The organism is Streptomyces sp. NPDC047315, from assembly GCF_040643215.1.
Lineage (GTDB): Bacteria > Actinomycetota > Actinomycetes > Streptomycetales > Streptomycetaceae > Streptomyces.
The window spans coordinates 57,439-287,464 of sequence record NZ_JBEYTZ010000008.1; the positions used below are offsets into that span (position 1 = coordinate 57,439).

The window sequence follows — 230,026 nt, forward strand, 5'->3', positions numbered from 1 at the left end:
CATGCCGGCCTTCGATCCGGCCACCACGCCGAGCCAAGGGATGGGCCGGTTGGCCGAGTCCGTGCGCACCGCCGCCGGGGCCGTGCGCTCCGGCCATCCGCAGACCTCGTTCAGCGCGATCGGCCGTCGCGCGGGTGAACTCCTCGCCCACCATCCGCTCGCGTCCCACCTGGGCTGGGACTCCCCGTTGGGCGCCCTGTACCGCGCTGATGCTCACGTCCTCATGATCAATGTGGATTTCCGGGTCTGCACCGCGTTCCACCTCGCCGAGTACTACCCGAATGCGCCCCGCAGGACGTACTCCTGTGTGGTTCGACAGCCCGGAGGGGGTAAGAAGTGGACAACGTACGAAGACGTCGTCCTGGACGACAGCGAATTTGACACGATCGGTGCCGACTTCCCTTGTCGGCCCCAATGGAGGGGCCGGTGGGGAGGGAAGCCCGCCCGATTGTTCTCGATCAAGGAAGCGATCCATCACGCGGATCGCTGGATGTCTGAAAAGCGGCGTTGATTGACTGAACGACGGGGGGATGGAGCTGTCCGGGCTCCGGAATGATTAATTCGCTCGCATCTCCCCTCGATGTCGGGCGCGAGGGCGGGCGTTCACACAGGACGGGGGTCGTGTGTCGGAAACAGCGCAACGTACGGCGGATCATCGGCCGTACTTCTTCTTGAGTTACGCGCACACGCCGCGGTACGGGGCGGGGGGCCCCGATCCGGACATGTGGGTGGAGCGGCTCTTCCGTGACCTGTGCGGTCACGTGATGGCCATGACGGATCTGCCGGCCGGTGCCCCGGCCGGATTCATGGACCGGGAGATTCGCTCGGGCGAAGGTTGGTCCGAGCGGTTGGGCGAGGTGTTGGCGAACTGCCGCGTCTTCGTCCCGCTGTTCTCCCCCCGGTACTTCGCGAGCGAAATGTGCGGAAAGGAGTGGTACGCCTTCGCCCAACGGGCGATCTACCACCAGGCGAAGAGCAACCGCCCCGCCGAGGCGATCGTCCCGGCGCTCTGGGTGCCGATACCCCCGGAGCAACTGCCGGGACCCGCCGAAAGACTCCAGTTCAACCACCGGGCCTTCGGCGACCGCTACGTCACCGACGGACTGTACGGCCTGATCAAACTCCGCATTTTCGCCGAGGAATACGAAGCTGCCGTCTACGAACTGGCGAAGCGGATCGTCGCCGTCGCGGACACCACGCGCGTCACACCCGGCTCCCCGGTCGACTACCGGCACGCGCCCAGCGCCTTCGGAAAGGCCAGCAGCGGCCCGCGCCCCATGCATCTGATGGTCGCCGCACCCACCCACCACGACCTCCCCGAGGGCCGCGCCCCGGACTACTACGGAAAGCAGTCCCAGGACTGGAACCCGTACCTTCCGGACTCCGCGCGGCCCTTGGCCTACGTCGCCCAGGACCTGGTGCGCTCCCTGGACTACCAGGCCACCCTGTCCTCGTTCGACCACGAGACCCTGCCCGACCCCGGTCACCCGCCCAACCGGCCCGAGATACTGATCATCGACCGCTGGGCGCTCGCCGACGACGCGCGCTGCGCCCGGCTGGCCGAGTTCGACGCCCAGCCACGGCCCTGGATGACGGTCGTGGTCCCGTGGAACCGCGACGACCCCCAGAGCCGGCTCTCCGAGGCGGAGTTGGCCCAGCGGTTGGAGCGCACCATGCCGCACCACTTGAGTCACGGGCGCCCCGCCTGTAGAGCTGCTGCACGGGGGGTGTTCAGCATGGAGGCGTTCGGGCAGATCCTGCCCCAGGTCGTCGAAGCCTCCGCGCAGGAGTACCTCAGGCACGCCGAAGTCTTCCCACCCGCACCACCCCCCGGCGCCGCTCCCCGCGAACGGCCCCGGCTGCGCGGCCCGATGGCCGACCACGGCACCACCCAGTACGTCCCGGACATGATGCGCGGTATCGCCCCCGATGCGGAGGACACGGATGACAACCGGTCGTGACGGACGCATCGTCACCTTCTACTCGTACAAGGGAGGCACGGGCCGCACGATGGCCCTGGCCAACACGGCCTGGATCCTCGCCGCCAACGGCAAGCGGGTCCTGGCGGTCGACTGGGACCTGGAAGCCCCGGGGCTGCACCGGTTCTTCCACCCCTTCCTCGACCCGTCCACGCTCGGCGCCACCACCGGTGTCATCGATCTGATCACCGAGTACGCCTGGGCGGCGATCACCCCCGACACCGCGCGGCGCGACGACTGGCACGTGGACTACGCGCGCATCCAGCCGCACGCGGTCTCCCTCACCCCCGAGATGCTGGGGTGGGAGTTCCCCCAGGGCGGCACCCTGGACTTCGTCTCCGCGGGCAAGCAGAACCGGGAGTACTCCGCGACCGTCTCCACCTTCGACTGGGACAACTTCTACGACCGGCTCGGCGGCGGCCTCTTCTTCGACGCACTGCGCGACGACATGAAGGCCAACTACGACTACGTCCTCATCGACAGCCGCACCGGCCTCAGCGACATCGCCGACATCTGCACCGTCCACCTCCCCGACGTCCTCGTCGACTGCTTCACCCTCAGCGACCAGTCCATCGACGGCGCGGCCTCGGTCGCCCGCCAGATCGACGAGCGCTACGGCGGCCGGAACATCAAGATCTACCCGGTGCCGATGCGGATCGACGAGGGCGAGAAGGAGAAGGCGGACGCCGGCCGCGCGCTGGCCCGGGTCAAGTTCGACCGACTGCCCAACGGACTCACCGGCGAGGAACTCACCGCCTACTGGGGCGCGGTGGAGATCCCCTACCGGCCCTACTACGCCTACGAGGAGACCCTGGCCACCTTCGGCGACGAGGCCGGACTGACCAACTCCCTGCTCTCCGCCTTCGAACGGCTCACCGCCGTGGTCACCGAGCAGGACGTCACCTCCATGCCGACCGTCGGCGACGAGACCCGACTGCGCATCAAGGACGCCTTCACCAGGCGTCGGCCCGCACTCCCCGCCGACCTCCTCCTCAGCTACGTGGCGGAGAACCGGATGTGGGCCGATTGGATCGAGTCGCTGCTCACCCGCGCCGGCTTCCGGGTGGTGCCCCGGGACGTCTCCGTGGAGCGCGAACAGAGCGAGGGCACCGTCATCAACGAGAACGCGGCGCGCACCGTCGTGCTGCTCTCCTCCGCGTACCTCAAGTCCACCCGGGCCGTGGAGGTCTGGTCGCGGACCATCGCCGAGGACCCCGGCGGCAGCCGACAGCACCTGCTGCCCATCCGCGTCGGCGACGTACGGCTCACCGCCCCCTACATCGACCGCAACCCCGTCGACCTCTTCCGGCTCGACGAGGTGCAGGCCGCCAGCGCCCTGCTGCGCGCCCTGGACCGGCCGGTGCAACTGCCCGACAGCTCCGCGCCGGGACCGCGCTTCCCCGGCACCGTGCCGAAGATCTGGAACGCGCCGCCGCGCAACCCCGGCTTCACCGGCCGCGCCATGGCGCTGGAGCGGATGCGCGACCAACTCGGCGGCGGGATGTCCGTGGCCGCCGTGCTGCCGCAGCCGCAGACGATCTACGGACTCGGCGGCGTCGGCAAGACGCAGGTGGCGATCGAGTACGTGCACCGCTTCATGGCCGACTACGACCTGGTCTGGTGGATCTCGGCCGAGCAGACCGACGACGTGGTGGCGAGCCTCGCCGAACTCGCCGTACGCCTCGGGGCCCAGGGCGGCGAGGACATGGCCGCGGCCTCCCGGGAGGCCATCGACCTGCTGCGACGCGGGGTGCCGTCCACCCGCTGGCTGTTGATCTTCGACAATGCGGACGACCCCGAGCAGCTGAAGCGGTTCTTCCCGCCGCAGGGCCCGGGGCACATCCTCGTCACCTCCAGGAACCAGACCTGGTCGCAGTACGGTGACGCCCTGCCGATCGACGTGTTCACCCGCGAAGAGTCGATCGAGCACCTCCAACGCCGGGCCCGCGGCCTGAGCGTCGTCGACGCGGACCAGGTCGCCACCGCCGTCGGTGATCTGCCGCTCGCCGTCGAGCAGGCCGCGGCCTGGATCGCGGAGACCGCCACCCCGGTCTCCGAGTACCTGGAACAGCTCAAGGAGCAGGCCACCAGCGTGCTCGCGCTCAACCAGCCCGCGGGGTACCCCGAGCCGGTGGCCGCGACGTGGAACGTCTCCATCGAGCGGCTGAAGGAGCGCTCGCCCGCGGCGGTGCGCCTGCTCCAGCTGTGCGCCTTCTTCGCCCCCGAGCCGATCTCGGCCAACCTCCTCTACAGCAAGGAGATGATCGACGCCCTCAAGCCGTACGACGCCTCGCTCCAGGAGAAGCTGGTGCTTGGGCGGGTCATCCGGGAGATCGGCCGGTTCGCCCTCGCCAAGGTCGACACGGTCTCCAACAGCATCCAGGTCCACCGGCTGGTCCAGGCGGTGATCCGGGCGCAGCTGACCGACGAGGAGCAGCAGCAGGCGCGGCACGCCGTGCACCAGGTCCTCGCCGGCGCCCGCCCCGACGACGACGAGCCGATCGACAACCCGGCCACCTGGCCGCAGTTCGCCACCATCTGGCCGCACCTGACCACCTCGGAGGCGCGCAACTGCCGGGAGCCGGAGACCCGCCGGCTGCTGATCGACCGGGTGCGCTACCTGTGGAAGCGGGGCGACTGGGCGTCCGCCGCCACGCTCTGCGTCGAAGTGCGCGAGACCTGGCGGGAGATGCTGGGCAACAACGACTACCAGTACCTCTACCTCCGCTTCCACCTCTCCAACATCATGCGCTCGCAGGGGCGTTACGTGGAGGCAAAGGACCTGGACGAGGTCACGCTGGAGCGCCAGCGCAAGGTGCTCGGCCCGACCCATCCGCACACGTACATGACCACCAGCGGACTGGCGATGGACCTGGGCACCCTCGGGCAGTACGCCCGGGCGATGGAGCTGGCGACCGAGGCGCACGAGGGGTTCAGCCAGATCTTCCACGAGTCCCACCCGCGCACCCTGGCCGCCGCGAACAACCTCGCGCTGAACCTGCGGATGGTCGGCCAGTACGCCCGGGCCCGCGAGCTCGACCAGGACGTCTTCGACCGGCGCACCGAGGTGCTCGGCCCCACTCACCCGTACACGCTGTCCTCCGCCACCTCCCTCGCCCGCGACCTGCGCGAGGTCGGTCGGTACGAGGACTCGGTGGCGTTGCTGTCGCGCACGTACGACCTGCTCAAGCAGCAGCTCGGGCGGACCTTCCCGGGGACCCTCGCGGCGGCCAAGAGCCTCGCGGTGTCGCTGCGCCGGGCCGGTCAGCTGGAGGACGCGCGCCGGCTGACCACCGCCACCCGCAACCGGTACCGCACCCAGTACGCCTCCGCGAACCCGGACTCGCTCGCCTGCGACCTCAACCTGGCGGCGGACCTGTTCGCGGCCGGGGAGCCGGTCGCGGCCCGGGACCTGGCGCAGGAGGTGGTGGACCAGTACGTGCTGGTGCCGGGGGAGAAGCACCCGTACACCCTCGCAGGCATGAACAACCTGGCCATCTTCCACTGGGGCTGCGGCGACCCGGAGACGGCCGAGCAGCTGCTGGTGAGCGTGGTCAAGCGGATGAGCGCGGTACTCGGCGACAGCCATCCGCACGCCCTGTTCTCCACGATCAACCTCGCCAACGCGCTCGCCGACCTCGGCAACCTTGAGGAGACGCTGGAGATCGAGCAGCGCACGGTGACCCGGCTGCGCGAGGTGCTGGGGGCCCACCACCCCGAAGTGCTGGGCGTGGCCTCGAACCTGGCGGTCACCCTGTCGATGCTGGGGCGCAAGGACGAGGCGGGGCAGTTGCGCCACGAGACCGTGGAGGAGCTGTCGCGGCAGCTCGGGGACGACCACGCGCTCACCCGCATCGCCCGGGACGAGCGCCGCGTCCACCGCGACCTGGAGCCGTTGGCCGTGTGAGGGGTTGGTGCGCACAGCGGGAGGCGGCGGGGGCGACATCGCCCCCGCCGCCTCGTTGGCACCGGAGCTACAGGTCCTCGATCAGCCAGGTGAGGATGCGCGGCAGCGCGTGCAGCGCCTCGAAGTGCGCGGCGGCCGGTTCGAGGACGGCGGTGGCACCGGGGATGCGTTCGGCGAGCCACCGGGAGTGGCCCACCGGCGAGAAGACGTCCTGCTCGCCGTGCCAGAGCATCACCCGGCCCGTGATGTCCGCCGGGTCGAAGCCCCACGGGCTGTTGAAGGCGAGGGCGTCGTCGATCCAACCCCACGCCGACATCCGCAGCGCTTCCTGGTAGTTGCGGAGCAGCATCGAGCGCACGCCCGCGTCCGCGACGATCATGCGGTCGGAGTCGGGCAGCTCGCGCCGCAGGTCGTTGAGGAGCTTGATGGGATCCTTGCGGATCTCGTCCGAGCGGTGCGTGAACACCTCGGCGAGTCCGGAGGGGTCGTCGAGAGCGGAGGTGTACGCGTCCACGTTCGACGCGGTCATGCCCTCGAACCAGTCCAGTCCGTCCGCGTCCCTGGGCGCGAGCGTGACCAGCGCGGCGGTCCGGTCGACCCGGTCGGGCATCAGCGCGGCGCACGCCAAGGCGTGCGGCGCGCCCCCCGAACGACCGACGACGGAGAACCGCTCCAGACCCATCTCGTCCGCGATGGCGCGGACGTCCTCGGCCACGTCGGCGACGGTGCGCCCCGGCAGCCTGTCCGAGCCTCCATAGCCCGGACGGTCGTAGACGATCATTCTCATGCGGCGCTGATAGAGCACCATCCCCCGGGGAGCCGGCCCGAGCCGGCTGCCCGGGGTGCCGTGGAGCAGGAAGACCGGCTTGCCCCGAGGGTCCCCCAACTGCTCCGTCATCAGATGGCGCCCGTCATTCGCGCGCACCCGACGTCGCACCCCCGCCCCCTTATGTCCTCGACGCCCTCGCGCGGGCTGACGGCCATGAAGTGTGTGCATTCCCCGACCACTTGATGATTACCCATTCCGCGGGCGGAAGCTTGTGCTTTTGGTATCGCGGGGCGGCAGATGCGGCGGACGTCGCATGCAGATTGCGCGACCGTGCGCCGTTACTACGCCCCCCGGGGCGTCCCGCCGTCACCGACGGCCGCCGCGTGCGCCGCGCTACCCCGCTCGTTCGCCCTGCGGTGGAAGAACGCGCACGCCATCGTCACCGCGGCCCCGCCGACGGCCCAGGCGGAGATGACCAGCATCGGCCCGGCCGCGCCGTTGCCGTCGAAGTAGCTGAGGGAGCGGGCCGCGTAGGTGCCCGCGCCCGGTGGCAGCGCGGGGCCGATCGCCTGCCAGAACGGCGGCAGCAGCGGATACGGGTAGGCGCCGCCGGCGCTGGGGTTGCCGAGGACCACGACGACCAGGATCGCCAGCCCGATGCCGACGATGCCGGCGAGGCCCTGGAGCGCGAGGGTGATGGCGCCGACGGCGAACACCAGCAGGGCGCCGAGGCCCCACAGGGCGGGTACGCCGCCCGGCAGTGCGTCCAGGACGGGGCCCGCGATGACCGCGCCGAGGAGCCCGGTGACCGCCGCGTACAGCGCCAGCACCCCCAGTCGGATGAGCCCGCGGGCGGGGTTGGCGGGGCGGGCGCCCGCGCTGATCGCGAGCACGGCCGCGCACAGGTAGCCGCCCACGCACCAGCCGATGACGAGGTAGAAGGAGGTCAGTCCGCGGGCGTCGCCGGGGGCGTTCGGGACCAGGTCGACCACGTCGAGGCTGCGGCCCTGCGCCCGCTCGGCCCGGGTGACCACCGCGGTCAGCGCTTCGGAGAGGGAGGCGCCGGACGCGCTGGCCACCAGCAGCCGGTCGGCGGCGCCGGCGGTCAGCACCAGGGCGCCGTCGACGTCCCGGTTGCGCACCTGTGCGGCGGCGGTCGCCTCGTCGGCCACCGCCCGGGGCGCGAGCGGGTCGCCGGGCAGCGCCCCGAGCCGGCGCACGGCCTGCTCCGCGGCGGACGCCGTCGGCGCGGTGACCGCGATCGGCACGTCCTTGGGCTTCGGATCGTGGAAGGCACCGATGTACGAGGTGATGAAGCCCAACTGCAACGCCAGCACCCCGATGATCAACAGCGCGGCCCGCACCCGTACCGCGTCCCTGACCTCTTCGAAGAAGCCGGGGCGGGGCGGCGGGGCGGGCCTGTCCGCTGCGGGGTGCGGGTCGTCGGAAGTCGGCGTCATGGCCCCACGTTCGACGTCCCGGCGCCCGAGCGCAGTCGGGCGGGGCCGAATGGCGGACGCGGCCGACGCTTGGGGGCAGGGCGGCCCGTGCGGATCGCGCCGGGCCGTGTGCGCCGCGGTGCCGCGTCGCTTCACGTTGTGGAGGGTGGCGCCCTCCTGGGGGTGGGGACGTGGCCGCCGTTTCCCTGCGGGAGCACTGGTCTCTGCGGCCCGTCGGTGGCTCGTCGCGCAGTTCCCCGCGCCCCTGATTCGCTCCCCCACCGTGGGTGGGGTCCCCCGTGCCCACAGGGCACCGGGGGAGGAACTGCTCGACAGCCCCCGCCGGGCCGCAGAAGCCATCACCGGACCCGTGCTCCGGCGCTACCGCGCCCGCCGAGGGACGCCTGGAAGCGCGTTCGTCGCGGCGCCCGCGCTCATCCGCGTCCTGACGTGCGCTCAGTTTTTACCGACGCGTAACTTCCCTCCGTCGGTTACCCGCGCGTAGCTTGTCGTGGGCACGGCAAGTGCTGGAGCTGCATCACGGTCCGCCCGGTCCCCGCCGGGGGCCGCCCCACCTTGAGCTGCGAGGAGGCCGCTCGATGCTGCCTTGGAAACGTCTCGTACGACCCGTCGCCGCGCTTCTTCTGGCCGCCGCCATGGGCTTCGCCCCGGCGGCCACCGCCACCGCCGCCCCGGACGCCGGGAGCGGTGCGCAGGCCCGCAGCAGCGGCTGGAACGACTGGTCGTGCCGGCCGTCCGCCGACCGTCCGCGGCCCGTCGTCCTGGTCCACGGGACCTTCGGGAACTCGGTCGACAACTGGCTGGGGCTCGCGCCCTACCTGGTCAACCGGGGGTACTGCGTCTACTCGCTCGACTACGGGCAACTGCCCGGCGTGCCGTTCTTCCACGGGCTCGGCCCGGTCGAGGAGTCCGCTCGGCAACTGGACCGCTTCGTCGACCGGGTGCGGGCCGCGTCCGGCGCGGCGAAGGTCGACCTCGTGGGGCACTCGCAGGGCGGCATGATGCCCCGCCACTACCTGAAGTTCCTCGGTGGCGCCGCCGAGGTCAACGCGCTCGTCGGGCTCGCCCCCAGCAACCACGGCACCACCCTGCTGGGGCTGACCAAGCTGCTGCCCTTCTTCCCCGGCGTCGAGGACCTGCTGAAGGCCACCACCCCCGCCCTCGCCGACCAGATCGTCGGCTCGCCCTTCCTGACCCGGCTCAACGCCGGCGGCGACACCGTCCCCGGGGTGCGCTACACCGTCATAGCCACCCGCTACGACCAGGTGGTGACCCCCTACCGGTCGCAGTTCCTGACCGGGCCGAACGTGAAGAACGTGGTGCTCCAGGACCTGTGTCCGCTCGACCTCGCCGAGCACGTGGCGATCGGGACCGTCGACCGGATCGCGTTCCACGAGGTCACGAACGCCCTCGATCCGGCCCGCGCCACCACGACGAACTGCGCGTCCGTCATCGGCTGAGGTCTTCAGTCGACGACGGACACGCGGTCCCTCGTGCGGGTGGAGAGGGAGGCGCGCCTCCCCAGGGCGCCTCCCTCGGTCGTCAGCGGTCAGCGACCGCCGGCCACCGCCCGACGACGGTTCGTGGCGAACAGCGCGCCCGCGCCCACGGCGAGCACGACCGCACCGCCGGCGGCGATGTACGGGGTGTTCCCGTCGCCGCCGGTCTCCGCCAGCGTCGCCGAGTCGCCGCCCTGGGCCTTCGGGGCCTGGGTGGCGGCCACCTGGGTGGTGCCGTGACCCTGGGCCTCGTGCCCGGCCGCGTACTCGCCGTTCTGCTTCGCCTCGGCCGGCGTGTCCCCGCCGTGACCGCCGTGGTCCACGGAGGACTTGCCCGCGCTCTGCTCGATCTGCTGGTCGGTGGGCGCCTTGGCCGCCGGGGCGCCGCCCGTGCCGCCGCCGAACGCCACGTCCGAGCAGGTGTAGAACGCCTCGGGGGAGTCCGAGCGCTGGAGGATCGAGAAGACCAGGTGGCGGCCGGACTTCTTCGGCACCTCGCCCTTGAACACGTACGAGCCGTCCACCAGCGGCGGGTTGTTGAGCGAGACGAAGGGCTGGGCCTCCAGGTCCGACCACTTCAGCGGCTTGGTCGGGTCGTACCCGTCCTTGGTGATGTACAGCGACAGGTTGCCCACGTGCGGCGCGGTCGCCCGCCACTTGAACGTCTTCTGGCCCGCGGCCATCGCGGTGGTCGGCCAGTCGGTCCGCGGCAGGTCCAGGCCCTTGTACTTGTCCCGGCCGGCGCTGCACAGCTTGCCGTCGGGGATCTGCTGCTTGTGCTGCCCGGCGACGGCGGGCAGGTTGACCTCGTTCCAGTCGTACAGCGGCTGGGTGCCGCCGGCGGCGACCAGCGCCTTACAGGCGGCGGAGTCGGGGCTCTCCGGCCCCTCCGCGTGACATGCGGCGATCCTGCTGACCGGGTCCGCCATGGAACCGTGGGAGGCGGCCGGGGTGGCCGTGATCCCGGCCAGCGCGAGCGGCGCCAGACCGAGGAAGGCGGCCGTGGTGACCTTGCGGCGAGCGGTCATGGTGACGTACTCCTCAGGAACACTGGGGGGAGGTGGAACTTTGGGGGGAGCCGGAACCGGCCCGGACGTCCGCGCAGCCCGTGTTCACCTCATGCGCGTTGGTCCGGGCCAAGTCCCGACGCCAGAAAGCTAACCCCTCCACCCCCCGAAATCCCGTGCCGGAAGGGGAAGATGATGATCCTTATCCTTGCTTTAAGGAGGCGCTAAGCACGGGCTCAGGAAGGCGGTGCGCCGCCCCGACCGGCCCGGTGCGCGCGGCCCGCATTGCGGCTGATGGCCGGAAATCGACTGACATCGCATGAAGTGCGGTCACAACGTGCATGATCGGGGGACAGGCGACACCGGACACCCACGTCGAGCGAAGGAGACAGCCCATGGCGCACCTGGCCCAGGTCCTGACCCGTGAAGAGCGCGATGAGTTCCTGGCCCAACCCCACATCGGCGCCCTGTCGGTGGACTCCGGCGACGACGACCGGGCGCCGGTCACCGTCCCGGTCTGGTACCGCTACGAGCCCGGCGGCGACCTGTGGGTGATGACGGCGGCCGACTCGCGCAAGGCCCGGCTCATCGCCGCGGCGGGGCGGTTCTCCCTGATGGTCGACCGGGTCGTGCCCACTGTGCGTTACGTGTCCGTGGAGGGCCCGGTCGTCGCCACCAGCGACGCGACCCCCGAGGAACTCGAAGAAATCACCCGCCACTACCTCGTCGACCCCGTGAAGGTCGAGGAGTACCTGGCCTTCGCCCGGCGCGAGCACGGGCCCCAACTCGTCGTCCGCATGCGCCCGCAGCGCTGGCTCAGCGCCGAACTCGGCGAGGAGTGACCACCGCCCGCGCGAAGGCCGCCGGCCGGTCGGGCGGACGCTTCACCGCCCCCCGGCCAGCCGGTACCGGCGCTCCGGCCGACCCGTACCCCCGTAACGCAGGGTGACCTCCACCCGCCCGGTCTCCACGAAGTACTCCAGATAGCGCCGGGCGCTCACCCGCGACAACGAGCCGGCCTCGGCGCACTCCGACGCCGACAGATCGCCCCCGCGCTCCCGCAGGATCCGCTCCACCAGCTCCGCCGTGTGCGGCGCCAGCCCCTTCGGCATGCCCCGGGCCCCCGGCGGACGGGTGCCGAAGATCTGGTCCACGTCCTCCTGCCGGGCCTCGCCGAGCCGGTCGAAGCGGGAGCGCAGCGATGCCACGTGGCGCAGCTGCTCCTGGAGCGCCGTCTGGTTGAAGGGCTTGATCAGATAGTGCAGCGCGCCGGCCCGCAGCGCCGCGCGCACCACCTCCGCGTCCCGGGCGGCCGTGATGAACAGCGCGTCCACGGTCGCCCGCCCCGGATCGCGCTCCTCGGCGGCCCGCAGCTCCCGCAGCACCGTGAGCCCGTCCATGTCGGGCAGGTAGACGTCGAGCAGCACCACGTCGGGCCGCAGCCGCTCCGCGGCGCGCAGCGCCTCGGCGCCGCTGTGCGCCACTGCGACGACCTGGAAGCCCGCCGTCACCGACACATAGCGGCTGTGCAGCTTGGCGACCATGAAGTCGTCGTCCACCACCAGCACTTTCATCACGCGCACACGCTATGGCGCGACCACAATGACCACAACGTCCGTTGATTCCGGAAGAGAGACACTTTCTTAACGCGACGGCAACATGTGGGCCACTTCACACCTATCCCTACCGAGAGGCGGCTCACGTGCGATTGCGCACTCCCCTCGCCCTGCTCGGGGCAGCGTTGCTGGTGCTGGTGGGGCCGCCCCTGCTCAACACGGGCGACGGCTCCGACACCGGCGGCAAGATCCCCGGGCTGAGGTTCATGGTCCCCAACACCCCGGGCGGGGGCTACGACATCACCGCGCGCACCGCGGCCAAGAACGCCGAGGACGCGGACCTCACGCACGACATCGAGGTCTTCAACCTGCCGGGCGCCGGTGGCACCGTGGGCCTGGCCCGTCTCGTCAGCGAGCACGGCAACGGCAAGCTCGCGATGTCGATGGGCCTCGGCGTCGTCGGCGCCGTGCACGCCAACAAGGCTCCGAAGACCCTCGCCGACACCACCCCGATCGCCCGGCTCACCGAAGAGCAGGACATCGTCGTCGTCTCGAAGGACTCCCCGTACAAGACCATCCAGGAGCTGGTGGAAGCCTGGAAGAAGAACCCCGGCAAGCTGTCGGTGGGCGGCGGGTCGTCGCCCGGCGGGCCCGACCACCTCGCGCCCATGCTGATGGCGAAGGCCGCCGGCATCTCCCCGAAGTCGGTCAACTACGTTCCGTACGACGGCGGCGGCGAGCTGCTCGCCTCCATCCTCGGCAACAAGGTCGGCTTCGGCGTCTCCGGCGTCAGCGAGTACCTCGACCAGATCAAGTCGGGCGAGCTGCGGCTGCTGGCCGTAACCGGCCCCAAGCGGGTCCCCGGCCTCGACGCCCCCACCCTGCGCGAAGCGGGGATCGACACGGAGTTCACCAACTGGCGCGGCATCGTCGCACCGCCCGGGCTCTCCGAGACCGAGCGGGAGAAGCTGGTCAACCTGATCGAGAAGCTCCACGCCTCCGACGAGTGGAAGAAGTCGCTGGAGAAGAACGGCTGGACCGATGCCTTCCTCGCCGGCGAGGACTTCGGCGAATTCCTCGACGAGCAGAACGAGCGGGTGGAAACGGTACTGAAGGAGTTGGGACTGTGAGCTCTCACGAAACCCCCACCACGCAGTCGACGGAGACCTCCCCCGGAACGGCCCCCAAGGGCTTCCGCTCCTGGCTGCGCGACCACTCCGAACTCGGCGTCAGCGTCCTGCTGTTCGCCATCGGAGTGCTCGTCCTCGGCGACGCCCTCACCATGGACGTCGAGATCGCCCAGCGCGGACCCGTCGGCCCCAAGACCGTGCCGATCGTGGTCGGCATCGGCCTGCTGGTCATCGCCGTGCTGCTGGCCGTCGACGTGATGCGCGGCGGGCGCGGCGAGGCGGAGGGCGGCGAGGACATCGACCTGAGCGAGCCCAGCGACTGGCAGACCGTCCTGCTGCTGGCCGGCGTCTTCCTCGCCTTCGCCGTCCTCATCGGCCCGATCGGGTTCCCCGTCGCCGGCGCCCTGCTGTTCTGGGGTGCGGCCTTCGCGCTCGGCAGCCGGCACTTCCACCGCGATCCGCTGATCGCGGCGGTGCTCTCCCTCATCACGTACTACGTCTTCAACGACCTGCTCGGCGTTCCCCTGCCGGGCGGCCCGCTCATGGGGGTGCTGTAGCACGATGGATTCGCTCAACTCACTCGTCGACGGCTTCGGCACAGCGCTGACGCCGATCAACCTCCTGTGGGCAGTGATCGGGGTGCTGCTGGGCACCGCCATCGGCGTGCTGCCCGGCATCGGCCCCGCGATGGCGGTGGCGCTGCTGCTGCCCGTGACGTACGGCCTGGAGCCCACCGGCGCGTTCATCATGTTCGCCGGCATCTACTACGGCGCCATGTTCGGCGGCTCCACCACCTCGATCCTGCTGAACACACCGGGGGAGAGCGCGGCGGTGGTCGCCGCGATAGAAGGCAATCCCATGGCCAAGTCGGGGCGCGGCGCGCAAGCGCTCGCCGCCGCCGCGATAGGCCACTTCGCCGGCGGCATGATCGGCACGCTGCTGCTGGTCGCGCTCGCGCCCACGGTCGCCGACCTCGCGGTGGACATCGGCGCCCCCGACTACTTCGCGATCATGGTGCTGGCCTTCATCGCCGTCACCTCCGTCCTCGGCTCCTCCCGGATCCGCGGCCTCGCGTCCCTGCTCATCGGCCTCACCATCGGCCTCGTCGGCCTCGACCAGATGACCGGTCAGCAGCGCCTGACCTTCGGCTCGCTGCACCTCGCGGACGGCGTCGACGTCGTCATCGTCGCCGTCGGCCTCTTCGCCATCGGCGAGGCCCTGTGGGTCGCCGCCCACCTGCGCCGCGGCGGCGCCCCGCCGATCCCCGTCGGGCGTCCCTGGCTCGGCAAGGAGGACGTGAAGCGCACCTGGAAGCCCTGGCTGCGCGGCCCCTTCATCGGCTTCCCGTTCGGTGCCATCCCGGCCGGCGGTGCGGAGATCCCCACCTTCCTGTCGTACGTCACCGAGAAGCGGCTCTCCAAGAACAAGAAGGAGTTCGGCAAGGGCGCCATCGAGGGCGTCGCGGGTCCGGAGTCGGCGGCGTCCGCCTCCGCGGCCGGCACCCTGGTCTCCATGCTGACCCTCGGCCTGCCCACGACGGCCGTCGCCGCCGTGATGCTCGCCGCGTTCCAGCAGTACGGCATCCAGCCCGGACCGCTGCTCTTCGAGCGGGAGCCCGACCTGGTGTGGGGTCTGATCGCCTCGCTCTTCGTCGGCATGGTGCTGCTGCTGGCGCTGAACCTGCCGCTGGCCCCGGTCTGGGCGAAGCTGCTGCGCATCCCGCGCCCCTACCTGTACGCGGGGATCCTCTTCTTCGCCGGGGTCGGTGCGTACGCGGTCGGCGGCGAGGCCCTCGACCTGGTCATCCTGCTGATCATCGGTCTGATCGGCTTCGGGATGCGGCGGTACGGGCTGCCGGTGCTGCCCGCCGTCATCGGAGTGATCCTCGGCCCGGGCGCGGAGCAGCAGTTGCGCCGTGCCCTCCAGATCAGCGACGGCAACGTCAGCGGCCTGTTCAACACGGCCTTCTCGGTCACGGTCTACGTGGTGATCCTGATCCTGCTGGCCTGGCCGCTGATCAAGAAGGTGCTGGTGCGCCGCCGTAACATGTCCGCATGACGATGGATTTGAGATGAACATGAGCACCCGCCTCGCCGTTGTCGACGATGTGCCGCAGGTGAAGAAGGTCACCGACGCGGCGTACCACCACTACATCGATCGCATCGGGGTCGTGCCCGCGCCCATGAAGGCGGACCACGCCGCCGACGTGGCGGCGGGGCGGGTGTTCGTCACGGGGGAGCCCGTGCAGGGCGTGATCGTGCTGATACCCCAGGGCGACCACCTCTTCCTGGAGTCGGTCGCGGTCCACCCCGACGCCCGCGGCACCGGGCTCGGCCGCACCCTGCTGGACCTCGCCGAGAGCCGGGCCCGAGAGCTCGGGTTCACCGAGATCCGGCTCTACACCAACGCCTTGATGTGGGAGAACCAGAACCTGTACGCCCGCTACGGCTACGAGGTCATGGAGCGCCGGGTGGACGGCGCGTACGACCGCATCCACTACCGCAAGGCGCTGTAGCCGGGGTCCGGGCGGACCCGCCCGCCCCGCCGGGCCCCGTTCACTTTCGCCAGCTCGGCGGCGAGCGCGCCCCCGCGGGCCAGGGCCTCCACCTCGTCCAGCGCGCGGACCGCGCGCTCCGCGGCCGACGGGTCCCGCTGAGCCAGACCGCTCGCCGCGAACTCGTCCTCGTCCAGCCGCAGCACCGCGCGACCGTCCGCCGACACCCACAGGTCGAGGTCCAGGTCCTCCACGGTCAGCTCGCCGCCCGCCACCCGGGCCGGCCGGGTGACGTCGCAGTACCAGCCCTTGAGCGTGGCGTCCGCGGTCCGCACCTCCTTGACGGCGTACCACCGGGTGCGCCAGTAGTGCTCGGTGAACACGTCCCCCGGCTCGAACCGGACGAAGCCGAAGTCCCGGACGCCCGCGCCGGCCCACGGAGCCCGGACCACCAGGTGGTCGCCGTCGTCCCGGACCAGCTCCGCCGGGTAAGAGATCTTGGTCCTGCCCGCCTTGGTCAGACGCACCTCTATGTTCATGTGCCGTCCGCCTTCCTTTCCGGCTCCGCCGGCGCGCCCGCGGGGCGCGCGTGATGGACAATCGGTCCGTGACCTTGAAGATCGAAATTGACGCCGCATCGGGCGTCGCCCCCTTCGAACAACTCCGCGCCCAGATCGCGGAGCTGGCCCGCTCCGGCGAGTTGCCGGTCGGATACCGGCTGCCCACGGTGCGGGGATTCGCCCAGGAGCTGGGACTCGCCGCCAACACCGTCGCCAAGGCGTACCGCGCGCTGGAGGCGGACGGGGTGGTGGAGACCCGGGGCCGCAACGGCACCTTCGTCGCCCCTGCGGGTGACGCGGCAGCGCGCGAGTTGGCGCACGCCGCAGCGGCCTTCGCCGAGCGAGCCCAGCGCCTCGGAGCCAGCGCGTCCGCCGCCCGCAGCGCCGTCCAGGACGCGCTGCGGGCCGCGTACGACTCCACCCCCTGAGACCCGTCCCGGAGGGTCTGGAGAGCTAGAGGTACAGGCCGGGCGCAGAGCGCCGGGAGTTCGGCACCCCCGGCGGGGTCGTGCCGCGGCGCAGGGCGTACAGCTCCGCCAGCGTGGAGCCGTCGGCGCCCACGCCCTGGTCGGTGCCGAGCCAGGCGACGGACTCCGCACGCGTCAGCTGACCGACCTCGATCCGGGCGAGGGCCCGCCCCGGCCGCACCACCGCGGGGTGCAGCCGCTCCAGGTCCTCGTTGGTCGTCACCCCCACCAGCACGTTCCGGCCCTGGCCCAGCAGCCCGTCCGTGAGGTTCAGCAGCCGCGACAGCGCCTGGCCCGTGGCGTCCTTGGCCTCCCCGCGGATCAACTCGTCGCAGTCCTCCAGGAGCAGCAGCCGCCAGCGCTCCTTCTTCTCCGCCCCGCCCTCGCCCGCGTCGCCGTCATCGCCGTCGTCGTCCCCGTCCTCGTCGCCGATGGCGAGGTGCATCAGATAGCCGACGTCGTTGAACAGCCGCTCCGGGTCCAGGACGCAGTCCACCTGGCACCAGTCGCGCCACGCCCGCGCCAGCGTGCGCAGGGCGGACGTCTTGCCGGTGCCGGGCGGGCCGTGCAACAGCAGCAGCCGGCCGGCGACGTCGTCCGGGGTGAGCTTCATCAGCCCGTCCATCGCGTCCACCACGGGCGCGGTGTAGTTGCTCCGCACGTCCTGCCAGGAGGCCGCCGAGATCTGCCGGGTGGTACGGCGCGGGCCGCGTCCCGGCACGTGGTACCAGAACCCCATCTTGACCTGCTCCGGTACGTCCTCGGGCTCGTCGTTCGCGTCCTCGACCGCCAGCTTCAGCATCCGCTCGGCCAACTCCGCGGAGGTCGCCGTCACGGTGACGTCCGCGCCCGCGTTCCAGCGGGACACCAGCACGGTGAAGCCCTCGCCCTCGGCGAGCAGCGCGCTGCGGTCGTCGCCGCGCGCCGCCCGCACCACGGTGGCGCCCGGCGGCAACAGACTCACGTCGCGCTTCGCGCGGTCGATGGTGGTCGTGTGGGAGTAGGGCTGGTCACCGGTGGCGAAGCGACCGAGGAAGAGCGCGTCGATGACGTCCGACGGGGAGTCGTTGTCGTCGAGGCCCAGCCGGATCGGCAGGACGTCGTGGAGCCGTGGGGCAGACATGCCGCCCATGATGTGACACGAGCACCGCCCCGTGCGCGCACTTTTTCGAACGGCGGGTCGACCGGCGCGCCGCGCACCCCCTCAGCCCACCGCCTCGCGCAGCAGCGTCAGCCCGCGACGGGTGCGGCGGACCGCCGCGTACCCCTTGGTGAGGGCGCGGTCCTTGGCGAAGGTGCGGGCGATCGCCCGGCCCTCGACGACCCGGACGAACTCCTCGATCCCGGTGCTGCGGCGCACGGTCAGCCGCCGCAGCGCGTACGGCCCCTGCTCCGGACGGGCGAGGGAGTTGCCCACCGCGAACGACTGGGCGAAGCCCGCCGCGCGGACCGCGGTGCGCACCCGGCGGCTGGAGTAGCCGTAGGGGTACGCGAAGGAGCGCGGCGCCGTCCCCAACTCGTCCGCCACCAGATCGCGGCAGCGGACGGTCTCGTACCACAGCTCCTCGTCGTCGAGCTGGTCGAGCTGGGGGTGGCTGTGGGTGTGGCCGCCGACCTCCGTGCCGGCCGCGGCCAACTCCCGCACCTGGTCCCAGTCGAGCATGGTGTCCAGGGCGCCGCCCTCGTCGTGCGCGCCGCGCAGCCAGCCCGTGGAGACGAAGAGGGTGGCGGCGAAGCCGTGCTCGGCGAGCACGGGCAGGGCGTGCCGGTGGACGCCCTCGTAACCGTCGTCGAAGGTGACGAGGACGGGGCGGGTCGGCAGCCGTCGGCTGCCGCCGGAGCGCCAGACCTGCCCGAGCTCGGCCGTGGTGAGCGGGGTGAAGCCGCGTTCGTGCAGCACCTGCATCTGCTCGGCGAAGGCGCCGGGGGAGACGGAGAGCGCATGGGTCTGCCGCGCCGGGGCGTGGGCGACCGCGTGGTACATGAGGACGGGTACGGGCTCGGTCATGTCGTGCCGTTCGCAGAGGTGTTCTCGTCGGTCGGCGCCGCGGGCGCCGCCGCCGGTTCGGCGGGGGCGGTGCGTTCGACGGGGCCCGAGGAGAACGTCACGCCGCCCCGGCGGGCCCGTACGGTGCCGACCGCGTAGCCGCCGGCCGCCGCCGCGACGCCCGCGACGATCGCACCGGCCCTCCCGGCGCCGCCCGGGCGGCGCCGGGCCGCGTCCCGCAGCCCGCGCAGCACGCCCGCCGGCAGCACCCGGGTGGTGTAGCGCCGCTCGGACTCCAGCCCCTTGCCCGCGCCGACGCTCTTGGCCACCAGCGCCTTCGACAGGCCCTCGGCGTACGTCCGGGTGCGGAAGTAGGCGAACTGCTCGCGCACGGTGGGCACCTTGTGGTGGATCACCGCCCGGTCGTCGATCAGGAGCACCGCCTTCGGCAGCGCCTTCGACAGCCGGATGCACAACTCCGTCTCCTCGCACCCGAGCGGGCGCTTGTCGCCGTCGCGCCCGATGCCGGTGGCGAACCCGCCGGCGGCGTCGAACGCGGTGCGTCGGAAGGAGGCGTTGCCGCCGAGCACGTTGCGGACCCGGACCCGGCCCGGGGGCAGCCCCCGGTACGTGCAGCCGACGACCCAGTCGAACTCCTCGGGGAACCAGACGGGTCGGCGGCCCGACGCCCAGGCGGCGTCCGTCCGGCCGCCGACGGCCATGACCGCGGGGTCGTCGTACCCGAGGGAGAAGTAGTGCAGCCAGTCGCGCTCCGCCACCGCGTCGTCGTCGAGGAAGGCGACGAACTCGCCGCGGGCGGCGGCGATGCCGGTGTTGCGGCCGGCGGACAGGCCGCGGGGGCCCGCGTTGGCCAGCACCCGCACTTCACCCGGGCCGCTCGCGGCGTCCTTGGCGTACTCCCGCTCCAGCCGGTCGAGCAGCACCGGGTTGTGGTCGACGACCAGCAGGACTTCCAGGGCCGGCAGCGACTGGGCCCGTACCGAGTCGACGGCGGCGAGCACGTCCTCCCAGCGGTCCTCGGTGTAGGCGCACACCACCACGGAGAAGCGGCGCCCGGCCGCGGGGGAGGGGGCGGGTGCCGGGGCGGTGCCGGTCAAGACGTCTCTCCCCGTGCGACCTTGACGCCGAGGGTGCCCGCGCCGCGTCGGCGGGCGGCGCGGGTCACCCCCCTCTCCTTGAGGATGACCTTGAGGACCCTGATGCCGTCGCGCACCGCGCTGAGGTTGCTGACGCCGTGGATGCGGACGTACTCGTGGCTCGGCACCTCCTGGACCCGCAGCCCGGCCTTGACCACCCGGATGTTCATCAGGGTCTCTATCTCGAAGCCGGTGCAGTCCAGGGTGATCTCGTCCAGGCAGTGCTTCCAGAAGGCGTTGTAGCCGTAGCACAGATCGGTGTACCGGGCGCCGAACTTGGCGTTCACGACGGTGCACAGGGCCCAGTTGCCCAGCTTCCGGATGAAGGTCATGTCGTCGGTGCCGCCGCCGTTGGCGAACCGGGAGCCCTTGGCGAAGTCCGCGCCGGACACCAGCGCGGAGACGTACGAGACGATCTCGCCGCCGTCGGCGGAGCCGTCCGCGTCCACCATCACGATGATGTCGCCGGTGCAGGCCGCGAAGCCGCTGATCAGCGCGTCGCCCTTGCCCTTGCCTGCCTGCTGCACGACCTTGACGTCGGGCCACAGCCGACGGGCGACCTCCACGGTGTCGTCGGTGGAGTTGCCGTCGACGAGGACGACCTCGTGGATCCAGTCGGGCAGGGTCTTGAAGACGTGCGGAAGGTTCTGGGCCTCGTTCATCGCGGGGATCACCACGCTCACCGGCGGTGCGATCGCCAGGTGGGACGAGATCGGCCGGTAGCGCCCCGCGGTGGGGGAGGGCGACGGCTGCGGCCGTCTCTCTCCGCCGTCCGCGCCGTCGCGTTCGACGCCAGCCGTGGCGGGATCGTGCTCCGGAGCGGCCGGGCGCAGGACTGAACTCATGGATCTTCTTTCCCTCTCCACCGGTGGACCGCCCGCCCCCGGGCGATCCGGATGAGTGTCCGGTTTGAAGGGGGTTTCCTTCTCCCCCGGCCGTGCCGGAGCAGCGCTCCGAGCAGGTGGGCGAGTTACAGAACCGGCCGTGCGGAGGTCCGTCGACAGATGCGACGCCCAAGCACGGCACCCCCCTAGGTCGTGTCTTCAAAGTCCCGTCTGCCGGCCCAAGGGGCGGACGACGCTACTTTTGAAGACACTCCCTCCCGCGTCACCCGCTCCAGCCCATCGCGAGGCGTGTGCCCTCCCCTAGAGCCGCTTGGCGATGGTTCGATGCGGGTGGATGTATCACGGTATTGATGTTGGCGACTGTATGACAAGCCCACGAACGCGACCCCGGTTTTTGCATTATTGATACCGATTTGGTGGTCATGCGTTCGATCGTGGGGTAGAGGTGCGCCCGCCCCGACGTCCCCACGTCACCCAAAGGAACATCAGTGCGGTAACCGCCACGATAGCGGTCACCCCGATACCTACCACGGGTACCTCCAGCCATGACAGCACCGCTGCGAACAGGAGATTGACGACCAGTGAACCGCTGGCGGCGGCGCTCGCCCGCACCCACGGCTCCAGTCGGTGCAGCGCCGCGTAGAGGCCGACCGCGGGGCCCAGGAAGAGGAAGAGGAGCACGAAGGGGGCGCGCAGCGGTGAATTCGACCCGGTCAGCGCCAGGGTGACGCCGGTTCCGGCCATGGCGCACGCCGCCCCGGCGAGGAGCGGGGGCAGGTCGCCGGCGAGCCGCCATGCGGGCGCGCGCCGCCGTGCCGACGCGCCGGCGTGACCCATCTCTTTTGTCATGGACACTTCCTATCAGGGGCGTTGCCTGCTACGACAGTTGACGCAGCGATCCTGCTAAAGGAGCTTCCATGAAAACGTCCCCCCTCGCGGCGTTCGCGTCCGCACTCCTCCTCGGCGCCGTCCTCGCTCTCACCGGAGCGTCCCCGGCGCAGGCCGCCCAAGGGGCCGCGGCCATCGACTACGTGGCCCTCGGCGACTCGTACTCGTCCGGCGTCGGCGCCGGCAACTACGACGCGGCCAGCGGCGATTGCAAGCGCAGCAACCGAGCCTTCCCCAAGCTCTGGGCTGCCGCGAACTCACCCTCCTCGTTCGCGTTCACCGCTTGCTCCGGCGCTCGTACGAGTGACGTCACGGCCGGCCAACTCGGCCCGCTCGGCCCCGGCACCGACCTCGTCTCGCTCTCCGTCGGCGGCAACGACGCCGGCTTCGCCGACGTGATGACCACCTGCGTCCTCAACTCCGAAGCCACCTGCATCAACCGTGTCAACGAGGCCAGGGCGTACGTCGACGGCACCCTCCCCGGCCGGTTGGACGGCGTGTACTCGGCGATCCGCGCGAAGGCGCCGGCCGCCCGCGTCGTCGTCCTCGGCTACCCCCGCTTCTACAAGCTCGGCGGCAGCTGCCTCGCCGGGCTGAGCGAGAACGAGCGCTCCGCCATCAACGCCGCGGCCGACCACCTCAACGGCGCCGTCGCCAAGCGCGCCGCCGACCACGGCTACGCCTACGCCGACGTCGTCCCCGCCTTCACCGGCCACGAGATCTGCTCCGGCGCGTCCTGGCTGCACAGCGTGAACTGGCTCAACATCGGCGAGTCGTACCACCCCACCGCCGCCGGGCAGTCCGGCGGCTACCTGCCGTCCTTCGCTGCTAAGGCGTAGCCGCCGAAGAGGTGCCGGCCGACGGTGACGGGCTCGCGCACGTCACCGTGAAGGGCACCCACGCGGAGCGCACCCCGACCGGCTCGCGGACCTCCACCCGGATCCGGTCGCGGTGCGCTTCTTCCGTCCCCTCCGCCCACGTCGACGTCGGCAACGCGTACTCCACCGTCCGCTCCGCGCTGCCGCCGGTGTCGTACGACAGCGTGCGCCAGCGCTCGTCCGAGCCCTCGCCGCCCTCGGTCACCCAGCGGTACTCGACCTCGGCCGGGGTGCGCCCCACGGTGATAGTCGCGCGGAAGGCGGGGGTCCGCGCATCCGGCGGCGGGCAGTCGCCCGAGTAGCTGTCGCGCACGACGGTCACCCGCACGCTCACCGTCTGCGGTGCCACCGTCGGGTCCGACGCGTCGTCGCCGTCGTCGGTGGCGCCGCCGCCGGGAGCGGTGTCCTTCGACGGGGTGGAGGAGGCCGACGCCACGGGCGTCCCCCCGCCCGCGGGAGCGCCGCCGCCGCTCGTGTCGTCGTTCCCGCGGTCCGCCAACAGGGCCCAGGCGAGCCCGCCGACCGCCAGCAACAGCACCGCCAGGCCGACCGCGAGGACGGTTGTCGCCCGCCGCGGTGCGTCCGGCCGTACGACGTCGGTGGTGGCGGGCGGTGTGCCGTTCAGCGGCCCCGCATGCGGCAACGGGGCGGCCGGCACGGTCGGGCCGTGCGGCCCCCAGGGGCCCGGGTCGGCCAGGGGCTCGGTCGGCGCGGTCGCCGCAGGCGACGGGGACGGGGTGGAGGTCGCCGTGGGGGTGCGTCCCGTGCCGCCCGCGCCCACCACCCGCAGCACCCGCTCGGCCTCCCGCGCCGACCACCGCTGCGCCGGGTCCTTGTGCAGCAGCCCGGCGATCACGGGCGCCAGGTCGCCCGCCCGCCGGGGTGGCGGCAACTCCTCGTCCACCACCGCCCGCAGCGTGTTCAGCGGGGTGTCCTGGCGGAACGGGGTCACGCCCTCCACCGCCGCGTACAGCAGCACCCCCAGCGACCACAGGTCCGACTCGGGGCCAGGCGTGCGCCCCACCGCGCGCTCGGGGGCCAGGAATTCCGGCGAGCCGATCAGCTCGCCCGTCATGGTCAGGCCCTGCGTGCCCTCGACGGTGGCGATCCCGAAGTCCGAGAGCACGACCCGGCCGTCCAGTGCGAGCAGGACGTTGCCCGGCTTCACGTCGCGGTGCAGCACGCCCGCCGCGTGGGCCGCGGTGAGCGCCGCCAGCACCTCCGCCCCGACCTGTGCGGCGCGCCGGGGCGTGAAGGGGCCGTCCGCCTCCAGGGCGTCGGCGAGCGACATCCCCCGCACCAGCTCCATCACGATCCAGGGGCGGTCGTCGTCGGTGGCGACGTCGTACACCGTCACCACGTTGCGGTGCGAGATCCGGCCGGCGGCCCGGGCCTCGCGCTCCAGACGGGCGTAGAGGCGGCGCACGTCGTCCCGGGTCAGGCCGACCGGGGCCCGCACCTCCTTGACGGCGACGTCCCTGCCCAGGACCTCGTCCCGGGCGCGCCACACCACGCCCATCCCGCCCTCGCCCAGCCGGGCGAGCAGTCGGTACCGTCCGGCGACCAGTTGGTTCTCGGGCACATGAGCCCCCATTCGCAACAGCACGGCGGCGCGTGGAATGCGGAATCCCGGCGGAAACCACTCCACGCTAGCTCAACTCCGGCTTTCTGCCTCCCCTTTGGGCGCAGTTCCGGTTCGACGGGCGCGGCGCGCACGACCGGCGCGGGTGTGAGTGCGCTCACATCCATCGGGGTAGGAATCCCCCTCGGGGTGCACAAGCGCCCCTGTGGCCTCCGGCGGCTCCTCCGTCCCGGTCCGACAGCGGGCAGGCGGGGGCGCGCACCGGGCGGTCGCTCTCGGTCCGAAGTGTCCAACTCGCCCTGGAATCTCATGCATTGAGCGGCCGGTGATCGCCCTCCGTCAACCCACGTACGGGTGCCGTAACGGCCTTGGCCGGGATACACGTGTGTCACCGGGGGACGATAGGGTTAACCTGCCCGGGCCGGGTGCGTTGTTACGGGTGGGGCCAGAAGGCGGGGAGTGACGGTGGGGAACGAAGGTGGGGAGTAACGTGGAACAGATAACAGTACGGAGCAGGCCGCGCGTGCCTGCCATCACCTGCGGGAGCAAAGCGACCAGTTCGCGACTCGACCGACACCTCTCGGTGCTCGGCGGCCCCGCCGTCCCGCAGCGCGAGACGGTCGAGGCGACCTCGCTGATGCTGGAGCTGACCGCGCGCGACGTGACGCACGACCGTCACCGGAGCAAGAGGGGACGCGTCTCGCTCTTCGCGCCGCTGCGCCGACTGCGCCGCACGCTCTTCGGCAACCACCGCTGAGCCGGGCGGCCGTCGGGTCGTACGCGCAATCCGTCCCCGCACACAGCTCGACGCACACAGCTCGACACGTGTCACCGCCTGCGGCGGCCCCGCGCCCGGGCGATCACACCGGTCCGCTCTCCCCGTCCCCGGACACCGCCTGACGGCCACGGCCGTCAGGCGACCACTCCGTCCCGACGCAGCCCGGCCCGCTCGTCGTCGGACACCCCCAGGGACTCCAACACGGCCTCCGTGTGCTCACCCAGCGCCGGCACCGCACCCATCCGCGCCGGCGGGCCGCCCGGCAGCGTGATCGGCGGCAACAGCGCCCGCAGCGGCCCCACCGGCGAGCCGACCTCCCGCCAGCGGCCTCGCGCGTCGAGCTGCGGATGCGCCGCGACGTCCGCCACCGAGTTCAGCCGGGCGCAGGCGAGGCCCGCCTCCTCCAGGGCCGCCACCGCCCCGTCGACCGACAGCTGCCCCAGCGCCTTGGCCACCGCCTCGTCCGTCGCCGCACGGTTCGCCGTCCGGGCCGTGTTCGTCGCGAACCGCGGGTCGTCGGCCAGTTCCGGCCGCCCCAGCACCCGCTCGGCCAGCCGGCGCCACTCCCGGTCGTTCTGCACCGCGAGCAGCACCCGACCGCCGTCGGCGGTGGCGTACGCGTCGTAGGGCGCGATCACGGCGTGCGCCACACCGGTCCGCGCGGGCGGCTCGCCGCCGTGCATCCCGTGGTGCAGCGGATGCCCCATCCACTCCGCCAGCGCTTCCAGCATGGAGACCTCCACCGGGCCGCCGCGCCCGGTGACGCCGCGGCGCACCAGGGCCGCGAGCACCCCGGAGAAGGCGTACATCGCGGCGGCGATGTCGGCCGCCGGCACGCCCGCCTTCACCGGCTGCTCGGCCGTCCCCGTCACCGACACCAGCCCGGCCTCGCACTGCACGAGCATGTCGTACGCCTTCTTGTGCGCGTACGGGCCGCCCGCGCCGTAGCCGGAGATGTCCACCGCCACCAGCCGCGGGTGCGCGGCGCACAGCGCAGCCGCGTCCAGGCCGAGGCGGGCCGCGGCGCCCTGCGCCAGGTTCTGCACGAAGACGTCCGCGTCCGCGACGAGCCGACGCACCAGCTCCAGGCCGCGCGGGTCCTTCAGGTCGACCGCGATGGACTCCTTGCCGCGGTTGCACCACACGAAGTGGGAGGCGAGCCCGCCGGCCGCGGTGTCGAAACCACGGGCGAAGTCACCGCCGTCGGGGCGCTCGACCTTGATCACCCGGGCGCCGAGGTCGGCGAGTTGGCGGGTGGCGAAGGGCGCCGACACCGCCTGTTCGACGGCGACGACCGTGACCCCGTCGAGCGGGAGGGGCTGTGCGGGGGAGTGCGATGGCGTCTGCATGGACGTGTGCCTACCCCCTGGTGCCGGTGGTTGTCACCGGTCGGGCGCCGTGCGCGGCGTCACAACAGGGCGAACTGGCCGTCCGGCCCTTCCTCGCGGTGGTCCAGGACCGAGGCGGGCCGCCGGGACGATGCGGGCGGCGGCAGCACCCCGGGCACCTCCGTGAGCTCGTCGAAGGCCGACGGCGACGACAGCGCAGCACGGCGCGGGGCGAGTTCGCCGAGCAGCGCAAGCACGGTGATCAGCTCCAGCAGGTCCGACGTCCACTCCTGGGGCCAGGACGTGGGCCGGACCGCGGCCAGCGTGCCCGGCTCGGCCTCCGCCGTGCGCAGGGCGAACCAGTGCTCCAGCACCCGCACTCCGCCGACGTGGACGTCCCAGGCTTCCGCGGGGACCGGCGAGATCCGGCCGTCGTCCAGGTGCAGGCCCTGCTCCGTCGGGTCGTAGGCCAGGGCGGTCGGGCGCGGCGGCAGGGCGGCCCGTACGTACGGGCGGCGGCCACCGGGCAGCCGCGGTCGTTCCCCGCTGCGCGCACCCCCGAGTTGGACGTCCAGCAGGCGTCGGCCGATCGCGACGCCGTCGAAGAAGACGTCGGGGTCGACCGGCAGCGGCACCGCGGCGCCGGCGGGGGAGTGCCGGGCCGCTACCAGGATCCAGGCGAGTACGGCGAAGGCGTCCACCTCGCGGCCGTACCGCTCGCCGAGCGCCGGCAGCAGCCCGGGCGCGAGGTTGGGCTCGACGCCGCCGGGCCTGCGGAACAGCGGGCGGATCCGGCCGGGCCGCCCGGCCGGCGCGTGACCGTCCGGCAGATACGGCGAGACCACCACCGCCGGTCCGGCGAGGTCGACGCCGGGGCTGCTCGTGGCGCTGCCGCTGACCGCCGGCGGGCCTTGCTCGACGACGAAGACCTGGTGGTCGTCCGCGACCCGCCACAGCTCGGGGCGGGCCACGTCGATCAGCCTGTGGTCCGGGATGAGCCACTGCCGGTCGAAGGGTCCGTGCGCCACCGGGACGGGCGCGGGGCACCTGCCGCGCTCGGCGGCGAACCGGGTCGTGGCGCCGTGCTGGCCCGGCAGTTGGCCCACGGCGGCGTCCGGGGTGCGGGCCCGGGTGGGGTGGAACAGGGCGGTGCGCTGAGCGCCTTCGGCCCGTACCAGAGCGTCCCAACGGGCGGTCAGCGTCCCCGGGTCCGGGGCCAGCACCCAGGCACGGCCCAACCGCAGCGGGCGCACGCCCCAGGGCATCAGCTCGTCGAGCATCGGCATGCCCCCATCCTCCCCTGCGCCTCTGGACGTATCCGCCGTTTCCCTGCGAGTGCGTTGGTCACTGCGGCCCGGTGGTGGGCTTGTCGCGCAGTTCCTCCCCCTGTGCCCTGGGGGCACGGGGGCACCCCCACCTACGCCCAGAGGGCGTGGGGGCCCCAGCGCCCCAAAAACCTCCCCCTCCCGCCCGCAGATAGGCGACGGGGGAAGCGAATCAGGGGCGCGGGGAACTGCGCGAACAACCACAACGCACCCGCAGAGACAAGTCCGCCCGCGTTGAAACGGCGCTGATTGGGGCACAGGGGACAGGGGGCGGAACTGCGCGACAAGCCACGCACCGGGCCGCAGACGCAAGGGCACAGCTCGCCGCACGGCGAAACCGCACTGCCCCTCAGTCCGCGTCGATCGTGACGGAGAAGGAGAACCGGTCGCCCCGGTACTGGATGCGGGCCACGTCGATGACCCGGCCCGCCGCGTCGTAGGTCACGCCGGTGTAGTGCAGGATCGGGCTGAGCAGCGGCACCTGGAGCAGCTCCGCGGTCTGCGGATCCGCGAGTCGCGCCTCCACCGTGTCCGTGATCCGGCTGATCTTGACGCCGACCGCGTCCCGCAGGACCTTCGTCATCGGCCAGCGCTCCAGGTCGGCCAGGTCCACCTGCGCGGCGACGTCGGGGCGGACCGCGTTCTGCGCCCAGTTGGTGGGCTCGCCGCTGTCGCCGTCCCGGCGCAGCCGGCGGAAGGTGACGACCTCGGCCAGGTCGGGGAAGTGCTCGGCGAGGTCACCGGGCACCGGCTCCGGGCCGTGGCCGAGGACCGTGGTGCGCTCGCCGGACTGCTGCGCCACCACCGCGTCGATCGAGCCCAGCAGCCGCCGGGGGGCGCCCCGCCGCGCCCCGGGCTCGATGAAGGTGCCGCGCCGCCGGTGCCGACTGATCAGCCCCTCCGCCTCCAACTCCTTGAGCGCCTGCCGCATCGTCAGCACGCTCACGCCGTAGTGCGCGGCCAGCTGCTCCTCGGTCGGCAGCCGCAGCGAGGCGTCCGGCGTGCGGCCGAGTATGGAGGCGCGCAGCGACTGCGAGACCTGGTACCACAGCGGCAGCTTGCGGTTGAGGACCAGCGAGTCGGGGGCGAAGGAGGAGGTCACGGGGGCTCCGTATCTCCGTAGGTCAGGACCTGAAATGACGCTCAAGACCCTGCCACACCGCGTCGTACCCCTTCTGCAGATGCCCGGCCTCCGCCGCCCGCGCGGCGGTCATGATCGGCCAGCGGGTCTCGAACATGAAGGCCAGGCCGTCGTCGATCTTCTGCGGCTTCAGCTCGGCGGCGCTGGCCCGCTCGAAGGTCTCCCGGTCGGGGCCGTGCGCGGACATCATGTTGTGCAGCGAGCCGCCGCCGGGGACGAAGCCGCCCTTGCCCGCGGTCTTCGCGTCGTACGCGCCCTCGATCAGGCCCATGTACTCGCTCATGACGTTGCGGTGGAAGTAGGGCGGGCGGAAAGTGTCCTCGCCGACCAGCCAGCGCGGTGCGAAGACGACGAAGTCGACGCCCGCCAGGCCCGGGGTGTCGGTGGGGGAGGTGAGGACGGTGAAGATGGACGGGTCCGGGTGGTCGTACGAGATGCTGCCCATCACGTTGAAGCGGCGCAGGTCGTAGACGTACGGGACGTGGTTGCCGTGCCAGGCGACGACGTCGAGCGGGGAGTGGTCGTACGTCGCGGCCCACAGGTTGCCGCAGTACTTGGTCACCACCTCCACCGGGCCCGTCACGTCCTCGAAGCGGGCGGTGGGGGCGCGGAAGTCGCGGGCGTTCGCCAGGCCGTTGGCGCCGATGGGGCCGAGGTCGGGGAGGCGGAAGGGCGCGCCGTAGTTCTCGCAGACGTAGCCGCGGGCCCGCTCGTCCAGCAGCTCGACGCGGAACCGCACGCCCCGCGGGATCAGGGCGACCTCGCCGGGGCGGGCGGCGAGCGCGCCGAGCTCCGTGACCAGCAGCAGTCCGCCCGACTCGGGGACGATCAGGAGCTCGCCGTCGGCGTTGCCGAAGACGCGGTCGGTCATGGCGGTGTCGGCGTGGTAGAGGTGCACGGCCATGCCGGTGCGGGTGGCCGCGTCGCCGTTGCCGCCGAGGGTCCACAGACCGGCCAGCCAGTCCGTGCCCGGCGCCGGCTCGGGCAGCGGGTCCCAGCGCAGCCGGTTGGGGTCGGGGACGGTCTCCGCGAACGGGGCGCCGCCGAGCGCGCCGGCGTCGATGCGCGCGAGCGGCGGGTGCGCGGCCGACGGGCGGATCCGATAGAGCCAGGAGCGGCGGTTCGCCCCGCGCGGCTCGGTGAAGGCGGAGCCGCTGAGCTGCTCCGCGTAGAGGCCGAGGGGTGCGCGCTGGGGGGAGTTGCGCCCGGTGGGCAGGGCGCCGGGGACCGCTTCGGACGCGTGCTCGTTGCCGAAGCCGGTGGCGTACTCCAATGCGTCGGCCGTCTTCCGCGCCCGCTCGCTCCGCGCCTGCCCCAACCCGCTCATCGTCAGCTCCCGGTGCCGAAGGAATCAATGCCGAAGGAATCAATGTCGAAGACCCAGCAATCCTATGGACAACCGTAGGATTGCGTGCCGGTCCCGTCAACGGCATTCGCGCGGCATGATGGACGGCGTGTCCCACGCACACCTACGCCGTGAGCCCGTCCAACAGCGCTCCGCGCGGCGGCTCGCGCGGATCTTGGACGCCTGTGCGGAACTCCTCGACGAGACCGGGTACGAAGCGCTGTCGACCCGGGCCGTCGCCGCGCGGGCGGGCGTGCCGATCGGGTCCGTGTACCGCTTCTTCGGCAACAAGAGGGCCCTCGCCCACGCCCTGGCGGCGCGCAACCTCGACCGGTACGCGGCCCGGGTCGGCGAGCGGGTGGCCGCGCTGCCGCCGGGGGACTGGCACGGGCTGCTGGACGCGGTCCTCGACGAGTACCTGGCGATGAAGCGCACCGTCCCCGGGTTCTCCCTGGTGGACTTCGGCCACCAGATCCCGGTCGGGGCGCGCCCCTCGGGCGCCAACAGCGCCGTGGCCGACCGGCTCGCCGACCTCGTCGCCGACCACCTGGGGCGCGCCGCGGACGCCGAGCTGCGGTGCGCCGTCCTGGTCGCGGTGGAGGCGGCGGACGCCGTGCTGCAACTGGCCTTCAGGGTCGCGGAGTCGGGGGACGGGGAGATCGTCGCGCAGGCCCGGGTGATGCTGCGGGCGTATCTCTCCGAGGTCCTGGGCAGTCCTTAGGGAATCGTCCGCGCACGGGGCTGCCGGGCGTAAATCCGGCCGATATGTCCACGGCGGTTGGTGCCCGGTGGACCGGTTTTCCCGGAGGCTCTTCGTTGACCTGGGGTTTTGCTCGTATTGCTCACACGTCAACATCTTGTTAACGCCAAATGACGCGACCTAACGTCATCCGGACCGCCGCTCCGGTGGGAGTTCAAGGATGAACGTTAGGTAGCCCCCATGCTGACAATCCTCGGCTTCGCGATGATCGCGACCTTCCTGGTCCTGATCATGACGAAGAAGATGTCGCCCATCGCGGCGCTGGTCCTCATCCCCGCACTCTTCTGCGTCTTCGTCGGGCAGGGCGCGAAGCTGGGGGACTACGTCATCGAAGGCGTCGGCAATCTCGCCCCCACGGCGGCGATGCTGATGTTCGCGATCGTCTACTTCGGCGTGATGATCGACGTGGGTCTCTTCGACCCGATCGTCCGCGGCATCCTGCGGTTCTGCAAGGCGGACCCGATGCGGGTCGTGGTCGGCACAGCGCTGCTGGCCGCGATCGTCTCCCTCGACGGCGACGGCTCCACCACCTTCATGATCACCGTCTCGGCGATGTACCCGCTGTACAAGCGGCTGAAGATGAGCCTGGTCGTGATGACCGGCATCGCGGCCACCGCGAACGGCGTGATGAACACCCTGCCCTGGGGCGGCCCCACCGCCCGTGCGGCGACCGCGCTGAAGCTGGACGCGGCCGACATCTTCGTGCCGATGATCCCGGCGCTGCTGGTCGGACTGCTCTTCGTCTTCATCCTCGCGTACTTCCTGGGCCTGCGGGAGCGCAAGCGGCTCGGCTACCTGTCGCTGGACGAGGCCCTCACCCCGCAGAGCGAGACCGTGCTGGTGAAGGCCGGGGCGAAGGGTGCCGGCAAGGGCGCGACGGGCAAGGGCGCCGGCACCGGCGCTGGCTCTGGCTCCGGCGCCGACCTCGCCAAGGACGACGCCGACGGCGACGCCAAGGACGCGGCGCAGGGCGATGACGACGACCTCGACGGCTTCCAGGGCCTCGACCCCAACCGCGAGACCCTGCGCCCCAAGCTGTACTGGTTCAACGCCGGCCTCACCGTCGCCCTGCTCACCGCGATGATCATGGAGCTGCTGCCGATCCCGGTGCTCTTCCTGCTGGGTGCGGCCCTCGCCCTGACGGTCAACTACCCCAACATGGCCGAGCAGAAGGCCCGCATCGCCGCCCACGCGGAGAACGTCCTCAACGTCTCCGGCATGGTCTTCGCCGCCGCCGTCTTCACCGGAGTCCTCACCGGCACCGGCATGGTCAAGCACATGGCGGACTGGCTCGTCGGCGCCATCCCCGAGGGCATGGGCCCGCACATGGCCATCGTCACCGGTCTGCTGAGCCTGCCGCTGACGTACTTCATGTCGAACGACGGCTTCTACTTCGGCGTCCTGCCCGTCCTCGCCGAGGCGGGCGCCGCCCACGGAGTCTCCCCGCTGGAGATCGCCCGCGCCTCCCTGGTGGGCCAGGCCCTGCACATGTCCAGCCCGCTGGTCCCGGCGGTGTACGTGCTGGTCGGCATGGCTAAGGTCGAGTTCGGCGACCACACCCGCTTCACCGTCAAGTGGGCCGCGCTCACCTCGCTCGTCGTGCTCGCCGCCGGAGTCCTCTTCGGCATCATCTGACCGCCCGGCCGGCGCGGCCGGCCAGGAGCGTCGAGGAGCCCCATGGACCGGGGATGGTTGCTGCGTCTCGTCATCGCCTTCGGCTTCACGCAGGCGGCGGTGTCGATGGCGCGGCCGGCCGTCTCCTACCGGGCCCTCGCGCTCGGCGCCGACGAGCGCGCGATCGGCGTCATCGCCGGGGCGTACGCGCTGCTCCCGCTGTTCGCCGCGGTCCCGCTGGGCCGCCGCACCGACCACGGCCGGTGCACGCCCCTGCTCTACCTCGGCGTCGCCCTGATAGCGGCGGGCTGTGCGCTCAGCGGCTCGGCGGACAGCCTGACCACGCTGGCGGCCTGGAGCGGGGTGATGGGCCTTGGCCACCTGGCGTTCGTCATCGGCGCCCAGTCGATCGTGGCCCGTCGCTCCCTGCCGGACGAGCAGGACCGGGACTTCGGCCACCTCACCGTCGGCGTCTCGCTCGGCCAACTCGTCGGCCCGCTCGCAGCCGGCCTCACCGTCTCCGGGCAGGACGGCGCCATGGGCCGCACCAGCGCCCTCGCCCTGGTCGTCGCCGCGGGCGTCTGCGCGGTCGCCCTCACCTCGATGTGGCGCGTCGAAGCCCGTGCGGCCCGGCGGAGCCGGAAGGCGGTCGGGGCTCCCGAGGAGCCGGCCGCCGTGCCCGTCCGCCACATCCTGCGCACCCGGGGCGTGCCCGCCGGCATCTTCATCAGCCTCGCCGTGCTCTCCGCGGTCGACGTGCTCACCGCCTACCTGCCGGTCATCGGCGAGGAGCGCGGCATCGCCCCCTTCGTCGTCGGCGTGCTGCTGAGCCTGCGCGCCGCGGCCACCATCGCCTGCCGGCTGGTGATGGCCCCGCTGATACGGCTGTTGGGCCGTACGGTCCTGCTGGCCGGCAGCTGTCTGCTGGGGGCCCTGCTCTGCGCCGCCGTCGCCCTCCCGCTGCCGCTGTGGGCGCTGGCCGTGCTGCTGACCGCCCTCGGCTTCTGCCTGGGCGCGGGACAGCCGCTGTCGATGACGACCGTCGTACAAGCCTCGCCCCCGCAGGCGCGCTCCACCGCGCTCGCACTGCGGTTGACGGGCAATCGGCTCGGCCAGGTCGCGGCCCCCGCCGCCGCCGGACTCCTCGCCGGAGCCACCGGACCCACGGCCCCGTTCCTGATGCTCGGAGTGCTGCTGCTCGCGGCCACGGGGCTGAGCGCCCGCAAGCCGAATCCCGCTACGGAGAAGGGAATTCGCAGAGTTTTCAACCAAGTTCCGGGGGGTTTGGCCGAGGCGCGGAAGAAGCGCGACGAACATCCGTCCGACGCATTCCCCGAAAGGGATTAGTGGGCTAGCTTTCTGGCACCCCAGCCACCCCCCCCACATCACGGCGGACCCTTATGACGCGCGCGATCTCGCTTCACCATGTCACCAAGCGCTTCGGACGCGGACGGCACACCGCGGTCGACCGATTCGCCTTCGATATCGAGCCAGGGGAATTCGTGGTCCTCGTCGGCCCGTCCGGTTGCGGAAAATCGACCGTGCTCCGCATGATCGCCGCACTGGAGGAGCTCACCGAAGGGGAATTGCCCTCGACGGCGCCCCGGCCGGCCATCTACCGCCGCGCGAACGCGACATGGCGATGGTGTTCCAGAAATTCGCCCTCTACCCCACCATGACCAACCGGGACATGTCGCTCGGCGACCGGGTCGCCGTCCTACGTGACGGAGCGCTCCAGCAGGTCAGCACCCCGCGCGCGACGTACGCCCTGCCGCGCAACATCTTCGTCGCCGCCTTCATCGGCACGCCCCGCATCAATCTGCTGCGGGCCGTCGTGCACGCGCCGCTCGCCGACTCCCTGTCCGTGGTGCTCGGCGCGCAGCGGCTGCAACTGCCGGAACCGCTGAGCCCCGACCACCAGTTGCTCTGCGTCCACCGGGGCCGGGCGCTGATCGTGGGGCTGCGCGCGGACGCCGCGCGGATCGCGGCGCCCGGGCAGCGGCGCGCCGGCGAGGCCCTGCTGTCGGGGACCGTCGAGTACGTGGAGTACCAGGGCCACGAAGTCCTGGTGCACATGCACACCGGGTCGCGGCCGGCCGTGGTGCCCGAACTCGAAGCGTCCCGCACCCCCGAGCCCGCGCGGGCCGGCGATGCGCCGTCCGCCGCCGGCGTCTTGCGCCGGCTCGGGGAACGGGCCCGGGCCCGCGTCGCGGCCGTCGGGGGCGAGGAGCGGGCGTCCCCGCCGTACGGGCACTACGGGCCCGACGACCCGGAGCTGCCGCCCGTCCCGACCAGCGACCTGTTCGTGCGCACCAGCCCCGACACCTGGCTCAGACCCGGCGCGCAGGTCCCCGTCCTGATCGACCTCGCCCAGCTCTACGTCTTCGACCACCACGGCACCCGAATCTGCCCCCCTCCCGCGACCTCGTGCGCTGCGCGGGAGGCGCCCCCCTCGCGCGCAGGGGGACCCCGCGCCCCTAGGCACCCTCGCCGTTTCCCTGCGGAGTCATTGGCCACTGCTGCCTGGTGGGTGGCTTGTCGCGCAGTTCCGCCCCCTACGCCCGAAGGGCGTGGTGGTACCCCCAGGACGCCCGAGGGGCGTGGTGGTACCCCCAGGACGCCCGAGGGGCGTGGTGGTACCCCCAGCGCCACCTGTTTCGCTGCCCCCGTCACTCGTCTGCGGGCTGGGGCGGAGGTTTTTGGGGCGCGGGGAACTGCGCGAACAACTCACCACCGGGCCTCAGAGACCAATCGACCCGCAGGGAAACGGCGGGTAAGTCCAGTCGGTGACGCCGTCACGCGCGTGGGGCGGGGGCGGCGGGCTCGTAGTGCCACACCGGGGCCAGGAAGTCGTCGTAGCGAGAGGTCCGGTACTCCTCCGGCAGCCGATCGCGGGCGACGACGCACCGCGCGTCCCGGCAGAGCGCCAGCGAGCGGGCGACGGCGAGCAGGACCGTCGGACGGTCGTCGTCCAGGCGTTCGGCCAGCACTGCCACGACGTCGTCGCGCCGTTCGGTGCGCGCCGCCGCCGCGACCTCGTAGCACGCGTGCTGCCTGACCAGCGGGTCGGCGTCCCGGGTCAGCGAGAGGACCACGTCCAGGTGCTCGGTGGGACGGTCGTGGCGGATCAGCCCCCTGGCGACCTCGGCGCGCACCCGGCCCTCGGGGTGGTCGAGGTGCCGCAGCAGCGCGGCGACCGCGCGCGGGTCCTCGTCCTCGGCGAGCGCGTACAGGACCAGGGCGAGGACCTCCGGGTCGTCCTCGTCGTCCGACCAGGGCAGCAGGACGTCAAGCAGCCGCCGAGCCCACGGATTGGGCCCCTTCGACCACAGGAAGTCCCACCCCGTGACGTACGTCATGCGCAGCACGTCCACACCGAAGTACCGCACCAAGGGATCGGGGTGGCCGCGTAGCGCCGCTGCCGCCTCCCAGCCGGCCCCGTCGCGCGTGTCGGCGATCACGGCCGCCGCGGCGCTCCAGGTCAGATGGGAGGTGTCCGCGCACTCCACGGCGCGCCGGAGCAGTTCGTCGAAGGGGGCCGGGACGCCGAACTCGGTCTCCAACTCGGTGAGGACCGCGGTGTGTCCGTCCCGTACGGTCAGGCCCCCGAGGGACACTTCGTCGCAGTCGGTCCACTGGTCCCGCACCCGGCGGCGCTCGACGGGGCCGCTCGCGCCCGTGCGGCGGCGCAGTTCCGCCTCGACGCCGACCTCGTGCCAGTGCCGTGCCAGCGCGAGCAGTTCGGTGCGCTCCTCGTCGGTGAGCCGGGTCGGGTCCCTTCTGACCAGGGCGAGCAGCAGGTCCGGCGATCCGGAGTCGACGGTGCGCACCAGCGCGCCGCGGCCGTCCGCGTCCGGCAGTCGAAGGTCCGCGCCGTGGTCGAAGAGGGCCTCGGCGACCCGGTCCGCGAAGCGGTCGATGGCCAGGTGCAGGACCGTTCGGCCATCGTCGTCGCGCGCGTCGGGGTCGGCGCCGTCCGCGAGCAGCGCGGCTGCGGTCCCGTCGTCGCCGTCCACCACGGCGGCCACCAGCGCGGCGGCGCTCTCCGCGGTGCGCTCGGGTGCGTCGTTCACGTCCGCACGATAGCCGCGTACTCGCTGGTCAGCCCAGTGATTATGGCCCGCAGCCCGGTGTCGAAGGCGCCCTCGTCGACCTGCTGCCGATGCTCCGCCAGCAGGTGCGCCCGGCCCAGGTGCGGATAGTCGGCGGGGTCGTAGGCACTCTCGTCGTCGACGAAGCCGCCGGCGAAGGAGGCGAGCGCGGAACCGGTGATGAAGTAGCGCATCAGGGCGCCGATGCGGGTGGCCTCGGCGGGCGGCCAGCCGGCGCGGACCATCGCGCCGAAGACGGCGTCGGCGATGCGCAGCCCCGCGGGGCGCCGGCCGGGGCCGCGGGCGAAGACCGGGACGATGTTCGGATGGGCCTTGAGGGCGGCGCGGTACGACACCGCCCAGTCGTGCAGCGCGGTGCGCCAGTCGCGTCCGTCGGCTGGGTCGAACATCTCCAGGTCGACCTGGGCGCTCACCGCGTCGGCCACCGCTTCCAGGATGTCGTCCTTGGTGCGGAAGTGGTTGTACAGGGAAGGGCCGCTGACGCCCAACTCGGCGGCGAGCCGGCGGGTGGAGACCGCCTCCAGGCCCTCCGCGTCCACCAGCGCGCTCGCCGCGGCGACGATCCGGTCACGGCTGAGCAGGGGCTTGCGGGGTCGGGCCATGCCGCACATAGTAGGGCTGCCAACAGAAAACTAGCAGTGCTAGTAAAAGAGGGGCCCATGGATCTGGAGCTGAGCGAGGAGCAGTCGGCCGTCCGACAGCTGGCGGAGGACTTCGTACGCCGGGAGGTCACCCCGAACGCCGCCGCCTGGGACCGCGCCGAGAGCGTGGACCGCGGGATCGTGCAACAACTCGGCCGGTTGGGCTTCTTGGGGCTGACCGTCCCCGAGGAGTACGGCGGCTGTGGCGGCGACCACCTCGCGTACTGTCTGGTCACCGAGGAGTTGGGGCGCGGGGACTCCGCCGTGCGCGGCATCGTCTCCGTCTCCCTCGGGCTGGTCGCCAAGACGCTCGCGACCTGGGGCGACGAGACGCAGAAGCGGACGTGGCTGCCGAGGCTCACCGCCGGCGAGGCCCTCGGCTGCTTCGCGCTCACCGAGCCCGGCACCGGCTCCGACGCCGGAAACCTGACCACCCGCGCCGTGCCGGACGGCGGGGACTTCCGGATCACCGGCACCAAGATGTTCATCACCAACGGCACCTGGGCCGACCTCGCCCTGGTCTTCGCCCGCACCAACGACACCCCCGGACACCGGGGACTGTCGGCCTTCCTGGTGCCCGCCGACGCTCCCGGGCTCGACCGCCGCCCGGTGCACGGAAAGCTGGGGCTGCGCGGCCAGGCCACCGCCGAGTTGGTCTTCGACGACGTGCGGGTGCCCGCGTCGGCGATGCTCGGGCCCGAGGGCAAGGGCTTCTCGGTGGCGATGTCCGCCCTGGCCAAGGGGCGGATGTCGGTCGCGGCGGGCTGCGTCGGCATCGCCCAGGCGGCCCTGGACGCCGCCGTCGGTTACGCGCGCGAACGCGAGCAGTTCGGCCGGCCCATCGCCGCGCACCAACTCGTCCAGGAGCTGATCAGCGACATCTCCGTGGACGTCGCGGCGGCCCGGCTGCTGACCTGGCGGGTGGCCGACCTCGTCGACCGCGGCCAGGACTTCGCCACCGCCGCGTCCCAGGCGAAGCTGTACGCCTCCGAAGCGGCGGTCCGGGCGGCCAACAACGCCCTCCAGGTCTACGGTGGCTATGGCTACATCGACGAGTACCCGGTCGGGAAGCTGGTCCGGGACGCCCGGGTGATGACGCTGTACGAAGGCACCAGCCAGATCCAGAAGCTGATCATCGGCCGCGACCTGACCGGGGTCTCCGCGTTCTGAGCCACCCGCACGGGCGCGTACGGGTGGCGTACGGACCCTAAGCGCTTGCTCATCATCAGGGTATGGTGATCCCCCCTGATGCGCCTTAAGGAGAGCCCATGGCAGCGGCGGAGCACGCGACCCGCGAGGGCGAGGACGTGCCGTGGGGCGAGGTCGAGCCCGATGCGGCCAGGAAGCTGCTCGTCGCCGCCGTCGAGGCGTTCGCCGAGCGCGGCTACCACGCCACGACCACCCGGGACATCGCGAGCCGCGCCGGCATGAGCCCCGCCGCGCTCTACATCCACTACAAGACCAAGGAAGAGCTGCTGCACCGCATCAGCCGCATCGGGCACACCCGTGCGCTGGCGGTGCTCTCCGCGGCGGCCGAGCGCGGCGGCACCCCGTCGGAGCAGTTGGCCGAGGCGGTCGGCTCCTTCGTGCGCTGGCACGCCGGGCGCCACGACACCGCCCGGGTGGTGCAGTACGAACTCGACGCGCTCGCCCCCGAGCACCGCACCGAGATCGTGGCCCTGCGGCGGCAGAGCGACGCCGTCGTGCGCGAGATCCTGCGCGCGGGCGTGGAGAGCGGCGAGTTCGACGTGCCGGACGTGCCCGGCACCACGCTCGCCGTGCTCTCGCTCTGCATCGACGTGGCGCGGTGGTTCAACGTGCGGGGGAGCCGTACGCCCGAGGAGGTCGGCGCGCTCTACGCCGACCTCGTGCTGCGGATGGTCTCCGCCGGGCGGTGAGCGCCCGCCGGGCCGCGGCCCGGCAGCGGAGGCGGGGGGCTCAGAAGAAGTAGCGGGAGACGGACTCGGCCACGCACACCGGCTTGGTGCCGCCCTCCCGCTCCACGGTCACCTTCGCCGTCACCTGGACGCCGCCGCCCGCCTCCACCACCTCGGCGAGCGTCACCGAGGCGCGCAGCCGGGAGCCGACCGGCACGGGCGCGGGGAAGCGGACCTTGTTGGTGCCGTAGTTCAGGCCCATCTTCATCCCCTCGACCCGCAGCACCTGCGGTACGAGCACGGGCAGCAGCGACAGCGTCAGATACCCGTGGGCGATGGTCGTCCCGAAGGGGCCGTCCTTCGCCCGCTCCGGGTCCACGTGGATCCACTGGTGGTCGCCGGTCGCCTCCGCGAACAGGTCGATCCGCTGCTGGTCGACCTCCAGCCAGTCGCTGTGCCCCAGCTCCTCGCCGACCGCGGCGCCCAGTTCGTCGGCGGAGGTGAAGATCCTCGGCTCGGCCATGTCCAGCTCCCTGCCTCTCGCGGGCGGTCGTACGCACGGCGGCGCGCGGGGGCGAACGCGTGGGCGTACGGGCAGCCGCCCGCTGTCGTCCGTACCTTCTAAGCGTTTGCTCAGCATGCGTGGGCGGGCGCTCCGCTGTCAACGGACCACCCAGTAGGGTTCGCTGGATGCCCCAGACGCGCGACACCCGCAACGAACTCACCGTCGGCCAGCTCTCGCTCCGCAGCGGCGCGGCCGTCTCCGCCCTGCACTTCTACGAGGCCAAGGGGCTGATCCACAGCCGTAGGACCAGCGGAAACCAGCGCCGCTACAGCCGTGACACGCTGCGCCGGGTGGCCTTCGTGCGTGCCGCGCAGCGCGTCGGGATCCCGCTCGCCACCATCAGGGACGCGCTCGCGGAGCTGCCCGAGGAGCGGACGCCGGACCGGGAGGACTGGGCGCGGCTGTCCCGCGTCTGGCGCCGGGAGCTGGACGAGCGCATCAAGCAGCTCGGCCGGCTCAGGGACACCCTCACCGAGTGCATCGGCTGCGGCTGCCTCTCGTTGGAGACCTGCGCCCTGTCCAACCCGGAGGACGCCTTCGGCCGCCAGCGCCCGGGCTCCCGCCTGATGCCGGGGCCCCTGTGGGGCGAAGGGGGAGAGCGGACCGGCGAAGCCGGTGAGGCCGGCGAGCGCGCGGCGGTGCCGCGGTCGAGCGACGTCTGTACGCCCGACGGCGCTGCGGGCGACGGTACGGAACCCTGCCGCTGAGCCGTCGGTGCGCGCTGCCGGCCGCGGCGCTCAAGCTGGCGGACGGGCCCGCACCCCCGTTGAGCCGGGCCCGTCACCACGCGCCGGGCCATCTGGGCGGCCTTCGCGTGTGCCCAACTCTCCCCATGGCAAACCAGTGGGGCCACCGCATTTTCGTCTGATACGGGGCGACGCTTCGGCGCGATGCCACGGCGGGGCTTGGGCGCGGCGCGGCGCCCGGGTGCGGTCCCGCGCCGCGCTCGCGCCGGCGGGCCCGCTCATGCGACCGAGGCGAGTTCCCTGCGCCCGGCCGCCTTCGCCGCCGTGACCGCCTGCGCATTGAGCACCGGCTGCGGCACCACGATGCCGCAGCCGGTGCACACGGGCCCGGTCCACGGCTCCTGCTCCAGGTCATGCCGCCACACGATGGCCGTCGTCCCGCACACGGGGCAGGCCGCGCCGGGCTCGTCCTCCAGCGCGGCCACCAACCGGCGCAACACCTCGTCCAGGGGCGCGGAGGGGTGTGCGCGAGGGCTGTCGCAGCGCGCGACGCCGTTGCCGCCCCAGGCGTGCCGGTGCCACTCGTCCGCGGCCGACGGGCGGCGCAGCCCGTCGTGCTTCTCGCGCTTGCGGCGGTCGGCGAAGCCCTCCTCGTAGCCGAGCCAGACCGTACGGGCCCGCTCCAACTCGTCGAGCGCGGCCACCAGCCGCGCCGGATCGGGGGCCCGGTCCTCGGGTTCGATGCCGTGCCTGGCACACAGGTGGTCCCACGTCGCCCGGTGTCCGTACGGGGCGAAACGCTCCAGGCACTTGCGCAGTGAGTAGCGCCGTAGCGCCAGGTCACACCGCGGGTCACGCACCTGTCTCGCGAGACTGCGGAAACCGGCCATCGTCACTGCCACCTCCGTCGCTGTACTTCGGCGTCGAGGAATGGACGTACGAGTGCCCGATCCGGCTCCATCGGAAATCCGATGGGGGCCATCAGGCAAACGCCCACGGCAGGCTGCGGCCGGTCGTTGTCCGGGCGTCTCCTAGGGCCTGTCTTGCGGATCTTGCTGGGCTCGCGTGCCCTGGCACCGCTCCCCCTGGGCCTTCGGCCCGGGAGGTGCCCCCACTCCGCGTTGTCGTCGGTCGCCGACACTCCGCGTCGACTCTCTCCTCCGCCTTGAGATCCACGGCACCAGACCTCGCTCCCTGATCCAGCCTGATCCGCAAGACAGGCCCTAAATCTCTTGGGTCCCTTCGCTCTCCTCATGCCTCGCGTCTGCCCCGAGCGGCCGGCTCTGAACGGGCTTTCCGTCCATCTCCACGTCTTTGACGGAATCGCCACCGCCGCACCGGGACGCACCCCGTCGCCACCGCCCCGGCTTCGTGGCGATTCGGCAAAGGTGACGGTTGTTCACCTTACTCCGCCGGCTTACCCGCAGTAACCTCCGCCGCACACCGGCCCCACCGAGGAGTACCGCCATGCGACGACGCATCGGAACCACCGGACGACACCCCACCAGAGCCCGGCGCGCACGACGGTCCGCCGTCGGGACCGCCGCCGCGGTGCTGGCGCTCGCCGCCTCGCTGCTGACCCCCGTGCCGCAGGCCCTCGCCGCGCCCGAACCCGCGCCGCCCGCCGCCCGCGCCGCGGCCGACGGAGACCTGTGCGCCGGCCAGTGCTCCGACGTCCTGCCGCCGGGCCAGAACGGCAACGCCACCCTCGCCGAGATCCTCGCCCACCGGGTCTTCGGCACCCGCCCCGGCCACAGCTCCGACCAACTCGCCCGCTACGACTCGCTGGTCGGCGGCTACGGCGGCATCACCGACGCCAAGGTCAACGACTTCTTCAACGACGCCTCCTTCGGCGTCCCTGCGGACCAGGTCGAGTCCGTCGCCTCCCCGCGGCCCGACGTCACCATCACCCGCGACAAGAAGACCGGCGTCCCCCACATCAAGGGCACCACCCGCTACGGCACCGAGTTCGGCGCCGGCTACGCCGCCGGCCAGGACCGGCTGTGGATGATGGACCTCTTCCGCAACATCGGCCGCGGCTCCCTGACCCCCTTCGCCGGCGGCGCCCTCGCCAACCAGGGCCTGGAACAGCAGTTCTGGCCCCAGGCCCCGTACACCGAAGCCGACTACCAGGCCCAGGTCGACCGCATCCGCACCACCGAGGGCCCGCGCGGCGAGCAGGCCATGGCCGACGCCCAGGCGTACGTCGACGGCATCAACGCGTACCGCGTGCAGTCCAAGAACGGCCGGTACTTCCCCGGAGAGTACGTGCTCACCGGACACGTCGACTCCATCACCAACGCCGGGGAGATCAAGCCCTTCACCCTCACCGACCTGATCGCCATCGCCTCCGTCGTCGGCGGCCAGTTCGGCGGCGGGGGCGGCGGCGAGGTGCAGGCCGCGCTCTCGCTGCTCGCCGCGCAGGAGAAGTACGGCCTGGCCGAAGGCACCCGGATCTGGGAGACCTGGCGCCAGCGCGAGGACTCCGAGGCGCAACTCACCGTCCACGACGGCACCAGCTTCCCGTACGCGCAAAAGCCCGCGAACCCGCGCGGCACCGCGCTGCCCGACCCCGGCTCCGTCGTCCCGGAGCAACTGGTGCACGACCGCACCGGCTCGGCGCTCACCCGCGGCCCGCGCGCCGCCGCCAAAGACCCGGTCCGCGCCCCGAAGGCCCTGCGCCCCGCCCAAGGGATGTTCGACGACGGCGTCCTGCCGGCCGGCAGCCTGGATGCGAGGAAGGGCATGTCCAACGCCCTGCTCGTGTCCGGCGCGCACACCGCGAGCGGCAGCCCCGTCGCCGTCTTCGGCCCCCAGACCGGCTACTTCGCCCCCCAGTTGATGATGCTCCAGGAGCTCCAGGGGCCGGGCATCTCCGCCCGCGGCGTCGCCTTCGCCGGCGTCGGGATGTACGTGCAGATGGGCCGCGGCAAGGACTACGCCTGGTCGGCCACCTCCGCCCTCCAGGACATCACCGACGTGTACGCCGTGGAACTGTGCGCACCCGGCGGCGGCACCCCCGGCAAGGACGCCGACCACTACCTGTTCCGGGGCACCTGCACCCCGATGGAGAAGCTGGAGCGCCGCAACGCCTGGCGGCCCTCCGTCGCCGACTCCACCGCAGCCGGCTCCTACCGGATGCAGGTCTGGCGCACCAAGTACGGCCTGGTCACCCATCGCGCCACCGTCGGCGGCAAGCCCGTCGCCTACACCTCGCTGCGCACCACCTACCGCCACGAGGCGGACTCCATCATCGGCTTCCAACTGCTGAACGACCCCTCCTACGTCACCGACGCCCGCTCCTTCCAGCGGGCCGCGGCCGAGATCGGCTACGCCTTCAACTGGTTCTACGCCGACTCCCGCACCGCCGCCTACTTCAACAGCGGCGACAACCCGGTGCGGGCGCCCGACGTCGACCCGGCGCTGCCCGTCACCGCCGACCGGGCCAACGAGTGGCGGGACTTCGACCCGACGGCCAACACCGCCGCGTACACGCCCTTCGCCGAGCACCCCCAGTCCGTCGGCCAGGACTACTACGTCTCGTGGAACAACAAGCAGGCCAAGGACTTCGGCGCCGCGGCCTTCGGGTTCGGTTCGGTCCACCGCGGCGACCTGCTCGACGACCGGGTCGCCCGACTGGTGGCGACGGGCGGGGTCACCCGCGCCTCGCTCACCCGGGCGATGGCCGAAGCCGCCGTCACCGACCTGCGCGGGGAACAGTTGCTGCCGGTGCTGCTGGCCGTACTGCGCTCCCAGCCGGTGACCGACCCCCAACTGAACGCCGTAGTCCAACAGTTGGACGCCTGGCGTGTCGCCGGCGCCCAGCGCAAGGAGTCGGCGCCAGGCTCGCGCAGCTATCCGCACGCCGACGCGATCCGCGTCCTGGACGCCTGGTGGCCGCGGCTGGTCCAAGGCGTCTTCGAACCCGGGCTCGGCACCCCGCTGTACCGGGCCCTGACCGCGAACCTCGCCGTCGACGAGTCCCCCGGCGCCACCCACGGCCCGACCGGTGCCCACGGCGGCTCCGCCTTCCAGTACGGCTGGTGGGGATATGTCGACAAGGATCTGCGCCGGGTGCTCGGCCGTCCGGTCTCCTCGCCGCTCGGGGCCCAGTACTGCGGCAACGGAGCCCTCTCCGCCTGCCGCGACGCGCTCCTGACCACCCTCAAGCAGGCCGCCGCCCTGACCCCGGCGCAGGTCTACCCCGGGGACGCCAGCTGCGCCGCGGGCGACCAGTGGTGCGCCGACGCCATCGTGCACCGGCCGATGGGCGGCATCACCCATCCGACGGTCCACTGGCAGAACCGGCCGACGTACCAACAGGTCGTCGAGTTCCCCGCACACCGCTGACAAGGCTCCGGCACGGCGGGGATCAGTCCCCGAGGCGGCCCGCCTCCACCACCAACTGCGCCAACTCCGGATGGCAGATGTCGTTGTGCGCACCGGACGGCGGGCCGCCGCGGTGCACCACGGAGGAGACGTCCACGCTGACGCAGCCCGCCCGCGGCAGACCGCTGGCCAGCGCGTCGGCCAAGGTCAGCCGGGGCGCGTGCGGCGCCGCCCGGAAGCCGTCGTGCCCCACCGCCCACCACCGCGGGCCCGGATCAGGGAAGGGGATCGGGGCGGCGCCGGGCGCACCGTCGAGGTGGTGGGCGCTGCGGTCGTCGCGGGCGAGCCCGGAGGCGAGCGGATAGAAGGTGCCGAGTGCGGTGTCGTGGTGGGAGTGGCAGGCCACCACCGGTCCGTCGACCCGCTGCTCCATCGAGCGCAGGGCGCCCGAGCGGCCGGCCGCGTGCGGCAGCGCGTGGGCGAACGCGTAGTGCGAGAAAGCGCCCTGGAGCAGGGTCACCGACTTCACCGTGCGCACCCCGTCGGGCAGCCCGCGCAGGGCGAAGGCGACCAGGCGCGCGCCCTGGCTGTGGCCGACCAGATGGATCCGCAGCGCCGGGCGCGAGCGGGCGAGTTGGGCGACGAGCGGTCCGAGCCCGAGCTCTCCGACCGTGCCCGCCCGGCGCTTCATCGCGTAGTACGTGCTCTGCCGCAGCAGTTCCTTCGCGCCCCGCCACAGCCCGTCCCACCCGTCGGGCGGGTCGAAGCCGAAGGTGGGGACCGGCCCGGTCCGTGCGCCGTCGTCGACCTTCGCCAGCGCGTGCGCGAGCCGCCGGGAGAAGGCCAGCGGGTCCTCGAACAGCACCGCGGGCGGGCCCTGTTCGTCACCGGGCAGGTCGTCCGTGAAGCAGGACGTCTCCAGCCCGCCCGCGGGCGCCTCGGCGAGCCGGCGGGCCAGCCGCCCGAACTCCGCCACCGCGGACGCCGAAGCCGGCCGCTCGTCGAGCAGCGCGGCGAGCCGGGCGACCGTGCCCGTGTGCCCGGGGAAGAGCCCGGCGAGCGCCTGCCGGCTGGCCGCGTCCAGACCGGTCGACGGCGCGACGGGCAGCGCGGCGCCCGGCAGTTGCGGCAGCGGCTCGTCACCGAACCTCATCGACGGCCAGACCACCCCCGCGTACCCGAGCCGCACCCCCGGGCCGACCAGTTCGGGGAAGTACGCGAAGAATGTGGCGTACAGCCGCTCGGCGACCGCGGGGGAGGTGTTCCAGCCATGCGCGAACAGCACCACGTCGGTCGCCTCCACCCCCAACAGCCGGTCCCGCTGCTCCGGATCGACGTCTCCGTCCTTGTCGAAGGTGATGTCCTGATAAGGCCCCACGTCCGTCCACACCACGAGCGCCCCTCCCCAGCCGAATCCGCTAGCAGCATCCTGCGCAAGGAGGGGGCCGGCCATACCTCGGACGTGATCGATCAGATCAGGTCGGCCGCCGTGATGCGGGGGAGGTGGGCCAGTACGTCGTACGCCCCGAGCAGTCGCGTTCGATCCGCCTCGACGGGCCAGCCGGTGCCGATGCTGCGGGTGGGGCGGGCGCGGTCCGCCCACGCGCGGGCCGCGGCGGGCGCCGTACGGAGATCGAGGTAGTAGTCCCGGCGCGCCACCCGCTCCAGGACCTCCTCGTTGCTGCCGGGGCCGGCCGGGTCCACGGTGAACTCGCGTATCGGTTCCGCCGGGTCGGTCAGGTCGGACGCGTTGAACGAGCCCCGGCCGAAGGTGAACCCCACGTTCACGTATCCGCGCCCCAGCGCGTCCCGGATGAAGGCGCCCTGCATCTTGGGGTACTGATTCGGCTGTGGTGACGCGTACCCCACGTGCCCGTTGTGCGCCGACAGCACCACCTTCTGCCCCGTCTGCCGATGCCACCACACGGTGTTCTCGGCCATGATCCGGTCCCGGTGCAACATCGACCCCCGGACGCCTTCCGGGGTGTCGAAGTCATATGTGTACAAGGCGCCGACCTGGGCAATCACCCGGGCGTGCCGGACCGCCCAGGCGCGCTCGGCGGCATCGGCCCCGGGCGCGGGCCGCGCGCCCTCCAACAGCGCCAGCGCCTCGTGCACATCGGCGGACCTGGCCCGCCTTTCGGCCAACGGCATGGCCATGTACGCCTTCATCGACGCGTCCACCGACCCCGAGGGCCGCGAGGCCGCGTACAACTCCCGCACGCGCGGCGCCAACGCGGGGTGGTGCTCGGAGACGTACCCGCTCACCCGGTCGAAGAGCTCGGGGCCCGCGTACCCGATGTCGTTGCCGGTGAAGTGCACGGGGTCCTTCGGATGCCGGACGTTGTACTGCCGCATCCAGCGCAGCAGGTCCTCGTACTCCCGGGTGTGCCACATCCGGTACGAGTTCTGGAACTCCTCGCGCATGATGCGCCGCAGGTCGCCCCGGCCGTGCACCACGTACGCGTCGAGCCGCAGCCCCGCGCTCCAGTTCGCCTCCAGGGAGAAGGCCCGGAAGCCCTGCTCCTCCACCAGGTGGCGCAGGACCCGGTGCTTCGTGCGGAAGAACTCGGCGGAGCTGTGGGTCGCCTCGCCCACGCCGACGATCCGCGCCGAGCCGACCATCCGCGCGAGCGGACGCAGATCGCTCAGCGGATGCGCGGCCTGCCGCAGCGCGGCCACCGTGCGATCCGGCGCCGCCCTGCGCGCGGGGGAGGGGGCCGCGGCCGATGCGGTCCCCGTCGCCGTGGTCGCCAACAGCCCCCCGAGCGCGAGCGCGGTGAACCCCCGCCGCGGCACGTGCAGCCGCTGGCGGGGGCGGGGAAGCGGTCCGGTACGTGGTGTCAGATCCATGATCCAAGGATCGGGACCGGCCGCGGCCCCCACCAGACGGCTGTCCCCCGACTCCCAGGTGGAGCCACCCCCCGGACCCGGGTCGGGATCAGTACCGCAGGTACCTCTTGCGCACCGCGCGGAACGCGGCCAACTCCCGTTGCCAGGCGCCCACGACCTCGTCCGTGTCCGCCCCCGCGTCCACCATCGTGCGGACCGTCGTCGAGCCCGTGAGCTTGTCGATCCAGGTCGGATTGGAGGTGAGCCAGGAGAACTCGCGCCAGGCGCGCCGGGCCGTCACCAGCAGCCCGACGCCGGTGCGGACCGGGTCGAAGGACGTCCGGTCGTGGACGTGGATCTGCACCCCGCCGACCGTCTTGCCCTGGTGCTTGCTGAACGTCGGGGTGAAGTACGCCTCCCGGAACCGCACCCCGGGCAGCCCCAGCCCGTTCGCCGCCTCGGCCCACCGCCAGTCCACGCCCGGCGCCCCCAGCAGTTCGAAGGGCCGGGTCGTGCCCCGCCCCTCCGACGCCTGCGTCCCCTCGAAGAGGCAGGTGCCCGCGTACACCAGTGCCGTCTCCGGCGTCGGCATGTTGGGGCTCGGCGGCACCCACGGCAGACCGCCGGCGTCGAAGAAGTCGGACCGCCGCCACCCCGACATCCGCACCGTCTCCAACTCCACCGGACGGTCGGCCAGGAACTCGCCGTTGAAGAGGAGCGCGAGTTCGGCGACCGTCATCCCGTGCACCTGGGAGATGGGGCGGCGCCCCACGAAGGAGGCGAACCGCGGGTCCAGCACGGGCCCCAGCGCCGCCCGGCCCGTGATCGGATTCGGCCGGTCCAGCACGACGAACCGCTTCCCCGCGAGCGCCGCGGACTCCATGCAGTCGTAGAGCGTCCAGATGTACGTGTAGAAGCGTGCGCCCGCGTCCTGGATGTCGAAGACGACCGTGTCCACGCCGGACGCGGTGAACACGTCCGCCAGCGGCTGCCCGGACTTCTGGTACGTGTCGTACACGGGCAGTCCGGTCGCCGGATCGTCATAGCGGCCCTCGGAACCGCCCGCCTGCGCGGTGCCGCGGAAACCGTGCTCCGGGCCGAAGACCGCGGTGAGGTCCACCCGGTCGTCGCCGTGCATCACGTCCACGATGTGCCGTACGTCCGGGGTGACCCCGGTCGGGTTGGTGACCACGCCGACGCGCTGGCCGGCCAGTTGGGCGTAGCCGCCGGCCGCGAGCCGGTCGAAGCCGGTGCGCAGCCGGCGCCCGCCGCGCCCGGCCTTCTCGTCGTCCGTGTCCGCGTGCGCGGCCGGTCCGGCGGCGACGAGCGCGCCGGCCGCGCCGCCCGCGGCCAACAGGTTCCGCCTCGACAGGTGCGACGGTCTCATACGACTCCTTCGGTCCGGTGCGCGTTCCGTCAAGGTCACGCACGCTAATGCCCACGGCCCGCCGGGGATAGGGATCGATCACCGGCCGCCCCCTTCCGTGGTACATACCGACCGTTTAGTATGTCCCCGCTCGGTGAACGGACGTCAGATCGAACACGGAGAAGGGCGGTTCCCATGAGCCAGTTGCGCGGTGCGGCCGTCGTGGTCACGGGCGCGGGCGGAGGCATCGGCGCCGCGCTCGCCCGCCGCTTCGCGGCGGAGGGCGCCCGACTGGTCGTCAACGACGCCGACGCCGACAAGGCCCGGGCCGTCGCCGCCGAACTGGACGCGACCGCCCTGCCCGGCGACGCCTCGACGATCGTCGCCGCCGCGCGCGACGCCCTCGGCGGCACCGTCGACGTCTACTGCGCGAACGCCGGGATCGCCGCCGCCGGCGACCCCTTCACCGAGGACGAGGACGTCTGGTCCACGGCCTGGGACGTCAACCTGATGGCCCACGTACGGGCCGTGCGCACCCTGCTGCCCGACTGGCTGGAGCGCGGCGAGGGCCGCTTCGTCTCCACCGTCTCCGCCGCCGGACTCCTCGCCATGCTCGGCGCGGCTCCGTACACCGTCTCCAAGCACGCCGCGTACTCCTTCGCCGAATGGCTCTCCCTCACCTACCGCCACCGGGGCGTCAAGGTGCACGCCATCTGTCCGCAGGGCGTGCGGACGAACATGCTGACCGAAGCCGGGGAGTTGGGCCAGATGGTCCTCGCGCCGTCCGCCATCGAGCCGGAGGCCGTCGCGGACGCCCTCATGGCCGCCATCACGGCCGACCGCTTCCTGGTCCTGCCGCACCCGGAGGTGGCCGGGTACTACCGGGCCAGGGCAACGGACCCGGATGCCTGGCTCGACGGCATGAACGGCGTCCAGCAAGTCTGGGAGAAGCGGTCCGCCGGCCCCGTGTGACCGCGCCCGGCCGCCGGCCGCCGCCGCGCACCGGCGGCAGTCCGCCCCGACGGACAATGGGAAGATCGTCCCGCGGGCTCCGGGCCGGGGCCGCGCAGCATCCGAGGCGCGGGCACCGGCAGGTGTCGATGGAGAGAGGTGGGTGGCAGATGGCCAGGACGACGGACGGGGAGGAGCCCCCCGTGCCGCAGAAGCTGCTGGCCGCCGCCACCCGGCTCTTCGCCGAGCAGGGGTACGACCGCACGTCCGTGCAGGAGATCGTGGAGGCGGCGGGCGTCACCAAGGGGGCCCTGTACCACTACTTCGGCTCCAAGGAAGACCTGCTCCAGGAGGTCTACGGGCGGATGCTCCGCCTCCAGCAGCAGCGCCTGGACGCCTTTGCTGACGCCGAGGAGCCGGTGCAGGCGCGGCTGCGGGCCGCCGCCGCCGACGTCGTCGTCACCACCATCGACAACCTCGCCGACGCCCACATCTTCTTCCGCTCCATGCACCACCTCTCGCCCGAGAAGCACCAGCAGGTGCGCGCCGAGCGCCGGCACTACCACGAGCGCTTCCGCGCGCTGGTGGAGGAGGGTCAGCGCACCGGGGTCTTCTCCACGGCGACCCCCGCGGACCTGGTGGTGGACTACCACTTCGGGTCGGTGCACCACCTGTCGACCTGGTACCGCCCCGCGGGTGAGCTGACCAAGCAGCAGGTCGCGGACCACCTGGCGGATCTGCTGATGCGCGCGCTGCGCCCCTGAGGGCGCGTCCTCACGCCGTCGGCCCGGCGCCCGGCGCGGGCGCGGGCCCGGGGAGCAGTCCCCGCAGCAGGGTCCCCGCCAGGCCGACGGCGAACTCCTCCACCGGCTGGGGCGGCGGCATGCCCTCCGCCGCGTCGTAGACGAAGGCGCGCTGCGAACAGGCGCCGAGCAGGAGGGCGGCTGCCGCGTCCGGGTCTGCGTCGGGCCGCAGGGCGCCGCGGTCGCGCTCGGCGCGCAGATAGCCCGCGAGGGCGACCAGCGGGACGTGGGGGCCCTGGCCCAGCTCCCGCACGCCCTCGAAGTGCCGCTTCCTGAGCGCGGGTTCGGCGAAGAGCGAGGCCGTGATGGGCAGGCTCTGCTCGTAGAAGCGGACGGCGTGCTCGGCCACGCGGATCAGGTTGTACTCCACCCCGAGGTCGCCGGGGTCCCGACGGAGCTCCTCCAACAGCGGGTTGAGCCGGGGCAGCCGGTCCTTGAGGACCCTTACGTAGATCTCTTCCTTGCTGCGGTAGTGCTTGTAGAGCGCCGCTTCGGAGCAGCCGGCCTCGCGGGCGATCTCCTTGGTGGTGGTGCGGGCCAGACCGACCGAGCGCAGCAGGTGTTCCGCGGCGTCGACGATCCGTTCGCGCGTGGGGCGCGTTGACTTCGGAGCGGACATTCGCTCATCCTAAAGGTGAGTGAGCACTTACCCACCATCGGAGGTACGACGTGCGGTACACGGTCTTCGGGGCCACGGGCGGCACCGGCCGGCAGCTCGTGCGCCAGGCGCTGGACGCGGGCCACGAGGTCACGGCGGTCGTGCGGAACCCGGACCGGCTGCCCGAGCGGGAGCACGAACGGCTGCAGGTGGCGGTCGTCGCCGACGTGACCGACGCGGCGGCGCTGCGCCCGGTGGTTGCGGGCCGCGACGCGGTGCTCTCCGCCCTCGGCGCGCCCAACAACAAGGCCGCGGGGATCGCCTCCGCGGGCGCCCGGGCGATCCTTCAGGCGCTCGACGCCGAGGGCGTGCGGCGCTACGTCGCGGTGAGCGCCGCCCCCGTCGGACCGCTGCCCGACGGCGAGGGGCTGCTGTACCGAGCCGTGGTGTGGCCGCTGGTGGGCCGGGTGTTCAAGGACGTGTACGCGGACCTGCGGGTGATGGAGGGCGAGATCCGGGCCAGCGCCACGGACTGGACGCTGGTGCGTCCGCCCCGGCTGACGGACGGCCCGCGCACGGGCGCGTACCGTACGACGCTCGGCGGCGCCGTGCCCCGCGGCCACGAGGTGAGCCGGGCGGACCTGGCCCACGCGGTCCTCTCCGCGGTCGACGCCCCGGACACCGTGAAGCAGGTCCTCGGCGTCGCGAACTGACCGGCCACGCATCCGGCCCCGCGCGGCCCTGCGGCAGCCTTCGCTCGGCAGGCGCGCTTGCGCCGTGGCGCGTGTGCGGTCATGGCGTCTGCGACCCGTCTGTGGCTGTTCGCGCAGTTCCTCCCCCTGTGCCCTGCGGGCACGGGGGGACCCCCATCTCGGCCCCAGAGGGCCTGGGGGACCCCCAGCGCCCCTACTCGCTTCCCCCGTCATTCGCCTGCGGGCTGGGGGCGGAGGTATTGAGGGGCGCGGGGAACTGCGCGAGAAACCACTTACCGAGCCGCAGACGGAGGGGGTTTCAGGGGCGCGAGGAACTGCGCGACAAGCCCACCACCGGGCCGCGGGGACCGACGCTCCCGCAGCCCGCAGCCCGCAGCCCGCCCCGCGGGCGGACGGCGCCCCGGCCACCGCCTACGAGTACCGCCGCAGCTCGCGGCGAGCCAGCGAGCGCTGGTGCACCTCGTCCGGGCCGTCAGCCAACCGCAGGGTGCGCGCCGCCGCCCACAGCTCCGCCAGCGGGAAGTCCTGGCTCACCCCGCCCGCGCCGTGGATCTGCACCGCCCGGTCCAGCACGTCGACCACCGCCCGCGGCGTCGCGATCTTGATCGCCTGGATCTCGGTGTGCGCCCCGCGGTTGCCGACGGTGTCCATGAGCCACGCGGTCTTCAGCACCAGCAGCCGCAACTGCTCGACCGTCACCCGCGCGTCGGCGATCCACTCCTGCACCACGCCCTGCGCGGCGATCGGCTTCCCGAAGGCGCTGCGGGAGGCCGCCCGCCGGCACATCAGCTCGATCGCCCGCTCGGCCATCCCGATCAGCCGCATGCAGTGGTGGATCCGACCGGGCCCCAGCCGCGCCTGCGCGATGGCGAAGCCGCCGCCCTCCTCGCCGACCAGGTTCGCCACCGGCACCCGCACGTCGTCGAAGACGACCTCGGCGTGCCCGCCGTGCGCGTGGTCCTCGTACCCGTACACCCGCATCGCACGCACCACGCGCACCCCCGGGGTGTCCCTGGGCACCAGCACCATCGACTGCTGCCGCCGTACGTCGGCGCCGTCCGGGTCGGTCTTGCCCATGACGATGAAGACCTTGCAGTCCGGGTTCATCGCGCCGGAGATGTACCACTTGCGGCCGTTGATGACGTACTCGTCGCCGCTCCGCTCGATGCGGGTGCGCACGTTCGTCGCGTCCGACGACGCCACCTCCGGCTCGGTCATCGCGAACGCGGACCGGATCTCGCCCGCGAGCAGCGGTGCCAGCCACTGCTTGCGCTGCGCCGGATCGCCGAACTGCGCCAGCACCTCCATGTTCCCGGTGTCCGGCGCCGCACAGTTCAGCGCCGTGGGCGCCAGGTGCGGGCTGCGCCCGGTCAGCTCCGCCAGCGGCGCGTACTGGAGGTTGGTCAGCCCCGCGCCCAACTCGGCGTCCGGCAGGAAGAGGTTCCACAGCCCCTGCCGACGGGCCTCGGCCTTCAGCTCCTCGACGACCGGCGGCGTCAGCCACGGCGAGGCGAGCGCGGCGCGCTGCTCTTCGGCGATCGGTTCGGCGGGGTGCACGTGCTCGGTCATGAAGGCGAGGAGGCGCTCCCGCAGCTCCTCGGTGCGCGCGTCGAAAGCGAAGTCCACGGCTCGTCAGCCTTCCTGGAGGGTGGTCAGTCCGTGTGCGATGAAGAGCGGCACCAACTCGCCGATCCGGTCGAAGCCCGCGCCGACCGTCCGGCCGAGGGTGTAGCGGTAGTGGATGCCCTCCAGGATCACGGCGAGCTTGAACCAGGCGAACGCCGTGTACCAGGAGACGCCCGAGACGTCGCGGCCCGAGCGCTGCGCGTAGCGCGCCACGATCTCGTCGACCGAGGGGTGGCCGGGCGCGCCCGCGGTGGTGCTGATCGGGACGTCCAGGGCCGGGAGTTCCCTGCTGTACATCGCCAGCAGCCCGAGGTCGGTGAGGGGGTCGCCGAGCGTGGACATCTCCCAGTCCAGCACCGCCCGGATCCGGTCGTCGGGTCCGACGAGGACGTTGTCGAGGCGGTAGTCGCCGTGCACCACGGCGGGTGCGGGGGAGCGCGGCAGCGCGCGGCCGAGCCCGGCGTGCAACTCGTCGATGCCCGCCAGGTCCCGGCTGCGGGAGGCGGCGAGCTGCTTGCCCCACCTTCGCAACTGGCGGTCCAGGAAGCCGTCGGGGCGGCCGAAGTCGTCCAGCCCGACGGCCGCCGGGTCCACCGCGTGCAGCTCCACCAACGTGTCGACCAGACCGAACACGGTGGCGCGGGTGCGTTCGGGGCCGAGCGCGGCCAGTTCGTCGGCGGTGCGGTACGGGGTGCCGGGCACGTACTCCATCACGTAGAACGGCGCCCCGACGACGGACTCGTCCTCGCACAGCAGGACCGGCTCCGGCACGGGCACGGACGTGGGGTGCAGGGCGCTGATGACCCGGTGCTCGCGCTTCATGTCGTGCGCGGTGGCGAGGACGTGGCCGAGCGGCGGGCGGCGGACGACCCAGCGGTCGGCGCCGTCGGTGATCCGGTACGTGAGGTTCGACCGCCCGCCTTCGATCAGCCGGGCGCTCAGCGGTCCGCGCACCAGCCCCGGCCGCTCGCGGTCGAGGAGTCCGCGCAGCCTCTCGGGGTCGAGTCCTGGCGGGGGGACGGAGCTCATCGGGGCACCTCCGACTGCGGAAGAACAGGACCCGTCGATGATGACCGACCAGTCGGTATGTCGTCCAGTGCCCGGGCGGGCGGGGAGAGTTGAGCTCCCGGAGGGGCCGGCTCAGCGCACGACCGCGACGGCCGCCGGGTTCGAGTGCGTCAGCGGACGACCGCGACGGCCGCCGCCGCGAGCGCCACCGCGCACCCCGTCGCGGCCAGCGCCCCGCGGTGCGACATCACCGGCGGGCGCACGTCCGCCTTCAGCACCCTTATCCGCCGCTGCGCCACCCCGAGGAAGGCCAGCCACACCAGCAGCGCGAGGAAGAGGCCCAGCACGCCGACCGGGTCAGCCCCGCCGATCGCCGTCTGCCGGGCCGCCAACACGGCCACGACCGTGAACGCCAGGGTCGTACGCCGCCAGGCCAGCCGGGTCCGCTCCGGCTGGAGCCCCGGATCGCGCTGCGGCCCCGGCGCCGGTTCCCGATCGGCAGCTCCGCCCGCCGCTGCCGTCATCGGCCGCCCTCCCAGCCGAACACCACCACGACCAACATGACCACCGCGACCAGGGCGATCACCAGGCTGAGCAGCGCCGGCAGCCGGGACACCGGCAGGTCCTCACCGCGCCGCATGGCCCGCTCGCACCGCACCCAGTGGTTCACCGCGCGCAGCGCGCACACCACCCCGGTCGCCAGCAGCGCCAGCGCCAGCCCCGCCCGTACCGCCCAGTCCAGGTCCGGCAGGAACTGGTCCACCGCGAAGCCGCCGGCAATCAGCGCGAGCGCGGTGCGCAGCCAGGCGAGGAAGGTCCGCTCGTTGGCGAGCGAGAAGCGGTAGTCGGGGGTGGTCCCCTCCTGCCGCACCCGTTCGGGCGCGAACCACATCCGCACGCTGCGCACCAAGTCCCTCATGTTTCGCACCATACTCGCGGGGTGATCACGCAGCTCAGTGGTCCATGCCACCCTCCGGACCCCTTGCGCGCACGGCGGCGTCGCGCAAGGGGGCGTCGCGCAGCCGAGGCCAGGCGACCAGGCTGTCCGGGGCCCACGCCCACTCGGTCAGCCGCCGCTCGACCTCCTCCTGGGGCAAGAAGGCGTACCAGTCCACCTCCTCCTGCTGCGGCTGCACCGGGAGCGCACAGCGCACCTCGTACACCGCCGACCACCACGACTGCCCGTCGTCCCCCTGGTAGAGGAAGGTGAACAGCGGGGTCGGGCGGGGCAGTCCGGTGACGCCCAACTCCTCCTCGGCCTCCCGCAGCGCCGCGTCGTCGTAGGACTCGCCGGCGCCGACGACCCCGCCGACGAACATGTCGTACATGCCGGGGTGCACCTTCTTCGTCGCCGTCCGACGGTGGACGAAGATCCGGTCCCGCTCGTCGCGCGCCAGCACGAACGTCACCCGGTGGCACAGCCCGCGGGCGTACGCCTCGCCGCGGGTGGCCTGCCCGACGACCCGGTCCGCGTCGTCGACGACGTCGATCCATTCCTGATCAGAGCTCATCCGCCCATTCCACCACCCGGCCGCCGCACCCGACCCGTTGACTTGTTACCGGGCCGTACCGAGGATCGGGACCGACATCGGACAAGGGTGGAATCCATGGCGTACGACGCTGACGTGATCGTGATCGGGGCGGGGCTCGCGGGGCTGGTGGCCACCGCCGAACTCGTCGCCGCGGGGCGCACGGTCATCCTCATCGACCAGGAGCCCGAACGGTCGATGGGCGGTCAGGCCCACTGGTCCTTCGGAGGGCTCTTCCTGGTCGACTCGCCCGAGCAGCGCCGCATGCGGATCAGGGACAGCCGGGACCTCGCGTACCAGGACTGGCTCGGCACGGCCGGCTTCGACCGCGAGGAGGACCGCTGGCCGCGCCAGTGGGCCGCGGCGTACGTCGACTTCGCGGCGGGCGAGAAGCGGGCCTGGCTGCGCCAGCGCGGCGTGCGGTTCTTCCCCGTCGTCGGCTGGGCCGAGCGCGGCGGCTACGACGCCACCGGGCACGGCAACTCGGTGCCCCGGTTCCACATCACCTGGGGCACCGGACCCGGCCTCGTCGCCCCCTTCGAACAACGGGTGCGCGACGGCATGGCCCGCGGACTGGTCCGCCCCGCGTTCCGGCACCGGGTCACCGGCCTCGGCACCAGCGGGGGCGCCCTGGACACCGTCAGCGGGGAGGTGCTGGAGCCCTCCGACGCCGAACGCGGCACCGCCAGCAGCCGCGAGGTCGTGGGCGCCTTCGAGTTCCGCGCCCAGGCCGTGATCGTCGCCTCGGGCGGCATCGGCGGCAACCACGAACTGGTCCGCGCGAACTGGCCAGGCCGCCTCGGCGCCCCGCCGCGCCGCATGCTCTCCGGCGTGCCGGCCCACGTCGACGGGCTGATGCTCGGCATCGCCGAGCGCGCCGGCGCCAGCCACGTCAACCGGGACCGGATGTGGCACTACACCGAGGGCATCGAGAACTGGAACCCGATCTGGGCCCGGCACGGGATCCGCATCCTGCCCGGCCCGTCGTCGCTCTGGCTGGACGCGCGCGGCCGGCGGCTGCCCGTCCCGCTCTTCCCCGGCTTCGACACCCTCGGCACCCTCGAACACATCGTGAAGTCGGGGTACGACCACACCTGGTTCGTGCTCGACCAGAAGATCATCGGCAAGGAGTTCGCCCTCTCGGGATCCGAGCAGAACCCGGACCTGACGGGGAAGTCGGTGCGCGGGGTGATCGACCGGGCCCGCGCCGACGTGCCGGGGCCGGTGCGGGCCTTCATGGAGCACGGCGCTGACTTCGTCGTCGAGAAGGACCTCTCCGCGCTGGTGCGCGGGATGAACGCGCTCACCGAGGAACCGCTGATCGAGGAGGCGGAGCTGCGCCGGGAGATCGAGGCCAGGGACCGCGAGATCCGCAACCCCTTCACCAAGGACCTCCAGGTGACGGCGGTGCGCGGGGCGCGCAAGTACCTCGGCGACCGACTGATCCGCACGGCCGCGCCGCACCGCATCCTGGACCCGGCGGCCGGACCGCTGATCGCGGTGCGCCTCAACGTTCTCACCCGCAAGTCGCTGGGCGGACTGGAGACCGATCTGTCGTCCCGGGTGCTCGGCGCCGACGGCACCCCGCTGAGCGGTCTGTACGCGGTCGGCGAGGCAGCCGGCTTCGGCGGCGGCGGGGTCCACGGCTACCGCTCCCTGGAAGGCACCTTCCTCGGCGGCTGCCTCTTCTCGGGGCGGGCGGCGGGGCGGGCCGCGGCGAAGGCGGTGGGCTGAGCGGGACCGCTGTCGGGACGCCACCGCCGTGGCCGCACTCCGTACGACATGCGGACGTCCCGCGGTGGGCCAGCCACCGCGGGACGTCCGGCACACCACCGCAGGGGCTACAGCACCAGCGACAGCAGCAGGATGAAGACGATGCCGACGACCGAGATGATCGTCTCCATCACCGACCAGGTCTTGATCGTCTGGCCGACGTTCATGCCGAAGTACTCCTTCACCAGCCAGAAGCCGGCGTCGTTGACATGGCTGAAGAAGAGCGAACCCGCGCCTATCGCCAGCACCAGCAGCGCCGACTCGGTCGTCGACATCCCGGTGGCCAGCGGCGCCACCAGGCCCGCCGCGGAGATCGTCGCCACGGTCGCCGAACCGGTCGCCAGTCGGATCGCCACCGCGATCAGCCAGGCCAGCAGCAGGGTCGGGATCGCCCAGTCCTCGGAGAAGTCCAGGATCATCTGTCCGACGCCGACGTCGATCAGGGTCTGCTTGAAGCCGCCGCCGGCACCCACGATCATCAGCACGCCCGCGATCGGGGCGAGCGACTTCTCGACGGTGGAGGAGATCCGCTCCTTGGTGAAGCCGGCGGCGCGGCCCAGCGTGAACAGTCCGACGAGCACCGCCGCGAGCAGCGCGATCAGCGGCGAGCCGATCACGTCCGTGACCTTCTGCACCGGGTTCGACGGGTCGTCGACGACGATCTCGACGAGCGCGTTGGAGAGCATCAGGACGACGGGCAGCAGCACCGTGAAGACGGTCGCACCGAAGCCGGGACGCCGGTCCAGGTCCTCCGACGGCCGGGCCGGGATCATCTTCTCGGGCGCCGGGATGTCCACCCAGCGGGCCGCGTACTTCGCGAAGAGCGGACCGGCGATGATCACGGTGGGGATGGAGACCAGGACGCCGAGGCCCAGCGTGACGCCCAGGTTGGCGTCGAGCGCGTCGATCGCGACCAGCGGACCGGGGTGCGGCGGGATCAGCCCGTGCATCACCGACAGACCGGCGAGCGCCGGAATGCCGATCCGCATCAGGGAGTAGTTGCCGCGCTTGGCGACCATCAGCACCACCGGGATCAGCAGCACGATGCCGACCTCGAAGAAGAGCGGCAGCCCGATCACCGAGGCGATCAGCACCATCGCCCACGGCATCGTCGAGCCCTTGGCCCTGGCGAGGATGGTGTCGACTATCTGGTCACCGCCGCCGGAGTCGGCGAGCAGCTTGCCGAGGATCGCACCGAGCGCGATGAGCACGCCCACTCCGGCGACCGTGGAGCCGAGGCCCTTGGAGAAGGACTCGATGGCCTTGCCGAGCGGCGCGCCCGCGAAGGCTCCGAGCGCCAGCGACCCGATGGTCAGCGCCAGGAAGGCGTGCAGTTTGAACTTGGTGATGAGCAGCACGATGACGGCGATGCCGGCGAGTACGGCGATGCCGAGCTGGGCGTTGCCGGCCGAGGTGATCGGCTCCAGCGGGTCCGCTGCCAGCGTCTCGACGCTGAGACTGGTCACGGTGGTTCCTTACAGACGTACGGGGGATCTACGGGTGGGGGCGGGGGTGCGGTGCGAACGGCGGGCCGGCCCGCGGTCAGCGCTCCGGGGACCGCAGCGCGGCGAGCGCCCGCGCGGTGATCTCCTGCGGCGTACCGGACACGTCGACGGCCACGCCCGCCTCGTCCGGCGCCAGCGGCTGGAGCGTCGCGAACTGCGAGTCCAACAGCGCGGTCGGCATGAAGTGCCCCTTGCGCTCGGCCATCCGGCGCTCGATGAGCTCCCGGTCGCCGGCGAGGTGCAGGAAGACGGCGCCCGGTGCGGCGGCCCGCAGCCGGTCCCGGTAGGAGCGCTTCAGCGCGGAGCTGGACACCACCCCGCCGAGCCCGGCCCGACCGTGGGCCCACTGCCCGATCGCATCGAGCCAGGGCCACCGGTCCGCGTCGTCCAGCGGCGTGCCGGCGGACATCTTGGCGATGTTCGCCGGCGGGTGGAAGTCGTCGCCCTCGGCGTACGGGACGCCGAGTTCTGCGGCGAGCAGGGGACCGATCGTGGTCTTGCCGGTCCCTGCCACGCCCATCACCACGACGACGTGTGGGGTGCTCATCTACGTGCCTCGCTGTCTGACGTCGACCTCGGTGTCGACCTCGGTTTCGACAGTGGTGTCGCGACACTGAAACCCATTAGGTATGACTTATTCAAGAGGCTGAGATCTAAACGTCATATTTATCGGGTGTGATTCTCGCCCCGTAGGCTGGCCCCATGACCACAGCGGGCCAGGGCCTCCATACACACGTGCTGGACACCCTCGGCCTGGAGATCACCGCCGGCGAGTCCCCGCAGGGGAGCGTGCTGCGCACCGACGAGATCGCCCAGCGCTTCGACGTCTCGCGCACGGTGGTGCGCGAGGTCGTGCGCGTACTGGAGTCGATGCGGCTGGTCGAGTCCCGGCGCCGGGTCGGCGTGACCGTGCGCCCCATCGACGAGTGGAACGTCTACGACCCGCGCGTCATCCGCTGGCGGCTCGCCGGCGCCGACCGCCCCCGTCAACTGCGCTCGCTGACCGTGCTGCGCAGTGCGATCGAGCCGATCGCGGCCGGTCTCGCGGCCCGCAACGCCACCGCCGAGCAGTGCGCCGAACTCACCGAGTGCGCCCTCGGCATGGTCGCCAACTCGCGCGGCCAGCGGTTGGACGCGTACCTGCGGCACGACGTCGCCTTCCACCGGATCGTGCTGGCCGCCTCCGGCAACGAGATGTTCGCGCGGCTCGGTGACGTGGTGGCCGCCATCCTCACCGGACGCACCCACCACCAGGTCATGTTCGACGACCCCGACCCCGCGGCGGTCACCCTGCACGTCCAGGTCGCGGAGGCCGTGCGCGAGGGCGACGCGGAGCGGGCCGAGCGCGTCACTCGCGAGATCACCGTGGGGGCCCTCGCCGAACTGGACGTCCTGGCACCCGACGTCGCCGCCCCGCCCCGGGTCTGACGCCCTCGGGGCCGCTTGCAGGGGTTTCCCGCCGGACCCTCCGGGTCGGCCGTGCCGCTGAGATCGTGATTTACTGCCACCTTGGTTTACAGGTGCGCTACCTCAGATCTACCTCAGATCTATCGATGAGTGACCTGGACCACAGCTAAGTTCGCAGGCGTCCGTCGACGAAGCGTCGTCGGGCCGTACGTCCCGGCGCGCTTGGCGACCCCCCATCGACAGTCAGGGCCCGGCGCGCGACCAGCCCCCGCACCCTCACGAAGGCGACCCCCCATGAGCGATCGCACCGTCACGTCCGCAGACGCGGACGCCGGGGCCCCGGCGACCGGCTCCCCCTCGGCCTCCACCCACGTGGACGCCGGAGACGCCGGCTACAGCAAGGACCTCAAGTCCCGGCACATCAACATGATCGCCATCGGCGGTGCGATCGGCACGGGGCTCTTCCTCGGCGCCGGCGGTCGGCTCGCGGATGCCGGCCCCTCCCTGGCGATCGCCTACGCCGTCTGCGGCGTCTTCGCCTTCTTCGTGGTCCGCGCCCTGGGCGAGCTGGTGCTCTACCGGCCCTCGTCCGGCGCCTTCGTCTCGTACGCCCGTGAGTTCATGGGCGAGAAGGGCGCCTACACCGCCGGCTGGCTGTACTTCCTCAACTGGTCCACCACCTGCGTGGCCGACATCACGGCCGCCGCGACCTACGCCCACTTCTGGTCGATGTTCAGCGACGTCCCGCAGTGGATACTGGCGCTGATCGCCCTCGCCGTCGTCCTCGCCGCCAACCTCATCTCGGTGAAGTACTTCGGCGAGACGGAGTTCTGGTTCGCCATCATCAAGGTCGCGGCGCTGCTGGCCTTCATGCTCGTGGGCATCTTCCTGCTGGTCACCCAGCAGGACGTGGGCGGGCACCAGCCCGGCTTCGCCACCGTCGCCGACAACGGCGGCATCTTCCCCGTCGGCATGCTGCCGATGCTGCTGGTGATCCAGGGCGTCGTCTTCGCCTACGCCTCCGTCGAGCTCTGCGGCGTCGCGGCCGGCGAGACCGCCAACCCGGCGAAGGTCATGCCCCGGGCCATCAACTCGATCATGTGGCGCGTCGGCATCTTCTACGTCGGCTCGGTCGTGCTGCTGGCGCTGCTGCTGCCGTACACCGCCTACTCCGGCGACGAGAGCCCCTTCGTCACCGTGATGGACGAGCTGGGCGTGCCGGGCGCCGCCGGCGTGATGAACCTCGTCGTCCTCACCGCGGCGCTCTCCAGCCTCAACGCCGGTCTGTACTCCACCGCGCGCATCCTGCGCTCCATGTCGATGGCCGGCTCCGCGCCCCGCTTCACCAGCCGGATGAACAAGGGCCAGGTGCCCTACGGCGGCGTCCTGCTGACCGCCGCCTTCGGCGTCGCCGGCGTGGGGCTCAACTACGTCATGCCCGGCCAGGCGTTCGAGATCGTCCTCAACTTCGCCTCCATCGGCATCCTCGGCACCTGGAGCATGATCATGGTCTGCTCCCTGCTGTTCTGGCGCCGCGCGAAGGAAGGCAAGCTCGCCCGGCCCTCGTACCAGCTGCCGTGGGCCCCGTACACCCAGATCGTCACGATCTGCTTCCTCGCCTGCGTGGTCGTGCTCATGTGGTGGGGCGGCGGAGTCGGCCGCACCACCGTGATGTTCCTGCCGCTGATCGCCGCGGCCCTCGTCGGCGGGTGGTACGTGGTCCGCGGCCGGGTGCAAGAGATCGCCGCGGAGCGTGAACGATCCTGATTCGGCGTCCGTGAGATAGATCGAGCAGGGCTCGTGGGGACGGCGGACCCCACGGGCCCTGCTCGTTGCCGTCACCTACGGCGGCCGGCGGGGGTCAGTGCCCGCCGTGGCCGCCGCCGTGGTCGAACTTCAGCACCTCGGGCGGCAGCACGACGAACGGCCGCATCATGCCCATGTCCTCGTGCTCCAGCAGATGGCAGTGGTACATGAACCGGCCGTACGCCCCGTCGAAGTGCCCCATCACCCGCACCAGCTCCGCGGACCTGACCTGGAAGACGTCCTTCCACCCCCGCTCGTTCGGCGGGACCTCCCGCGGGCGCCCCGGATCGTGCGCCACCGGGCCGCGGGTGCCGCCCAGGGCCGGATCGAAGCCCGAGACCTCGAACGACTCCCGGGCCAGCACCTGGAAGTCCGCCAGGTGGATGTGCATCGGATGCACCGGCGCGCCCAGGTTGAGGAAGGACCACTGCTCGAACGTCCCCTCGCCGATGGTGAAGCCCAGGCCGTCGTTGAAGGTGCGGGAGATCCTGCGGTACGTCTTCAGGGCGCCGTCCGAGCCCCGCAACTGGATCACGCCCGTGGCCGGAACGTGCGGATCGACGGTCGGGACCTCGACCATCTCCCATATCTCAGGGTGCCCGCCGCCGCCGACGGTCCCGGGCGGGGTGAGCACCACCAGCCGGTGCCCGTGGTGCAGGTCGTCGTGGTCATACCGCCGGAAGGAGCCCGAGAGCACCTTCGGCAGCACGAAGCCGCCGCGCGCATCGGGCCCGGGCCGGGCGTCCGACCCGCCCCGCACCTCTGCGGGACGTCCACCGCGCTTGGCCACCCGGACCTCCATGACCTGCGGATACGGGATGTTGTCCGCCAGGTCCGCGACGCCCGGGGGCTGATTGCGCCCCTTGTTGACCAGCCGCAGCCGACGCCCGGCCAGCTTCCGGAAGTCCACCAGCAGGTCGAACCGCTCGGCGGGCGCGACCGACAGCGGCGCCCCGGCCGTGAAGTCCACCGGCACCGGTCGGGGCAACAGCCCGCCGTCGCTGCCGATCTGGTGCACCACGCCGGGCACCGGCTGGTCGTCCTCGTCGACCAGCACCAGGTTGTAAATGCGCGCGTTCGACGCGTTCAACAGCCGGAAGCGGTACCAGTCGGGGGCCACGTCCAGGTGCGGCCAGATCGTGCCGTTCACCGTGGAGTACGGGCCGACGAAGGGCGTCGTCACCGGCCTGCCCGTCTCCGGGTGGCTGGGGACGACGATCACCGTCTTGTGCAACAGCCGGCCGTTGAGCCGGCCGTCGTCGTCGGTGTCCAGATTGCGGTCGGCCAGCACCAACGGCACCTCGCGGTCCCCGGACGGCAGCCCGAGCGCGTCTTCTTCGTCGTCCCGCACCAGATAGGTGCCGACCAGGCCCGCGTACACGTTGAAGCGGGTGACGTGCATCGCGTGGTCGTGGTACCACCAGTGGACGGCCTGGTGGTCGTTGGGGTACTCGGACAGCTGCGCGTCGCCGAAGCCGACGGAATTGTCCGCCCAGCCGTCGTTCCCCCCGCCGGTCTGGGCGCCGTGCAGATGCGTCACCGACCAGGCCGGCAGCGCCGCCACGTCCTCGCTGGGCTTGACGCCCTCGCGCCCCGGGCGGTTGTGGGGCAGGGGCTGCCCCGCCGTGCGCGCCACCTCCACCGCGGTGACGGGATACGTGCTCCCGCGCGGAATGCGGTTGGTCCAGGCGATCCGGACGCGCTGGCCGCGCCGCACCTCGATCGTCGGCCCGGGGAACTCTCCGTCGTACCCCCACACCAGGGTCGGCGGCAGCTGCGAGTGCAGCCGCACCCAGGCGGGGCGCAGGGCGACCTCCACCTCCTGGGTGACCTCGGTGACCTCGGGGCGCAGTACGCGCGGCACGGTCAGCGGGTCCACGAACGGCGTTAACTCCTGGCCGGATTCCGCCGCCTCCCGTAGCTCCTCCTCCACCGCTGCCGCGACGGTCTCCATCGTCTCCGTCATGTTCCATCCCCCGTTTCCTGACTTCTCATGAAACTTCGCTCTTGGTGAGAACTGCTCTCACAGGAGATGACTTATGGCCCTCTGCCGGAGTTTCTGATTCCGCCAAAGGTGGCGCGAAATGTTCGCTCGCCGTCCGAAGTGCACCTGATGGACCCGGTCCGCACCTCGTGCCCACCCGGTCCGCACTCGTCCGTAGATGGTCCGTACAGTCAGTCCGTGCGGCGCGTGCGGATCACCGCGACACGGCCGCGCGACGGTCCATAGTGGTGCTGGGAACCCCAGCGACCCAGCGCAAAGAAGGGCAGATGTCGATGGCGCAGCAGGTCCTCGGTGTGATCGCACCGGGCAAGGACGAGCCGGTGCGGGTGGAGACGATCGTGGTCCCCGACCCCGGCCCCGGAGAAGCCGTGGTGAAGGTGCAGGCGTGCGGGGTCTGCCACACGGACCTGCACTACAAGCAGGGCGGCATCAACGACGACTTCCCCTTCCTGCTCGGCCACGAGGCCGCCGGCGTGGTGAAGTCCGTCGGGCCCGACGTCACCGACGTGGCCCCCGGCGACTTCGTCGTCCTCAACTGGCGCGCCGTCTGCGGACAGTGCCGGGCCTGTCTGCGCGGACGCCCCTGGTACTGCTTCGACACCCACAACGCCCGCCAGAAGATGACCCTCGCCGAGAGCGGCAAGGAGCTGAGCCCCGCCCTCGGCATCGGTGCCTTCGCCGAGAAGACCCTGGTGGCCGCCGGCCAGTGCACCAAGGTCGACCCCGCCGTCGCCCCGTCCGTCGCCGGCCTCCTCGGCTGCGGCGTGATGGCGGGCATCGGCGCCGCCATCAACACCGGCGGCGTCACCCGCGGCGACACCGTGGCCGTCATCGGCTGCGGCGGCGTCGGGGACGCGGCCGTCGTGGGCGCCCGCCTCGCCGGCGCGGCCCGGATCATCGCCGTCGACATCGACGACCGCAAGCTCCAGACGGCGAAGGGCATGGGCGCCACCCACACCGTCAACTCCCGCTCCACCGACCCCGTCGACGCCATCCGCGAGCTGACCGGAGGCTTCGGCGCGGACGTCGTCATCGAGGCGGTCGGCCGCCCCGAGACGTACCGCCAGGCGTTCTACGCGCGCGACCTCGCCGGCACCGTGGTCCTCGTCGGCGTCCCCACCCCCGAGATGAAGCTGGAACTGCCGCTGCTCGACGTCTTCGGCCGCGGCGGCGCGCTCAAGTCGTCCTGGTACGGCGACTGCCTGCCGTCCCGGGACTTCCCGATGCTCATCGACCTGCACCAGCAGGGCCGCATCGACCTCGGGGCGTTCGTCACCGAGACCATCGGCATCGGCGACGTCGAGCAGGCGTTCGCCCGGATGCACGAGGGCGACGTGCTGCGCTCGGTGGTGGTCCTGTGAGCGCGCGCATCGACCGCCTGGTCACCTCCGGCACCTTCTCCCTCGACGGCGGCACCTGGGACGTCGACAACAACGTCTGGATCGTCGGGGACGACGAGGAGGCGATCGTCATCGACGCCGCCCACGACGCCGCCGCCATCGAGACGGCGCTCGCCGGGCGCACCCTGCGGGCGATCGTGTGCACCCACGCCCACGACGACCACATCGACGCGGCCCCCGCGCTCGCCGCCGCCACCGGCGCGCCGATCCTGCTGCACCCCGACGACCTGCCGCTGTGGAAGCTGACCCACCCCGACCGCGCCCCCGACGGCGAACTCGCCGACGGCCAGCGGCTCACCGTCGCCGGCACGGAGCTGACCGTGCTGCACACCCCCGGCCACGCCCCCGGCGCGGTCTGTCTGTACGCCCCCGACCTGGCCACCGTCTTCACCGGCGACACCCTCTTCGCCGGCGGCCCGGGCGCCACCGGCCGCTCCTTCAGCCACTTCCCGACGATCGTCGACTCGATCCGCGGCAAGCTGCTGACCCTGCCGCCGGCGACCGAGGTCCGCACCGGCCACGGCGACAGCACCACCATCGCCGCCGAGGCGCCCCACCTCGACGAGTGGATTCAGCGCGGCCACTGAGCCAGCCGCAGCCGGCTCTCGAAGCGGCACGGCTCACCGGACACCGGATCGGTGAACGCCAACACCCGCGCGAGCAACTGGAGGGGCCGGGCGTAATCGTCCGGCGCCGGCTCCTGGACGACCGGATACAGCGGATCGTCCAGGAGCGGCACCCCCAGTGCGTTCATGTGCACCCGCAGCTGGTGCGTCCGCCCGGTCACCGGCACCAACCGGTACCGCGCGAGCCCGCCGCGCCGCTCCACCAACGCGATCCGGCTCTCGCTGTTCGCCTCCCCGGCCACCTCCCGGGCCGCCAGCACCCCGCGCTCCTTCACGATCCGGCTGCGCACCGTCCGCGGCAGCTCGAGCCCGGGGTCGTACGCCGCCACCCCCTCGTACTCCTTCACCACCCGCCGGTCCCGGAACAGCGTCTGGTACGCCCCCCGGTCCCGGGCGTGCACCACGCACAGCACGAGCCCCGCCGTCAGCCGGTCCAACCGGTGCGCCGGCTGCAACTCCGGCAACCCCAACTCCCGCCGCAGTCGCGCCTGCACCGTCTCCCGCACGTGCCGCCCGCGCGGCGTGGTGGCGAGGAAGTGCGGCTTGTCGACGACCACCACCCGCTCGCTCCGCCACACGACCCCCACCTCGAACGGCACCCGCTCCTCCACCTCGAAGGGCCGGTGGAACCACAGATAGCGCCCCGCCTCATAGGGCTCACCACCCCCCACGGCCCCCTCGACCCCCACCACGGCCCCGCCGTCCAACAACCCGGCGGCCCGCTCCGCCCCGTACCGCGCGGCCAGATACGCCCCCACGGACCCCCACGCCCCGTCCGGGTCCTCGGGCAGCCGCAGCCGCACGGGATCGATCCCGTCGCGCGGGGGCAGGGGGGAGGCCGGCGGCCGATTTCTCCGTCTCACGTCGGCGACACTACCGCCAGGAAAACCAAAAAACCCCAGGTGACCTGGGGTTTTCTTAAGTGGGACGTTCACGAGATCCCTTGACCAGGCATAACAGAGCTAATTGATGTTGAGGTTCCCACAGGCCGCATGATCATTCCCCGAGTGTATGCGCATGCAATTATTGCTGGGATGTACTTACGCCCCGTGGTGGCGACGGGGTCGGACAAGGCCGGGCTTATGCATCGTGGACGATCTGGAGCGCAAGGGTCTAGCCGTATGCAAGGCAGCTGCGGGAGACCGACGGGTGCGGTAGTGGACATCACACCTTAGGGCTGGAGCTCTTCGATACCGCCCACGTGGCGGCGGAGCCACCGGCTGAGCGTACGGTTGCCGAACTGGGGCACTCCGAGCCCGATAGCGAGGAGGAGGCGCACCCTCGCGCCCGTTGCCATCGGCGTCGACGCCTTCTCCGGCGCCAGGTGGACCCCTGCCGTCAACTGGTCGCCAGAGGCTTAATCCCGGCTGCAGCTTTCAGGCACCGCTGAGCCGATAACTGACGTAGGCGATGCGCCGAGAAACAGGTACCCAGCACGGGACGTTGATGGCCCCCTGCCCCCGGATTCCTCATGCTGTTTGTCGAGCCGTTCGGCCGCATCCCCTGGTCGCTGACCGTGGACCTTGACCCGGCCTTCTTCCAGATACGGCTCCAACAGATCAACGACTTCAACGTCCAGCAATGGATGCGAGTGCATGGACCACATCATCCGCTGCTCTGTCGAGGCAACCACCCTATCTGAGTAGAACTATGCGGCAGTGGCTTCTGCCCAATGCTCCCTCACCCGGCGACGTATGCGACAGCGTCGTGGCTATGGATGCTTTCCAGATTGCGGACCCTCACCGAGTGACGAAGACCCCATTCGCGGCAGACGTGGCTGACTTCACGGGCAATGTCTTCGACGAACACAGGGTGGTCGTACGCCTGCATCGTCAGCGCACGTTCATCCGGACGCTTCACCAAGGGCACGACGGGAGCGGACGCACACCGTTCCAAGAGTCGAACGGCCTGCTGCACCCCAAAGGGATAGGGAGTGTCCCCGTGCCCTGTCACGGACAGCGTGACGCGGCTGCGCTGGTTGTGGGCGCCGTAGTCAGAGATCGCTTTCGAGCACGGGCACAGACTGGTGACCTCGGTGGTAACCGACGTGATCACCGTCGTGTCTCCGTCGTCCCAGCGACCGTCGAACCGGACATCGTGAACCTGGTACGACTCGGCGCCAGTCGCTGGCGCGACCACGGTCGTGCTCAACGGGACGGCTACCGACACCGCGAGCGCCGGTGCATCCAGGAGGTCCGCACCGACTTTCAGCACGTGCGGCAGCTTTCGCGGATCGAACCTGTGAAGGTGCTCGTGGGCGAGAGCCACCATGCGGCTCATGTGGGTGCCACGGCGGTCATGCTGGAGCCGTACGGTCACTTCGATCTCGGCGATGCCCTCCTGGCGAAGGTGGCCGTCTTCGAAGTACAGCGGGTAGCGCAGGCCGCTGATGCCGACCTCGTCGATCTCGATGCCGCGGGTGTCGGTCTCGTTTTGGATATCGTGCATCGCTCACTCGCCCCGATAGGTGCAGCCGGACGTGCACGTCTCGCGGACGGTGAGCGCGGAGAGGTCGGGCAGGGTCGGCTTCAGCCGCTCCCAGATCCAGCGGGCGAGGACCTCGCTCGTCGGGTTCTCCAGGCCCTCAATGTCGTTGAGGTAGTAATGATCGAGCTGCGCTTCGAGGGGCTTGAAGGCCTTCTTGAGGTCGCCGAAGTCCATGACCCAGCCCGACTCGGGGTCGACGGGAGCCTCGACATGGACGATGACCTTGTAGGAGTGGCCGTGCAGGCGCGCGCACTTGTGGCCCTCGGGCACGTTGGGCAAGCGATGTGCAGCTTCGAAGGTGAACTCGCGGAAGATTTCCATTACTGAATTCCCAGATACTTGTGCGTCTGGAGAGAGAGGATCCAGCGCGGGTTCTTCATGCAGTAGTCGACAGTCGCCCTGGTGTTGGCTTCAACGTCCGGGCCGTCCATGGGCTGGAGCCGGAAGTACCGGAAATCCAGGTGCTCGAACTGACGGGGGTCGCCGCCCAGTTGGGGGTAGACCAGTTTCAGTTCGTCTCCGCGGGTCACGACGAGTTCGGAGCCGATCTTGGGACTGACGCAGAGCCAGTCGATGCCGTTCGGCGGTACGCGGGTGCCGTTCGTCTCGACGGCCACCTCGAAGCCGCGGGCGTGCAGGGCGTCGATCGCCACTTCGTCGAGTTGTAGGAGCGGTTCGCCGCCGGTGCACACCACGAAGCGGTGGCCCCTCGACGACGACGGCCATGCCTGCTCGACGGCTTGAGCGAGGTCGTCCGGGGTCCGGAACCGGCCGCCACCTTCCCCGTCGGTTCCGACGAAATCTGTGTCGCAGAACTGGCAGATCGCACGGTGACGATCCTTCTCCAGGCCCGTCCACAGATTGCACCGGGAGAAGCGGCAGAAGACGGCTGGACGGCCTGCGTGACTCCCTTCACCTTGCAGGGTGTAGAAGATCTCCTTGACCAGGTAGGTCATTCTCACGCGCCCTGGTACTGCACGGGGTCGGGGACGCCGGCCTCGGCGAAGCCCTTGAGGCGGAGCAGGCAGGTCTCGCAATGTCCGCATGCCCGCCCCTGCTCGTCCGGGTCGTAGCAAGAGGAGGTGAGGGAGTAGTCCACGCCGAGGCGCAGGCCCTCACGGACGATGTCGGCCTTCGACATGGCGATGAGCGGCGAGTGGAGCTTGAGACTCTGCGTGCCCTCGACCCCGGCGCGGGTGGCCAAGTTGGCCATGCGCTCGTAGGCCTCCATGTACTCGGGGCGGCAGTCCGGGTAGCCGCTGTAGTCGACCGCGGTCACTCCGGTGAAGATGTCGCTCGCCCCAACCGTCTCCGCATAGGCGAGGGCGAAGGAGAGGAAGATCGTGTTGCGTGCCGGGACGTACGTAACGGGAACGCTGCTGCCGGTGTCTTTGTCCCCGGCGTAGTCCAGAGACTCGTGCTTCGGAACGTCGATGTCCGACGTGAGCGCGGATCCGCCGAAAACTCGCAGGTCGATGTCCGCGATGACGTGCCGAGCGACCCCTTGCGCCTCAGCCACGCGCTTCGCGGCCTCAAGCTCCACGCTGTGCCGCTGCCCGTAGCGGAAGCTCAGCGCGTACGGCGTGTAGCCCTGGTCCTTGGCGATCGCCAGAACGGTCGTTGAGTCCAGTCCGCCACTCAGTAGAACGATCGCGGGACGCTCCGCCATGCCTGCTCCTAGTTAGCTCCGTGTGTACTGCGGCAGCCTACGCGAAAAGTGACAGGTAGAGTAACGACAACAGACTGGTAGTTATGAGCGTCGGGAGCCGAGCCGCGTGAGGCAACTTTCACTTGTGGTCACATGTACGGACCGTAAGGCTGTAGCGCCGGAAGCCTCACTGCACGCAAGGTCACTGCCAGTTGGGGCCGTGGAGGAACGCTCGACCATCTGGAAGGGGCGCGTCGCGGACGCCTCCACTACAACTCCACTCGACAGGCTCTACTGCGGCGACCACTGGACACAGTCGCGTCGCCTCATCGCTACGGCCGCCAAGGCTGGTTTCGACGCACGGCTATGGGTCGCGTCCGCCGGCCTCGGCCTTCGGCCAGCATCCGAGCCTGCCCCGGCATACGCGGCGACATTCAGCACGCGACACGCTGACTCGGTAGCCACCTCTGCGGATGGAAGCGCCCAGTGGTGGAAGCACCTGCAAGAGGGACAAAGTCGCACAACATTGCAGGAACTCGGAAAAAGCGGTCCAATCTTGATGGTTCTGTCCGAGGTCTACGCGAAGGCCATGGAAGCCGAACTCCGAGCTCTAGGTGCCGTTGCGAGCGAGGCGCTGCTGGTAGGCGGTGTCGGAGAGATCCCCGGCATCCGAAGAGTCGCCTCCGATGCACGGCTGCGACTCGCGCTCGGCGGAACCCTCACGAGCCTCAATGTCCGCATGGCCGCTTCCTGGCTCCAGCACTGCGAAGACAGTCGGCTGACCTCTGAGACCACCAGTTCCGCCTGGCACGAATGGGCGTCGGCTGTTCCGAAACCGGAACAACTCAACCGTCAGCCCATGACCGATGCAGAGGTCATCGCCTTCATCAGGCAGGAGCTGGGGGCTCAACCGGGCGTCTCACGGACGCGGCTGTTGCGGATCTTGCGCGACAGCGGCCGAGCATGTGAACAGAGCAGGTTTGCCACCTTGTTCAAGCGAACTTTGGGGGATCAGTGACCGAGAACCTCATCACACGCAGAGCTCTGCGGATCAATCAGCACCCCGACATCCCCTTGTACCTTTTTGCCTTGGAAGCCGGAGAAGTCGACCTCGTAGCCGACGTTGCGCGGATCTCACGCGATGAGGCCGGAAAGCTCCTCGGCTACCAGCGCCCCGAGAAGAAGCAGCACGTAAAGCAGATCTTGGAGTATCTGAACGGGGACGAGGTGCTGTTTCCGAACGGACTCATCCTCGCACTTCCATCCTCAGTACGTTTCAGAGGAAGCCGCGGCCCGAACCCGAGCGACGGCCTTGCAACCATCGGGATGCTTGAGATCCCACTGCCAGAGTCACGGGAGGCTCCACGTCCGGCTCTGATCGTTGATGGCCAGCAGCGGAGCCTGGCTCTTGCGCGTACCCGGAATACCAAGTTGCCTATCACAGTGGCTGGCTTCGTTTCCGAAGATCTGCATGTCCAGCGCGAGCAATTTTTGCGGGTAAATACAGTGTCGCCACTTCCCAGCGACCTGGTCTCCGAACTCCTGCCGGAAGTGAACACTCAGCTTCCTACCAAGCTCTCATCTCGAAAGCTTCCGGCGATCTTGGTGAATGCACTAAGCCAGGATGCCGACTCACCCTTTAAGGGCCTTATCAAACAAGCGTCGACGACAGCTAGCAGGAAATCTGAGACTGTCGTTAAGGACAACAGCCTGCTTCAGGCGATCACCGCGTCATTGTCGCCTTCTGGGGTGCTCTTCCCATACAAAGACTTGTCCAGCGGAACCATCGATACGAGCACTATTCGCAAGATCCTCGTCGTCTACTGGACGGCCGTGCGGGACACCTTTCCTGACGCCTGGGGAATCTCTCCCAATAAGAGCCGATTGATGCACGGCGTCGGAATTCGGTCAATGGGACAGCTCATGGATCGCGTCATGGAGCGAGTGATGTTTGAAGTAGACATCAACTCGGACGAGGCCTACAGCAAGGTCATGGCCGAATTGGCCCTGGTCGAACCCTACTGCCGCTGGACCAAGGGGCGCTGGCCAGAGATTAACTACAACTGGAACGAATTGGAGAACATCACAAAGCACATCAACATCTTGTCAAATTACCTGATTCGCGTTTACCAGAAGGCAAGGATGGGCGCAGCGTGAGGTTCTACTTCCCGGACAGCCAGGACCAGGTAAGTCCAAGTTATGACTTCCTCAATGACGAGTATTCTCCTTTTCGCGTCCGGCAACGGGACGATTTCTACGCCCATCAGGCTGTGAAGCCGGCACCTTATGACGGCATCCTGGTCAGCAAGGCCATTGTCGACGGGTCCGTCAAGGGGGCGGGCAAGTACAGCGCACCGCAGCGTGAGCGTCTCTACCGGCTTGGTGTGCGGAATTTCTTCCGGCTTCCCACGACGATGAGAAGCCTGGGAGACTGCGGAGCCTTCAACTATATCGACGAAGAGCGCCCACCCTATACGGTTGATCAGGTACTCGACTTCTATATCGGCTGCAAGTTCAACTCCGGAATCAGCATCGACCACGTAATTTTCGGATATGATCCCGAACTCGCCGAAGAGGATGCAAACCCTGCATGGGTAAAGCGACGTGAGATCTCGCTGGAGTTGGCTGAAGAATTCATCGCTGCTGTCAGATCACGCAATTCCAAGATCCTCGAAGAAGACGACAAGCTCGAACCGGTCGGCGCAGCACAGGGCTGGAGCCCGGACAGCTACGCCGACAGCGTTGCCCGACTTCAGAAAATGGGCTACAAGCGGATCGCCCTAGGCGGCATGGTCCCACTGAAGACGCCCGAGATCGTGGCGTGCCTGAAGAGGATTGCACAAGTTCGCGCAGAAGGAGTTGACTTCCATCTCCTCGGAATCACTCGCGTCGACAGCATGGAAGAATTCGCGAAATTCCACGTAGAAAGCTTCGATAGCACTTCTGCCTTCCGTCAGGCCTTTATGGATGAACGCAACAACTATCACACCGCAGACACGGCCTACACGGCGATTCGCGTTCCGCAGGTCGACGGAAATCCAGCTCTCAAGCGACTGATCCTGGCCGGCGTCGTATCCCAATCCGAAGCAATCAAGGCCGAGCGAGAGTGCCTTCAACTGCTACGTGATTACGACAAGGATTTGGTGGATGCCTCAGAGGTCTTGGATGCCTTGCGCCGCTACCAGGTGCTCCTCGGTGATGCCAAGAAGCTGAAGCAGTTGGACAACCAACTGAAGCGATACGGCGCCACGCTGACTGACAGGCCATGGAAGCACTGCACATGCGACCTCTGCCGGGAACACAAGATCGAGATGGCCATATTCCGTGGGTCCGAGCGTAACAAGCGCCGCGGATTCCATAACATGACGGTACTCGAAGCAAAGATGCGCAAGCTGTCGTTCACATAATCACCCAGAACGCGCATAACACCCAAAGTAACCCAACAGGAGATGATGTGGCCGACCGCTACGAGCTGAAGCTACCCGCCCTCAAGATCCTCCAAGGCACCAAGGAGATCTACTGCTTCGCCGTCGACGGCAAGAAACTGCATGACTTCGCCGCCGTATCGCGCATCCGCCGTGATGACCAGAAGCGGTTGCAGGGGTACCAGCGGCCCGAGGTCCTCAGCCACATTCGCTCAATCCGCCGCTACCTCGAGTCCGAGGGAGCAATGCTCCCTAACGCCGTGGTCCTCGCGTTCGACGAGCGGGTGAGGTTCGAACCAGCGGTCCGCGGCGGCGATGTGAAGTACTCCATCCCGGGCGAGCTGATCATCCCGGTCGACGAGTCACTGGCCGACGACGAGAAGCCGGCCTGGCTCGTGGACGGACAGCAGCGCAGCGCCGCCATCAGGGACGCTGACCTTGCTGAGTTCCCTGTCGCCGCCGTGGGCTTCATCGCATCCGGGCAGGAAGAGCAGCGGTCGCAGTTCATCCTGGTCAACTCCACCAAGCCGCTCCCCAAGGGACTCGTGTACGAGCTACTGCCCGAGACCACTGGCCAGCTGCCGCGCTCTCTCGCGCGCAGGGCACTCGCCGCGAGGCTCATGGTCCACTTGAATATGGGGGACGGTCCCTTCAGCGGAAGGATCAGCAGTCCCACATCTCCGACCGGAGACATCAAGGACAACAGCGTTCTGAAGATGCTGGAGCACAGCATCTACGAGGGCGCCTTGTACCAATACCGCAACGCCACCGACGGCACCGGGGACGAAGAGCGGATGCTGGCCCACCTGCTGGCCTTCTGGACGCCAGTGGCAAGCATCTTCCGCGACGCGTGGGGGAAGCCCCCGAAGGAGTCCAGGCTGACCCATGGGGTGGGCATCCAGGCGATGGGCTTCGTCATGGACCGGCTCACTGCGGATGTCCCGGTCGACAAGGTCGATTGGGATGACGTTCGTGCCATTCTGCGTGGGCTGGAAGAGCACGTGGCCTGGACCTCGGGGAAATGGAACTTCGGAGATGACCATCAGCTCAACTGGAACAGCCTGCAGAATACGTCCAAGGACGTACGGCTGCTCAGCAGCTATCTGCAAGCCCGAGTCAGCGCATAGCCCATAGCTCGCGCCTTGCTGCGGCGGCCGCCCGGTCCTGGGCGGCCGCCGTTCTGTTAGGACTCTGCTGCTGCGAGGCGGAGCGCATCGACCGCAGCGCGGAGGAGTGATGCGGAGCCACTCCCGTTCGCATATCCGACGTGCTTTGTCGTCTTGTTCTGATCAATGAAGCCGGTGGCCGCGTGCTTGGCGCAGCGCGTGGCCAAAACGATCACATTCGCAGTACGGGCCTTCTGCCGCAGCTGCGGCGTGCCTACGTGGTCGTAAGCAGTCAAGACCTTCACAGCGGGAGCGAGCCGCTTCAGTTCCTCCTGGCATCGGGTGAGCACTGCCTCGTCCAGTGAGTAGAGCAGCAGTGTCGCCGAGGGGAACTCGACGGGCGTGCTCTCCTTGCCGTCTTCGCCAGCAGGAGCATCCCAGGAGAAGCTGATGCCTAGGTCTTCAGAGAGCCGGCGCGCGAAGGCAAGGTCTGCCTCAGTGAGGCGGCGGCTGTGTGCAGACAGAGGCCCGAGCAGTTGCGAGCACAGGCTCGTGCGGGCCTCAGGATCAGGGCACGCTGCAAGGAACAAGCGGTCGACGAAGTCCAAGACAACCGAGGCCCGTTCGGGAGCAACCCACCGATCCGTGTCCGAACCAATGTCCCTGAGGATCTCCGCGTACTGCTCGGCACAGGGAGCAGCGCGAAGTGCGATCTCCATCAGCGCCTGCAAGGCCGCCAAGTCGCCAGGGCTGTAGCGGTTGAAAAGCACTGCGTTGCGGATGAATGCGTGGGCGCATTCGGGTGCGGGGTCGTCGTAGCCCACGGCATCAATGAACGAGCCTACTGCGCGCCATAGTTCTCGCGCGGCACCGTCGCTCAACCCGTCCAGGAACTCGGCGAGGGTCCCATCGTGCTCTGCAGGAGTGGGCCACAGGGTCCACTGTTCCTCATCCAGCGCGTCCTTCGCCGCGCTGTCGCCCTCGGCGAGCGCGAAGAACAGGGCTGGCCAGTCGTTGATCGGAGTGGCCGTGTCTGCCGACTCCTCGGGTTGCGCGACCGTGGAGGCATCAAGGTCGTCCGAAGTCTGCGCAATGAGCGCATTGGCCTCGTTCAACACAAGCGTGGGGATCTCGGGATTCTGGTCAAGGTCCTCAGCAGCCGCCACGAACCGGCGTGCGGCCTCTGCGTTCTTGAGGATCACGCAAGCCAGAAGGAGCACCGTCATGGCCTGCGGTCCATACGACCGCGGGTCGCCTGCGAGCAGCTCGGGGACGGCCCTGCCGTGGGTGATGAGGTTGGACTTGGCCGCCTCCAGATTCCGAGCCGCGAGTGGCTCCTCCAGAGCAACGGTGTACACGGCGTTCAGGATTGCTGCCTTCACCGGCGCAGGAGGATCTTGCCGGGCCACGTCCTGGAGCGCGGGGAACTGCAGCACCTTGGTACTCGCTCCGAGACGGTCAAGTCTCTTGAGCTTGAGATGCGCGAGATTCGTCGCAGTAAGCCCGCCCGCGGCAGCGAGTTGCTCAAGGAGGTCAAGCGACGCAGCTTCGCCGCCGGCCGCGAGAGCCGCGTCGAACTCGGCGATGAGACGCCCGACTGGCTTTACTACGCGCCACAGCCTTGGCGGACGCCTCAGGTAGGTCTGCTGCATCAGTAGCAGAGCATCAGTCAGGCCCTGCCGATACTTGTCGCTCTCCCCGGTTGACAGCCGGAAAGTGGAACGTTCGCCGGCCAGGTCGATGACGGCGCGTTCCACGGGATCGTCCCGGTCGAGGAGGGTTGGACGAAGGCCACCGCGCTCCATGTTGCAGTAAATGTACGTAGGCCCGGCAAATGCCTCAATGAGTTCAGCTGTCTTGCCGGCATCTGTTGGGTCACGTGCGATGGCGTACATCGAGTACGACTGGTTTTCGGCGACCCAACGAGGGAGAACGATGGGCGCGTCGTTATCGCCCAGCGCGATCTTGACGAAGGGCTCGGTGCGCGCTGTCCACGAGTGCTTGGGGTCCATCTTGGGCCACGCGTCGTTGCCCTCGCCGAAGAACCTGTGCAGGAACGCCTGGATACGATCAATGGTCCAGGACGTGGTCTGGTTCATTCTCCGTTCCCCCACCGCTCGGCCAGGTCAATGCGTGCTTGAGCGGCAGCGTCGCTGCCTGCCCGGTAAGTGATCTTTTCGTCGTTCCGGGCCATGCCTCGGATCGTGAAGTTCATCGATCCACTCAGCATCCAGTCATTCCCGCACAGCGTCTTCTCGTGGATATCCGGGTCACAGACGATGTGAAGCTTCCTTCCTGATGCCGCCTTCATCAGGCGGCGTAGAAAGTCCTCGTTGTGGGGATCATCGCGGGTCACGACGTGTACCTGTGCGCCACCATGGGCAATGCGGGCCACGGCGTCTGAGAGTCGGCACCCCACGGGAGGGGTGTCTCCAAAGAGTGCGTCGTAGGCGCCGTGGCTGTTGTCGAGGACCTGGACGTCGGTGATCCATGCGGACACCAACCACAGGTGGTCGCTGGGTGCGGTGAACTCCGCAATCAGCGCCGCGGACAGCATGGTGTCAACGCGAATCGCGGTGTGCCGCCCAGTGCGGAGGGTTCGTTCCTGGAATTTCACTGGGCTGCCTCCCTCAATTCGACCCTGACTCGAATCTCGTTCTGGTGGCGGACCACGCCGCAGACTTCCCCGTAGACGCGCAGCACATCCCGGTCGATGGGCGTGACCGGAACCTGCTTCAAGGCTTGAGCCATCAGAGTTGCGTCTCCCGCTGGGCAAACCAGCTCGACAGCCGAGGTCGCGGTCAATTGCTGCCGGTAGGCGTTATCCCAGGTGGGGTTGGTGACGTCGATCACCGGTATACGGTCATCGTGTGCGGCTTGGACCAGCAGACGCTCGAGGACGGGGCCGTCGGCGTATGGCTGGTAGTGCTTCAGGTCTTGAGTGCGGGCCTGGTGGCCACGGGGCCACAGAAGACTGAAGACCTGGTCTGCGGTCAGGGACCGGGCGCCTTCCAACTGGAGCTTGCCGGATCCTACGGCGTATGCGATTACGCGAGCGTCGACCTCGACCCGGAGACGTTGCTCCAACTCCGTCCATGCGTCAACAAGGACGAGAGCGGTGACGTCAGTATCGGGTCCAGACCCCGGGCGCAGAAGCCGCGTGGACAGGGCAGCAACAGCTGCATGCCGAGGCGGGCCGTCGAGCCGTGCCCAGGCCTCGCGAAGGACGTCCAGAGCGTCCTCGGCTTCTTTGGCTGAACTGCCGGCCCGGAGTGTCGCCATTGCCTGGGCAGCTGTTCCGCTGGATTCGTCGATGACATGCCGGAGGAACCGGGTCAGCGTGGCGTCGACGTACTCGTATTCGCTTGGCGCGAGGCTGCTCGTCACAAGCCCCCAGAATTGCCGGGGATCCTTCGAGTAGAAGTCGACCAACTGCTCGACGATCCCCAACCCACCCACGGACGTTTCGCTGAGCCACACCTCGGTGAGCGAGTCCTCTCCCTCACCGGGAAGTGTGTCAACGATGAGATCGCCATCCTGTGCGTTCGGGCACGCGCGTTGAGCAGCAGCGAGAATCGCAGCTGCCATCGTGTCGCGGTATGTGCGCCGCGCGAGCGGGCTGGTCTCGGCTGAGATGTCCTCTGCTATCAGCAGCTCTGCTGCCCTGTCCAGAGCTGTGATGACCGTGCCGTTGGCGACAAGCTTGATCAACTCTGACACGAGTCGATCACCGTCGACCTCCTGCTCAGTCACGTCGGAGTCACGGTAGAGCACTTGGAAGACCTTGGAGAGATCGTGAGTCCAGGAACCGTTCTTCAGCAGCGCACGGACGTCAGCGTTCGTGCGGTTCCCGTCGAGTCCGGCCAGAGCGAACGCGGTCAGATAGATCTGGGCCAGGCGCTCCCTCTGGAAGCTGTCGGAGATCTCGGCCAAGGCCGGATCATCCTGAACCGTGTGCAAGAAGGCCAGAGAGCGCCACTGAGGCGTAGTGAGGTACTCCCTGACAGCTGGATCGTCGAGGTTGAGCGGCTTGAGTGCGAAGCGGATGGCATCGACGCCCAAGGCGAATCCGAGTGCGGCCGGTCGTCCCCGGAGTTCGTATCGAACAGTGCGGGCTTGACTGTTCTGCCGTTCCCGGCGGACGTTGCACTCAGCGCCGAACGTCATGCGGCGCACTTGTACAGGGTTGCCGGCCGCGTGGGTCGCAAAGCTGACCATGTCAATGCGACGTTGCCAGGGGGACGGCTTCGGCACGGTGCCCTCACTGAGGGGCGCGTCGTCCTCCACGACGATCTGGGTGCCCCACTGCGGCTGGCCGTGAGACTGGTCCACGATGTCGGGATCGGGTTGGGAAAGCGCCAGGCTCAAGGGGCGGACGACTTCGAGGTTGGCGCCATCATGTCCATGAGGCTGCCAGGTGCCCTCCAGCCTGCCTTCGGTGACGATTTCCCTCAGGTTGAGCACATTGCCGTCGTCGTCGGGGATGGGGAGCCACGTGCGGTGAGTGTCGTCCAGGTACCCGAAGCGCCGGCTGACCCGTCCCGGCACGGCTTCAGTCAATGCCTTACCGATGGGCATGTGCTCGATGGATCCATCCCCGTTGTCGAAGGGGAGTTCCAGATCGACCTCAGGAAGGTTCAGCGGCTCGAACAGGGTCCGGGTGATGAACTCGGGGAGCATGGCCTTCTTGCCCATGCCGGGGTCGTTGACAAGAGGTTCCCAACGGGAGCGAAGCCGGCGAAGAGCCGTGGGCACGACGGCCAGGAGGAGGGAGCGAGGCTGTTCCCACAACACGGCCTGTGCGTCGTCAACGCTGACCTTCAACGCCTTGACGAGGTGCCGTGCAAACTCGTCCTGGACACGCTCCTCGGTCAGCAGTTGATGCAGGATTTTTATCAGTCCGAGGCGCTCGTTCTCGTACTCGGACAAGAGTTTCGGGTCATCCGGGGTCGTCAGGAGCTTCCGCACGTCGCCGCGCCGGACCTGGGCACGCATCCTGCGCCCGGCCCAGTCAAGAAGAGACTGGGCTCCCTGGATCTTGAGGACGTACCGGTTCTTGAGCGGCAGGGTCGTAGCAGCGACCTCCGGAGCAAAGAGCGTTTCGTAGCCCTGGTAGGCCAGGCGGTCGCGACCGTAGTCCGACAAGGCCACGATGGTCAGCGGCCGAGTCCCGCGCTCTCGGCCAGCGCGGCCGCGGCGCTGGATGAACGAAGCAGCATTCCGCGGTGCCTTGTGCTGAAGGACGAGACCAACCCGGGGATCGTTGAAGCCCACCTCCAACGACGCCGTAGCAATCGTGAGGTTCGCATTGCGGTTAACCCCCGCGTCCTGCGATGAGGTTCGCCCGATGATCAAGGGATGCATGCGGAGATCGGGGTCAAGTTCATGTCCGATCCGCTCGACGAGCTCCCAGTTCTGTCCCTCGAGGTAGCGAGGCCCGGGCTCAGGGCGCGCACGTGACCGCAACCCGGCCAACACGTCACCCCGGCGATTCGTGCGCCCGCGGTGGTCCTGGTCGCCCTCGGCGTCGCGGAGGTACTTGTAGAAGCGGTTGGTGACGTCCAGGGCATCCGTGAATAGGAACCCGGTCGAGCCGTAGAGGAAGGCGTCGTCACCGTTGTCGAGTACGCGGCCCCAGAGCATCGCAGTCTGGATCGACGTGGACAGGAGACTGGCTCCCGAGACTGGGTCGCCTCGCAGCGCGAGCGCGTACTCGCGGCCTTCCCGCACCATGGTGGCATCTTCGGGTGCAATGGAGTCCACGTCACTCTCGCGCAGGCCGACCAACTGTGCGAAGAACTGGTTCGCGTCGCGCAGTGTGGCGCTGAGGCCCACGAAAGTTACGGGTTTGCCTACTGCGTCCCTCCATCTGCGTAGGAGGTAGGCGACCTGCGCCCCGTGCACTCCCGAGTAGGTGTGCACCTCATCGAGGAGCATCAGGGACGGCACGCTTCCCCCGCGCCAGCCCAGGAGGCTATCGAGGTAGCCATCGGCGCTGCAGTTGTTCAGCATCTCCGTAGTGGTGAACAACAGGTGCGGCGGGTTCTTCTTCAAGGACTCGCGAGTCAGGGCGAGTTGGCCGTCCGGGATTTCGTCCCCGCAGCGTCGGCATATGAGGCGTTCAACGCGTTCAGCGCGGTCCCTATCGGACCAAATCAACTCGCCGTCTTCACACTCAGGGCTGGGACAGGGAAGGAAGGGACACACGGCGCCGTCCCCTACGCGTGCCCAACGGCCGGAACCTCGTCCGGGCTGAAGTCGCCAATCGTCGGCGTGATTCGGGGTGCCTCCGTAGAGTGCGCCGAGACGCAGAGGCCTCTTCCCCTGGCTGACGAGCGCGCTCTGAACGCTGCGAGCATTGACGATCGCATCGCGCAACTGATCCCGCAACAACTCAGTTCGCGGATACAGAGCCAGAGTGTGGATCCTTTTCTGGACCCTGTTGGTCGCGTGCTCCGCTATGGCTGCGAAGGCGGGCAGGTAGAAGGACAGCGTCTTGCCGCTACCGGTGCCGGCGCTGACGATGATGCCCTTAGAACGGTTTTGGCCCTGGAGTGAGGAGAAGACGGCTTGCGTTGCCTCCAACTGAAAACGAGCGAGGTTCTTGCCGCCCAGTTGGTCCTGGGCAACGCGGCCTTGGAGATCGCCCCAACCGGGAAGGGTACGCAACTCCTTGAGTGCTTGGGAGCCTGGAATATCTCGATCAGGGTAACGGCGATAGCGAACGTGTAGGCGGTAGTCAGCAACGAGTCGCTTCCCTTGCCGCCACCACCCGTTGGGGGTGTCGTCTGCCCAGTCTCCGCGAGGGCGGAAGAGTTGACGCAGTCCGGCGGTCAAGCGCAGAGCTTCGGCAAAACGAGTGCGGTAGCGGATTGATCCGTCGCTAGGCCAGGGCGCCTTGAAGAGCAGCGCGCGGCCCTGCAGCTCGCGGAGGATCTCGACGGCTGATAGTACTGGCGGAATGTCGCATTCGTCGAGGAACTGCCCGATGCAGTTGAGGACGTCATCCTCTGAGAGTGCACCTTCCGTCATGCCCCACATGAGGAGGGGCAACTCAAGGTCTTCAAGTTGGTTCAGGAGTTCGTTGGCGAACTTCCGGCCTACTATGCTCTGGTTCACGAACCCTTCCTCTTCAGGGTGATGTGGGCGTCCATCCGGCATTCGCGAAGGAGTGCGATCTCTTCGTCTGTGACGTCGCTTAGCGTCAGGCCAGGTTGCTCGCGTAGCCGATTTAGCAGGTCGACGAGTGCTTCCGGCGGGTCTTGAGTGTCTTGAAGGAGTTCCGCTAGGCCGGCGTACGTGGTCGCGAATGTGGTGATGGCTTCTTTAGAAGCCTTGCCCCTGGCGATTCGCTCCAGTTCAAGTTGTCGCTTGGAAGCCTGCTTCTCCGTTTCGAGTTCGACGAGCATCGAGATTCGCGCAAGGGGCAGGTCCGCGAGGAGTTGCTCAGTCCAGGCTGACCAAGCGGATTGATTCTCTTCCGCGAGACGATCGGTTACTGCCTGTGTCTTCTTCTTCGCCGTGTTGAACACCGGGTTGGAGGGGAGTCCGCTGGGTCCCAGACTGCGTTCGAATCCAGCTCTGCCGTCATCGATGCCGGACAAGTCGATGTTGAGTCCCGCGCCGCGGGACTGTAGGGCCTGCGTGACGGCCAACTGCGAGCGAAGCTGGTTGAGCTGAGAGCGGAGTTCCAGCAACCGGCTTGATACACGAGTGGCCTGCCGCTGTGAATCCTCACCATCCGCGATGCGTGAAGCGTGATCCTCAAGCAGCTTTGCCTTCTCGTACACTGACATCCGAGTCACGGTTGATCAGCCCCTTCGACTGCCAGGGAATGCCATTCGGCAATGATTTCCTGCACGCCCTCGGCTGCGCTCTTGGCGGCCGAAGAACTAGCCCGCATCTCGGCACCCTTCAGTGCCTCATCAAGCCACTCATCAGCGACACAAAGCAGGTTCCGGATAACTTCGATGGAAGCTCCTCGGTCCTGGGCGGCCGTGCGGATGCACGCAATCAGACGCGACGCCTCAGGGCGATCGTCGTCGAAGCACCGGGCCAGGTCATCTTCCAGAGCGGAGATCGTGGACCACTCCACAGCAACTGCCTGCTCGAGGAGAGCATCGAGTTCACGCGCTCGTTGGGCGGGCAACGACAGACTGACCTCTCTTGCCCTGTCGACGGCAGTTCTGATGCTGGCCAGGGTGTGGTTCCCCGGGGTGCTGCGGGGTTGCCGCATTCGGATGTCGCTCAGCCAGTCCTTGAGCACCGTGACTTGCCCGTCGATCAGCGTGGACCATGACGCGAATGGTTTGACTGCGGGCTTCGCCCACTCTGGGACGCTGCCCGTTGGCGTTTCCCACGCCCAGGTGGCTGTTGCCTCTTCCAGCAGAGGGATTGCCCGGGCTGCATCGATCATGCCCACGGCTCCTCTGCTGCCCTGCGAGATGCCGATCCCGGTACGAATACGTTTCACCAGGGCACTGCGCGCCGACAGGTGCTGGTTGAGGGCGGCGGTCCACCGGTCCGGCCTTGACATGACGCCGGTACCCTTCCAAGCTTCGCCGTCGTCCACCGCTGCCGCCAGGAGCTCTTCGATGCTCATGCCAGGCCAGCAGCGACCAGCAAGAACGGCTCCCAGAACGGACGCTCGTAGGGCAAGGACAAGGCCGTCGTCCGTGATCTCCAAGTTGCATTGAATTCGGGATGCCAGCGCACCGGCGTGCCGCTCGGCGAGGGTCGCGAGCCTGCGGATGTCCTCACCGCGTACCTGGTCCAACCCGTTCTGCGCACGGATCAAGCTCTGGAAGAACCTGCTGTTCGTGGCACTTCGCTTGAACTGGATCGGCGCGCTATCAGCGCCTGTGATGCCTGCAACCGCAGAGCCTTCGATGCTGACGACGGTGCCGTTATTCGGCCAGCCCTTCTCCTTCACGTTGCTCTGCGCCTGCATGAGCGGCGCGTTCCAGCGGTACCGCTCCGCTACCGCTGTTGCGATGACTGTGCGGATGGCTCGGGCGTGATCCTGCTTGAGGTCGTCGCCGCGGGTCACCCACTCCTCGATGTTCTGAAGGCTCCGCTGAACGGACAGGCGATAAGTCTTGTCTTCCGTCTTGGCAGTGCCTGGCGTGGCGCTCCGTTGGGGGGAAGGCTCAGCCTCACGTTGTGGCTGCTGCGGAGGGGCTTGGACTCCCGCAGCCAGGGGGTTGAGAGCAAACGCCTCCAACACCGTGGGATCGATTTCGATGCCCTGAGCAGCGGCGTCGCCCCAGAACTCAAGGATCAGCCGTCGCCGTGGGCCGGCCACCCGATCATTGGTATCGATGAACGATCGCACGGCTGTGTCAAGCGTTGTGTCGATGTCAGCCGTAAGGAAGCTTTCGGAGAAGGCCGCATCGGGAAACTCTCCGCGCCGCAGTGAACCAGCGTGCTCAATGAGAATTGGCCGTACCACACTCCCGAGCACCGTTCGGGGGACGAACCCCCAGGGTTCATCCTTCGAAGCGGTGGAGTGGACCATGCGAGTCAGGGCTGAGCGGTTGAAGGGGTAGAGCCCGTATCCATCCGCTGATGCTCCAAACGCGTCGTGGCAACGGGGCTGCAGGGGGCAGGTGTCACATGCGTTCGGCGGTTCGGCGCCGCCTACCTGTTCCAGTTGATCCTTGCCGATGCGCGCTGCGTTGAGGTAGCGGCCAACGAATGCAGCGATGGCTTCTTCACCGGTGTCTTCTTCGCTGAACGGAACATCGAGGTCATACGCGTAGCCCAGGTTTGCTTGTACACGGGTGAGCGCGGTCTCTGGCAAGTCACGGAAGTAGCCAGTTGTTACCGCCATAAGGGTCCGGATGGGGGCTAGTCGTGTCGCTCCCTCACGGTGAGCGGCTTCGACAACGGCGTCCAGCAGGTCCTTCTGCACACCCTGAATGAGAGCAAAGTCTTCGATGAGGAGAACAATCTCTTTGCCCTGTCGGTGGTACTCCTCGCGGACAAGGGTCATCGCTTCCAGCAAGCGGCCCATGCCGAGGTTGAAGCTGCGATTGATCGCAGTCTCCAAGTGCTCGTTCAGGAGGTCGATCGCGATCTCCTGGAGTTCGGCCTTGGCGCTGAGAACCTGTACCCACTTCTTGGCCAGCGCCGAAGCCTTGCTGACATCTGTGATGTCTAGCGGGAGATCATCAACTGTGAACTTCGGCGGGCGATCTTTGTCACCCTTGGTGCGGTCTCGTAGGAGGTACGTGGCCAGTTGTGGAACAAACTTCTCGGGCTGGAGCATGAATTCGCTGACGTGCGGATCGTCAAGTAGTGCTCCGAGACCATGAGGGCCGAAGAGTTGCCGCGCCGGCCCCGAGACGCCGCGGCCGGTCTCGGCTACGAGGGTCTCGTTGAGGGAGTGGATCAGCCGCCGAGCCAGCACTGATGCGTCGATGTCAGCGGTAAATTTGTCGATCTCCGCTTTGAGTTGCTTCAGTTCATCACTATCTGCCTTGGCGATCAGGCTTTGCACCACTGCCTTGAGGCTTGTTCTGTGCTTCTCAAGGTAGATGATCTCGCGATCACGGCGCCCGTCGTCGACCAGTTCGAGGTGCTCTCGGACCCATCTGACGAGGTGAGACTTTCCCGACCCGGACTCGCCCACGATGGGCATAAGGAGTGCACCGCTGTTGGACTCATGATTCAAGAAGTCGTGAAGAACCGTCCCCTCGTCGACCGGCTGACCCTCAAGCACGAGTTGCCGGCCGTCGAGCCGCGCTCGCTGGATTCGCAACGGCGCATGAGTGGCCCGAAACACGGCCGCAGATGGCGAGATGGCTTCAACGCTAATGGTATTGGCGGCCGTTGCGGGATCCCAGCAGGCCTTTCCGCGGAAGTCAGGCACTGGGGGCCTCCTGGATCGTGATGTCGCTTACGTAGCGAGGACTCGAGGGCTGCTCTGGATCGCTCACCTGCAGCACCAATGCGGCATCGGAATCAAGTTCTAGGCGCAGCCAGCCCTCGTCGTTACCGCGGAGCAGCGCAAAGGAGAGAGCAGGGCCCGCTACACGGTCACCGGGGTTGGGGAGGTGGAGAGCCAGGGAGTATTGGCCGCTGGAGAGTACCGGCAAGTGCTCGCGGACGCTTCGGACGGCTGTTACGGCATTCACCTGGCGGCCCGGCTCCCATAGGCACTGCATGACGTATCTGACCGCTGCGGTGCAGTCGGGTACCAATCGACTGCCACCTCCGCCGGCAAGGAGTGGTCGTGCTGCGAGCCCTAGCGCGGGGGCCCAGTCGCAGAACTGTCGCCATCGCTCGGCGTTCACGACAGCCGGTCCCGCCTCGGGTCTGAGAGGGGTCTCCTTCATGAGATCCTGCGCCTGGTCCCAGTCCACAGCAGGGCCCATGGGATCGAGCGTGAGGAACCATGCCAGGGCACGCGTGAGGTCTCGGGATTCCCTCTGTTCATCGTTGTCCCCCAAGCCGCTGTTGCGCTCAGGTGCAAAGACGGCGCTGCGCAGCGCAGCCGCGAATGCGTCCCAGTCTTGGCCGTCGAGATGCTCAGCGGGTCCCATGAGCGTCAGCTCACCGGTGGCTTCGGCGACGTGGAGCAGCCCGAGCTCCCGCAGCGTCTTGACGGCTTTGTTGAACATCTCCGACGCGTCTTTGTCACCGGATGCGAGGGTCGGTGGACTCAGCAGAGCGCGGGCGCCGTTGAGTGGTACCGGCTTCTTCGAATGGGCCAGTAGACGGACGACTGCCCACATGGGGTCGGGGCGCGAGGCGTCCACGTTGATCAGGGCCATCAGAACGACTCCAACGCGGTCTGTACGGAGAAACTTTGAGCATGAAGAGCACCGAAGGCCAGGCCTGGGCGACTCGGATCCGGCGTACTTCGCGCGTGGATCAAGTAGGCCACATCTGGTGAGTCAAGCCGCGACCTGAGCACCCGGGCCATCGGTGACAGATCATCGTCCAGAACCCAGACGATGGGGCCTTCGTAGAAGCGGAGCAGATCCGCGTCGGTGTCGCAGATGATCGGCCGCGGTGCCACATCCTCCTGAAGAGCTTCGGCTAGAGATGGGGTGATCCCTGGCCCACCAATCACATTCATGCCACGAAGGGCCAACATCTCCAGCAGCCGAGGCACCTTGACCTGACGGTCCGTCTCGGTCCCCCACCACAAACTGAGGCAGGACGCGGTGCCACGCATGCTTCGGAGTGGATCGCGGCTGGTCCGCCTAGGGGCTGGAACCAGTGGATGAGGGTCTCCGGCCAGCTTGTAGAAGCCGTTCTCCTGCGGAAGGCCTGTCGTTCTGCAACTGGGGCAGCCTCGGCAATTCACCCCCGTCAGCAGTGGGGCGCCACCTTGCTGAACCCGGTAGTAAGTGCGGAGAACCTCGCCTGTGCATCGATCACCGCGTAGCAGGGTGCGGAGATCGGATAGGGCTTGTCGCTGCGCGGTGATTGAGCGCCGGCGCTCCGCTTCGAACCGAGTCCGGAAGTGCTCCTCGTCGTTGGTCTGAGTGTCTTCGAGCGTGACGTCCACATGCGTGGATGCCACCTCGTAGAACCGGTCGAGGCGTTCCTGGAAGGCTGCGCGTGGTTCGTCGTCGTGTCGCTGGGGCGGCTCAGGAACGTGGAGACCGATGAGCCCGGCGCGCAACATGAGGTTCAAGGTGCGGATGTTCCAGTCGCGGTTTGCCTCCGAGGTGTCGTGGACGTTGTCCGGGATGGAGTCAAGGTTGACGAGGTAGTGACGCTGACGTGGGTATGTCTTGTCCCTGAGCGTCCACATCCACCGCCACCTCGACCACGCTTTGTCTGCACCGATGATTGCTTGCCGATTGATGCCCTCGGCAACGGGCTCATCCCGGGGGGCGGACGCCAGGTAGGCCACGGACGGACGTCCGTCCCGGCCTGTGCGCCCTACCTCCTGGTAGTAGCGGTCGACGGTTTCGGGCAGGCAGGCGTGCACCACACTGCGGACGTCGGGTAGGTCTACACCCAGGCCGAAGGCTGAAGTTCCTACGACGATGTCGTACCGGGTGGGGATAGGGCCGGAAGCGGAACGGCCGCTCCAGCCTTCCACTACGCTTCGGCGTTCGTCGGGGCTGGAATAGCCTGCGACGTCAGCTACTCGTGCGAAGCCGGCTGTGCGTAGGCGGTCAAGCCACGCCTTGGCGTCCTTCCGCTCTGTCACGTACAGAGCTAGTGGTTTCGGTAGACGGTCGATGGCGCGAAAGATTGCCTCGGTGCGCTGCTCCTCGTCGGTGAAGGCATCAATGTAGTAGCTGGGTTCATGGCGCACCTGGGCGCCCCAAACGATCTCGGCTGGCTTGGGGTCTGCGAAGAGTTTCTCGAGCGTGGTTACCTGCTGCTCGGTGAGCGTGGCGCTCATGCAGACCGTCACGGGTGCGCGTCCGGGTGGTGCTGCGCTCAGCCAGGTCCGACGGTGGACGGACATGGTTTGGAACTCAGGTCGAAAGCCTTCGCCCCATTGCTCGACGAGGTGGGCCTCGTCAATGACGAAGTAATGAAGGTGACCTGCCTCGGCAGCATCTTCCAGCGCAGACTTAAGTCCAGAAACGAGTGATTCAGGGTTCGTGAAGACTAGCCGCTGTTTACCTGTTCGGATATCTTCTCGTATTTGTTGCTTGAGGTTCTCGTCGAGGCCGCCGATGTAAGCGTAGCGGCCGGAGGGACTTCGTCGCCCGCGGCTGTTCAGCAACTCCTGGGCACGACGTTCCATGTCCAACGCGAGCACGACAGTCGGCACTACGACCAAGGTGACGCCGATACGGTTACTTGCGAGCAGAGCCGGAGCCTGTACGAGGGCGGTCTTGCCGTGGCCAGTGGGCAAACAAGCGATGACAGTGCTGCCAGGCTCTGCGAGTGCCACAGCGCGCGCAGCTTGCCGCTGCCCGATTGACTTGTACTGGGCGTAACGGCTGCCGAGAGCACGGATCCAGAAGGGGTCAGCTGGACACGGCTCCAACTCAAGCTGTGGTTGGAGGCTTTCCCCGAGGTGGACCTGCTCCAAGTCGTACGTGGCTGCTTCGTCAGCTTTCTGATCTTCCCTGCCAGGATGCCACGGCCGGGCTGTGACCAAGACGCGACGGCTGTCCGGGAGTGCATGGCAGTGCATCTGTTCCCACTGTTCTCGCATGGGCAGCGGTGCGCCAGGTGGAATTGAGAGACCATAGGTGTTTCCGCTGGCCTGAGCTTCCAGAAGAATCTGCCGTGTCAATGCTGCCACGTCACGCCACGAGGCCGTCTGTTCAGCGAGGCCGTCGAGGGCATCCTTGAGCCGTCGCAATGTGCCGCTGTACTCCGGCTCCTCCGGCGTCGGGACAACGAACGGCCAGGTGTCAAAGAGTTGCTGTGCACCAATCCAACTGTCACGCACTTACCTGTGCCCCCTTTCTCCCAGCGCGGAGAACGCAGGTTGCAGACATGAGCCGTACGCTGGGCTGCATGAGGCCGTCGATGAGCAGACCGGCGGTCTTCACGTCTGTCAGTTGGCTTTCGTCCTCACGCAGGAGGCGACCGGCAGCCCTGCGGGCCTCTGCCTGCGCCCGAGTCACGGTGAGTCGCCGGCGACCGCGTTCCTGGGCCTCGGCGCAGAGTGCCTTCAGGTCAGTGACGCGGAAGAGTTCGTCGCGTGCGACCTTCTCGGCGTTCTCAGCAGCATGGCGGAACTCCGACCAGTTACCGAAGACGTCGATGAGGACACGAATCCGCTGGCCACTCAGGTTTTGGCACTCTTTGTCGTAGGACTTGTTCAGCCATTCGAGCGCCGAGGCCAGCGTCAGCGCCTCGGCGCTTCCAGCCCGCACCCACACTCTGCGCGTGAACGGCGGAAGGAGGAGATCGGCCTGGCGCTGCAACGCCCGTTTCACCTCTTCCCGGTTGGCCATCACCTCTGCCGCCACGGAGACGTCGGCCTCAACCAGGAAGTCGAAGCCGAAGTAGGGCTCCGGGTCACCCATGTGGCCGGGGTCCACGCGCTGGTAGGCAGTGGCCTGGCCACGTTCGTCGATGTCGCTCAACGCGGCGAGCGCGTCGATGAAGGGGTTGCCTATGCGGAACAACCTTGTGCCAGGATCACGCAGGGCTCTGGACCGGTTGAACGTCCCCTGGGCCATGGCAGGATCCAGCGCCGCGGTCTGCGCCACGTAGAGCCGCGGCGGCACCTGCGGCCGTGACCCTGCGAGGTCGAAGACGCTCTTGCCGGCTGTGCGCTCGTAGTGGCGGATGTTGATACCACCAGATCCTGCGCTTGTGTACCGGAAGACGCCGCGCTGGATCTCCCTCCACTCCAGTTCTAGCCCTCTGAGGTTCTTGACCATGCTGTCTCGGCCATCGACATCAAGGTAGATGGCTTCGAGCATGTCCATCTTCTCGATCTGTTGGCGCGCTTCGCGGAGCTGGTCTTGAACTCGTTGCTGAGAGGACGCGAGCCCGGACGGGCCATCTCGTAGGGCGTCGCTCCAGACAGCGTCGCGGCCTTCTGCGATGGCGTCCTGCAGTGTCGACACGGACCTCGAGAAGACGTCGTAGCCGTCACGCAACAGGTTCAGCCACGCCGTACCAAGGGCTTCATCCTCGGCGCTTACGCTGACTACGTACTGGCTGGCTTCATCGAGATGGCTGACGGACTCGCCACTGGGGTAACGGTCAACCCGCCCGATCCGTTGTTCGAGCTGGTTGGGGTTCCACGGCAGACGCATGTGAACGACGGCACTCGCGACCTGAAGATTCAGCCCATCCTCGGCGGTGTGGTCGGCGACAAGGACGGACGTGCCCGGCGCCGTACGCCACTTCGTGACCGCATCCTCGGAAGCCACCGCTCCGGCTTGTGCGGTGTGCTCCACAACACAGGCTGTACGAGACAACCGCCGTAGGCGCGCTGCCAGTTGGTGCGCCAGCAGTCCCGGGCCGCAGAAGACAACGATGCGTCCACCGCGATTCAGAATTGGGACGAGGGCGTTGACCGTCGCCTTGAGCGGCTGGTTGCCCTCTGCTTCGCCGAGGTGCCTCTCTAGCTCGTCGAGTGCTTCCACCTCTGCAGGGATGAGAGTGGGCGCGGCGAGCATGGTCTGCTCCTGGGCACTAAGACCGGCTCGTTGCGCCGCCTCGGCATCTCTGCGGACCCGCCAGCGCAGGGCGTCGGCGAAGTCGTCGAAAGGCCCACCAGTCCTGGACGTGAGTACACCGAGGATGCGGGCGTACGCGGTGGTCTGATCTTCAAGCCCGGCATCGAGCAAGGAACTCGAGACGCCAATCCGCCACTCCGTAAGGGCGGCTTCGACCGCGTCGAAGGTGGACGGCAGGGTGATGACGTCCGAGAGCTTCCGCCCGCGGACAGCGTAGGGTTCGCCTTCTTCGGAATCGTCTTCGGGCCTCTCCACCTGATCGCGCCGGTGTCGGATCACCCGGCGGTGGAGACGGTACGTCTCGCTGATGTGGCCCCGCAGCTCCTCTACGCGCAGGGAGAGCTCATCGGGTTCTACTTCATCGCGGAGGTCATCGTCCTCAGTGAGACATTCGACGATCCGCTTTGCAAGGTGCTCAAATCGGGGGTCATCGGGAAGGATCCGCCGGATGTCGTCGAGCGTGGACCTCAGCAGAAAGGTGAATGTGGCATCCAGGGCGTAGACGCTGTCGGCCAACACGGCTCGTAGGGCATAACGGTGCTCGAAAGCTTCGCGGTCGTCCCAGCTGTAGAGGTCGCGGTCGAGCAGGTGCAACAGGCCGAGGTGAGTGGTGTAGTGCGAAGTCACGGGGGTCGCGGACAGGAGCAGAAGCCTTGGTGCGGAGTGCGCCAGGGCGGCTAGTTCCCGGTAGGGCGAGAGGCCCTCGTCGGCGTTCTGTACCAGTGCATGGGCTTCGTCCACGACGACAAGTGCACTGTCGTGGTACGCGGACCACTTCTCCGGCGTCTCGTGAGACGTGATCACAATTCGGGCCGATGGAAAGTCGTCGACGAAGAACTTGTTGCGGAGCTCCTTGTCCCACTGGCGCCGCAGTGGCTCGGGGGCAACGACCGTTATTCGTGCCTGCGGATCGTCCAGGAGAGTCTGCCGGATGACGAAACCAGCCTCGATGGTCTTCCCGAGGCCTACTTCGTCTGCGATGAGGTATCGCTGCACTGGATCAGTGAGCACCGTCATTGCCGCGCGGATCTGATGTGGGAAGACCTCGGCAGCCGAGGACAGCAGCGCAGCCATGTTCGCGCAGGCAGCTCGTTGGGCAACGAGGTCACGCAGGAAGGGAAGCCGAGCGTCGCGGAAGAACCCCGACTCGCTACCACCGCTCGTGAGGACTTGGAGGGGATCACCAACGGGGCGGTCCCAGCGCACTCGGAGATCGCACTCGTTCGCGCTCTCGTTCCACTTCTTGTTGGGGACCTGGATGAAGTATTCCGGGAGACGCTCCCCCGTAACCCGGCCCGCGAGCCAATCTCCGGTGCTCGGTTCGCGCCAGTAGACCCGCGTTTCGGCTTCGAGCTTGGCACGCCAGCAGCTCCTCGCCGGCACACGCTGAGAGTGGACGACCTCCTCGGCTACTGATTCGAAGAAGTCGACGCGCAGCATCTCGCCGTCGATGGCGCCAACCCGGCCGATGCCCGGAGCCCCCGTGAACTCGACGAGGTGTCCAACCGCGAAGCCCGAAGACATCCGCCTGCTCGCCCCCCACCTGCTGATTCAACAACTGGCACGAGCTTAAGCGCATCCACTGACAACGCAGTCGACGGAGTAGATCGGGAATTCGCATGTATTTTCGATACTGGAGAGTAGGTGCCCCTGCGGCGTCTCCCTACGGTCGCCGCATACTCGTCTAATGGGTACTAAGTGGATCTATCGGGTTGGTTCGCTAAGTGCATCGCGCCGCAGATTACGGCTGAAACAACGTCTTGCTCAGAGGTGACACCGCCATCGCAGCGAGCCGTGCACAGCAACGACGCTCGCGCGACCGCTGGGGAACGACCTCCGCCTGACCTGCGAGTGCATGCCCGAGGCGCGCTCCCAGGTGCGCCCGCATGTAGCCGACTCATGCCGCCCTGGTCTGCATATGCTGCCGGCAGTGCACTCATTCCCAGACAGACTCTCCAAGGCCAGGAGCCGTGCCGATGTCAGTGGCCTGGGTTGTACTGTCTGGGCGTTCGCCTCGCTGTCCGTCCACGGCGTGGTATCGGCGCAAACCACCACATCACTGAAACAGAAAGAAGACCGTGAACGTCCCCGCCCCTGCCGGTATCGCGACCCTCGTCGCCTACGTCGCCACCATCCCTGCCGCCAACCTTGCCGTCACCCACTTCGGAGCTGTCCCCGTCGGCTTCGGCTACGCCGCCCCTGCCGGCGTCTATATGGTGGGTCTCGCCTTGGTACTTCGGGACCTCGCCCGTGAGTCCGCCGGCCGTGGTGCTGTTCTCGCGGCCATAGCCGTCGGCACCATCCTGTCGTACTTCCTTGCTGACCCGGCGCTGGCTGGCGCCTCAGCTGCCGCCTTCGCGGTGGCCGAGACAATGGACTTCGTCGTCTACGAGCCTCTCCGGAAGCGCGGCCTGCTGATCGCGATGCTCGCCTCGAACGCCGTCGGCCTGCTCGCAGACAGCCTCCTCTTCCTCAAGTTGGCCTTCGGTTCCTTCGAGTACCTGCCCGGCCAGATTCTCGGCAAGGCGTGGATGACCTTCGCTGCAATCGCCGTGCTGGCCCTCCTTCGACGCCGCAAGCAGGCGAGCGCGAACGCCTGATCACCCTCAGCACCGTTGGTGACGTCATCGGGGGTGCCGGTGTGGGCTTCGCGTGGCACTGACCTGTGCATGCGCAGTACCGGTACAACTCCCCGTGAATGTCTGGCCATTGACGCCAGGGCACGAGTCGCAGGGTCAACTTGCCTCGCTCCTGGCGCCTCCGATACGGTCGCGTCATCAATGAGGGCCCCACCATGCCTAGGTCTGGTGGGGCCCATTTGTGTCCTCTCGAACCCGGGGGGACCGAATGTCGCGTGCCACCGTCTTCTTCAGGTTTGGCGGCCAGGGAGACGGCGGCCGTGCTCATGCGAAAGGACAACTGGTGAGTACACACCATGGCACAGGCTCCAGCCAGCAGCCACCCGGGCATGGCCTCGCGGATGACGTCTGGGGCCCGGAGGCGCCGTCGTCGACGTCCGCCCATGTACGGCGCGCAAACGTACAACTGCTGGTCGGCGGCCGCACCGTCTTCGCGGTGTACATCTCGCCCGCGATTGTGGCCGGTGCAGTAGTTGCGTCCCTGGTGCTCGGGGCGGCGAGCTGGGGCCACTGGCCTTGGCCGTAGAACCGTGAGGCAGGCCGCGGGAGTACCTGCTCCCGCGGCCTTCGGGCGGCCATTTAAGGCACAGGCGGAGTGCTGCAGTGTCTCGCGGGCGCGGCCCGGGCCGCGCGCTATCTGTAGCGGCGGGTCGGCACGAGCCCGGCCTTCGCCGGCCCTGCCCACCTCAACGGCCTTCCGGGACACAAGACCGATCTGAGCCGGCGTTGCCGGATCGAGCAGAGCCATCCGGGATAGTGAGGCTTCGTTCGCCTCTGTACGCGAGACCCCAAATCGAACTCGTGGTTACGGTGGGGCAGCAGACCAAGCGTCTGGAGATGAAACTGGAGGACGCCGCTCTGAGGCTTAATTCGGTAAACAGCGACATCACCGGAGGTCGTTGCACAATTCGCAGGCAACGGTCGCTGCAGTAGCCGTGCGGCCGGCCGCTGCCCAGACGCGGACCATATTCGTCGCATCGAGCTCCGAGATGAAACTCGCGTCGATCCAGGACACGAGTGGCCGGTTAAGCGGCCGCATGTCAGGATCGGACCGTGCCTCTTTTCCTGGTCGCTGCCGAGAGTTCGGGGCTCCCTGCCGTGCCGCCCCCCAGGATGCGGCGGGTGGTGTTCGTTGCGTTGCTGAGCTCGGACGGGCGGCTCGCTCTGGTGGCAGACGACTTGCCTGGAACTGTTCCCCGATGGGTGCTCCCTTCAGGATCCGTCCGAGCCACAGAAACCTACCGTGAGGCGGCAGTGCGCGTACTCCTCGATGCGGTCGGCGCGATGCCGGTGCGCGGGGGCACTGTTGAAGGATGCCGCTGGGCTCAGGTACCTGTGCCCATAGGTCGGAGCCGTCGAGAGGCACACGTGTTCATCTTTCGTCTCGCTGCGGCTGATGCTCCGCCGGAGCATCTGCCCTGGAGGGGAGCGACACGCTGGGCGGGGCCTGAGCAGTGGCAGGAGCTGTGCACGCGGTGCGATCTGCCAGATGTGGATGTGCTGTTGACGGGATACCTGGAAGGATGGATCCCGGACGGGCGGATCACGTTGGGGCCTTGAACCCCCGCACCTCGGCACCCGCTCTCACTCTGCCCTGGCGATCGTAATGGCGGTCTCCTGCAGGGCCGCGGCAACCGCTGGCATGTCCTGTTCACGCAGACGTACGGCGGGTGCGTACACGGAGATCGCGGCGAGCGGTTCCCCGATGCGGTTGCGGATGGCCACGCCTACACCGTGCAGGTCGTGCGCGCTTTCCTCGAGGTCTGCCGCCCATCCCCGGACTCTGACTTCCTCCAACTCCACCTCAAGCAGCGGCCACTCAGTGATACTTCCTGCCGCCGTGGCAGGGAGCGCGGCCGGGAGTGTCGCGCGTACATCTGCCGGGTCGCGCAGTGCGAGCAGGGCCTTGCCCGCCGCTGTGACGTGGGCGGGGAGTTCCTGTCCGAGCGGAACACTGACGCGCAGGACATGCCGGCACTCGACTCCGTCGAGTAGTCGGACGACCGCCGCATCCAGGGAGTACAGGCACACCGTCTCCTGCAGCTTCTCGGAGAGCTCCTCCAGGGGTCTGCGCGCCTGTCGTCGGACGTCCAGCTGGGCGATCGCGGCCAGTCCCATGCGTACGAGCTGCGGACCCGCTGAGTATCCGCGCTGGCCAGGATCGTGACGCAGGAAACCCGTGCGCTGCAGGGTGACCAGGATGCGGTGTGCGGTGGAACGTGAGATACCGAGCTCCCGGGCGGTTTCGGTAACACCGATTTCCCCCCGGTCATACGCCAGGACTAGAACATCCAGGGCCTTCGTCACCGACGCCAAGGCCTCTGTCGCCGACAGATGCTTGCCATCCACCATGAAGGAACCGTAACGCTCAAACGTTCCCGGAGACCGGGAGCTTCGACAGAATCCACACGCCAGGATTCTGTGATGGCACGTCTCACAGTGCCGGTGCGGCATCGCACGAACCCGGCGAGTCAACTCTGTGCCAAGACGGGTTGAGTCCTGCGCCAACTCCGACCGAACTTGCCGGGCTTGAGCGCACTGTTGACCGTTTGATAGCGCCTCACAGGAACTGCGTGCGTGCCACAGTGTGCCGTCCCTACACTGGCAGCGACCTTCCTTAGGAGTTCGCCATGGCGGGATACCGGACCAGCGCACCTGCGTCAGACAAGGGTGTCTACATCGGCCAGGCCCGGCATGCTGTGAAGGAGCTGATCACTTCACTGCGCGGCGAGTTGGCGACATTGGAAGCTGTGTACGCGATGATGTGCCAGGGCGCCGAATCCACCGATGTCCGGGAAGAGCCGCCGGACACTGGCGAGGACGCGGAAACCGCCCAGCCTTCCTGGGAGGGTCCGTCTGAAGTGTCTGTCACCGACGAGGATCCTTCGTCCGAAGATGCGCGCCCGGGGATTGGCACTCGGGCCCTGGGGCCACCGCGTAACGGAAGCATGCGCGATGCGATCCTCACACTCCTGTGCGCTGCTCAAGAGGCAATGTCCATCACCGATATCGCGGCGGCGGTGCGCCCGGGAGCGGACGCGACGGTTCGCTCATCCGTCGGAAAAACCCTCAACCGTATGAAGCAACTTGGCGAGGTGGAAAACGTAGCACCGGGAATGTTCCGGGCCGTGCTGTCATCCAGGGCCGCTTGATCCACCCGAGAACGACCCTCACCCAACAAGCAGGCCTCCCTCGATTAGCGGTCGAGGGAGGCCGCCAAACACGCGAACGGACGCTTCTCCTAGCAGGGTTCCGGTCCGTCGCGCACGTTCACTCTAGCGCTCCCACGGGTGGCGCTAGAGGGCATCTGCGCCATTTCGCGCTTGAGCGTGCACGACTGACCTCAAAGAGGCAATTGGGGATCAGTCATGAGCACATTGGGTCGCATTCGATCCGGGCCAGAGCGCCAGGCCCAGGGCACGCTCCAGTCGGCAGACCGTCAGCACATCCGGCCAGGTGGCGCCAGCCAGCAGATCGCCGATGGTCTGTCTGCCGACGTTGCTCTGGGCTGCCAGAGCACGCAGCGAGAGCTCTGGCCTCTCACGCAGGGCGGCGGCGAGGCGGCGGGCAATCGTCTGGACAACCGCCGCGGCGGGCTCCCCGGCGATCCGGGCATCCGGCCACTCCTCCGGATCGACGGCGTAGCTCCATGGCGGCGCCGTGCGCGCTCGGCCTCCGGTCATAAAGATGCGTTCCTTCAGATCGTGATCGACACTGACACCAGTGGCCGGTTAACCGGCCACCTGTCATGGGCCTTGCGCCTGGAGGTCGCTGTGTCGAATCGCCTGCTGGCCTACGCACCGAAGGCGGAGACGGTGCCGCCCGCCCAGTGGCGCCGCATCGCTCCGGTCGTCCGCTCGCTGGGATTCATGGCCGTCGCAGCGGGACCCTACGGCCCAGACGTGGTCATGACGCCGCTCGCACGGCTGGTCGCCTGGGTCGAGTCCCAGGGCCTCCCGCTCGAACCCTCGGTGATCCTTGACCAGAGCACCGTCGAACGATTCATCCTCGTCGGCTGCCGCGACATGGCCGCCAACAGCCGCCGAACCTGCAGCAGCCAGCTGCGCCGGGCCTCCGAAGCACTCCTGCTGGACCAGCTCGGACAGCATCCGCCGATCCGGCTGAAGGCCACCGCCGCCCCAGTGGCCCCCTACCCGCCGGCAGAAATCGCCTACTGGCTGATCTGGGCGCAGAGCCTGCCCACCCCCGCCCAGCGGCGCAACGCCTGTCTTCTGTTCTGTCTCGGTGTCGGCTGCGGGCTCGCCGTTGAGGATCTTGTGTACGTTCAGGGGCGGGACATCCTCGCGGGTCCCACCGGCCGGGCACTGGTCAAGGTGCACGGGCGCCGTCCGCGCACTGTCGTATGCCGGTACGCCTACGAGGGACTGCTGCTGGCGGAAGCCGCCCACATCCCGGCAGACGCGTACGCCTTCCGGCCGGACTGGCAGGACCGAACCAGCAAGCACATCGCGTCGGACTGGCTGGCCAGGTACCCACGGATCATCGGCCGTTGTGACGGCGCCGTGCTGCAGACCCAGCGGCTGCGCACGACCTGGCTCGTCGACCTGCTCAATGCAGGCATTCCGCTGAGGGTGATCCTCAAAGCGTCCGGACTCGGGACCCTGCACAGCCTCTCGCGCTACCTCGTCTTCCTGCACGACGTGCCCGAAGCGGAGGCAACCGATCTGTTGCGCGGGGCGGCATGAGCAGGAAGAACCCAGAGGACAAACCCTGCCGGCGTACCGGCCTAGCCCTACGCCCTGCACCGCAGGCCCCCGGCCGTACCCTCAACGACCGCGTTGTGAGGCAGGTCTTCGACCTCGTGCGCCACAGCGGAGTACTGGAACGCCTTCCCCTCAACGAGCACCGGCCAGGCCCAAAGGGCTTCCCGTTCCGCACAGTGCTGATCGGCCTGATCCTGTCGCAGTACATGGGCAAGAGCGCGAACATCAACGACGCATGGGAGACGCTCTTCTTCGCCTTGTCTCCAGGGTCCAAAGCCCTCCTTGACGTCCCCGACGTCGACTTGCACATCCGCGAGGGCGCGACCCGAGAAGAAATCGACCGCGTCGCGCACCATCAGTACGCGACGTCGAAGCGCGTCTACCGGTCCTGGTCCTCGATGACCCGGCGCCTCGACCCTGCACCGCACGACCGCCGCAAGCGGCTGTCGCTCAGTGAGGCCAAGAAGATCCGACGGAAGTGGAATGCCCGCGACAACCAGGACACCGTGCGCAACCTGGAGGCCATCGCCCAGGATCTGATTCTCGCTCCGGTGATGGCCTCCTACCGGCGCGGCGACTTCGCTCGGTGGCCTGGCCACATCGCGGTCGACGACACTCCGGTTCCGGTCTGGGGCAAAGAGCCGGACTACCACCAGGACCGGGCCTCGCTTGAGATCACCGCCGGGATGTACGTGAAGGGAGGAACGCAGAAGAAGTCGGGGCCCAGCGGCAAAGCTCCGGCCTCCACGAACACTGGCACCCGGCGCGGCACGGCAAACAAGCCAGTGTCTCGCAAGAGCAGGTCGGGCCAGGAGAAGAAGGTCAAAGCTTCGGAGAAGAGAGAGTTCCGCTACGCCATGATGGCTGCTTTCCCGGGCCATGGCCATGGCGACCTCGCCGGCGCCTACCCCGCGGTCTGCCTCGGCATGATCCTTCGCACGCCGGGCACCGAACCCGGCCCGGCCGCCCTGCGCGCCATCCAGCCGGCCTTCGAACGAGGCCTGGTCAAAGACCTGTTCTGCGCCGACCGGGGCATCACCCAGGCCAAGCCTCACAACCTGCATCTGCAGCTGCTGAAACTCGGTCTCAACGCGGTGAAGCACTACAACGACGACAAGGTCGACCGGCAGGGAGAGTTCCGCGGCATGCAGTTGGTCGGCGGTGAGTTCTACTGCCCGCTGATGCCCACCCCGCTCATCACTGCGGGCGCCACATACATCGACAGCCGCGCGGACGAGGATCGCGCCCACGCACTCAACCTGATCCAGTCCCGGAAGGACTACCAGGCCAAGATCAAGGAGTACGGGCCCGCAGGGGACCAGCGTCGACAGTGCCCTGCCCTCGGGTCCCACGCCACGGTCACCTGTTACCGCCGGCCCCAGCCACGCCCGTCCACCGTCGTCGACCTCGACGCCCCCACTGTCCGTAACCCGGCAGCCCTGCCTACCATCCCCAGGCCCAAGCGGGACACCCCCGTCTACCCAGACATCTGCAGGGGGAAGAGCGTCACAGTCCCGGGCACCGTGTTGGCCAAGTGGCGGCAGAAATACCCCCTGTTCACGCCTCGGTGGCAGGAAGCCTGGTCCGGACTGCGCAGTCAGAACGAGGGCGGCAACGGCAACCTCAAGAAGTCCGCCCTCGACAGCATCGACAATCCGCAGCTCCGCCTGCCGCACGGACGTGTCGCACAGACCCTGCTCAATGCCGTCATCATCTTCGTGGCGAACCTCAGAGCCATCCGACGGTTCCTCCGAGACCAGGGCATCCAGCCCCGCAGAGCCGGCACGCAGAGCACCGCAACCCGCCTCGGTGCGTACTCCGATCCTCAGCAGGCGCGACCGCTCCCGACCGAGCATGCCGAGCCTCCGCCACGCGAGTGACACACCCCCGCCGCGCTCCACCCCCTGAAAACCCCACATGCCTGCGCCACGGCTACCAGCCGTCGCGCAGGCATGTCCTGTTTCCGCAGGTGAGAGGCGCAGTGCCTGGACCGCCACCGCCTCACCTCCTCATCGAGCCGATCACGAGGCTCGAGGCCCCAGAAACGACGAATTACCGGTGAGTCACATGACTCGACCGGTAATTCGTGAACGCTTCGGGACGATCTCGTGAACGTCCCTTCTTAAGTGTCCGAGGGGGGACTTGAACCCCCACGCCCGATAAAGGGCACTAGCACCTCAAGCTAGCGCGTCTGCCATTCCGCCACCCGGACCAGGTGTCTGTCGCTCGGCCTCGGCCGTTCCGACGTGGAAAACCATAGCAAACAATCGGGGCGCTCGATCACGCCCGGCCCCCCGCCCGCCGGCGGGCGGAACCGGCGGGGGAATCGAGGGCCGACGGGCCTTGGGGGAGCGGGCGGAGCGGGGCAGGATGAGGGGGAGCACCAGCGCGACAGCGGGAGGAAGCACGTGAGCGAGCCGAACACGGTCCGTAACGTCTCGGGCGAGGACGAGGTCGTCGATCTGTGCCGGGACCTGATCCGGATCGACACCAGCAACTACGGGGACCACTCGGGCCCGGGCGAGCGCGCGGCGGCCGAGTACGTCGCGGAGAAGCTCGCGGAGGTGGGCCTCGAACCGAAGATCGTCGAGTCGCACCGGGGGCGCGCCTCCACCGTGGCGCGGATCGAGGGGGAGGACCCGTCCCGGCCCGCGCTGCTCATCCACGGGCACACCGACGTCGTCCCCGCGAACGCCGAGGACTGGACGCACCACCCCTTCTCCGGGGAGATCGCGGACGGCTGCGTGTGGGGCCGGGGCGCGGTCGACATGAAGGACATGGACGCGATGGCGCTGGCCGTGGTGCGCGACCGGATGCGCAGCGGTCGCAAGCCCCCGCGCGACGTGGTGCTGGCCTTCGTCGCCGACGAGGAGGCCGGCGGCGCGTACGGCGCCCGCTACCTCGTCGACAAGCACCCGGACTTCTTCGAGGGCGTCTCGGAGGCCATCGGCGAGGTCGGCGGGTTCTCGTTCACGGTCAACGAGAAGCTGCGGCTGTACCTGGTGGAGACCGCCCAGAAGGGCATGCACTGGATGCGGCTGACCGTCGACGGCACCGCGGGCCACGGCTCGATGACCAACGACGACAACGCGATCACCGAGCTGTGCGAGGCCGTGGGGCGGCTGGGCCGGCACCGCTGGCCGGTGCGGATGACGAAGACCGTGCGGTCCTTCCTGGACGAGCTGTCCGACGCGCTCGGGACCCCGCTCGACCCCGAGGACATGGACGCCACCCTCGCCAAGCTCGGCGGCATCGCCAAGATGGTCGGCGCGACCCTGCACAACTCCGCGGCGCCCACCATGCTCGGCGCCGGGTACAAGGTGAACGTGATTCCCGGACAGGCCGTCGCCCATGTCGACGGACGCTTCCTGCCGGGGTACGAGGAGGAGTTCCTCGGCGAGCTCGACCGGCTGCTCGGGCCGAAGGTGCGACGCGAGGACGTGCACGCCGACAAGGCGCTGGAGACCAGCTTCGACGGCGACCTGGTGGACGCCATGCAGTCGGCGCTGCGGGCCGAGGACCCCATCGCGCGGGCCGTGCCGTACATGCTCTCCGGCGGCACGGACGCCAAGTCCTTCGACGACCTCGGCATCCGCTGCTTCGGCTTCGCGCCGCTGCAACTGCCGCCGGAGCTGGACTTCGCGGGGATGTTCCACGGCGTCGACGAGCGCGTTCCGGTCGAGGGGCTGAAGTTCGGCGTACGCGTGCTCGACCGCTTCCTCGACCAGTGCTGACCTCCTCCGGCCGGCCCGCGCGGCGGCTTCGCAATCGTTCCTGTGTGCGTGGCTGACTGGAAAGAGTGAAAGCCTCCTTCGTCTCGTAGCCCTCGGTGAGCCCTCCTCGTTACAGGTGTTGCGGTCCGCGGCTGGGACCGCATTGCCTACGAGGAGGAATCATGATCAAGAAGGTCGTCGCTGCCGCAGCTGTCACTGGTGGTCTGGTGCTTGCCGGCGCGGGTGTGGCCACGGCCAGCTCGGGTGCCCAGGGTGCTGCCGTGAACTCCCCCGGTGTGCTCTCGGGCAACGTCGTTCAGGTTCCGGTTCACATTCCGGTGAACGTCTGCGGCAACACCGTCTCCGTCATCGGGCTGCTGAACCCGACCTTCGGAAACACCTGCATCAACGGCTGAACGAAGTGACTCGACCCCCGAGGGTTCGAGGGTGAACCCGGGCGGTCCCGGAGCGCGCGACACGCGTTCCGGGACCGCCCGGCCTTTCCACCCGGGCGATCGGCCCGGAGGAGATCCCGTACGAGCGAAGAAGGCAGGAAACACCTATGAGACAGGTCACTCGGAAGGGCCTGATCACCATGGCTGCGGCGGGCGGGGCTCTCGCGCTCGGCGGGAGCTACGCCCAGGCCGACTCGGGGGCGTACGGAGCCGCCACCAACTCCCCGGGCGTCGCCTCCGGCAACAACGTCCAGGTCCCGGTCAACGTCCCCGTGAACGCCTGCGGCAACTCGGTCGACGTCGTCGGACTGCTCAACCCGGCCTTCGGCAACGAGTGCGCCAACACCTCCGCCAAGCCCAAGCCCGTGTCGAACCAGGCGCCGACCGCGCCGGGCACCGGCGCCCCGGGCACGGCGACGCCGATCGGCGGCGGTTCGCAGTCCGGTGGCGGCGCCCACGCCGGCGGCGGCACGGCGAACTCCCCGGGCGTCGGCTCCGGCAACGACGTCCAGGTCCCCGTCGACGTCCCCGTGAACGCCTGCGGCAACACCGTCGACGTGGTCAGCCTGCTCAACCCGGCCTTCGGCAACGACTGCGCCAACGACAGCTCGATCACCCGGCCGCACGTCCCCGCGCAGCCCGGCGAGCCCACCAAGCCGGTGATCCCGAAGACCCCCGCCACCCCGGCCACCCCCAGCACTCCGCCGACCGCGGTGAAGGGGACCGACCGCGAGCCCAACCGGCCCGTGGCGCACTCCGCCGACCGTCCCGCCGAGACCCTGGCCCAGACCGGTGCCGACTCCCTCGGCCTGATCATCCCGGTGGGCGCCGGAATGCTCCTCGCGGGCGCAGTGCTCTACCGACGGGCGCGCGCCTGAACACGTGCCCCCGGCACGCGCCGCACGCCCCCGACTGACTACTCCCAGCCGCCCCTTCTTGTCGCGCTCAGGCCGCGCCGCTGCGCCGGCCGCACCGCGAAGGGGCGGCACGACCGAGCGGGCCCCGCCGTGGCAGGGCCCGCTTCGCACTGATCACCACGTGGCGCGCAGCTGACGGATGATGCGTCGACGCAGCCGCACCCTACGGCTGCCGTCCCTCAGCAGCGTCAGTCGGTCCAACTCCCAGTGTCCGTACTCGGCATGGTCGGTCAGCAGACGGGTCGTCTCCTTGCGGGGCACCCCGCGCGGGACGTACACATCGACAAATTCGTATTCCGGCATCGCATCTATTGTGCGGGCACCGGCCCCGGACGGATAGCGTCTGCACTATGTCTGATGCTGCGCAGCCCACCGCCGCCGAGGTACGTGCCGCCGCCGAGGCGGTCAAGGCCGCCCTCGACCGCCACCTCGCGGCTGTCGAGAACCGCACCGGAGAGGACGACCCGGCCGTCTACGAAGCGTTCAACGCCCTCGCGGCGGCGGCGGAGGCGTACGACGAACGCCTCTACGACCGCTACGACGAAGTCACGCCCTTCGAGATCCCGGGGGTGGACGACGCGCTCCCGCCGTACGCGGGCCCCGAGAACCCCAACGCCCTCAGCGTCCTCATCCGCCGGGACTACGCCGTCGTGGAACCGCAGCGGCTGCTCTCCCAGGCGCAGCGCGTCGCCGACCTCGACGCCGGCGCCCCGGAGCGGGCCCAGGTCGTGGGCGCCAGCGTGCACGCAGCGCTCGGGGTGCTCTTCGGGGAGTACGAACCGGACGAGATCGCCTCCCGGCACAAGGAGTTCGGACTGGAGGAGGGGGACTCCACGCTCTGGGTCTCCGCGGCCGACGAGCTCGCCGAGCCGGGCGAGTGGCTGAGCGCCCCCTTCGAGGCGGACGCCCAGCGGGTGGTCTGCCGCTTCGACGTCAGCTCGGTCTTCGACGAGGACGACCTGGGGGAGGAGCTGGTGCGGTGACCGGGCTCGACGAGGTGTGCGGCTGAGGCCCCGACGGGGGCCGCACCGGGCCCCGTACCCCCGCGCCCTTTCGGGAGCGGGTGCGGTACGGGGCCCGGGTCGTCACCTCAGCGGGCCGGGTCCTGGGGGGCCTCCCGGGCCGGCGTCACCGCCCGCGGCACCTCAGCCGCGGTGGGCCAGCAGCGCCGTGGCGATCGCCACCTGGGTCGGCTCCAGGGCGGACTTGCCGTCCGCCACGTCCCACAGGCCGTTCTGCAGGACGCGGCCGAGGGTCCAGCCCACGGCCCGCCGCCGGTCCGTGTCGACGGCCTCCGTCAGCACGTCGAAGCGGCGCAGCACCGCGCGCGTGACGTCGCCGGACGCCACCACCTCGCCCCACCGGTCGTCCAGCGCGGGCAGCAGGTCGAAGCCGGGGTCACCGGCGAGCGGTTCGGGGTCGATGGCGAGCCACGGCTCCCGCTCCCCGGCCAGGACGTTGCCGCTGTGCATGTCCCAGTGGAGCAGGCGGTCCCCGGCGTCGCCGACCAGCTCGCGCACGGTGGCGGCGCAGGTCTCCAGCAACTTCCGCTCGACGGGATCGCGCAGCGCCGGGGCGGCCTGCGCGGTCGCGTCGACCATCGCGGTGGCGATGTCGGACAGCCGGCGCACGCCCTGCGGCGCGGGGACCGCGGTGAGCCGCGCCATCAGCCCGGCGAGCACCTGTAGGGCCGTTTCGCCGTCGTCGAGCGACGACAGGGGGCGGGCCGCGTCGAGGCGCTCCAGCAACTGGGTCGCGGACGCGTCGTCGTGCTTCAACAGTCGTACGACGCCGTCGCCGCGCCACGCCCGCAGACCGTCGGCGACGCCGGCGGTCTCCTCCCGGAGCTGCTGGAGCTTCAGGACGGCGGGTGCGCCGTCGGCTCGGAGCACGGGCAGCACCAGGGATGCCATGCCGTGGGCCGCCGGGCCGTCCGGGCGCAGCTCCCAGCGCTCCAGGAAGCTGCCGCCGAGCCGCGGCAGCTCGGCGAGCCAGACCTGCGCCTCGGGCCTGTCCGCGCCGTAGGTGGCGACGAACGTCTCGGGGACGTCGATCGTGGTCGATGCATGCATGAAAAGGGTCTCCTTCGCAGAAACGTCGCACAGCGCGGTTCGGCTGGCGATGCGGGGCGAAGGAGTGGCGGGGGTGCCCGGATGTCGGGCAGGCGTCAAATCATCGGTTCACCCTAACCGGACGTGATCTTGTCGCGTTCCCCCCTTTTTCGGGCCCGGGCCGCTACGACGGCTGGGCCAGCAGGCCCTCCAGGAGGAAGCGCAGCCGGGTCGTGCGGGGCTTGGCGGGGGCGGAGGCGACCGCCTGGGCCAGGGCCCGGTCGACGCCGTGGACCACGGAGAGATGGCGCTCGGCGCGGCCGAAGGCCGTGTACACCCAGGGGCGGGTCAGGGCGCCGGCGGCGTCGCCGGGCAGCACGACCACCACGGCCGGCCAGCGCAGGGCCGCCGCCTGGTGGGCGGTGAGGGCCCAGCCGTGACGCACCGCGGACTCCACGCGCTCCTTGGGGACGGTCACGGCGGTGCCCGAGCAGTCCAGGTGGAGGCCCCGGGGGTCCGCGGAGACGACCGTGCCGGGCAGGGTGCGACCGGGGGAGGGGACGTACGCCACCCGGTCGCCCGGGTCGAAGCCGCCGAAGCGGCCGGGGCCCGGGTTCAGCCGCTCCTTGAGGGCGGTGTTGAGCGCACGGGTGCCGACGGGGCCCGGGTGGGCCACCGTGATCACCTGGGTCTGTGCGGCGGGCACGCCGATGGCGCGGGGCACGGAGTCCGCGACGAGCTGGACCGTACGGTGCACGGCCTCGCCCGGGTCGCGCACGGGCACGATGACGACTTCCTTCTCCGGCGCCGCCACCTCGGTCAGCTCGCCGACGCCGATGCCGGAGACCAACTCGCCGATCGGGCCCGCGTCCGGGACGCGGGAGGCGACCTTGGGGCACACCCCGGCGGCCAGCAGATCGACGAAGACCTGGCCGGCACCGGCCGGGCCGAGCTGCCCCGGGTCGCCGCTGAGCAGCAGCCGGGCGCCGTCCGGCAGGGCCTCGACGAGGGCGGCGGCGCTCTCCACGTCCAGCCGGGGCGCGTCCAGGACGACGAGGAGGTCCAGCGCGAGGGCCCCCTCCTCGTCACGGCCGAGGTCCGCACCCCCGGACAGCAGGGCGGCGACGGTGACCGCGACGGGGCCCAGGGCGCCGGCGGCCTGCTCGCTGTGGACGGCGACGCGGGCCCGCAGTCCGAGCTCCGTCGCGCTCACCGCGACGGCGACCGGCTCGGCTCGGGCCGCCTCGCCGCCGGTGTGCGCCACCAGGCCGTGGGCGGCGATCGCACGGGTCAGCTCCGTGGGCTCGGGCACGGCTTCCCACCGCTCGTCTGCACCGGCCTTGGCGAGCCGGGCCAGCCCGTCGGCAAGGCTCTCCTCGGCGAGGGCGTAGCGGTCGAGCCCGAGCAGCAGCGGGGCGGCCTCCCCGGCGGCACCGGCCTCGGTGCCATCGCCTTCGTCTGCGCCCTCGCCTCCGTCCTCGTCGGAGCCCTGCTCGTCGGAGCCGTCGGCGCCGTCCTGGAAGGCGAGCACGGCGCCGTCGGCGACGGCCTGCCGCAGCGCCTCGTCGGGAGCGGGGACCGAGCGCTCGGCGAGCCCGGCCAGCACGGCGGAGGCGTCGAGCGCGGTGTGTCCGTGCAGGGCGGCGCGCTCCAACTGCCAGGAGATCAGCGCGGCCGTACGCCGCTCGTCGCCCGGTCCGCAGCCGTCGCCGAGGAGGGCGCGGGCGAATCCGTCGGCCTGTTCGGGACGCACTCCGGGGATGCTCAGCAACTGCCAGGGGTCCTCGCGGAGCACGTCGGCGGCCTGCTCGCCGAGCTCTTCCACCGCGCGCGCGGCCACCTCCTGCGGGGCGCCGCCCGCGGCGAGCACGGACCGCACTGCGGCGAGGGCCTGCGGCGCCAGGGCGGCGGGCGCCTGCGCCTGATGGGGTACGGCCGTGGCGCCGCCCGCCGGCGCGGGCTCGGCACGCCGCTCGGCCGGGCCCGGCGCGGGCGGGGCCGCGGGGCGCGCCGGGGCGGCGAAGAAGGCGCTGCCGGACTTCTCGCCGCTCTCCACGGCCCGTACCGCGGCGAGCAGGTCGGCGGCGGTGCCCTTGAGCTTCGTACCGCTGTCGACCGGGCCCGCCCGGTGGGACTTGCGCTCCTCGATGCGGGCCCGTAGCTCCCGCTGCGCCGCCAGCTCCGCCTGGGCTTCGGAGAGCTCCGGGGCCTTCGCGGCGTCCGCCTTGTCCTGGGCGCCCTCCGTGCCCTCTGCGTCCTCTGCGCTCGCCGTGCCCGCCGCGCCTTCTGCGTCGGAAGACGTCGCGGGCGCGGGCGCAGGCTCGGCCTCGGGCACGGGTTCGGCCTCGGGCGCCGGCTCGGCGGCGGTGTCGGCCGGGGTGCGGCCCCGGGAAGACGCGGTCACAGCGTGCTCCAGTCCTGGTCGGGATAGCGGTGCACGGGCGCCGACACGTCGTCGAGCGCCTGGCAGATCTCGTCGGGAAGCGTAAGCGTCTCCACTGACAAAGCGGTCATCAGCTGCTGGGCGTTGCGCGCGCCGACGATGGGGGCGACCACGCCGGGGCGGTCCCTGACCCAGGCGAGCGCCACGTGCAGCGCGGAGGTGGCGAGCCCGTCGGCGGCGGTGACCACCGCGTCCACCACACTGGTGGCCGCCTCGTCCAGATACGGATCGACGAAGGCGCCCAGCCGCTCGGACGCGCCCCGGGAGTCCGCCGGCACCCCCGTGCGGTACTTCCCCGTCAGCACCCCGCGGCCCAGCGGCGAGGACGGCAGCAGCCCCACGCCGAGGTCCAGCGCGGCCGGCAGCACCTCGCGCTCCACGCCGCGCTGGAGGAGGGAGTACTCCATCTGGGTGCTGGCGAGCCGGGTGCGCGCGCCCGGCGCGGCCAACTGCCAGGTCGCGGCCTTCGCGAGCTGCCATCCGCAGAAGTTGGACACGCCCGCGTACCGCACCCGGCCGCTGCTGACGGCGATGTCCAGTGCCTGGAGGGTCTCCTCCAACGGCGTCTGCGGATCGAAGGCGTGCACCTGCCACAGGTCGACGTAGTCCGTGCCCAGGCGCTGGAGGGAGTCGTCGAGCGCGGCGAGCAGATGCCCGCGCGAGCCGTCGAAGCGTCGGTCGGGGTCGGCGACGCTGCCGGCCTTCGTCGCGATGACGAGATCGCGCCGGGGCACCAGCCGCTCCACCAACTGCCCCAGCACGTACTCGGCGTCGCCGCCGCCGTACACGTCGGCGGTGTCCACGAGCGTGCCGCCCGCCTCCCAGAACGCCTTCAGCTGATCGGCGGCGTCGTGCTCATCGGTGTCCCGGCCCCAGGTCAGGGTGCCGAGTCCGATCCGGGACACGCGCAGGCCGGTGCGGCCGAGATGCCTCTGCTCCATGAGCGCTGAGATTACTGGCCGGGGGCACACGCGGAGAGAGCCTGTGGACAACCGTCGTGGCGCACACCACCGTCGAGGACCCCGCACCGCCCCTGACGCCGTGGGCCACCGCGCGCTAGAGTCCCCGGACAAGGGACGTTACTGATCGGTAAGGGGAGTGGTTATGCGGCTGGGCATCAACCTCGGTTACTGGGGCGCGGGCATGGACGGCGACAACCTGGCCGTCGCCCAGGAGGCCGACCGGCTCGGCTACGACGTCTGTTGGGCCGCCGAGGCGTACGGCTCCGACGCCCCGACCGTGCTGAGCTGGGTCGCCGCCCGCACCGAGCGGATCGACGTGGGCTCCGCGATCATGCAGATCCCGGCCCGTCAGCCCGCCATGACGGCGATGACCGCCGCCACCCTCGACTCCCTCTCCGGCGGTCGCTTCCGACTCGGCCTCGGCGTCTCGGGACCGCAGGTCTCCGAGGGCTGGTACGGGGTGAAGTTCGACAAGCCCCTCTCCCGCACCCGCGAGTACGTCGAGATCGTCCGCAAGGCGATGGCCCGCGAGCGGCTGACCCACGAAGGCGAGCACTGGACCCTCCCGCTCCCCGGCGGCCCCGGCAAGCCGATCAAGCTCACCGTGCACCCCCAGCGCGAGCACATCCCGCTCTACATCGCCGCCATCGGCCCCAAGAACCTGGAGCAGACCGGTGAGATCGCCGACGGGGCGCTGCTGATCTTCCCCTCCGCCGCCCATCTGGAGGAGACCGCGCTGCGTCCGCTGCGCACGGGCCGCGAGAAGGCCGGGAAGACGATGGACGGCTTCGACGTCTGCCCCACCGTCCCGCTCGCGCTCGGCGAGGACGTCGCCGCCCTCGCCGACACCTTCCGCCCCTACACCGCCCTGTACGTCGGCGGCATGGGCAGCCGCAAGCAGAACTTCTACAACCAACTCGCCGGCCGCATGGGGTACGAGAAGGAAGCCGCCGAGATCCAGGACAAGTACCTGGCGGGGGACAAGGACGGCGCCGCCGCGGCCGTACCGCAGCAGCTGATCGACTCCACCACCCTGCTCGGACCGGTGGAGCGGATCGCCGACGGGATGCGGGCCTACGCGGACGCCGGCGTCACCACCCTCACCCTCGCCCCGGCCGGCTTCACGCTCGACGAGCGGATCGCCGGGCTCCGCGCGGGCACCGAGGCCCTGGAGCGCGCCGGGCTGGCGTGAGCCGGAGCGCGCCGGGAGGAGTGGGCCGGGGGGAAGAGAGGTCCGTGGCCGTGGTGGGGGCTCGGGGGCACCTCCCCGCCACGGCCGTCACGCGTACAACGCCCGCGCCCCCGCGCCGGTTACTGCCCGCCCGCTGCCGACCGTGCTCCGGCCGACCGCCCGGAGCACGCCGTGCCCCGTTCGGCGGATCCGCCTCGCCTGAGCTGTTGCCACCTCGGCCGCACCGCATTTGACTCGTTCTTTGCGGATGCCTTCAGGAGGTGGCAGTTCATGCTCTCGGCCCGAAGCCTGTTCCAGGAAATCATCGACAACGACGACTCCTACCAGCTCTTCTGCTCGATCGCCGCCAGCGGTGAGGCCCAGGGCGGCTGGGAGAACGCCCGGATCGCGGCCCTCGTGCCCCCCGAGCTCCAGGAGCTGGCCCCCAGGATCACCCGTCACGGCGCCGACGAGGACAAGCACGGCCGGATCTTCAACGCCCTGCTGAAGAAGCGCGGGCTGGAACCCGTTCCGGTGCCGCCGGAGGCCGACTACACCATGCTCCTGGAAGGCCGGGGCATCGGCCTCGCGCACGAGAAGCTGGGCCGCGACGAACCCCTCAGCGAAGAGGACATCGTCGTGTACCTGTCCCACAGCAGGGTCACCGAACAGCGCGCAGCCGACCAGATGGAGATGCTGCTGACGTTCTTCGGGGACCACCCCGAGGTCGGCAAGGCCATCAAGATGATCTCCAACGACGAGACCAACCACCTCGCGTACTGCCACGAGGAACTGCTCCAGCTCGCCGCCGCAGGACACGGACGGACGATCCACCGGGTGCTGCGCCGCAGCGCGCTCGCGGAGATCTCGATCTACCGGGACGTCAGCCTCGCCGTGATGGCCCACATGGGCCGCATCCTGGGCTGGCCGCGGTCCAAGGCGGCCGTGCTCACCGCCGGTATCCACGGGATGTACGCGTACGAGCGGCTGGGCGGCTGGCGGCGCATGGTCAGCCTGTCGATGCCGGAGCGCCGCGGCGCGCTGGACGGACCCCCGACCACGGCACCCGCGATCTGAACCCGGTCCCGGTCGCCCGCCTCCCCGGCCCGGTCGCCTGCTTTCGGGCCCGGCGGCGCGCTCACAGCCAGCCGCGGCGCTTGAACTGCCGGTGCAACCCCCACACCACCACGATCATCAGCACCAGGACGGCCGGGTACCCGCCCACCCACCTCAGCTCCGGCATGTGGCGGAAGTTCATCCCGTAGATGCCCGCGACCATCGTGGGCACCGCGGCCATCGCCGCCCACGCCGAGATCTTCCGCATGTCGTCGTTCTGGCGCACCCCCTGTTGCGCCAGATGGGCCGACAAGATGTCCGACAGCAGCCGGTCCAACGCCTCGACCTGCTCGTTCGCCCGCATCAGATGGTCCTCGACGTCCCGGAAGAAGGGCCGGGAGCGCTCGTGGACGAACGGCACCCCGGTGCCCGCCAGCCGCGACATCGGGCCCGCCAGCGGCCCGCTGGCCCGCCGGAACTCCAGCAGCTGCCGCTTGAACTGGTAGATCCGCGCCGCCGTCGGCCGGTCCGAACCGCCGTCCCGACCGGGGGAGAAGACCTCCGTCTCCAACTCCTCCAGGTCCAACTGGAGCTCTTCCGCCACGTCCATGTAGCCGTCGACGACCGCGTCGCTCACCGCGTACAGCACCGCGGTCGGCCCGTGCGCCAGCACCTGCGGGTCGCCCTCCAACCGCTGGCGCACCGCGGCCAGCGGCGCCATCGGGCCGTGGCCGACCGTCACCACGAAGCAGTCGCCGACGAAGAGCATCAGCTCGCCCGTGGTGACCACGTCCTCCGCCGGCTCGTACCCCACCGGCTTCAGGACGGCGAACAGCGAGTCGTCGTACACCTCCAGCTTGGGGCGCTGATGGGCCCGCAGGGCGTCCTCCACCGCCAGCGGATGGAGCCCGCAGGCGTCCCGCACCAGGTCGAACTCTTCCTCCGTCGGCTCGTTGACCTCCACCCACCAAAACGCGTCACCACTGGCCCGGGCCGCGGCGAGGGCTTGGGAGAGGTCGTCGGGCACGTCCGTCGTGCGACGGCCCTTGCGGTACACGGCGCAGTCCACGATCACGGCGTGCTCCCTTCCCCGTCCGCGCCGTGCGCACACGTGCCGTCCGCCGAGGGAGCCCCGTACGCCCCCCGCGGAGGCCCGGTGCGCCTACCCTGGCGGGCATGGCCACGCTGATCCTCGTACGTCACGGACGCTCCACCGCCAACACCGCAGCGGTGCTCGCCGGCCGCACCCCCGGGGTCCACCTCGACGAGCGCGGCGCCGCGCAGGCCGCGGGCCTCGCCGGACGGCTCGCCGGCGTGCCGCTCGCCCTCGCCGTCAGCAGCCCGCTGGAGCGCTGCCGCGAGACCCTGCAGCCCCTCCTCGACGCCCGGCCCGGGCTCGACCTGCGGATCGACGAGCGGATCGGGGAGTGCGACTACGGCGACTGGTCCGGGCGCAAGCTGGCCGAGCTGGCCGGCGAACCCCTGATGGAGGTCGTCCAGCACCACCCGTCGGCCGCCGCGTTCCCCGGCGGGGAGTCCCTGCGCGGCATGCAGCAGCGCGCCGTCGAGGCCGTGCGCGAGTGGAACGACCGGGTGGACGCCGAGCACGGCGAGGACGCCCGCTACCTGATGTGCTCCCACGGGGACGTCATCAAGTCCGTCGTCGCCGACGCCCTCGGACTCCACCTCGACCTCTTCCAACGGATCCACGTCGACCCCTGCTCCGTCACCGTCGTCCGCTACACCCGCACCAGGCCCTTCCTGGTCCGGCTCGGGGACACCGGGGACCTCGGCCCGCTGGTGCCGAACCCGACCCGGGCGGAGCCCGCGGAGGCCGGCGCGGAGGGCGACGCGGTCATCGGAGGCGGCGCGGGCGCCCCGTGATCGTCGGGCGCAGTAGGGTTGGACGGGCCGAGTGCCTGAATGGCAGCACAGTCCCAGCAGGGTCCACCCCGCAGTCCTGGTGGCCTTTCCCGAGTCTTGAGGGAGTCAGAGCGTGTCCCGTCAGGTGTTCCTCTACGACCCGCCGGACCGGTTCGTGGCCGGTACGGTCGGGCTCCCCGGACGCCGTACGTTCTTCCTCCAGGCGTCCGCCGGAGGGCGCGTCACCAGCGTGGCGCTGGAGAAGACGCAGGTCGCAGCCCTCGCGGAGCGAATCGACGAACTGCTCGACGAAGTCGTGCGCCGCACCGGCGGCAACGCCCCGGTGCCCGCGGTCGCCCCCAACGACATCGCCGACACCGCCCCGCTCGACGTCCCCGTCGAGGAGGAGTTCCGCGTCGGCACCATGGCGCTGGCCTGGGACGGCGAGGAGCAGCGCATGATCGTCGAGGCGCAGGCGCTGGTCGAGTTGGACGCCGACTCCGAGGAGGACCTGGCCGAGGCCGAGGAACGGCTGCTCCAGGACGAGGAGAACGGCCCGCCGATGCTGCGCGTCCGCCTCACCGGGGCCCAGGCGCGCGCCTTCGCCAAGCGGGCCCTGGACGTGGTGAACGCCGGTCGCCCGCCGTGCCCGCTCTGCAGCCTCCCGCTCGACCCGGAAGGACACGTATGTCCGCGCCAGAACGGATACCGCAGGGGGGCGTGACCGGCCCCGACCTGCTGACCCTGCTCGCCGACGGTGAGCTGACCGTGCGCGGCCGGATCCGCGAGGCGTCGAACGCGGCGCTGGTGTGCACGGTCGCCCTCGACGGCCGGGAAGCCTCCTGCGTCTACAAGCCCGTCGCCGGCGAACGCCCGCTGTGGGACTTCCCCGACGGCACCCTCGCCCAGCGCGAGGTCGCCGCCTACGAGGTCTCCGAGGCGCTGGGCTGGGGGCTCGTACCGCCGACCGTGCTGCGCGACGGCCCCTACGGGGAGGGCATGGTGCAGCTCTGGATCGACGCCGACCCCTCGGCCGAACTCCTCGCCCTGATCGAGGGCGAGGAGCCGGGCGACGGCTGGAAGGCCATCGGCTTCGCCGAGGTCGGCGAGGGCCGCACCGCGCTCCTGGTGCACGCCGACGACGAACGGCTGCGGCGGCTCGCCGTCCTCGACGCCGTGATCAACAACGGCGACCGCAAGGGCGGACACCTGCTGCCCTCGCCCGACGGCGCGCTGTACGCCATCGACCACGGTGTCACCTTCAACGCCGACGCCAAGCTGCGCACGCTGCTGTGGGGCTGGGCGGGCGAGCCCCTGCCCGCCGACGCCCTCGCCGCCCTGGAGGAGCTGGCGAAGGCCCTGGCGCCGGAGCGGCGGCTCGCCACCCGACTGGGGGAACTGCTCACCCCGGCCGAGGTCGACGCGATCCGCGCCCGGGTGGACCGACTGCGCGACAGCGGCCGGCATCCCGCGCCCTCGGGACAGTGGCCGGCCATCCCCTGGCCCCCGATGTGATTTCACCCCCCGCAACGCCCCCGGGACGGCGCCGGCCTGCGGCGACACCCCGCGCGGCGGCGCCGGAGCGAAGTCGTTGTACCCCACACGCGCGCCGGGACGGGGCCTGCGGTTAGGCTCGAAGGCATGCATGCCTGGCCCGCTTCTGAGGTCCCCGCCCTGCCCGGCAAGGGCCGCGACCTCCGGATCCACTCCACCGCGGACGAGGGTCCCGTCACCCTCGTCCCCGGCCCCGTCGCCCGTATCTACGTCTGCGGCATCACGCCGTACGACGCGACCCACCTGGGTCACGCGGCGACCTACAACGCGTTCGACCTCGTGCAGCGCGTGTGGCTCGACACCAAGCGGCAGGTTCACTACGTCCAGAACGTCACCGACATCGACGATCCGCTCCTGGAGCGCGCGGTGCGGGACGGCGAGGACTGGACCGCCCTCGCGGAGCGCGAGACCGCGCTGTTCCGCGAGGACATGACGGCCCTGCGGATGCTGCCGCCGCAGCACTACATCGGTGCGGTGGAGTCGATACCCGGCATCGTTCCGCTGGTGGAACGACTGCGCGACGCCGGCGCCGCCTACGAACTCGACGGCGACACCTACTTCTCCGTCGAGAGCGACCCGCACTTCGGCGAGGTCTCGCACCTCGACGCCGAAACCATGCGGCTGCTCTCCGCCGAGCGCGGCGGCGACCCCGAGCGCCCCGGCAAGAAGAACCCGCTCGACCCGCTGCTGTGGCTGGCCGCCCGCGACGGCGAGCCCCACTGGGACGGCGGCAGCCTCGGCCCCGGCCGCCCCGGCTGGCACATCGAGTGCGTGGCCATCGCCCTGGAACACCTCGGCATGGGCTTCGACGTGCAGGGCGGCGGATCCGACCTGGCGTTCCCGCACCACGAGATGGGCGCTTCGCACGCCCACGCCGTCACCGGCGAGCACCCCTTCGCGAAGGCGTACGTCCACGCCGGCATGGTGGCGCTGGACGGCGAGAAGATGTCCAAGTCCCGGGGCAACCTGGTCTTCGTCTCCGCGCTGCGGCGCGACGGCGTCGACCCGGCCGCCATCCGGCTCGCGCTGCTCGCCCACCACTACCGCGCGGACTGGGAGTGGACGGACGAGGACCTGACGGGTGCGGTGGCGCGGCTCGGCCGCTGGCGCGCCGCGGTCTCCCGCCCCGACGGGCCGTCCGCCGACGCCCTGCTGGAAGAGGTCAGGGAGGCGCTGGCGAACGACCTCGACGCCCCCGCGGCGCTCGCCGCGGTCGACCGCTGGGCGGAGCGCCAGCAGACCGAAGGCGGTACGGACGAGGGCGCGCCCGGGCTGGTGTCCCGCACCGTGGACGCCCTGTTGGGCGTGGCGCTCTGACGCCGCGTCGAGAAGCCCCCTCACTCTGACGAGGGCCGTGGTCGATCCGGGTCGCCGGGGTTCCCCACCCCGGCGACCCGCTCACTTTCGGCCACCGCGGGGCGTGGTGTCCCCGGGTGTGGCAGGTTGTCGGTGTTCCCCGGGACGTCGAGTTCCTCGGGACATCGACCGGAAGGACGCTCCATGCAACGTTCCTTCGCGCGAAGAGGGGTCCTGGGCGCCGCTGCCGCCGTCGGCGGCGCGGCGCTCCTCGCACCGCTCGCCCCGACCGCCACCGCGGCGCCGACCGCCCGCGCCCCGTGGCCCACCGGCTTCCCGCTGCCCCGCGGCTTCCAGCCCGAGGGCATCGCCATCGGCTCCAGCCCGTACGCCTACTTCGGCTCGCTCGCGGACGGCTCCGTCCACCGGGTCGCCCTCGCCACCGGCCGCGGCCGGACCGTCGTCCCGCCGCTCGGCCCGGAACACAACGTCGTCGGGCTCAAGATCGACCGTCGCGAGCGACAGCTCTTCCTCTGCGGCGGCTGGAACCGGGAGATCCGGATCGTCGACGCCACGACGGGCGCGCCGCTCGCCGCGTACACCGGCCTCGGCGCGGCGGACACCGGGATCAACGACGTGGTGCTCGCCCCGGGCGCCGCCTGGTTCACGGACTCCTTTAACGCCCACCTGTTCCGGCTGCCGCTGGACCGGCACGACGAACCGACCGGACCCGTCGAGACGGTGGCGCTGACCGGGGACTGGGAGCAGGGGCCCGGCTTCACCACGAACGGGATCTCCCGCACCCCCGACGGCCGTTCCCTCCTGGTGGCGAACACCGTCGTCGACGGCGGCGGGCTGGTGCGGGTGGACCCGAGGAACGGGCGCTGCCGCCGCGTCGACCTCGGCGCGCTGCGACTGCCCTTCGCCGACGGCCTGTTGCTGCTGGGCCGGCTGCTGTACGTGGTGCAGCAGCAGTTGAACACGGTCAACGTGGTGCGGCTGGACGACGCCGGGACGAGGGGGACCGAGGTCGCCCGGATCACGGACGCGCGCTTCAGGATCCCGACGACCGCCGCGGCGTACCGGGGCCGGATCTATCTGCCGAACGCCCGCTTCGACGTCCAGCCGACGCCGGACACCGAGTACGACGCGGTCGCGGTGGAGCGCGTACGGGGCTGAGCACGCGGGAGGGGCGGCGCCCGCACTGCTCGGACACCGCCCCTTCCCGTCGCTTCACGCGCCGGCGCCGTACGTCACTCGTCGGCGTCGGGCCCGTCGGACCGACCCGACTCGCCGGGCTCTGTCGACTCACCCGACTCACCGGGCTCGCCCGATCTGTCGGTTCTGTCGATTCCGTCGGTCGATCCGTCGGGGCCTTCGTCTTCGGCTCCGTCGCCTCCGTCGCCCGCCCCGTCGGATCGGTCCTGCTCCGGCTGGTCCCGCTCGGGCCGTTGCGCCTTCGACGGTCGGTTCGCACCGCCGGTCACGTCCCGCAGGCCCGAGGTGTCCCTCAGGTACGGCGCCCCGGGCCCGCCCGCCGTCGGACCGCCCTCGCCGCCGTCCGCGACGATGCCCGGGCCGGTGCCCGGACCGCCGTCCCGCCGTCGTAGATAGCGTTCGAACTCGCGCGCGATGGCCTCGCCCGACGCCTCCGGCAGCTCCGCGGTGTCCCGGGCCTCCTCCAGCGTCTGCACGTACTCGGCCACCTCGCTGTCCTCGGCGGCCAGTTGATCCACCCCGAGCTGCCACGCCCGGGCGTCCTCCGGCAGTTCGCCCAGCGGGATGTGCAGCCCGATCAGGTCCTCCAGCCGGTTGAGCAGCGCCAGCGTCGCCTTGGGGTTCGGCGGCTGCGACACGTAGTGCGGCACCGCCGCCCACAGGCTCACCGCGGGCACGCCCGCGTGCGTGCACGCCTCCTGGAGGATGCCGACGATCCCGGTCGGGCCCTCGTAGCGGGTCTCCTCCAGGTTCATCGTCCGGGCGAGGTCCGGATCGGAGGTGATGCCGCTGACCGGCACCGGGCGGGTGTGCGGGGTGTCCCCGAGCAGCGCGCCGAGGATCACCACCATCTCCACGCCCAACTCGTGGGCGATGCCCAGGATCTCGTTGCAGAACGAACGCCACCGCATGGACGGCTCGATGCCGCGCACCAGGACCAGGTCCCGCGGTTTGTCGCCGCCGACCCGCACCACCGAGAGCCGGGTCGTGGGCCAGGTGATCTTCCGTGCGCCGCCGTCCAGGAACACCGTGGGGCGGTTGACCTGGAAGTCGTAGTAGTCCTCGGCGTCGAGCGCCGCGAACACCTCGCCCTTCCACTCCCGCTCCAGATGCGCGACCGCGGTGGAAGCCGCGTCGCCGGCGTCGTTCCAGCCCTCGAACGCGGCCACCATGACCGGGTCGATCAGCTCGGGTACCCCCTCGAGCTCGACCACCCAGTGCCTCCTTCCGACGTCTTCTCTCGTACGCCCCAACCTTACGGCTTGGGGGCCGGCCCGCCGCAGCCCCGTGCACGCCAGGGTGAACTTCGGCTGATCTTGGGCAACGACGGAACCAACGGCGATTCATCCGAGCTGTCACCTCGCAAGTCCACCCCGTTCCCGCTGGATTCGGTCGCACCCCTGGACTCTCCGCGCGATACGGCGCTATACATCGGATGACCAAGAGGTCGGATCACCCAGGGATCCCTTGATCGCTCTGTCATCTGCTTCTGTACCGGAGTACCGGAGGACGCGCGTGACCCAGACCGTGACCGAGTTCGAGGTCCACGACATCCGCTTTCCCACCTCGCAGCAGCTCGACGGCTCCGACGCGATGAACCCGGACCCCGACTACTCCGCCGCGTACGTGGTCATCCGCGCCCGCGACGGCGCCGAAGGGCACGGCTTCTGCTTCACCATCGGCCGCGGCAACGATGTCACCGCCGCCGCGATCGAGGCGCTGCGGCCGTACGTCGTCGGCCGCCCCGCGCCGCGGACGGCCGCCGACCTCGCCGCCCTGCACACCGCGCTGACGCACGACTCCCAACTGCGCTGGCTGGGCCCGGAGAAGGGGGTGACCCACATGGCTGCGGGCGCGGTGGTGAACGCCGCCTGGGACCTCGCGGCCCGCAGCGCCGGCCTTCCCGTGTGGGAGTTCCTGGCCGCCATGACCCCCGAGGACCTGGTCTCCCTGGTCGACTTCCGCTACCTCACCGACGTCCTCACCCGCGACGAGGCCCTGGCCATCTTGCGCACGGCGGAGCCCGGCCGCATCGAACGCGCCCGACGGCTGCGGGAGGACGGCTACCCGGCGTACACCACCTCGCCCGGCTGGCTCGGCTACAGCGACGAGAAGCTGGTCCGCCTCGCCCGGCAGGCCGTCGCCGACGGCTTCGCGCAGATCAAACTGAAGGTCGGCGGCGACCTCGACGACGACGTGCGGCGGATGGGCCTGGTGCGGGCCGCCGTCGGGCCGGGCGTGCGGATCGCGGTCGACGCCAACCAGCGCTGGGACGTCGCCGAGGCCGTCCGCTGGATGACCGAGCTCGCACCGTACGAACCGCACTGGATCGAGGAGCCCACCAGCCCCGACGACATCCTCGGCCACGCCGCGGTCCGCGCCGGCCAGCCCGTGAAGGTCGCCACCGGGGAGCACGCCGCCAACCGCGTGGTCTTCAAGCAGCTCCTGCAAGCCGGCGCCGTCGACTTCGTCCAGATCGACGCCGCACGCGTCGCGGGCGTCAACGAGAACCTGGCGATCCTGCTGCTCGCCGCCAAGTACCGGGTGCCGGTCTGCCCGCACGCGGGCGGCGTCGGGCTGTGCGAACTCGTCCAGCACCTGGCCATGTTCGACTTCGTCGCCGTCTCCGGGAGCTGGGAGGACCGCGTCATCGAGTACGTGGACCACCTGCACGAACACTTCGCCGATCCCGCCGTGATCAGCCGCGGGCGCTACCGGGCGCCGCACGCCCCCGGCTTCTCCGCCCGGATGCTCCCCGAGTCCATCGCCGCCCACCGCTATCCGGAGGGGCCCGTGTGGCGGGCCCGGCTCCGGACCGCCGAGGGGATCACGCCATGACCGAAGACGCCTCCGCCGCCGGGGACTTCACCGGAATCGCCGCCCTCGTGACGGGCGGCGCCTCCGGCATCGGTGCCGCCGTCACCCGCCAACTGCTCGCCCGCGGCGCCGCGGTCGCCGTCGTGGACCGCGAACCCGGCGGCGCGCCCGACGGCGCCCTCACCCTGGCCGCCGACGTCACGGACGACGCGGCGCTGCGCACCGCGGTCGAGCGGGCTGCGGCCGAGTTCGGCGCCCTGCACACCGTCGTCTCCAACGCAGGCATCGGCGCCGTGGGCACCGTCGCCGACAACCCCGACGCGAGCTGGCACCACGTCCTCGACGTCAACGTGGTCGGCCTGGTGCGCACCGCCCGGCACGCCCTGCCGCACCTGCGGGCCGCCGCCGCCGAGCGGCCGGGCGCGGTCTCCATCACCCACACCTGCTCCATCGCCGCCACCGCCGGCCTGCCGGCGCGCGCCCTCTACAGCGCCAGCAAGGGCGCGGTGCTCTCGCTCACCCTCGCCATGGCCGCCGACCACGTCCGCGAAGGCATCCGCGTCAACTGCGTCAACCCCGGGACCGTCGACACCCCCTGGGTCGGCCGACTGCTGGCGCAGGCCGACGACCCGGCCGCCGAACGCGCCGCCCTGAAGGCCAGACAGCCCACCGGCCGGCTCGTCACCGCCGACGAGGTCGCCGCCGCCATCTGCTACCTCGCCTCGCCCGCCGCTGCGGCCGTCACCGGCACCGCGCTCGCGGTCGACGGCGGAATGCAGGGGCTGCGCCCGCGCCCCGCCGACCCCACCACCGGAGGGACAGCCCCATGAGAGCGCGCACCCCCGCTCCCACCACCGCCGCGGCCGGCTGCGCCGTGCTGCTCGCCGCCGTCGCCCTGACCGGGTGCAACCGGGACTCCCAGGGCGGTTCGGGCGCCGGGAAGGTCGGCATCGACCTGCCGCGCAGCGACAGCGACTTCTGGAACTCGTACCGCGGCTACGTCGAGAAGGGCGTCGACGACGGCGAGGTCGACGCGCTGTCCCTGACCAACTCCCAGAACGACATCGGCAAGCTCGTCGCCAACGTGCAGACCTTCACCGACCAGGGCGCCAAGGCCGTGATCATGGCGCCCCAGGACACCGGGGCGATCGCCGAGTCCCTGCGGGAGCTGGCCGAGGAGGACATCCCGGTCGTCAGCGTCGACACCCGGCCCGACAAGGGCGAGGTGTACATGGTGGTGCGCGCCGACAACCGGGCGTACGGCGAGAAGGCGTGCCGCTTCCTCGGCGAACGGCTCAAGGGCCGGGGCAAGGTCGTCGAGTTCCAGGGCGACCTCGCGTCCATCAACGGCCGCGACCGCTCCGAGGCGTTCATGTCCTGCATGAAGCGGAACTTCCCCGGCATCCGGGTCTTCGAGCTGGCCACCGACTGGAAGGGCGACGTCGCCTCCGCCAAGCTCCAGGCGACCCTCGCCGCCCACCCCGACCTCAACGGCATCTACATGCAGGCCGGCGGCGTCTTCCTGCAACCCACCCTCGCCCTGCTGGAGCAGAAGAAGCTGCTCAAACCCGCGGGCGAGCCCGGGCACGTCACCATCGTCTCCAACGACGGCATCCCCGAGGAGCTGGACGCCATCCGCGCCGGCACGATCGACGCCACCGTCTCCCAACCCGCCGACCTGTACGCCCGCTACGCACTGCACTACGCCAAGGCAGCCCTGGAGGGCACCGAGTTCAAGCCAGGACCCACCGACCACGACTCCACCATCGTCGAGATCCCCGGCGGTCTGGAGGACCAACTGCCCGCGCCCCTGGTGACGAAGGACAACGTGGACGACCCCGCGCTGTGGGCCAACCAGCTGGGGAAGAAGGGCTGACCGTGCCCGCCGCCCCGCAGCCCGCAGCGCCCGAGCCCGCCGCGCCGCAGCCCGTCGGATCCGTACCGGAACCGCCGCCGCCCGCCGTGCACGCGCAGGGCGTCGTCAAACGGTTCGGCCCCACCCTCGCCCTGGACGGCGGACACCTCACCGTCGCCGCCGGCGAGGCCCACGCACTGGTGGGGCGCAACGGTGCGGGCAAGTCCACCCTCGTCGGGGTGCTCACCGGGCTGCACCGCCCGGACGCCGGCACCGTCGCCTTCGACGGCGCGCCAGCGCCCGCCTTCGGGGACGCCGCGGCCTGGCGGGCGAAGGTGGCGTGCGTCCACCAGAAGCCGACGGTCGTCCCCGATCTGACCGTGGCCGAAAACCTCTTCCTCAACCGCTTCGACGCCGGCGCCGGTACGGGCGCGGGGCGCGGACTGCGGCCCATCGGCTGGCGGCGGCTGCGCGAGCGCGCCACCGAACTGCTCGCCGAGTACGGCGTCAGCGTCGACCCGCGCACCCGCGCCAAGGACCTCCCCGTCGAACAGCGGCAGTTCGTCGAGATCGCCCGGGCCCTCTCCTTCGGCGCCCGCACCGTCATCCTGGACGAGCCCACGGCCCAACTCGACGCCCGCGGCATCGACCTCCTCTTCGGCAAGCTGCGCGAACTGCGCGCGCGGGGCGTGGCGTTCCTCTTCATCTCCCACCACCTCCAGGAGGTGTACGAGCTGTGCACCGCCGTCACCGTCTACCGTGACGCCCGACACGTGCTCACCGCGCCGGTGGCCGAGGTCGCCAAGGACGACCTCGTCGCGGCCATGGCGGGGGAGCACGGCGACGCGGCGCGCTCCTGGCAGGCGGTGCCCCGCCCCGTCGCCCGCCCCCTGCACACCGGGGAGCCCGCGCTCCGGGTCGAACGGCTGGTCCTGGACGGCGCGTACGGACCCGTCGACCTGACCGTGCCCGCCGGCGAAGTGCTCGGCATCGCCGGCTCCGCCGCCAGCGGCAGCACCGCGCTCGGCGAGACCCTGGCCGGAATGCGCCGGGCGACCTCCGGCCGGATCCTGGTGCGGGGGCGGGAGGTCGCGCCCGGCAGCGTGCCCGCCGCGCTCGACGCCGGCATCGGATACGTACCGGAGGACCGGCACGCGCAGGGGCTCGTCCCCGACCGCAGCGTCGCGGAGAACGTCACCCTCACCCTCGCCGACAGGCTCGGCCCCTTCGGGACCGTGCTGCCCGCCCGGACGAGACGCTTCGCCCGTACGGCGATCGACTCGTTCGACATCCGCACCCGCGGGCCCGAGCAGCCGGTCAGCTCGCTCTCCGGCGGCAACCAGCAGAAGGTGGTCGTCGCCCGGGCCCTGGCCCGCCGCCCCGGGGTGCTGGTGGCGCTGCGGCCCACCGCCGGGGTCGACGTGACGTCCAAGGACGCACTGCTGGGCGTGGTGCGCCGGGCCGCCGACGACGGCAGCGCGGTCGTCGTCGTCTCCGACGAACTCGACGACCTGCGGGTCTGCGACCGGGTGTGCGCCCTCTTCCACGGGCGGGTGGTGGCCAGTTTCACCAGCGGATGGACCGATCGCGCGCTCGTCGCAGCCATGGAAGGGGTGGGGGAGCGACCATGACCTCAGGAACGACCGGGCCGTCCGCGGCCAAGGACGCGACGCCCGCGAAGGCAGCCGGCCCGGCCGGCACACCGGCCGCGGCCGGGCCGGGCATGCGCCGGTTGGCCCTGATCCGGTGGAGCGACCTCTCCCTCGTGCCGGTCGTCCTCGTGCTGATGGTGATCGGTTTCATCGTCTCGCCCGTCTTCCTCACCTCCGACAACCTCATCAGCGTCGTCCAGCAGTCGTCCGAGCTCAGCCTGCTCGTCCTCGGTCAGGCCCTGGTGCTGATCTGCGGACGGATGGACCTCTCGCTGGAGTCCACCATCGGCATCGCGCCCGTGCTCGCGATGTGGCTCGTACTGCCCGCCGAAGGCGGTCGGTTCGCCGGGCTCGACCTCGCGCCGGCGTGGGCGGCGATCCCGCTCTGTCTGCTCGCCGGCGCCGCGATCGGCTGCGTCAACGCCTTCCTGATGCTGAAGCTGCGGGTCAACGGCTTCATCGCCACCCTCGGCATGCTCACGATGCTGCGCGGGCTGCACGTCGGCATCACCGAGGGCAAGTCGATCACCGACGTGCCGGAGTCCTTCCGCTACCTGGGCAAGACGAGTTGGCTGGGCGCGCCCGCCGCCGTGTGGATCTGTCTGGCGCTCTTCGCGGTCGGGGGAGCGGCGCTGGCGTATTTGCGGCACGGCCGGGCGCTGTACGCGATCGGCGGCAACCCGGACGCCGCCCGGGCCGCGGGGATCAGGGTGGACCGCGTCACCTGGGCGGTGCTGGCGATCGCCGGGGTGCTCGCGGCCTTCGCCGGCATCCTCTACACCGGCCACTACGGCTCGGTCGCGGCCACCCAGGGCAACGGCTGGATCTTTCAGGTGTTCGCGGCGGCCGTGATCGGGGGCATCAGCCTCAAGGGCGGTCGCGGCACGCTCTTCGGGGCGCTGACCGGGGTGCTCACGCTGCAACTCGTGGTCAACGTGATGACGCTGGGCGGGGTGCCGGCGCTGTGGAACCAGTTCCTGAACGGGGCGATCATCATCGTCGCCCTGGTGATCTCGCGCTTCGCGAGCGGCGAACGCCAGGAGTGAACGGGCCGGCCGGGGTGAGCGGGACCCCGTCACCCCGGGGCACGGCGGGGCGCGCAACCGGTCACAGCGAGGAGCGCAGCCACTGTTCCACGCTGGCGACGTGGACCGTCGCCCAGGAGCGGGCGGCCTCCGCGTCGCCGTCGCGCAGCGCCCCGAGTATGGCGCGGTGTTCGTGGAGGGTACGGCTGATCGCGTTCTCCTGGGTCAGCCCCCGCCAGATCCTGGCCCGGGTCGTCGGCCCGGAGAGCCCGTCCAGGAGGGAGCACAGCACGGAGTTGCCCGACCACTGGACGATCCCGCGGTGGAATTCGAGGTCAGCGGCGACCAGCTCCTCGACCGAGGGCGCCGGCCCCAGCGCGTCCAACTGCGAGCTGAGTTCGTCCAGTCCGGCGTCGGTGATCCGGCCCGCGGCGAGCGCCGTGGCCGCCGGCTCCAGGATGCGGCGCACCGCCAGGAACTCCAGCACGGTGTCGTCCCGGTGGAAGTCGACGACGAAGCTCAGCGCCTCCAGCAGCAGTTGGGGATCGAGGCTGGTGACGTAGGTGCCGTCGCCCTGGCGGACGTCGAGGATGCGGATCAGCGAGAGCGCGCGCACGGCCTCCCGCAGGGAGTTGCGGGACAGCCCCAACTCGGCGGCGAGTTCGCTCTCCTTGGGGAGCCGGTCCCCGGGGCGCAGCGCACCCGAGACGATCATGCCCTTGATCTTTTCGATCGCCTCGTCGGTGACGGCCATGACGGCCTCCTCGCCCCTTGAGTCATCGGAGGTCTGACGGTGTCCGAGAGTACAACGTGGGCGGCTCCGTCGGAGCCGCCCACGTCTCCCGTGGGGGGAGGGTGTGCCGGCGGCGTCAGTCCCGCTTCGCCAGCAGGTCGGACACCTTGCCCCGGACCTCGTCGGTGGCCAGGCCGCGGATGGTGAGGGTGGTGCGGCGGCGCAGCACGTCGTCCGCGGTCTCGGCCCACTCGTGGTCGCGGGCGTACACGACCTGCGCCCAGATCTCGGGGGCGTCCGGGTGGACCCGTTCGGCCAGCGCCGGGTCCTCGTTCGCCAGCCGGGCGATGTCGAAGGCGAGCGATCCGTAGTGGGTGGCGAGGTGGCGGGCGGTGTCCGCGGCCATCCGCGGCCCCGGCGCGGGGCCGTCGACCAGCAGCCGGTGCTCTACGGCCCGGGGGTTGGCTATGCCGGGCAGCGGGAGCTTCTTCGGCAGCGTGGAGATCGGCTCCATGTCCTCGCCCAGCGGACCGCCGGGCAGGGCGGCGAGCTTGTTCATCACGGTGCGGCCGATGTGGCGGAAGGTGGTCCACTTGCCGCCGGCCACCGACAGCATGCCGCCGCGGCCCTCGCTGACCACGGTCTCCCGCTTGGCCTTGGAGGTGTCGCCGGGGCCGCCGGGCAGCACCCGCAGGCCGGCGAAGGAGTAGGCGATCAGATCGCGGGAGAGCTGCTGGTCGCGGATGGAGTAGGCGGCCTCGTCGAGGATCTGCGTGACGTCGGCCTCGTTGACCGAGACGCCGCCGGGGTCGCCCTCGTACTCCTCGTCCGTGGTGCCCAGCAGGAGCATGTCCTCCCAGGGCAGGGCGAAGGTGATGCGGTACTTGTCGATCGGGGTGGCGAGCGCGGCCCGCCACGGCGAGGTGCGCTTGAGTACCAGGTGGGCGCCCTTGGACAGCCGGATCGAGGGGGCCGCCTGCGGGTCCTCCATCCGCCGCAGGTGGTCCACCCACGGGCCCGTCGCGTTCAGCACCAGCCGGGCCGAGACCCCGAACTCGGCGCCGTCGAGCCGGTCCTTGAGCTCCGCGCCCGTCACCCGGCCCTTGGTGAACCGCAGCCCGGTGACCTCGGCGTGGTTGAGCACGGTGGCGCCCGCCGCGACGGCCGCGCGGACCGTCATCAGCGCCATGCGGGCGTCGTTCATCTGGTCGTCCCCGTAGACGGCGACGGCCTTCAGGTCCTCCGTGCGCAGCTCCGGCACCTCGCGCCGGGCCTTCGCCGGGCTGATGACGTGGCCGACGCCGTCGCCGAAGGCGGAGAGCGCGGAGTACGCGAAGACGCCGGCGCCCAGCTTCGCGGCGCCGTGCGGGCCGCCCTTGTACACGGGCAGGTAGAAGGTGAGCGGGTTGGAGAGGTGGGGGGCCACCTCGCGGGAGACCGCGCGGCGCTCGAAGTGGTTCTCCGCGACCAGCTTCACCGCACCGGTCTGCAGGTAGCGCAGTCCGCCGTGGAGCAGCTTGGAGGAGGCGGAGGAGGTGGCGCCGGCGAAGTCGCCGGCGTCCACCAGGGCCACCCGCAGCCCGGCCTGCGCGGCGTGCCAGGCGGTGGAGATGCCCAGGATGCCGCCGCCGATCACCAGGAGGTCGTAGGTCGCCTGGGCAAGCTGCTCCCGGGTTTCGGCGCGGCTCGGCAGCGAACCGGCGGCCGGGTGCGTCCCAAGAGCAGGGACGCTCTGCAGGGTGGTCATGTCGCTTACTCCTCGTGCTCGATCCAGCCCATGGTCCGCTCGACGGCCTTGAGCCAGTTCTTGTACTCGCGCTCACGCCGGTCGGCGTCCATGCGCGGGGTCCATTCGGCGGCCCGGCGCCAGTTGGCGCGCAGCGCGTCCGTGTCCGGCCAGAAGCCGACGGCGAGGCCGGCGGCGTAGGCCGCGCCGAGGCAGGTGGTCTCGGCGACCATGGGGCGCACCACGGGTGCGTCCAGGACGTCGGCGAGGGTCTGCATCAGCAGGTTGTTGGAGGTCATGCCGCCGTCCACCTTGAGGGCGGTCAGCTCGACGCCGGAGTCCTTCGTCATCGCGTCGGTGATCTCGCGGGTCTGCCAGGCGGTGGCCTCCAGCACCGCGCGGGCGATGTGCGCCTTGGTGACGTAACGGGTCAGGCCGGCGATCACGCCGCGGGCGTCGGAGCGCCAGTACGGGGCGAAGAGGCCGGAGAACGCCGGGACGACGTAGGCGCCGCCGTTGTCCTCCACCGACAGGGCCAGGGTCTCGATCTCGGCGGCCGAGTTGATCAGGCCCATCTGGTCGCGCATCCACTGCACCAGCGAGCCGGTGACGGCGATGGAGCCCTCCAGGGCGTACACCGGGTCCTGGTCCCCGATGCGGTAGCCGACGGTGGTCAACAGCCCGTTGTAGGAGTTCACCGGGGTGCCGGCGGTGTTCATCAGCATGAAGGTGCCGGTGCCGTACGTGGACTTGGCCTCGCCCTCGGAGAAGCAGGTCTGGCCGAAGAGGGCGGCCTGCTGGTCGCCGAGCGCGGAGGCGACGGGCACCCCGTCGAGCACGCCGCCCTTGGCGGCGCCGTACACCTCGGAGGACGACCGGATCTCGGGCAGCAGCGCCGCCGGCACCTCCATGGAGGCGAGGATCTTCTCGTCCCAGGTCATGGTGTGCAGGTTCATCAGCATGGTGCGGGAGGCGTTGGTGACGTCGGTGACGTGGACGCCGCCGTCGACCCCGCCGGTCAGGTTCCAGATGACCCAGGAGTCCATGGTGCCGAAGTGGATCTCGCCGCGTTCGGCGCGCTCGCGCAGGCCCTCGACGTTGTCGAGCAGCCAGCGGACCTTGGGGCCGGCGAAGTAGCTGGCGAGCGGCAGTCCGGTCTCGCGGCGGAAGCGGTCCTGGCCGACGTTGCGACCGAGCTCCTTGCACAGGGCGTCGGTGCGGGTGTCCTGCCAGACGATGGCGTTGTGGACCGGCTCGCCGGTTTTCTTGTCCCACAGCAGCGTGGTCTCGCGCTGGTTGGTGATGCCGATCGCCTTGACGTCGTCGCGGGTGATGCCCGCCTTGGTGAGGGCGCCGGCCACGACCTCCTGGACGTTGGTCCAGATCTCGACGGCGTTGTGCTCGACCCAGCCCGGCTTGGGGAAGATCTGCTCGTGCTCCTTCTGGTCGACGGAGACGATCCGGCCGTCCCGGTCGAAGACGATGCAGCGGCTGGAGGTGGTGCCCTGGTCGATGGCGGCGATGAAGGGGCCGGCTGTGTGCGTATCGGTCACGGGAAGCTCCTGCTCGAAGGTGGGTGGGTGACGGGGCCCGTACGCCCGGGTCAGACGAAGGCCAGGTCGTAGATACCCGCTGCGAGGGCTCCGCCCGCCAGCGGTCCGACGACGGGGATCCAGGCGTAGCCCCAGTCGGAGCGGCCCTTGTTGGGCAGCGGAAGCAGGGCGTGGACGATGCGGGGGCCGAGGTCGCGCGCCGGGTTGATGGCGTAGCCGGTCGGACCGCCGAGGGAGAGGCCGATGCCGACCACGACGAAGGCGGTGATCAGTCCGCCCAGCACGCTCAGGCCCTTGCCCTCGTCGTTGAGGCCCTGGGTGAGCACGGCCAGCACCAGGACGGCGGTGCCCAGGATCTCGGTGGCGAGGTTCTGCCAGACGACGCGGACCTCGGGGCCGGTGGAGAAGATGCCGAGCACCGGGCCGGCCTTGGTGCCGCCGTGCGGGCCCTCGATGGGCTTCTCCTGGGGGTCGCCGACGATCTCGGGGTCCCTCAGGTGGGACATGAACTGCCCGTAGTACGCGACCACGACCAGCGCGGCGCCGATCATCGCGCCGAGCAGCTGTCCGGCGACGTAGACGGGGACGTCCGACCAGCTGTCGTCCTTGATGGCGATGCCCAGGGTGACCGCGGGGTTGAGGTGGGCTCCGGAGAGCGGGCCGGTCATGTACACGGCCGTCATAACGGCGAAGCCCCACCCGAAGGTGATGGCCAGCCATCCCGCGCCGCGCGCCTTGGAGTTCTTCAGACTGACGGCTGCGACGACACCGCCGCCGAGCAGGATGAGTACGGCGGTACCGATGATTTCGCCGATGAAGATGTCGGAGCTGGACACCGTGACTCCTTTGTCCTTGTCCAGGAATGGCGAACCCCGGTTCCTCCGGTGGTTCGTTCCCCCGACTGGGGTCGAGGGCGTTCCGGCCTTGGCGCAGTCACACTCTAACGCGATTTTCCGTTAGGTGTTCGACAATGCCGACCGTTGAACGGCAGTTTTCCTGCACGTCAACATGCCGTCAAGGTCTGTGGCTCAAGAAGCTCGGGAAACCTCGGGGGCGCCCGTGTGCGGCGGCTCGATGTCCTCGTTGCGGGATGCATGGTGGTCCGATGATGCACCCAATATGTCCGCCCTGCCCGATTCCGTGGGCCGGCCGTCGAGCGTGACGCGGGTGTACGGGGGTGCACCAGGGGTGTGCGGGGAGTCTGCGGAGGGGCTGCCGGGGGTCTGCGGCAGGGAGGTCTGGCGGGGGAATCCGGCGGGAGGTCTGGCGGGGGTCAGAACCGTCCGGCGCCCAGGTCCCGCGAGACCGCCCGGGCGCACTCCCGTACGGCCGTGATCAGCTCGGGCCGCAGCTCCCGGCCCTCATCGCCGCTCATGCAGACCCGCTCCACCGCGCCCGTGATGGCGACCGCGCCCACCGGCATCCGCCGTCGGTCGTGGACGGGGGCCGCGACCGCGGCGACGCCCTCCCAGGTCTCCTCCACGTCCGCCCCCCACCCGCGCGCGCGGGTCAGGGCGAGGACCCCCTCGAAGTCCTCCAGCGACGTCAGCGTCGCGGGGGTGAACGCCTTGCGCTCCGCCTCCACCGCCTCCGAGTGCGCCACCGGGTCGTACGCCGCCAGCACCTTCCCCAGGGCCGTGGAGTGCAGCGGCTGCATCGCCCCCACCTCCAGCACCTGGCGGCTGTCGTCCGGACGGAAGACGTGGTGGACGATCAGCACCCCGTGCTGGTGCAGGACGCCCAGGTGGACGCTCTCGCCGCTGGAGCGGGCCAGGTCGTCGGTCCACACCAGGGCGCGGGCGCGCAGCTCGTGCACGTCGAGGTAGCTGTTGCCGAGCCGCAGCAGCTCCGCGCCCAGCTGGTAGCGGCCGGAGGCCGGGTCCTGTTCGACGAAGCCCTCGGCCTGGAGGGTGCGCAGGATGCCGTGGGCGGTGCCCTTCGCCAGATCGAGCGACGAGGCGATGTCCGACAGGCCCAGTCGGCGCTCGCCGCCGGCGAGCAGCCGCAGCATCGCCGCCGCCCGCTCAAGCGACTGGATGTTCTTCGCCATCGGATCGGCCCTCTCCACTGCTGTTCGACAATGCTGAACACTATCGGCCGATGCCGACCTTGCGCGTTGCCGAGTGAGTATCCCGCGCCCGGAAGTTTCACAGGAACCCCACGAACCTGGGACATCCGCGCTCCCGGCCCCCGCCCGGGGCGCCGATCACCCGCTTCCTGCCTGCGGGTTCGCCGCCGACCCCATCACAACTTCTGATGGTCCCGTTCTCCGGGGCGCATCACCCCAGGTGGCGCGAGCGGTCCGGGGCGTCCGGGAGATGGACCACCCCTCTCCTCAGGCGCCGTACCCGGTTACCCTGACTCCGTGCGCCCCCCACCGGGCGGTGCAAAGCCGACAGCCGTCGCATCCCAGGGAGCCCGTCCATGGCCTCGTCGCCCACCCCTTCCGCACCCTCCGCCGACATCCGGACCCGGGTCGCCGCGCTCCGCGAGGCCCTGGCCACGCGGGTCGTCGTCGCCGACGGAGCGATGGGCACCATGCTCCAGGCGCAGGATCCCACCCTTGAGGACTTCCAGGACCTCGAAGGCTGCAACGAGATCCTGAACGTCACCCGCCCCGACATCGTCCGTTCGGTGCACCGCGCCTACTTCGACGCCGGCGTCGACTGCGTCGAGACGAACACCTTCGGCGCCAACCAGTCCGCGCTCGGCGAGTACGACATCCCGGACCGCATCCACGAACTGTCCGAGGCGGGCGCCCGCATCGCCCGCGAGGTCGCCGACGAGTGCACGGCCAGCACCGGACAGGAGCGCTGGGTGCTGGGCTCCATCGGCCCGGGCACCAAGCTGCCGACCCTCGGCCACATCGGATACGCCCCGCTCCGCGACGGCTTCCAGGCGAACGCCGAAGGTCTGATCGCCGGCGGCGCGGACGCGCTGCTCGTGGAGACCACCCAGGACCTGCTCCAGACCAAGGCGTCGGTCCTCGGCGCCCGGCGCGCCATGGAAGCGGTCGGCGTCGACGTGCCGCTGCTGTGCTCGATGGCGTTCGAGACCACCGGCACCATGCTGCTCGGCTCGGAGATCGGCGCGGCGCTCACCGCGCTGGAGCCGCTGGGCATCGACATGATCGGGCTGAACTGCTCCACCGGCCCGGCCGAGATGAGCGAGCACCTGCGCTACCTGGCCCGCCACTCCCGCATCCCGCTGCTGTGCATGCCGAACGCCGGTCTGCCCGTGCTCGGCAAGGACGGCGCGTACTTCCCGCTGGACGCCGAGGGGCTCGCCGACGCCCAGGAGACCTTCGTCCACGAGTACGCCCTCTCCCTGATCGGCGGCTGCTGCGGTACGACTCCGGAGCACCTGCGGCAGGTCGTGGAGCGGGTGCGCGGCCTCACGCCGCCCGCGCGCGAGCCGCGCCCCGAGCCCGGCGCCGCCTCCCTCTACCAGACCGTCCCGTTCCGCCAGGACACCTCGTACATGGCGATCGGCGAGCGGACGAACGCCAACGGCTCGAAGAAGTTCCGCGAGGCGATGCTCGCCGCCCGCTGGGACGACTGCGTGGAGATGGCCCGCGACCAGATCCGCGAGGGCGCGCACATGCTCGACCTCTGCGTGGACTACGTGGGCCGGGACGGCGTCGCCGACATGGCGGAGCTGGCCGGCCGGTTCGCCACCGCCTCCACCCTGCCGATCGTGCTCGACTCCACCGAGGTCGACGTGATCCGCGCCGGCCTGGAGAAGCTCGGCGGCCGGGCCGTGATCAACTCCGTCAACTACGAGGACGGCGACGGCCCCGAATCCCGCTTCGCCCAGGTCACCCGACTGGCCCAGGAGCACGGCGCCGCCCTGATCGCGCTCACCATCGACGAGGAGGGCCAGGCCCGCACCGTCGAGACCAAGGTCGCCATCGCCGAACGGCTGATCGACGACCTCACCGACAACTGGGGCATCCACGAGTCGGACATCCTCATCGACACCCTGACCTTCACCATCTGCACCGGCCAGGAGGAGTCCCGCAAGGACGGCATCGCCACCATCGAGGCCATCCGCGAACTCAAGCGGCGCCACCCCGACGTCCAGACCACGCTCGGGCTCTCCAACATCTCCTTCGGCCTCAACCCGGCCGCCCGGATCCTGCTGAACTCCGTCTTCCTCGACGAGTGCGCCAAGGCCGGCCTGGACTCCGCGATCGTCCACGCGTCCAAGATCCTGCCGATCGCCCGCTTCGACGACGAGCAGGTGACCACCGCACTGGACCTGATCTACGACCGCCGCGCCGAGGGCTACGACCCGCTCCAGCGGCTGATGGAGCTCTTCGAGGGCGTCGACACCAAGTCGCTGAAGGCCGGCAAGACGGAAGAGCTGCTGGCCCTGCCGCTGGAGGAGCGGCTCCAGCGGCGGATCATCGACGGCGAGAAGAACGGCCTGGAGACCGACCTCGAAGCGGCGCTGGCGGAGCGGTCCGCGCTCGACATCGTCAACGAGACCCTCCTGGAGGGCATGAAGGTCGTCGGCGAGCTGTTCGGCTCCGGACAGATGCAGCTGCCCTTCGTGCTCCAGTCCGCCGAGGTCATGAAGAACGCGGTGGCGTACCTGGAACCGCACATGGAGAAGTCCGGCGCCGAGGGCAAGGGCACGATCGTGCTGGCCACCGTGCGCGGCGACGTCCACGACATCGGCAAGAACCTCGTGGACATCATCCTCTCCAACAACGGCTACAACGTGGTCAACCTGGGCATCAAACAGCCCGTCTCCGCGATCCTGGAGGCCGCCGAAGAGCACAAGGCCGACGTGATCGGGATGTCCGGACTGCTGGTGAAGTCCACGGTGATCATGAAGGAGAACCTGGAGGAGATGAACCAGCGGAAGATCGCGGCGGACTACCCCGTGATCCTGGGCGGCGCCGCCCTGACCCGCGCCTACGTCGAACAGGACCTCCACGAGATCTACGAGGGCGAGGTCCGCTACGCCCGGGACGCCTTCGAGGGGCTGCGCCTGATGGACGCCCTGATCGGCGTCAAGCGCGGCGTGCCCGGCGCCAAGCTGCCCGAGCTCAAGCAGCGCCGGGTGCGGCCCGCCGCGGCCGTCGCGGTGGAGGAGCAGGTCGAGGAGGGCTCGGTCCGCTCCGACGTCTCCGTCGACAACCCCGTACCCGAGCCGCCGTTCTGGGGCACCCGGGTCATCAAGGGCATCCAGCTGAAGGAGTACGCCTCCTGGGTCGACGAGGGCGCGCTCTTCAAGGGCCAGTGGGGGCTCAAGCAGTCCCGCGCCGGCGACGGGCCCAGCTACGAGGAGCTGGTGGAGAACGAGGGCCGGCCCCGGCTGCGCGGTCTGCTCGACCAACTGCACACCCGCAACCTGCTGGAAGCCGCCGTCGTCTACGGCTACTTCCCCTGCGTCTCCAAGGGCGACGACCTGATCGTCCTCCACGAGGACGGCTCCGAGCGGACCCGCTTCTCCTTCCCGCGCCAGCGGCGCGGCCGGCGGCTGTGCCTCGCGGACTTCTTCCGCCCGGAGGAGTCCGGCGAGGTCGACGTGGTCGGCCTCCAGGTCGTCACCGTCGGCTCGAAGATCGGCGAGGCGACGGCCGAGCTGTTCGCCGCCGACTCCTACCGCGACTACCTGGAGCTGCACGGGCTCTCCGTGCAGCTCGCGGAGGCGCTGGCCGAGTACTGGCACGCCCGGGTCCGCGCCGAACTCGGCTTCGCCGGCGAGGACCCCTCCGACGTGACGGACATGTTCGCGCTGAAGTACCGCGGCGCCCGCTTCTCCCTGGGCTACGGCGCCTGCCCCGACCTGGAGGACCGGGCGAAGATCGCGGACCTGCTGGAGCCCGAGCGGATCGGGGTGCAGCTCTCCGAGGAGTTCCAGCTCCACCCGGAGCAGTCCACCGACGCGATCGTGATCCACCACCCGGAGGCCAAGTACTTCAACGCTCGGTAGTCCGTTCATCACACCGCCCAGCGGTGTCGGTGGGCAATTCCCGGCACGTTTGTCCGACGAGTCGTAAACTGGTCGGTCCAACGCAGGCCGGTCGCCAGTCCCAGCGGGGAAGCCGTGGGGAAGGGGCGGCCGGCCTTCTCGTCCCTTCCGGAGGTGTGCCGATGACCAGCACGATCCCCACGTCCCCCACCCAGACGGCGGACGGTACGGCCCTGCAGGCCGTTCTGCTGGACATGGACGGCACCCTGGTCGACACCGAGGGCTTCTGGTGGGACGCCGAAGTGCGGGTCTTCGCCGAGCTCGGCCACGAGCTGGACGAGGCGTGGCGCGAGGTGGTCGTGGGCGGCCCGATGACGCGCAGCGCGGGCTATCTGATCGAGGTCACCGGCGCCCCCGTCAGCCTCCCCGAGGTGACCGTGCTGCTGAACGACGCGTTCGAGAAGCGCATCAGCGAGGGCGTGCCGCTGATGCCGGGGGCGCAGCGGCTGCTGGCCGAGCTCACCGCCCAGCAGGTCCCAACCGCCCTGGTCTCCGCCTCGCACCGGCGCATCATCGACCGGGTGCTGGACGCCGTGCCGCACGACTTCGCGCTCTCCGTGGCCGGGGACGAGGTGCCACGCACCAAGCCGCACCCCGATCCGTATCTGCTGGCGGCCCGCGGGCTGGGCTTCGAGCCCGCCCGGTGCGCCGTCATCGAGGACACCGCGACCGGGGTCGCCTCCGCCGAGGCGGCCGGCTGCCCGGTGGTCGCCGTGCCGTCCGTGGCGCCGATCGCGGCGGCGCAGGGCCGGGTGGTGGTGGACTCCCTGGAACAGGTCGACCTGGCCTTCCTGCGCCGGTTCACGGCCTCGACGCGCTGACGCCCCTGCCCCGGACCCACCCCGCCCGCTACTGTCCTTGCATCATGAATGCAAGAAAGAATTAGGCCGTTCCGGCGGCGGTGCATTCTTTTCGACATTTCGGCTTGGTTGAATCCGGATCCATTTTCTCCAGGTCTCTGCATTAAGTTTTCCGGCGTGACATTGGTCACCCTGCGTGTCCTGTGGGGGGCTGTCGGTGCGGTGCATTTCGCCCTTACGAAACATTCCGCAGGGTCCTCGTCGCCGCACAGGCATGGGCGATCACTGAGCGAAATCACCCCAACTCCGGGCCGGTCAACCGCACCTGACGCATCCGACTACTGTCTTCGCGGGTCTTCGCACCCGCAGTACCCAGTGCCGGATGAGGAGAACGTCCAGGATGAACCGTAAGACTTTGGCGCTGCCGGCCGTGGTCGGGCTGCTCGCGCCCGTGCTCGTCGCCTGCGGCGATTCGGGGGACGACGCCGGCGGCGGCGGCACCATCGTCGTCGGCACCACGGACCAACTCGCCGCGGGCAAGGGCAGCCCGGCGCCGCTCGACCCGGCGTACGCGTACGACACCGGCGCCTGGAACGTGCTCCGGCAGACCGTCCAGACGCTGATGCACGCGCCCCGCGGCGGCGGTCAGCCCGTCCCCGAGGCCGCCGAGTCCTGCGGCTTCACGGACAACTCCAGCGAGAGCTACCGCTGCAAGCTGCGCAGCGGCCTCACGTTCGCCGACGGCACCGAGATCACCGCGGAGGACGTGAAGTTCTCCCTGGAGCGGGTGCGGAACATCAACGCGGACAACGGCACGGCCGCCCTGCTGTCGACCGTCGACACCATCGAGACCAAGGGCGAGGACGAGGTGGTCTTCCACCTCGCGTCCCCGGACGCCACCTTCCCGTACAAGCTCTCCACGCCCGCCGCCGGCATCGTCAACAAGAAGCAGTACGACGGCAAGAAGCTGCGCGAGGGCTTCCAGGTGGACGGCTCGGGCCCGTACACCATGAAGGCCCACGTCGCCGACGACAAGCTCACCAAGGTGGTCTTCAGCCGGAACGACTCGTACACCGGCGACGTCGAGGTGCGCAACAAGAAGGTCGAGTTGCGGGTCTTCCCCGACGCCGCCGCCATGGGCGAGGCGCTGGAGAAGGGCGACATCGACGTGATGACCCGGGAGATGTCCCCGAGTCAGATCAAGGAGTTGGAGGAGAAGCCCAAGAAGGGCATCGACCTCATCGAGATGCCCGGGCTCTCGATCCGCTACCTCGCCTTCAACACCGACCACCCCTCGGTGAAGGACAAGGCGGTGCGTCAGGCCATGGCCGCGCTCGTCGACCGCGGCCAGATCGCCGGACAGGTCTACGGGGCCACCGCGGAGCCGCTGTACTCGCTCATCCCGGCGAACATCGGCGCGCACAAGAACTCCTTCTACAACCAGTACGGCGAGCCCAGCGTCGCGAAGGCCGCGAAGATCCTGAAGAAGGCGAACATCAAGGCCCCGGTGGAGCTCAAGCTGCACTACACCACCGACCGCTACGGCGCCGGCACGGCCCGGGAGTTCGAGGTCCTGCAGAAGCAGTTGAACGCCTCCAAGCTCTTCTCCGTCACCGTCCAGGGCGCCGAGTGGTCCTCCTTCCGCACCGCCCAGAAGCGCGGTGACTACCCGGTGTACGGCATGGGCTGGTTCCCCGACTTCCCCGACCCGGACAACTACATCGCCCCGTTCCTGGACAAGGGCAACTTCCTCAACTCGCCCTACGTCAGCGCCGAGGCGCGGGCCCTCATCCCGCAGTCCCGCCGCCAGGCCGACCGGGGCGCGGCTTCGAAGGAGTTCACCCAGATGCAGGACATCGTCGCCACCGACGTGCCGGTGCTGCCGCTGTGGCAGGGCAAACAGCACATCGCCGTGCGCTCCGGCATCCAGGGCGGCGAGCTGCTGCTGAACGCCAGCTCCGACCTCCAGCTGTGGGAGCTGTCCACCGGCAAGTGAGCACCGCCTCGTGCGTGCGCACGAAAGGAAGCGGCGGCGGGCCCGGGCCCGCCGCCGCTTCCGCAATCGCTCCGGGCCCTTCGACCCGCCCCGCCCGCTACTGGGCGCCGGGGCGGACCAGGCCGCTCTCGTACGCGTACACCGCGGCCTGCACCCGGTCGCGCAGCCCCAGCTTCGTCAGCACGTGGCCCACGTGCGTCTTGACCGTGGTCTCGCTGACGAACAGGTCCGCGGCGATCTCCGCGTTCGACAGGCCGCGCGCCACCAGCTTCAACACCTCGACCTCGCGCTCGGTCAGCGTGTGCAGGGTGTCCGGCACCGGCTCGTCGCCGGACGGCAGATGCCCCGCGTACTTGTCGAGGAGCCGACGGGTGATGCTGGGGGCCAACATCGCCTCGCCCGCCGCGACCACCCGGATCGCCTGCACCAACTCGTTCGCCGGGGCGTCCTTCAGGAGGAAGCCGCTCGCTCCGGCGCGCAACGCCTCCACCACGTACTCGTCGAGATCGAACGTCGTCAGCACCAGCACCTTCGCCGGACCGTCCCGGCCGGGGCCGGTGATCTGCCGGGTCGCCTCCACCCCGTCCATCCGCGGCATGCGGATGTCCATCAGCACCACGTCGGGCTGGAGCGCCCGGACCTGGTCGAGCGCCTGGAGGCCGTCGCCGGCTTCACCGACGACCGCGATGTCCTGCTCCGCTTCCAGAATCATCCGGAAGCCGGTGCGCAGCAACGGCTGGTCGTCGACCAGCAGGACGCGGATAGCCACAGGAACTCCTCACATTGGGTCAGGGTCCATTCTGCCCTGACCACTGTCGGCCGACGCCGCCGGGGAAACGCTGAGCGGATAGACCGGGGGAGTTCCGCCGAATTCGGGGCAGAACGCCTGGTGGTCGCACCAGCCGCACAGCTTCGTGGGCCGCGGACGCCACTCGCCCGACTCCGTCGCCAGCCGGATCGCCTCCCACAGCGCCAGCAGCTTGCGCTCCACCCGCTCCAGGTCGCTCGGCACCGGGTCGTACGTCACCACGTCGCCGCTGCCGAGGTAGACCAGCTGGAGCCGGCGCGGCACCACCTTCTTCAGCCGCCAGATCACCAGCGCGTAGAACTTCATCTGGAACAGCGCGCCCTCGCTGTACTCGGGGCGGGGGGCCTTGCCGGTCTTGTAGTCGACGATGCGGACCTCGCCCGTCGGCGCCACGTCCACCCGGTCGATCACCCCGCGCAGCCGCAGCCCCGAATCCAGTTCCGCCTCGACGAACATCTCCCGCTCGGCCGGCTCCAGCCGCGTGGGGTCCTCCAGCGAGAACCAGCGCTCCACCAGCGCCTCCGCCTCGCCCAACCACCGGGCCAGCCGATCGCCCCCCTCGTCCTCGGCGAACAGCTCGCCGAGCTCGGGGCGACCCTTGAGGAGACGGTCCCACTGCCCCGGCACCAGCGACTTCGCCCGCGGCGGCGTGCGCTCGACCGCCGGTGCGTCGAACAGGCGCTCAAGCACCGCGTGCACCAGCGTGCCCCGGGTGGCGGCCTCGCTCGGCTTCTCCGGCAGCCTGTCGATCACCCGGAACCGGTACAACAGAGGGCACTGCATGAAATCGCTCGCCCGTGACGGCGACAACGACATCGGCACAGCACCCGCCCCCTTCGCCCTGCCGACCTGTTCACTCGTCCTCATGACGCAGACCCTACGGCCCGCCACTGACAGCGAGCGCAATACCATCGACGTCAGAGGAGACAGCACTGCATGATCGAAGGACCGACCGCCCTCCCGAACCCCCTGCGACCTCGCGACGAAGGGACCCCGTGAACGAGGACCACTCCAGCAGCGAGCGCTCACGCGCGTCATCGTCCGCGGGCGGCACGCCCCCGGACGACGACAAGAAGCGACGGCGCCCCGACGGCCCCGGAGGAGGCATCCTGATGGGCCGCCCCTTCGGCGTGCCCGTGTACGTCGCACCCAGCTGGTTCCTCGTCGCCGCGCTGATCACCTGGGTCTTCGGCGGCCAGCTCAACCGCGTGCTCCCGGAACTCGGCGGACTGAGCTATCTCGTCTCCCTCTTCTTCGCGGTCGCCTTCTACGCCTCCGTCCTCGTCCACGAACTGGCCCACACCGTCGTCGCCCTCCGCTACAAGCTGCCGGTGCGCCGCATCCAGCTCCAGTTCTTCGGCGGCGTATCGGAGATCGAGAAGGAGTCCGAGACCCCCGGCCGCGAATTCGTCCTCGCGTTCGTCGGCCCGCTGCTCTCCCTGGTCCTCGCCGGCGTCTTCTACCTGGGCATGCAGGCCGTGGAGCCCGGCACGGTCCCCGGCGTGCTGCTCGCCGGACTGATGATCTCCAACCTCATCGTGGCGATCTTCAACCTGCTGCCCGGCCTCCCGCTGGACGGCGGTCGCATGCTGCGCGCCGTCGTGTGGAAGATCACCGGCAAGCCGATGAGCGGCACCGTCGCCGCCGCCTGGGTCGGCCGGGCGCTCGCCGTCGCCGTCCTCATCGGCCTCCCGCTGCTCACCCACACCGGCGCCCTCGGCAACCCCAGCCAGGAGATCGGCGGCACCGAGACCGTCACGGACGCCCTGCTCGCCGCGATCCTCGCCGCCATCATCTGGACCGGCGCCGGCAACAGCCTGCGCATGGCCCGACTGCGCGAACACCTCCCCGAACTCGCCGCCCGCACCCTCACCCGCCGCGCGGTGCCCGTGGAGTCCGACACCCCGCTCTCCGAGGCGCTGCGCCGCGCCAACGAAGCCGGCGCGCGCGCCCTGGTCATCGTCGACGGCCAGGGCAACCCGACGGCGCTCGTGCGGGAGACCGCGATCGTCGGGATCCCCGAGCACCGCCGCCCCTGGGTCGCGGTCAGCGGTCTGGCACAGGACCTCACGGACGGCATGCGCGTGCCCGCCGACCTCGCGGGCGAACCCCTCCTCGACCGCCTCCGGGCGAACCCGGCGACGGAGTACCTCGTCGTCGAGGACAGCGGCGAGATCTACGGCGTGCTGTCCACCGCCGACGTCGAACGCGCCTTCGTCGCCGCGATGGCCCGCTGACCCGCGCCCGGGCCCGGCCCGGCCGCGCCGGCGGTGGTCATCGACGGGGTGCGCGGGCCGGTAGGCTGGTCACATGTCCGAACCGACCGGTGCCGCCCGCCGACGCGGGCCCTTCAAGGTCGGGGACCAGGTCCAGCTCACCGACCCCAAGGGTCGCCACTACACCTTCACGCTCGAAGCCGGGAAGAACTTCCACACCCACAAGGGGTCCTTCCCGCACGACGAGCTGATCGGCGCTCCCGAGGGCAGTGTTGTCCGTACCACGGGGAACGTCGCCTACCTCGCGCTGCGCCCCCTGCTCCCCGACTACGTCCTGTCCATGCCCCGCGGCGCCGCCGTGGTCTACCCCAAGGACGCGGGTCAGATCCTGGCCTTCGCCGACATCTTCCCCGGCGCGCGCGTCGTCGAGGCGGGGGTGGGCTCCGGCTCGCTCAGCGCCTTCCTGCTGCGCGCCATCGGCGACCACGGCATGCTGCACTCCTACGAGCGCCGCCAGGACTTCGCGGATATCGCCCAGCAGAACGTGGAGCGCTACTTCGGCGGACCGCACCCCGCCTGGGAGCTCACCGTCGGCGACCTCCAGGACAACCTCTCGGACACGGACGTGGACCGGGTCATCCTGGACATGCTGGCGCCGTGGGAGTGCCTGGACGTGGCGTCCAAGGCGCTGGTGCCCGGCGGCATCCTGTGCTGCTACGTGGCGACGACCACCCAGCTCGCGCGCACCGTCGAGGCCATCCGCGAGATCGGCTGCTTCGCCGAGCCGCAGCCGTGGGAGTCGATGATCCGCAACTGGCACGTCGAGGGCCTGGCCGTCCGCCCCGACCACCGGATGATCGGCCACACCGGCTTCCTGGTCACCGCCCGCCGCCTCGCGGACGGGGTGGAGCCGCCGATGCGCCGCCGCCGACCGGCCAAGGGCGCCTACGGCGAGGACTACGTCGGATGGGGCGGCGACAGCAAGGACGCCCAGGGCAAGGGCTGACGCAGCGCTCCGTCGGACGACGGCCGGCCCGCGGGCCGGCACGAAGCCACCGACAACGAAACGGCGCCGCGCGCGAGTTCCCCACCGGAAACGGGAACTCACGCGCGGCGCCGTCGCATTGGCACCCGCGTTCGGCCCCGCTGTTCCGAGCACCTGTGACGTGTGGCACGATGCAAGCCTCCCCGCACACCGCCTCCACAGGAGACTTCCCGCGTGCAGCCCTCCGCAGTCCCGGACCTCGCGCACACCCGGACCCGGCCGGTCCACTGGCTCGCCACCGCCGCCGCGATGGCCGGCGTGATGGCCCTCGCGGGACTGTTCCAGCCCGACGGCGCCACCGCCAACCAACCGGACCGCCGGGCGACCACGGCCGCGCCCGACCCCGCGGACGTACGACTGCCCCTGGAGTGCCCCGGGACCGCCGCCGTCGTGACGGGCAAGGCGATCGGAGACCTGGACGGCGACGGCGGGCAGGAGACCGTCGTCACGGCCCGCTGCGACGCGGGCTCGGGCAGCCCGCCCGGTGGGATCTACGTGCTGAACCGGGCGGACGACGACCGGCCGAGGGTCGTCGCCACGCTGCTGACGCCCAAGGACGGGGCCGGCGTCAGCGATCTCGCCGTGCGCGACGGCGCGGTGCGCGCCACCCTGCTCGGCTACTCGTCACCGTCCGTGCCGGCCTGCTGCCCCGACAAGGAGGAGCAGGTCTCGTGGAAGTGGCGGGGCGGGGTGTTCGTACGGACCGTGCAGGGGGAGTCGGACACCGCCGCGATGTGAGACGGCCGTCCGCGGACCGGCGTTCACAGCGGGGAGTGACCGAATCGTTACTCAGCGTCGGGGCCGTAAACTTCGACGCCGTCCGCGGCCCGGCGAACGTGGATGCAGTCGCCCGGGCACTCCTTCGCGGAGTCCACCACGTCGCGCAGCAACGGCAGCGGCACCGGGGTCGTCGCACCCGGCTCCTGCAGCAGCTCGTCGTCGGCGCTCTTCACGTACGCGAGACCGTCGATGTCCAGCTCGAACACGTCCGGCGCGTACTGGGCGCAGATCCCGTCACCGGTGCACAGGTCCTGGTCGATCCAGACCTCCAGCGCCTCGGTGGCGTCCGGCGACGGGGCCTCGTGCTGCACGGTCATGTCTCCTGCCGTTCCTGCGTCGGATGAAGCGTCCGGTGCGCACCGCGAAGCAATTCGCGCCAGCCCTGACGGGTGTTGAACACCTCGACGATAACAACCGACCGCTTTCGGATGGTGCTGGGTGGGTATCCCCCTGGCGTGAGGGAGAGCGCAAGGGTGAAGATCGGACACGCCCCGACCGTCTTTGTGATCTAGGGGTTTCAATCACCACCCGCCCAGGTAGGGTCAGGAAGCGTCCAGCTCCCCTTGGAGGAGGTGAGGACCGTGGCAGCCCACGACGACGACATCAACCGCGGCATCCGGCCCGGGCGGGGGTCTGAGGACCCAGCCGGCCAGGTCGCCTATCTGGAGCAGGAGATCGCCGTCCTGCGCCGCAAGCTCGCCGACTCTCCGCGACACACGAGGATTCTCGAAGAGCGGATCGTCGAGCTGCAGACCAACCTGGCCGGCGTGTCCGCTCAGAACGAGCGACTCGCCAACACGCTCCGTGAGGCCCGGGACCAGATCGTGGCCCTCAAGGAGGAGGTCGACCGGCTCGCGCAGCCGCCGGCCGGCTTCGGGGTCTTCCTGACCGCGAACGAGGACGGGACCTGCGACATCTTCACCGGGGGTCGCAAGCTCCGGGTGAACGTCAGCCCCAGCATCGAACTCGACGAGCTGCGGCGCGGCCAGGAGGTCATGCTCAACGAAGCGCTCAACGTGGTCGAGGCCATGGCCTTCGAACGCGCCGGGGACATCGTCACCCTCAAGGAAGTCCTGGAGGACGGCGAGCGGGCCCTGGTGGTCGGGCACACCGACGAGGAGCGGGTGGTGCGGCTCGCCGAGCCGCTGCTGGACGCCACCATCCGCCCCGGCGACGCCCTGCTGCTGGAGCCGCGCTCGGGCTACGTCTACGAGGTCGTCCCGAAGAGCGAGGTCGAAGAACTCGTCCTCGAAGAGGTCCCGGACGTCGACTACGACCGGATCGGCGGCCTCGGCGGCCAGATCGAGATGATCCGCGACGCCGTCGAGCTCCCGTACCTCCACCCCGACCTCTTTAAGGAGCACGAACTCCGGCCGCCGAAGGGCATCCTGCTCTACGGTCCGCCCGGCTGCGGCAAGACACTGATCGCCAAGGCGGTCGCCAACTCCCTTGCCAAGAAGGTCGCCGAGGTCACCGGGCAGCCCGCGGGGAAGAGCTACTTCCTCAACATCAAGGGCCCCGAGCTGCTCAACAAGTACGTCGGCGAGACCGAGCGGCACATCCGGTTGGTCTTCCAGCGGGCCCGGGAGAAGGCGTCGGAGGGCACGCCCGTCATCGTCTTCTTCGACGAGATGGAGTCCCTCTTCCGCACCCGCGGCTCCGGCGTCAGCTCGGACGTGGAGAACACCATCGTCCCGCAGCTCCTCGCCGAGATCGACGGCGTCGAGGGCCTGGAGAACGTGATCGTGATCGGCGCCTCCAACCGCGAGGACATGATCGACCCCGCGATCCTGCGCCCCGGCCGACTCGACGTGAAGATCAAGATCGAGCGCCCGGACGCCGAGGCGGCGAAGGACATCTTCGCGAAGTACCTCACCGCGACGCTCCCGCTGCACGCCGACGACGTCTCGGAGCACCGGGGCTCCAAGGCGGCGGCGGCCCAGGCGATGATCCAGTCCGTCGTCGAGCAGATGTACGCGGAATCCGAGGAGAACCGCTTCCTGGAGGTCACGTACGCCAACGGCGACAAGGAAGTCCTGTACTTCAAGGACTTCAATTCCGGCGCGATGATCCAGAACATCGTCGACCGGGCGAAGAAGATGGCCATCAAGGCATTCCTCGACCACAACCAAAAGGGTCTGCGAGTCGCCCACCTCCTCCAGGCGTGTGTGGACGAGTTCAAGGAGAACGAGGACCTGCCGAACACCACCAACCCGGACGACTGGGCCCGGATCTCCGGAAAGAAGGGCGAACGGATCGTGTTCATCCGTACCCTTGTCACCGGAAAGCAGGGCGCCGACACCGGACGCTCCATCGACACGGTGGCGAACACCGGTCAGTACCTCTAAATGGACACACCGGCTGCGGATGCCCCGGCCGGGCATCCGCAGCCGGTTTCTTTCCCCAGCGGGCCATAACCAGCCCATAACCAGCAATGACGAAAACGATCTCCCCACCAGCGCAGAGGCGTTCTAGGCTCTGCGGTACCGCCGAGTCGCGCAGTGCGGGGTCGGGCACCGCGTGCGCACCGGAGCACCAGCGGTACTTGAGCGCCGTTCCCGAACGGGAGCGCCGCCGGGCAAGGAGGGCCGCATGACCGTACGGCGAGTAATGGGCATCGAGACGGAGTACGGGATCTCCGTTCCGGGACACCCGAACGCCAATGCCATGCTCACCTCGTCCCAGATCGTCAACGCGTACGCGGCGGCGATGCACCGGGCGCGCCGCGCCCGCTGGGACTTCGAGGAGGAGAATCCGCTGCGGGACGCCCGCGGCTTCGACCTCGCCCGTGAGGCCGCCGATTCCAGCCAGCTCACGGACGAGGACATCGGCCTGGCGAACGTGATCCTCACCAACGGTGCCCGGCTCTACGTCGACCACGCCCACCCCGAGTACAGCTCGCCCGAGGTCACCAACCCGAGGGACGCCGTGCTGTGGGACAAGGCCGGCGAGCGGATCATGCTCCAGGCGGCCGAGCGGGCCGCCCAGCTGCCCGGCGCGCAGCCCATCCACCTGTACAAGAACAACACCGACAACAAGGGCGCCTCCTACGGCACCCACGAGAACTACCTGATGAAGAGGGAGACCCCGTTCTCGGACATCGTGCGGCACCTGACGCCGTTCTTCGTCTGCCGTCAGGTGGTCACCGGCGCGGGACGCGTCGGAATCGGCCAGGACGGGCACGAGCACGGGTTCCAGATCAGCCAGCGGGCCGACTACTTCGAGGTCGAGGTGGGGCTGGAGACCACCCTGAAGCGCCCGATCATCAACACCCGCGACGAGCCGCACTCGGACGCGGAGAAGTACCGCCGACTGCACGTGATCATCGGGGACGCCAACCTCTCCGAGATCTCGACCTATCTGAAGCTGGGCACCACGGCCCTGGTGCTCTCCATGATCGAGGACGGCTTCATCGCGGTCGACCTGGCGGTCGAGCAGCCCGTGCGCACCCTCCACCAGATCTCGCACGACCCGGACCTCAAACGGCTGATCACGCTCCGTAGCGGGCGCACGCTCACCGCGGTACAGCTCCAGATGGAGTACTACGAGCTGGCGCGCAAGTACGTGGAGGAGCGCTTCGGCGTGGACGCGGACGAGCAGACCAAGGACGTCCTGGCGCGTTGGGAGGACACCCTCAACCGGCTGGAGCACGACCCGATGAGCCTGGCCGGGGAGCTGGACTGGGTCGCGAAGAAGGAGCTGATGGAGGGGTACCGCCGGCGGGACGGCCTCGACTGGGACGCCGCCCGGCTGCACCTGGTGGACCTCCAGTACGCCGACGTACGGCCCGACAAGGGCCTGTACAACCGTCTGGTGGCCCGCGGCAAGATGAAGCGGCTGCTGGACGAGGACGAGGTCGTACGGGCCGGGACGAAGCCCCCCGAGGACACCCGGGCCTACTTCCGCGGCCGGTGCCTGGAGCAGTACGCCGACGACGTGGCCGCGGCCTCCTGGGACTCGGTGATCTTCGACCTCCCCGGGCGGGACTCCCTCCAGCGGGTGCCGACCCTGGAGCCGCTGCGCGGCACGCGCAACCACGTCAAGGAACTCCTGGACCGCTGCCGCACGGCGGAGGACCTGGTCCGGGTGCTCTCCGGCGGCTAAAAGACCTCCGCCCGGGAATCATCTCCGAAAGCCTTCGGGATCACCACGGTGACCCCGGGCGTTGGGACAAGTGCAGGGCCGTTGTCGGACGCTCCTTGTAATGTCTGGGTAGCGTCTGATCTTGACCGGACGACATTTCTTGACCGGACGACATTGACCGGACGACTCACGTCAGGGCTAACCGAGCGGGGTGAGGGACATGGCGACCAAGGACACCGGCGGCGGACAGCAGAAGGCCACGCGTTCCACCGAGGAGGTCGAGGAGCAGGCGCAGGACGCGCAGGCATCCGAGGACCTCAAGGAGCGTCAGGAGAAGCTGTCCGACGACGTGGACTCCGTACTGGACGAGATCGACGACGTCCTGGAGGAGAACGCGGAGGACTTCGTGCGCTCCTTCGTACAGAAGGGCGGAGAGTAGCTCCCCCTGACCCGGCGGGGGCCCGCGGCCCCCGGGGGATTCCACCGGCAGTTCGTCCCGGTGCCGCCGCCCACTGCGGGGCACCGGGGCGGATGACCGGTCACGGCGCGGGTAAGGTCCGTGCACAGTTCGTAAGATCGGCCCGCGCTTCGGTGTCGGGCCGCCGCCTACCCGGAAGGAAACGCGTGGAAGCCAATCCTCGTAACACCGGGCGTCTGCCGGCAGCCTTCCTGACGCCCGGCTCGTCCTCGTTCCTGGACTTCCTCGGCGAGCACGCCCCGGAGCTGTTGCCCGGCAAGCGTGCCGTGCCCGTGGTCCAAGGCTCCTTCGAGGCCCCGCACGGCACGACGATCGTCGCGGTCACCTTCCCCGGCGGAGTGGTGCTCGCCGGTGACCGGCGGGCCACGATGGGCAACATGATCGCCCAGCGCGACATCGAGAAGGTGTTCCCCGCGGACGAGTACTCGGCCGTGGGCATCGCGGGCACCGCGGGCCTCGCGGTGGAGATGGTGAAGCTCTTCCAGCTGGAGCTGGAGCACTTCGAGAAGGTGGAGGGCGCCCAGCTCTCCCTGGAGGGCAAGGCCAATCGGCTCTCGACCATGATCCGGGGCAATCTCGGCATGGCCATGCAGGGCTTGGCGGTCGTTCCGCTCTTCGCGGGGTACGACGTCGACCGCGGGAAGGGCCGGATCTTCTCGTACGACGTCACGGGCGGTCGCTCCGAGGAGCAGGGGTTCGCGGCCACCGGGTCCGGTTCGGTCTTCGCCCGCGGCTCCCTGAAGAAGCTCTACCGGGACGACCTGACCGAGGAGCAGGTCGTCACCCTGGTCATCCAGGCGCTGTACGACGCCGCCGACGACGACTCGGCGACCGGCGGGCCCGACGTGGCGCGCCGGATCTACCCGCTCGTCACGGTCATCACCGACGAGGGCGTCCGCCGGCTCACGGAGGAGGAGTCCTCCGAGGTCGCCCGCTCCGTGGTGGAGCGCCGACTCGACCAGCCCGACGGCCCGCGCGCCGCGCTCCTGTGACGCCTTCGCCACTGACAGTCCAATGACAGAAAGGGACGGATAGCCGGTGACGACGCCGTTCTATGTCTCGCCCGCCCAGGCCATGCAGGACCGGGCCGAGTACGCCCGGAAGGGCATCGCCCGTGGACGCAGCCTCGTTGTGCTGCAGTACGCCGACGGCATCGTCTTCGTCGGCGAGAACCCGTCCCGTGCCCTGCACAAGTTCAGCGAGATCTACGACCGCATCGGGTTCGCCGCGGCCGGCAAGTACAACGAGTACGAGAACCTCCGCATCGGCGGCGTGCGCTACGCCGACCTGCGGGGCTACACCTACGACCGGGACGACGTGACCGCGCGGGGCCTGGCGAACGTCTACGCCCAGACGCTCGGCACGATCTTCTCCAGCCAGGCCGAGAAGCCCTACGAGGTCGAACTGGTCGTCGCCGAGGTCGGGTCGACCGCCGACGGCGACCAGATCTACCGGCTGCCGCACGACGGGTCGATCGTGGACGAGCACGGCTCGGTCGCGGTCGGCGGCAACGCCGAGCAGATCAGCACCTTCCTGGACCAGCGCCACCGCGACGGGATGTCCCTGGCGGAGGCGCTGAAGCTGGCCGTGCAGGCGCTGTCGAGCCAGACCAACGGCAACGAGCGCGAGATTCCGGCGGAGCGGCTGGAGGTGGCGGTCCTGGACCGCACCAGGCCGCAGAAGCGGAAGTTCAAGCGCATCGTGGGCAGTCAGCTCGCCCGGCTGCTGGAGGCGTCGGACGACGCCCCGTCGGCAGCGGCGGGCGAGCCGGCGGACGACGCCGACGAGGACGCCGGGGAGAAGTAGCGGGCCCCGCAGGGAGGCCGGGCCACACCGCGTACGAGGGGCGCCCCCGGGTCGGACACACGTCCGGCCCGGGGGCGCCCCTCGTCGTTCCCCACGTCGGGGCAGGTGCTCACGACAGCGACCAGTGGTGGAAACCGCGGGGGCCGTCGGTGAGCCAGCTGCCGTCGCCGAGCGGCGTCACCCGTCCCACCGGCACCGGATAGCGCAGCCGCCCCACGGGCCGCAGCGTGGCCGCGTCGCACAGCCAGTGCCTCGGCGCCCCCGCCCCCGCCTGCGCCCGCGCCCCCGCCCCGGGGCGGGGGCGGGCGGTCACCAGGACGTGCTCGCCGTCCAGCAGGTGGGCGTCCTCGAACACCTCGTCGCTGCCCTCCCGGACGTCCACGGGGCCCACGGGGCGACCGGCGAGCGCGGCCAGGTCGTACACGGCGACCGGCTCGTCGGCGCTGATGTCGTGCGCGGCGAGTTCGTCGCGGTCGTCCTCCGGGGCGAGGAGTTCGGCGCGGCGCAGCGTCAGGGCGCGCGCCGAGCCCGCCACGAAGCCGATCACCTCCCGCATCCGCGTACCGCCGCGGATGTGCAGCCCGTCGCGCCGGGGCTCGATCCACCAGGTCGACCAGCTGTACCAGGCGGTCCAGCAGGACAGCGCGAGGAGCGAGCCGTCGGGGTGCCAGCGCTGGGTGACGACCGAGGCGCGGCTGTTGACGGGGCGGGCGGCCCGGATCCGACCGGTCGCGGCGTCCAGGAGCAGCAGCACGTCCCGCCCGTAGCGGGTGCCTTCTCCGTCGTGGCGCACCCGGGTGCCGTTGCTCTTCGGCTCCGCGAGCGCCGGCACGACCACGCTGACCAGGGTGCCGTCCGGGCTGACGGCCGGTGCGTCGGGCGCCTGCGGATGGGGCGGGCCGCCCTGCCACGTCGGGTGCGGCACCTCCCAGCGCACGCTTCCGGTGCGGTCGAGGGCCCGTACGCAGGTGGGCCCGGCGAGGACGGCGCCGTCGCCCAACGGGGCGCCGTCCGCGCCCGGCGGCACGTCGACGGCGCACCGCGGCGCGGCGCCGCCGCGCAGGAAGGCGCCCGTGTCGTACACCTCCAGCCGGCCCGCGTGCCGCACGGCCAGCCGCGCTCCGACGACCACGGCCGCCGAACCCGGCGCCGCGTCCACCGTCCCGACCAGGACGGCGTCGATCGGTGCCTCCGCCGGACTCGTCATGATCGTGATCGTGACACGGCTCCGGACGCCCTCTCAAGGGTTGCAGGGGGTCCGCAACGTCACCGTAGGAAACGTCCTCACGAACGGTGCGGGGGAGCGGTGGAGGAGCGGGCGACCAACCGGACGGGCAGGTCGTCGGTGGCGGGCGCGCGGCCGTCGAGGACCGCGAGGAGCGCCGACATGGCCCGCTCCCCGACGCGTTCGGCGGGGAGGTTGACCGTGGTCAACTCCGGCTCCAGCGCGCTGGCGAGGGCCAGGTCGTCGAAGCCGGTGACGGAGACGTGCTCGGGGACGCGCAGCCCGAGGCGGCGCACCGCCTTGCAGGCGCCCGCGGCCAGCGCGTCCCCGTCGCACACGATCGCGGTGGGCGCGGGGCCCGGCCCGGCGAGCGCGGCCAGGGCGGCCTCGCGCGCGCTGTGCACGTCCAGCAGGCTGCGCACGGTCCGCAAGGTCGTGCCGGGCACGGCGTCCAGGGCCCCGCCCAGGGACCGGGCCCGGACGTCGAAGGTCCAGGACTCCACCGCGGACGCCACGTGCAGGAACCGGCGGTGGCCCAGGCGCAGCAGGTGGTCGGCGATCTGGCGCATGCCGTCGGCGATGTCCAGGTTCACGTACGCCGCCGCCCCCCGGTCGGCCGGGTCGCTGTCGATCATCACCAGCGGCAGTGCGGCGCCCCGGAGCCGGGAGAGGGAGCGGGTCGCCATGGAGGAGGCGATGATCCCGTCGAGTGCGGCGCTGGCCGAGGCGAAGGGGTCCTTGGCGGGGGCCGCGACGTCGGGGGAGGGATAGACGACCACGCCGAAGCCGTGGTCCGCGGCCACCGACGCCGCGCCCGTGTAGACGTGGGCGAAGAACTCGTTCGTGAGCGCGGGCACCACCAGCAGCGCGGTCCTGGTGCGGCCCAGCCGCAGGCTGCGGGCCGCGAGGTTGGGGCGGTAGCCGATCTCCCGCGCCGCGACGCGCACCGTCCGGGCGGTCTTCTCCGAGACCCGGCCGCGCCACTTGTCGCCGAGGACGAGGGAGACCGTCGCCTGGGACACCCCGGCGACCCGGGCCACGTCCCGACTCGTGGGCCGCGGCCCGTCCCCGTCGAAGCGGCGCGCCCCGCCCGTGCCGGTCGGGGAGTGACCCTGTGCCATCGCTGCCGTCCTCGTCACCCGTCGCCGCCCGCACGGGTCGGGACCCATCGGAGGGCGGCGCGGTGGACCGGTGGGTGGGGACATGGTACGTATGACGCCGGACGTTATACGTAAAACCTCGGGTGCTACCGAGCGAAAGGGGCGGGACATGGCCACAGGAGGCACCGGAGGCGACGGGGGCGCGCCGGCCGTCGGTTATGCCGACGTGCTCAGGGCGCCGTTCGCGGCGCGCCTGCTCACCGGCACGCTCGTGGGGCGGCTGCCGCACGTCACCGGTCCCGTGGCCATCGTGCTGTTCACCCGGGCCGAGGGCGGCAGCTACAGCCTGGCCGGCGGACTCGCCGCGGCGTACGGACTCGCCACCGCCGTCGGTCAGCCGCTGTTGGGCCGGGCCGTGGACCTCAAGGGGCAGCCGCGCGTCCAACTGCCCGCGGCCGTGGTGTCCGCGCTCGGGATGGTGCTGCTGGCCTTCGCCGGGATCGGGACGCTGCCCGTCGCGTACGCGGCCGTCGTCGTGGCCGGCCTCTTCACCCCGCCCCTGGAGGGCGGACTGCGGGCCCTGTGGCCGAGCGTGCTGGGGCGCGAAGCACTGGTGCACCGGGCGTACGCCCTGGACGCGATCGCCCAAGAGGTCATGTTCACCGTCGGCCCGCTCCTGATCACGGTGGTCGTCGCCATCGGCTCCGAGGCAGCGGCGCTGCTGGTGATCAACGTGCTGGGCATCCTCGGCGCGCTCGCCGTCGTGGCGTCCGAGCCGTCCCGCACCTGGCGCTCCGCGCCCCGGGAGGCCCATTGGCTCGGCGCCCTGCGCTCGCCCGCGCTGCTGGTGGTCTTCGCGGCGTTCCTCTTCGTCGGGATCGCGCTCGGTTCGATCACCGTCGCCGGGGTGGCGTACGCCGAGGACCACGGCCGGGACGCGATCTACGGCTGGCTGCTGGCCGCCCTGAGCTTCGGCGCCCTGGTCGGCGGCGCGGTGTACGGCGCCCGGCAGTGGGCCGGCGCACCCGAGCCGCGGTTGCAGGTGATCGTCGCGGGGCTGACCCTCGGCTACCTGCCGCTCGCACTCACCCCGGGCGTGGTCCCGATGCTGCTGCTGGCCACCGTCTCCGGGCTGTGCCTGGCGCCCGCCCTCGCCTGCTCCTTCATCGTCATCGACCGCCACGCGCCCCGGGGCACCGTCACCGAGGCGTTCTCCTGGCTGGTGACCACCTTCGGCGCCGGCGCGGCCGTCGGCACCGCGGTGACGGGGCCGGTCGTCGAGGGCGCCGGGACCTCCTGGGGGTTCGTCGTGCCCGGCGCGGCGGGGTTCGCCGCCCTGCTCGCACTGACGGTCGGCCGCCGGCCCCTGGTGCGACCCCGGCGCGGCGAGGACGTCGCCGCCCGAAAAACGGGCCCCGTCGTCGAACGTGTCGAAATTGATCGCAACGGTGCGCCCGAACCCGGTTTCAGCTCCGGGCGTGAGGCGTAATGTTCAGACATGGACCGCCGCATTTTCGGGCTGGAGAACGAGTACGGCGTCACGTGCACGTTCAGGGGACAGCGCCGACTGTCGCCTGACGAAGTGGCGCGCTACCTCTTCCGCCGTGTCGTGTCATGGGGCCGCAGCAGCAATGTCTTCCTGCGGAACGGCGCCCGCCTGTACCTCGACGTGGGTTCGCATCCGGAATACGCAACGCCGGAATGCGACAACGTGACCGAACTGGTCACCCACGACAAGGCCGGCGAGCGCATTCTCGAAGGACTGCTGGTCGACGCCGAACGCCGCCTGCACGAGGAGGGAATCGCAGGCGACGTCTATCTCTTCAAGAACAACACGGATTCGGCCGGAAACTCCTACGGCTGCCACGAGAACTATCTCGTCGCCCGCCACGGGGAGTTCTCCCGCCTCGCGGACATCCTCATCCCGTTCCTCGTCACGCGGCAGTTGCTGTGCGGCGCGGGAAAGGTGCTCCAGACCCCGCGCGGCGCGGTCTACTGCGTCAGCCAGCGCGCCGAGCACATCTGGGAGGGCGTCAGCTCGGCGACCACCCGTTCGCGTCCGATCATCAACACCCGGGACGAGCCGCACGCGGACGCCGAGCGCTACCGCCGGCTCCACGTCATCGTCGGCGACTCGAACATGTCCGAGACGACCATGCTGCTCAAGGTCGGCGCGACCGACCTCGTCCTGCGCATGATCGAGGCCGGCACCGTGATGCGCGACCTCACCCTGGAGAACCCGATCCGGGCCATCCGCGAGGTCAGCCACGACACCACCGGTCAGCGCAAGGTGCGCCTGGCCAGCGGACGCGAAGCCTCCGCCCTGGAGGTCCAGCGGGAGTACTACGAGAAGGCGGTCGACTTCGTCGACCGGCGCGGCATCCGCACCGGCACCGTGGAACAGGTGCTGGAGCTGTGGGGCCGCACCCTGGAGGCCATCGAGGCCCAGGAGCTGGACCGGATCTCCACCGAGATCGACTGGGTCATGAAGCACCAGCTCATCGAGCGCTACCGGGCCAAGCACAACATGACCATGTCGCACCCGCGGGTCGCCCAGATAGACCTCGCGTACCACGACATCCACCGCCGCCGCGGGCTCTACTACCTGCTGGAGCGCAAGGGCCAGGCCGCCCGAATCTGCAACGACCTGAAGATCTTCGAGGGCAAGTCCGTGCCCCCGCAGACCACCCGGGCGCGACTGCGCGGCGACTTCATCCGCCGCGCGCAGGAGCAGCGCCGGGACTTCACGGTCGACTGGGTGCACCTCAAGCTCAACGACCAGGCACAGCGCACCGTGCTGTGCAAGGACCCCTTCCGCGCGGTGGACGACCGGGTCGAGAAGCTGATCGCCGGCATGTAGCGTCCGCCGCCGTACGACCGCCGCGCAACCGGTCGTACCGGCGCGTCCGGACGTCACACCAAACGGTGGAACGCCGCCCGGGCCCCGTACGTTCTGCGTGCGGGGCCCTCGGCACGTCCTAGAGTGTCGAGGACTGTTTACCGTGACGTCTGAGATCTGAGGAACACGTGCGTCGACAAGCCGGCATCCGCTCCCTCGCCGTCGTATCCGCGCTGCTGCTGGCGACAGCGGCGTGCGGCAGCGACGACAAGGGTTCCGATTCCACCCCTTCCAAGAACGGGTTGCCCGCGATCACCGAGGGCGCCAAGTTCGGCGAGAAGCCCACCCTGGCCAAGGGCAAGGGCGCCCCGCCCGGGGAGCTGATCGTCGAGGTGATCACCCCGGGCACGGGTGCGGCCCTGAAGAAGGGCGACCAGGCCCAGGTGAACTACCTCGGCCAGGAGTGGGACGAGGACAAGCCGTTCGACAACAGCTTCGACCGCGGCCAGCCCTTCCCCGTCTCCATCGGCGGCCAGGGCGTCATCGAGGGCTGGCAGAAGGCCCTGGAGGGCCAGAAGGTCGGCAGCCGCCTGGAGGTCTCCATCCCGCCGTCCCAGGCGTACGGCGAGCAGGGCCAGGACACCATCAAGGGCAACGCCACGCTGGTGTTCGTCATGGACATCGTCAAGGGCGCCAACGTCCCGGCCTCCGTCAAGGGCTCCCCGGTCCCGCAGGAGGACGCCGCCCTGCCGAAGGTCGGCGTGAACACCGACGGCAAGGCCCCCTCGGTGACCGTCCCCAAGTCGGACGCGCCCAAGAAGCTCGTGTCCAACTACGTGCTGGAGGGCAGCGGCCCCGTCGTCACGGACAAGGACAGCGTCATCGTGAAGTACGACGCCTACCTGTGGGACGGCGCCAAGAAGTTCGGCAGCACCTACAGCACGGGCGGCAGCGAGACCTTCACGCTCAGCCAGATCGGGGTCAAGGGCCTCAAGGACGGGCTGATCGGCAAGAAGATCGGCAGCCGTGTCCTGCTGGTCATCCCGCCGGACCAGGGCTTCGGCGAGCAGGAGCAGCAGGGCATCCCGAAGAACTCCACGCTGGTCTTCGCGCTGGACATCCTGGCGAAGATGTAAGACTGTCCCGGTTGCCCGTTCATCATTTGAGGAGCCAGTAGACAGTGAGCATCGAGAAGCCCGAGATCGACTTCCCCGGCGGCGAGGCCCCGAAGGACCTTGAGGTCAAGGAGATCTGGGAGGGCGACGGCGCCGAGGCCAAGGCGGGCGACTTCGTCACCGTCCACTACGTCGGCGTTTCCTTCTCCACCGGCGAGGAGTTCGACGCCTCCTGGAACCGGAACCAGCCGTTCAAGTTCGAGCTCGGTGCCGGCCAGGTCATCGCCGGTTGGGACCGGGGCGTGCAGGGCATGAAGGTCGGCGGCCGTCGTCAGCTGACCATCCCGGCCCACCTCGCCTACGGCGACCGGGGCGCCGGCGGGCGCATCAAGCCCGGCGAGACCCTGATCTTCGTCGTGGACCTGCTCGCCGTGTGACCTCCGGCAGAAGCGCCGCAAGACAGGCCCCAGGGCCCACGCTCCCCGCGGAGCGTGGGCCCTCGGCTTTGGTCCCGACGCCCCGGGACGGTACGGTCATCGGGCGGTACGCGGTTCGATCACCAAGTCGGAAAGTCAGAAGAGGGTGCGGGGCGTCGATGGCGATTGCCAAGGCCGAGCGGCTGATGAACCTGGCGCTGTGCCTGCTCGGGACCCGGCGCCCGCTCAGCAAGCGTGAGCTGCGCGAATCCATCGAGGCGTACGTCGAGGCGTTCCGGCCCACCGACCCCTCCGCCGGCTCCGACGAGTCCTTCAACCGGATGTTCGAGCGCGACAAGGACGACCTGCGCGAACTGGGCCTGGTCATCGAGACCGTGGAGAACCTGGACGGCGAGGTCGGCTATCTGGCGCGCCGCGACAGCAACCGACTGCCCCCCATCACCTTCGACCCCGAAGAGGCCGCGGCCCTCGGGCTGGCCGCCCGGGTGTGGCAGCAGGCCCGGCTCGCCGGCGCCGCCAGCGGCGCCCTGCAGAAGCTGCGGGCCGCCGGCATGCCCGAGGCGGAGGACGCGTACGAGACCCAGACGAGCGCGCTGGAGCCGCGGATCCCGGTTCACGAGGCCGCGTTCGAGCCCCTGATGCTCGCCTGCCGCGACCGACGCCCGGTCGTCTTCGACTACCGCAAGGCCAGCGCCGCCCGCCCCGAACAGCGCCAGGTCGAACCGTGGACGCTGGAGTGCTGGCGCGGCCACTGGTACCTCGCCGGCTGGGACCGGGACCGCGGCGCCGAGCGGGTCTTCCGGCTCTCGCGCATCACCGGCCGGGTCCGCTCCCGCGCCGGACGGTTCACCGCCCCCGTGCCCGACGTCTCCACCGTCCGCGAGACCGTGGAGAGCTGGGCGGGGGAGACCGCCACCCGCACCGCCCGCATCCGGCTGCGCACCGACTCCGGCTACCCCCTGCGCGCCCGCGCCCTCGCGGTGCAGGAGGCCGGGCCCGGCTGGGACGAGTTGGAGATCCCGTACGGACACGGACTGGACGCCTGGCTGGTGGAGTTCGGGCCCGACGTGGTCGTCCTGGACCCGGCCGACCTGCGGGCCGACGTGATGGACCGGCTGCGCGCCGTGGCCGAGGGCTGAGAGAAGGGGAGGCACACAGACCATGGCCGCCAACGCCATCGACCAGACCAGGCGGATGCTCTCCCTGGTCACCTACCTCCGGGAGCGTCCCGGCGCCCGCGTCGGCGACGTGGCCCGCGCCTTCGGCATCTCCGAGGACGAACTGATCTCCGACCTCGACCTGTTGCCGATGTGCGGCACCAGCTTCCGCGGCGGCGACCTGCTGGACATCGACACCGACGGCGACCGCATCTGGTGGCACAACCCCGACGACGTCGCCGAGCCGCTGCGGCTGGCCGCGGACGAGGCGACCGCCCTGCTGGTGGCCGCGCGGGCGGTGGCCATGCTGCCGGGGCTGCGCGAGCGCGACCGCGAGGCGCTGCTGCGCGCCACCGCGAAGCTGGAGACCGCGGCGGGCGAGGCGGCCGGCGCCTCCGCCCGGCTCTCGGTGACCTTCGAGTCCGAGGGCGGCGTCTTCGCGGCCGTCGACCGGGCCCTCACCGAGAAGCGCCGGCTGTGGCTGCGCTACTACTCCCCGGCGCGCGACGAGCTGACCGAGCGCGAGGTGGACCCGATCCGGCTGTTCGCCGTCGGGCACACCTATCTGGAGGGGTGGTGCCGGCTCTCCGAGGCGCGCCGCACCTTCCGGCTGGACCGGGTGGCCGAGATTCAACTGTTGGACGACCCGGCCGCGCCCCCCGAGATCGAGCTGCGCGACCTGTCGGAGGGGCTCGTCCAGCCGTCCGTCGACGACCCCCAGGTGGTCGTCGAGGTCGGGCCCGGCGGGCGCTGGGTGGCCGAGTACTACCCGCACGACAGCGCGGAGGAGCTGCCCGACGGCGGTCTGCGGATCACCCTGCGCACCCCGTCCCCGGCCTCGCTGCGGCGGCTGGCGCTACGGCTGGGCCGGGACGGGCGGATCACCGAGCCGGCCGAGCTGGCGGCGAGCGCACGGCGGGCGGCCGGCGACGCCCTCGCGGCGTACGACAGCGGGAAGTGACCGGCTTCGGATGTCTGGAACCTCACCCTCCGTCGCGGTGGACCCGCCCGGTCCCGCCGAGGTCGTCACCGTCGATTTTCGGCAGGACGGCATGGCGGAGGCCGCGGTGCGGGATGATCGGTCGGAAGCGGCAGGCCATGGTGCCGGGGGGAGGCGCCGCTCGGGAGAGCGCTCGGGACCGTGTGCGGACCGGCGCTCGGGGGAGCCCGGACCATCGGAGAAGCCCGAAGAAGAGGGAGACCCGCACTCCATGTCCCTGACGTCGGACGGCACGGCTTCCGCCCTGGCGAGCCCCGTCCAATTCAAGGCCGCGTGCCCCGACTGCCGCGCCCGCTTCGAGCTGTCCGCGGAGGCGCTGCGGCTGGCCATCGGCGGCAGCCGACGCACCACCTTCTACTCCTTCACCTGCCCCGAGTGCGGCTCGGCCGTCCGCAAGCCCGCCGGTGAGCGGATCGTCGAACTCCTCACCCGCGGCGGCGTGCGCACCCTCCGCCTCCAGCCCGTCACCTAGGGATTCCCCGCCATGTTCTGGCCCATGCTCGCCATCGCCCTCGGCTTCGTCGGGATCGCCGTACTCGCCGTCCTCGGGATCCGGGTCTTCGTCGAGGCCCAGCGGCTGGGACGGGAGGTGGCACGCACGAGCGAGCGGATCGGACGCGCCGCCGAGGACCTGGAGCGGTCCGCGTCCCACCTGGCGCAAGGCGCCGGTTCACCGCGCTGAAGGCCCGGTTCCACAGGCCGTCGATCACCGCTTGAAATGCGTCAACGACCCAGGTCGGAGGCGCCGACCGGCAATGTGGCGGATGCACGGGCATTGCCCTGTGTTTACTCCCCCGGGTTACGATCGCTCACAACACGGTGGTCGGACGCCTGTCCGGTCACCGCGCCAGCTACACCCCAGCCGCCTCGGTGAGAAGGTACAAGCTTATGTTCGGTGGACGGATCGGACCTGCCGAGATCATCCTGGTCCTCGTCGTGATCATCCTCCTGTTCGGTGCGAAGAAGCTCCCGGACATGGCCCGTTCCCTGGGCAAGTCGGCCCGCATCCTCAAGAGCGAGGCCAAGGCGATGAAGTCCGACGGCAAGGACCCCGCCACGCCGGCCGCGCCGCCGCAGCCGGGCACCGCCCAGGAGCAGCCGCCGGCGAAGACCATCCAGGCCGCCCCCGGCGACGTGACCAGCTCGCGTCCGGTGAACGAGCCGACGGACTCCGCGCAGCGCTGAGACAGGGCCACCCACAGGCCCGTCACGGAGGTCGGGCCTGCCGCACGAGATGAGGACGTGGGTTGCTCAAGTCTGCCCGCAAAGTGGAGAAGGACCCCGAGGGGCGGATGCCCCTCGTGGAGCACCTGCGCGAGCTGAGGAACCGGCTCGCCAAGGGCATCCTGGCCATCGTGGTCGTCACGGTCGTCGCGGCCTTCTTCTACAACGACATCATCAACTTCTTCACCGAACCGGTGTTGAAGTCGGTGGGGTGTAAGGACTACACCTTCTCCGAGCTGCAGAAGAAGCCCGAAGGCACGACCTGTGCACAGATCACGATCAACGGTCTGCTGACGCCCTTCACGCTCGCGCTGAAGGTCTCCCTGATGGCGGGCGTGGTCCTCGCCGCGCCGATCTGGCTGTACCAGCTCTGGGCCTTCGTCGCCCCCGGGCTGCACCGCAGCGAGAAGAAGTACGCGATGGCGTTCGTCGGCGCCGGCTTCCCGCTCTTCCTCGGCGGCGGCTACTTCGCCTACGCGGTGCTCCCCACCACGGCGAAGGTCCTGATCGAGTTCACCCCGTTCGGCGTGGACAACCTCCTGCCGCTGGACGACCTGCTCGACCTGGTCACGCGCATGGTCATCGTCTTCGGCCTCGCCTTCGAGCTGCCGCTGTTGCTGGTGATGCTGAACATCGGCGGCGTCATCACCGGCAAGCGGATGCTCGGCTGGTGGCGCGGCATGATCATGGGCATCACGATCTTCTCGGCGGTCGCCACCCCGAGCACCGAGCCGCTGACGATGATGATCCTCGCCGGCCCCATCGTCCTGCTGTACTTCCTCGCCACCGGCTTCTCGCTGCTGAACGACCGACGGCGGCGGCTGCGGGAGCTGCGCGGACCCGGCGACGACGAAGCCGCCGACCTGGACCTCACCCCCGACGACATCGGCGAGGTCGAAGCCGTCGGAGCTCCGGGGCGGCTGCCGGAGCAGGGCGGGCGTGAAGGCGACGGCGGTCGCGCCCACCGGGTCAACGGATACGACGACATCACCTGAGGCCCGGCGCCGCAGGCCCCACGGGCCCACGAAGAACCGATCGCACCGCGCCCGGCCCCCGGAACACCTCCGGGGCCGGGCGCGGCGTCGTGCGTGCCGCCGCCCCGCCCGACCATCACGCGCAGCCGTTCCACCCGGTCCTGACCGTGCAGTAACGTCACGCGGGTGACCAGCGAGATCACCCTCTTCGTCAACCCCACGGCGGGCCGCGGACGCGGCGCCCGCGCCGCCCAGCCCGCCGCCCGGGCGCTGCGCGACGCCGGCTTCTCCGTCCGCACGGTCCTCGGCGAGGACGCGCCCGACGCGCTGCGCCGCGCCAGGGAGGCCGTCGCCCGCGGCACGGGGGCGCTGATAGCCGTCGGCGGCGACGGCATGACGTCGCTCGCCCTCCAGGCCGTCGCCGGCACCGCCACCCCGCTCGGCGTGATCGCCGTCGGCACCGGCAACGACTTCGCCCGCTCCCTCGGCCTGCCCGTGCGGGACCCGTCCGCCGCCGGCCGGCTCGTCGCGGACGTCCTCAAGAACGGGGCGGCGCGCCACGTCGACCTGGGGCGGGTGGGCGAGCGCTGGTACGGCACCGTGCTCGCGTCCGGCTTCGACTCCCGGGTGAACGACCGCGGCAACCGCATGGGCCGCATCGCCGGCCGCTACACCTACGACGTGGCGCTGGTCGCCGAGCTCGCGGCGCTGCGCCCCATCCCGTACCGCCTCACCCTCGACGGCGGCGCGGTCGAGGAGGTCGAGGCAGTCCTCGTCGCGGTCGGCAACGGCGAGAGCTACGGCGGCGGCATGCGGATCTGCGCCGGCGCCTCCCAGGAGGACGGTCTGCTCGACGTGACCGTGGTCGGCGCGTGCAGCCGCACCACGCTGCTGCGGGTCTTCCCGCGGGTGTACCGCGGCACCCACCTCAACCACCCCCTGGTCACCGTGCACCGCGTCCGCTCGATCGCGCTGGAGGCCGCGGGCATCAACGCGTACGCGGACGGCGAGCGGCTGGGCCCGCTGCCGCTCACCGCGGAGTGCGTGCCCGGGGCGGTCCGGGTGCTCGCACCGCCCGTGCCCGGCTGACAGCGGGGTGCGCACGCCCCCGACCGCGGTCCGGCCGTGAGTCCCGGCCACGACCCTAGAAGGGTGCCTCGGGCAATCACTCTTGCGATAAGACCGCGCTGACTGTCGTACCCGCCGGGTAGGCTCACGTACAAGATGACCGAGGACCTCTCTCCCGCCGAGCGCTATGCTGCCGCCCGCGTCCGCGCCGCCGAGCAGGCCACCGCGCTGGCTCCCTTCCGCGAGTTGTACGACTTCGGCCTGGACCCCTTCCAGATCGAGGCGTGTCAGGCCCTGGAGGCCGGGCGCGGCGTGCTCGTCGCCGCCCCGACCGGCTCCGGCAAGACGATCGTGGGCGAGTTCGCCGTCCACCTCGCCCTCCAGCAGGGCCGCAAGTGCTTCTACACCACTCCGATCAAGGCGCTGTCGAACCAGAAGTACACCGACCTCGTCAAGCGGTACGGCGCCGACAAGGTCGGCCTGCTGACCGGCGACAACAGCGTCAATTCCGAAGCGCCCGTGGTCGTGATGACCACCGAGGTCCTGCGGAACATGCTGTACGCCGGCTCGCAGTCGCTGCGCGGCCTCGGCTACGTGGTCATGGACGAGGTGCACTACCTCTCCGACCGGTTCCGCGGCGCGGTGTGGGAGGAAGTGATCATCCACCTCCCCGAGTCGGTGACCCTGGTCTCGCTCAGCGCCACCGTGTCGAACGCGGAGGAGTTCGGCGACTGGCTGGACACCGTCCGCGGAGACACCGCGGTGATCGTCTCCGAGCACCGGCCCGTGCCGCTGTGGCAGCACGTGATGGCCGGCCGCCGGATCTACGACCTCTTCGAGGAGACCACCGACCACGGCGGCCGGGGCACCACCCGCCGCGAGGTCAACCCCGACCTCGTCCGGATGGCCCGGATGGAGAGCCAGCGCTCGTACCAGCCCCGCGACCGCCGCCGCCGGACGATGCGCGAGGCGGACCGGGAGCGGGAGCGCCGCGGACGCAGCCGGATCTGGACCCCGGGCCGCCCCGAGGTGATCGACCGGCTCGACGCGATGGGCCTGCTGCCCGCCATCACCTTCATCTTCAGCCGCGCCGGCTGCGAGGCCGCGGTCCAGCAGTGCCTCTACTCGGGCCTGCGTCTGAACGACGACTCGGCCCGGCTCCAGGTGCGCGAGATCGTCGAGGAGCGCACCTCCGCCATCCCCACCGAGGACCTGAACGTCCTCGGGTACTACGAGTGGCTGGAGGCCCTGGAGCGCGGCATCGCCGCCCACCACGCCGGCATGCTGCCGACCTTCAAGGAGGTCGTGGAGGAGCTGTTCGTCCGCGGCCTGGTGAAGGCGGTCTTCGCCACCGAGACCCTGGCGCTCGGCATCAACATGCCCGCGCGCTCGGTGGTCCTGGAGAAGCTGGTGAAGTGGAACGGCGAGCAGCACGCCGACATCACCCCCGGCGAGTACACCCAGCTCACCGGGCGCGCCGGTCGACGCGGCATCGACGTCGAGGGGCACGCGGTCGTGCTGTGGCAGCGCGGCATGGACCCGGCGGAGCTCGCCGGGCTCGCGGGCACCAGGACGTATCCGCTGCGCTCCAGCTTCAAGCCCTCGTACAACATGGCCGTCAATCTGGTCGAGCAGTTCGGCCGGCACCGCTCGCGCGAACTGCTGGAGACCTCGTTCGCGCAGTTCCAGGCCGACCGCTCGGTGGTCGGCATCTCCCGCCAGGTCCAGAAGAACGAAACGGGGCTCGAAGGCTACCGCGAGGGCATGACCTGTCACCTCGGCGACTTCGAGGAGTACGCGCGGCTGCGCCGCGACCTCAAGGACCGGGAGACGGAGCTGGCCAAGCAGGGCGCGGCCCAGCGCCGGGCGGCGGCTGCCGTCGCGCTGGAGCGGCTGCGGCCGGGCGACGTCATCCACGTGCCCACGGGCAAGTCCGCCGGCCTCGCCCTGGTGTTGGACCCGGGCGTGCCGGCCGGGCGGACCAACGGACACCGCGGCTTCGAGCAGCACGACGGCCCCCGTCCGCTCGTCCTCACCGCGGAGCGACAGGTCAAGCGGCTAGCCGCGATCGACTTCCCGGTGCCGGTGGAGCCGTTGGAGCGGATGCGGATCCCCAAGTCGTTCAATCCGCGCTCGCCCCAGTCGCGCCGCGACCTGGCGTCCGCGCTGCGCACCAAGGCCGGCCACATCGTGCCCGAGCGGCACCGCAAGCAGCGCTCCGCCGCCGCGGACGACCAGGAGATCAACCGGCTGCGCTCAGCCTTGCGCGCCCACCCCTGCCACGGCTGCGCGGACCGCGAGGACCACGCACGCTGGGCCGAGCGCTACTACCGACTCCGGCGCGACACCCACCAGTTGGAGCGCCGCATCGAGGGTCGTACGAACACCATCGCGCGCACCTTCGACCGGATCGTCGCCCTCCTCACCGAACTGGACTACCTGCGGGAGGACGAGGTCACCCCGCACGGCCGCCGGCTCGCCCGGCTCTACGGCGAGCTGGACCTGCTGGCCAGCGAGTGCCTGCGGGACGGGGTGTGGGAGGGGCTGAGCCCGGCCGAGTTGGCGGCCTGCGCCTCCGCGCTGGTCTTCGAGTCCCGGCAGTCGGACGACGCGGTCGCGCCCAAGGTCCCCGGCGGCGCGGCGAAGGCGGCGCTCGGCGACATGGTCCGCATCTGGGGCCGGCTGGACGCGCTCGAAGAGAGCTTCAAGATCAGCCAGGCGGAGGGCGTGGGCCAGCGCGAGCCGGACCTCGGCTTCGCCTGGGCGGCGTACCAATGGGCCTCGGACAAGTCCCTCGACGAGGTGCTGCGCGAGACCGAGATGCCCGCCGGCGACTTCGTCCGCTGGTCGAAGCAGGTGATCGACGTCCTCGGGCAGATCGCCGCGGCGGCCCCCGGCGACCACGGCACGGTCGCCAAGGCCGCGCGCCGGGCCGTGGATGCGATGCTGCGGGGCGTCGTGGCCTACAGCTCCGTCGGCTGATCCGCAGGCCGCTACTGCTCCGTCGGCCGCCCGCCGGTGCTTCAGCGCACCGCGCGGGCGGTCTCGAAGCGGGCCCTGGCCTCGGTGAGGTCGACGAGCGGGGCCGGGTAGTCGACGCCGTCGCGCTCGGACCGGCTCCAGGACGCGGGGTCGTGGACGCGCGGGGCCGCCAGCGCGGCGAGTTCGGGCACCCACCGGTGGACGTAGGCGCCGTCGGGGTCGAACCGCCGAGCCTGGGCGAGGGGGTTGAGGATCCGGTTGGGCCGGGTGTCCGTGCCGGTGCCCGCCACCCACTGCCAGTTCAGCTGGTTGTTGGCGACGTCCCCGTCGACGAGCAGATCGAGGAAGTGGGCGGCCCCGACGCGCCAGTCGACGTACAGCGTCTTGGCGAGATAGCTCGCCGTCAGCAGCCGGGCGCGGTTGTGCATCCAGCCCTCGTGGCGCAGTTGCCGCATCCCGGCGTCGACGACGGGGCAGCCCGTGCGCCCCTCCTTCCAGGCGGCGACTTCCTCCTGCGCGGTGCGCCAACGGTCGCCCCGGTCGCGGTAGTCGACGCGGGCCGCGCGCGGGCGCGCCGCGAGCACCTGGTGGTGGAAGTCCCGCCAGGCCAACTGGCGGACGAACGCCTCGGCGCCCGGGCCGCCCTTGGCGCCGGCGCGCTGGACCAGCTCGGTCGCCGAGAGCGTGCCGAAGTGCAGATGGGGGGAGAGCCGCGAGGTGGCGTCGCCCGCGAGGTCGTCGTGGCGCCGGTCGTACGCGTCCACGCCGGAGTCGGACCGGGCCAGCCAGCGCCGCAGTTGACGGCGTCCCTCGCCCTCCCCGCCCGGTGCGAGCCCGGGGGAGACCCCCGTGACCGCGGCGCGTCGGGGCAGCGGATCGCCGGCCGCCTCCTCGGGCACCCGTACGGTCCTGGGCGCACCCAGCACCTTTCGGTGGCCGGTCGCCTCCCAGCGGCGGAAGTACGGGGTGAAGACGGCGAAGTGATCGCGGCCGGCGGGGGTGACCCGGCCCGGGGGCAGTACCGTGACCACCCCGTCGTGCACGTGCAGGGCGCAGCCGAGCGGTGCGAGGGCGGAGCGCAGCCGGTCTTCCCGGCGGCCGGCGTAAGCGCTCACCCCCGCGGCGAGGTGGACCGAGCCCGCGCCCGTTTCGGTGACGGTCCGGCAGACCTCTTCGACGACGTCACCGGTGCGGACCACCAACCGCCCGCCGCGCTCGCGCAACTGCTCGTCGAGCGAGGTCAGGCAATCCGCGAGGAAGGCACGGCGGTTGGGGGCGTCGAAGCCCGTCTCGTGCACCCCCCGGTCGATCACGAAGAGCGGCACCACCGCATCGGCCTCTCCGACGGCAGCGGAGAGCGCCGGCTGGTCGTGCACGCGCAGGTCGGAGGTGAAGAGCATGACGGAGACGGTCATCGCCGTCCTTCCGAAGGAGGGGTCGGGGGGCGGGCCCCAGAGGTATCAGTTCGCTCCGGCCGATCGGTGGATTTCCGGTGGCCGGACCGTCGACCATGTAGGTAGCGGAGCTATCTATAATGGGGGTTCGTTCGTCAGCGAGGGCGGAGAGGGTGGTGGGCGGCCGTGCGGATCGGCGAGTTGAGCCGGTGCACCGGGGTGCCGGTGCCGACGATCAAGTACTACCTGCGGGAAGGGCTGCTGCCGGCCGGCGAGCTGACCAGCCCCAATCAGGCGGCGTACGGCGACGAGCACGTGCGCAGACTGCGGCTGATCCGCGCCCTGTTGGACGTGGGCGGGCTGAAGATCGCCGCGATCGCCGAGATCCTCGCCGCCGTCGACGACCCGGACGAGCCGGTGCACCACGTCCTCGGCGTCGCCTCCGACCTGCTGGTGGCGCGCCCGGTGCAACAGGAGGAGGACGCCGCCCGCGAGTCGGCCGTCCGCCGGGTCGAGGAGCTGATCCGCCGGCGCGGCTGGCGGGTGGCGCCCGACGGGCCGGGCGCCGAGCTGCTGGCCGGCGCGCTGGCCTCGATGGAACGCCTGGGGCACGGCGACTTCCGGCAGATGCTGGAGACGTACGCGGACGCCGCGGAGCAGGTGGCGCGGGCCGACCTGGAGTACGTCGCCGGCCGCACGAGCCGCGACGTCCTGGTGCAGGGCGTGGTGGTGGGGACCGTGCTCGGGGACGCGGTCCTGGACGCGCTGCGGCAGATGGCGCAGACGGACCAGTCGGCCCGGCGGTACGGGGTGGCTCCGCCGGGGGGCGGCGACGGCGCGGCGCGAGACGGGTAGGCCCCGTCAGCCCGCCAGCCGGCCGCTGTGCCTCTGGACGGAGCCGCCGTTTCCCCGCGGGTGCGTAGGTCTCCACCGGCCGGTGGGTGGCTGGTCGCGCAGTTCCTCCCCCTGTGCCCTGCGGGCACGGGGGCACCCCCACCTACGCCCAGAGGGCGTGGGGGGACCCCCAGCGCCCCTGAAACCCCCTGTCCCGCAGGTGTGGCGACGGGGGAAGCACGACAGGGGCCCCGCCCTCGCAGGGCACACGGGGGAGTGACTGCGCGACCAGCTCACCACCGGGCCGCGGGCGCAACGGCACAGCCCGCCGCACGGCGCCTCCGTCGATTCGGAACCGAAAGGTCAGGCGCTTACGCGGCGCGCTCCTGCTCGGCTTGCTCCACGGTCTCCTGCTCGCGCTCCACCTGCTCGTTCCACGCGCGCTTCACCGCGCGCCACGCCTCGTCCGTCTGCCCCTGGCGCCAGTAGCCGGAGATGTGCAGCTGCTCGCGCGGCACCTCGCGCTCCAGCCGCAGATGGTGGCGCAGCTCCTTGACGCAGGCGGCCTCGCCGTGGACGAACGCGGACACCCGGCCCGCGGGGAAGTCGAGCTCCCGCACGGCCGTCACCAGCGCCTGGCCGACCGGGCGGCCCGCGCGGTGCAGCCACTGCACCGCCACGCCCTTCGGCAGGTCCAGCTGCATCTCGTCGGCGGCCTCCGCCACCTCGACGAAGGCGTGCACCACGGCGTCGTCCGGCATCCGCTCCAGGGACGCTGCGATCGCCGGCAGCGCGCTCTCGTCGCCCACCAGGAGGTGCCAGTCCGCGGCCGGCTCGGGGGCGTACCCGCCGCCGGGGCCGAGGATCCACATCGGATCGTCCACCCGGGCGTGCTGCGCCCACGGCCCGGCCAGCCCCTCGTCGCCGTGGACGACGAAGTCGATCACCATCTCCAGCGCTTCCGGATCCCACTCCCGGACGGTGTACGTGCGGTTCGCCGGCCACTCGGCGCGGGGGAGCTCGGCCCGGATGCGGTCCAGGTCGAACGGCTGCGGATAGTCCACCCCCGGCTGGGGGAAGACCAGCTTCACGTAGTGGTCGGTGTAGCCGTCGAGGCGGAACCCGGCCAGCCCCGGGCCACCGAGGACGACCCGCGTCATGTGCGGGGTGAGTCGTTCGGTGCGGACCACGCGGGCCTCATGGCACGTCGGTGACGTACGGACCGGTCGTTCGGCCACGGCGCTCTCCCAGGGCTCGGATACTCACTTAGGCTTGCCTAAGTTAACACCTCGATCGGGAAGCGTCAGCCCGAGCCCCCCGATGGCCGGTGGCGGGGGAGTGCGAGCGGGGCGCGTCCGGGTCAGCGGGGGAGCACGGCGAGCAGCCGCTGGAGCGACCCCCCGAGCCCCCAGCGCGCCGACAGCTCCTCCAGCGCGGCCGGATCCCGGGGCTCGGTCGGCAGCGCCGCGTCGAACTCCGGCAGCCGCACGTCCGCCGCGACCCGGACGACCTTCGGCGCGACCGCGACGTAATCCCTCGCCTCGTACAGGCGCCGGCGCTGCGCGGGGGTCAGCTTCGCCCCCGGGTCGTCGACCGCGGCCATGATCCCCGCCAGGTCGCCGAAGGTCGCCAACAGCTTGGCCGCGGTCTTCTCGCCGATCCCCGGCACGCCCGGCAGGCCGTCGCTCGGGTCGCCGCGCAACAGCGCCAGGTCCGCGTACCCCGGGCCGTCCACGCCGTACTTCTCGCGCAGCCACGCCTCGTCCGTGTTCTGGAGCGTGCCGACGCCCTTGAGCGGGTACAGCACCCGCCGCTGCCGGGCGTCGTCGACCAGCTGGAACAGGTCCCGGTCGCCCGTGACGATGTCGACCGGGCCGCTCGCCCGCGCGGTGAGCGTGCCGATCACGTCGTCCGCCTCGTACCCCGCGGCGCCGACGCGGGCGATGCCGAGCGCCGCCAGCACGTCCACGATCACCGGCACCTGCGGCGACAGGGTGTCCGGGGTCTCCTCCTCGTCCGGCCCCTGCTCGCTCTCCTCGGCGACACGGTGCGCCTTGTACGAGGGGATCAGCTCCACCCGCCAGTGCGGACGCCAGTCGTCGTCCCAGCAGGCGACCAGGTCGTCCGGCCGGTGGTCCTGGACGAGGCGGGCGATGAAGTCGAGCAGCCCGCGCACGGCGTTCACCGGGGTGCCGTCGGGGGCCCGGACCGAGTCGGGGACGCCGAAGTAGGCGCGGAAGTACAGGGAAGCGGTGTCGAGGAGCATCAGGCGTCGCGTCACACCCCGGATTGTGCCGCACGGCACCGACAGCGCCCGGCAGCCGAGCGGGCCGCCCCGCAGCCCCCGGCTCGGGCGCACCGAGCGCCGCTGTTGCGTGACGTGGGTCACTGTTGCGTTTGGCGCTACAGGCTGGGGGCAGGCGCGCCGCCGGAGCCGATCCCGGTGTGCCGTCCGACATTCGTCGTACGGACCGCAGGGAGCGGGCGGAACCCGCCGCGCTCCACGGCGCGCCGGCTATGGGGGCGGCGGGCCGTTCCGTTTCAACCCGCGAGGTGTATGTGTCCAGGCTCCAGGCGGAGCATCTGTACAAGGTGTTCGGCAGACGACCCGACGAGGCGGTCCGGCGACTCGAAAGCGGCGCCGACCGCGACGAGCTGCGCGCGGACGGCACGACGGCGGCGGTGATCGACGCCTCGTTCACCGTCGATCCCGGGCAGATCTTCGTCGTGATGGGCCTGTCGGGGTCCGGTAAGTCCACGCTGTTGCGCATGCTCAACGGACTGCTGGAGCCGACTGCCGGACGCGTCCTCTTCGACGGTCAGGACCTGACCGCGCTCAGCCCCCGCGAGCTGCGGGCGGTGCGCTCGCGCAAGATCAGCATGGTCTTCCAGCACTTCGCGCTGTTCCCCCATCGCAGCGTGCTCGACAACGCCGCGTACGGCCTTGAGGTGCAGGGCGTCCCGCGCGCCGAGCGGGAGCAGCGCGCCACCGAGGCGCTGGCCCTCGCAGGCCTCGCGGGCTGGGAGCAGTCCTGGCCCGACGAGCTGTCCGGCGGCATGCAGCAGCGCGTCGGCCTCGCCCGCGCGCTCGCCACCGACGCCGACCTGCTGCTGATGGACGAGTCCTTCAGCGCGCTCGACCCGCTGATCCGCCGCGACATGCAGGACCAGCTGCTGGAGCTGCAGAAGACGCTGAAGAAGACCATCGTCTTCATCACCCACGACCTGAACGAGGCCATGCGCCTGGGCGACCGGATCGCGGTGATGCGGGACGGCCGGATCGTCCAGCTCGGCACCGCCGAGGACATCCTGGTCACCCCGGCCAACGACTACGTGGCCTCCTTCACCCAGGACGTGGACCGCACCCGGGTGCTCACCGCGGGCGCGATCATGGCGGACCCGGAGTCCGCCTATCCGAGCGCCGGCGACGGCGGCAAGGAACTGCGCACCCCCGAGGACGTCATCGCCGCGGCCCCCGCGGTCGTCAAGGCGGACACCCCGATCGCGGAGCTGTTCACGCCCTGCTCGACCAGCGGGGTGGCCGTCGCGGTCACCTGTGAGCGGGGCGAGCTGATCGGGGTGGTGCCGCGCGCCCGGCTGCTGGCCGTGCTCGGCGAGCCGATGAAACCCAGTGACGGAGCGGACGCGGCGGACGCGACTCCGACTGCCGATGCGAAGGCGCTCCGCAAGGACGCGGCCGAGGCGGTGGCCGGTGCCTAGGCTGCCCCTCGGTGAGTGGGTCGACAGCTCCGTCGACTGGCTCCAGTCCAATCTGACCTGGCTCTTCGACGCGATCAGCTCCGTCGTCACCGGGATGTACGACGGCATCGACGCCGCGCTGTCCGCACCCCACCCGCTGCTGTTCGCGGGAATCCTCGCGGTCGTCGCCTGGTGGCTGCGCGGGCTGCTCGCCGGCGGCCTCGCCTTCGTCGGCTTCGCGCTCATCGACTCGATCGAGCTGTGGGACGAAGCGATGTCGACGCTCTCCCTGGTGCTCGTGGCCACCGTGGTGACCCTGGCGATCGCGGTGCCGCTGGGCATCTGGGCGTCGCGCTCCACCGCCGTGAGCGCGGTGACCAGGCCCGTGCTGGACTTCATGCAGACCATGCCCGCCATGGTCTATCTGATCCCCGGCATCATCTTCTTCGGCGTCGGCGTCGTCCCCGGCATCATCGCCACCATCGTGTTCGCGCTGCCGCCCGGTGTGCGGATGACCGAACTCGGCATCCGCCAGGTGGACGAGGAGCTGGTGGAGGCCGCCGAGGCGTTCGGCACCCCGCCCCGCGACACCCTGGTCCGCGTCCAGCTCCCGCTGGCGCTGCCCACCATCATGGCCGGCGTCAACCAGGTGATCATGCTGGGTCTGTCCATGGTCGTCATCGCCGGCATGGTCGGCGGCGGCGGGCTCGGCGGCGCGGTCTACAGCGCCATCGGCAACGTGGACATCGGGCTCGGCTTCGAGGCCGGCATCTCCATCGTCATCCTCGCCATGTACCTGGACCGGATGACCGGCGAGCTGGGCCGACAGGTCTCGCCGCTCGGCCGGCGCGCCCTGGCCAAGGCGAAGGCGCTGGCCGGCGGCCCCAAGCTGTGGCAGCACCGCCCGCAGGCGTCCGTCGCCGTCGTCGGCGTCGTGGTCCTCGCGCTGGTCGCCGGCGGCATGTCGATCTTCGGCAGCTCCGACTCCGCCGACACCGCCGGTCGCGGCGGCGCCAACGACGTCGGCAAGGGCCAGGAGCTCACCATGGGCTACATCCCCTGGGACGAGGCCATCGCCTCCACCTTCCTGTGGAAGGAGATGCTGGAGCAGCGCGGCTACGAGGTCGACGCCAAGCAGTTGGAGACCGGCGCCCTCTACACCGGTCTGGCCAACGGCCAGATCGACTTCCAGACGGACTCCTGGCTGCCGGTGACCCACGCCTCGTACTGGGAGAAGTACGGCGACAAGCTGGAGGACATGGGCTCCTGGTACGGCCCGACCTCGCTGGAACTGACCGTCCCCTCGTACGTCGAGGGCATCGACTCCCTCGACGACCTCAAGGGCCAGTCCGGGAAGTTCAAGGGCCGCATCATCGGCATCGAGCCCAGCGCCGGCATGATGGGCCTGCTCAAGGACAAGGTGCTGAAGGAGTACGGCCTCGAGGGCGAGTACGAGGTCGTCGACGGCTCCACGCCCGGCATGCTCGCCGAGCTGAAGCGGGCGATCGCCAAGAAGGAGCCCGTCGTGGTCACCCTCTGGTCGCCGCACTGGGCCTACAGCAACTACGACCTCAAGAAGCTCGAAGACCCCAAGGGCACCTGGGGCGAGGGCGACGGGGTGCACACCCTGGCGCGCAAGGGCCTCACGAAGGACCACCCCGAGGTCGGGAAGTGGCTGAGGGACTTCAAGATGACCGAGAAGCAGCTCACCGACCTGGAGGCGGAGATCCAGGAGACGGGCAAGGGCAAGGAGCAGCAGGCCGTCCGGAACTGGCTCAAGGAGAACCCGGACTTCGTGGACAAGACGGTGCCCGTGCCCCGCTGACGGGCGCGATCACCCAGCGGAACGGGACGGTTCCCGCCAGTGGCGGGGCCGTCCCGGCCGTCTTTGGCGCTCATCGCGGAGGTGGTCGGGCCCGAAGCTGCGTAAGGTTGTACAGAACGCAGGAAGGGGAGCCCGGCGGATGGACGCTGACGGCATGGACGGCAAGGACCCGAAGGAGACCGAACGTCTTCGGGTGGGCGCGGCCGTGCGCCGGCGGCGCCGGACCCTCGACCTCACGCTGGCCTCGGTCGCCGAGCGCTCCGGCCTGTCCGTGCCCTTCCTCAGCCAGATCGAGAACGACCGCGCCCGGCCCAGCCGGCGCTCGCTCCAGCGGGTCGCCGAAGCGCTGGAGACCACCGCGGGCAAGCTGATCGCCGCCTCCGACGCGGCCCGTACGGTCGCGGTGGTGCGCGCCGAGCCGGCCGACGCCGCGGCCGTGCCGCACGCCCGCCGCCTGGTGCGCGGCCGGCACCAGCTGGAGGCGCTGGAGTTCCACGGCGAACACGACACCGAGGGCGAGTTCCAGCACCGCAACGACGAGTTGATGTACGTCGCCGACGGCTCGGTGGAGGTGGAGGCCGAAGGCCGCGCGTACCACCTCGGCCGCGGCGACACCCTGTTCCTGTCCGGCGGCGTGCGGCACCGGTGGCGGGCCAGTGGCGAGGAGACCCGCGTCCTGGTCGTCACGGTCGCGGAGCACATCGAGACGCCCCCGGAGGTCTGAGCCCCGTGCGGGTGGTCTCCCTGGTGCCCTCGCTGACCGAGGCGGTCGCGGTGTCGGCGCCCGGTCTGCTCGTCGGCGCCACCGACTGGTGTTCCCACCCCGCCGACCTCGACGTGGCGCGGATCGGCGGCACCAAGAACCCCGACACGGCGGCCGTGCTGCGGCTGCGCCCGGACCTGGTGATCGCCAACGAGGAGGAGAACCGGCCGGCCGACCTCGACCGGCTGCGCGCCGGGGGACTGGACGTGCTGGTCACCGAGGTGCGGGCGCTGCCGCAGGCGTTCGCCGAGCTGGACCGCGTCCTGGTGGCCGGGTGCGGCCTCGCCCGGCCCCGCTGGCTGGACGAGGCCGAGCGGGCGTGGGCCGACCGGGCGCCCGCTGGCGGCGCCCGCGCGGTGGTGCCGGTGTGGCGGCGCCCCTGGATGGTGCTCGGTCGGGACACCTTCGCCGGTGACGTGCTGGCACGGCTGGGCGTGAGACACGCGTACGAGGACCACGCCGAGCGCTACCCCCGGGTGCCCCTGGAGGAGCTGCGCGGCTGCGGCGCCGAGTTGGTGGTCCTGCCCGACGAGCCGTACCGCTTCACCGAAACCGACGGGCCGGAGTCGTTCCCCGACCTGCCCGCCGCGCTCGTCAGCGGCCGACACCTCACGTGGTACGGGCCGTCGCTGGTGACGGCGCCCCGGGTGCTGGCAGCGGCGCTCGCAACAGCGCTCCGCTGAGCAGCCCGCGCACGGTACGGACCCCGGTCACCGCCCACGCCGTCACCAACAGCGCGTACAGCACCGCCGCGAGGCCGGCGAAGGCGCTCAGCTCCGTGCGGTGCGCCAGGCCCGCGGCCCCGGTGACGCAGGTGCCGACCGGGAAGGTGAAGGCCCACCAGGAGAGCGTGAACGGCAGCCCGCGCCGGACGGCCCGCACCACCATCGCGCCCGCCAGCGCCAGCCACAGCAGGGCGAAGCCCAGCACCGGGACGCCGTACAGCACCGCGAGCGCGTCCCCGTACGGCACCCGGGCCGCGTCCGCCAGATGGCCGGCGGCCGTCGTGGACTGCCCCAGCGGGCCCAGCACCAGGAACAGGGAGGGCGTGAGCGCGAGCGGCAGCGGGCCGTGGTGCACCAGCCGGGCGAACACCAGCGGCACCACCACCGCGGTGGCCAGCAGGCTCAGCCCGAACAGCCCGAGGCTCGCCGCCAACAGCGTCCGCCGCCCCTCGCCTTCGGGCAGGTGCAGCGCCAGCAGCGGCCCGACGGCCGCAGCCACCATCGGCGCCACCAGCGGCAGCAGCCACACGGGCGTCGCCGTCCCCGGCGCGGGACGGTGGCGTACGACCAGCAGGTACGGCACGGCGACGGCGGCCGTCACGGCGAGCGCACAGCCCACCGCGAACAGCGCGGCTGCGACCGGGACGGCGGCGGGGCCGAGGACGTCGCGGCCCACCGACAGCGCGCCCGCGGCCACCGCCAGCGGCGCCATCGCGGCACAGCCGTAGAAGGGGGCGACGGCCGGGTCGAGCAGATGCGCCCGGGCCTGGTCGCGGTGGTGCAGCCAGTGCCCGGCGCGGGCCGTCGCCACGGCCAGCAGAAGCAGGGCGGACGCCGTCCACACGAGGACGAGGGCGGGGCGGGCGGCGGCGGGCAGGGGGAGCGCGGCACCGGCGCTTGCCACGATCGCGGTGCCCATGACGGCCGCGTACCACTGCGGCCCGACATGGCGCAGCGCCGGCAGCCGCGCCGTGGACCGTACGGAACCGGCCCGAGCGGCGGGGGTGCGGGCGGGGGACGAGGGCGCAGCGGTGGCCATGTCCCCACTGTCGTCCCGGTCCACCACTCCCACCAGGGCCGTTCCCCCTATGACCTCATAAGCTGGACCGATGAGTGACGGGGAGCAGCGGGCGCCGCTCGCACACCGGGTGCCGGACATCGGCGCCCTGGAACTGCTGCTCGCGGTCGCCCGCCACGGCAGCCTGGGCCGGGCCGCCCGGGAGCTCGGCATCAGCCAGCCCGCCGCGAGCGGCCGGCTGCGCTCGATGGAACGACAGCTCGGGGTGGCCCTGGTGGACCGCTCCCCGCGCGGCTCCCGGCTGACCCCGGCCGGCGTCCTCGTCACCGACTGGGCGCGCCGGATCGTGGAGGCGGCGGAGGCGTTCGACGCGGGCGCGCAGGCCCTGCGCTCGCACCGGGACTCGCGGCTGCGGATCGCCGCGTCCATGACGATCGCCGAGTACCTGCTTCCGCGCTGGCTGGTCGCGCTGCGCGCCCGGCGTCCGGAGGTGGCCGTCTCGCTCTACGCCGGCAACTCGGCCGCGGTCGCCGAGCGGTTGCTGGCGGGCGAGGCGGACCTCGGCTTCGTGGAGGGGCTGCGGGTCCCCGGCGGGCTGGACGGGACCGAAGTCGCCCGCGACCGGCTGCTGGTCGTCGTCGCGCCCGAGCACCCGTGGACGCGGCGGCGCACCCCCGTGTCAGCGACGGAGCTGGCGGGCACCCCGCTCGTCCTGCGGGAGGAGGGCTCCGGCACCCGTCAGGTCCTGGACTCCGCGCTCGCCCGGTACGGCGGGCTCGCCGCCCCCCTGCTGGAACTGGCGTCCACCACCGCGGTGAAGGCGTCGGCGGTCAGCGGCGCGGGACCGGCCGTCCTCAGCGAGCTGGCGGTGACCGAGGAGCTGGGCTCCCGCCGTCTGGTGGCGGTCCCCGTCGCGGACGTGGGGCTGGAGCGGGTGCTGCGCGCGGTGTGGCGACGGTCTCAGAAGCCGGTGGGCGCCGGCCGCGACCTGCTCGCCCTCGCCGCTGCCGCCCGTCGGGCGCCCGGACACAAGTAGCCCCAGGTCATGGGGTGTTGAGCGGTCCGCTGCCCGGGGCGTGAGTGCCGGTTGACGGAGGCGCCGCCGAGTGGTCCCTTCCGTACCCCGTCTCGCCATCTGTCACCACTTGACATTAGTTCGACTTATGGCAGATAAAGATCAGGCTTTGGGTTGAACTTCACGCCTCGTGACGTTTGGGCGTGAAGGTCGTTGAACGTACCGTCGTACCGCCTATGTGAATGAGTGTCGCCGTGTCCCACCCCGCCATTCCCGCGCACCCGACCCCCGACCCGACGGGGGAGTGGGAGGCGTGGTGTGCCGAGCGCCGGCGGTCCGTGACCTCGGCGACCGGCAACCTGGCCCTGGTGGAGACGCGCTGGCTGCCCGCGGGGGAGCGGCCCGACCTCCCGGCGGCCCGCGCCGCCGCGCCCGAGGGCGTCACCGTCACCGCCGTCGAGCGCACCGACCTCGCCACCGGCGAGCCGGAGCACGGACTGCGCTTCTGGGACGCGAACGCCCCCGCGCTGCGCGACTTCGAGCGCACCGAGGTCTTCCCGTACGACCCGGCGTGGGTGCTGGACGCCACGTACACCCCCGTCACCGGCGCCCGGAAGGTCGCCTTCGAGCACATCCGGGACAACGGCGGCACCCGCGACCTCGTCGTGCCGGGCGACATCTCCGTGACCGTCGACGGCCGCGACTACGTCCTGAGCGCCTTCGACGACGACGGCGTCCTGCTGCTGGTGTTCGGCGACCCCACCAACGGCGTGAGCACGTACGGCGCCGGCCGCTTCCTCTTCGTGACCCGCACCGGCGAGGGCACCGTGCGCCTCGACTTCAACCGGGCCTTCGTGCCTCCCTGCGGATTCTCCGATCAGTACAACTGTCCGATGCCGCCGCGGCAGAACCGCTTCCACCTGCCCGTCACGGCTGGTGAGAAGCGTCCCGTCTTCCGCGGCGGCGTCCCCGCACAGCACTGATCCTCTCCGGCCCCCTCCCGGCACCCTCGAAAGCCGCAGCACGAAAGCGCACCCTTCTGTCATGAGCACCAAGAAGCTGAACGTCACGCAGTCGAACGTCACGCAGTCGTACATCGCGAAGTCGGGTACCAGGAAGTTCCGGGCGTCGACCCTCACCGCCACCGCGACCGCCGCCGTCCTGGCCCTCACCCTCACCGCCTGCGGCGGCGGCTCCAACGGCTCCTCCTCCGCCGGCGGCAAGCACGACCCGAACGCCACCGTGAACATCGGCTCCCTCTACGAGCCGCAGAACCTCGACAACACGGGCGGCGGCGGCCAGGGCGTCACCGAAGCCCTCCACGGCAACGCGTACGAAGGGCTGTTCAAGCTCACCGACGCGGGCAAGGTCGAGCCGCTCCTCGCGGAGTCCCACCAGGTCAGCCCGGACGGACTGACCTACACCTTCACCCTCCGCGACGGCGTCACCTTCCACAGCGGCAAGCAGCTCACCAGCCAGGACGTCAAGTACAGCCTGGAGCGCGTGCTCGCCCCCGACTCCCAGTCGGCGCGCAAGAAGAACCTCTCCGTGATCAAGACGATCGCGACCCCCGACCCCCGCACCGTCCAGGTCACGCTCTCGAAGAAGTCGATCTCCTTCGTCTACAACCTGACCTACGTGTGGATCGTCAACGCCGACGCCAAGGACCTCAAGCAGCGCGAGGACGGCACCGGCCCCTACCGGCTGGACAAGTGGACCCGTGGCTCCGCCCTGAGCCTCGACCGCTTCGACCGCTACTGGGGCGACGCGGCGGCCAACAAGAAGGTCGTCTTCCGCTACTTCAAGGACGCCACCGCGCTCAACAACGCCCTGCTGACCAACGCCATCGACGTTGTCACCAGCGAGCAGTCCCCGGACGCCCTCGACCAGTTCGAGAACAACAAGAACTACAAGGTCAACGAGGGCAACTCGACCACCAAGCTGCTGCTCGCCTTCAACGACCGCGCCAAGCCCTTCGACGACGTCCGGGTCCGCCAGGCCGTTTCCTTCGCCATCGACGACAAGAAGCTGCTGGAGTCCGTCTGGGGCGGCCACGGCAAGCTGATCGGCTCCATGGTCCCGCCCACCGACCCCTGGTACGAGGACCTGACCGCGATCGACGCCCACGACCCGGAGCGGGCGAAGGAACTGCTGGCCGAGGCCGGTTACCCCAAGGGCTTCAGCCTCACCCTCGACACCCCCAACTACGACCCGCACCCCACGGCCGCCACCTTCATCACCTCGCAGCTCGCCAAGGTCGGCATCACCGTCAAGATCAACACGATCACCCCGGACGAGTGGTACACCAAGGTCTACAAGAACCGGGACTTCCAGGCCACGCTCCAGGAGCACGTCAACGACCGCGACCTGGTCTGGTACGGCAACCCGGACTTCTACTGGGGCTACGACGACCCGCAGGTCACCGCCTGGGTCGAGCAGGCCGAGCAGTCCTCCACCGCCGCCGAGCAGACCGAACTGCTGAAGAAGGTCAACCGCAAGACCGCCGAGGACGCGGCCAGCGACTGGCTCTACCTCTATCCGCAGATCGTGGTCGCCAACAACCGGATCTCCGGCTACCCCCTCAACGGTCTGAACTCGCAGTTCTACGCCTACGACATCAAGAAGGGCTGATGGCGCGCTACGTCCTGCGGCGCTTCGCCTTCCTGCTGGTGTCCCTGGCACTGGCGAGCGTCGTGCTCTTCGTCCTGCTGCGGATGCTCCCGGGCGACCCGGCGAACGCGCTCACCGCCGTCGGCGCCACCGACGAGCAGATCGCCGCCGCCCGCGAGGCCATCGGCTCCGACCGCCCGCTGCCGGAGCAGTTCGTGCACTGGGTGGGGCAGTTGGCGCGCGGTGACCTCGGGACCTCCTTCGTCAGCTCGCTGCCGGTGGGGCCCGAGGTCACGACCCGGCTGGAGGTGACCGTCCCGCTCACCCTCGCCGCGTTCGTGCTCGCCGTGCTCATCGCCGTGCCCGCCGGCTTCGTCGCCGCCCACAAGCGGCACACCTGGTACGGCGCCCTGCTCAACGGGGTCTCCCAACTGGGCATCGCCATCCCGGTGTTCTGGCTCGGCATGATCCTGGTCGTGGTGCTCGCGGTCAACGCGCGCTGGTTCCCCGCCGGCGGCTTCCCGCCCGACGGCTGGGCCGAGCCCGCCGAGGCGGTCCGCTCCCTGGTCCTGCCGGTCGTCACCATCGCCCTGGTGATGAGCGCGTCCCTGATCCGCTACGTGCGCTCCGCCACCCTCGACGTCCTCGGCAGCGACTACCTGCGCACCGCCCGCGCCCTCGGGTCGTCCTTCGGCGGCGCGATGTGGCGGCACGGGCTGCGCAACGCCTCCGTCCCCGTCATCTCCGTCCTCGGCATCGAACTGGCCTCCACCCTGCTGGGCGCCGTGGTCGTGGAGTCCGTGTTCGCGCTGCCGGGGCTCGGCTCCCTGCTCACCACCGGCATCAGCCAGCACGACTACCCCGTCATCCAGGGCGTGCTGTTCGTCTCCACCCTCGCGGTGCTGCTGATCGGCTTCGCCGCCGACCTCGTACAGCGGATCGTCGACCCGCGCCTGCGCGCCGGACTGTCGGGAGGCACCAAGTGACGTCCACCCCGACCCCGGTGACGACCGTCCAGGCCGCGGCGGCGCCCGCCACCGAGCGGCGCCGGGCCCGCCGCTCGTACACCCTGATCGCCGGCTGCACCCTGGCCGGCGCCATCGCCCTGCTCGCGCTGGTGTCCGTGTTCTGGCTGCCGTACGCCACCGACGACACCTCCGGCGGCCGGCTCGCCGCGCCCGGCGCCGACCACCTCCTCGGCACCGACAAGCTCGGCCGGGACCTGCTCACCCAGGTGATGAACGGCGCCAAGATCGCCGTACAGGCGGGCCTGGGGTCCGTACTGATCGCCGCGACCCTCGGCGTGCTCCTCGGCACCCTCGCCGCGTTCGCCCAGGGCTGGCTCGACGACACGCTCTCGGCCTTCCTCGACATCCTCATCGCCTTCCCCACCCTGCTGCTCGCGATGCTCGTCGTCGCCGCTCGCTCCGGCACCCTCGGCTCCGCGGTCCTCGCCATCGGGCTCGCCCAGAGCGCGGTCGTCGCCAGGCTCGTACGGATCCTGGTCAAACGCGTCCTCGCGCAGGACTACGTCACCGCCGCCCGCACCTCCGGCACCTCCTGGCCGAAGGTCGTCGCCGGACACGTCCTGCCGAACATCTGGCCCACCCTCGCGGTGAACCTGGCCCTCCAGTTCGGGCTCGCGGTCCTCGCCGAGGCCGGCCTGTCCTACCTGGGCCTGGGCGCGCCGCCGCCCAACGCGTCGTGGGGCCGGATGCTGCTGGAGGCGCAGGCCACCTTCACCACCGCGCCGGCCGCAGCCCTCGCGCCCGGCATCCTCCTGGTCGTCCTCGTCATCGGCGTCAACCTGATCGCCGACGGACTGCGCGACACCCTCGACCCGACCACCCGCGAAAGGCACGCATGAGCATCCTCGCCATCCGCGACCTGGTCATCCGCACGGCCGGCGGACGCACGCTCGTGGACCGCCTCTCGCTGAGCGTCGGCCCCGGCGAACGCCTCGGCCTCATCGGCGAGTCCGGCTCGGGCAAGTCCCTGACCTCACTCGCCGCCCTCGGCCTGCTGCCCGACGGCATGAGCGCCACCGGCAGCGTCGAACTGGCCGGCACCCAGGTCGTGGGCGCCACCGAGAAGCAACTGACGTCGGTACGGGGCCGACAGGCCGCGATCGTGTTCCAGGAGCCGCTGACCGCGCTCGACCCGCTGATGCGCGTCGGACGCCAGATTGCCGGCCCCCTCGCCCGCCACCGCGGCCTGAAGGGCGCCGCGCTCGGCCGCGCCGTCACCGACGCCCTGACCCAGGTGCGGCTGCCCGACCCCGAACGCCTCGCCCGCGCCTTCCCCCACGAGATCTCCGGCGGCCAGCGCCAGCGCGTCGCCCTCGCCATGGCCCTGGCCTGCGAGCCCCGACTGCTCATCGCCGACGAACCGACCACCGCGCTGGACGTCACCGTCCAGTCCGAGCTGCTCGACCTCCTCGACGAGCTGGTGCGGGAGCGGGAGATGGCCCTCCTCTTCGTCAGCCACGACCTCGCGGTGGTGGCCCGGACCGTGGAGCGGATCGTGGTCCTCAAGGACGGCCGCGCGGTCGAGGAGGGCACCGCGGACGAGATCGTGCACGCGCCCCGAGACCCGTACACCGCGGCGCTGGTGGCCAGCGCACGCCAGTTGGAGGACGCCCTGGACCGAGGAAGGACCCCGTGACGAGCACGAGCACCGAACCCGGCACCGCGACGCCGCCCCTGCTGGCCCTGGACCAGGTCTCCTACGCGTACCGGGGGAGCAGCACACCGGTCGTCTCGGACGTCTCCCTGTCCGTCGGCGCCGGCGAGAGCCTCGCCCTGGTCGGCGAGTCCGGTACGGGCAAGACGACGCTCCTGCGGCTCCTGCTCGGCCTGGCCCGGCCCACCGGCGGCACGGTCCGCTTCGACGGCGCGGAACTCCGGCTCGGCGACCGCGCGCTGATGCGCCGCTTCCGGCGCAGCGTGCAGTGCGTCTTCCAGGACCCGTACTCCTCGCTCGACCCGCGCCGGCGGGTGGGCCACACGGTGGCGGAGCCGCTGCGCTCCCTCGGCCTGGACACCCGTAGCACGGCCGGGCCCAAGGTGGCTGCCGCGCTGACCGCGGTCGGCCTGCCGCCGGACGCGGCGGACCGCTACCCGCACGAGTTCTCCGGCGGCCAGCGCCAACGCATCGCGATCGCCCGCGCCACGGTCTGCGATCCGCGGGTGCTGTTGGCCGACGAGCCCGTCAGCGCGCTGGACGTGACGACCCGCGTCAAGGTGGTGGACCTCCTCCACGAGCTGCGGGAGGAGCGCGGGCTGTCCCTGGTGATGGTCTCGCACGACCTCTCGGTGGTGGCCTCGCTCTGCGACCGCACGGCGGTCCTGGAGAAGGGGCGCGTGGTGGAGGAGTCCGCCACGTCCGCGGTGCTGGGTGCGCCGGTGCACCCCTACACCCGCCGCCTGGTGTCCAGCGTCCCCAAACTCCCCCCGAGCCGGGCCTAACCGGAGCGCGCGGTTTCGCCGTGCGGCGAGCTGCGCTGTGGCGTCTGCGGCCCGGTGGTGGGCTTGTCGCGCAGTTCTTCCCCCTACGCCCAGAGGGCGTGGGGGGACCCCCACCTACGCCCAGGGGCGTGGGGGGACCCCCACCTACGCCCAGGGGCGTGGGGGGACCCCCACCTGTGCCCTGCGGGCACGGGGGACCCCAGCGCTCCCAAAGACCCGCGCCGTTTCCCCGCGGGAGCGTTGCCATCTGCGGATGCATCGTGCTTGCTCGCGCAGTTCCCCGCGCCCCTGAAGACCCTCGCCCCAGCCCGCAGACAAGTGACGGGGTAGCGAAACAGGGGCGCGGGGAACTGCGCGAACAACCAAGTACTGCCTGCAGAGATCAACGCTCCCGCGGGGAAACGGCGGGGGCATCTAGAGGCGCTGGGGTCCCCCCGTGCCCGCAGGGCACAGGGGGAGGAACTGCGCGAACAGCCACGACGCACCCGCAGGGACCCGGCGCGCCGTCAGCGCCGCGGACCCGCCTCGGCCACCCGCACAAGCCCCCGCATCACGCGTTCGTCCTCGCCCATCTCCGGGTGCCACTGCACGCCCAACACCCACGCGTCCCCGGCCAACTCCACCGCCTCCACCGTTCCGTCGTCCGCGTGTGCGCTGGCGATCAGGCCGTCGGCCAGGCGGTCGACCGCCTGGTGGTGGTAGGTGGGGACGTCCGTCGGCTCCGGGGCCAGCGCGGCGTACCGCGTCCCCGGCACGGGGCGGACCCGGTGCGTGCTGAAGACTCCCACCCCGCCGGTGTGGCCGTCGACGTGCTGCACCAGCGTGCCGCCGAGGGCCACGTTCAGCACCTGCATGCCCCGGCAGATGCCCAGCAACGGCAGGCCCGCCTCCAACGCCGCGTCGACCAGCATCAGTTCCCAGGCGTCCCGGTCGCGCGCGGGCGGCCCGGTGCGCGGGTCCCGGTCGCTGCCGTACCGCACCGGTTCGACGTCCGCGCCGCCCGCGATGACCAGGCCGTCCAGCCGCGCCACCACCGCCCGCGCGGACGCCGCGTCCAAGTCGGGCGGCAGCATCGCCGCGAGGCCCCCGGACGCCTGGATCAGCGCCGGGTACGCGGCGGGCAGCAGGGCCGCGGGCAACTTCCACACGCCCCAGGCGGCCGGGTTGACATAGGTCGTGACGCCGATGAGCGGCTTGGTCATGGACTTCCGTTCGTTCTTGTGCACGTAACTGAGAGGTGCGGCGACCGTCAGCCGCGCCCCAACTCCGCCTCCGCCTCCGCCAACGCGGCGAACTCCTCCTCCGGAGCCTTCGCCACCAGTCGGTGGCGAGAGTAGACCGCGAAGTACGCGAGGGCCACGACGTACACCCCGAGTGCGATGAACGCCGCCTCCCGGTCCACGAGGAACGTCGCCACCAGCGCCAACAGCGCCAGCACGAACGCCACCGACGAGGTGAGCGTGCCGCCGGGCGTGCGGTACGGGCGGTGCAGGTGCGGCTCGCGGCGCCGCAGCACGATGTGGGAGAGCGCCATCAGCGCGTAGCTGATCGTCGCCCCGAACACCGCGATGTTCAGCATCCGCGCGCCGTTGCCGGTGGACGCGGCGAGCGCGAAGCCGATCGCCCCGGGGACCAGCAGCCCCAGGTACGGCGACTTGCGCCGGCTGGTGAGCGAGAGGAACCGCGGCAGGTAGCCGGCGCGGGAGAGCGCGAAGAGCTGGCGCGAGCCGGCGTAGATCAGGGAGAAGAAGGAGGCCACCAGGCCGGCGAGGCCCGCGTAGTTGACGAACCGGCTGAGCGCGGTGGGGTCCCCGTCCCCCTCCAGGGCGACGACCAGCGGATTCCCCGCGTCCTGGATCGCGGCCGAGCCCCGTGCGCCGGTCGCGGCGAGGAAGGTCAGCACGGCCAGCAGCACCAGCACGCCCATCGAGATGGCGAGCGCCTTCGGCATGGAGCGCACCGGGTCCTTCGCCTCCTCCGCGGCCAGCGGCACGCCCTCCACGCCGAGGAAGAACCACATCCCGAAGGGGAACGCCGCCCAGATCCCGAGCAGCCCGAACGGCAGCCACGACCCCGAGCCGAACGCGCCCTCGTCGACGGGGATGTCGTTGAGGCGGCCCGCGTCGAAGTCGGTGAACGCGCCCACCGCGAAGATCAGCAGCGCCGCCACCGCGATCGCGGTCACCACCAGGCTGAAGCGCAGCGCCTCGCCCACGCCCCACAGGTGGATCCCGATGAAGAGGACGAAGCAGACGAGGGAGATCGGCCAGCCGGACTCCAGCCCGAACAGCCCCAACGACTCGACGTAGTCGCCGATGAAGATGGAGATCGCGGCGGGCGCGAGGACGTACTCGATCAAGATGGCCGTGCCCGTCAGGAAGCCGCCCCAGGTGCCGAGGGCGCGTCGGGCGAAGCCGTAGCCGCCGCCCGCGGTGGGCAGGATCGCGGAGAGTTCGGCCAGGGAGAAGACCAGACAGGCGTACATCACGCCCATCAGCAGCATCGCGATCGCCAGCCCGCCGAAGCCGCCCTCCGACAGCCCGATGTTCCAGCCGGAGAAGTCGCCCGAGACGACGTAGGCCACGCCGAGTCCGGTGAGCAGCAGCCACCCCGCACTGCCCTGGCGGAGCATCCGCCGTCTCATGTACGCGTCGCTTTGATGGTCCGCGCGGAGCTTCGGCTCCGGGTTCGGCGACGTCTCTCTGGTGCCTTCGGCCATGGCTCTCACTCCCGGCGTGCAAAGGTTTAGGGCGACACCTTTGCGGTACGGGACGGCTCTGCGCAAGCCCCGTGCAGCAACAACCGACCTCCCCTCACGCGCTCATGCCCCCTCATGACAAGAAGCCCCGCAGCAGCGCGGCGGTGCCCTCGCAGTGCTCCCGCATCACCTCGCGCGCGCCGTCCGCGTCCCCGTCGAGCACCGCGTCCACCACCGCGCTGTGCTGTTGCTGCGAGTGCTCCAAGTTCCGCACCAGCAGCGGAATGCAGTCCAGCAGGTCGTTGAGGGTGGCCCGGACGCCCGCGTACTGCTTGGTCAGCGACGGCGAGCCGGACAGCTCGGCGAGGGTGAGGTGGAAGAGGGTGTCATGGCGCCGGTACTGGTCCAGCGGTGCGTCGTGGGTCGCCGCGAGGGCGTCGTGCAGCCGGCGCGCGCCGGCCCCGTCGAGGCCGTGGGCCGCGCACAGCCCGGCCGCCCCCACCTCCAGGACCTCGCGGAAGCGGAGGGTGTCCTCGACGTCCACCCCGGCCAGCCGGCGCCGCAGTTCCTCCTCGCCGCGGGCGTCGGGCCGCGGCAGGACGAAGGTCCCGCCGTACCGGCCGCGCCGGCTCTCCACCAGCCCCTGGTCCGTCAGCACCTTCAGCACCTCGCGCAGGGTGACCCGGCTGATGCCCATCCGCTCGGCCAACTCGCGCTCCGCTGGCAGCCGCTCCCCGGCCGGCACCAGGCCGAGCCGCAGCAGTTGCAGGACCTGTTCCAGCGCCCCCTCGAAGCCGTTGCCCGCGTGCACCGGACGCAGCACCGGAGTCAGCCGGTCCGCGGCGGCCTCCGCCCCGCCGCCCGGCCCGTCATCCGCCCCGGGCCCACCTGCCGTGCCCGTGTGCGTATCTCCCGTATGCGCATGGCTTCTCCCGCCCATCCCGTCGGCCCCGCCCATCCCACTCGTCTTCGCCACGTCGACGAATCCTCTTCCCAAGCAATGGTCTTCAGCAATACCTTATGGCTCCCGGCCGGTCCGGTCGGCCGGCCCCCGGCTGACCTTAGGAGGCGTGATCCCGTGGCAGACCGCAAGCCCCCGCTCCCGCTCACGGAGCTGCGTGCCCTCGTCGAGAGCGGCGAGATCGACACCGTGGTGCTCGCCTTCCCCGACATGCAGGGGCGGCTCCAGGGCAAGCGGTTCGCCGCCCGGTTCTTCCTGGACGAGGTGGTGGAGCACGGCACCGAAGGCTGCAACTACCTCCTCGCCGTCGACCCGGAGATGAACACCGTCGACGGCTACGCCATGGCCTCCTGGGACCGCGGATACGGCGACTTCGCCATGCTCCCCGACCTCGACACCCTGCGCCGCGTGCCCTGGAACGAGGGCACCGCCCTGCTGATCGCCGACCTGGCCTGGGACGACGGCGCACCCGTCGTCGCCGCCCCCCGCCAGATCCTGCGCCGCCAACTCGACCGCCTGGCCGAGCGCGGCTGGCGCGCGAACGTGGGCACCGAGCTGGAGTTCATCGTCTTCAAGGACACCTTTGAGCAGGCGTGGGACCGCGACTACCGCGGCCTGACCCCCGCCAACCAGTACAACGTCGACTACTCCGTCCTCGGCACCGGCCGCATCGAGCCCCTGCTGCGCCGCATCCGCAACGAGATGACCGCGGCCGGACTGACCGTGGAGTCCGCCAAGGGCGAGTGCAACCCCGGCCAGCACGAGATCGTCTTCCGCTACGACGACGCCCTCGTCACCTGCGACCAGCACGCCGTCTACAAGACCGGGGCCAAGGAGATCGCCGCCCAACAGGGCTGCTCGCTGACCTTCATGGCCAAGTACAACGAGCGCGAGGGCAACTCCTGCCACATCCACCTCTCGCTCGCCGACGCCGACGGCGCCAACCTCATGGCCGGCGACGGGCCCGACGGCATGTCGCCCGTGATGCGCCACTTCCTCGCCGGACAGCTCGCGGCACTGCGCGAGTTCAGCCTGCTGTACGCGCCCAACGTCAACTCCTACAAACGCTTCCAGCCCGGCACGTTCGCCCCCACCGCGGTGGCCTGGGGCCACGACAACCGCACCTGCGCGCTACGGGTCGTCGGCCACGGCCGCTCGATGCGCTTCGAGAACCGGCTCCCCGGCGGCGACGTCAACCCCCACCTGGCCGTCGCCGGGCTGATCGCCGCCGGGCTGTACGGAGTCGAGCAGGAGCTGGAACTGCCCGAAGCCTGCACCGGCAACGCGTACACGGCCGGCCACGCCCAGGTCCCCACCACCCTGCGTGAAGCCGCCGAGCTGTGGGAGACCAGCGTCATCGCCAAGGCCGCCTTCGGCGACGAGGTCGTGGCCCACTACCTGAACATGGCCCGCGTCGAACTCGCCGCTTACGACGCCGCCGTCACCGACTGGGAGCTGCGCCGCTCCTTCGAACGCCTGTGACCGGTGCGCCGCCCCCCCGCCACGTACGAGAGGAACCCCGTGCCCCCCGAGCACCACGACGTAACGAACCCCGCCACGGGCGAACTCGTCGCGCAGGTCCCCGCGACCCCGCCCGCCGAGGTCGACGCCGCCGTCGCCCGCGCCGCCGCGGCCCAGCGGGGCTGGGCCCGGGCCGCCCCCGCCGACCGGGCCCGGCTCCTGCGCCGCTTCGCCGCCGCCGTCGACGACCACGTCGAAGAGCTGGCCCGCCTGGAGACGACGGAAGCCGGCCACCCCATCGGCAACGCCCGCTGGGAGGCCGGCAACGTCCGCGACCTCCTCGACTACGCCGCCGGGGGAGTGGAGCGGCTGACCGGCCGACAGATCCCGGTCGCCGGCGGCCTCGACGTCACCCTCCTCGAACCCCTCGGCGTCGTCGGCGTCATCGCACCCTGGAACTTCCCCATGCCGATCGCGGCCTGGGGCGTCGCGCCCGCCCTCGCCGCCGGCAACGCCGTCCTGCTGAAACCGGCCGAGACCACCCCGCTGACCGCGCTGCGCCTCGCCGAACTCGCCCTCGCGGCCGGCCTGCCGGAACACCTCTTCCAGGTCCTGCCCGGCGCCGGCGACGTCACCGGCAACGCCCTGGTCGAACACCCCGGCGTCGCCAAGATCGTCTTCACCGGCTCCACCCGGGTCGGCAAGGAGATCATGGCCAAGTGCGCCGACGGCGTGAAGCGCCTCACCCTCGAACTCGGCGGCAAGAGCCCCAACGTCGTCTTCGCCGACGCCGACCTCGAAGCCGCCGTCGCCGCCACCCCCATGTCGTTCCTCGACAACAGCGGCCAGGACTGCTGCGCCCGCACCCGCATCCTCGTGCAGCGCTCCGTCCACGACCGCTTCCTCGAACTGCTGGCGCCCGCGATCGCCTCCGTCGTCGTCGGCGACCCCGCCGACGAGGCCACCGCCATGGGTCCGTTGATCTCCCGCGCCCAACTCGACCGGGTCCGCTCCTACGTCCCCGAGGGACTGCCCGGCATCCGCGGCACCGCCCCCGAAGGACCCGGCTTCTGGTACCCGCCGACCGTCCTGACCGACGTCGCACCCGACGCGCCCGCCGCCCGCGAAGAGGTCTTCGGACCCGTCGCCGTCGTCCTGCCCTTCGAGGACGAGGCCGACGCGATCCGACTGGCGAACGACACCCCGTACGGGCTCTCCGGCTCCCTGTGGACCCGTGACGTGGGCCGCGCGATCCGCGTCTCGCGCGCCGTGCGCGCCGGCAACCTCTCCGTGAACTCCCACTCCAGCGTCCGCTACTCGACCCCGTTCGGCGGCTACCAGCACTCCGGCCTCGGCCGTGAACTCGGCCCCGACGCCCTCACCGCCTTCACCGAGACCAAGAACGTCTTCTTCAGCACGGAGGTCTGAGCACCCATGACCGAACCCCGCTCCAGCAACGACACCGAGCCCGTCTGCCGTCGACTGGTGGGCCGCACCGCCGTCATCACCGGCGCCGGCAGCGGCATCGGCCTGGCCACCGCCCGCCGGCTGGCCTCCGAAGGCGCCAGCGTCGTGTGCGGCGACGTCGACGCGACCGCGGGCAAGGCCGCGGCCGAAGCCGTCGGCGGCACCTTCGTCCAGGTCGACGTCACCGACGCCGACCAGGTCGAGGCGCTGTTCCGGACCGCGTACGACACGTACGGCTCCGTCGACGTCGCGTTCAACAACGCGGGCATCTCGCCGCCCGACGACGACTCGATCCTCACCACCGGACTCGACGCCTGGAAGCGCGTCCAGGAGGTCAACCTCACCTCCGTCTACCTGTGCTGCAAGGCCGCCATCCCCTACATGCAGCGCCAGGGCCGCGGCTCCATCATCAACACCGCGTCCTTCGTGGCGATCATGGGCGCCGCCACCTCCCAGATCTCGTACACCGCCTCCAAGGGCGGCGTGCTCGCGATGTCCCGCGAACTCGGCGTGCAGTTCGCCCGCGAGGGCATCCGCGTCAACGCGCTCTGCCCCGGCCCCGTCAACACCCCGCTGCTCCGGGAGCTGTTCGCGAAGGACCCCGAGCGGGCCGCCCGCCGACTGGTCCACATCCCCGTCGGCCGGTTCGCCGAGGCGGACGAGATCGCCGCCGCGGTCGCCTTCCTGGCCAGCGACGACTCCTCGTTCGTGAACGCCACAGACTTCCTGGTGGACGGCGGCATCAGCGGCGCGTACGTCACCCCGCTGTAGACCGGCGGATCAGGGGCAGAGGACCACAGGAGGCAGGGGATCAAGGGAGGGCGGAGGGCCGGCGGTCACAGGAACGTGCGGCCCTCGCCCCGGTACGTCGGCGCCGACCCCACCACCCGGTCGCCCTCCACCAGGTGCAGCACGTCGAACCGTTCGCACAGCTCCCCGGCCTTCGCGTGCCGGAACCACACCCGGTCGCCGATCAGCAGATCGTCCGCGACGGAGCCGAGCAGCGGCGTCTGCACCTCGCCCGCGCCCTCCTGGCGGGCGTACCGCAGGCCCTCGGGCAGATACGGCACCGGCAGCCGGTCCTTGCCCGCCGGACCCGACGCCGCGTAACCGCCGCCGAGCACCGTCACCGTGCCCACCCCCGGCCGGCGCACCACGGGCAGCGCGAAGAGCGCGGCGGGCCGGCCCGTGAACGACGTGTAGTGGTCGAACAGCCGCGGCACGTACAGCCCGGAGCCCGCCGCGACCTCCGTCACCGCGTCCTCGCCGGCCGTGTGCTGCACGCTGCCGGTGCCGCCGCCGTTGACGAACTCCAGGTCCGGTGCGACCGCCCGCACCGCCCGCACCGCCTCCGCCCGGTGCACCGCGAGCTGCGCCCGCGCCGTGCGCTGCATCAGCCGGATGCCCCGGGACAGCAGCGGATAGCCCTCCACGGCGTCCCCGACGCCCGCCACGTGCCCCTCGTACGCCATCAGCCCCACCAGCCGGAACCCGGGTCGACGCACCACGGACCGCGCCAACTCGGCCAACTGCGCAGGCTCCCGCAGCGGCGACCGGTGAGTCCCGATCCGCACCCGCCCGCCCAGCAGCCGCAGCGCGGTGTCCAGCTCCAGACAGACCCGGATCTCCTCCGCGCCACCGGCCCGGGCCCGGTCGATCAGCTCCAACTGCGCCGGGTCGTCCACCATCACCGTCACGGCCGCGGCCAGCTTGGGATCGGCCGCGAGCTCCGCGTAGCCGGCCCGGTCGACGGACGGATACGCCAACAGGACGTCGTCGAACCCGGCCCGCGCGAGCCACAGCGACTCCGCGAGCGTGAACGACATCAGCCCCGCGAACCCCTCCCGGGCCAGCGCCCGCTCCAGCAGGGCCCGCGCCCGCACCGACTTGGTGGCGAGCCGTACCGGTTTGCCGCCGGCCCGGCGCACCAGATCCGTCGCGTTCGCATCGAACGCCGGGAGGTCGACGACGGCGAACGGCGCGTCCAGATGGGCGGTGGCCCGGTCGTAGCGGGCCCGGTCAGCAGCGGCACGGGGCGTCATGGAGCGAGCTTGCCAGACGGGATTACCGCGGGGTAGGGGGACGTTTTGGGCAGATCCCCTGCGGAGCTGCGGTCTCGGTCCCGCGGGGGCCGCGACACCCCGTAGAGTTACGCAGACGCGGCGACGAACACGCCTGCTACGAGGGGCGATCCGACTGCTGTACGGGGATGACACATGGGGGGCGGCATGAGCATGGAAGAAACCGGCTCTCCGCGCCGCCCCGACGACGCCCCGCCGCCACCGCCCCGCCCTTCGAACATCGCCTCCCTGGTGCCGTCGGACGACGCCCTGCCGACGGGCACGTCCGGCGCCCCCACGGCGCTCTCGGCCCGTCGCCCGCCCCGTCCCACGCTGTCGCTGCGCACGGCCCCCGACGGCAACGTGCTTCCGTCGCCGCCCACGGACGAAGACACCCGCAAACTCCGCCAGGACCCTCCGAAGCCTCCCCGCACGCAACCTCCTGCGGGAACGCTTCCTCCGTCCGCGCCGCGGCGCCCGACGGCCTCGCCCGCCGCGGGAGGCACAGAGCCCGCTGCCGGTGTTCCGGCAGCGCCCGCGGTGCCTGTGGCCCCGGCTGCGCCGTCGCGGCCTGCGGGTTCGACGTCTGCCGGGGGCGCGGGCCCCACTACCGATGGCCCCGCAGTGCCGGCCCCGTCGCGCACGGTCTCCTCCGGTGCCCCGGCTTCCGCGGGAGAAGCGAAGCTCTCTGCCGGTGTTCCGGCAGCGCCCGTCCCGGTTGCGCCCGCCGTGCCGTCCTCGTCCTCGCCCTCCGGCGAAGCTACGAGGTCGTCCGCTCCGTCCGTGCCGCCGCGCTCGGCGCCGTCCGCTGCCCCGGGTGCGTCAACCCCTGCCGTACCGTCACGGCCTCCGGCTCCGGCTCCGGCGTCTGCGGGCGAGACGGCCCCCTCCACTGGTGCTCCCGCAGCGCCGACCCCGCCTGCGCCGCCGCGTACCGCCCCGGGTGCGTCGACCTCGGCCGCGGGTACGAAGCCTTCCGCCGGCGCGCCGCGGACTTCGGGCCCGGCCGCTCCGCGGCAGGCGCCGCCCGCGCCGCCGGCCGAGCCTGCGGGAACGCTTCCCCCGGCAACCGCGCCGCGCAAGGCGCCCGCGCCATCAGGGCGTGCGGGAACGCTTCCCCCGGCAACCGCGCCGCGCAAGGCGCCCGCGCCATCAGGGCCTGCGGGAACGCTTCCCCCGGCGGGACCGCCGCGTACCGCGCCGCGGCAGTCGCCGCCACCTGCGCCAAGGGTTCCGCCAGCGCCCATGCCGCGGCCCGCGCCCGGTGCGGCGCCCGGGACTCCGTCCCGTTCCGTGCCGCCCGTGCCCGGGCGTCCGCCTGCGGCTGGCGCAGTGGCGGGCGTCGAGGCGACCGCGCGGCTGCGGGCCGTACCGCCGCAGCCGCAGTGGGCCGCCCCGGAAGGGCCCGCGGAAGTGACGACGCGGCTGCGGCCCGTGCCCGCGCGGCGCTCGCCACGGGCCGTCGGCGCCGTGATCTGCGGGGTGCTCGGGCTCGGGCTGATCGGCGGGGCGGTCACCGCGGGCGCGCTGACCGGCGGCGCCGGGGCCAGCACCGCGGAGGCGTCCGCCTACGCCCGTGGACACGGCCTGTGGCACAACGCACCGGTCGACAGCCTCTTCCCCCGGACGATCCAGGGCAAGGGCGCCGGGCCCGGCAAGGCCGACCGGTCCTGGACCCGGATAGCCGTCGCGCCCGACGCCGACTGCGCCACCGCGCTCGGCCCCAAGCTCGCCGCCGCCCTGGAACCGGTCGGCTGCGCCCGGGTCGTCCGGGCCACGTACACCGACGCCACCGCCACCAACGTGACCACCGTCGGCATGGTGTTCACCGAAGAGGACGACCACGCGATGGTCTCCCTGTCCCGCCGCTTCGACGGGCAGAAGCTCGACGAACGCGCCGAACTGATGCCCCACGCGTACACCGCACCGGGCACCGTCGCCGACCGCTTCGGCGACCCGCAGCGCGCCAGTTGGACCGTGAAGGTCCTCGTCGACGCACCCGTCGTGGTGTACGCCGTCTCCGGCTTCGCCGACGGACGCGTCATCGACGACCCCGAGCCCGCCGCCGAGGCCCGGGACCGCGCATCGACCACCGCCCCCGCGCAAGCGGGCCTCGGCCACGAGGCGGCCGGCGTCGCGGCCGGCGTCGAGCGCGCACTGAAGTCGGCGCTCAACCCGCCCACGGAGCCCCCGAAATGACGCCGACGAAGCCCCGGCGAACGGCCCGCCGACGCCGCCACCGCGCCGGAGCCCTCCTCGCGGCCACCGCCTTCGCCCTCCTGCCCGCCGTCCCCGCCCGCGCCGACGGCATCCGCGCCCAGCAGTGGGGCCTGGAAGCCCTCAACACCGCCGAGGCGTGGCGCACCACCAAGGGCAAGGGCGTCACCGTCGCCGTCCTGGACACCGGCGTCGACGACGAACACCCCGACCTCGGCGACAACGTCCTGCCCGGCAAGGACTTCATCGGCTTCGGAGCGGCTCGCGGCGAGCGCGCCTGGGCCCGCCACGGCACGGCGATGGCCGGCATCATCGCCGCCCACGGCAGGGGCTGGAACAACGAAGCCGGCGTCATCGGCATCGCGCCCGAGGCCCGGATCCTCCCGATCCGGGTCATCCTCGAAGGCAGCGACCCGGCGCGCGACAGGGCCCGCAAGTCCCGCGGCAGCGCCCTCGCCCAAGGCATCCGCTGGGCCGCCGACCAGGGCGCGGACGTCATCAACCTCTCCCTCGGCGACGACAGCGAGTCCGCCCACCCCGAACCCGGCGAGGACGCGGCCGTGCAGTACGCGCTCGCCAAAGGCGCCGTCGTCGTCGCTTCCGCCGGCAACGGCGGTGAGAAGGGCGACCGCGTCTCGTACCCCGCCGCCTACCCCGGCGTCATCGCCGTCACCGCCGTCGACCGGTACGGCAGCCGCGCCGCCTTCTCCACCCGCCGCTGGTACGCCACCGTCAACGCGCCCGGCGTCGACGTCGTGATACCGGACCCGGACCGCAAGTACTACGAGGGCTGGGGCACCAGCGCCGCAGCCGCCTTCGTCTCCGGCGCCGTCGCCCTCGTCCTCGCCGCCCACCCCGACCTCACCCCCGCCCAGGTCAAGCAACTCCTGATCGACACCGCCCAGGAGCGCCCCGAGCAGGGCCGGGACGACGCACGGGGCTACGGCATGGTCGACCCGGCCGCCGCGATCCTCCAGGGGGGGAAGATCCGCCCCGGCGACCCCAAGGCCGCCACCGCCGGCTACACCAAGCAGCACTTCGGCCCGGGCCCGCAGGAGACCGCGGCCCCGAAGGAGTCGTCCGGCTGGCTCGCGCCGCTCGTGGGCGGCGTCGGAGCGCTCGTCCTCGCCATAGCGATCGTGCTGTGGCGCGGCGCCCACCCCCGCAGCGACGGCTGACCCACCCCTGCGCCCGCGGCTCCGGCCGCCCCGCCGACGGCCCGCCGCACCACGGGAACTACGCTCGACCCGTGGAGCTCAAGAACATTCCCGACCCCGGCTTCTCCGACGACGACGGCACCGCCGACCCCCGGCTGGACGCGGCCCTCACCGCCTGGTCCGCAGACCGCACCGCGGTGCGCCCGGTCCTCGAAGCACTCGCCGGGGCGCGACTGCTCGTGCCCGTCGTCGCGGTGCTCGGCGAGGTCGAGACCGACGAGAACGGGCTGCGACGCGAGAAGACCAGCGACATGGCGGTGCCCACGCTGACCGCGGGCGACCGCCGCGCGCTGCCCGCGTTCACCTCGATGGCGACCCTCGCCCGCTGGGACCCCAAGGCCAGGCCCGTCGCCGTCCCCCTCCACCAGGCGCTCCAGGCCGTCGCCCACGAGAAGGCCGACACCCTCGTCATCGACCTGGCCGGGCCGGTGCCGTTCGAGCTGAGCGGCGCCGCGCTGCGGGCGCTCGCCGAGGGCCGCACCAGCGCCCACCCGCTCGACGACCCCGCCGTCACCGAAGCGGTGCGTCAGGTCGTGGCCGCCGAGCCCGCGCTCGTACGGGCCCACCTGCTGCGCGGCGGCGACACCGACGGCACCCTCGCCCTCGTGCTGACCGACGACTCGGCCGCGCCCGAAGCGGCCCGGCGCGTCGCATCGGGCATCGCGGGCCACGACGTACTGAGGGCCCGCCTGGTGCGGGGCCTCGACCTGGCGGTGCTGCCGGCCGGGGCCACCCCTCCGGGCGAGCCCTTCTTCGTCCGCGCGTAGCGCGCGTCGTCGGCTACTGCCGGCGACCGTCAGCCGTAGACGGGCCCGGTGTACTTCTCGCCCGGACCCTGACCCGGCTGGTCCGGCACCAGCGACGCCTCGCGGAACGCGAGCTGGAGCGACTTCAGACCGTCACGCAGCGGAGCGGCGTGGAAGGAGCTGACCTCGGTGGTGCTCGCGTCCAGCAGCCCGGCCAGCGCGTGCACCAGCTTGCGCGCCTCGTCGAGGTCCTTGTGTTCCGCGCCGTCCTCCGTCAGGCCCAGCTTCACGGCGGCTGCGCTCATCAGGTTCACCGCGACCGTGACGATCACCTCGACGGCCGGCACCTCCGCGATGTCGCGGGCCATGGCGTCGAAGTTCGGGGCATCGCCGGCCTGGTCGGGGGCGGGGGGCTGGATCGCGTCACTCATGCCGCCCACCCTATGCCCCGCCCCGGGACACGCCGCCGGGGCCACCGATTAGCCCGTTCCGCCCGGAACTGCTAACCTTGTGTGACGACCGGCTGGACACGAATGTGCCCGGCCCACAAGTGGAGGCTCCGATCTCCCACCTGGCCGCCCCTGGGGCGGCGGGTCACCGGTCAGGCGGTGGCCATCGTTCCGTACGGACGATGGAAGCCGCCCGAAGTGCGCCCCGCGGGCCCCGCGGCGGTGCTCCGGTATTCGAGGAGCTGCCGCCTGTGTCCCGTTCGGGGCATTTTTCGTGCTCCTGCGCGGTTGGTCTTACCAAACAGACGTCACGCGGCTGTCTGCCAGCCGGCCGCGCGGTGCTACCGAGGAGGATCCATCAGCGCCGAGCCCCGCATCAACGACCGGATTCGCGTTCCCGAAGTGCGGCTTGTCGGACCCAGTGGCGAGCAGGTGGGCATCGTCCCGCTCGCCAAGGCCCTCGAACTCGCTCAGGAATACGACCTCGACCTGGTCGAGGTCGCGGCGAACGCCCGGCCGCCCGTGTGCAAGCTCATGGACTACGGGAAGTTCAAGTACGAGTCGGCCATGAAGGCCCGTGAGGCGCGCAAGAACCAGGCGCACACGGTCATCAAGGAGATGAAGCTCCGGCCGAAGATCGACCCGCACGACTACGACACCAAGAAGGGTCACGTCGTCCGGTTCCTCAAGCAGGGTGACAAGGTCAAGATCACGATCATGTTCCGTGGTCGTGAGCAGTCCCGCCCCGAGCTTGGCTTCCGTCTGCTCCAGCGTCTCGCGTCCGATGTCGAGGACCTCGGATTCATCGAGTCGAACCCGAAGCAGGACGGCCGCAACATGATCATGGTGCTCGGTCCGCACAAGAAGAAGACCGAGGCCATGGCCGAAGCGCGTGAGGCCCAGGCCGCACGCAAGGCCGACCGCGGTGCGAAGGCCCAGGCCAGCGCGCCGACCGAAGAGCCCACCGAGGGCTGACCCCGGGGCTACCGAGGGTTACTGGGGCTCGCCCCGGGCGCCCGGCCCCGGTCCGAAACCAAGATTGACGCCCCCGTCTGCCCTGCGCCCTGCGCCGGGGAGGGCGTCACTGACGAGGAGATACGGCGCGATGCCGAAGAACAAGACGCACAGCGGCTCCAAGAAGCGCTTCAAGATCACCGGCTCCGGCAAGGTGCTCCGTGAGCGCGCCGGCAAGCGCCACCTGCTGGAGCACAAGCCGTCCACGCTGACGCGCCGCCTCACCGGCACCGCGGAGATGGCTCCCGGCGACGCCAAGAAGATCAAGAAGCTTCTCGGTAAGTGACGTCGTCCCCCGCCTCCGCCCAGCGCCCGCCCCAGCGGCAACGGCGCGCGCGGATGCGAGGAGGAACGACGCCGGGACCGGGAGACCCATTCGTATTCGGGTCGTGCCGTCACGAGCACGACCCCGCTACAAGGAGTTAACAAGTGGCACGCGTCAAGCGGGCAGTCAACGCCCACAAGAAGCGCCGGGCGATCCTGGAGCAGGCCAGCGGCTACCGCGGTCAGCGTTCGCGCCTGTACCGCAAGGCCAAGGAGCAGGTCACCCACTCGCTGGTCTACAACTACAACGACCGCAAGAAGCGCAAGGGCGACTTCCGTCAGCTGTGGATCCAGCGCATCAACGCCGCTGCCCGCCAGAACGGCATGACGTACAACCGCCTCATCCAGGGTCTGAAGGCCGCCAACATCGAGGTGGACCGCAAGATGCTGGCCGAGCTGGCCGTCAACGACGCCAACGCGTTCGCCGCGCTGGTCGAGGTCGCCCAGAAGGCGCTCCCGGCCGACGTGAACGCGCCGAAGGCCGCGGCCTGATCGCTGCGTGATCCTCACCGCCTCCGGACCCGCAGGCCCCCGTGGCCTGCGGGTCCGTGCGTATCCGTACGCACCCGGCCCGGCCCCGACCGAGCCCTGCTGACCCCCGCACCCAGCGACAGCCCCGGCGCACCCGGCAGCGAGCACCTACCGAAAGCGAGTTCATGGCCGCCCCCGAGTTGATCTCCCCGCGCTCGCCGCGCGTCGCCGCCGCCCGACGGCTGGCGAAGCGGAACTTCCGCGGCAAGGAGCGGCTGTTCCTCGCCGAGGGACCGCAGGCCGTGCGGGAGGCCGCCGGGCACCGGACGGCCGGGGAAGCCACCCTCGTCGAGCTGTTCACCACCCTCGACGCCGCCGAGCGGCACGCGGACGTCGTCGGCGCCGCACGCGACGCCGGCGCCCGGGTGCACCTCGCGGACGAAGCCGTGATCGCCGACATCTCCACCACCGTCACCCCCCAGGGGCTCGTCGGCATCTGCCGCTTCCTCGACTCGCCGTTCGAGGAGGTCGTGAGCGGCGCGCCCCGGCTCGTGGCCGTCCTCGCCAACGTGCGCGACCCCGGGAACGCCGGCACCGTCCTGCGCTGCGCCGACGCCGCCGGAGCCGACGCCGTCGTCCTCACGGACGCCTCCGTCGACCTGTACAACCCCAAGGCGGTGCGGGCGTCCGTGGGCTCCCACTTCCACCTCCCCGTCGCCGTCGGGGTCCCCGTCGAGCAGGCCGTACGGGAGCTGAAGGGCGCCGGGGTGCGGATCCTGGCCGCGGACGGCGCAGGGGACCGGGACCTCGACCACGAGCTGGACGCGGGCACCATGGGCGGCCCCACCGCGTGGATCTTCGGCAACGAGGCGTGGGGACTGCCCGAGGAGACCAGGGCGCTCGCGGACGCGGTCGTACGGGTTCCCATCCACGGAAAGGCCGAGAGCCTGAACCTGGCGACCGCCGCGGCCGTATGTCTCTATGCCTCGGCGCGCGCCCAGCGCGCCGGCAGCGTGCGATGACCACAACGCAGCAAGGGTGCGTGCCAGGGCACGACGGGCAGGCGGGACTTTGAAGTCACCCCCTAGCGCAGGGGGTCCGAGCGGTCACCTTGAGCTAGTAGGGTGACGGGCTCGGGGGGCCGCGGAGGCGGAGAGGCGGGGAAACGGGCATGAGTGTCGGGACGAGTGGACTGGCGGAGACGCACGGGACGTTCCTGTGCGCCTCCAACAACCCCGAGGCATTGGCCGTCGACCCGGACGACCTCCCCGACGGGCTCGTGGTCGCCGACGAGCACGGCCGGGTGATCTGCTTCAACGAAGCGGCCGTGCGCATCACCGCCGTCCCCCGCGCCGACGCGATCGGCCTGCCCTTAGACCGGGTCCTCCCGCTGGAGGACCTCAAGGGACGCCGCTGGTGGGCGCTGACCGACCCGTACGGCGGGCTGGCCACCCGGGTGGGACAGCCCGAGCGCAATCTGCTGCTCCCCGGCGGCCGGGAGGTCCTGGTCTCCGCCCGCTACGTGCGCAAGCACCCCACTGGGCCGATACGACGACTCGTCGTCAGCATCCGCGGCACCGAGGCCCGCCGCCGCAACGAGCGCAGCAACGCCGAGCTGATCGCCACCGTCGCCCACGAACTGCGCTCCCCGCTCACCTCCGTCAAGGGCTTCACGGCCACCCTGCTCGCCAAGTGGGAGCGGTTCACCGACGACCAGAAGCGCCTGATGCTGGAGACCGTCGACGCCGACGCCGGCCGCGTCACCCGGCTCATCGCCGAACTCCTCGACATCTCCCGGATCGACTCCGGCCGGCTGGAGGTCCGCCGCCAGCCCGTCGACGTCGCCGCCGCCGTCAGCCGGCACGTCCAGGCCCACATAGCCAGCGGCCAGAGCCCCGACCGGTTCCTCGTACGGATCCGGCACGCGCTGCCCGACCTGTGGGCCGACCCGGACAAGATCGACCAGGTCCTCGGCAACCTGCTGGAAAACGCGGTGCGCCACGGCGAGGGAACCGTCACCATTGACGTGGCGCCCGCATCGGCGCTGCGCGACCCCGACGACCCCGACGCCGCAGCCACCCAGGAAGGGACGGCCGTCACCGTGAGCGACGAAGGCCCCGGCATCCCCGAGGAGTCGATGAGCCGCGTCTTCACCCGCTTCTGGCGGGGCAGCAAGCGCGGCGGCACCGGGCTGGGCCTGTACATCGTCAAGGGCATCGTGGAGGCGCACGGCGGGACGATCACCGTCGGCCGCGGACCGGGCGGCGGAGCCGAGTTCCGATTTACCCTGCCCGTCGGCGCCCCCGCTTATCTGAGCTGAGCCGCCCTCGGGCCACCCCCGCGAGGCCCGGCCGGCAGCCCCTTCGCCGAGCCCGGGGCTCACCTTCGGAAACACCCGCCCCGCGCGACCTTTAGACTCGGCCATTGGCACCTTTGCGTCCTACGTCGTCGAGCGGGGCCGCGCCCACCAAGCCAATCGGAAGCACGGGAAGAGATGTCGGCACCCAACAAGTCGTACGACCCGGTCGAGGTCGAGGCACTGAAACCGGAAGAGATCGAGCGCATGCGCGACGAGGCGCTCGCCGCCTTCGCCGCCGCACCGGACCTCGACGCGCTCGCCCACGCGAAGGTCGCGCACACCGGGGGCACCTCGCCCCTCGCCCTCGCCAACCGCGAGATCGGCGCCCTGCCGCCGCAGGCGAAGGCCGACGCCGGCAAGCGCGTCGGCCAGGCCCGCGGCGCGGTGAACAAGGCGCTCGCCGCCCGCCAGGGCGAACTGGAGGCCGAGCGCGACGCCCGGGTGCTGGTCGAGGAGGCGGTGGACGTCACCCTGCCGTACGACCGCGTACCGGCCGGCGCCCGCCACCCCATCACCACGCTCTCGGAGCGCATCGAGGACGTCTTCGTCGCCATGGGCTACGAGGTCGCCGAAGGACCCGAGGCGGAAGCCGAGTGGTTCAACTTCGACGCGCTGAACATCGGCCCCGACCACCCCGCGCGCGGCGAACACGACACGTTCTTCGTCCGCGGCGAGGGCGCGGCGGCCGACGGCTCCGGCGTCGTGCTGCGCACCCACACCTCACCGGTGCAGATCCGCTCGCTGCTCCAGCGCGAGCTGCCGGTCTACGTGATCTGCCCCGGCCGCGTGTACCGCACCGACGAACTGGACGCCACCCACACCCCGGTCTTCCACCAGGTCGAGCTGCTGGCCATCGACGAGGGCCTGACCATGGCCGACCTCAAGGGCACCCTGGACCACATGGTGCAGGCGCTCTTCGGCGGCGAGGGCATGAAGACCCGGCTGCGGCCGAACTTCTTCCCCTTCACCGAGCCGTCCGCCGAGATGGACATGGTCTGCTACGTCTGCCGCGGCCAGTCCGTCGGCAACCCCGACCGCCCCTGCCGCACCTGCTCCAGCGAGGGCTGGATCGAACTCGGCGGCTGCGGCATGGTCAACCCCAAGGTCCTGGTGGCCTGCGGGGTCGACCCCGAGAAGTACAGCGGATTCGCCTTCGGGTTCGGCATCGAACGGATGCTGATGTTCCGCCACAACGTCGAAGACATGCGAGACATGGTCGAGGGTGACGTCCGGTTCACCCGGCCCTTCGGGATGGAGATCTGATGCGGGTCCCGCTTTCCTGGCTGCGGGAGTACGTCGACCTGCCGGCGACCGCGACCGGCCGTGACGTGCAGGCCAAGCTCATCGCCGCCGGTCTGGAGGTCGAGAGCGTCGAGCAACTCGGCGCCGGCCTCACCGGCCCCCTGGTCGTCGGCCGGGTCCTCTCGATCGAAGAGCTGACCGAGTTCAAGAAGCCGATCCGGTTCTGCCTGGTCGACGTCGCGGACGCCAACGGCACCGGGGAGCCGCAGGAGATCATCTGCGGCGCCCGCAACTTCGCCGTCGGCGACAAGGTCGTCGTTGTGCTGCCCGGCGCCGAGCTGCCCGGCGGCTTCAAGATCTCCGAGCGCAAGACGTACGGCCGCGTCTCCCGCGGCATGATCTGCTCCTCCGGCGAACTCGGCATGGGCGAGGACGGCAGCGGCGGCATCATCGTCCTGCCGCCGGAGCACGAGGTCGGCACGGACGCCGTCGAGCTGCTGGAGCTGCGCGACGAGGTCCTGGACATCGCCGTCACCCCGGACCGCGGCTACGCCCTGTCGATGCGCGGCGTCGCCCGCGAGGCCGCCACCGCCTACGGGCTGCCGCTGCGCGACCCCGCGTTGCTGGACGTGCCCGGCCCGAACGCCGACGGCTACCCCGTCAAGGTCGCCGACCCCGTCGGCTGCGACCGCTTCACCGCCCGCACCGTCGTCGGACTGAACCCCGAGGCGCGCTCCCCGATCTGGCTCCAGCGCCGGCTGCAGAAGGCCGGCATGCGCCCGATCTCGCTCGCCGTCGACATCACGAACTACGTGATGCTGGAGCTCGGCCAGCCGCTGCACGCCTACGACCGCTCGCTGATCGAGGGGCCGATCGGGGTGCGCCGCGCCGAGCCGGGGGAGAAGATCACCACCCTCGACGGCGTCCAGCGCGTCCTCGACCCCGAAGACCTGGTCATCACCGACGACCGCGGGCCGATCGGCCTCGCCGGCGTCATGGGCGGTGCCCACACCGAGATCGCCGACACCGTCGTCGACGCCGAGACCGGCCAGGTGCACGGCACGTCCGAAGTCGTCGTCGAAGCGGCGCACTTCGACCCCGTCGCCATCGCCCGCGCCGCCCGGCGCCACAAGCTGTCCTCCGAGGCGTCCCGGCGCTTCGAGCGCGGTGTCGACCCGCTCGCAGGCGCCGCCGCGGCCCAGCGCACGGTCGACCTGCTGGTGCTGCTCGCCGGCGGCACCGCCGAGCCCGGCGTCACCCAGGTCATCTCGCCCAGCGCCCCCCGCACGGTCACCATGCGCGCCGACCACCCCGACGAGGTCGCGGGCGTCGCCTACGGCCGCGAGACCGTGGTCCGCCGCCTCCAGCAGGTCGGCTGCGACGTCTACGGGCAGGACGAACTCGTCGTCACCGTCCCGTCGTGGCGCCCCGACCTCGCCGCGCCGAACGACCTCGCCGAAGAGGTCATCCGGCTGGAGGGGTACGAGAACCTGCCGTCCCGGCTGCCCCGGCCCACCTCGGGCCGCGGGCTCACCGAGCGCCAGCGGCTGCACCGCCGCGTCGGGCGCGCGCTCGCCGGCGAAGGCTACGTCGAGGCGCTGAACTACCCGTTCGTCGGCGCGTCCGCGCTCGACCGGCTCGACCTGCCCGCCGACGACCCCAAGCGCCGCCTGGTCACCCTCGTCAACCCGCTGTCCGACGAGGAGCCCGCACTGCGCTCCACGCTGCTGCCCGGGCTCCTCGGCGCCCTGCGCCGCAACGACGGCCGCGGCAGCCACGACCTCGCCCTCTTCGAGACCGGTCTGGTCTTCCACCCGAACGCCGAGCCCCGCCGGGCCGCGGCGCTCGGCGTCGACCACCGTCCGTCGGACGAGGAGCTGGCCGGTCTCGACGCGGCCCTGCCCGACCAGCCCCGGCACGTCGCCGTGGTGCTGGCCGGCGCCCGCGAGCAGGCCGGCTGGTGGGGCAAGGGACGCCCGGCGGACTGGGCCGACGCCGTCCAGGCGGCCCGCACCGTCGCCCGCGAGGCAGGCGCGGAACTCGCCGTAGAGCAGGCCCAGTACGGCCCGTGGCACCCCGGCCGCTGCGCCGAGCTGTTCGTGGTGATCGACGGGGTCAAGACCTCCGTCGGGCACGCCGGCGAGCTGCACCCGCGCGTCACCAAGGCGTTCGGGCTGCCCGCCCGCAGCTCTGCGATGGAGCTGGACCTGGACCTGGTGGCCGAGGCGGGCGAGGGCGCGCCGACCGCGCCGCGCATCTCCACCTTCCCCGTCGCCACCCAGGACGTCGCCCTCGTGGTCGACGCCCAGGTCCCCGCCGCCTTCGTGGAGCACGCACTGCGGCTGGGCGCCGGTGAACTGCTGGAGTCCATCCGACTGTTCGACGTCTTCACCGGCGAACAGCTCGGCGAGGGCAAGAAGTCGCTGGCGTACGCGCTGCGCTTCCGCGCCCCCGACCGCACCCTCACCGTCGAGGAGGCGACCGCGGCGCGCGACGCCGCCGTCGCCAGCGCGACCCAGCACGCGGGAGCGGTCCTGCGCGGCGCCTGACGCCGCGCGTGCACTGCACAGCAGCCCCCGACCGCCGGTGCGCGGTCGGGGGCTGCTCCGCGTCCACCCCCGCAAAGGTCCTCGTCGTGCCTCCGTGCGCCCCTGTGACGACTGTCACAACACGCCGGCAGTCTCACTCATTTGAGTGAGAAGAGGGGAGGTTGTTCCCTTCGTCCCCGCACGATCGACAGAATCGTCCCGGCCGTAGGGGCGGCCCGGAGCGCCGGGCAGGGGCTGACGGGCAGGGGCTGACGAGGGGACCACCGGCATGATCCGTAGCAGGTCTGTACGTCCCTCTCCGGTCGTGCGCCGGGTCGAGCGGGCCCGTCGACGCACGCCGGCGGACGCGGCGCGCGCCCGACCGGGCCCGGGCCGACGCTCCCGGCTGCGGCGGCTGTTGCTGGCGCTCGGGCTCCCCGTCGCCTGCGGCGCGGCGGCCGTCGCCGGCCGCGTCGCCGTGCCGCACGACCACCCCGAGAGCCTGGCCGAACGGATCGTCGCGGGACTCCTCTTCCTGACCCTGGGCACCGGACTGGTGCTCGCCGTGCACCGGCGCCTCAGCGGCGAACTGCGCCGGGTGCGGGCCGTGGCGAACGCCACCCAGCGGGTGCTGCTGCGCCCGCCGCCCCCGCGCCTCGAAGGGCTCTCGATCGCGGCCGGCCAGCTCTCCGCGAGCCGGGGCGCGAGCGTCGGCGGCGATCTGTACGAGGTCGTCGCCTCGCCGTACGGAGTGCGCGTCGTCATCGGCGACGTCCGCGGCCACGGGCTGCCGGCCATAGGGGCGGTCGCCGCGGTCCTCGGCAGCTTCCGGGAGGCCGCGTACGACGAACCGGAACTCGCCGGCGTGCTGCGCCGGTTGGACCGCGCCGTCCAACGGCACCTGCGCGAGCGCGCCCGCGACGAGCACCCCGCCGCCTGCGCGGACGACCCGGGCAGCCCGTCCGCCGAGGAGTTCGTCACCGTCCTGCTGCTCCAGATCGCCCCCGACGGCGGGACGGTGGCGCTCAACTGCGGCCACCCCTGGCCCTATCGGCTCGGACCCGGCGCCCGGCCGCTCGCCGCCGCCGACCCCCTGCCCCCGCTGGGCCCCTTCCCGCTGCCCGCCGAACTCACCCCGTACCGCTGCCGTCGACTGCTGCCGGGCGAGGCGCTGGTGCTGCACACGGACGGCGCGGCGGACGCCCGGGACGCGGCGGGACGGTTCTTCGGCCTGGAAGCCGCACTGCGCAAGACCGCGCGGGGGGAGCCGGCCGCGCCGTCGACCGTGATCGCCACGGTGCAGTCCGCGCTGCTGCGGCACACCGGCGGTCGACTCACGGACGACGTGGCCCTGCTCGTGCTGCGCAACGACCGCCCCCGGCCGCCGGCGCACTGCGGCCAGCCGCCCTGCCGCCCCCGCCGCGAGCCCTCCCGCCAGTAGCGCGACCAGCGCGCTTCCTTGCGCCTTTGGACGTATCCGCCGTTTCACCGCGGGAGCGTTGGTCTCTACCGGCCGGTAGTGGGCTTGTCGCGCAGTTCCCCGCGCCCCTGATTCGCCGCCCCCGTCACTTGTCTGCGGGCCGAGGGCCCGTCCTCGTGCGTGTGGAGGACGGGCCCGGCCTGCCGCGCGCTCGGGAGGTACGGACCTCCGAGGGCTGCCCGCGCGGCCGGCGCCGTCCGCCCTGCCGCGGAGTGTCGGGCAGATCAGCAGGGCAGACGGCGCAAGCGAGGACCGCCGTACTGTGCGAGGGGGAGCCGGCGGTCCGGCCGCCTCCTTGAGAGGCATTTCAGTCAAGCGGCAACTGCCGCGCCACGACAGCGCGCACGGGCCCGCACCGATCGCGTTCCGTTCACACCCCGTGTGAACCGCCCGTCCACTACGCTGGACGCACCACGCTCCCGGAGGGCCCGAATGCAGCCCAACACCCTGCCCAACACGCTGCTCGACGCGCTGCTCGACGAGGCGGGCATCTCCCACGCGGGCCTCGCCGTGCGGGTCAACCAAGCCGGTCGGGCGAGGGGCCTCGCCCTGCGGTACGAGCACACCGCCGTCGCCCGCTGGCTCAAGGGCCAGCGACCGCGCGGCCAGGTCCCCGACCTGATCTGCGAAGTGCTCACCGAGCGGCTGCAACGCGCCCTGACCCTCGGCGACATCGGCTTCGGAGTGAACGGCTCGTACGCCACCGCGCCCGGCACCCCGCTCTCCGGCTTCGTCGACCGGGCCACCGCCCTGTGGCGCTCCGACGAGCAGCAGCGCCGGCACGTCATCGACGCCCCCGCCGTCACCGGCACCCCGGCCGTGATGCCGGTGTGGGAGTGGGAGAACCCCCCGGAGGACGCCGACGTCTCGCGCTCGGGCCGGACCCGGGTCTCGATGGCGGACATCACCATGCTGCGGGCGGCCCGCGCGCACTACGAGTTGATGTACCGCAGGACCGGCGGAGTGGCCACCCGCGCGCGGATCGTCGGCTTCCTCAACACCGAGACGGCCCCGCTGCTGCGGGGCTCCTACGACGACGCCCTCGGGCGGCAGTTGCACCGCGCGACCGGCGGGCTGGTGGCCGTCGCCGGGATCTGCGCGTACGATTCCGACGCCCACGGGCTCGCCCAGCGCTACTTCCACCAGGCGCTGCGGCTCGCGAAGGCCAGCGGTGACCGGGGGCTCGGCGCGTACGTGATCGCCCTGCTGGTCAACCAGTCGCTGTTCCGCTCGGAGCACCGGCAGGCGGTCGCGTTCGCGGAGGCCGCACTGCGGGCGGCGGACGGCCGGCTCACCCCCGCGCTCGCCGCCGACCTGTACGCGATGCAGGCCAAGGCGTACGCCCATCTCGGCGACAACGCCGCGGCGCTGCGCTGCATCCGGCTGGCGGAGCGGGAGGCGGAGCGCATCCACTTCGGCGACGAGCCCGACGAGACCGGCTACGTCCAGCCCGGTCTCGTCAACGTGCAGGTGGCCGAGGCCCTGTTGAGCCTGGGAGACCTGTCGGCGGCCCGGGAGAACGCCTCCGCGGCGGCCGACACGCCCGCCCACGACCGCGGACGGATCCACCGGCTCGCGATGCTCTGCCAGATCGAGTTGTGCCACGGCGAGGCGGACCGGGCCGCGGCGACGGCCGCGGAGATGGCCGAGCGGGCGCGCGGCATGGAGTCGCGGCGACTGCGGGACCGGCTGCGGGCGGTGCGCGAACACCTCCTCGCGAGCGGCAGCGCGAGCGCTCAGCAGGCCGCCGGCCTCATCGACGAGGCGCTGCGCGTACCCCTGTGACGTCCCCGGAACCCGAATTTCCGACGGCCGCGCCCCGCCCTTGACGCCCTTGACTTCCCCGGCGAAAGGCGCCCTTCGGCTGGCATCGGCGGCTGGCCGGTCCGTAACTGCCGGCAATTCCTTGGGGAAAGCGTGACTGCTGCGATGTTGCCACCTACTGGCCGAAAGGTGGCAGAAAAGTGCAGTGGACGAACCTCAACGAGCACACTGTGTATGAAAACCCGTGGTTCCGGGTGAACCTCGCCGACGTGGTCCTCCCCGACGGCAGGCACCTGGACCACTTCCTCATCCGGCTGCGGGCCGTCGCGGTCGCGACCGCGGTCAACGAGGAGAACGAGGTGCTGATGCTCTGGCGCCACCGCTTCATCACCGACAGCTGGGGCTGGGAGTTGGCCGCCGGCGTCGTGGAGGACGGCGAGGACGTCGAGACGGCGGCGGCCCGGGAGATGGAGGAGGAGACCGGCTGGCGGCCGGGCCCCCTCCGCCATCTGCTGACCGTCGAACCGGCCAACGGCCTCATCGACGCCAGGCACCACCTGTACTGGGCTGAGGGCGCGACCTACATCGGCCACCCGGAGGACGACTTCGAGTCCTCGCGCCGGGAGTGGGTCCCGCTGAAGGTGATTCCGGACCTCATCGCCCGAGGACAGATCCCGGCCGCCAACATGGCGGCCGGACTGTTGATGCTGCACCACATGCGGCTGGGATAAGACCCCACGGGTGACACCCGAGCCGTCGCGCGCGCCCAGCACTCGCTGGGCGCGCGTTCACCGGACGTACGAAGGCGAGTACGGGCCGGGGACGGGCGCCGGGTACGGGCTCCGTCACGCGTACGGGTAGAAGCCCGCCCCCGACTTCCGGCCGAGCCGCCCCGCGTCCACCATGCGCTGGAGCAACGGCGGAGCGGCGTACAGCGGCTCCTTGAACTCGGCGTACATCGAGTCCGCCACCGACGCGACCGTGTCGAGGCCGATCAGGTCGGAGAGCTTCAGCGGGCCCATCGGGTGGGCGCAGCCGAGCTCCATGCCGTTGTCGATGTCCTCACGGCTCGCGATGCCCGACTCGAACATCCGGATCGCGGAGAGCAGGTACGGGATGAGCAGCGCGTTCACCACGAAGCCCGAGCGGTCCTGCGCACGGATCGCGTGCTTGCCGAGGAGCTGCTGCACCACGGCCTCGGAGCGCTTGATGGTCTCCTCGGACGTCGTCAGCGCCGGAATCAGCTCCACGAGCTTCTGCACCGGCGCCGGGTTGAAGAAGTGGATGCCGATGACCTGGTCCGGGCGCGAGGTCGCGACGGCCAGCTTCACCAGCGGGATGGAGGAGGTGTTGGAGGCGAGGATGGCGTCCGGTCGGGTCACCACCTGGTCGAGCACCTGGAAGATCTCCGTCTTGACCTGCTCGTTCTCCACCACTGCCTCGATCACGAGATCGCGGTCCGCGAACTCCCCGAGGTCGGTGGTGAAGCTCAGCCGGCCCAGCGTCTCGTCCCGCTCCTCCTCGCTGATCTTGCCGCGCTCGGCGGCCTTGGAGAGGGAGTTGTGCAGCCGGGTGCGGCCCAGCTCCAGGGCCTCACCTGTCGTCTCGGCGACCTTCACCTCCAGGCCGCTGCGGGCGCACACCTCCGCGATGCCTGCGCCCATCTGGCCACAGCCCACCACTCCGACGCGTGCAATGTCGGCCATTGAGTCCGTCACCTCGTGCCTTTCGCTGATTCCGTGCGGGATTCCCCGTAAGGTTCCGGCGCCCGCCTCGACCCCACGACGTTACTCCGGATCGAGGTGTGGACGGCCGGCAGGGCCGGGCAGGCTTCGAATGCGGAGCGCGACGGAGCGCGACGGAGCGAGAGGAACACGGGCAGCACATGGGGCGCATCAGCAGAAGAGGGTTCATGGCGACGGCCGGCGCGCTGGCCGGACTGGCGACGGGCGGGGACGCGGTCGCATCTCCCGAAGGCGCCGGTGGAACCCGGGGAAGAGGCCGCGCCGCCTCGCGCGCCTTCCGCGGGATGTGGCTGGCGACCGTGACCAACCGCGACTGGCCGTCCCGTTCGGGGCTGAGCGCCGACAAGCAGCGCGCGGAGCTGATCGCGCACCTCGACACCGCCGTGGCCCGTCGGCTGAACGCGGTCGTCTTCCAGGTCAGGCCCACCGCGGACGCGCTGTGGCCGTCCCCGTACGAGCCGTGGTCGCAGTACCTGACGGGGGTCCAGGGCAAGGACCCCGGCTGGGATCCGCTGGGCACGGCAGTCACCGAGGCCCACCGGCGCGGTCTGGAGCTGCACGCCTGGTTCAACCCGTACCGGGTCGCCACCCACACCGACCCCTCCCGGCTCGCCGCCACCCACCCGGCCCGGCTGAACCCGAGCTGGGTGCTGCCGTACGGCGGGAAGCTGTACTACGACCCGGGCATTCCGGCGGTCCGCTCCTTCGTGCAGGACGCCATGGTGGACGCGGTGCGCCGGTACGAGATCGACGGCGTCCACTTCGACGACTACTTCTACCCCTACCCCGTGGCCGGGCAGAGCTTCGGCGACGACCCCACCTTCGCCCGCTACGGCGGCGGCTTCGCCGACAAGGCGGCCTGGCGGCGCAACAACATCGACCTGCTGGTGCGGGAGATGTCCGAGCGGATCAAGGACGTGCGGGCCGGGGCGTCCTTCGGGATCAGCCCCTTCGCGGTCTGGCGCAACGCGTCCACCGACTCCCGCGGCTCCGACACCCGCGCCGGCATCGAGACCTACGACGACCTGCACGCCGACACCCGTCGCTGGGTGAAGGAGGGCTGGATCGACTACGTCGTCCCGCAGGTGTACTGGAACATCGGCTACGCCGCCGCCGACTACGCGAAGCTGGTGCCCTGGTGGGACTCCCTGGTCCGCGGCACCGACGTGCAGCTCTACATCGGCGAGGCCCTCTACAAGGCCGGTGACTCGGCGCAGGGCGCGCCCTGGCAGGACCCGGCGGAGCTCTCCCGCCACCTCACCTTCGCGAAGGAGTACGCGGAGGTGCGCGGCCACTGCTTCTTCTCGGCGAAGGAGGTGGGCGCCGACCGCATCGGGGCGATGGCACGCGTGGTGGCCGACCACTATCCGACGAAGGTGCTGCCGCCGTCGTGACGGCGCACCACCCCTGCGGCGGCACGGTCACCCGTGCCGCCGGGGGCGGAGGGGCCGCCGGGTCAGGCGGGTTGTTCGTGCGGCCGGACCACGGCGTCGGGGCCCGGCGAGACCAGGCACTCGTGGCCGTCGTCGTCGAAGCGGACGCGGTACGGCGGTGCGCCGCCCTCGCCCAGCACCTCGACGACCTCGGCGGTCCGGTCGTGGTGGCCCACGGTCCTGCCGTGCACCAGTAGCTTGTCGCCCACGTTCGCGTGCATCGGGAGTGACCTCCTGGAAGGCGGGTGGTCCGTGTGCTTTCGAGTTTACGGCCGGGGGCCCGGCGCGCACCTTCGCGACCGACGCGCGGGGCGCTCAGGCGCGGGCGCGCTGGGTGACCGCGATGCACACCAGCACCCCGACGGCGGCGAGCGGCGCCGCCGGCGCCAGGTCCTCGCCCAGCAGCGCCACCGACCACACGAGCGTGAGCAGCGGCTGGGCCAGTTGGAGCTGGCTGGCGCGGGGGATGCCGATCGCGGCCATGCCGCGGTACCAGACGTACAGCCCGAAGAAGGTGGAGACCAGGGCCACCCACACCAGCCCCGTCACCCCCTGGGCCGTCCACCGCACCGGCTCGTGCGCGAGCGCGAGCACGGAGCCCGCGGCGGCGAGCGGCAGGCACAGCACCAGCGCCCAGCCGATCACCTGCCAGCCCGGCATCCGCAGGGCCAGCCGGCCGCCCTCGGTGTAGCCGGCCGCGCACACCAACAGGGCCGCGAAGAGGTAGAGGTCGGGGCCCTGCGGCCGGCCGCCGCTCTCCGCGACGGTGAAACCGATCACCACGGCCGCGCCGGCGAGCGCCGCGAGCCAGAAGGTGCGCGAGGGGCGACGACCGGTGCGTACGGCCGCGAACACCGCGGTGGTCAGCGGCAGCAGCCCCACGACCACCGCGGCGTGCGAGGTGGACGAGGAGCGCAGCGCCAGGGTCGTCAGGAGCGGGAAGCCCACGACGACGCCGCCCGCGACCACGGCGAGGGAGCCCCAGTGGCGCCGTTCGGGCAGCGGGACCCGCAGCGCGAGAAGGAAGCCGCCAGCGACCAGGGCCGCCAGCACGCTGCGCAGACAGACCAGGGACCACGGGCCGAAGGATTCGAGCCCCCACACCGTGGACGGGAAGGTGAGCGAGAAGGCGACCACGCCGAGTCCGGCGAGGAGTAGCCCGCCGCGGGCGGAGCCGTCGTGCCCGCCGGCCGGAGCCGCCTCCGCCTTGGCGGTGACCGTTATCCCTGTGGGGCGAGTAGCGCTATCCTGTGCTGTCATGCAAGAGCGTAGCAGTGTGGCCGAATTGGCGGAGAAGCTGAAGAAGGAGCTGAACCGTTACTCTCCCGGTGGAAAACTGCCGTCGAGCAGGGCGCTCGTCGAGCGCTACCGGGTCTCGCCCGTGACGGTCTCCCGCGCCCTCGCCCAACTCGCCGCCGAGGGGCTGGTCGTCACCCGCCCGGGCGCAGGCGCCTACCGGGCCGAGCCGCGGCCCGAACTACCGCCCGCCGGCGACACCTCCTGGCAGGAGGTCACCCTCAGCGCCGCCGTCGCCGGCGAACTCGTGCCCCGTACCGTCGACGCCTCCGGGGTCCTCGCCACCCTCGCCGCGCCCCCCACCGGCGTCGTCGAGTTCAACGGGGGCTATCTGCACCCCGCGCTCCAGCCCGAACGGGCGATGGCCGCCGCACTCGCCCGCGCCGGCCGCCGCCCCGGCGCGTGGAGCCGCCCGCCCACCGAGGGGCTGCCCGAGCTGCGCGAGTGGTTCGCCCGCGGCGTCGGCGCCACCCTCACCGCGGCGGACGCCCTGATCACGGCGGGCGGACAGGCCGCCCTCACCACCGCCCTGCGCGCCCTCGCCCCGCCCGGCGCCCCGGTCCTCGTCGAATCGCCCACCTACCCCGGGCTGCTCGCCATCGCCCGCGCCGCCGGACTGCGGCCCGTGCCCGTCCCGGTGGACGCGGACGGCGTGCGGACCGAACTCCTCTCCGCCGCCTTCCAAGCCACCGGCGCCCGCGTCTTCGTCTGCCAGCCCCTGTTCCAGAACCCGACCGGCGCGGTGCTCTCCGCCACCCGCCGCCCCGAGGTGCTGCGGATCGCCCGCGCCGCCGGCGCGTTCGTCGTCGAGGACGACTTCGCCCGACGGCTGGTGCACCAAGACGCCGGGCCGCTGCCGCCCGCCCTCGCCGACGGCGACCACGACGGCGTCGTCGTGCACGTCGGCTCCCTGACCAAGGCGTGCTCGCCCAGCCTGCGGGTGGGCGTGCTCGCGGCCCGTGGACCGGTCCTGGAACGGCTGCGCGCCATCCACGTCGTCGACAGCTTCTTCGTCGCCCGCCCGCTCCAGGAAGCCGCCCTGGAGCTCGTCGGCTCGCCCGCCTGGCACCGTCACCTGCGCTCCCTCGCCACGGAGTTGACGGCGCGCCGCTCCGCGCTCACCGGAGCGCTCGGCACCGCCCTGCCGGAGCTCTCCCTCCCGTACGTCCCGCCCGGCGGCTTCCACCTCTGGCTGCGGCTGCCCGAAGGCGTCGACGAGGCAGCCCTCCAGACCGCCGCCCTGCGTGCCGGCGTCGCGGTCGCGGGCGGCCGGCCGTACTTCGGCGCCGAACCGCCGGCGGGCCGTCTGCGCCTGAGCTTCGCCGGGGTGGCCGGCCCCGCCGAGATCGCCGAAGGGGTTCGCCGGCTGCGGACCGCGTACGACGAGGTCCGCGGCTGACGGCTGACAGATGGCGGCTGGCGGATGGCGGCTGCGCGACGCGGCTCAGCCGTGGGCGCGCCGGTGCGCCGCCACCCGCTCCCGGGTCGCGCACCGCCGCGAGCAGTAGCGGCGCTCCGGCCCGCTGCCCGCCGTGAGGAAGACGTTCGCGCAGCTCGACGAGGCGCAGACGGCACCCGGCGGACGCTGCCGGTCCCACAGCAGCACCGTCAGCGCCAGACACGACGACGCCAACAGCCACTCGCCCCACGGCGCCTCGTCATCGCCGTCCAGATGGGGGTGCCAGGGCGATGCGCCGCGGTGGGAGGTCAGCCGCAGCACCCCGGTGCTCCGCGGCAGCAGGGCGTTCAAGCACTCGGCCGCGGCGTCCACGTCCCGGGCCTCGAACACCGTGCGGAGCTGCTCCGCGGCGGCGCGCATCTCCACCACGTCCCGCTCCACCAGCCGCCCCGTGTCCGTCGCGTCGTTCGTCTCGCCGTGTGCCCGCAACACCGCCGCGACTGCAGCCGGCCTGGGATCGTCGCAGCTCAGGGCATTGATCAGGGCAGCGGTACGCTCCGCCATCGCCTGCACCGAGTGCCGCGCCGACCAGGTTCCGCTCGTGGTGACCATGGGCCCGAACGTACCTCATGTAACGCAACTAGCGAAGGATTGAGTTACCTCCGTAACGTGCTGGGCATGCTGAAGCGTTACGGACTGGCGGGCTACACGATCGGAGCGGCGGCGGCCCGCACCGGTGACGAGATGTCCGGCCCCGCCCTGCTGCTCGCCGGCCTCGCCGCCACCGGCTCGGCCGCCGCCGCGTCCGCGCTCCTCGCGGGCGTCACCATCGCCGCCGCCGTCGGCGGCCCCTTCATCGGAGCCCTCCTCGACCGCACCGCCCGCCCCGGCCGCCTGCTGTCGGCCGCGCTCGCCGGCTACGCCGCGGCGCTCGTCGCCGTCCTCGGCCTCCTCGGTCGCGTCCCCCTCGCACTCACCCTCGCCGTCGCGGTACTCGCCGGACTCCTCGGACCCGCCCTCGCCGGCGGCTGGACCTCCCAACTGCCCCGCGTCGTCACCCCGCGGACCCTGCCCCGGGCCAACGCGTACGACGCGATGACCTTCAACGCGGCCGGACTCATCGGCCCCGCACTCGCCGGCCTCACAGCGCACCTTGCGGGCGCCGACGCCGCCGTCGTGGTCTCGGCCGCGCTGGTCGCGCTCGCCCTGCCCGTCGCACTGGCGCTGCCGCCGCGGACCGGCCGGGCCGCCCCCGACGCCGGAACCCGGCCCATCCGCGCGGACCTGGCGGCCGGATTCCGCGCGATCGCCCGCAGCCGCCCGCTCGCCCGCGCGACCGCGACCTCCGTCGTCTCCTGCACGGGACAGGGCATGCTCATCGCCTGCGCACCGCTCCTGGGGCACCAGGCACTCGGCGGCACCAACCAGGGCACGGTCCTGCTCTCCGCCGTCGCCCTGGCCGCGCTCGTCACCAACGCCCTGCTCGCCCGACGCCCCGCCCCCCTGGCCCCGGACGCGGTCGTCGGCTGGAGCACGGCCGTCCTCGCCGTCGCCCTCGCACTCGCCGCCACGGTCCACCCCGTCGCGGTCGTCGCCGCCGCCGTGCTCCTCGGCGTCGCCGAAGGACCGCAGCTCACCGCGGTGTTCGCGATCCGCCACCGGGAGGCGCCGCAGCGCCTGCGCGGCCAGATCTTCACCACCGGCGCGAGCATGAAGCTCAGCGGCTTCGCCGTCGGCGCCGCCGCGGCCGGCCCCCTCGCCACCCGGTCCCTGCCCCTCGCCCTGCTGACCGCCGCGGCCGTCCAACTGCTCGCCCTCCTCTGCCACGCCGCCTGGCGCCGCCCCGACCCGTTCGGCTCCCACCGGTCGTCCGACGACGCTCCTTCACGGAGGATCGACGCGCAGGTGACAACGGAGGCGGGGGAGGACGGGCATACGGGAGTGGCCGGTGAACGCTGACGCACGAAGCGGCACCGCGGGAAGCGGCGCCGCACGAAGCGGCGCCGCGCCAGAGCGGACCGGGCTCGACCGCCGGCGCTTCCTGGGAGCCGCCGGAGCCGCCGGCCTCGCCGCCGCGACCGCCGCCTGCGACACCCCGGGCGACGGCCCGACCGAGACCGCTACCGCGACCGCATCGGCGAGCAGCACGGCAGCCGCCGAAGCCGCAGAACGCCGCCTGCCCGGTAACGCCGACTGGCGGCTGCGCTCCACCGGTCCGCCCGACGCCGTCGAGGGCTACCCCGACCGGGTCAGCGTCCTGCCGGGGGAGAAGTTCGGCCTGCACGTGTCCACCACCGCACCCGGCTTCACCGTCTCCGCGTACCGCATCGGCTGGTACGCGGGGGCCGGCGCCCGACTGGTGTGGCGCTCGCCGCCGACGCCCGGCCGCCGCCAGCCCCCGGGCCGTCTGATCGACGCCACCCGCACCGTACGCGCGGACTGGGAACGCACCACGGAGGTGGCCACCGAAGGCTGGCCGCCCGGCGCGTACCTGCTGCGGCTGGACGCCGACGGCGGCCACCAGCGCTACGTCCCCCTGGTCGTCCGCTCCCCGAGCGCCCGAGGGCGCACCGTCGTCATGCACGCCGTCGCCACCTGGCAGGCGTACAACACCTGGGGCGGCTACGACCTCTACCGGGGCGAGGACGGCGCGTACGCCTCCCGCTCCCTCGCCGTCACCTTCGACCGGCCCTACACCCTCGACGGAGCGGAGAAGTTCCTCGTCTACGAACGGGCCCTCGTCGTCCTGGCCGAACGGCTCGGCATCCCCCTCGCGTACACCACCGGCGCCGACGTGCACGCCGACCCGGCCGCGCTGCGCGGCGCCACGGCGGTGCTCTCCCTCGGCCACGACGAGTACTGGACGCCGCAGCAGCGGGCGAACGTCGCGGCGGCCCGCGACGCCGGCGCAAACCTCGCCTTCCTCGGGGCCAACACCTGCTACCGCAGAATCAGGTTGGAGGACGGCGCCCCGGGCGGCGCCCGCACCGTGGTCTGCTACAAGTCCGCGTACCAGGACGATCCGTACCTCGCGTCCCACCCGACGCTGCCGACGAACGACTTCCGCCAACCGCCCGCGGCCGACCCCGAGTCCCCGCTCACCGGAGTCCTCTACGAGGGCTACCCCACCGACGCCCCCTACGTCGTCCACGCCCCCGACCACTGGCTCTTCCAAGGGACCGGGGTACGCGCGGGCGACCGTTTCGACCACCTCGTCGGCGTGGAGTACGACCGCGTCACCCCCGGCATGCCCACCCCGCGACCGCTGGAGATCATCAGCCACTCGCCCCTCGTCTGCAACGGGCGCGACAGCCACGCGGACTCGGCCTACTACACAGCGGCGAGCGGCGCCGGCGTCTTCGCCAGCGGGACGATGCGATGGGTCGAAGGGCTGATGGCCGGGACGGGGGAGAACGGCCGCAACCACGGCTTGGACGCCCGCACCGGCGCCTTCGTCACCCGCACCACCGAGAACCTGCTGCGCGCCTTCGCCGAGGGCCCGGCCGCCACCGTCCGCCCGCGGCCCCGGGACAACGTCGCCGCGGTGTACGCGACCTGAGCCGACGCCCCCGTCACGTCCGTGTCGGGCGGCCCGGGGCTACGGCCGGCGCACCACCAGCCGGGACACCTCGTACGACATCTCCGAGACCCCCGGGTCAGGCGCCGGATGGTAACGCCCGGCGCACACCGAGAGATTCACGATCACATACGCCTGCCAGCGCCGCCCCACGCCCCGGTGGTCGTCGTACACCCGCTGTCCGTTGACCCACCACACGACCGACCGCGCCCCCAACTCGACCGTCAGGTCCACCCAGGCGCCGGGAGCCACCGCCGGATCCCGGTGGTAGCGCTGGCCGCCGCGCACCCGGTTCGACAGCTCCAACAGATCCGGATTGTCGGGGTGGTACTCGAAGACGTCGACCTCCTGACCCCCGTCCGCCCACGTCCAGATCGCCGGCCACGCTCCCGTCTCCGTCGGCAGGCGCACCCGGGCCTCCAGCACGTCGCCGGCGCGCAGCACGAACCCCTCGTCACTGCCCTCCGTGGTGAGCAGACCCGCGTCCCACAGGCCGTCCGGCCGCAAGGTGGCCCGGAAGACCCCGCCGCGGCTGTAGGCGGGATCGGCCACCAAGTGGTCCAGCTTGTTGTCCCCCGGATTGACCGGCCCGCCGCCGGGGTACGCCCAGGAGCGCCCGGCCACCCACTGCGTGCTCGAAGCGAAGTCCGCGGTGAAGACCGGCTCCCCGCCGCCCGGTCCCGCTCCGCCCCTCCCGCCCGACTCGCCCCGTCGCCGACTGCGTCCTCTGAGCCTTCTCAGTCCACTCAGCCCTCTGAACCCTGTGAGCCTTCTGAGTCCGTCCAGGAGTCCCGTCAACACGTCCCACCTCCCAACACGGGCGCTCTCGCACCGGGTTCTGCCCGTGCCAGGACCGCTCATGCCGGAATCTTCACTGCATGACACGAATTGATGACACAAGGCAACGAACCCCGGGGCGTGCGCGTCGGCCGCCGGCCGCCAGCGGTCGCCTGTCACCGGCTTCGGCCGTTCGAGTGATTGCATAACACTGCGGTGCTGCGTATAGTCATGCCATGGTTGAGGAGGGTTCAATGGCGGGTTCGACAGTGGTGCGGGCGGCAGTGGCTGGCGCCAGTGGCTATGCGGGCGGGGAGCTCCTGCGGCTGCTGCTCGTGCATCCGGGCGTCGCGATAGGCGCGCTCACCGGCCATGCGAATGCGGGGCAGGCGCTGGGCGGTCTCCAGCCCCATCTGCTGCCGCTCGCCGACCGGGTGCTCCAGCCGACGACGAGCGAGGTGCTCGCCGGGCACGACGTCGTGTTCCTCGCGCTGCCGCACGGCCAGTCCGCTGCGGTCGCCGAGCAGCTCGGCGAGGCGGCCCTGGTCATCGACATGGGCGCGGACTTCCGGCTGGAGTCGGCCGCCGCATGGGAGAAGTTCTACGGTTCGCCGCACGCCGGCACCTGGCCGTACGGGCTGCCGGAGCTGCCTGGCGGGCGGAGCGCGCTCACCGGTGCCCGGCGGATCGCGGTGCCCGGCTGCTATCCGACCGCTGTGTCCCTGGCGCTCTTCCCGGCGTACGCAGCGGGGCTCGCCGAGCCCGAGGCCGTGATCACCGCGGCCTCCGGCACCTCCGGAGCGGGCAAGGCGCCCAAGCCCCATCTGCTGGGGTCCGAGGTCATGGGCTCCATGAGTCCGTACGGGGTCGGCGGCGCCCACCGGCACACCCCCGAGATGGTCCAGAACCTCAGCGCGGTCGCGGGGGAGCCGGTCACGGTCTCCTTCACGCCGACGCTCGCCCCCATGCCCCGCGGGATCCTCGCCACCTGCTCGGCCAAGGCCAAGCCGGGCACCACGGCCCAGTCCGTCCGCGCCGCGTATGAAAAGGCCCTGGCCGACGAGCCGTTCGTCCACCTCCTGCCGGAAGGGCAGTGGCCGGCGACCGCCTCCGTCCACGGATCGAACGCCGTCCACATCCAGGTCGCCCACGACGCCGCCGCCGACCGAATCATCGCCATCAGCGCGATCGACAACCTCACCAAGGGCACCGCGGGCGCCGCGGTGCAGAGCATGAACATCGCCCTCGGACTCCCCGAGGAGACCGGGCTGTCCACGATCGGCGTGGCCCCGTGACCGTCCGCGCACCCGGCTCCCCAGCCACTCGGACCACGGCGGCCACCGTCGGGACCACCCCAGAGACCACCACCGCGACAAAGGAGACCCAGTGAGCGTCACCGCAGCGCAAGGATTCACCGCCGCGGGCATCGCGGCCGGAATCAAGGAGAGCGGCGCCCCGGACCTGGCCCTCGTGGTCAACAACGGGCCCCGCCGCTCCGCCGCGGGCGTCTTCACCTCGAACCGCGTCAAGGCCGCCCCCGTCCTGTGGTCCGAGCAGGTGCTCAAGAGCGGCCAGGTCACCGCCGTCGTGCTCAACTCCGGCGGAGCCAACGCCTGCACCGGCCCCAAGGGCTTCCAGGACACCCACGCCACCGCCGAGAAGGTCGCCGAAGCCCTCGACGGACACAACTCCGGCGAGATCGCCGTCGCCTCCACCGGGCTCATCGGCACCCTGCTGCCGATGGACAAGCTGCTCCCCGGCGTCGACGCGGCCGTGGCCCAGCTCAGCGAACACGGCGGTGAGAAGGCGGCCATCGCCATCAAGACCACCGACACCGTCCATAAGACCTCGGTGCACCAGGGCGAGGGCTGGACCGTCGGCGGGATGGCCAAGGGCGCCGGCATGCTCGCCCCGGGCCTCGCCACCATGCTCGTCGTCCTCACCACCGACGCCGACGTGGACTCCGCCACCCTGGACCGCGCCCTGCGCGACGCCACCCGCGTCACCTTCGACCGGATCGACTCCGACGGCTGCATGTCCACCAACGACACCGTGCTGCTGCTGGCCTCCGGCGCCGCCGGCACCGCCCCCGGTTACGACGACTTCGCCGCCGGCGTCCGGGCCGTCTGCGACGACCTCGCCCGCCAGCTCATCGGCGACGCCGAAGGCGCCTCCAAGGACATCCGCATCGAGGTCGTCGGCGCCGCCACCGAGGACGACGCCGTGGAAGTCGGCCGCTCCATCGCCCGTAACAACCTCCTGAAGTGCGCCATCCACGGCGAGGACCCGAACTGGGGCCGGGTGCTCTCCGCCATCGGCACCACCGGCGCCACCTTCGAGCCCGACCAGCTCAACGTCGCCATCAACGGCATCTGGGTCTGCAAGAACGGCTCCGTCGGCGAGGACCGCGACCTCGTCGACATGCGCTTCCGCGAGGTCGCGATCACCGCCGACCTCGCCGCCGGCACCGAGTCCGCGGTCATCTGGGCCAATGACCTCACCGCCGACTACGTCCACGAGAACAGCGCCTACAGCTCATGAGCGACCACAAGAACCCGCCCCGCAGCTCCGGCGCCACGAGCACCCGGAAGCACACCGCGCTGCCCAAGGCGCAGATCCTCATCGAGGCCCTGCCCTGGCTGACCCGCCACTACGGCAAGACCGTCGTGATCAAGTTCGGCGGCAACGCCATGGTCGACGAGGACCTCAAGGCCGCCTTCGCCCAGGACGTCGTCTTCCTGCGGCACGCCGGCCTCCGGCCCGTCGTGGTCCACGGCGGCGGCCCGCAGATCACCGCCCAGCTCGACCGACACGGCCTGGAGAGCGAGTTCAAGGCCGGCCTGCGCGTCACCTCGCCCGAGGCGATGGACGTCGTCCGCATGGTGCTGGCCGGCCAGGTACAGCGCGAACTCGTCGGCCTCCTCAATGAACACGGCCCGCTCGCCGTCGGCATCACCGGCGAGGACGGCCACACCATAACCGCCACCAAGCACCGGCCCACGATCGACGGACAGGCCGTCGACATCGGCCGCGTCGGAGAGATCAGCGCGATCGACACCGGGGTCATCACCGCACTCCTGGAGGACGGCCGGATCCCCGTCGTCTCCTCGATCGCCCGTGCGGAGGACGACGGACATGTCTACAACGTCAATGCTGATACGGCGGCTGCGGCACTCGCTGCGGGCCTGGGCGCGGAGACGCTGATGGTCCTCACCGACGTCGAGGGACTGTACGAGGACTGGCCGCACAGCGACGAAGTGATCAGCAAGCTCACCGCGACCGAGCTGGAGAAGTTGCTTCCCGAGCTCTCCAGCGGCATGGTCCCCAAGATGGAGGGCTGCCTTCACGCCGTGCGTCACGGCGTCACCACCGCGCGCGTCATCGACGGCCGGGTACCGCACTCCATCCTGCTGGAGATCTTCACCGACTCGGGAATCGGCACGATGGTCGTGGCCGACGGACATGCGCCGGCCGGCGCCAAGGGGGGACAGTGACGAACCAGGAACACGTCCAGCGCTGGCAGGACGTCATGACCGACAACTACGGCACCCCCGCCATCGCCCTCACCGAAGGCGCGGGCGCCACCCTCCGGGACGCCGACGGCACCACGTACACCGACTTCGTCGGCGGCATCGCGGTGAACGCCCTGGGCCACGCCCACCCAGCGGTCGTCGAAGCCGTCACCCGCCAGATCTCCTCCCTCGGTCACGTCTCCAACCTCTTCGTCGCCGAGCCCGCCATCGCCCTGGCCGAACGGCTCGTCCAGCTCGCCGGCCGCCCCGGCCGCGTCTTCTTCTGCAACTCCGGCGCCGAGGCCAACGAAGCGGCCTTCAAGATCGGCCGGCTGACGGGCCGTCGACACATGGTCGCCACCCAGGGCGGCTTCCACGGGCGGACCATGGGCGCCCTCGCCCTCACCGGACAGCCCGGCAAGCAGGAGCCGTTCCTGCCGCTGCCCGGCGACGTCACCCACGTGCCGTACGGGGACGTCGAAGCCCTGCGCGCCGCGGTCAGCGAAGAGACCGCCTTCGTCATCATCGAGCCCATCCAGGGCGAGAACGGCGTGGTCACCCCGCCCAAGGGATATCTGACCGCGGCACGGGAGATCACCCGGGCCACCGGCACCCTCCTCGTCCTCGACGAGGTCCAGACCGGCATCGGACGGACCGGCCACTGGTTCGCCGCACAGGCCGAAGGAGTCGAAGCCGACGTCGTCACCCTCGCCAAGGCCCTCGGCGGCGGACTGCCCCTCGGCGCGACGCTCGCCTTCGGCCCCGCGGCGGACCTGCTGAAGCCCGGTCAGCACGGCACCACCTTCGGCGGGAACCCGGTCGCCTGCGCCGCCGGACTCGCCGTCCTGGACACCATCGCCGCCGAAGGGATCCTCGACGAGGTCAAGCGGCTCGGGGAGAAGATCCGCGACGGCGTCGAGTCCCTCGGCCACCCGCTGGTCTCCCATGTCCGCGGTGCCGGACTGCTGCTGGGTATCGTGCTCAGGAAGCCGCTCGCGCCCCAGGTGCAGAAGGCGGCCCAGAGCGCCGGGTTCCTGGTCAACGTCCCCGCCCCCGATGTCGTACGGCTGATGCCGCCCCTGACGATCGGTGAGGAGGCCGTGGACGCGTTCCTCCAGGCACTGCCCGGCGTGCTGGACGACGCGGAAGGACGGAACGGGGAATGAGACGACGATGACCGAGGCGCGAGAAACAGCGGCACAGCAGGCGCGCGACGAAGAGGCGGCCACCGTGGCGGCCGGGCAGGCGGCCGACGCGGGCGGTCCCGCAGTTCCGCACACCCGAATGGCCCGCCACCGCCGGATCGTGGACATCCTCAACCGGCAGCCCGTGCGCTCCCAGAGCCAGCTCGCCAAGCTGCTCGCGGACAGCGGACTGAGCGTCACCCAGGCGACGCTCTCCCGGGACCTCGACGAGTTGGGCGCCGTCAAGATCCGCAACACCGGTGGCGAGCTGATCTACGCCGTGCCCAGCGAAGGCGGCTTCCGCACGCCGCAGGCCCCGCTCGGAGAGTCCGCCAAGGAGGAGCGCATGCGCAGACTCTCCGGCGAGCTGCTGATCTCCGCCGAAGCCTCGGCGAACCTGGTCGTCCTGCGGACCCCGCCCGGCGCCGCCCAGTTCCTCGCCTCGGCCATCGACCAAGCAGAACTGCACGCCATCCTCGGCACGATCGCCGGAGACGACACCCTGCTGCTGATCAGCCGGGACCCCCAAGGCGGTCAGGCGCTCGCCGACCACCTGCTGCGGCTCGCCCAGCGGGCCCGCTGACCGCGTCACCCCACGGCCCCCACGGGTGCCGGACCCTCAGTACCGCGTGAGGGCCGTGGGGCCCGACTCCGTCCCGATCGCGATGTGCGGACGCCGCCCCGGATCCACCCACGCCAGGATCCGGGCCATCGCCTCGGCCGGCACGGACACGCACCCGGCCGTCGCCCCCGCACCGTTCACGTGCAGAAAGATCCCGGCGCCCCGGCCGCGCACCGGCCGGTCGTAGTTGAAGCCGATGACCAGCGCCCGGGCGTACTGGGCGCCGTAGTCGACGAGGTGTTCCGACTCGGCAGCCCGACAGTCCGCCGGCAGGCCCTCCACCCAGCGGTTGTAGGCACGGGACTCGTTGTCCTGACACCACCAGGACCGATCGGTCACCGAGCGGTACGCATAGCGGGTGCCCGCGGGCGCGGGTGCGATGCCGAAGGCGTACGGCAGCGCGTACAGCCCCGTCGGCGTGGTGGACGTCCCCTGGACCCGGGTCGCACCCTCGGCCAGACCGTTCGCCCCGAAGCGGGCCGGCGCCGATCCCACCTCCCGCCACCGGCCGCGCCAGCCCCGCTCCCACCAGACGACCCGCCCCGTGGTGGCGCCGACCTCGGGGGCCCGGGCGGTGATCAGCTGGCTGCCGCCACCCGTGTCCGCCATCCGATGGGGCAGCGGCGGCCCCGGGGGCGCGGGCCGCGGTGCGACGGCGACGGTCCCGGCGGCGAGCAGCAGCAGGACGGTGCCCAGGACGGAGCCCGGGGCGAGACGGTGGCGCATGACTGCGACCGTATGCACGCGGCGTCCCGCGCGCCCCCTGAAGTGCTCCGTACGCGCTCGTACGCGCTGCCCCGCGCTGCTCTGCACTGCTTTCCACCCGGATTCCCCGGCTTTTCCTCCCCGGCATCCTTCCGGGGCGTTGACGAACCATGCGGAGCGATGCATACTTATGCCATCGCCAATGCATCGTTAGGAGAAACTCGTGGCCGAGCGCGTCGTACTCGCCTACTCGGGTGGTCTGGACACCTCCGTCGCCATCGGTTGGATCGCCGAGGAGACGGGCGCCGAGGTCATCGCCGTTGCCGTGGACGTCGGCCAGGGCGGCGAGGACCTGGACGTCATCCGCAAGCGTGCGCTCGCCTGCGGTGCCGTCGAGGCGGAGGTGGCGGACGCCAAGGACGAGTTCGCCGAGGAGTACTGCCTCCCGGCGATCAAGGCCAACGCCATGTACATGGACCGGTACCCGCTGGTGTCGGCCCTTTCCCGGCCCACCATCGTCAAGCACCTCGTGGCCGCCGCCCGGAAGCACGACGCCGGCATCGTCGCCCACGGCTGCACCGGCAAGGGCAATGACCAGGTCCGCTTCGAGGCCGGCATCACCGCGCTCGGCCCCGACCTGAAGTGCATCGCCCCCGTCCGGGACTACGCCATGACCCGTGACAAGGCGATCGCCTTCTGCGAGGCGAAGCAGCTCCCCATCGCCACCACGAAGAAGTCCCCCTACTCCATCGACCAGAACGTCTTCGGCCGGGCCATCGAGACCGGCTTCCTCGAAGACATCTGGAACGCCCCGATCGAGGACATCTACGAGTACACCTCCAACCCCGCCGAGGCCCGCGAGGCCGACGAGGTCGTCATCTCCTTCAAGGAAGGCGTTCCGGTCGCCATCGACGGTCGGCCGGTGACGGTCCTCCAGGCCATCCAGCAGCTGAACGAGCGGGCCGGCGCCCAGGGCATCGGCCGGATCGACATGGTCGAGGACCGGCTCGTCGGCATCAAGTCCCGCGAGGTGTACGAGGCCCCGGGCGCGATCGCGCTGATCACCGCCCACCAGGAGCTGGAGAGCGTCACCGTCGAGCGGGAGCTGGCGCGGTACAAGCGGCAGGTGGAGCAGCGCTGGGGCGAGCTGGTCTACGACGGCCTGTGGTTCTCCCCGCTGAAGCGCGCCCTGGACGGCTTCATCAACGAGGCCAACGAGCACGTCACGGGTGACGTCCGGATGACCCTCCACGGCGGCCGGGCCGTCGTCACGGGCCGGAAGTCCGAGCAGTCGCTCTATGACTTCAACCTCGCCACCTACGACTCCGGCGACACCTTCGACCAGTCGAAGGCCCAGGGCTTCATCGAGATCTTCGGACTCTCGGCGAAGATCGCTGCTCGGCGGGACCTCCAGGGCTGATCGAGCTCGGCACATCGCGGCACCCGGGCGCATGCGGCCTAGGACACACCCCGCCCCAGGTGCCAGGCGTGACCAGATGTCCGGCGTGACCAGATGCGCTGTGAGTCGTTCCACCGGCCGTCTCCTCGTTTCCTGCGCGGCGGGGAGACGGCCGTACATCCATCTGCAAGAGGAGCTTGAAAGCTGTGAGCAGCAACAACGGTGACGTCCGGCTCTGGGGTGCTCGGTTCGCAGACGGGCCGGCCGAGGCGCTGGCGAAGCTGTCCGCCTCCGTCCACTTCGACTGGCGGCTCGCGCCGTACGACATCGCCGGATCCCGGGCCCACGCCAGAGTGCTGCACAAGGCGGGGCTGCTCACCCGGGACGAACTCACCCGGATGATCGCCGGGCTCGACCAGCTCGCCGCGGACGTCGCCGACGGCTCCTTCACCGGCACCATCGCCGACGAGGACGTCCACACCGCGCTGGAGCGCGGACTGCTGGAGCGCCTGGGCCCCGACCTCGGCGGCAAGCTGCGCGCCGGCCGCTCGCGCAACGACCAGGTGGCCACCCTCTTCCGGATGTACCTCCGGGACCACGCGAGGATCATCGGCGGACTCATCGCAGAGCTGCAGGACGCCCTGGTCGGGCTCGCCGAGGCCCACCCGGACGTCGCCATGCCGGGCCGCACCCACCTCCAGCACGCCCAGCCGGTGCTCTTCGCCCACCACGTCCTCGCCCACGTCCAGGCGCTCTCCCGGGACGCCGAGCGCCTGCGGCAGTGGGACGACCGCACGGCCGTCTCGCCCTACGGTTCGGGGGCGCTGGCGGGCTCCTCCCTCGGCCTGGACCCGGAGGCCGTCGCCGCCGACCTCGGCTTCGAGCGGGGCTCCGCGGGCAACTCCATCGACGGCACGGCCTCCCGTGACTTCGTCGCGGAGTTCGCCTTCATCACCGCGATGATCGGGGTGAACCTCTCCCGGATCGCCGAAGAGGTCATCATCTGGAACACCAAGGAGTTCTCCTTCGTCACCCTCGACGACGCCTTCTCCACCGGCTCGTCGATCATGCCCCAGAAGAAGAACCCGGACATCGCCGAGCTGGCGCGCGGCAAGTCCGGCCGTCTCATCGGCAACCTCACCGGTCTGCTGGCGACGCTGAAGGCGCTGCCCCTCGCGTACAACCGCGACCTCCAGGAGGACAAGGAGCCGGTTTTCGACTCCTGCGACACGCTGGAGGTCCTGCTGCCCGCGTTCACCGGCATGATGGCCACCCTCACGATCCACCGGGAGCGCATGGAGGAGCTGGCCCCGGCCGGCTTCTCGCTGGCGACGGACGTCGCGGAGTGGCTCGTCAAGCAGGGCGTACCGTTCCGGGTCGCGCATGAGGTGGCGGGGGAGTGCGTCAAGGAGTGCGAGGCGCACGGCATCGAGCTGGACCAGCTCAGCGACGAGCAGTTCGCCAAGATCTCGGAGCATCTGACGCCCGAGGTGCGCACCGTGCTGAACGTGCCGGGGGCCCTCGCCGCCCGTAGCGGCCGGGGCGGCACCGCGCCCTCCGCGGTGGCGGTGCAGCTCGCCGAGGTCAAGGCCGACCTCGTCACCCAGCACGCCTGGGCCACCGCCAAGCTCTCCTAGGGCCTGTCTCACGGAGCAGTAGCCCGCCCGTCACTTCCTTCGCCGCCGCCCGCACCAGCGGGCGGCGGCGAAGGGCTTTCGCTAGAGCGCTCACCAGCGCAATGAGACATTCATGTCTCACTTGAGGTACCGTCGTCTCATGACGGTCGATCGTGAACAGGTCCTACGGGCCGCCGCCACCCTGCTCTCCCGGAAGCCCACCGCGACCATGGACGAGGTCGCCAAGGCCGCGGGCATCGGGCGGGCCACCCTGCACCGGCACTTCGCCGGGCGGGAGCCCCTGGTGCGGGCGCTGGAGGACTTCGGCCTGTGCGAGATCGAGGCGGCCATGGAGGCGGCCCGGCTCGACGAGGGCAGCGCGGAAGAGGCGCTGCGGCGGCTGGTCGCCGAGTCCCAGCCCTGCGCCCCGCTCCTCGCCTTCCTGATCACTGAGCACCAGCTCTTCGAAGGCGAGGTCAACGAGGGCTGGGACAGGTCCGACGCCCGGATCTGCCAGCTGGTGCGGCGCGGTCAGGAAGAGGGCGTCTTCCGGATCGACCTCACGGCGGCCTGGATCACCGAGGCGCTGTACGGGCTGATGAGCACGTACGCCTGGTCGGTGCAGTCCGGCCGGGTCGCCGCAAAGGACTACTCGTACATGATCGCCGAGATGTTGCTCGGCGGAATCACCCGACGGAGCGTGCAGAAATGACCACTACCGACCAGTTGGCGAAGGGAACGACCGTCAAGGCGCCCGGCCGCTGGCTCGCGCTGGCGGTCCTGGTGCTGGCCGTGTTGCTGGTGGCGGTCGACGCCACCGTGCTCGGCCTCGCCACCCCCTTCCTCAGCGAGGACCTGAAGCCTTCCGGCACCCAGCTGCTGTGGATCGGCGACGTGTACTCGTTCGTCATCGCGGGTCTGCTGATCTCGATGGGCAGCCTCGGTGACCGGATCGGGCGCAAGAAGCTGCTGCTGACGGGTGCGGTCGCCTTCGGCGCGGTCTCCGTGATCAACGCCTATGCGTCCAGCCCCGAGATGATGATCGTCGCCCGGGCGCTGCTGGGCGTCGCGGGTGCCACCCTGATGCCGTCCACCCTCGCCCTGATCCGGAACATCTTCGACGACCCGAAGGAGCGCAGCCTCGCGGTCGGCATCTGGGCCGCCGCGGCGTCCGCCGGTGCCGCCGTCGGTCCCGTGGTCGGCGGCTTCCTGCTGGAGCACTTCTGGTGGGGCTCGGTCTTCATGATCAACCTCCCGGTGATGGCGCTGCTGGTGATCGTCGGCAGCAAGCTGCTGCCGGAGTCGCGCAATCCGAACCCGGGTCCGTGGGACGTGGCCAGCGTTGCCCTGTCGCTGATCGGCATGGTCGCCGTGGTGTACGCGATCAAGGAGCTGGCGATCCACGGCGTCGGCGTGGTCGCCCTGCTGGTCGGCGCGATCGGCGCGCTGGCCCTGACCTGGTTCGTACGCCGCCAGTTGACGCTGTCGTCGCCCCTGTTGGACGTACGGCTCTTCCGGCACCGCGGCTTCTCCGGCGCGGTGCTGGCGGACCTGCTGACCATCCTCGGCCTGTCCGGGCTGGTCTTCTTCCTCTCGCAGTTCCTCCAGTTGGTGCAGGGCCGCACACCGCTCCAGGCGGGGCTGATCGAGTTGCCCGCCGCGATCGGTGCCGTGGTCGCCGGTCTGCTGGCGGGTCGGGTCGCCCGGCGCACGTCCGTACGCGGCACGGTGGCCGTGGGGCTGACCGCCCTGGGCACGGCGCTCGGCGCGGGCACCCTGCTCACGGCGGGCACGAGCGCGGCGGCGCTCGGCGTGGGCCTCCTCCTGGGCGGCCTCGGCGCGGGGCTGGCGTTCACCGTGACGGCGGACGTGATCCTCTCCAGCGTGCCCAAGGAGCAGGCGGGCGCGGCGTCCGCGGTGTCGGAGACGGCGTACGAACTGGGCGCGGCCCTCGGCATCGCCGTCCTGGGCTCGGTCGTCACCAGCGTGTACCGCGACTTCTCCGCACCGGCGGGCGTGCCGTCGGACGCGGTGGAAGCGGCCCGTGACTCATTGGGCGGCGCGGCCGAAGCGTCGGCAGTGCTGCCGCAGGAGCAGGCCGCGGCGCTGTTGGAGGCGGCGCGCAGCGCCTTCACCGACGGTTTCCACATCGCCGGTGCGGTGGGTGCCGTGGTGCTGATCACCACCGCCGTCACGGCCTGGTTCCTGCTGCGGGGCCAGCGCCTGGCGGACGGCGTCGAGCACCCCTGACGCCCGCGCCGCCCGAGCGCACGAAAGGCCGGGCCCGTAGAAACGGGCCCGGCCTTGTTGCGCGCTCGCTGCCTGCGGTCGTTACGCCGCTTCCTTCGCCTTGGTGGCGTACATGTCGACGTACTCCTGCCCGGACAGGACCATCACCTCGGCCATCACCGAGTCGGTGATGGCCCGCAGGACGTAGCGGTCGCGGTGCATGCCGTCGTAGCGGGAGAACTCCATCGCGGTGCCGAAGCGGATCGCCACCCGGCCAGGCCGCGGCAGCCCCGTCCCGCCCGGCTGGAGCTTGTCGGTGCCGATGACCGCGAACGGCACGACGGGCGCCCCGGTCATCAGGGTGAGCCGGGCGATGCCGGTGCGCCCCCGGTACAGCCGCCCGTCGGGGGAGCGGGTGCCCTCGGGGTAGATGCCGAAGACCTTGCCCTCCTCCAGCACCCGACGCCCGGTCATCAGCGCCGCCACGCCGCCGTTCGCGCCGTCCCGGTCCACGGGGATCATGCCGACGCCGGTGAAGAACCACGCCATGAGCCGGCCCTTGAGGCCCTTGCCGGTCACGTACTCGTCCTTGCCGATGAAGTACACCGGGCGGGAGCACACCAACGGCAGCACCATCGAGTCGATGAAGGTGAGGTGGTTTCCCGCGAGGATCACCGGACCGGAGCCCGGGATGTTCTCCACGCCTTCCACGCGCGGACGGAACATCAGACGCAGGACCGGCCCTAGGACGGCCTTGATGAGCGACAAGCGGGACAACGGGGCCTCCGAAGGCGACCAGGTTCGGCGAGCAGGTTCGGCGAGCGGTTTCGGTGCGGTCTGTGCAGGTGAGGACGATACTCGCGGGTCGACCTTCCCCGCACATCGGGTTCACACACCGGATACGCGGTGTTGATCCGTGTTCGCACGGCGTTCGCCCCGGGGCTTCCCAGCGGTACGCATCGCTTCCTAGCGTCGGCCCCGCCCCGGCGCGCCGCCGGGCGACGCACCTCCGTGCCGGGTCCGCACCCGGCACGGAGCAGGCCACGACGTGGAGGAATCGCGATGACACAGAGCCCGGAAGGACGTCCCGGACGGCGCACGCTGCTCGGCGCCGCGGTGCTGGGGACGGCTGCGGTCGGGGCGGGCGCCACCTCGGCGTACGCCGCGGGGCGCGGCAGCACGGAGCGCGGCAGCGCTGAGCGGGGCCGGCCGCACGGCTCGTACCGTGACCTGCCGCACCCCACGGTCATCGCGCACCGCGGCGCCAGCGGCTACCGGCCCGAGCACACCATCGGCGCCTACCAGCTCGCCCTGGACATGGGGGCGCACGTCATCGAGCAGGACCTGGTGCCCACGAAGGACGGCCACCTGGTGTGCCGGCACGAGAACGACATCACCGGGACCACGGACGTGGCGGAGCACCCCGAGTTCGCCGCCCGCCGCGCCACCAAGACGATCGACGGCACCGCCGTCACGGGGTGGTTCACCGAGGACTTCACCCTCGCCGAGTTGAAGACGCTCCGCGCCAAGGAGCGGATCCCGGGCACCCGCCGCGACAACACCCTCTACGACGGCCGCTGGTCGGTCCCCAGCTTCGAGGAGGTGCTGCGCTGGGCGGAGAAGGAGGGGCGCCGTCGGCGGCAGCCGGTCTGGCTGCACGTGGAGACCAAGCACCCCAGCTACTTCCGGGGGATCGGCCTCGGTCTGGAGGAGCCGTTGGCGAAGCTGCTGCGGCGCTACGGCCGCGACCGCCGCGACTCGCCCGTCTTCCTCCAGTCGTTCGAGCCGAGCAGCATGCAGCGGATGGCCCGGCTGGTGTCCGCGCCGCGCGTCGTACTGCTGTCCGGCGCCAAGACCCGGCCGTGGGACTTCGTCGAGGCCGGGGACCCGCGCACGGTCGCCGACCTGATCACGCCGCGGGGGCTGGCGTGGATCGCGTCGTACGCGCAGGGCATCGGACCGACGCTGGAGCTGGTGATACCGAAGGGGCCGGACGGTCGCCTCGGGCAGCCGACCGCGCTCGTCGAGGACGCCCACCGGCAGAAGCTGATCGTCCACCCGTACACCCTGCGGAACGAGAACTCCTTCCTGCCGGTCGACTTCCAGCGCGACCACGACGCGACGCCGGGGGTGGACCCGAACGCGTACGGGGACGTCTTCGGCGCCTACCGCCGCTACTTCGCCACGGGCATCGACGGCATCTTCACCGACCACCCGGACACCGGGCTGCTGGCCGCGGCCGACGTCCGCGACTGACGGGGAACCGGGCGCACGGGGGCCGGCGCGGCGGTCGGGTTACCCGTACGGGTGAGTCGGCCGCCGTGCGGCAACCCGGGCCGCCGCCGGGCGCGTCCCGCCCGGCATGACGCCGATGACGCTCAAGGAAGCGGGGCGAGCCGCGGAGGCCGCGGTGGGCGCGCTGCGCCCGTTGGTGGTCGCGGAGGCGCGGGCCGAAGCGCCCGGCGCGGACGTCGAGCCGGGTGATCTGGAACAAGCCGTGTGGGTGCGGCTGTTGGAGCGGCTCGACGGGGCGGGGCCGCCGCCGGACCCCGGCCGCTGGGTGCGGTCCGCGGTGCGGGCAGAGGCGCGCCGGGCGCGGCGCAGGGCCGCCCGGGAGCGCCCCTACGCCCCCGGCGCCGCCCCTGACGGGCCGTGGGATCCGGGCGCCGGACCGGAAGCGGCGGCCCTCGGTGCGGAACGGCGCCGCGCGGTGCGGGCGGCCGTCGCCCGTACGCCCGGTGGCTGTCCGCGCCTCCTGGCTGCGATGTTGTCG

At 71.1% G+C, this 230,026-nt stretch carries 197 protein-coding genes, 1 tRNA gene and 1 pseudogene (2 of these 199 running past the window's edge); 120 read left to right on the forward strand and 79 right to left on the reverse strand.

Features of this window, described 5'->3' with window-relative positions; genetic code table 11:
- The 3 genes from ABZ842_RS11065 to fxsT form a co-directional block, all read left to right on the forward strand.
- Nucleotides 1-511, forward strand: the 3' portion of a protein-coding gene (locus tag ABZ842_RS11065; RefSeq protein ID WP_361535916.1) for an AAC(3) family N-acetyltransferase. 200 nt of this gene lie to the left of the window's left edge; only the last 511 of its 711 coding nucleotides appear in the window; its start codon lies off the left edge, out of view; it ends in the stop codon at nt 509-511.
- Between the two features lie 112 nt (nt 512-623).
- On the forward strand, nt 624-1,961 hold the full coding sequence (locus ABZ842_RS11070; protein ID WP_361535327.1) for a TIR-like protein FxsC: 1,338 nt from the start codon (nt 624-626) through the stop codon (nt 1,959-1,961).
- On the forward strand, nt 1,945-5,886 hold the full coding sequence (gene fxsT, locus ABZ842_RS11075; protein WP_361535330.1) for an FxSxx-COOH system tetratricopeptide repeat protein: 3,942 nt from the start codon (nt 1,945-1,947) through the stop codon (nt 5,884-5,886). Before ABZ842_RS11070 ends, fxsT begins: the two co-directional genes overlap by 17 nt.
- 67 nt (nt 5,887-5,953) lie before the next feature.
- On the opposite strand, the gene ABZ842_RS11080 is transcribed toward fxsT, so the two are convergent.
- Together ABZ842_RS11080 and ABZ842_RS11085 are read right to left on the reverse strand one after the other, a co-directional pair.
- Entirely contained in the window at nt 5,954-6,823 is an 870-nt protein-coding gene (locus ABZ842_RS11080) for an alpha/beta hydrolase (protein ID WP_361535333.1), read from the reverse strand.
- A 173-nt stretch (nt 6,824-6,996) separates the two neighbouring features.
- A complete protein-coding gene (locus tag ABZ842_RS11085) occupies nt 6,997-8,115 on the reverse strand; it encodes a DUF3533 domain-containing protein (RefSeq protein ID WP_361535336.1) in 1,119 nt (372 codons plus the stop codon).
- A 578-nt stretch (nt 8,116-8,693) separates the two neighbouring features.
- Between ABZ842_RS11085 and ABZ842_RS11090 the strand changes: the two genes are divergently transcribed.
- Nucleotides 8,694-9,575, forward strand: coding sequence for an alpha/beta fold hydrolase (locus ABZ842_RS11090; protein ID WP_361535339.1), 882 nt, complete (start codon nt 8,694-8,696; stop codon nt 9,573-9,575).
- An 89-nt stretch (nt 9,576-9,664) separates the two neighbouring features.
- On the opposite strand, the gene ABZ842_RS11095 is transcribed toward ABZ842_RS11090, so the two are convergent.
- Nucleotides 9,665-10,642: a lytic polysaccharide monooxygenase gene (locus ABZ842_RS11095; protein ID WP_361535342.1), complete on the reverse strand. Its 978-nt coding sequence runs from the start codon at nt 10,640-10,642 to the stop codon at nt 9,665-9,667.
- A gap of 374 nt (nt 10,643-11,016) precedes the next feature.
- On the opposite strand from ABZ842_RS11095, the gene ABZ842_RS11100 reads away from it, so the two are divergent.
- Nucleotides 11,017-11,463: a pyridoxamine 5'-phosphate oxidase family protein gene (locus tag ABZ842_RS11100; RefSeq protein WP_361535345.1), complete on the forward strand. Its 447-nt coding sequence runs from the start codon at nt 11,017-11,019 to the stop codon at nt 11,461-11,463.
- A 42-nt stretch (nt 11,464-11,505) separates the two neighbouring features.
- Here the strand turns inward: ABZ842_RS11100 and ABZ842_RS11105 are convergent, their stop codons facing one another.
- Nucleotides 11,506-12,195 (reverse strand): response regulator, encoded by a 690-nt coding sequence (locus ABZ842_RS11105; protein ID WP_361535918.1) that lies wholly within the window; start codon nt 12,193-12,195, stop codon nt 11,506-11,508.
- A gap of 128 nt (nt 12,196-12,323) precedes the next feature.
- Between ABZ842_RS11105 and ABZ842_RS11110 the strand changes: the two genes are divergently transcribed.
- The 4 genes from ABZ842_RS11110 to ABZ842_RS11125 are packed head-to-tail and all read left to right on the forward strand — an operon-like array spanning nt 12,324 to nt 15,822.
- Nucleotides 12,324-13,307, forward strand: a complete 984-nt coding sequence (locus tag ABZ842_RS11110; protein ID WP_361535348.1) for a tripartite tricarboxylate transporter substrate binding protein — start codon at nt 12,324-12,326, stop codon at nt 13,305-13,307.
- Nucleotides 13,304-13,864, forward strand: a complete 561-nt coding sequence (locus tag ABZ842_RS11115; RefSeq protein ID WP_361535351.1) for a tripartite tricarboxylate transporter TctB family protein — start codon at nt 13,304-13,306, stop codon at nt 13,862-13,864. The genes ABZ842_RS11110 and ABZ842_RS11115 overlap by 4 nt, the downstream gene beginning before the upstream one ends.
- A 4-nt stretch (nt 13,865-13,868) precedes the next feature.
- Nucleotides 13,869-15,365, forward strand: a complete 1,497-nt coding sequence (locus ABZ842_RS11120; protein ID WP_361535354.1) for a tripartite tricarboxylate transporter permease — start codon at nt 13,869-13,871, stop codon at nt 15,363-15,365.
- A 19-nt stretch (nt 15,366-15,384) separates the two neighbouring features.
- Entirely contained in the window at nt 15,385-15,822 is a 438-nt protein-coding gene (locus ABZ842_RS11125) for a GNAT family N-acetyltransferase (protein WP_361535920.1), read from the forward strand.
- On the opposite strand, the gene ABZ842_RS11130 is transcribed toward ABZ842_RS11125, so the two are convergent.
- Complete coding sequence (locus ABZ842_RS11130) at nt 15,804-16,340, reverse strand: DUF402 domain-containing protein (protein WP_361535357.1); 537 nt, start codon at nt 16,338-16,340, stop codon at nt 15,804-15,806. The genes ABZ842_RS11125 and ABZ842_RS11130 overlap by 19 nt on opposite strands.
- A gap of 68 nt (nt 16,341-16,408) precedes the next feature.
- On the opposite strand from ABZ842_RS11130, the gene ABZ842_RS11135 reads away from it, so the two are divergent.
- Complete coding sequence (locus tag ABZ842_RS11135) at nt 16,409-16,789, forward strand: GntR family transcriptional regulator (RefSeq protein ID WP_361535360.1); 381 nt, start codon at nt 16,409-16,411, stop codon at nt 16,787-16,789.
- A gap of 25 nt (nt 16,790-16,814) precedes the next feature.
- Here ABZ842_RS11135 and ABZ842_RS11140 read toward each other — a convergent pair whose 3' ends face one another.
- The 5 genes from ABZ842_RS11140 to ABZ842_RS11160 all read right to left on the reverse strand — a co-directional run bounded on the left by ABZ842_RS11140 (nt 16,815) and on the right by ABZ842_RS11160 (nt 21,666).
- Nucleotides 16,815-17,951, reverse strand: coding sequence for a DUF5925 domain-containing protein (locus tag ABZ842_RS11140; RefSeq protein ID WP_361535364.1), 1,137 nt, complete (start codon nt 17,949-17,951; stop codon nt 16,815-16,817).
- Between the two features lie 81 nt (nt 17,952-18,032).
- Nucleotides 18,033-18,836 (reverse strand): polysaccharide deacetylase family protein, encoded by an 804-nt coding sequence (locus tag ABZ842_RS11145; RefSeq protein ID WP_361535367.1) that lies wholly within the window; start codon nt 18,834-18,836, stop codon nt 18,033-18,035.
- Entirely contained in the window at nt 18,833-19,933 is a 1,101-nt protein-coding gene (locus ABZ842_RS11150) for a glycosyltransferase family 2 protein (RefSeq protein ID WP_361535370.1), read from the reverse strand. Before ABZ842_RS11150 ends, ABZ842_RS11145 begins: the two co-directional genes overlap by 4 nt.
- Nucleotides 19,930-20,817 (reverse strand): glycosyltransferase family 2 protein, encoded by an 888-nt coding sequence (locus tag ABZ842_RS11155; protein ID WP_361535373.1) that lies wholly within the window; start codon nt 20,815-20,817, stop codon nt 19,930-19,932. Before ABZ842_RS11155 ends, ABZ842_RS11150 begins: the two co-directional genes overlap by 4 nt.
- Nucleotides 20,818-21,237: 420 nt before the next feature.
- Complete coding sequence (locus ABZ842_RS11160) at nt 21,238-21,666, reverse strand: hypothetical protein (RefSeq protein ID WP_361535376.1); 429 nt, start codon at nt 21,664-21,666, stop codon at nt 21,238-21,240.
- A 68-nt stretch (nt 21,667-21,734) separates the two neighbouring features.
- On the opposite strand from ABZ842_RS11160, the gene ABZ842_RS11165 reads away from it, so the two are divergent.
- Nucleotides 21,735-22,544 carry an SGNH/GDSL hydrolase family protein gene (locus ABZ842_RS11165; RefSeq protein ID WP_361535379.1) on the forward strand — a complete coding sequence of 270 codons (810 nt, stop codon included), beginning with the start codon at nt 21,735-21,737 and terminating at the stop codon, nt 22,542-22,544.
- On the opposite strand, the gene ABZ842_RS11170 is transcribed toward ABZ842_RS11165, so the two are convergent.
- Nucleotides 22,534-24,177 carry a protein kinase gene (locus tag ABZ842_RS11170; RefSeq protein ID WP_361535382.1) on the reverse strand — a complete coding sequence of 548 codons (1,644 nt, stop codon included), beginning with the start codon at nt 24,175-24,177 and terminating at the stop codon, nt 22,534-22,536. The two genes, ABZ842_RS11165 and ABZ842_RS11170, sit on opposite strands and share 11 nt — an antisense overlap.
- Nucleotides 24,178-24,655: 478 nt before the next feature.
- Between ABZ842_RS11170 and ABZ842_RS11175 the strand changes: the two genes are divergently transcribed.
- On the forward strand, nt 24,656-24,922 hold the full coding sequence (locus tag ABZ842_RS11175; RefSeq protein WP_361535386.1) for a hypothetical protein: 267 nt from the start codon (nt 24,656-24,658) through the stop codon (nt 24,920-24,922).
- 155 nt (nt 24,923-25,077) lie between these two features.
- Here ABZ842_RS11175 and ABZ842_RS11180 read toward each other — a convergent pair whose 3' ends face one another.
- The 4 genes from ABZ842_RS11180 to hmgA form a co-directional block, all read right to left on the reverse strand.
- Nucleotides 25,078-26,292 carry a CaiB/BaiF CoA-transferase family protein gene (locus ABZ842_RS11180; RefSeq protein ID WP_361535389.1) on the reverse strand — a complete coding sequence of 405 codons (1,215 nt, stop codon included), beginning with the start codon at nt 26,290-26,292 and terminating at the stop codon, nt 25,078-25,080.
- 59 nt (nt 26,293-26,351) lie between these two features.
- Nucleotides 26,352-27,557 carry a type ISP restriction/modification enzyme gene (locus ABZ842_RS11185; RefSeq protein WP_361535392.1) on the reverse strand — a complete coding sequence of 402 codons (1,206 nt, stop codon included), beginning with the start codon at nt 27,555-27,557 and terminating at the stop codon, nt 26,352-26,354.
- A gap of 388 nt (nt 27,558-27,945) precedes the next feature.
- Nucleotides 27,946-28,698 (reverse strand): GntR family transcriptional regulator, encoded by a 753-nt coding sequence (locus ABZ842_RS11190; RefSeq protein ID WP_361535395.1) that lies wholly within the window; start codon nt 28,696-28,698, stop codon nt 27,946-27,948.
- 22 nt (nt 28,699-28,720) lie between these two features.
- The gene (gene hmgA, locus ABZ842_RS11195) at nt 28,721-30,064 is read right to left on the reverse strand and encodes a homogentisate 1,2-dioxygenase (RefSeq protein ID WP_361535398.1); all 1,344 of its coding nucleotides are present in this window, start codon (nt 30,062-30,064) and stop codon (nt 28,721-28,723) included.
- 118 nt (nt 30,065-30,182) lie between these two features.
- Between hmgA and ABZ842_RS11200 the strand changes: the two genes are divergently transcribed.
- The 4 genes and pseudogenes from ABZ842_RS11200 to ABZ842_RS11215 all read left to right on the forward strand — a co-directional run.
- Nucleotides 30,183-30,803 carry a TetR/AcrR family transcriptional regulator gene (locus ABZ842_RS11200; protein WP_361535922.1) on the forward strand — a complete coding sequence of 207 codons (621 nt, stop codon included), beginning with the start codon at nt 30,183-30,185 and terminating at the stop codon, nt 30,801-30,803.
- Between the two features lie 219 nt (nt 30,804-31,022).
- On the forward strand, nt 31,023-32,477 hold the full coding sequence (locus ABZ842_RS11205) for a citrate:proton symporter (protein ID WP_361535401.1): 1,455 nt from the start codon (nt 31,023-31,025) through the stop codon (nt 32,475-32,477).
- A 42-nt stretch (nt 32,478-32,519) separates the two neighbouring features.
- The gene (locus ABZ842_RS11210) at nt 32,520-33,803 is read left to right on the forward strand and encodes an MFS transporter (protein WP_361535404.1); all 1,284 of its coding nucleotides are present in this window, start codon (nt 32,520-32,522) and stop codon (nt 33,801-33,803) included.
- Between the two features lie 53 nt (nt 33,804-33,856).
- Nucleotides 33,857-34,875 (forward strand): annotated as a pseudogene (locus tag ABZ842_RS11215) (ATP-binding cassette domain-containing protein); the annotation flags it as partial.
- A 376-nt stretch (nt 34,876-35,251) separates the two neighbouring features.
- On the opposite strand, the gene ABZ842_RS11220 reads toward ABZ842_RS11215, so the two are convergent.
- Nucleotides 35,252-36,529 (reverse strand): HEAT repeat domain-containing protein, encoded by a 1,278-nt coding sequence (locus tag ABZ842_RS11220; protein ID WP_361535407.1) that lies wholly within the window; start codon nt 36,527-36,529, stop codon nt 35,252-35,254.
- The gene (locus ABZ842_RS11225; protein ID WP_361535410.1) at nt 36,526-37,170 is read right to left on the reverse strand and encodes a TetR/AcrR family transcriptional regulator; all 645 of its coding nucleotides are present in this window, start codon (nt 37,168-37,170) and stop codon (nt 36,526-36,528) included. The genes ABZ842_RS11220 and ABZ842_RS11225 overlap by 4 nt, the downstream gene beginning before the upstream one ends.
- Nucleotides 37,171-37,227: 57 nt before the next feature.
- On the opposite strand from ABZ842_RS11225, the gene ABZ842_RS11230 reads away from it, so the two are divergent.
- Together ABZ842_RS11230 and ABZ842_RS11235 are read left to right on the forward strand one after the other, a co-directional pair.
- Complete coding sequence (locus tag ABZ842_RS11230) at nt 37,228-38,379, forward strand: acyl-CoA dehydrogenase family protein (RefSeq protein ID WP_361535412.1); 1,152 nt, start codon at nt 37,228-37,230, stop codon at nt 38,377-38,379.
- A gap of 98 nt (nt 38,380-38,477) precedes the next feature.
- On the forward strand, nt 38,478-39,107 hold the full coding sequence (locus ABZ842_RS11235) for a TetR/AcrR family transcriptional regulator (RefSeq protein WP_361535414.1): 630 nt from the start codon (nt 38,478-38,480) through the stop codon (nt 39,105-39,107).
- A gap of 40 nt (nt 39,108-39,147) precedes the next feature.
- Here ABZ842_RS11235 and ABZ842_RS11240 read toward each other — a convergent pair whose 3' ends face one another.
- Complete coding sequence (locus ABZ842_RS11240; RefSeq protein ID WP_361535417.1) at nt 39,148-39,609, reverse strand: MaoC family dehydratase; 462 nt, start codon at nt 39,607-39,609, stop codon at nt 39,148-39,150.
- Nucleotides 39,610-39,776: 167 nt separating this feature from the next.
- Here ABZ842_RS11240 and soxR point away from each other — a divergent pair, with 167 nt between their 5' ends.
- Nucleotides 39,777-40,358 carry a redox-sensitive transcriptional activator SoxR gene (gene soxR / locus ABZ842_RS11245; RefSeq protein WP_361535420.1) on the forward strand — a complete coding sequence of 194 codons (582 nt, stop codon included), beginning with the start codon at nt 39,777-39,779 and terminating at the stop codon, nt 40,356-40,358.
- A 257-nt stretch (nt 40,359-40,615) separates the two neighbouring features.
- On the opposite strand, the gene ABZ842_RS11250 is transcribed toward soxR, so the two are convergent.
- Nucleotides 40,616-41,227 carry a hypothetical protein gene (locus ABZ842_RS11250; RefSeq protein WP_361535924.1) on the reverse strand — a complete coding sequence of 204 codons (612 nt, stop codon included), beginning with the start codon at nt 41,225-41,227 and terminating at the stop codon, nt 40,616-40,618.
- Between the two features lie 577 nt (nt 41,228-41,804).
- Between ABZ842_RS11250 and ABZ842_RS11255 the strand changes: the two genes are divergently transcribed.
- On the forward strand, nt 41,805-44,687 hold the full coding sequence (locus ABZ842_RS11255) for a penicillin acylase family protein (RefSeq protein ID WP_361535423.1): 2,883 nt from the start codon (nt 41,805-41,807) through the stop codon (nt 44,685-44,687).
- 22 nt (nt 44,688-44,709) lie between these two features.
- Here ABZ842_RS11255 and ABZ842_RS11260 read toward each other — a convergent pair whose 3' ends face one another.
- From ABZ842_RS11260 to ABZ842_RS11270, 3 genes are all read right to left on the reverse strand, one after another.
- A complete protein-coding gene (locus ABZ842_RS11260) occupies nt 44,710-46,059 on the reverse strand; it encodes a serine-threonine protein kinase (protein ID WP_361535426.1) in 1,350 nt (449 codons plus the stop codon).
- Nucleotides 46,060-46,136: 77 nt separating this feature from the next.
- Nucleotides 46,137-47,519 carry an erythromycin esterase family protein gene (locus ABZ842_RS11265; RefSeq protein WP_361535429.1) on the reverse strand — a complete coding sequence of 461 codons (1,383 nt, stop codon included), beginning with the start codon at nt 47,517-47,519 and terminating at the stop codon, nt 46,137-46,139.
- 88 nt (nt 47,520-47,607) lie between these two features.
- Entirely contained in the window at nt 47,608-48,885 is a 1,278-nt protein-coding gene (locus ABZ842_RS11270) for a DUF1343 domain-containing protein (RefSeq protein WP_361535432.1), read from the reverse strand.
- Between the two features lie 174 nt (nt 48,886-49,059).
- Here ABZ842_RS11270 and ABZ842_RS11275 point away from each other — a divergent pair, with 174 nt between their 5' ends.
- Nucleotides 49,060-49,836 (forward strand): SDR family oxidoreductase, encoded by a 777-nt coding sequence (locus ABZ842_RS11275; RefSeq protein ID WP_361535435.1) that lies wholly within the window; start codon nt 49,060-49,062, stop codon nt 49,834-49,836.
- A 149-nt stretch (nt 49,837-49,985) separates the two neighbouring features.
- A complete protein-coding gene (locus ABZ842_RS11280; RefSeq protein ID WP_361535438.1) occupies nt 49,986-50,579 on the forward strand; it encodes a TetR/AcrR family transcriptional regulator in 594 nt (197 codons plus the stop codon).
- Between the two features lie 10 nt (nt 50,580-50,589).
- On the opposite strand, the gene ABZ842_RS11285 is transcribed toward ABZ842_RS11280, so the two are convergent.
- On the reverse strand, nt 50,590-51,237 hold the full coding sequence (locus tag ABZ842_RS11285; protein ID WP_361535441.1) for a TetR/AcrR family transcriptional regulator: 648 nt from the start codon (nt 51,235-51,237) through the stop codon (nt 50,590-50,592).
- 50 nt (nt 51,238-51,287) lie between these two features.
- Here ABZ842_RS11285 and ABZ842_RS11290 point away from each other — a divergent pair, with 50 nt between their 5' ends.
- On the forward strand, nt 51,288-51,929 hold the full coding sequence (locus ABZ842_RS11290) for an SDR family oxidoreductase (protein ID WP_361535444.1): 642 nt from the start codon (nt 51,288-51,290) through the stop codon (nt 51,927-51,929).
- A gap of 411 nt (nt 51,930-52,340) precedes the next feature.
- Here the strand turns inward: ABZ842_RS11290 and ABZ842_RS11295 are convergent, their stop codons facing one another.
- The 5 genes from ABZ842_RS11295 to ABZ842_RS11315 form a co-directional block, all read right to left on the reverse strand.
- The gene (locus ABZ842_RS11295; RefSeq protein WP_361535447.1) at nt 52,341-53,555 is read right to left on the reverse strand and encodes an acyl-CoA dehydrogenase family protein; all 1,215 of its coding nucleotides are present in this window, start codon (nt 53,553-53,555) and stop codon (nt 52,341-52,343) included.
- 6 nt (nt 53,556-53,561) lie between these two features.
- Nucleotides 53,562-54,584 (reverse strand): phosphotransferase family protein, encoded by a 1,023-nt coding sequence (locus ABZ842_RS11300; protein ID WP_361535450.1) that lies wholly within the window; start codon nt 54,582-54,584, stop codon nt 53,562-53,564.
- A gap of 149 nt (nt 54,585-54,733) precedes the next feature.
- Entirely contained in the window at nt 54,734-55,087 is a 354-nt protein-coding gene (locus ABZ842_RS11305) for a DUF202 domain-containing protein (RefSeq protein WP_361535453.1), read from the reverse strand.
- On the reverse strand, nt 55,084-55,482 hold the full coding sequence (locus ABZ842_RS11310) for a DUF202 domain-containing protein (protein WP_361535456.1): 399 nt from the start codon (nt 55,480-55,482) through the stop codon (nt 55,084-55,086). Before ABZ842_RS11310 ends, ABZ842_RS11305 begins: the two co-directional genes overlap by 4 nt.
- A 34-nt stretch (nt 55,483-55,516) precedes the next feature.
- The gene (locus ABZ842_RS11315; RefSeq protein WP_361535459.1) at nt 55,517-56,074 is read right to left on the reverse strand and encodes an NUDIX domain-containing protein; all 558 of its coding nucleotides are present in this window, start codon (nt 56,072-56,074) and stop codon (nt 55,517-55,519) included.
- Nucleotides 56,075-56,170: 96 nt separating this feature from the next.
- Here ABZ842_RS11315 and ABZ842_RS11320 point away from each other — a divergent pair, with 96 nt between their 5' ends.
- Nucleotides 56,171-57,826, forward strand: a complete 1,656-nt coding sequence (locus tag ABZ842_RS11320; protein ID WP_361535462.1) for an FAD-binding dehydrogenase — start codon at nt 56,171-56,173, stop codon at nt 57,824-57,826.
- 107 nt (nt 57,827-57,933) lie between these two features.
- On the opposite strand, the gene ABZ842_RS11325 is transcribed toward ABZ842_RS11320, so the two are convergent.
- The gene (locus ABZ842_RS11325; protein WP_361535465.1) at nt 57,934-59,331 is read right to left on the reverse strand and encodes a gluconate:H+ symporter; all 1,398 of its coding nucleotides are present in this window, start codon (nt 59,329-59,331) and stop codon (nt 57,934-57,936) included.
- A gap of 76 nt (nt 59,332-59,407) precedes the next feature.
- On the reverse strand, nt 59,408-59,917 hold the full coding sequence (locus ABZ842_RS11330; RefSeq protein WP_361535468.1) for a gluconokinase: 510 nt from the start codon (nt 59,915-59,917) through the stop codon (nt 59,408-59,410).
- 155 nt (nt 59,918-60,072) lie between these two features.
- Here ABZ842_RS11330 and ABZ842_RS11335 point away from each other — a divergent pair, with 155 nt between their 5' ends.
- Both ABZ842_RS11335 and ABZ842_RS11340 read left to right on the forward strand, forming a co-directional pair.
- Nucleotides 60,073-60,798 carry an FCD domain-containing protein gene (locus ABZ842_RS11335; RefSeq protein ID WP_361535471.1) on the forward strand — a complete coding sequence of 242 codons (726 nt, stop codon included), beginning with the start codon at nt 60,073-60,075 and terminating at the stop codon, nt 60,796-60,798.
- Between the two features lie 273 nt (nt 60,799-61,071).
- A complete protein-coding gene (locus tag ABZ842_RS11340) occupies nt 61,072-62,544 on the forward strand; it encodes an amino acid permease (RefSeq protein WP_361535474.1) in 1,473 nt (490 codons plus the stop codon).
- A 94-nt stretch (nt 62,545-62,638) separates the two neighbouring features.
- Here the strand turns inward: ABZ842_RS11340 and phsA are convergent, their stop codons facing one another.
- Entirely contained in the window at nt 62,639-64,549 is a 1,911-nt protein-coding gene (phsA, locus tag ABZ842_RS11345; protein ID WP_361535477.1) for an O-aminophenol oxidase PhsA, read from the reverse strand.
- 311 nt (nt 64,550-64,860) lie between these two features.
- Here phsA and ABZ842_RS11350 point away from each other — a divergent pair, with 311 nt between their 5' ends.
- Nucleotides 64,861-65,949: an S-(hydroxymethyl)mycothiol dehydrogenase gene (locus ABZ842_RS11350; RefSeq protein ID WP_361535926.1), complete on the forward strand. Its 1,089-nt coding sequence runs from the start codon at nt 64,861-64,863 to the stop codon at nt 65,947-65,949.
- Nucleotides 65,946-66,575: an MBL fold metallo-hydrolase gene (locus ABZ842_RS11355; protein WP_361535480.1), complete on the forward strand. Its 630-nt coding sequence runs from the start codon at nt 65,946-65,948 to the stop codon at nt 66,573-66,575. The genes ABZ842_RS11350 and ABZ842_RS11355 overlap by 4 nt, the downstream gene beginning before the upstream one ends.
- Here ABZ842_RS11355 and ABZ842_RS11360 read toward each other — a convergent pair.
- Nucleotides 66,560-67,477 carry a pseudouridine synthase gene (locus tag ABZ842_RS11360; RefSeq protein ID WP_361535483.1) on the reverse strand — a complete coding sequence of 306 codons (918 nt, stop codon included), beginning with the start codon at nt 67,475-67,477 and terminating at the stop codon, nt 66,560-66,562. The genes ABZ842_RS11355 and ABZ842_RS11360 overlap by 16 nt on opposite strands.
- 608 nt (nt 67,478-68,085) lie before the next feature.
- On the opposite strand from ABZ842_RS11360, the gene ABZ842_RS11365 reads away from it, so the two are divergent.
- Nucleotides 68,086-68,256, forward strand: coding sequence for a hypothetical protein (locus ABZ842_RS11365; protein WP_161349141.1), 171 nt, complete (start codon nt 68,086-68,088; stop codon nt 68,254-68,256).
- A 38-nt stretch (nt 68,257-68,294) separates the two neighbouring features.
- Here ABZ842_RS11365 and ABZ842_RS11370 read toward each other — a convergent pair whose 3' ends face one another.
- The 4 genes from ABZ842_RS11370 to queC are packed head-to-tail and all read right to left on the reverse strand — an operon-like array spanning nt 68,295 to nt 70,770.
- Nucleotides 68,295-69,062 (reverse strand): GTP cyclohydrolase, FolE2/MptA family, encoded by a 768-nt coding sequence (locus tag ABZ842_RS11370; RefSeq protein WP_361535488.1) that lies wholly within the window; start codon nt 69,060-69,062, stop codon nt 68,295-68,297.
- A gap of 3 nt (nt 69,063-69,065) precedes the next feature.
- Nucleotides 69,066-69,422: a 6-carboxytetrahydropterin synthase QueD gene (gene queD, locus ABZ842_RS11375; RefSeq protein WP_030951629.1), complete on the reverse strand. Its 357-nt coding sequence runs from the start codon at nt 69,420-69,422 to the stop codon at nt 69,066-69,068.
- A complete protein-coding gene (gene queE, locus ABZ842_RS11380) occupies nt 69,422-70,057 on the reverse strand; it encodes a 7-carboxy-7-deazaguanine synthase (RefSeq protein ID WP_099280454.1) in 636 nt (211 codons plus the stop codon). The genes queD and queE overlap by 1 nt, the downstream gene beginning before the upstream one ends.
- A 2-nt stretch (nt 70,058-70,059) precedes the next feature.
- Entirely contained in the window at nt 70,060-70,770 is a 711-nt protein-coding gene (gene queC / locus ABZ842_RS11385; protein WP_361535493.1) for a 7-cyano-7-deazaguanine synthase QueC, read from the reverse strand.
- 568 nt (nt 70,771-71,338) lie between these two features.
- On the opposite strand from queC, the gene ABZ842_RS11390 reads away from it, so the two are divergent.
- The 4 genes from ABZ842_RS11390 to dbpB (ABZ842_RS11405) are packed head-to-tail and all read left to right on the forward strand — an operon-like array spanning nt 71,339 to nt 75,301.
- Nucleotides 71,339-71,767 carry a hypothetical protein gene (locus tag ABZ842_RS11390; RefSeq protein ID WP_361535496.1) on the forward strand — a complete coding sequence of 143 codons (429 nt, stop codon included), beginning with the start codon at nt 71,339-71,341 and terminating at the stop codon, nt 71,765-71,767.
- On the forward strand, nt 71,764-72,906 hold the full coding sequence (gene dbpB, locus ABZ842_RS11395; RefSeq protein ID WP_361535499.1) for a DGQHR domain-containing protein DpdB: 1,143 nt from the start codon (nt 71,764-71,766) through the stop codon (nt 72,904-72,906). The genes ABZ842_RS11390 and dbpB (ABZ842_RS11395) overlap by 4 nt, the downstream gene beginning before the upstream one ends.
- A complete protein-coding gene (gene dpdA / locus ABZ842_RS11400) occupies nt 72,903-74,156 on the forward strand; it encodes a tRNA-guanine transglycosylase DpdA (protein WP_361535502.1) in 1,254 nt (417 codons plus the stop codon). The genes dbpB (ABZ842_RS11395) and dpdA overlap by 4 nt, the downstream gene beginning before the upstream one ends.
- A gap of 47 nt (nt 74,157-74,203) precedes the next feature.
- Nucleotides 74,204-75,301: a DGQHR domain-containing protein DpdB gene (gene dbpB / locus ABZ842_RS11405; RefSeq protein WP_359568372.1), complete on the forward strand. Its 1,098-nt coding sequence runs from the start codon at nt 74,204-74,206 to the stop codon at nt 75,299-75,301.
- A 56-nt stretch (nt 75,302-75,357) separates the two neighbouring features.
- Here dbpB (ABZ842_RS11405) and dpdD read toward each other — a convergent pair whose 3' ends face one another.
- Genes dpdD through dpdE form a run of 8 tightly spaced genes read right to left on the reverse strand, consistent with a single transcriptional unit; the run spans nt 75,358 to nt 92,934 of the window.
- Entirely contained in the window at nt 75,358-77,379 is a 2,022-nt protein-coding gene (gene dpdD, locus ABZ842_RS11410; RefSeq protein WP_361535506.1) for a protein DpdD, read from the reverse strand.
- Nucleotides 77,376-77,897, reverse strand: a complete 522-nt coding sequence (gene dpdK / locus ABZ842_RS11415) for a phospholipase D-like domain-containing protein DpdK (RefSeq protein WP_361535509.1) — start codon at nt 77,895-77,897, stop codon at nt 77,376-77,378. The genes dpdD and dpdK overlap by 4 nt, the downstream gene beginning before the upstream one ends.
- The gene (gene dpdJ / locus ABZ842_RS11420) at nt 77,894-82,399 is read right to left on the reverse strand and encodes a protein DpdJ (RefSeq protein WP_361535512.1); all 4,506 of its coding nucleotides are present in this window, start codon (nt 82,397-82,399) and stop codon (nt 77,894-77,896) included. The genes dpdK and dpdJ overlap by 4 nt, the downstream gene beginning before the upstream one ends.
- Entirely contained in the window at nt 82,396-83,076 is a 681-nt protein-coding gene (locus ABZ842_RS11425; RefSeq protein ID WP_361535515.1) for a hypothetical protein, read from the reverse strand. The genes dpdJ and ABZ842_RS11425 overlap by 4 nt, the downstream gene beginning before the upstream one ends.
- Before the next feature lie 5 nt (nt 83,077-83,081).
- A complete protein-coding gene (gene dpdH, locus ABZ842_RS11430) occupies nt 83,082-86,153 on the reverse strand; it encodes a protein DpdH (protein ID WP_361535518.1) in 3,072 nt (1,023 codons plus the stop codon).
- Nucleotides 86,146-87,057, reverse strand: a complete 912-nt coding sequence (dpdG, locus tag ABZ842_RS11435) for a protein DpdG (RefSeq protein WP_361535521.1) — start codon at nt 87,055-87,057, stop codon at nt 86,146-86,148. The genes dpdH and dpdG overlap by 8 nt, the downstream gene beginning before the upstream one ends.
- Complete coding sequence (gene dpdF / locus ABZ842_RS11440; RefSeq protein WP_361535524.1) at nt 87,057-89,660, reverse strand: protein DpdF; 2,604 nt, start codon at nt 89,658-89,660, stop codon at nt 87,057-87,059. The genes dpdG and dpdF overlap by 1 nt, the downstream gene beginning before the upstream one ends.
- Nucleotides 89,653-92,934: a protein DpdE gene (gene dpdE / locus ABZ842_RS11445; protein WP_361535527.1), complete on the reverse strand. Its 3,282-nt coding sequence runs from the start codon at nt 92,932-92,934 to the stop codon at nt 89,653-89,655. Before dpdE ends, dpdF begins: the two co-directional genes overlap by 8 nt.
- 554 nt (nt 92,935-93,488) lie before the next feature.
- Here dpdE and ABZ842_RS11450 point away from each other — a divergent pair.
- Together ABZ842_RS11450 and ABZ842_RS11455 are read left to right on the forward strand one after the other, a co-directional pair.
- The gene (locus tag ABZ842_RS11450) at nt 93,489-94,010 is read left to right on the forward strand and encodes a VUT family protein (protein ID WP_099280465.1); all 522 of its coding nucleotides are present in this window, start codon (nt 93,489-93,491) and stop codon (nt 94,008-94,010) included.
- 1,152 nt (nt 94,011-95,162) lie between these two features.
- Nucleotides 95,163-95,609, forward strand: a complete 447-nt coding sequence (locus tag ABZ842_RS11455) for an NUDIX domain-containing protein (protein ID WP_361535928.1) — start codon at nt 95,163-95,165, stop codon at nt 95,607-95,609.
- A 24-nt stretch (nt 95,610-95,633) separates the two neighbouring features.
- On the opposite strand, the gene ABZ842_RS11460 is transcribed toward ABZ842_RS11455, so the two are convergent.
- Nucleotides 95,634-96,401 carry an IclR family transcriptional regulator gene (locus tag ABZ842_RS11460; RefSeq protein ID WP_361535531.1) on the reverse strand — a complete coding sequence of 256 codons (768 nt, stop codon included), beginning with the start codon at nt 96,399-96,401 and terminating at the stop codon, nt 95,634-95,636.
- Nucleotides 96,402-96,679: 278 nt separating this feature from the next.
- Between ABZ842_RS11460 and ABZ842_RS11465 the strand changes: the two genes are divergently transcribed.
- On the forward strand, nt 96,680-97,201 hold the full coding sequence (locus ABZ842_RS11465) for a hypothetical protein (protein WP_361535534.1): 522 nt from the start codon (nt 96,680-96,682) through the stop codon (nt 97,199-97,201).
- Nucleotides 97,202-97,411: 210 nt separating this feature from the next.
- Here ABZ842_RS11465 and ABZ842_RS11470 read toward each other — a convergent pair whose 3' ends face one another.
- The gene (locus ABZ842_RS11470; protein WP_079259476.1) at nt 97,412-97,732 is read right to left on the reverse strand and encodes a helix-turn-helix transcriptional regulator; all 321 of its coding nucleotides are present in this window, start codon (nt 97,730-97,732) and stop codon (nt 97,412-97,414) included.
- Nucleotides 97,733-97,753: 21 nt separating this feature from the next.
- Between ABZ842_RS11470 and ABZ842_RS11475 the strand changes: the two genes are divergently transcribed.
- Nucleotides 97,754-98,755: a hypothetical protein gene (locus ABZ842_RS11475; protein ID WP_361535537.1), complete on the forward strand. Its 1,002-nt coding sequence runs from the start codon at nt 97,754-97,756 to the stop codon at nt 98,753-98,755.
- Nucleotides 98,756-98,850: 95 nt separating this feature from the next.
- On the forward strand, nt 98,851-100,653 hold the full coding sequence (locus ABZ842_RS11480; protein WP_361535540.1) for a hypothetical protein: 1,803 nt from the start codon (nt 98,851-98,853) through the stop codon (nt 100,651-100,653).
- A gap of 247 nt (nt 100,654-100,900) precedes the next feature.
- On the opposite strand, the gene ABZ842_RS11485 is transcribed toward ABZ842_RS11480, so the two are convergent.
- A tRNA-Leu gene (locus tag ABZ842_RS11485) sits at nt 100,901-100,985 on the reverse strand.
- A 196-nt stretch (nt 100,986-101,181) separates the two neighbouring features.
- On the opposite strand from ABZ842_RS11485, the gene ABZ842_RS11490 reads away from it, so the two are divergent.
- The 3 genes from ABZ842_RS11490 (at nt 101,182) to ABZ842_RS11500 (ending at nt 103,819) form a co-directional block, all read left to right on the forward strand.
- Nucleotides 101,182-102,507, forward strand: coding sequence for a M20/M25/M40 family metallo-hydrolase (locus ABZ842_RS11490; RefSeq protein WP_361535543.1), 1,326 nt, complete (start codon nt 101,182-101,184; stop codon nt 102,505-102,507).
- Nucleotides 102,508-102,668: 161 nt separating this feature from the next.
- Nucleotides 102,669-102,902 carry a chaplin ChpH gene (gene chpH, locus ABZ842_RS11495; protein WP_361535546.1) on the forward strand — a complete coding sequence of 78 codons (234 nt, stop codon included), beginning with the start codon at nt 102,669-102,671 and terminating at the stop codon, nt 102,900-102,902.
- Between the two features lie 146 nt (nt 102,903-103,048).
- Nucleotides 103,049-103,819: a chaplin gene (locus ABZ842_RS11500; protein ID WP_361535549.1), complete on the forward strand. Its 771-nt coding sequence runs from the start codon at nt 103,049-103,051 to the stop codon at nt 103,817-103,819.
- Nucleotides 103,820-103,972: 153 nt separating this feature from the next.
- Here ABZ842_RS11500 and ABZ842_RS11505 read toward each other — a convergent pair whose 3' ends face one another.
- The gene (locus ABZ842_RS11505; RefSeq protein WP_361535552.1) at nt 103,973-104,161 is read right to left on the reverse strand and encodes a DUF5703 family protein; all 189 of its coding nucleotides are present in this window, start codon (nt 104,159-104,161) and stop codon (nt 103,973-103,975) included.
- 47 nt (nt 104,162-104,208) lie between these two features.
- Between ABZ842_RS11505 and ABZ842_RS11510 the strand changes: the two genes are divergently transcribed.
- Nucleotides 104,209-104,841, forward strand: a complete 633-nt coding sequence (locus tag ABZ842_RS11510; protein WP_361535554.1) for a hypothetical protein — start codon at nt 104,209-104,211, stop codon at nt 104,839-104,841.
- A 162-nt stretch (nt 104,842-105,003) separates the two neighbouring features.
- On the opposite strand, the gene ABZ842_RS11515 is transcribed toward ABZ842_RS11510, so the two are convergent.
- From ABZ842_RS11515 to ABZ842_RS11525, 3 genes are all read right to left on the reverse strand, one after another.
- On the reverse strand, nt 105,004-105,930 hold the full coding sequence (locus tag ABZ842_RS11515; RefSeq protein WP_361535557.1) for an aminoglycoside phosphotransferase family protein: 927 nt from the start codon (nt 105,928-105,930) through the stop codon (nt 105,004-105,006).
- 163 nt (nt 105,931-106,093) lie between these two features.
- On the reverse strand, nt 106,094-108,244 hold the full coding sequence (locus tag ABZ842_RS11520) for an ATP-dependent RecD-like DNA helicase (protein ID WP_361535930.1): 2,151 nt from the start codon (nt 108,242-108,244) through the stop codon (nt 106,094-106,096).
- 65 nt (nt 108,245-108,309) lie between these two features.
- On the reverse strand, nt 108,310-109,293 hold the full coding sequence (locus tag ABZ842_RS11525; RefSeq protein ID WP_361535560.1) for an aldo/keto reductase: 984 nt from the start codon (nt 109,291-109,293) through the stop codon (nt 108,310-108,312).
- A 163-nt stretch (nt 109,294-109,456) separates the two neighbouring features.
- Between ABZ842_RS11525 and ABZ842_RS11530 the strand changes: the two genes are divergently transcribed.
- Both ABZ842_RS11530 and ABZ842_RS11535 read left to right on the forward strand, forming a co-directional pair.
- A complete protein-coding gene (locus ABZ842_RS11530) occupies nt 109,457-110,506 on the forward strand; it encodes an LLM class F420-dependent oxidoreductase (protein ID WP_361535563.1) in 1,050 nt (349 codons plus the stop codon).
- Nucleotides 110,507-110,776: 270 nt separating this feature from the next.
- On the forward strand, nt 110,777-111,562 hold the full coding sequence (locus ABZ842_RS11535; protein ID WP_361535566.1) for a ferritin-like domain-containing protein: 786 nt from the start codon (nt 110,777-110,779) through the stop codon (nt 111,560-111,562).
- Between the two features lie 61 nt (nt 111,563-111,623).
- Here the strand turns inward: ABZ842_RS11535 and ABZ842_RS11540 are convergent, their stop codons facing one another.
- The gene (locus tag ABZ842_RS11540; protein WP_361535569.1) at nt 111,624-112,616 is read right to left on the reverse strand and encodes a magnesium and cobalt transport protein CorA; all 993 of its coding nucleotides are present in this window, start codon (nt 112,614-112,616) and stop codon (nt 111,624-111,626) included.
- A gap of 101 nt (nt 112,617-112,717) precedes the next feature.
- Between ABZ842_RS11540 and ABZ842_RS11545 the strand changes: the two genes are divergently transcribed.
- The 5 genes from ABZ842_RS11545 (at nt 112,718) to ABZ842_RS11565 (ending at nt 117,433) form a co-directional block, all read left to right on the forward strand.
- Entirely contained in the window at nt 112,718-113,425 is a 708-nt protein-coding gene (locus ABZ842_RS11545) for a histidine phosphatase family protein (protein WP_361535572.1), read from the forward strand.
- Nucleotides 113,426-113,537: 112 nt separating this feature from the next.
- Nucleotides 113,538-114,128, forward strand: a complete 591-nt coding sequence (locus tag ABZ842_RS11550) for a DUF3090 domain-containing protein (protein WP_361535575.1) — start codon at nt 113,538-113,540, stop codon at nt 114,126-114,128.
- A complete protein-coding gene (locus ABZ842_RS11555; RefSeq protein ID WP_361535578.1) occupies nt 114,092-114,919 on the forward strand; it encodes an SCO1664 family protein in 828 nt (275 codons plus the stop codon). The genes ABZ842_RS11550 and ABZ842_RS11555 overlap by 37 nt, the downstream gene beginning before the upstream one ends.
- A gap of 126 nt (nt 114,920-115,045) precedes the next feature.
- Nucleotides 115,046-116,275, forward strand: coding sequence for a cysteine--1-D-myo-inosityl 2-amino-2-deoxy-alpha-D-glucopyranoside ligase (mshC, locus tag ABZ842_RS11560; RefSeq protein ID WP_361535581.1), 1,230 nt, complete (start codon nt 115,046-115,048; stop codon nt 116,273-116,275).
- 183 nt (nt 116,276-116,458) lie between these two features.
- Complete coding sequence (locus tag ABZ842_RS11565) at nt 116,459-117,433, forward strand: superoxide dismutase (protein ID WP_361535584.1); 975 nt, start codon at nt 116,459-116,461, stop codon at nt 117,431-117,433.
- A gap of 74 nt (nt 117,434-117,507) precedes the next feature.
- On the opposite strand, the gene ABZ842_RS11570 is transcribed toward ABZ842_RS11565, so the two are convergent.
- Nucleotides 117,508-118,686 (reverse strand): PAC2 family protein, encoded by a 1,179-nt coding sequence (locus ABZ842_RS11570; RefSeq protein ID WP_361535587.1) that lies wholly within the window; start codon nt 118,684-118,686, stop codon nt 117,508-117,510.
- A 301-nt stretch (nt 118,687-118,987) separates the two neighbouring features.
- On the opposite strand from ABZ842_RS11570, the gene ABZ842_RS11575 reads away from it, so the two are divergent.
- The 5 genes from ABZ842_RS11575 (at nt 118,988) to ABZ842_RS11595 (ending at nt 124,842) form a co-directional block, all read left to right on the forward strand.
- Nucleotides 118,988-120,310 (forward strand): enolase C-terminal domain-like protein, encoded by a 1,323-nt coding sequence (locus ABZ842_RS11575; RefSeq protein ID WP_361535590.1) that lies wholly within the window; start codon nt 118,988-118,990, stop codon nt 120,308-120,310.
- Nucleotides 120,307-121,119, forward strand: a complete 813-nt coding sequence (locus ABZ842_RS11580; protein WP_361535593.1) for an SDR family NAD(P)-dependent oxidoreductase — start codon at nt 120,307-120,309, stop codon at nt 121,117-121,119. The genes ABZ842_RS11575 and ABZ842_RS11580 overlap by 4 nt, the downstream gene beginning before the upstream one ends.
- Nucleotides 121,116-122,165, forward strand: coding sequence for a sugar ABC transporter substrate-binding protein (locus tag ABZ842_RS11585; RefSeq protein ID WP_361535596.1), 1,050 nt, complete (start codon nt 121,116-121,118; stop codon nt 122,163-122,165). The genes ABZ842_RS11580 and ABZ842_RS11585 overlap by 4 nt, the downstream gene beginning before the upstream one ends.
- A gap of 86 nt (nt 122,166-122,251) precedes the next feature.
- Complete coding sequence (locus tag ABZ842_RS11590; protein ID WP_361535932.1) at nt 122,252-123,775, forward strand: sugar ABC transporter ATP-binding protein; 1,524 nt, start codon at nt 122,252-122,254, stop codon at nt 123,773-123,775.
- A gap of 92 nt (nt 123,776-123,867) precedes the next feature.
- Nucleotides 123,868-124,842, forward strand: coding sequence for an ABC transporter permease (locus ABZ842_RS11595; protein WP_361535934.1), 975 nt, complete (start codon nt 123,868-123,870; stop codon nt 124,840-124,842).
- 61 nt (nt 124,843-124,903) lie between these two features.
- On the opposite strand, the gene ABZ842_RS11600 is transcribed toward ABZ842_RS11595, so the two are convergent.
- From ABZ842_RS11600 to ABZ842_RS11620, 5 genes are all read right to left on the reverse strand, one after another.
- On the reverse strand, nt 124,904-125,575 hold the full coding sequence (locus ABZ842_RS11600) for a FadR/GntR family transcriptional regulator (protein ID WP_361535599.1): 672 nt from the start codon (nt 125,573-125,575) through the stop codon (nt 124,904-124,906).
- Nucleotides 125,576-125,690: 115 nt separating this feature from the next.
- The gene (locus ABZ842_RS11605; protein WP_361535602.1) at nt 125,691-127,301 is read right to left on the reverse strand and encodes a glycerol-3-phosphate dehydrogenase/oxidase; all 1,611 of its coding nucleotides are present in this window, start codon (nt 127,299-127,301) and stop codon (nt 125,691-125,693) included.
- 5 nt (nt 127,302-127,306) lie between these two features.
- Nucleotides 127,307-128,833, reverse strand: a complete 1,527-nt coding sequence (gene glpK, locus ABZ842_RS11610) for a glycerol kinase GlpK (RefSeq protein WP_361535605.1) — start codon at nt 128,831-128,833, stop codon at nt 127,307-127,309.
- A 50-nt stretch (nt 128,834-128,883) separates the two neighbouring features.
- Complete coding sequence (locus tag ABZ842_RS11615; RefSeq protein ID WP_361535608.1) at nt 128,884-129,669, reverse strand: MIP/aquaporin family protein; 786 nt, start codon at nt 129,667-129,669, stop codon at nt 128,884-128,886.
- Nucleotides 129,670-130,106: 437 nt separating this feature from the next.
- Nucleotides 130,107-130,883, reverse strand: coding sequence for an IclR family transcriptional regulator (locus ABZ842_RS11620; protein WP_361535611.1), 777 nt, complete (start codon nt 130,881-130,883; stop codon nt 130,107-130,109).
- A 374-nt stretch (nt 130,884-131,257) separates the two neighbouring features.
- On the opposite strand from ABZ842_RS11620, the gene metH reads away from it, so the two are divergent.
- The 3 genes from metH (at nt 131,258) to ABZ842_RS11635 (ending at nt 137,614) form a co-directional block, all read left to right on the forward strand.
- On the forward strand, nt 131,258-134,779 hold the full coding sequence (gene metH / locus ABZ842_RS11625; RefSeq protein WP_361535614.1) for a methionine synthase: 3,522 nt from the start codon (nt 131,258-131,260) through the stop codon (nt 134,777-134,779).
- Between the two features lie 161 nt (nt 134,780-134,940).
- The gene (locus ABZ842_RS11630) at nt 134,941-135,639 is read left to right on the forward strand and encodes an HAD family phosphatase (RefSeq protein WP_361535617.1); all 699 of its coding nucleotides are present in this window, start codon (nt 134,941-134,943) and stop codon (nt 135,637-135,639) included.
- 379 nt (nt 135,640-136,018) lie between these two features.
- Complete coding sequence (locus tag ABZ842_RS11635; protein WP_361535620.1) at nt 136,019-137,614, forward strand: ABC transporter substrate-binding protein; 1,596 nt, start codon at nt 136,019-136,021, stop codon at nt 137,612-137,614.
- Between the two features lie 97 nt (nt 137,615-137,711).
- On the opposite strand, the gene ABZ842_RS11640 is transcribed toward ABZ842_RS11635, so the two are convergent.
- Both ABZ842_RS11640 and ABZ842_RS11645 read right to left on the reverse strand, forming a co-directional pair.
- The gene (locus ABZ842_RS11640; protein WP_016639462.1) at nt 137,712-138,383 is read right to left on the reverse strand and encodes a response regulator transcription factor; all 672 of its coding nucleotides are present in this window, start codon (nt 138,381-138,383) and stop codon (nt 137,712-137,714) included.
- Between the two features lie 9 nt (nt 138,384-138,392).
- Entirely contained in the window at nt 138,393-139,289 is an 897-nt protein-coding gene (locus ABZ842_RS11645; protein ID WP_361535623.1) for a RecB family exonuclease, read from the reverse strand.
- A gap of 128 nt (nt 139,290-139,417) precedes the next feature.
- On the opposite strand from ABZ842_RS11645, the gene ABZ842_RS11650 reads away from it, so the two are divergent.
- The 3 genes from ABZ842_RS11650 (at nt 139,418) to ABZ842_RS11660 (ending at nt 142,421) form a co-directional block, all read left to right on the forward strand.
- Nucleotides 139,418-140,659, forward strand: coding sequence for a site-2 protease family protein (locus ABZ842_RS11650; protein ID WP_361535626.1), 1,242 nt, complete (start codon nt 139,418-139,420; stop codon nt 140,657-140,659).
- Between the two features lie 73 nt (nt 140,660-140,732).
- Nucleotides 140,733-141,644, forward strand: coding sequence for a tRNA (adenine-N1)-methyltransferase (locus ABZ842_RS11655; RefSeq protein ID WP_361535629.1), 912 nt, complete (start codon nt 140,733-140,735; stop codon nt 141,642-141,644).
- Between the two features lie 213 nt (nt 141,645-141,857).
- Nucleotides 141,858-142,421 (forward strand): hypothetical protein, encoded by a 564-nt coding sequence (locus tag ABZ842_RS11660; RefSeq protein WP_361535632.1) that lies wholly within the window; start codon nt 141,858-141,860, stop codon nt 142,419-142,421.
- Nucleotides 142,422-142,468: 47 nt separating this feature from the next.
- On the opposite strand, the gene ABZ842_RS11665 is transcribed toward ABZ842_RS11660, so the two are convergent.
- Nucleotides 142,469-142,780, reverse strand: coding sequence for a ferredoxin (locus ABZ842_RS11665; protein WP_361535635.1), 312 nt, complete (start codon nt 142,778-142,780; stop codon nt 142,469-142,471).
- Between the two features lie 264 nt (nt 142,781-143,044).
- Between ABZ842_RS11665 and arc the strand changes: the two genes are divergently transcribed.
- The 5 genes from arc (at nt 143,045) to prcA (ending at nt 148,830) form a co-directional block, all read left to right on the forward strand.
- Nucleotides 143,045-144,811, forward strand: coding sequence for a proteasome ATPase (gene arc / locus ABZ842_RS11670; RefSeq protein WP_361535638.1), 1,767 nt, complete (start codon nt 143,045-143,047; stop codon nt 144,809-144,811).
- A 244-nt stretch (nt 144,812-145,055) separates the two neighbouring features.
- Complete coding sequence (gene dop / locus ABZ842_RS11675) at nt 145,056-146,567, forward strand: depupylase/deamidase Dop (RefSeq protein WP_361535641.1); 1,512 nt, start codon at nt 145,056-145,058, stop codon at nt 146,565-146,567.
- Between the two features lie 199 nt (nt 146,568-146,766).
- The gene (locus tag ABZ842_RS11680) at nt 146,767-146,985 is read left to right on the forward strand and encodes a ubiquitin-like protein Pup (protein ID WP_011027899.1); all 219 of its coding nucleotides are present in this window, start codon (nt 146,767-146,769) and stop codon (nt 146,983-146,985) included.
- Between the two features lie 185 nt (nt 146,986-147,170).
- A complete protein-coding gene (gene prcB, locus ABZ842_RS11685) occupies nt 147,171-148,016 on the forward strand; it encodes a proteasome subunit beta (protein WP_361535645.1) in 846 nt (281 codons plus the stop codon).
- 46 nt (nt 148,017-148,062) lie between these two features.
- Nucleotides 148,063-148,830 carry a proteasome subunit alpha gene (prcA, locus tag ABZ842_RS11690; RefSeq protein WP_361535648.1) on the forward strand — a complete coding sequence of 256 codons (768 nt, stop codon included), beginning with the start codon at nt 148,063-148,065 and terminating at the stop codon, nt 148,828-148,830.
- Between the two features lie 109 nt (nt 148,831-148,939).
- Here prcA and ABZ842_RS11695 read toward each other — a convergent pair whose 3' ends face one another.
- Nucleotides 148,940-150,037 (reverse strand): hypothetical protein, encoded by a 1,098-nt coding sequence (locus ABZ842_RS11695; RefSeq protein WP_361535651.1) that lies wholly within the window; start codon nt 150,035-150,037, stop codon nt 148,940-148,942.
- A 77-nt stretch (nt 150,038-150,114) separates the two neighbouring features.
- Nucleotides 150,115-151,176 (reverse strand): LacI family DNA-binding transcriptional regulator, encoded by a 1,062-nt coding sequence (locus ABZ842_RS11700; protein ID WP_361535654.1) that lies wholly within the window; start codon nt 151,174-151,176, stop codon nt 150,115-150,117.
- A 148-nt stretch (nt 151,177-151,324) separates the two neighbouring features.
- On the opposite strand from ABZ842_RS11700, the gene ABZ842_RS11705 reads away from it, so the two are divergent.
- The 12 genes from ABZ842_RS11705 to ABZ842_RS11760 all read left to right on the forward strand — a co-directional run bounded on the left by ABZ842_RS11705 (nt 151,325) and on the right by ABZ842_RS11760 (nt 163,951).
- Nucleotides 151,325-152,644, forward strand: a complete 1,320-nt coding sequence (locus ABZ842_RS11705) for an MFS transporter (protein ID WP_361535657.1) — start codon at nt 151,325-151,327, stop codon at nt 152,642-152,644.
- A 9-nt stretch (nt 152,645-152,653) separates the two neighbouring features.
- Nucleotides 152,654-154,015, forward strand: a complete 1,362-nt coding sequence (gene pafA / locus ABZ842_RS11710) for a Pup--protein ligase (RefSeq protein WP_361535660.1) — start codon at nt 152,654-152,656, stop codon at nt 154,013-154,015.
- 167 nt (nt 154,016-154,182) lie between these two features.
- Nucleotides 154,183-155,130 (forward strand): FKBP-type peptidyl-prolyl cis-trans isomerase, encoded by a 948-nt coding sequence (locus tag ABZ842_RS11715; RefSeq protein ID WP_361535663.1) that lies wholly within the window; start codon nt 154,183-154,185, stop codon nt 155,128-155,130.
- A gap of 44 nt (nt 155,131-155,174) precedes the next feature.
- Nucleotides 155,175-155,546: an FKBP-type peptidyl-prolyl cis-trans isomerase gene (locus ABZ842_RS11720; protein ID WP_361535666.1), complete on the forward strand. Its 372-nt coding sequence runs from the start codon at nt 155,175-155,177 to the stop codon at nt 155,544-155,546.
- Nucleotides 155,547-155,704: 158 nt separating this feature from the next.
- Entirely contained in the window at nt 155,705-156,685 is a 981-nt protein-coding gene (locus ABZ842_RS11725) for a WYL domain-containing protein (protein WP_361535669.1), read from the forward strand.
- Between the two features lie 22 nt (nt 156,686-156,707).
- On the forward strand, nt 156,708-157,664 hold the full coding sequence (locus ABZ842_RS11730; protein WP_361535672.1) for a WYL domain-containing protein: 957 nt from the start codon (nt 156,708-156,710) through the stop codon (nt 157,662-157,664).
- Between the two features lie 250 nt (nt 157,665-157,914).
- Complete coding sequence (locus ABZ842_RS11735) at nt 157,915-158,175, forward strand: hypothetical protein (RefSeq protein WP_361535675.1); 261 nt, start codon at nt 157,915-157,917, stop codon at nt 158,173-158,175.
- 12 nt (nt 158,176-158,187) lie between these two features.
- Complete coding sequence (locus ABZ842_RS11740) at nt 158,188-158,385, forward strand: hypothetical protein (protein WP_361535678.1); 198 nt, start codon at nt 158,188-158,190, stop codon at nt 158,383-158,385.
- A 206-nt stretch (nt 158,386-158,591) separates the two neighbouring features.
- A complete protein-coding gene (gene tatA / locus ABZ842_RS11745) occupies nt 158,592-158,888 on the forward strand; it encodes a Sec-independent protein translocase subunit TatA (protein ID WP_361535681.1) in 297 nt (98 codons plus the stop codon).
- Between the two features lie 62 nt (nt 158,889-158,950).
- Nucleotides 158,951-159,922, forward strand: a complete 972-nt coding sequence (tatC, locus tag ABZ842_RS11750; RefSeq protein WP_361535684.1) for a twin-arginine translocase subunit TatC — start codon at nt 158,951-158,953, stop codon at nt 159,920-159,922.
- A 165-nt stretch (nt 159,923-160,087) separates the two neighbouring features.
- Nucleotides 160,088-160,990, forward strand: coding sequence for a diacylglycerol kinase (locus ABZ842_RS11755; RefSeq protein WP_361535687.1), 903 nt, complete (start codon nt 160,088-160,090; stop codon nt 160,988-160,990).
- A 135-nt stretch (nt 160,991-161,125) separates the two neighbouring features.
- The gene (locus ABZ842_RS11760) at nt 161,126-163,951 is read left to right on the forward strand and encodes a DEAD/DEAH box helicase (RefSeq protein WP_361535690.1); all 2,826 of its coding nucleotides are present in this window, start codon (nt 161,126-161,128) and stop codon (nt 163,949-163,951) included.
- Between the two features lie 41 nt (nt 163,952-163,992).
- On the opposite strand, the gene ABZ842_RS11765 is transcribed toward ABZ842_RS11760, so the two are convergent.
- Nucleotides 163,993-165,366: a deoxyribodipyrimidine photo-lyase gene (locus tag ABZ842_RS11765; protein WP_361535693.1), complete on the reverse strand. Its 1,374-nt coding sequence runs from the start codon at nt 165,364-165,366 to the stop codon at nt 163,993-163,995.
- A 165-nt stretch (nt 165,367-165,531) separates the two neighbouring features.
- Between ABZ842_RS11765 and ABZ842_RS11770 the strand changes: the two genes are divergently transcribed.
- Entirely contained in the window at nt 165,532-166,200 is a 669-nt protein-coding gene (locus ABZ842_RS11770) for a MerR family transcriptional regulator (protein ID WP_361535696.1), read from the forward strand.
- 350 nt (nt 166,201-166,550) lie between these two features.
- Here ABZ842_RS11770 and ABZ842_RS11775 read toward each other — a convergent pair whose 3' ends face one another.
- Together ABZ842_RS11775 and ABZ842_RS11780 are read right to left on the reverse strand one after the other, a co-directional pair.
- A complete protein-coding gene (locus ABZ842_RS11775) occupies nt 166,551-167,417 on the reverse strand; it encodes a siderophore-interacting protein (RefSeq protein ID WP_361535699.1) in 867 nt (288 codons plus the stop codon).
- 122 nt (nt 167,418-167,539) lie between these two features.
- Entirely contained in the window at nt 167,540-168,445 is a 906-nt protein-coding gene (locus ABZ842_RS11780; RefSeq protein WP_361535936.1) for a 5'-3' exonuclease, read from the reverse strand.
- A gap of 293 nt (nt 168,446-168,738) precedes the next feature.
- On the opposite strand from ABZ842_RS11780, the gene ABZ842_RS11785 reads away from it, so the two are divergent.
- The 4 genes from ABZ842_RS11785 (at nt 168,739) to ABZ842_RS11800 (ending at nt 173,149) form a co-directional block, all read left to right on the forward strand.
- Complete coding sequence (locus tag ABZ842_RS11785) at nt 168,739-169,899, forward strand: glycine betaine/L-proline ABC transporter ATP-binding protein (protein ID WP_361535702.1); 1,161 nt, start codon at nt 168,739-168,741, stop codon at nt 169,897-169,899.
- Nucleotides 169,892-171,703: an ABC transporter permease/substrate binding protein gene (locus tag ABZ842_RS11790; protein ID WP_361535705.1), complete on the forward strand. Its 1,812-nt coding sequence runs from the start codon at nt 169,892-169,894 to the stop codon at nt 171,701-171,703. Before ABZ842_RS11785 ends, ABZ842_RS11790 begins: the two co-directional genes overlap by 8 nt.
- A gap of 139 nt (nt 171,704-171,842) precedes the next feature.
- The gene (locus ABZ842_RS11795) at nt 171,843-172,427 is read left to right on the forward strand and encodes an XRE family transcriptional regulator (RefSeq protein ID WP_361535708.1); all 585 of its coding nucleotides are present in this window, start codon (nt 171,843-171,845) and stop codon (nt 172,425-172,427) included.
- Entirely contained in the window at nt 172,424-173,149 is a 726-nt protein-coding gene (locus tag ABZ842_RS11800; protein ID WP_361535938.1) for a helical backbone metal receptor, read from the forward strand. Before ABZ842_RS11795 ends, ABZ842_RS11800 begins: the two co-directional genes overlap by 4 nt.
- On the opposite strand, the gene ABZ842_RS11805 is transcribed toward ABZ842_RS11800, so the two are convergent.
- Nucleotides 173,076-174,230: a C4-dicarboxylate ABC transporter gene (locus ABZ842_RS11805; RefSeq protein ID WP_361535711.1), complete on the reverse strand. Its 1,155-nt coding sequence runs from the start codon at nt 174,228-174,230 to the stop codon at nt 173,076-173,078. The two genes, ABZ842_RS11800 and ABZ842_RS11805, sit on opposite strands and share 74 nt — an antisense overlap.
- 70 nt (nt 174,231-174,300) lie before the next feature.
- On the opposite strand from ABZ842_RS11805, the gene ABZ842_RS11810 reads away from it, so the two are divergent.
- The 7 genes from ABZ842_RS11810 (at nt 174,301) to ABZ842_RS11840 (ending at nt 181,301) form a co-directional block, all read left to right on the forward strand.
- A complete protein-coding gene (locus ABZ842_RS11810; RefSeq protein WP_361535714.1) occupies nt 174,301-175,245 on the forward strand; it encodes a LysR family transcriptional regulator in 945 nt (314 codons plus the stop codon).
- A 221-nt stretch (nt 175,246-175,466) separates the two neighbouring features.
- On the forward strand, nt 175,467-176,207 hold the full coding sequence (locus tag ABZ842_RS11815; RefSeq protein ID WP_361535717.1) for a DUF1684 domain-containing protein: 741 nt from the start codon (nt 175,467-175,469) through the stop codon (nt 176,205-176,207).
- A 61-nt stretch (nt 176,208-176,268) separates the two neighbouring features.
- Nucleotides 176,269-177,855 carry an ABC transporter substrate-binding protein gene (locus ABZ842_RS11820; RefSeq protein WP_361535720.1) on the forward strand — a complete coding sequence of 529 codons (1,587 nt, stop codon included), beginning with the start codon at nt 176,269-176,271 and terminating at the stop codon, nt 177,853-177,855.
- Nucleotides 177,855-178,820 carry an ABC transporter permease gene (locus ABZ842_RS11825; RefSeq protein WP_361535723.1) on the forward strand — a complete coding sequence of 322 codons (966 nt, stop codon included), beginning with the start codon at nt 177,855-177,857 and terminating at the stop codon, nt 178,818-178,820. Before ABZ842_RS11820 ends, ABZ842_RS11825 begins: the two co-directional genes overlap by 1 nt.
- On the forward strand, nt 178,817-179,701 hold the full coding sequence (locus ABZ842_RS11830) for an ABC transporter permease (protein WP_361535726.1): 885 nt from the start codon (nt 178,817-178,819) through the stop codon (nt 179,699-179,701). The genes ABZ842_RS11825 and ABZ842_RS11830 overlap by 4 nt, the downstream gene beginning before the upstream one ends.
- Nucleotides 179,698-180,498, forward strand: a complete 801-nt coding sequence (locus tag ABZ842_RS11835; protein WP_361535729.1) for an ABC transporter ATP-binding protein — start codon at nt 179,698-179,700, stop codon at nt 180,496-180,498. Before ABZ842_RS11830 ends, ABZ842_RS11835 begins: the two co-directional genes overlap by 4 nt.
- Nucleotides 180,495-181,301 carry an ABC transporter ATP-binding protein gene (locus ABZ842_RS11840; protein WP_361535733.1) on the forward strand — a complete coding sequence of 269 codons (807 nt, stop codon included), beginning with the start codon at nt 180,495-180,497 and terminating at the stop codon, nt 181,299-181,301. The genes ABZ842_RS11835 and ABZ842_RS11840 overlap by 4 nt, the downstream gene beginning before the upstream one ends.
- A gap of 506 nt (nt 181,302-181,807) precedes the next feature.
- Here ABZ842_RS11840 and ABZ842_RS11845 read toward each other — a convergent pair.
- The 3 genes from ABZ842_RS11845 to ABZ842_RS11855 form a co-directional block, all read right to left on the reverse strand.
- Entirely contained in the window at nt 181,808-182,503 is a 696-nt protein-coding gene (locus ABZ842_RS11845; RefSeq protein ID WP_361535736.1) for a gamma-glutamyl-gamma-aminobutyrate hydrolase family protein, read from the reverse strand.
- A 47-nt stretch (nt 182,504-182,550) separates the two neighbouring features.
- Nucleotides 182,551-184,020: an ethanolamine permease gene (eat, locus tag ABZ842_RS11850; RefSeq protein ID WP_361535739.1), complete on the reverse strand. Its 1,470-nt coding sequence runs from the start codon at nt 184,018-184,020 to the stop codon at nt 182,551-182,553.
- 112 nt (nt 184,021-184,132) lie between these two features.
- Nucleotides 184,133-184,975 carry an FCD domain-containing protein gene (locus ABZ842_RS11855; RefSeq protein WP_361535742.1) on the reverse strand — a complete coding sequence of 281 codons (843 nt, stop codon included), beginning with the start codon at nt 184,973-184,975 and terminating at the stop codon, nt 184,133-184,135.
- A 102-nt stretch (nt 184,976-185,077) separates the two neighbouring features.
- Between ABZ842_RS11855 and ABZ842_RS11860 the strand changes: the two genes are divergently transcribed.
- Genes ABZ842_RS11860 through ABZ842_RS11870 form a run of 3 tightly spaced genes read left to right on the forward strand, consistent with a single transcriptional unit; the run spans nt 185,078 to nt 188,659 of the window.
- Nucleotides 185,078-186,442 carry a glutamine synthetase family protein gene (locus ABZ842_RS11860; RefSeq protein ID WP_361535745.1) on the forward strand — a complete coding sequence of 455 codons (1,365 nt, stop codon included), beginning with the start codon at nt 185,078-185,080 and terminating at the stop codon, nt 186,440-186,442.
- A gap of 39 nt (nt 186,443-186,481) precedes the next feature.
- Nucleotides 186,482-187,849 (forward strand): aldehyde dehydrogenase family protein, encoded by a 1,368-nt coding sequence (locus ABZ842_RS11865; protein WP_361535748.1) that lies wholly within the window; start codon nt 186,482-186,484, stop codon nt 187,847-187,849.
- A gap of 6 nt (nt 187,850-187,855) precedes the next feature.
- Nucleotides 187,856-188,659 carry a 3-oxoacyl-ACP reductase gene (locus tag ABZ842_RS11870; protein WP_361535751.1) on the forward strand — a complete coding sequence of 268 codons (804 nt, stop codon included), beginning with the start codon at nt 187,856-187,858 and terminating at the stop codon, nt 188,657-188,659.
- 65 nt (nt 188,660-188,724) lie between these two features.
- On the opposite strand, the gene ABZ842_RS11875 is transcribed toward ABZ842_RS11870, so the two are convergent.
- Nucleotides 188,725-189,930, reverse strand: a complete 1,206-nt coding sequence (locus ABZ842_RS11875; RefSeq protein WP_361535754.1) for an amino acid deaminase/aldolase — start codon at nt 189,928-189,930, stop codon at nt 188,725-188,727.
- Nucleotides 189,931-191,250: 1,320 nt separating this feature from the next.
- Here ABZ842_RS11875 and ABZ842_RS11880 point away from each other — a divergent pair.
- The 3 genes from ABZ842_RS11880 to ABZ842_RS11890 all read left to right on the forward strand — a co-directional run bounded on the left by ABZ842_RS11880 (nt 191,251) and on the right by ABZ842_RS11890 (nt 194,149).
- Nucleotides 191,251-192,147 (forward strand): hypothetical protein, encoded by an 897-nt coding sequence (locus tag ABZ842_RS11880; RefSeq protein ID WP_361535757.1) that lies wholly within the window; start codon nt 191,251-191,253, stop codon nt 192,145-192,147.
- Nucleotides 192,144-193,343, forward strand: a complete 1,200-nt coding sequence (gene mycP, locus ABZ842_RS11885) for a type VII secretion-associated serine protease mycosin (protein WP_361535760.1) — start codon at nt 192,144-192,146, stop codon at nt 193,341-193,343. The genes ABZ842_RS11880 and mycP overlap by 4 nt, the downstream gene beginning before the upstream one ends.
- A 71-nt stretch (nt 193,344-193,414) precedes the next feature.
- A complete protein-coding gene (locus ABZ842_RS11890; RefSeq protein ID WP_361535763.1) occupies nt 193,415-194,149 on the forward strand; it encodes an SseB family protein in 735 nt (244 codons plus the stop codon).
- A 29-nt stretch (nt 194,150-194,178) separates the two neighbouring features.
- On the opposite strand, the gene ABZ842_RS11895 is transcribed toward ABZ842_RS11890, so the two are convergent.
- Complete coding sequence (locus tag ABZ842_RS11895) at nt 194,179-194,559, reverse strand: DUF1844 domain-containing protein (protein WP_361535766.1); 381 nt, start codon at nt 194,557-194,559, stop codon at nt 194,179-194,181.
- Nucleotides 194,560-194,865: 306 nt separating this feature from the next.
- On the opposite strand from ABZ842_RS11895, the gene infC reads away from it, so the two are divergent.
- The 10 genes from infC to ABZ842_RS11945 all read left to right on the forward strand — a co-directional run bounded on the left by infC (nt 194,866) and on the right by ABZ842_RS11945 (nt 206,490).
- Nucleotides 194,866-195,552, forward strand: a complete 687-nt coding sequence (gene infC, locus ABZ842_RS11900; RefSeq protein ID WP_361535768.1) for a translation initiation factor IF-3 — start codon at nt 194,866-194,868, stop codon at nt 195,550-195,552.
- Nucleotides 195,553-195,682: 130 nt separating this feature from the next.
- Nucleotides 195,683-195,877, forward strand: a complete 195-nt coding sequence (gene rpmI, locus ABZ842_RS11905) for a 50S ribosomal protein L35 (protein ID WP_214938272.1) — start codon at nt 195,683-195,685, stop codon at nt 195,875-195,877.
- Between the two features lie 143 nt (nt 195,878-196,020).
- Nucleotides 196,021-196,407: a 50S ribosomal protein L20 gene (rplT, locus tag ABZ842_RS11910; RefSeq protein ID WP_361535772.1), complete on the forward strand. Its 387-nt coding sequence runs from the start codon at nt 196,021-196,023 to the stop codon at nt 196,405-196,407.
- A gap of 164 nt (nt 196,408-196,571) precedes the next feature.
- Nucleotides 196,572-197,408 (forward strand): RNA methyltransferase, encoded by an 837-nt coding sequence (locus tag ABZ842_RS11915; protein ID WP_361535775.1) that lies wholly within the window; start codon nt 196,572-196,574, stop codon nt 197,406-197,408.
- A gap of 149 nt (nt 197,409-197,557) precedes the next feature.
- A complete protein-coding gene (locus tag ABZ842_RS11920; protein WP_361535778.1) occupies nt 197,558-198,706 on the forward strand; it encodes an ATP-binding protein in 1,149 nt (382 codons plus the stop codon).
- A 174-nt stretch (nt 198,707-198,880) separates the two neighbouring features.
- Complete coding sequence (gene pheS / locus ABZ842_RS11925; RefSeq protein ID WP_361535781.1) at nt 198,881-200,008, forward strand: phenylalanine--tRNA ligase subunit alpha; 1,128 nt, start codon at nt 198,881-198,883, stop codon at nt 200,006-200,008.
- Complete coding sequence (gene pheT / locus ABZ842_RS11930) at nt 200,008-202,536, forward strand: phenylalanine--tRNA ligase subunit beta (protein ID WP_361535784.1); 2,529 nt, start codon at nt 200,008-200,010, stop codon at nt 202,534-202,536. Before pheS ends, pheT begins: the two co-directional genes overlap by 1 nt.
- A 268-nt stretch (nt 202,537-202,804) precedes the next feature.
- On the forward strand, nt 202,805-203,956 hold the full coding sequence (locus ABZ842_RS11935; RefSeq protein ID WP_361535787.1) for a PP2C family protein-serine/threonine phosphatase: 1,152 nt from the start codon (nt 202,805-202,807) through the stop codon (nt 203,954-203,956).
- A gap of 471 nt (nt 203,957-204,427) precedes the next feature.
- Nucleotides 204,428-205,780, forward strand: a complete 1,353-nt coding sequence (locus tag ABZ842_RS11940) for a transcriptional regulator (RefSeq protein WP_361535789.1) — start codon at nt 204,428-204,430, stop codon at nt 205,778-205,780.
- A 179-nt stretch (nt 205,781-205,959) separates the two neighbouring features.
- Nucleotides 205,960-206,490: an NUDIX hydrolase gene (locus ABZ842_RS11945; RefSeq protein WP_361535792.1), complete on the forward strand. Its 531-nt coding sequence runs from the start codon at nt 205,960-205,962 to the stop codon at nt 206,488-206,490.
- A 114-nt stretch (nt 206,491-206,604) separates the two neighbouring features.
- Here ABZ842_RS11945 and ABZ842_RS11950 read toward each other — a convergent pair whose 3' ends face one another.
- Nucleotides 206,605-207,465, reverse strand: a complete 861-nt coding sequence (locus ABZ842_RS11950; protein WP_361535795.1) for a 3-hydroxybutyryl-CoA dehydrogenase — start codon at nt 207,463-207,465, stop codon at nt 206,605-206,607.
- A 179-nt stretch (nt 207,466-207,644) separates the two neighbouring features.
- Here ABZ842_RS11950 and ABZ842_RS11955 point away from each other — a divergent pair, with 179 nt between their 5' ends.
- On the forward strand, nt 207,645-208,898 hold the full coding sequence (locus ABZ842_RS11955; protein ID WP_361535798.1) for a family 10 glycosylhydrolase: 1,254 nt from the start codon (nt 207,645-207,647) through the stop codon (nt 208,896-208,898).
- 62 nt (nt 208,899-208,960) lie between these two features.
- Here the strand turns inward: ABZ842_RS11955 and ABZ842_RS11960 are convergent, their stop codons facing one another.
- Together ABZ842_RS11960 and ABZ842_RS11965 are read right to left on the reverse strand one after the other, a co-directional pair.
- Nucleotides 208,961-209,158 (reverse strand): DUF1918 domain-containing protein, encoded by a 198-nt coding sequence (locus ABZ842_RS11960; RefSeq protein WP_361535801.1) that lies wholly within the window; start codon nt 209,156-209,158, stop codon nt 208,961-208,963.
- A 94-nt stretch (nt 209,159-209,252) separates the two neighbouring features.
- The gene (locus ABZ842_RS11965; RefSeq protein ID WP_361535804.1) at nt 209,253-210,197 is read right to left on the reverse strand and encodes a DMT family transporter; all 945 of its coding nucleotides are present in this window, start codon (nt 210,195-210,197) and stop codon (nt 209,253-209,255) included.
- Here ABZ842_RS11965 and ABZ842_RS11970 point away from each other — a divergent pair.
- The gene (locus tag ABZ842_RS11970; protein WP_361535807.1) at nt 210,196-211,632 is read left to right on the forward strand and encodes a PLP-dependent aminotransferase family protein; all 1,437 of its coding nucleotides are present in this window, start codon (nt 210,196-210,198) and stop codon (nt 211,630-211,632) included. The two genes, ABZ842_RS11965 and ABZ842_RS11970, sit on opposite strands and share 2 nt — an antisense overlap.
- A 45-nt stretch (nt 211,633-211,677) precedes the next feature.
- Here the strand turns inward: ABZ842_RS11970 and ABZ842_RS11975 are convergent, their stop codons facing one another.
- A complete protein-coding gene (locus ABZ842_RS11975; protein ID WP_361535810.1) occupies nt 211,678-212,244 on the reverse strand; it encodes a CGNR zinc finger domain-containing protein in 567 nt (188 codons plus the stop codon).
- A gap of 66 nt (nt 212,245-212,310) precedes the next feature.
- Here ABZ842_RS11975 and ABZ842_RS11980 point away from each other — a divergent pair, with 66 nt between their 5' ends.
- Both ABZ842_RS11980 and ABZ842_RS11985 read left to right on the forward strand, forming a co-directional pair.
- Complete coding sequence (locus ABZ842_RS11980) at nt 212,311-213,591, forward strand: MFS transporter (protein ID WP_361535813.1); 1,281 nt, start codon at nt 212,311-212,313, stop codon at nt 213,589-213,591.
- Entirely contained in the window at nt 213,581-215,191 is a 1,611-nt protein-coding gene (locus ABZ842_RS11985) for a N,N-dimethylformamidase beta subunit family domain-containing protein (RefSeq protein ID WP_361535816.1), read from the forward strand. Before ABZ842_RS11980 ends, ABZ842_RS11985 begins: the two co-directional genes overlap by 11 nt.
- A gap of 39 nt (nt 215,192-215,230) precedes the next feature.
- Here the strand turns inward: ABZ842_RS11985 and ABZ842_RS11990 are convergent, their stop codons facing one another.
- Nucleotides 215,231-215,833 carry a beta-glucanase gene (locus ABZ842_RS11990; protein ID WP_361535819.1) on the reverse strand — a complete coding sequence of 201 codons (603 nt, stop codon included), beginning with the start codon at nt 215,831-215,833 and terminating at the stop codon, nt 215,231-215,233.
- 407 nt (nt 215,834-216,240) lie between these two features.
- Here ABZ842_RS11990 and argC point away from each other — a divergent pair, with 407 nt between their 5' ends.
- The 5 genes from argC (at nt 216,241) to ABZ842_RS12015 (ending at nt 221,265) form a co-directional block, all read left to right on the forward strand.
- Nucleotides 216,241-217,281: an N-acetyl-gamma-glutamyl-phosphate reductase gene (gene argC / locus ABZ842_RS11995; protein ID WP_361535822.1), complete on the forward strand. Its 1,041-nt coding sequence runs from the start codon at nt 216,241-216,243 to the stop codon at nt 217,279-217,281.
- A gap of 91 nt (nt 217,282-217,372) precedes the next feature.
- Nucleotides 217,373-218,527, forward strand: a complete 1,155-nt coding sequence (argJ, locus tag ABZ842_RS12000) for a bifunctional glutamate N-acetyltransferase/amino-acid acetyltransferase ArgJ (protein ID WP_361535825.1) — start codon at nt 217,373-217,375, stop codon at nt 218,525-218,527.
- Entirely contained in the window at nt 218,524-219,480 is a 957-nt protein-coding gene (gene argB / locus ABZ842_RS12005; RefSeq protein ID WP_361535828.1) for an acetylglutamate kinase, read from the forward strand. Before argJ ends, argB begins: the two co-directional genes overlap by 4 nt.
- Entirely contained in the window at nt 219,477-220,664 is a 1,188-nt protein-coding gene (locus ABZ842_RS12010) for an acetylornithine transaminase (RefSeq protein WP_361535831.1), read from the forward strand. Before argB ends, ABZ842_RS12010 begins: the two co-directional genes overlap by 4 nt.
- 7 nt (nt 220,665-220,671) lie before the next feature.
- Nucleotides 220,672-221,265 carry an arginine repressor gene (locus ABZ842_RS12015; RefSeq protein WP_361535834.1) on the forward strand — a complete coding sequence of 198 codons (594 nt, stop codon included), beginning with the start codon at nt 220,672-220,674 and terminating at the stop codon, nt 221,263-221,265.
- 36 nt (nt 221,266-221,301) lie between these two features.
- Here ABZ842_RS12015 and ABZ842_RS12020 read toward each other — a convergent pair whose 3' ends face one another.
- The gene (locus tag ABZ842_RS12020) at nt 221,302-222,030 is read right to left on the reverse strand and encodes a L,D-transpeptidase family protein (protein WP_361535837.1); all 729 of its coding nucleotides are present in this window, start codon (nt 222,028-222,030) and stop codon (nt 221,302-221,304) included.
- Nucleotides 222,031-222,232: 202 nt separating this feature from the next.
- Here ABZ842_RS12020 and ABZ842_RS12025 point away from each other — a divergent pair, with 202 nt between their 5' ends.
- The 4 genes from ABZ842_RS12025 (at nt 222,233) to ABZ842_RS12040 (ending at nt 227,274) form a co-directional block, all read left to right on the forward strand.
- Entirely contained in the window at nt 222,233-223,429 is a 1,197-nt protein-coding gene (locus ABZ842_RS12025) for an argininosuccinate synthase (protein WP_361535840.1), read from the forward strand.
- 185 nt (nt 223,430-223,614) lie between these two features.
- Nucleotides 223,615-225,045: an argininosuccinate lyase gene (argH, locus tag ABZ842_RS12030; RefSeq protein ID WP_361535843.1), complete on the forward strand. Its 1,431-nt coding sequence runs from the start codon at nt 223,615-223,617 to the stop codon at nt 225,043-225,045.
- A 139-nt stretch (nt 225,046-225,184) separates the two neighbouring features.
- Nucleotides 225,185-225,736 (forward strand): TetR/AcrR family transcriptional regulator, encoded by a 552-nt coding sequence (locus ABZ842_RS12035; RefSeq protein ID WP_361535846.1) that lies wholly within the window; start codon nt 225,185-225,187, stop codon nt 225,734-225,736.
- Nucleotides 225,733-227,274, forward strand: a complete 1,542-nt coding sequence (locus ABZ842_RS12040; RefSeq protein WP_361535849.1) for an MFS transporter — start codon at nt 225,733-225,735, stop codon at nt 227,272-227,274. Before ABZ842_RS12035 ends, ABZ842_RS12040 begins: the two co-directional genes overlap by 4 nt.
- Nucleotides 227,275-227,355: 81 nt before the next feature.
- Here ABZ842_RS12040 and ABZ842_RS12045 read toward each other — a convergent pair whose 3' ends face one another.
- Nucleotides 227,356-228,021: a lysophospholipid acyltransferase family protein gene (locus ABZ842_RS12045; RefSeq protein ID WP_361535940.1), complete on the reverse strand. Its 666-nt coding sequence runs from the start codon at nt 228,019-228,021 to the stop codon at nt 227,356-227,358.
- A 294-nt stretch (nt 228,022-228,315) separates the two neighbouring features.
- Here ABZ842_RS12045 and ABZ842_RS12050 point away from each other — a divergent pair, with 294 nt between their 5' ends.
- Nucleotides 228,316-229,509 (forward strand): glycerophosphodiester phosphodiesterase family protein, encoded by a 1,194-nt coding sequence (locus ABZ842_RS12050; RefSeq protein ID WP_361535852.1) that lies wholly within the window; start codon nt 228,316-228,318, stop codon nt 229,507-229,509.
- 115 nt (nt 229,510-229,624) lie between these two features.
- A protein-coding gene (locus ABZ842_RS12055; RefSeq protein ID WP_361535855.1) for a sigma-70 family RNA polymerase sigma factor crosses the window boundary here: on the forward strand, nt 229,625-230,026 show its 5' portion. It continues 165 nt past the right edge of the window; only the first 402 of its 567 coding nucleotides appear in the window; the start codon lies at nt 229,625-229,627; its stop codon lies off the right edge, out of view.

Bases quoted from the DNA above. Each gene is read 5' to 3' on its own strand.
- fxsT (WP_361535330.1), top strand. From the start codon at position 1,945: ATGACAACCGGTCGTGACGGACGCATCGTCACCTTCTACTCGTACAAG.
- ABZ842_RS11085 (WP_361535336.1), bottom strand. From the start codon at position 8,115: ATGACGCCGACTTCCGACGACCCGCACCCCGCAGCGGACAGGCCCGCC.
- ABZ842_RS11090 (WP_361535339.1), top strand. From the start codon at position 8,694: ATGCTGCCTTGGAAACGTCTCGTACGACCCGTCGCCGCGCTTCTTCTG.
- ABZ842_RS11095 (WP_361535342.1), bottom strand. From the start codon at position 10,642: ATGACCGCTCGCCGCAAGGTCACCACGGCCGCCTTCCTCGGTCTGGCG.
- ABZ842_RS11100 (WP_361535345.1), top strand. From the start codon at position 11,017: ATGGCGCACCTGGCCCAGGTCCTGACCCGTGAAGAGCGCGATGAGTTC.
- ABZ842_RS11105 (WP_361535918.1), bottom strand. From the start codon at position 12,195: ATGAAAGTGCTGGTGGTGGACGACGACTTCATGGTCGCCAAGCTGCAC.
- ABZ842_RS11120 (WP_361535354.1), top strand. From the start codon at position 13,869: ATGGATTCGCTCAACTCACTCGTCGACGGCTTCGGCACAGCGCTGACG.
- ABZ842_RS11125 (WP_361535920.1), top strand. From the start codon at position 15,385: ATGAGCACCCGCCTCGCCGTTGTCGACGATGTGCCGCAGGTGAAGAAG.
- ABZ842_RS11130 (WP_361535357.1), bottom strand. From the start codon at position 16,340: ATGAACATAGAGGTGCGTCTGACCAAGGCGGGCAGGACCAAGATCTCT.
- ABZ842_RS11140 (WP_361535364.1), bottom strand. From the start codon at position 17,951: ATGTCTGCCCCACGGCTCCACGACGTCCTGCCGATCCGGCTGGGCCTC.
- ABZ842_RS11145 (WP_361535367.1), bottom strand. From the start codon at position 18,836: ATGACCGAGCCCGTACCCGTCCTCATGTACCACGCGGTCGCCCACGCC.
- ABZ842_RS11155 (WP_361535373.1), bottom strand. From the start codon at position 20,817: ATGAGTTCAGTCCTGCGCCCGGCCGCTCCGGAGCACGATCCCGCCACG.
- ABZ842_RS11160 (WP_361535376.1), bottom strand. From the start codon at position 21,666: ATGACAAAAGAGATGGGTCACGCCGGCGCGTCGGCACGGCGGCGCGCG.
- ABZ842_RS11165 (WP_361535379.1), top strand. From the start codon at position 21,735: ATGAAAACGTCCCCCCTCGCGGCGTTCGCGTCCGCACTCCTCCTCGGC.
- ABZ842_RS11170 (WP_361535382.1), bottom strand. From the start codon at position 24,177: ATGGGGGCTCATGTGCCCGAGAACCAACTGGTCGCCGGACGGTACCGA.
- ABZ842_RS11180 (WP_361535389.1), bottom strand. From the start codon at position 26,292: ATGCAGACGCCATCGCACTCCCCCGCACAGCCCCTCCCGCTCGACGGG.
- ABZ842_RS11185 (WP_361535392.1), bottom strand. From the start codon at position 27,557: ATGCCGATGCTCGACGAGCTGATGCCCTGGGGCGTGCGCCCGCTGCGG.
- hmgA (WP_361535398.1), bottom strand. From the start codon at position 30,064: ATGAGCGGGTTGGGGCAGGCGCGGAGCGAGCGGGCGCGGAAGACGGCC.
- ABZ842_RS11200 (WP_361535922.1), top strand. From the start codon at position 30,183: ATGGACGGCGTGTCCCACGCACACCTACGCCGTGAGCCCGTCCAACAG.
- ABZ842_RS11205 (WP_361535401.1), top strand. From the start codon at position 31,023: ATGCTGACAATCCTCGGCTTCGCGATGATCGCGACCTTCCTGGTCCTG.
- ABZ842_RS11210 (WP_361535404.1), top strand. From the start codon at position 32,520: ATGGACCGGGGATGGTTGCTGCGTCTCGTCATCGCCTTCGGCTTCACG.
- ABZ842_RS11225 (WP_361535410.1), bottom strand. From the start codon at position 37,170: ATGGCCCGACCCCGCAAGCCCCTGCTCAGCCGTGACCGGATCGTCGCC.
- ABZ842_RS11230 (WP_361535412.1), top strand. From the start codon at position 37,228: ATGGATCTGGAGCTGAGCGAGGAGCAGTCGGCCGTCCGACAGCTGGCG.
- ABZ842_RS11235 (WP_361535414.1), top strand. From the start codon at position 38,478: ATGGCAGCGGCGGAGCACGCGACCCGCGAGGGCGAGGACGTGCCGTGG.
- ABZ842_RS11240 (WP_361535417.1), bottom strand. From the start codon at position 39,609: ATGGCCGAGCCGAGGATCTTCACCTCCGCCGACGAACTGGGCGCCGCG.
- soxR (WP_361535420.1), top strand. From the start codon at position 39,777: ATGCCCCAGACGCGCGACACCCGCAACGAACTCACCGTCGGCCAGCTC.
- ABZ842_RS11250 (WP_361535924.1), bottom strand. From the start codon at position 41,227: ATGGCCGGTTTCCGCAGTCTCGCGAGACAGGTGCGTGACCCGCGGTGT.
- ABZ842_RS11255 (WP_361535423.1), top strand. From the start codon at position 41,805: ATGCGACGACGCATCGGAACCACCGGACGACACCCCACCAGAGCCCGG.
- ABZ842_RS11265 (WP_361535429.1), bottom strand. From the start codon at position 47,519: ATGGATCTGACACCACGTACCGGACCGCTTCCCCGCCCCCGCCAGCGG.
- ABZ842_RS11270 (WP_361535432.1), bottom strand. From the start codon at position 48,885: ATGAGACCGTCGCACCTGTCGAGGCGGAACCTGTTGGCCGCGGGCGGC.
- ABZ842_RS11275 (WP_361535435.1), top strand. From the start codon at position 49,060: ATGAGCCAGTTGCGCGGTGCGGCCGTCGTGGTCACGGGCGCGGGCGGA.
- ABZ842_RS11280 (WP_361535438.1), top strand. From the start codon at position 49,986: ATGGCCAGGACGACGGACGGGGAGGAGCCCCCCGTGCCGCAGAAGCTG.
- ABZ842_RS11285 (WP_361535441.1), bottom strand. From the start codon at position 51,237: ATGTCCGCTCCGAAGTCAACGCGCCCCACGCGCGAACGGATCGTCGAC.
- ABZ842_RS11300 (WP_361535450.1), bottom strand. From the start codon at position 54,584: ATGAGCTCCGTCCCCCCGCCAGGACTCGACCCCGAGAGGCTGCGCGGA.
- ABZ842_RS11305 (WP_361535453.1), bottom strand. From the start codon at position 55,087: ATGACGGCAGCGGCGGGCGGAGCTGCCGATCGGGAACCGGCGCCGGGG.
- ABZ842_RS11310 (WP_361535456.1), bottom strand. From the start codon at position 55,482: ATGAGGGACTTGGTGCGCAGCGTGCGGATGTGGTTCGCGCCCGAACGG.
- ABZ842_RS11315 (WP_361535459.1), bottom strand. From the start codon at position 56,074: ATGAGCTCTGATCAGGAATGGATCGACGTCGTCGACGACGCGGACCGG.
- ABZ842_RS11320 (WP_361535462.1), top strand. From the start codon at position 56,171: ATGGCGTACGACGCTGACGTGATCGTGATCGGGGCGGGGCTCGCGGGG.
- ABZ842_RS11330 (WP_361535468.1), bottom strand. From the start codon at position 59,917: ATGAGCACCCCACACGTCGTCGTGGTGATGGGCGTGGCAGGGACCGGC.
- ABZ842_RS11335 (WP_361535471.1), top strand. From the start codon at position 60,073: ATGACCACAGCGGGCCAGGGCCTCCATACACACGTGCTGGACACCCTC.
- ABZ842_RS11340 (WP_361535474.1), top strand. From the start codon at position 61,072: ATGAGCGATCGCACCGTCACGTCCGCAGACGCGGACGCCGGGGCCCCG.
- phsA (WP_361535477.1), bottom strand. From the start codon at position 64,549: ATGACGGAGACGATGGAGACCGTCGCGGCAGCGGTGGAGGAGGAGCTA.
- ABZ842_RS11350 (WP_361535926.1), top strand. From the start codon at position 64,861: ATGGCGCAGCAGGTCCTCGGTGTGATCGCACCGGGCAAGGACGAGCCG.
- ABZ842_RS11365 (WP_161349141.1), top strand. From the start codon at position 68,086: ATGCTGTTTGTCGAGCCGTTCGGCCGCATCCCCTGGTCGCTGACCGTG.
- ABZ842_RS11370 (WP_361535488.1), bottom strand. From the start codon at position 69,062: ATGCACGATATCCAAAACGAGACCGACACCCGCGGCATCGAGATCGAC.
- queD (WP_030951629.1), bottom strand. From the start codon at position 69,422: ATGGAAATCTTCCGCGAGTTCACCTTCGAAGCTGCACATCGCTTGCCC.
- queE (WP_099280454.1), bottom strand. From the start codon at position 70,057: ATGACCTACCTGGTCAAGGAGATCTTCTACACCCTGCAAGGTGAAGGG.
- queC (WP_361535493.1), bottom strand. From the start codon at position 70,770: ATGGCGGAGCGTCCCGCGATCGTTCTACTGAGTGGCGGACTGGACTCA.
- ABZ842_RS11390 (WP_361535496.1), top strand. From the start codon at position 71,339: ATGGAAGCCGAACTCCGAGCTCTAGGTGCCGTTGCGAGCGAGGCGCTG.
- dpdD (WP_361535506.1), bottom strand. From the start codon at position 77,379: ATGAACCAGACCACGTCCTGGACCATTGATCGTATCCAGGCGTTCCTG.
- ABZ842_RS11425 (WP_361535515.1), bottom strand. From the start codon at position 83,076: ATGTCAGTGTACGAGAAGGCAAAGCTGCTTGAGGATCACGCTTCACGC.
- dpdG (WP_361535521.1), bottom strand. From the start codon at position 87,057: ATGGCCCTGATCAACGTGGACGCCTCGCGCCCCGACCCCATGTGGGCA.
- dpdE (WP_361535527.1), bottom strand. From the start codon at position 92,934: ATGTCTTCGGGCTTCGCGGTTGGACACCTCGTCGAGTTCACGGGGGCT.
- ABZ842_RS11455 (WP_361535928.1), top strand. From the start codon at position 95,163: ATGCGGCGGGTGGTGTTCGTTGCGTTGCTGAGCTCGGACGGGCGGCTC.
- ABZ842_RS11460 (WP_361535531.1), bottom strand. From the start codon at position 96,401: ATGGTGGATGGCAAGCATCTGTCGGCGACAGAGGCCTTGGCGTCGGTG.
- ABZ842_RS11465 (WP_361535534.1), top strand. From the start codon at position 96,680: ATGGCGGGATACCGGACCAGCGCACCTGCGTCAGACAAGGGTGTCTAC.
- ABZ842_RS11470 (WP_079259476.1), bottom strand. From the start codon at position 97,732: ATGACCGGAGGCCGAGCGCGCACGGCGCCGCCATGGAGCTACGCCGTC.
- chpH (WP_361535546.1), top strand. From the start codon at position 102,669: ATGATCAAGAAGGTCGTCGCTGCCGCAGCTGTCACTGGTGGTCTGGTG.
- ABZ842_RS11500 (WP_361535549.1), top strand. From the start codon at position 103,049: ATGAGACAGGTCACTCGGAAGGGCCTGATCACCATGGCTGCGGCGGGC.
- ABZ842_RS11505 (WP_361535552.1), bottom strand. From the start codon at position 104,161: ATGCCGGAATACGAATTTGTCGATGTGTACGTCCCGCGCGGGGTGCCC.
- ABZ842_RS11510 (WP_361535554.1), top strand. From the start codon at position 104,209: ATGTCTGATGCTGCGCAGCCCACCGCCGCCGAGGTACGTGCCGCCGCC.
- ABZ842_RS11515 (WP_361535557.1), bottom strand. From the start codon at position 105,930: ATGCATGCATCGACCACGATCGACGTCCCCGAGACGTTCGTCGCCACC.
- ABZ842_RS11525 (WP_361535560.1), bottom strand. From the start codon at position 109,293: ATGGAGCAGAGGCATCTCGGCCGCACCGGCCTGCGCGTGTCCCGGATC.
- ABZ842_RS11530 (WP_361535563.1), top strand. From the start codon at position 109,457: ATGCGGCTGGGCATCAACCTCGGTTACTGGGGCGCGGGCATGGACGGC.
- ABZ842_RS11535 (WP_361535566.1), top strand. From the start codon at position 110,777: ATGCTCTCGGCCCGAAGCCTGTTCCAGGAAATCATCGACAACGACGAC.
- ABZ842_RS11545 (WP_361535572.1), top strand. From the start codon at position 112,718: ATGGCCACGCTGATCCTCGTACGTCACGGACGCTCCACCGCCAACACC.
- ABZ842_RS11555 (WP_361535578.1), top strand. From the start codon at position 114,092: ATGTCCGCGCCAGAACGGATACCGCAGGGGGGCGTGACCGGCCCCGAC.
- mshC (WP_361535581.1), top strand. From the start codon at position 115,046: ATGCATGCCTGGCCCGCTTCTGAGGTCCCCGCCCTGCCCGGCAAGGGC.
- ABZ842_RS11565 (WP_361535584.1), top strand. From the start codon at position 116,459: ATGCAACGTTCCTTCGCGCGAAGAGGGGTCCTGGGCGCCGCTGCCGCC.
- ABZ842_RS11580 (WP_361535593.1), top strand. From the start codon at position 120,307: ATGACCGAAGACGCCTCCGCCGCCGGGGACTTCACCGGAATCGCCGCC.
- ABZ842_RS11585 (WP_361535596.1), top strand. From the start codon at position 121,116: ATGAGAGCGCGCACCCCCGCTCCCACCACCGCCGCGGCCGGCTGCGCC.
- ABZ842_RS11595 (WP_361535934.1), top strand. From the start codon at position 123,868: ATGCGCCGGTTGGCCCTGATCCGGTGGAGCGACCTCTCCCTCGTGCCG.
- ABZ842_RS11600 (WP_361535599.1), bottom strand. From the start codon at position 125,575: ATGGCCGTCACCGACGAGGCGATCGAAAAGATCAAGGGCATGATCGTC.
- ABZ842_RS11605 (WP_361535602.1), bottom strand. From the start codon at position 127,301: ATGACCACCCTGCAGAGCGTCCCTGCTCTTGGGACGCACCCGGCCGCC.
- ABZ842_RS11620 (WP_361535611.1), bottom strand. From the start codon at position 130,883: ATGGCGAAGAACATCCAGTCGCTTGAGCGGGCGGCGGCGATGCTGCGG.
- metH (WP_361535614.1), top strand. From the start codon at position 131,258: ATGGCCTCGTCGCCCACCCCTTCCGCACCCTCCGCCGACATCCGGACC.
- ABZ842_RS11630 (WP_361535617.1), top strand. From the start codon at position 134,941: ATGACCAGCACGATCCCCACGTCCCCCACCCAGACGGCGGACGGTACG.
- ABZ842_RS11635 (WP_361535620.1), top strand. From the start codon at position 136,019: ATGAACCGTAAGACTTTGGCGCTGCCGGCCGTGGTCGGGCTGCTCGCG.
- ABZ842_RS11645 (WP_361535623.1), bottom strand. From the start codon at position 139,289: ATGAGGACGAGTGAACAGGTCGGCAGGGCGAAGGGGGCGGGTGCTGTG.
- ABZ842_RS11655 (WP_361535629.1), top strand. From the start codon at position 140,733: ATGTCCGAACCGACCGGTGCCGCCCGCCGACGCGGGCCCTTCAAGGTC.
- ABZ842_RS11665 (WP_361535635.1), bottom strand. From the start codon at position 142,780: ATGACCGTGCAGCACGAGGCCCCGTCGCCGGACGCCACCGAGGCGCTG.
- dop (WP_361535641.1), top strand. From the start codon at position 145,056: ATGACCGTACGGCGAGTAATGGGCATCGAGACGGAGTACGGGATCTCC.
- ABZ842_RS11680 (WP_011027899.1), top strand. From the start codon at position 146,767: ATGGCGACCAAGGACACCGGCGGCGGACAGCAGAAGGCCACGCGTTCC.
- ABZ842_RS11695 (WP_361535651.1), bottom strand. From the start codon at position 150,037: ATGACGAGTCCGGCGGAGGCACCGATCGACGCCGTCCTGGTCGGGACG.
- ABZ842_RS11700 (WP_361535654.1), bottom strand. From the start codon at position 151,176: ATGGCACAGGGTCACTCCCCGACCGGCACGGGCGGGGCGCGCCGCTTC.
- ABZ842_RS11705 (WP_361535657.1), top strand. From the start codon at position 151,325: ATGGCCACAGGAGGCACCGGAGGCGACGGGGGCGCGCCGGCCGTCGGT.
- pafA (WP_361535660.1), top strand. From the start codon at position 152,654: ATGGACCGCCGCATTTTCGGGCTGGAGAACGAGTACGGCGTCACGTGC.
- ABZ842_RS11725 (WP_361535669.1), top strand. From the start codon at position 155,705: ATGGCGATTGCCAAGGCCGAGCGGCTGATGAACCTGGCGCTGTGCCTG.
- ABZ842_RS11730 (WP_361535672.1), top strand. From the start codon at position 156,708: ATGGCCGCCAACGCCATCGACCAGACCAGGCGGATGCTCTCCCTGGTC.
- ABZ842_RS11735 (WP_361535675.1), top strand. From the start codon at position 157,915: ATGTCCCTGACGTCGGACGGCACGGCTTCCGCCCTGGCGAGCCCCGTC.
- ABZ842_RS11740 (WP_361535678.1), top strand. From the start codon at position 158,188: ATGTTCTGGCCCATGCTCGCCATCGCCCTCGGCTTCGTCGGGATCGCC.
- tatA (WP_361535681.1), top strand. From the start codon at position 158,592: ATGTTCGGTGGACGGATCGGACCTGCCGAGATCATCCTGGTCCTCGTC.
- ABZ842_RS11760 (WP_361535690.1), top strand. From the start codon at position 161,126: ATGACCGAGGACCTCTCTCCCGCCGAGCGCTATGCTGCCGCCCGCGTC.
- ABZ842_RS11765 (WP_361535693.1), bottom strand. From the start codon at position 165,366: ATGACCGTCTCCGTCATGCTCTTCACCTCCGACCTGCGCGTGCACGAC.
- ABZ842_RS11780 (WP_361535936.1), bottom strand. From the start codon at position 168,445: ATGCTCCTCGACACCGCTTCCCTGTACTTCCGCGCCTACTTCGGCGTC.
- ABZ842_RS11795 (WP_361535708.1), top strand. From the start codon at position 171,843: ATGGACGCTGACGGCATGGACGGCAAGGACCCGAAGGAGACCGAACGT.
- ABZ842_RS11805 (WP_361535711.1), bottom strand. From the start codon at position 174,230: ATGGCCACCGCTGCGCCCTCGTCCCCCGCCCGCACCCCCGCCGCTCGG.
- ABZ842_RS11810 (WP_361535714.1), top strand. From the start codon at position 174,301: ATGAGTGACGGGGAGCAGCGGGCGCCGCTCGCACACCGGGTGCCGGAC.
- ABZ842_RS11815 (WP_361535717.1), top strand. From the start codon at position 175,467: ATGAGTGTCGCCGTGTCCCACCCCGCCATTCCCGCGCACCCGACCCCC.
- ABZ842_RS11820 (WP_361535720.1), top strand. From the start codon at position 176,269: ATGAGCACCAAGAAGCTGAACGTCACGCAGTCGAACGTCACGCAGTCG.
- ABZ842_RS11825 (WP_361535723.1), top strand. From the start codon at position 177,855: ATGGCGCGCTACGTCCTGCGGCGCTTCGCCTTCCTGCTGGTGTCCCTG.
- ABZ842_RS11835 (WP_361535729.1), top strand. From the start codon at position 179,698: ATGAGCATCCTCGCCATCCGCGACCTGGTCATCCGCACGGCCGGCGGA.
- ABZ842_RS11845 (WP_361535736.1), bottom strand. From the start codon at position 182,503: ATGACCAAGCCGCTCATCGGCGTCACGACCTATGTCAACCCGGCCGCC.
- eat (WP_361535739.1), bottom strand. From the start codon at position 184,020: ATGGCCGAAGGCACCAGAGAGACGTCGCCGAACCCGGAGCCGAAGCTC.
- ABZ842_RS11870 (WP_361535751.1), top strand. From the start codon at position 187,856: ATGACCGAACCCCGCTCCAGCAACGACACCGAGCCCGTCTGCCGTCGA.
- ABZ842_RS11875 (WP_361535754.1), bottom strand. From the start codon at position 189,930: ATGACGCCCCGTGCCGCTGCTGACCGGGCCCGCTACGACCGGGCCACC.
- mycP (WP_361535760.1), top strand. From the start codon at position 192,144: ATGACGCCGACGAAGCCCCGGCGAACGGCCCGCCGACGCCGCCACCGC.
- ABZ842_RS11895 (WP_361535766.1), bottom strand. From the start codon at position 194,559: ATGAGTGACGCGATCCAGCCCCCCGCCCCCGACCAGGCCGGCGATGCC.
- rpmI (WP_214938272.1), top strand. From the start codon at position 195,683: ATGCCGAAGAACAAGACGCACAGCGGCTCCAAGAAGCGCTTCAAGATC.
- ABZ842_RS11915 (WP_361535775.1), top strand. From the start codon at position 196,572: ATGGCCGCCCCCGAGTTGATCTCCCCGCGCTCGCCGCGCGTCGCCGCC.
- ABZ842_RS11920 (WP_361535778.1), top strand. From the start codon at position 197,558: ATGAGTGTCGGGACGAGTGGACTGGCGGAGACGCACGGGACGTTCCTG.
- pheS (WP_361535781.1), top strand. From the start codon at position 198,881: ATGTCGGCACCCAACAAGTCGTACGACCCGGTCGAGGTCGAGGCACTG.
- pheT (WP_361535784.1), top strand. From the start codon at position 200,008: ATGCGGGTCCCGCTTTCCTGGCTGCGGGAGTACGTCGACCTGCCGGCG.
- ABZ842_RS11935 (WP_361535787.1), top strand. From the start codon at position 202,805: ATGATCCGTAGCAGGTCTGTACGTCCCTCTCCGGTCGTGCGCCGGGTC.
- ABZ842_RS11940 (WP_361535789.1), top strand. From the start codon at position 204,428: ATGCAGCCCAACACCCTGCCCAACACGCTGCTCGACGCGCTGCTCGAC.
- ABZ842_RS11950 (WP_361535795.1), bottom strand. From the start codon at position 207,465: ATGGCCGACATTGCACGCGTCGGAGTGGTGGGCTGTGGCCAGATGGGC.
- ABZ842_RS11955 (WP_361535798.1), top strand. From the start codon at position 207,645: ATGGGGCGCATCAGCAGAAGAGGGTTCATGGCGACGGCCGGCGCGCTG.
- ABZ842_RS11960 (WP_361535801.1), bottom strand. From the start codon at position 209,158: ATGCACGCGAACGTGGGCGACAAGCTACTGGTGCACGGCAGGACCGTG.
- ABZ842_RS11970 (WP_361535807.1), top strand. From the start codon at position 210,196: ATGCAAGAGCGTAGCAGTGTGGCCGAATTGGCGGAGAAGCTGAAGAAG.
- ABZ842_RS11965 (WP_361535804.1), bottom strand. From the start codon at position 210,197: ATGACAGCACAGGATAGCGCTACTCGCCCCACAGGGATAACGGTCACC.
- ABZ842_RS11975 (WP_361535810.1), bottom strand. From the start codon at position 212,244: ATGGTCACCACGAGCGGAACCTGGTCGGCGCGGCACTCGGTGCAGGCG.
- ABZ842_RS11980 (WP_361535813.1), top strand. From the start codon at position 212,311: ATGCTGAAGCGTTACGGACTGGCGGGCTACACGATCGGAGCGGCGGCG.
- argC (WP_361535822.1), top strand. From the start codon at position 216,241: ATGGCGGGTTCGACAGTGGTGCGGGCGGCAGTGGCTGGCGCCAGTGGC.
- argB (WP_361535828.1), top strand. From the start codon at position 218,524: ATGAGCGACCACAAGAACCCGCCCCGCAGCTCCGGCGCCACGAGCACC.
- ABZ842_RS12015 (WP_361535834.1), top strand. From the start codon at position 220,672: ATGACCGAGGCGCGAGAAACAGCGGCACAGCAGGCGCGCGACGAAGAG.
- ABZ842_RS12020 (WP_361535837.1), bottom strand. From the start codon at position 222,030: ATGCGCCACCGTCTCGCCCCGGGCTCCGTCCTGGGCACCGTCCTGCTG.
- ABZ842_RS12035 (WP_361535846.1), top strand. From the start codon at position 225,185: ATGACGGTCGATCGTGAACAGGTCCTACGGGCCGCCGCCACCCTGCTC.
- ABZ842_RS12040 (WP_361535849.1), top strand. From the start codon at position 225,733: ATGACCACTACCGACCAGTTGGCGAAGGGAACGACCGTCAAGGCGCCC.
- ABZ842_RS12050 (WP_361535852.1), top strand. From the start codon at position 228,316: ATGACACAGAGCCCGGAAGGACGTCCCGGACGGCGCACGCTGCTCGGC.